The following is a 230,686-nucleotide window of genomic DNA, read 5'->3' on the forward strand; positions in this document are numbered from 1 at the left end:
CTGAATAACATCATTTTTCTTATATTCCAAAACGATATGATTATTACGGCTAACGAAATCGTAGCGGTTACCCATTAATGAACGGAATGTGGTCACTGATCCAGGATCTAAATGTTGTTTCCATGTTTTACCAAATTGGTAATTTAGCTGGAGACCAAAACGGGAATCTTGTTTACTGGCTTTCCCTTGGCGGTGCTCAGCATTAAATGTGACTAATGGAATTGGCGTGTAGTTGAGTCCGGCAGTAATGGAATAAGGGTTTTGTTGTAGATTTTTTGTGCCGAATAGAGCAACGCTATCCCCATAATATTGTTCATAGGTAAGTTTTCCACCAATGTGTGGATAACTTGGTAGCCAGCCTTCAGCACGGACATCCCAACCATTGGAAGGACGAGCAGAATGATCCGCTAAATCTCGAGAACTTCTCCAGCCACTTAGACGATGATAGCTATTGGCAGATAATTTTAAGAAGTCACGACGATATTCGACACCCAGCCCTAAACGGGAATGTTTGCGTGAAATATCATAGTCGAAAAATGTGTTACCACCGATCATTTGGCCATCACCATACCAACGAGCACCGAGACCTAAGTTGGTCTCGATACGGCCTTCTTTTCGGTGCAAACTGGTTTGACTAAAAATCAGATTATCTTCTGTCTCATACCAAGGCATGAGTAAGTCTATCTGCGAGTTTTTTAACGAAAATTTCTTATCAGCCTCAAGGTGGATTTGTGAGCTACCAAAGCGATTAAACCAATCTTGAGCATAGCTGCTAGCGGCAGTGGTCAGCAGTTCACGGGCAAAAGCTTTCGTTTTTTCTTGATCAGGATTGGTGGAGAAAAATTTACCTGCTTGAGAGGCTAATTGAGCGACGCGTATTTCGTTTTCACTTGCTGAAGAAGGCAGAACGATTTCAGGCTTATCATCATCCCATTCCACAATTGGTAGCGGAGCCATTGGGATGTCTAATTCATCGCCAGGCTGTAAATTTTCAAAATTTTGAGAGAAAGTTCGAAATTGGTTTAATTTTCGTAATTGTTGCAGGCTAATATTATATTTGTCTGCGATACTTTGAGCTGTTTCACCCACTTGCAGTGTATAGCGTTGCGTTTCTCTAAATACTGAACGGTTATTTTTAGGTAATAAAAATTCACGTTGCTTATCGTTTTGCTCATTAAAAGCACGAACGGCAACAGGCGTAAAAATAGAGGCTAAAGGAAAAATAATTTGTATAGCAATATTTATCCATGCAATAAATTTTAAACGATGAGGAATGTGGTTCCCTAATCCGCTATTCATTAAATAACTCCGAAACAAAATGGGTAAAATAAATTTTTTAAATGAGTGATTTTTAAATCCATTTTCCGAAGAATATTTAATGATGTTTATTTATCGGTAATACTCAAAATCATCCTTGATATAAACGTGTTGTGATTATATTTATTATTTCTGTTTGTTCTGCGTGAATAATTTGGAATTGTTTTGGAATTTAAATGAATATTCAGATAATCAATGTGATTTACTGGGCTTTCACTGGGATGCTCTATTCAAAAAAATAAATATCTATTAGCAATTAAGCTAATTAAATATTGTCTATTATTTTGTTTTTATCTAACTGAGTTAGATAGCGTTAACTCTTAATGACAGTCTTTCCGAGGAATTCCGAATGACAGGAATGATTTGATTACTCATCATCAATAATTCACCTTGGATCTCAACACGAACACTGAGTCCAAAATAACGATCTTGGCTTAACAGTTCTTCGGGTAAATTAATGGAGAAATTAACGGTTCGGCCTGCTTTGCGAGTAGTAAAACTATAATCATAATGACTTTTTTCTGTGTAATCAGTACCATTTAATGAGGATACCGAAAGAGTAATGAGAGCATCAGCAGGGATATCTATCGATTGGGAGTAGATATCACCTCTGAGATTAAATGTATTTTCTGATTTATTTAATGGAGTATTGCATGCTAATAAAAATAAACTACTCACTAATATAAATATTAAAAATAGACTATTTTTTGAGATATAAAATTTAGGCATGATTATCTTTCTTTTATATGAATAGATTATTGGAATGAACGCTTAAAGACTTTTTGGAAGAAGCATCGTACATAGCTATACATGTTTTTCTTCTCATAATGCCTTGTTAATATTGGCATTTCTGCTTTTTCGCCTGTGTATAATATACCGATTCTTGGCAGTGTCATGATCAGATTTTCATCTAATTCAACCTTTTTAAAGGATTGGCGTAATTGTCTGACAAGCTTATAATAACTGCTCTCAGTCACGATGGTTCCTCGCTTCTCCCAAATTTCATGCATCACTTCTCGCTTACTATTGGTTTTCAATAATAATAACTTTAATAAACAGGATTCATTTTCTGATAAATTAATGGTCTTTTTACCGCGAGAAAGTGTTCTTTTCAGTGGGTCATAGACAACTTGATCACATAAAAGAATCATTGGTTCTACTTGTGTGTATTCCATTTTATTCATAATAATTCCCACAAATATAGTTAAATAGAAAAATAATTATATACATCGTAACCGCCAGTAAAGTGGTGTTCAATATAAAAAAACGATGAGGTATACGATAAATAAAAGATTAAAGCGTTTTTTTAAAAGTGAACAAGGTGTTTTGATGATGTAAATTTAAACTACTACCTGTGGGTGTATATATCAATTTCAAATTTATTTTTTTTATATTTCTAAAATTTGATAGATGAAAAAAATTAGACTATAGAAAATATAGCCTAAGCTTATCAATATTAGCCGGATGAGGGATTAATAGAATTTGGATGAAATGAAATAATCTAATCATGAGATTTATATAAACAAGTCATCCTATTCATCATCAGAGTCATCATTTATATTAATATTCGTCATATTTTTGTTTAATTGGTCAGCAAACGGAGTATTCATTAAGCTGATTGCCATATATCGCTGTAGAGCTTTAGTAAAATCTTTATATAAAGGAGAACCTTCTTCAGATGAAGATTTTAATGTTTTTCCAACTTGCTCAATAAATGACTCTTTTTCACTCCGATTTAGGTTAATCATTGTTTTAAAAACAAAGGCAAATCGAGCTTTTTCATTATCATGATTTTGTAACTCCGTAATGAATTTTGTTACCTTAACGTCTGTTTCCTCAGAGATATGGGGAATGTTTTTAGCGTGATAATTCTGTATATCTTTCATAATATTGCGGCTTGTCCAAAGGTTACTCATTTTTGTGTGTAGATCGTGTGTACTCACCGACTTCACTTCATGAGTACCTGGTGTTGAAAAATTATGTGGCGAAAAAGTACTAATCTTCATTGTGGTTTTCCATTACCTGTAATTGCTTCATTAAATTGTTATAGGCTTGCTTATGTTGTTGGTGTATCTGACAGCGGGTTGAGATGGCAAATATTTGTGGTAATGTTTTTTTAGTCGCAATTTGGGGTGAAAAATAAGTAATTTTATTATCAATTTCAAATGCAACCGTATTATCGGATGCTGGTATTACAGTTAGTCCTACCATGTTATTGGGAATTTTTGCCTGCAATTTAGCCGGAATGTGCAATCTTGCATTGCTTCCATGATGGTATGACTGCGTAAAGTGCTCTGCGACAATCTGTTGTAACCGTTCATCAGAGAACAGTGATGTTAATAAATTCACGAGATGAGTTTCAGTTTGACTAATGGTCTTCTGATACTCTTTTTCGCTGGTTTCAATCGCATCAATAAAATCATGCAATAATTGGGCTAGGCCATCTTGATAGCCTTGCTGATAGGCGATTGCATGAATAGCTTCTTGAGCTAGTTGAGCTTGCTGATGGCAGTCGCTGGCCTTTTGCTGTGCTTGCCTGATCACTGCCTGAGCATATTGATTGGTGCTTAAAGCTTGATGCTTAATCAGCACATTCTCAATCATGGTTTGCTGGATATTAGGTGCTGTTTTTTCTGACATAATGGCAAGTTTCTTCAATAATGTTCCAAGGTAACAACACATTTTCAGAGGTATCAATTAACCGCTGAGTTGAACGACTAAACATATATTTTGCGCGTGCGGAGTAGCTCTCACAAAAAGGAGCTAAACAGGTTAATAGTTGCCAAGCACCCAGTGCGAGTAATGTTTGTGGCGTTGCTACCAACGTATTTTTTACCTGCCATAACGGATGACTCAATTGTGAATGCAGCTCTTGGTATTGAGATAGCTCACCCCACCATGGAAGTGGTTTTGGGGATTGAATCACACCTAAACCCCATGCCACTTTAGGTAATTGCGCCCAGTTCTGAGCAACTGCATCTGGCAACATTTGTGTATTCTCATTAGGCAAACCGAGAGAATACCGCTGTATCAATTTTTGATTCTGCCGGTGTTGTAATGGCACTGGTAACAGATGGTAGTTATCATGGTTAAATTCCGGGTGAAAATAGCATCCGGGCGCTAAAAAATATCCTTTTGATCAATTAGCAGTTTATTCAACTGGGTCATCTTTTGGATTCTCCGTTCCATCTTCATTATTCTGTTTTTTAAATCTCTGCGGGAAATACATGAATAATGCAATTAATGAACCGATAACCGCCGCAATTGTTGCAGTGAGAATGACTGGATTGAATGTACGTTCTGGCCCTTTCTTGGTTTGATAGATTAATGGCTTGCGATTAACGATAACCACGGAAACATTGTCATAGGTAGTTTCCGCAAAGCTATTATTTAAAAATAGTTTTATTTTATTCATCATGACTTTAGGATCTTCATTCCCTGAATAAGTCACGAGGCTAGATACTTTTTGTACTGGTTTAATTGGACCATTACCAGCAACAGGGTAGCTGACGTGAACTCGGGCGTTTATCACATGTGGAATGGTCAATAAAGACTGTTCGAGACGCTGCTCAATTAATGAAAGCACACGAGTTCGCTCCGCCTGGGGTGAAGCAACCAACGAATCACCAGGGAAAGCATGGATGATTTCTACAGGTTCCTTAGACGGCAGATTATATTGACGTAGCAAGTCTACAGAAATCACAAAATCATCCGGTGAAACGCGGATAGAATCCCCATTTTTAGAGTCTTGTTTACGTTGTGCTTCAATACCATGCTCTTGTAAAACAGCAAGAACTTCATTGCTTTGTCGTTGGCTGAGGTCACTCAACAATAATTGGTTATCACAGCCAAGTAATAAGCCAACAAAACCCACTAAGAGAAGCTTTTTCAATATATTCATGATCTACTGTGCTTTTAAAACGGTATCAATTGCCGAGACACTTTTATGAGTCAGTGTGCTGATCATATTCATGGCTAGACTGTAATTACCGACTTGGTTTTGTAATTCCAGAAGTTTTGCTGGATTACTGGGATCGATATTATTAACTTTTTCTATAATATCGGCCTTCTCCTGACCCACTGATGTTGTATATTCAGAGAACAGTTTTTTCACTTTCTCTTCGATTGGCATCGATGGTGCTGTGAGTGCATCAATGTCTACAATATTCGATACTGCGATACTCGAGATAATAGGTAACATAAATTTTTTCCTATAAGGAATAGAGCATCAAAATACGTGATGCTCATAGGGAATCACACGTTACGAATAATTGCTTGTGCGGCATCTTTAATTGATTTCATTACGTTACTTTGTAATTGACGAGCCATATTATAATTACCGCTTAATGCTGTGATTTTTCCGAGTACTAATGGGTTATCAACTTCCAGAGATTTATCATCTAGCATTGATTTTAATTCATCAGCAAGAGTTTTTGTTCTTTCACTAATACCCGCAGAACTACGATACATCATGCCCCATTTGTTATCGGTACCTACAGCTGATGAATTTTCTAATTTAGAGCCATCCCAATTACCAGTAGATCCTGAAATACCTGGTGTGGACATATTGATTACCTCATTGATTAAATTTATTTGCATTAAATAACCAATGGTTTTTACCTAAAAGCGTATAACCATTGGCATGGGTGATAAACGATTTTCCAGCAAATTCATTATTCGCTAGGGAAACAGAAAATTGAATTTGTTTATTTCCCCATTTTTTATTAAATGAATTGGTGAAGTTAATTAAAGAGATCGTCTGTTTATCATTTAAACTATCTCTTATAACAAAGATAACTTTATTACCTTTGGTTATTCTATTCCATTGAACATTGCTTTCTGTTAATCCTAGCTCGGCTTTTTTTAATAAATCATCAAAGTTAAAATATTCAACTTTACTTTTTGTATAACAGCTAAAACGTTTAGATATAATTCGATCAATATCTTCATTGATATTGATATTTTTTTGATTTTTGATAATTCTAACAATAGGGTTGCAAGGATTTTTAATTTCAACTTTCAATAGGCTTGGTACAATATCAATAAGAGTATCTTCAATTTCAGATTCTAGTTTATCGCTATTGATGATTGTGAATTTCTCATTATATTTAGCTTTAATTAAACTTTGCCTACTCCAATCTTCATCACGTTGAGAGTTTACAATGATCAAGGTTTTATTTTTATTGTCTTGTGCGAATAATATTGGATGATGGCTATCATTTAGAATATTCTCTAGTGTTTGATATTTTTTATCATCATTATTTTTCGGACTATTTTGGAATAGTAATGTGATGATTAACAAGGTGACAAATATTAATAAAATGATGATCGTTTTTTCATTAAAAGACGGCTTCTTCTTAGTGGCAGATTCATTGAATGAGTCTGATTGAGTTTCATCGGTATCTACATTTTGTTGGGATGTAAATGATTTATTCCACTTTTTATTCAATGGTTTTATCGCTATAGGGAATGAATCAGCTAATAGAATTTCTTGAAAAGTGACAGGCAATATGTGGCTATGACGACCTTGGCTAAATCGAATAAATAATTTATCTTTCTGAGTCGGATCAGAATCAATTGAAAGCTCACAGCGCTCACCATCACTTGGAATATAATAAGTCGCTAACCCATTTTCATCGATATCAGTATGATAACTAATATTACTATCAATGATAATAAGATTTTTATCTATATTTATCATTAATTCTTGACCGCTCATTGGACCGCTAATAATTTTTATTATGTAATTACGGTTATTTGTTTCTATCATAAAGATAATCTCAACTAATAAATTTAAGTAATTTTATTTAACATCAATGGAAAGTATTAAAGATTAAATTCATTGCTGAGTCAGCTGAATTTATCTTATTCATTCACACTTCGTATTTTCATTTCATATTCCGATTTATTCCGGAGTATTCATTTGTCTTTTATTATCTAATCACCCACTCTACGCTCACTGGAAATCAATGGTTAAGGCCTATTTATAATGTCAGATAAAGAGATTGCTAAATTATTGGAAAGTAGAAATAGTTGCTTTTCTTTACAGGACACATTGGTCTTGTCAATCCCCAAAAGAAATACAGCGACGTTTTTTTATAAATCCGTATATTCTAATTTGAATATTAAAATACAAGAACCCGCTATTTTTATTTGTCAGCTTAAACATTTAAGTGTTGATAATAAATTGTGGGATATATATACGATGAGTGTATCTGAATTGGTTGAAACTCTCGCTATTATAGATACTGCAATGGGTCAATCTTTTCTTGCAAAAAAAGAGCGTAAAGTAAATGAACAAAATATTTTCCCAGAATTTATTAATATTGAAGATGAAATATCATCTCCAATATTAATAAAGAACATTATTATTGACCTAATTATTAAAAATCAAATCCACTTTGAACAATGGTGCGATGTATTAAGACGCTATGAAGCCTATGGCATGATGCGTTTTTTAATTACGTTTGCGCAAAAAGATAAAAATGCCAATATTAACCAATTATGTGTTCGCTATGGAATTTCAGCCTCTTATTTTAGACAGCTATACAGAGAGAATTTTAATAAAACAGCTAAACGAAAAATAATGAGTGTTCGTATGGCACATGCCATTTTGCAATTAATTGAAAGCGAAGATTCAATTCTTGATGTGGGATTAGAGGCAGGATATTGCTCCGCATCTCACTTTACTAATGATATTAAAAAAGAATTGGGCTTAACACCCTCAGAGATAAGGCACCTTGGAGCAATGTTATATGAACAGTAAAAGATACGTAGCGGTTGTTTTATCGCTATTTTTACTGAGTGTAAATATGAATACTGCGCAATCAGAAATGATGGTTGCGGAGCCAGTTACACAGGAAAAAAACTACGATACTTTTGTTGCAAATAATATTGCAGTAGGAAAAGTATTTGATGCGGTAGCAGAACGAATCAATAAACCGATTATTTTAAGTCGGTTAGCTGCACAAAAGAAAGTCACTGGAAATTTTAATCTTGCGAATGCGGATGAGATGTTTAAAGCATTAACCCGCCGGATTGCCTTAGTTTGGTATGACGACGGTGCAGGGATTTATGTTTATGACAACAGTGAAATGCGTAGCTTAATTATCCCAACTCATAAAGTGAGTAGCCAGCAGGTTATTAGCTACATTCAACGTAATGGAATTTATGATTCGCGCTTCCCAGTGCGTTCACAAGGTGGCGATACCATGCTCTTTGTTTCTGGCCCACCATTATATGTGGAACTGATTAAAGGTGCTGCGTTATATCTTAGTGAACAAGTTAAACAAGAAGAAAAAGGCAGCGGCAATGTAGCGGTTATTCCGTTAAAACATGCCTCTGTTACAGATCGTAGTTACTCATTACGCGGTCAAACAGTCACGGTACCCGGTATGTTATCGGTAATGAGTTCACTGTTTAAAAGTGGGGGTAGCACGGTTGAGGAAACATTAGATATTGAACCTGCCAGGTTGAATTCCTCGGACGATGATATTGATGCGCTGATGGATGCCCCAATTGGTGGTAGCACTAACACAAACAATCGACACGTTGTCATCAAACGTGGAGGTGGCGCGAAAAGTACCTTTTCTCTTGTGGCTCATCCAGATAGTAACAGTTTGATTGTAAAAGGGAGCCCAGAGCAAATTCGCTATGTGCGTGAGCTGGTAAAAAACCTAGATAACCGCCGTCGCCAAGTTGAATTGTCCCTGTGGATCATCGATATCACTCGTTCTGAATTAGATAACTTAGGAGTCAATTGGGAAGTCGGTTCTTTTAAAGCGGGTGGCGGGGCTATCTCTTTTAACCGCAGTACATTACCTGATACCAGCAAGTTTCTAGTCCAAATTGATGCACTGAGCAAAAATGGCAATAGCCAAATTGTTTCCCGCCCCGTGCTGTTAACTCAAGAAAACGTCCCTGCATTATTTGATAACAACACCAGTTTCTACGCCAAGTTACAAGGGGAGCGTATTGCCACCTTAGAGCAGGTGACTTACGGAACCATGATCAGCGTGATGCCACGTATATCTGCGGGTCAAAGCGTGGAAATGGAAGTCAATATTGAAGACGGGGCAGAGAATCGCGATAGCAGCGGAAAAACGTCCAATGTTGAAGGTTTGCCTTCAGTTAACCGTACCAGTATTAATACCGTGGCGCGTATCGCTAAAAACAGCAGCTTGTTAATCGGTGGATATACCCGAGAACAATATATTGAAAATGAAAGCAAAATTCCATTATTGGGGGATATTCCATGGGTTGGCCGTTTATTCAGCCATACATCGACCAACCAACAAAAAATGGTTCGTATCTTTTTAATCCAGCCACGTTTATTGGATGAGAACGAAGTGTGGGATGGGCGACAATTTTCAGAAAGTCATCGTATTACTGAAAAAGATAGTCAGCTACATGGCACGGTGCAGTTCTTGCAGCAATACATGAGGGATTCATGGCAATAACACCCCTGAACTACAACAGCCGGATGTTGCTGAACTCGCAAGAAAAAAGCCGTTCAACAACCAAAAACAGTGATGACGCTGGTGAGGTTGCTCGTGGTTTAGGTGTGATAGACAGTGCCAGTGAATATGCCTCGATGTCAATGCTAGCTGCGAGTCATATTCGCCGAGGTAATGCACGAAAGGATAATGAAGAGGAATGGATGCGTTTTGCAGAACGCATTTTGGAAAATAATGCAGATGAAAAAGTATTGCGCATTGAGGGAATATTAAATCGCCAATTAATGACACCTCAGCAATTACGTGCCTTTTTATTGCAGTTTTTTTTGGATCCCAGTGATTTATTGATGGTATTAGCCGCATTAATTAATAGAAAAAAACTCAAGCAAGAACAAATTGATAGCTTACAAGAATTAGAAAGTTTGTTACTGGCTGAAGATACCCAGCGTACTGCTCAAGCCGGGATCAATGTGGCTCTGATTGCCAAAGCGTTTGCGCAAACATTGCGGGAAAGTGCGGGTAATTTACGCGGGTTATATCGCGAATTTATTGGTTATGACGGTCCGGTTGTATATCTGTACGAGCAATGGGCTGAAGAGATGGAAATGGTGAAGCGTGAAAATATGATGCGCTACCTTGCCCGCGCATTGGCGTGTGACCTGCAAGCACTGCCTCTCGGCGACCTGAATATTAGTGAGTTTGGAAGTTTCTTTACGCGCATTGGGCGACTGCGAGAACTGCAATCTTTAGACCGTATTTTTAGTCAGCAATTTATCCAATCGGGTCTGTTTCGCCATCGAGCAGCATTATCGCAGAGCCATTTGGAAAAGGTGTTAAGCCAATTATTCACCAGCGGCATTCGTAGCCAAGACAGTTTTAGTGACAAAGTTATGCATTTTATTCGTGATGAACTTCAGGTCATGACCAGCGATTTACGGGCTCGGTTTTTACAGCTGCTGATTATTGCATTTTCGGTCATACCCGTCGGCGTATTTCATTCGCTAGAAGCGCGGGAAGAATTACTCGACCAGTTAAAAATATACATGGATTCATTACTGGCGCAAGAACAGCGCTTACGTCGTCAGCCATGATTTGATAGGAAATAAATTACCCCATGAACAATTTCACCGGATTTTTATTACAAATCCGTAATCGCCCAGAATTGATGGTTTTAGTCATCATGATCATGGTTATTGCGATGCTAATTATCCCGTTACCTACGGTGCTGGTTGATTTGCTAATTGCACTGAATATTATGATTTCAGTGCTAATTTTTATGAGCTCGTTTTATATAACCCGAGTCCTTAACTTCCAATCATTTCCTTCAATTCTATTAATTAGCACGTTATTTAGATTGGCATTATCCATCAGTACCAGTCGCCTTATTTTATTAGAGGCCGATGCTGGAGACATTATTGATACTTTCGGTAAGTTTGTTATTCAGGATAACTTGGTCGTGGGAATGGTGGTATTTTCCATTGTTACGATTGTGCAATTCATTGTTATTACCAAAGGTTCTGAACGTATTGCCGAGGTAGCCGCACGCTTCTCGTTGGATGCGATGCCCGGTAAACAGATGAGCATCGATGCAGATTTACGTGCTGGCGTCATTGATGAAGCGACGGTCAAAATCAAGCGTGGTGAATTGGAAAAAGAGAGCCAGTTATTTGGTTCATTTGACGGTGCGATGAAGTTTATTAAAGGGGATGCAATCGCGGGTATTGTTATTATTTTTGTTAACTTTATTGGCGGTATTTCGGTGGGAACAGCTCAGCAAGGCATGGATGTTTCCACGGCATTAAACACTTTCACATTATTAACTATCGGTGATGGGTTAGTGGCGCAAATCCCCGCATTATTAATTTCCATTAGTGCTGGTTTTATTGTGACGCGCGTAGGCGGTAATGATAAAAACTTGGGTGAAAATATTGTTTCCGAATTATTTGATAATGATTTCACCATTTTAATTACTGCATTAATTGTATTTTTTATGGGGTTCTTACCGGGATTCCCGACAACAATATTTTTATTCCTGTCTTCATTATTAATGGGATTATTTGCGGCACGTTACATTAAAAAACGTAAAAACCAGCGTAACGAGCAGCTCTCTAATCGAGAAAATGTACAAACAGAGGCGACGGAAGGGGAAACCCAGCGTTCCAATGCCGATTTTGACGATGACTATATTCCAGAAACTCTTCCCGTCATTATCTCAGTAAATCAGCAATATAAGCAGCACCTTGAGGATAACGCTTTTTTATCTCGCATGAAAAAAGATGTCTTTATTCGCTACGGCTATCGCATTCCGGATATTGCAATCAATTACTCGCCCATTGTGCCTGAAAATAAAATTGTGGTGCTGATTAATGAAGTTAAAGCGGGTGAATACGACGTTTATTTCCATGGGCATCGCTTATTAACGGCGAACGACGAATTGGAATATCTCGGCATGGAATTAATTAAATATGCCGATGAATATGGCTCCATAAGTACATGGTTCGGTCATCAATATTTATCGGATATTGAGCAGCTTGGATTAATGGCGCGTGATGATGTGACCGAAATGATCGATTGTGTCAGTACGCTATTACTTCGACATATCAATGAATTCTTCGGCATACAGGAAACTAAAAATTTACTGGATGATCTTGAAAGAAAATACCCCGAATTACTGAAAGAATGTTATCGCCACGCCACGGTTCAAAAAGTGACAGAGGTTTTCCAGCGTTTATTAACGGAAAAAATCTCGGTACGAAATATGAAGTTAATCATTGAAACTTTGGTGCAATGGGTGCCAAAAGAGAAAGATAGCATGATGCTGGTTGAACATATCCGCAGTTCAATGGCGCGCTATATATCATCACGTTTTTCCGTGGATGGACGCTTAAATGTGCTGATGGTCAATGCGGAAATTGAAGACACCATTCGTCAGGGAATTCGTCAATCATCGGGTGGAGTCTATTTACACTTAGAACCTGAAAAAACCAATGAACTGATTCAAGCCGCCGAATTGGCTTTAGAAAATAGTTACTTATCAACACGCGATATTAACGTGTTGGTGCCAGTCGATATTCGTCGATTTGTGAAAAAAATCTTGGAAGGTCGTTTCCCAGAATTAGAGGTGCTGTCATTTAATGAAGTCTCTGAAATGGTGAAAGTGAATGTTATTAAAACAATATAAGGAACTTATCAATGAAGTATCGTTTTGTCGAAAAATTAAATGAATTTTTAAATTCAATGGGTCGTAGTGATTTAATTAATTCACAATTAGATTGCCATTCAAATATTCAGTTGGAGATGAATGATTCTCCGGCAATTAATATTGATTTATCCACGGATGAATTAATTATTTGGTGCAATTTAGCTGAATGTAACTATAGCCGATTGGATTCAGTTAGCGCCTCGCTGTTAAGAAGCTTAATCGAGTATCCACCTCGTAATTTTCAACCGGGGCAGCCAGCATTAAATATCATTGACAATACCTTGGTGTTGTCTGCGGTATTAAAAGAAAAGTCTATGGATAACATGCAGTTATTCGCCGATAGTTTTGAGGAATTTTTCGAGCGAGCTAACGAAATTAGAACACAATTAGTGTAACTCATTATGAAACTATTTGATTCCTGCGCACATCCAGTGCGCATTCATGGATGCCTAATCGAGGCTCCTCTTCATGGCGTGTTTATCGGTGAGATTTGTTTTGTTGAGCAATCTCTCACTCAGCCAGAAGTGATTGCTAAAGCTCAAGTGATTGGCTTTAAAGAGGGTATTACTGTTTTGAGCTTGATTGGTCGAGCTCAGGGATTAACCCGCGAAGTGGTTATCCGGCCTAGCGGATACCCGTTTGTTTTCCAAATGGGGGAGCATCTTGCTGGGCGCATTTTCAATGCGGCAGGTGAACAAGTGGGATCATTAGTTGATGAACATATTGAAATTTCTCAGTTAAAAAATCGTTTACAACGGATTGATAACCCTCCCATTAGTGTTACTAAGCGGCGACCTGTAAGTGAACCTCTGGTCACGGGGATCCGCGCTATTGATGGGCTATTAACGTGTGGATTGGGGCAGCGACTCGGTATTTTCGCGTCGGCAGGAAGCGGTAAAACATCGCTGATGAACATGTTGATCAATCATGCCCATGGGGACATTCATATTGTGGCGTTGATTGGTGAACGTGGTCGAGAGGTTATTGAATTTATTGAAGAGTTAAAAACTTCACCTCATGCAGATAAAACAATTTTAGTGTATGCCACCTCGGATAGCCCGCCAATTGAGCGTTGTAATGCGGCGCTATTAGCCACCGCAATGGCGGAATATTTCCGTGACCTTGGACGTCACGTTTTACTGTATGTGGATTCGATGACCCGTTATGCCCGTGCTTTACGGGATGTGGCGTTATCAACGGGAGAGCTACCGGCACGTCGCGGTTATCCCTCATCTGTTTTTGAACAGCTCCCTTTATTGCTCGAACGCCCTGGGCGAATCAAAGAAGGGGCAATTACCGCCTTTTATACGGTATTGCTAGAAAGTGAAGATGAATCAGACCCCATTGGCGATGAAATTCGCTCGATTCTTGATGGGCATATTTACCTGAGTCATAAGCTAGCGGGGCGCGGGCATTACCCTGCAATTGATATTCTGCACAGTATTAGCCGTGTATTCCAAAAGGTGACTACACCAGAACATCGACAGTGGGCGGTGGATGTACGAAATAACTTAGCACGATTGGAGCAAATTCAGTTGTACCTAGAGTTGGGAGAGTACCAGCGTGGAGAAAGTGCTGAAAACGACCGAGCATTAGATAAGCAACCAGAAATAACCCGCTTTTTACAACAGCCAATGGATGATTTTGTCAGCGCAGAGGAAACCTTGGCTCGATTAGGTGACCTAGCATCATGATGATTTCTAATCTTTTGGCGTTAACTGAAAAACGACTCGAAAGAGTACAGCTTGAACAGAAGAAACTGCGATTGGCGATGATTCATTTACAGCAGGAACAGGTTCATTTACGCCAAAAGATAGACATTTTATTCACTCACGTCACGGTGTATGAAAAATCAGAAGAATTAAATCAAATTGATTTTTGGGAACGTCAACGATTAAAAGCCGTGGTTTTATCAGAAATCGCCCAATTTGAATATCAAATAGAAAATATTGTCAGTGAATTATCTAAGTACCATTTATTGAAGCAGCAAATGTCTGAGCGCGGGTTTATTTTGCGTAATAAGTGCGAGAAATTCCGAAAATATCTCAAGCAACAATGTCGTGCTAGATGGTTAAAATTAGAGCATCAGCAACAGAATGAAACTGAGGAACTGTTAGTCCATGTCGATAATAAAATCTATTCCTAACGAGAGTAAATTTAATTCCATAGCGGAAGGTAAAAATACATCGGTAGGTTTTAACCATCAAAAGTATGGTCAACAACACTCAGCGAAAAAAGTGGCTCAAGCTATTGTGCAAAAAAAGATGGAGCAAGCTAACTGCCATAAAAAAAACAAGAATAATGTTGATGAGGGTGGAGTTCCCATCATGATCGCATTATCAGCCAATGTTCAAAACATTCGTTCAGGGTCAAACATCGCGTTATTCGCTCAAATGACCCCAGTGAATGGTCAGCCGACTGAATTTCTGATGAAAACAGCGGCGCTGGAATCACCACCAATATCGAAGGATGAGGAGGTTATTCCGTTGGTTAATATTATGGTAATCCCATTGACGACAAATCAAATTTTCCCTTTAAAGTTAGGGGCTAATATCCCGAATTATGGACATAAAACAAATTCTACGTCGTTAATTGAACAATCATGGCTGGCAACATCGTTGAATCAGCAAGCAACATTTATGGATTCATCGTCACCAAAATCATTTGAAAACAACAAATCGTCAGCGATAACAGCGCCATATTTAGCGGGGATCGAATCTCTGGTTTCTGCACCGAATAATATTGCTCAAGCCAAAGACGCATTGGTATCTGGCGATAAGCCGCAGCCGAGTGATGCGCCACAAATACAACATTTTCCTGATGCCAAAAGCTTCCAGTTGGAGCAATCAGAAATTATTCAGCCAGATCAAATTGATATTACAAAAAATATTGTAGCTCAGGTGATGGCTGAGTCTTCAGTTCGGGCGCCTGTAGCGACATCAACGCCTTCGACCCACTCATCTGCTGATAAAGCGGTGCAGTTGGCTGAATTAATGGCATCAGGTGTGTCGAATGACAACCATGAAACTGCACCAGCACGAACCCTGAGTTATACATTTAGCCACTGGAGAAATACGCCTTCAGTTTCTTTTACATTAGCGAATCGAGAAGAAATCGTGGCATTCACTTACAGTTATGAAGTTCAACAGGCTTTGCGAGACAGTCAGCATTTATTCCACGGCGAACAAAAAGTGATTATTCGACGCGAAGAGCATGAGGGTCAACAACGTCATCAACAGCAACAACATCAGAACGATGAGGAGTAATCATGCTTAATTTGCGTCGAATCAGTACCCGAAAAAAACAACTTCAAGAATGGCAGCAACGCTTCCAGAACGAAATGACACTGCAAACGCCGAAAGCAGGGGAACGTTATTTTCAACTAACCCTACAGAGTGATACTCAAAAATCGTATGTATTTCTGGCTGCGGAGGATTGGTGCCGCCATCGTTGGCCGAAATTGGCACATTACGCATGGGATATGTTAGACGGCAAGAGTCTGTGTAAGGTTTTTACCTATGAAAATACCGGAAAGACGTTTTTCTCCAATCAATTCCGTTGTAGTTCTGTCGAGATTGTCGATGATGAACGCCTACAGCAGCCTTGGTTATCGGTTAAAGAGAAAACCCTTGGTAACGTGTTGCTATCCGAGCCTCTCGCAGGAATGAGCGAGTCAAAGTACAGCAATGGCTCGCTAGAAAAACTTAAGTTACAGGCAGATTGGATCCTTGGATATAGCCATATCAGCGGAAAAGCGTTGCAGTCTATTGCGCTGCACGACGTGCTTTATATTCAGCAATTACAACTGAATATGTCGATTGACGGACGTTTATTTGCCCAGTTTCAAAAGCAACAAGAAGGTATTTTTATGATTGAACATTTAATGACCCCAGAAGATGAGCCGACGAATACTGAAATGGAAGAAGCATTCGTTGATGAAGCAGCTCGTCCTTTTAATGTGAACGACTTGACCGTAAAACTGACTTTTGTCTTAGGGCATTCAGAGATCAGTCTTGCTGAATTAAATCACATGCAGCCAGGCACAATTTTCTCGATTGGTGAAAATAAAGAACGAGAAGTAAAAGTGTACGCCAATAAACAATTATTTGCCGAAGGCGAATTGACCTACATTGGCGAAAGTGAAGAGTTAGGCTTGGAAATCACTCGGTTGGTGAGCTTAGGCGATAAAAGGTTATAAGTATGCCGACGGTTCCGAATGAAATTCCATTATTAGTCCTCATCGCATTTTCCACATTGCTGCCTTTTATTATTGCAGCGGGGACCTGCTATTTAAAAATTTCAATCGTACTGATTATGGTGCGTAATGCCATGGGAGTGCAGCAAGTCCCCTCCACAATGGCATTAAATGGGATTGCATTGTTACTGTCCATTTTTGTGATGATGCCGATTCTGCAAGATGTGAATAATCATATGCGCAGTGAACGTGTCGACTTTAGCAATGTGGAGTCAATTGATAACTTTGTTGATAACGGCTTAGGGCGTTACAAAGATTACTTAGTGAAATATTCCGACCCGCAGTTAGTCACTTTTTTTGAGTCAGTTCAACAAGGAAAAAGTGAAGCAGAAGTGAGTGAAGAACAAGCCGAGCCAACATTATTCTCATTATTACCGGCTTATGCTCTCAGTGAAATTAAATCTGCGTTTGAGATCGGTTTTTATATCTATCTACCCTTTGTGGTCATCGACTTAGTGATCTCCAGTATTTTGTTGGCACTCGGTATGATGATGATGAGCCCTGTAACTATTTCAGTACCCGTAAAGTTAATCCTGTTTGTGGCGATCGATGGTTGGTCATTAATTTCGAAAGGGTTAGTCATGCAGTACTTCGAACTCGCACAACATTAACTTAGGGGAATGGATGATGGATTCAATCGTTTATGTGAGCAATAAGGCGATGTTGCTGATTGTTATTTTGTCTGCCATTCCCGTGATTGTCGCGACTGTGGTTGGATTGCTGGTGGGTCTTTTGCAGACAGTGACGCAGCTTCAAGAACAGACATTACCTTTTGGTATCAAGTTATTAGCCGTTTTTGGTTGCTTATTTATGATCTCGGGTTGGTTAGCAGATAAAGTCATGAATTATGCCCTTGAAGTTATGACGGCAGCGTTGCCATCCATAGGGCTATTTGGATGAATCAGGAGATGATTTCTCTGGCATCCTCTGTCTATTTTAATTTTCAGCATGGGTTAATGAAAATTGCTTTAGCTTGGCTACGCATTGCCCCTGTCATGTTTTTTCTGCCTTTTTTGAGCAACAAGCTGCTCAACGGGGGGATCATTAAGAACTGCGTGGTAGCGTATTTGGCGCTAGGAATGTGGCCCTATTTATCGGCGAGAGATATTGATTGGGCACAAATGAGTCTTAGTGAAGTATTTTTATATGAAATTTGCATTGGTATCGTGCTGGCGCTGATTTTAGGCTTACCGTTTATGATTGCCAACATTATTGGTGAACTGATTGATACCCAGCGAGGGGAAACCATCAGTAGTATCGTGGATCCGGCAAGCGGTAGCGAAGCTTCTGAGCTCGCGGTTTTTATCAGCTATATCGTGTGTATGGTTTTTTTAGCTCAAGGCGGTATGTACCAGCTCGCTAATGTTTTTGCACAAAGTTACCAATTATTGCCATTTGCTCATGGGTTTACGTCTTTTAACAGCTTACCGTTGGCTGAATGGTTAAACAAAGCCGTGGTGAATGGTGTTATTTTAACGGCACCCATTATTGTGACGTTATTTATTTCGGAAGTCGCGCTCGGGTTATATTCCCGTTTTTGCCCACAATTAAATGCATTTTCATTATCGCTCGCCATTAAATCGATTATTGCATTTATTGTTTTTTTACTTTATTTCCAAAATGAAGTACCGGACATCTTAGTGAATATGATTTCAATGTCGCCATTGAATAGCGTATTTCTTGATCCTTAATGTAAGTAGAGATTGCTATGGCTGAAAAAACAGAAAAGCCTACCGACAAAAAAATAAAAGACTCTGCTAAAAAAGGACAAAGTTTTAAAAGTAAGGATACGGTTGCAGCCATTGTATTAGTTGTCGGTGCATTAGTTATTGATGGCGCCGCTAGCTTATATGAACTTGGCGGGCTAATGAAAAGAATATTATTGCATCCATACGATATTCATATTGATAATTTACTTTGGCAGTTTTCAAAAATATTTTTAAGTTTGGTTTTGCCTATTTTAATTGCCTGCTTTTTATCGGGGACGATTGTTTCTTTATTACAGAGTCGATTTCGATTGGCAACAGAAGCAATCAAAATTGATTTAACTAAGTTAAATCCAATTGCGGGATTTAAGAAAATATTTTCTTTAAACTCACTAAAGGAACTTATTAAAGCTATTTTATATTTATTGGTATTCAGTATTTCAGCCGCAACTTTTTTTGTGGTGTGGCGACAAGAGATTTTTATGCTCTATCGAACAACCATCAACGGCATGATGAGTAGTTGGGTAACACTGTGTATTTTATTTGTTTTTGTGTTTCTGGCGGTGGCAGTTTTCATCGTTGTGATTGATGCTATTGCAGAGTTTTTCTTGTTTATTAAAAACTTAAAAATGGAAAAACAAGAAGTTAAAAAAGAATTTAAAGATAATGAGGGTGACCCGCATATCAAGAGCGCTCGAAAAGGTTTACACCAAGAGATCCTCTCAGAGGAAGTGAAATCAAACGTGCGAAATTCGACATTTATTATGGCGAACCCTACGCATATTGCGATGTTAATTTATTACGATTCAAACATTGCGCCACTACCTTTTTTGATGGCAAAAATGCGTGGAGTACAAGCAAAAGCCATTATTAAATATGCACAGCAGCAAGGTGTTCCCGTTGTAAGAGATATTATATTGGCTCGCCAAATATGGCGAACATATAAAAAAGACAGTTTTATTGATGAGCAAGGATTACAGAGTGTTATGCAAATAATTACCTGGTTAATTCGTGTTGAATTAGAAAAGCTGGGAATAGATGTTGACGAAACATTGGAAAAACTAATTAAAACCGAATCACATTCATAATTTGATAAGGGTGTAAATTAATTATTATTTTGCTAAATCGTTTTTTATAAGAAACAGATTATTTGATTAATTATGATGCAATCATCAGGGTTTGCATCATATGCCACACATTAATAACAAGGTGAGAATATGAATCATACCGCAACCGACGATTTAAAAGACGTTGATATGGAAGCTTTACTCGACAGTATTACCAGCGCCTTAATGGAAGGTGCTACCTATAAAGATATCCACGGTATTCCTCAAAGTACCATGGACGGTATCTATGCTTATGCTTATGAATTTTATCAGCAAGGTAAATTAGATGAAGCGGAAACCTTTTTCCGATTCTTAAGCATCTATGATTTCTACAATACCGATTATGTCATGGGACTTGCCGCGGTTTATCAATTAACGAAACGTTATGAGAAAGCGACGGAGTTATATGCGTTGGCATTTGTATTGACCAAGAATGATTACCGACCACTGTTCCATGCGGGGCAGTGTAATTTGCTGTTGAAAAAAAGTAGCGCAGCCATTCACTGTTTTGAAAGTGTCATTGAGAACAGCACGGATATGGATTTACAGAAAAAATCCGAAGCGTATTTGAGCGCTTTAAAGAAAAACCGGGAAAAAGTCGACGCCGAATCAAAAGATTCGAATACTGCGTAAAGGAAATAATATGAGTCAGGTAACAACGCCAAATACCCTAAATTCAGTGGGTAATGAGCGAATAAATAACATCCGTACATTTTTGCAAGGGAATCACCCATTAGGTTTAGGTGAGGAGAGTGCGAAGGCGCTATTAGCTTTAGAAGAGGCTTGTGGAGAACTCGCCTCTTCAGAGCAAATGAAGCGTCAGCGCGCTGAACATATTCCTCAATTGGTGAGACCAAAAATGTCGGCAATGAAAATGTCACCAGAGGCTCAGCAGGAAAAGGGATTCAATGCCAACGCGGTATTAATCGATACGTTTGCAACGTTACGCCAATTGTTGTTTGCTGGAAACTTAACGGAGTTAAGTAACCGCTTACAATTGCTGAATATTGAATCGGCTGCGTTACGAGAAAAAGGAGCTTTGTTGCTCGACTCATTTGCCGTAGCAACAGATCAACTTAATAGCTCCGCAGCCCAGTTTGACACGCAAAAAAACCAGTTATTTGCCGCAAAAAATGCGTTACATAGCTTAAAGACACAGCAACAGACCTCACAATTATCGATAAAACAGAATCAAGATGAATTGGCGCAGCGACAATCTCAACTCAATGAAAATAAAGCGTCTTTAGCCCAACTCTCTTCATTACCAAACACACCAGAAACCGACAGCGCACAGCTAATGCTACAAGCAAATATCGCAGAGCTGACTCATCAAATCCAACCATTACAGGTTCAGAATCACCAGCTCACGGAGAACCTCCGGACATTAAATAGCCAAGTGACTACATGTCATGATGATATCAACGTGTTACAGAGCAAATTGGAAGTTATCGCAGAAGATGCAGCTAAATTAGCTCAAAATGCAGATATAGAGCGCCAAAAATTAAATCAATTTATTGAAACTGCGCCACGCCCTACAGAGGTCGATGGGGATAAATGGGAAAACACCATTGCTTTACTCACCATGCTCACCGCTACGCTCAAGAAAGCGATGAATGAAGATTCGATTCGCAACCTCAAAGAGCAAGAAGAGGTGATGATGAAAGTTAGTGAAGCGGCGCGTAAAGACTCCGATAAAAAAGCTAAAGAAGCGGCAGAAGCGGAGCGCAAAGCGGCGGATGCCAATAAAGCAGCCTCTTGTGCGAGCAAGATTTTCAGTTACGTAATGCTAGCAATTTCGGTGATTGCGACGGTAGCGACCTTTGGCGCGGCTGCCCCATTAACCTTAGCGGTAGCTGCGATTGGTATCGCATTAGCGGTGACAGATATTGTTTTAGAAGAAACGGGGCAAGGGAGCTTAATGCAGATGCTTGCCGCTGAAATATCCAGTGCCGTCACCGATATGCTAGTGGCGTTTGGGGTTCCTGAAGAGGAAGCCAAACGTATCGGTAGCATTGTCGGTATGGTGCTTGCAGCGATTGCCTTTTTAGCAATTTCATTGCTTTCAATGTCCTCATTTGTGAAGAACATCGCCAATACGGTAACCAACGTGACCAAGATGTTGGCAAAAAATGTGGGAACTATATTAAAAAGCGCCATTAAGTCTATGCCGAAAAGTTTCACTAATGCTCTCGGAAATATGGCAACTAAAGGTGCCAAAGTTGGACAATCAGCCGCTGATAATGCCGATGAAATGGTTAAGCTCACGAAATTAACCAAGCTAGCAGATAAATTTGATGATGCCCAAGAGATTGCTAAGTCTGTCGAGCAAGTGGGTAGCAAAGTCGATGATGTTAAAGACATCGCAAAAACCGTAAAAGATGTGGCTGCAAACAGTAAAACACAGAGTGTAACGATGGCTCGCTTGGAAGTGGGAATGAAAGGAACGGGCGCTGGGTTATCTGTTGCAAATGCGGCAACGACAGGCGGATTACGTTTAAGTGCCGCAGCCCAGCATAGAGATATGAAAGAGATGTTAGCGGGCATGATGTTAAATAGTGAGGTGATACAGGCTCTTGAAGAATTGCTAAATGCATTAATTAAGTCTGTTTCAAAAAACTATGAACAGTTAGACGAAATGTTCACCACCATGATGAATTCTTTGAATCGATCAAACAGTAACAAAGTCGACATGCTAAAAACAGCACGCTTCGCTTAATTTTTTGGAGATAATCTTATGACAACCGTAACTCAATCCCTATTTTCTCCAGTGTTATCCAAGCCAGTTGGGCAGACAAATGCTCAAGCATCTACACCATCTACAGCAGTAGAAAATACACCAAAATCAGTTGCTATCGGTGATATTACAGCGAATCCAGCTGAAACTTCAGGTGAAAGAGTCGCCCTAAAAATCCCAAGTGGCACTGTGAATGCTGAGGCACTCACTAATGCATTAGACCAATTAGATTCTCCAGAAAAAGCGCTGTTATTAAATGATTTACGCACTTTTATCTCTTTGACTCCTGACATGGTTGAAACCACCTTAACTAAGGTGGTCAATGAAAGTACTGAGTTAACAGCAAAAAATATGCTGTTGGATGATGAAGCCGTAATTAAGCAATTTTCACAGGCAATTTATGTGATTTTAGCTGGGTCTTTCTTTAAAGATGTTTTAAATAACCAAGGCGTTACGGGAGTTTCTTCAAAAGAGACTAAATCCGTTCAAGCCGTGAAGAACAGTGAATTTGTTGGGATCATCAGCAGCGACTTGATCGTGGAATTGATGAAAATCATCCGCAAGGTTGTGGCTGAATTAAATATTTCTGATCGTCGTATTAGTGCTGATTTCTTAATGCTAAATGCCAAAATGGTGGAATCCGCTGCGGAATCTACCATTAAAGAAGGTAAAGAGATGTTTGCGGGTGCTTTAACGGGTTTCTTTACCTCATTAGCCATTAGTACCGCAGGCGCTGCATTCCAAGCGCGTTCTCTTCATAAACAAACACAATCGATTAAAAATAATCTAGTCAAAGCGAACCAAAATGGTGCGGCGGCTGATCGCTTAAATGAGTTAAATGCCGGTTCCCTCTCTTCAGCTAATGGACTGAAAGGAAACAATTTATCTTTAAAAACGAAAGATGGCGTAGATGTGGATATGGTGGATAGTGCAACACCAGCACAAAAAGCATTGGCAAACCAACGTGGGGCTGAAGCCGCCCAGCGAACCAATAAATTAGGGTTAGCGGAGCGAGATGAGCATGAGCGCATTATGAATAAAACGCGTGTCCATATGGGGGTTGCAGAACAAGGCTCTCGTTTATCTGACAACGCGGGGCAGATGGCAACCTCCGCTAATCAAGTTAATGTTAAATCGGAAGAAGCCAACAAAATGACTCAACAATCTGTTGCGGATATGGCTCGTTCGGTATCTGCCGATAAAGATAAACAAGTCGACAAAAATAGTGATCTCGTTAAAGAGATGCGTAAAAGCGTCAATGAGATCAAAGAAGAACAGCAAAGAACATTCCAAAGCATTGTTAGGGGATAAAAAAGGTTAATTATGATGATGGATACTTTTTCACTCACTAGCTATGCCCATTCTCCCCTGTTAAAAGGGGGGAAGCCTGTGGAGTCACAAACGCAGGTGAACACGTCAGTATGTGACGCTAGCTTATCTCCTCTGGATGCCCAGGGAGATGCATATCAACAAGCGACTCAGCATTTTCAACAGTTGGGTTATGACGTTGCCCTTGAGCCTTATCAAGAAAGAGCGGTTTCCTCGGATATTGAGCGACTCAATGACCAAATCAAAGATGTAAAACGTCGAAGCAAACGTGCGGTTGACCGTTATAATCAAGCTTCTCGTCATATTGCGGAAGCGGTAGCTGATGGGCGCCCACATGTTCAGGGTATCAGCAACCTAATCGAGAATATCCATTCTGGGTACCAAAAAAAATACGGTGAAGTGGTCAAAGCCTCGACTCAGTATATGCAAGATGTGAATACGGCAGTGGGTAAGATGAGCCAGTATATTACGGCGGGAAGTGATGGAAAAATCCAACTGAAGCCAGAAGCCCTATTACAAGATATGGATAAAATGATCAGTAAATACTCGGGTAAGAGTTACTCAGGTAGTGATCCTGGGGCCTATTTTGGCGGCTGGTCGGCAGATTTCAGTAACGCGACCCCGTTAACTGCCATTAAAGGAACTCAAGAAGAGTTTGAGTTTTGGGATAAAAAGCTTTCTGGGCAAGGGTTTATTGTTGAATACAAGAATAATGAGATCAAAATATATCCTGATATGAAGCCCATTGCAGAAATGTATTATTCGGTTACCCATTCCTCAGCAACTTGGAATGGTAGCGATATTATGTCTCAAGAACTACAGAGCTTACAGACGGCGATTGATGCTCAAAAAAACGCAGTGAATAGTAGCGTTTCAAGACTATTAGAAACGTTCCGTCAGGATAATAGTCACTTTGAAACATTAGTTCAGTTATTAATTCAGTTAATTAAAGATTTAAACCAGAACAACAATAGCCTAATCAATATGTGATTTGGGTAATTAATAAATTTGAAAGTTTAATCATAAGTAATTATGAGGAATATTTATGCCTATTGGAAGCACCGCGCTATCAAATAATCGATTGGTAAACTCACCATCTGATACTCGTAAAATCGCTGATACCAGTGAAATGGCATCACAAATTGCGTCAGTACATACAGCGCAAAATGAGCGTGTTTTTCCAATTAGTGAAGAAATGAATAATATGATTTCTATTGCGGGAGACCGTAATAAATTGCATCAGCATAATCATATTGAGCAATCGCTCAATATTCATAAATTATTAAAGAGTCGCCACCCTGAAATTACACGGAATATGATTCTGTCGGTAATCTGTGCGGGGGCAAGTGGCAATTTGGCACAGCAGGAAATCAATTATCGCCCGGAGAATAACTTAGTTCTTTTAACATTGCTCAAGCCTGAAGAGTTAAGCAGCATAAGCTTATTATTAGATTCAGCGGCTGATTTAATTACAACACTTTATAAAATGGGAGAAAAAAACTCCCATGCAAAACGCGTATTAAGCCATGAAGAAAAAGTATTTGATAAAAAAATCGAATCGGCATTATTGAAATTGGGGCAGGGTAAACTGCAAGTATTAGCTCAACGATATCAGCAGCAATATGTTGATCCCGCTATTAAGCAAGTTTTAGAAACCTACTTTAGCCAAGATGAAATTGCTAGCCACCCTATCGATAGCTTTTTGGTTAGCTCACTGAACTATGGTTGTGAACAGCGAGTCGCTGGCGCAATTCGTGAATATGAGCAGCATAAACGCGAAGCTTTTGTTGATAAAGCCTGCCAAATCCACAATATGTTTTTATCTTTGGAAGAAAAAATAGAAACTATTCGCCCACTCAAAATCAAAATGGATTTAGGGGAGCCAAAAGCACCGTCTTTACCGGTATCAGCTCCAGAGGAGGACACGGTTGATGGCCGACAATGTTTCCCTGCATCTGCCCCTAAAGAGTCATTATTACCAGCCACCACTACACATAATGAAAATATGTATAATACTTATAATACAAGTAATTATTATACGTCGCCGCAAGAAATAACGAGCATCAATAACGTCAAATCGGCAGAAGTCACTAGCGAAAAAACGGTTATCGAAAAAGTCTTAGTTGAAAAAGATTCAATTGAAAAAGCTGGGTTGCCTTCATCATTTCGATCGGTATTGAATGTGGAGCTTTGTGCGCCAGTTGTTAAATCGCCAGCGCGTTTTACAACAACGTTAGACGTGCCAATCATCCGTCATATTCAGGAAGTTGTCACCGAGGCTCCGACAGTGGTGGAAGAAAAGCAACTGGGTGGAAGTTTTGCGAATAAATATGTTCGCGTATCGATGAATGACCCCGCAACAGGAAAAGTTCGACATTCATGGCAGTTATCTGGAAAGGAAACTAAGCCGGTGACATTAAGTGAACGCGGCGCATTAACCCGTGACTCATCGTTACAAGAAGCCTACAGCCAGAATACAGACGTGAAGATTCAAACAAAAAATACGGTATTCGCTAACCGATTTGAAGCGGTGGAAGTGGAAGATGAAGTCACTGGGCAAATCAAAAAAACGTGGCAACTGGCGGAGACCAAAACCAGCAAGCCTGTAACCTTGACGGAAATGGGGGCGCTAACCCGTGACCAAGTCGCCAAAGAGAAGTATGACGACAATGGAAAACACTTCTCATAAGGTAACTTAATGACCACACAACATGCGACTGCGCAGCAATGGCTAGAAAATCATATTCAGCAAATGCGGACTTATTCAGGGATTACGAAACAATATTCAATGGATGCTGAGCTTATCGCGGATGTACACATTGATTCTTTAGAGCTGTTAGAGTTGATTGCCGCGGTTGAAATTTATACGGAGCAGCCATTGCGTGATGAAGTGTGGATGAAATGGCGACGTTTACAAGATATTGTGGATTATCTCGCTAAAACCGTGGTCATTAACTAAAAGATGATAAATGCGTTTCCTACTTATCAACCGTAGGAAACGCGAATCGAATTACCCCTGAACAATATGAGTGCCAGTTTCACCGCGTAATGCATCCGGCAATTTTTCAGGTGTGGTGATAATCACGCGTTTTCCACCCTGTTTAATGAATGACAAACTCGCCTCGATTTTTGGTAGCATACTTCCCGCAGGGAAATGCCCCTCTTCCATATAGCGTTGCATATCACTCACGGACGTTTCCCCAAGGGCTTGTTGTTGCGGTTTCCCGAAGTGAATACACACTTTTTCCACGCCCGTGGTGATCACTAAAATCTCCGCTTTTAATTCCTCAGCCAGTAACGCAGTCGATAAATCTTTATCAATGACCGCATCGATACTTTGATATTGTCCATGACTGTTCTTAATGACTGGAATGCCACCGCCACCAGCGGCAACCACCACATATTGGTTATCGACTAGCGTGCGAATCGCTTTTGATTCAATAACATGTTTAGGTTCTGGTGAAGCAACCACGCGACGATAGCCTCGTCCAGAGTCCTCCACAAAATGCCATTCAGGGTTATTTTGCTTTAACTGGTTAGCTTGGGCTTCAGTAAAAAATGCGCCGATCGGTTTGGTAGGTGCATCAAAATTAGGATCGTGCTGATCAACTTCCACTTGGGTGATCATCGTGACCGCTTGTCGTTGATGGCGTTGCATCAGCGCATTAGTGAGTGCTTGTTGAACTAAATAACCAATCCCACCTTGGGTATCTGCCACACAGTTGGCTAATGGGGTTAATGGCAAGCCTTCTTCCCGATGGGCAATTTCTGCACGGCGTAGATCAAGACCAACTTGAGGTCCGTTGCCATGGGTCAAAACAATGTTGTAATTGCCTTCGAGCATATCGCAAATATGTAGAGCCACTTCTTGCACGGCTTTTTCTTGCGCTTCGATAGACTGGCTGTTGTTATCTTTAATAATACTGTTGCCCCCGATGGCAACAACCACGAGTTCTTTCATTGTGATATATCCTGATACAGAGAATTTAGCGAATACGTCGGTGCGCTAGGCACACCGACGATTAAAGGCTGGTTTGATTACGCTGATTTACTGATTTTTTCAGCATGTTCAGGTTGTTGTTGTTCTACCGATTTGCGGCTATCCAAAAAGTGTTTGAGTACAAACAAAGCGGCCATCATGAGGTAAGCGTAAACAAACATCAAGGCTGGACCGGTTGCAATACCTACCGCAGGTGAATGGATGATACCGAAGAATACCAGTACGGCGCCAACTGCCGCGGCAATTGCACCACGTAATGGCTGATTTAAGATAGCGAAGATCGCAATACAGCCCCACAGCATACTGGCTAACGGTGCACCGTTACCTAAGTGAACAAGACCTTGATAATAAACACCTTTGTGTAACAGTGTCTCAACACCAATGGCACTTGCAGAGGTTCCTGCCGCATTCATCACGCTGTTAACCATGGTCAATGCCCAGTTGGCTATCCATGGGAATAGACAGATAAAGATAACGGGCACTTCAATTTTCGGTGTTTCCCGCACCACTTGGTTGGCGGTGACCACGCCGATAAACACCAGAATTGGCACAATAGCGGTCATTGGGATGATGGCTAACATGAATGCGCCGATCCCGAATAGTGGAACAAGGAACATGGTGATACCGGATGCCAATGTATAACCAACACTGGCGCCCATCGCTTTCCAACCCGCGTGACCCACATACACGGTGACAGGGAATGGGTTACCCATAAAACAGCCAACAGTCGAGGATAAACCGTTAGCGAGCATAACTTTACGAGTGTTGTACTCATCGCCAGCCGCGTGAGCACTTTCGATATTTTCCAAGTCAAAGATATAGTTTGCTAAGCCTAGTGGTACGGCTGAGGCTAAGTAAGGTAATGCATGAGGTAAGCCTTGTAAGAAGCTATCAATATGGATGCCAGGTGGGTTAAAGCCGAATGACACCATGGAATCTTTAATGGCTTCAGTACTTTGTAAACCCGATATCCATGCTAATGCAGTACCCGCAATCAGCAGTAATAAGCCGGTAGGAATACGGGCAAAGATCGGCTTTTTACCAAACCAGTTGATGAAAATTAACAGTAATACGATGAATGAAACGGTTGGCGCTTCAAATGCTTGCAGCATTGGGTTCATCGCCAGTAACAGTAATCCTAGCCCAGAAAGACAGGATAACAGCACGGTACGTGGGATCATCTTACGGATAGTTTCACCTAAGAATGAACCTCCAACGAGGATCATCGCCTCCACGAAACACCAAACGAGCGCGATTTGAATCGCAAATTCCGCATTCTGAGTGGTCTGGTACACCGGCATGATAACCAAGAACGTGACGGTGAAAATAGAGGGAGCACTCGGTCCTGATGGCAATGCGGTGACATCATTACGACCGGTTTGCTTGATCATCTGCTGACCAAAGTAAGCGTAGCTAATACTGGCAAGTAAAACAGCAAAACCAAATGCAGGAGCAATACGGCCGTAAACAATTTCAGAGGGAATTCCAACAACGAAAATTAATAATCCCATCATGGTGAGTAAGTTGGTTAGGTTATTGGTCATCAACCCAAAGTAGGCGGCCAAGTCCCCACGTTTCCACTTAATATTCAATAGATTCATTATATACTCCCCATACCCGTCATTCTTTGAACTGCAGCGTTGTTGGTTGCGTTCATTCGCCCTAGTCACATATTGGTGTGTGCCTTGGATTTCATTGACTTGCTACCTAGCTGCAATTCAAATTATGTTGGGGGTAATTCCATCGATATTTTGAGCTACAGCGCTGTTTTCAATTAAGATTAATTGGGTATATGTCGTTTTATAGTTATTTTTTGCCCGACCGAAATCGGGCGTTATTTGGCTATTGCTGGTGTTTATGCATATTTTTGTGCGTAAGAGAGCATCGCTTTCTCAAAACACTCAAAAGGTGGATGAACAATACCTGCCCCAATCATGCCGATACCGGCATCTTTATGGGCAATGGCGGTATTGATGACAGGTAAAATGCCGCTTGCAGAAACTTTGGTAATATCAATGGCGGTTGGAATTCCCATGAAACCAAGTAGTGGGATCGTAATATTTGGGTTTTCACCAAGGGTAATCTCACGCATTTGACGAGAAAAATCTACAGCTTCGTCAACGGTACCACCGACAAGAGCAACAATTGCCGGTGCTGTTGCCATGGCAAAACCACCAATTCCGTAGGTTTCTGTGATGGCAGAATCCCCAATATCTAAGCCGGAATCTTCAGGTTTATAACCCGCGAACATGGGACCGATAACCTGCTGAGAAGGACCCGTAAACCAATGACCCGGTAACCCGCTAATGCGTAAACCAAATTCATAACCATTACGTGCCATGGTGGTGACGACGGTGCTGTATTCGATACCATGAGCGGCATCCATCGACGCTTTACACATCGCCATCCACGTAGGGCCTGAGAAATAATCGCTGCTGGCAACAAAATCAAACACTTCTTTTTGTTGAGCCACAGAGAAATTAGTCTGAATGATGCCTGTTGTTAGTGCCTGAATGAGTAATGTGGTTCCCGCATTATTACGGTTATGGCACTCATCCCCCATATGTAGGGCTTGTGCGAGCATTAAACGTAAATCAATTTCGCCAATAATGTTCATTGCGTCACGGAGCATTGGACCTAATACATCGCGCATCCAATTTAAACGGTCGATAACGCTTTGGTCGTTAGCGCCCATCCGTAAAATTTTCGCCATCTGCTCACTGAGGTTGGTGAAAGCGCGGTTACCATAGGTTTTATTTTCAACGATGTGCATGAACATGGAGGCGGAAGTCACGCCCGCCATCGAACCGACACAATCATGCTCATGGCAAGGAGAGAAAATAATATCTCCAGATGCAGCAACACGTTCTGCATCGGTTAAATCTTTAGCTAACCCTTCAAAGACTAACGCACCCGTGACAGCGCCTTTCATTGCACCACACATGTTTTCCCAAGCAACCGGAGGACCCGCATGCAGGATGGTATTTTTAGTCATACCCGGAACCACATTAATCGCTTGGTCATAACCGACTAATACAGGTTGGGATTGGATAATTCGCTCAAGAGCTTGCGCATTAGCCGCTTCAATTTTTTCCTGTAATGCCGCGTTATTTTCGATGCTATCCAGAGCGCGGATCACCGCAACGTTACCTTGACCAGGGGGAGTCCAGCTTAAATGGGTCACAGGAACATGTTGTTTTTTCAGGTCATCGCTAAACATTTCGATGCCAATGTTAATTACGTTTAATGGTTGCTTAAATAATGAAGTCATTATGCTTTTTCCCCTTTCCAAACAAATTCACGTCCTAATAAACCGGTATTGGTGCTGCTGCTTGCCCAGATGACATCTGCATCGGTGAGCATTTTGACTTGTGCATCCATTGACGGTGAATCTTGGTCAGTACCGAGAACGTAGCCTAAAATCACCAGTTCACGACCGTCTTTCTTCGCGATATTTTTGGCTTCTTTAATCGCATCAATCATTACGCCAACTGGGTCTTCATGGGAGCCGTAGCCAAGCACAAAGTCCATCATGATGACACCGACTTCAGGATCACGGGCTTCTTGCAGTAAACGCCCGATGCGGTTTGTTGGGTCAATCATTGGGTGCGGTTTACCGTTGGTGAAGTCATCATCGCCAAAATCTAGGAAGGTATGGGCGATACTTTTATTGACATCTTTTAAGCGGAAATCAGGGTTTGGCTGAATATTGCTGTACACATCGTCATATTTTTCGAGTGCTGCGAACATCGCTTCATCACACAATGTGCCGCCACAGAACAGTCCGCGAATATATTTTTGCTCTGGTTTCAGTATGGCTCGGACTTCATCAATCAGCGGTAAATTCAGTGGATGCAGGTCTAGCGTCTCTTTTTTAATACCGGTTAACAGAACCGCTTTCAGTGCCGCTTCTTTGGTACCTTGAGCAAAGGTCAGTCCCGGTTCATCATCCGGTAATGGCTGGCTACCTAAGAAACAGACCACAACGGGCTTATGGCATTTTTTTGCTTGCTCGAGCACTTTTTTGGCGACGGAAGGGGCTGGTGGTTTCGAGATTAAGGCAATAACGTGGGTTTCATCATCGGCATCCAGCATTTTTAAGGCATCAATCATCATGATCCCGCCAATTTTTTCGCTAAGATCACGTCCACCGGTACCGATTAGCTGGGAAACTCCTGCGCCAAATTCGTGAATACGCACGCTGAGTTCTTGGCTTCCCGTTCCTGATGCGCCGATGATCCCAATGTTGCCACGACGAACATCATTACCAAAACATAATGCCGTGCCATTAATGATGGCGGTGCCACAATCGGGTCCCATCATCAGTAAGCCTTTGCGGCTGGCTAATTGCTTAAGCGCTAATTCATCTTCAATGGAGACGTTGTCAGAAAATAGCATCACGTTTAGGTCATTTTCTAACGCAATACGTGCTTCACGAGCCGCAAACTGACCATTCACGGAAATGATGGCAAGATTGCTCTCTGGGATATGTGATTTAGCTGAATTGAGTGTGGCATATTTCGCTTCGTGGGTAGAGCCACCTTGGTTCTTCTTATTGAATAACTCTTCGATGGCGAGTAGTGAGGCTTCATTTGCTTCATCACTAGGGCCCTTAATCACGATCATTAAGTCGCCATTCTTCGCGTTTTCTAATTCTGGGGTCAATAAGCCAACATTGCTTAATACACCTTTATTCATCTCGGTTGCCATCGCGACGAATGCTTGCTCAACATTTTCAAGTTGATTGGCTTTCGTTGAAATTGACATCAGGGATACGGAATCAAAATAGGTATTCTTTTTTATGACAACTTTAGTCGACATCTGTTTCTCCAAAATAATGAGTGAGATACAAGGCATCACGAACGCCAAATAGCATGTCGCAACCTGAACTCGACCCGATATTTAAAATCGCTAAAAAATTCGCCTGCATATCGTCATTATTCCCATCAACAATGGATTGAATAAGCCGATACATATTTTCTCGGTACTCATGGCATAGCGCCTTTTCTAAAGTGACCGCGCTAATCGGCGTGGTTTGTGCTTTTGCCGGTGTAATTCCTTGATAAAATTCGGAATAAATGTCGCTCAAAAAATGGTGCTTTAAGAGCAAAATAGACATTAATCCCACGAGATAATCATCGCCTGTCGGCGTCAATCCAATGCCTAACCCGACAAATTGCGAAATAACAGAAATAACGTCGGAACGTTTTTTTTGTTTTATTAATTCAATTAATTCAACGCGTAATTGAATTAATTTTCTCGCCATTGAAAAATAAAATACATTATCGCCTTGATAATTAAACAAGGTACCTGGATGGTTTTTTAAAATTAAATCTAAATCGTTTATTTGTTTTTTTAAAAATAAAAAGTATTTAATATCCTTTTGGTTATTAGGATTATATTCAATAGGTGGTGGTTGCCATTTTTTACATAATTCAAAACTTAGTGAGTATTTTTCACCTATAGTCATATACTGACTATTGATGGTGATAAGGTCTCCATCATGGATATCAAATAGAGAAAAGTCTTTAATTAATAATCGACAGCTGTTTGGTGCATTATCTAATTGTGAGCAAAGTAACGTGAATAAAGAATTATTAATGGAAAAATTAATCGCTTTATTAAATACCTGCTCAATATGTCCTGTTTCTAACGGCTGATTTAACAGGTGATAAAAATGGGGGTCAGCCGTTAGTCCATATAATATCTGTCGATGGGGCGCGATATTATTCACATGCTTCCTCGATTAGGGATTAAGCACCTGCCGCGACCAGCAATTTTTCAATTTCGTGATAACCTTTTTCACGGGCTAACTCTAATGGTGTTTTACCATATTTATCAGTCATATGTGGATTGGCACCATGTTCTAATAGTAATTTCACGATTTGCTGTTGCTTCTCTTTTCCATCATTTAATACGATGGCTTCTAATAACGGTGTCCAGCCAACAAAGTTAGTGTGATTGACATTGATGTCTGTTTTTTCCAGTAATTCCTGAACAATTTCCACATGGCCTTTTTCACTGGCAGGGGTAATACCCACACCACCGAAACGTGTTAATAAATCAAGATTAGGATTGGCGGGTAATACGAGACGTAATAAAGTTAAATCGTTGGTTAGGCAACTTAACAAAAATGGGTTAAAACAGGTTTGGTCTTGTTTATTGATATCCACACCAATACTGATTAAATAAGTGATGCAATCATAATGCTTATTTAAACTCGCATTCACAATTGCTGTACGACCTTGTCGGTTCGTCGCGTTAATATCCACACCTTTCTCGACACAATTTTTTAATGTCGCTAATTGACCTTGTTCTGCTGCGTTAAGAAATTCTTGAACTAGTGCGTTGGCTGTCATAACGCTCTCCTGTATTAGGGCTTTAATTTTTATTTATCGATTTTAAATCGATGAATATTTGATAAACAGAGCATACCAATAGGGACTAATAAATAGAATCCATTTAAATATCATTCATCAATAGGAGGGCTGATTGTTGAATTGAATTTAATAATGCGTGCTTTTTGTGCGTGAAAGCATCATTTTAATCGTTTAAATGCCGGTTTTTGGGCTTTTTGCAGGCTTTTTTTGGGTAAAAATTGACGTGTTATGGTGAGTCCAAAATGATTTGATCAGTTCTGTGATACACATCAAATTAGAAGTTTAATAAATGTTATCATTGTAATGATTTTGTAGGTAACGACAAAGTTATGCAAAGTGACTTTTATATTTTTAATTCAATAATATTAAGTTGTTATGTTTATTTTTCCGTTTTTTACTGAATGTCATTTTAGCTAAGTCTAAACATTAAAAATTAAACATTCCATCAAAGTAAATATTTCTGTTACTCTATAAAAAATGGTGAATAAATAATCAGTTTTTCAGGCTATTGAATAGTATTCACATAAAATGCATTTTTGAACGTTTTTTATTCAATACAGGAAACGCGATGAACTCAATTTTTATCGAAGAAAACTTGCTGACATTCACCACCGCAGCAAAGTATGGCAGCTTTAGTAAAGCTGCGGAAGAATTGGGGATTACCACCTCGGCCGTGAGCTATACCATCAAGCGCATTGAAACCTATTTGGATGTTGCGCTGTTTATTCGTGATACTCGCAATATTGAGTTAACGGAGGCTGGGTTCTATTTTTACCGCAAAGCCACTGATTTATTAAATGATTTTCATTCGATTAAAAAGAGTATTTACTCCATTGAACAAGGGATTGAAGCGCGCGTCCGAATTTGTATTAATCAGCTTCTCTACACGCCCTATCACACTGCCCACCGTCAAAATATTATCCGGTAAGAACGCCACCACTTTACCATCAACGACAGTATTGGTGATTTCAGGAACACGGGCTTCGTATGCAAAATTATACAGCCCAGTTTTCGTATCTTTGGTTTCAGACTTAGTTTTACGCTTTGTTTGTTCTTGATAAACGCTCACTTCCGTTTGGATGATATCCCAGTCACCTTTGTAGGTTAACGCCATATGGTTACGGTCGTTGTGGATCTCTGATTTGGTATTATCGCGACGTTTACCATTGAACATGGAGTATTCAGCTAAAGATTTGCCGGGTTCTGAGTAACGTTCTTGGGTGGTTCTTCCCGCTTCAAATAAGAAAGTTTGATTTTCCATCGGGGTGAAAGTCAGTTTGGCCGTTAAGCTTTTATTGTCTTTCTTATTGTGTCCATCAGGAATTTTATCTTCCTTACGATAATCACCGCCGCCATACAGTTGCAGGCCTAATTTATCTTGGATTAATGGCCCTGACAGGTAGAAGTTACCATCCATGGAATCGCCGCTTTCGCTGTTTTCTTGGATGATAGCACCAGTTGTGACGCTACCATGCCACTCATTGGTCACTTTTTTCGTGATGATATTGATAACACCGCCCATGGCATCTGAACCATACAGCGATGACATTGGTCCACGGATGACTTCAATACGCTCAATCGCTTCAACGGGCGGCATAAAGCCCGCTTCGAATCCACCGCTACCATTTGGACGGGATTCACGGCTATTTTGGCGACGACCATCCACCAGAATTAGAGTGTATTCGCCAGATAATCCACGAATATTAATATCTTGTTTGTTTGCACTACCAACGACGCTCACACCTTCAACATCTTTAACGGCATCAGCTAAGTCACGTACCGGTTTATTTTGTAATTGTTCTGCGGTGATAACGGTAATACTGGCTGGTGCATCACGTAACTGCTGTGAGTATCCGGATGCGGTGACAATCATTTTGTCGGATTCTTCTTGTGCTGTGGCGCCAAACGAGGCAATAGCTGCGCAAACACCCGCAGCAAGTAGTGAATATTGAGAACGCATTTTCATATTTATCCCTAGTAAATCTAAATGATAATAATAATCATAAGTCTTGCGAATATTACCATCGAAACACATCTGAAATAAATAATTAGCTAGCTATTTTTTAGGCGAAGTTTGATCTCGGTTAACTTTTTTTTGCAGAAAATTATCGGAAAAATAGGGGGATTGTTAGTACCAATAAGAGGCTATCAAGGCATTCTAGATAGAATTCAATATTGGCGAGTAAAATTATTTTGATTATCTTATTTCGATATATTCAAATTTGAGTCAGGCAATAAAATAATTTAATCAACTCATCATTTTTAGAATAAATTAAATGCGGAATTGGATTTCTTATTTGTGAATTATTTCTACTGATGAATATTAATATCCTATTTAGATTGTTTTTTTTCGTGGATATTAGGCTATTTAGTCATTTATTATTTTATATCTAATTGAATAAACTATGATTCTAGTCAATTTTAAAATATAAATTTTAACGCGATAATCAATTGAATTTAAAAATAATTGGCTATTGCATTATTACAGTGAGTTCGTAAATATAGTGGATAGAAATATTACTGAATCTTTTGCCTGAGAATTATTATGGAACAATCAACAAATTCAACTGAAACACCGCAAGAAACGAAAATGAAAAATAAAAGAACGTTATGGATGGTGATTGCCACCATTATTATTGTTCTATTATTTGTCGCTTATGGTGTGTATTGGTTTTTAGTCTTACGTTTCCAAGAATATACCGATGACGCCTATGTCTCTGGTTTGCAAATTCCGATTGTTGCGCAAACAACAGGGAATGTGACTCAGGTTAATTTCGAAAATACAGATTTGGTGAAAGCCGGCGATGTATTGGTCGTGTTGGATCAAACCAATGCCAAGCTTTCCTACGAACAAGCTAAACATGACTTAGCTACCACGGTGCGCAAAACCAAAGAGCTGTACATTAATGGGGATCAGTATCAGGCGCAAATCCAACAAAACCGTGTCTCCCTTGCGCAAGCCCAAAAAGATTACCAGCGGCGTATTGCATTAGGCCGCAGCGGAACAATTTCGAAAGAAGATTTACAGCACTCCCAAGAAGCGGTGCAACTTGCCCAAGCCGCGTTGGATATCTCTATTCAACAATATAATGCGAATCGTGCATTATTGCGCAATACCGCTTTGAAAAATCAGCCAGCGATTCAACAAGCGGCAGATAGCGTGCGCAGCGCCTGGATCAATTTACAGCGCACTGAAATTAAAAGCCCAATGACCGGTTATGTCTCCCGTCGTAACGTTCAAGTGGGTTCGCAAGTGAGTTCACAAAGTTCCCTGATGGCGATTGTCCCTGTACAGCCAGTTTGGGTCGATGCTAACTATAAAGAAACGCAATTAGAGAGCGTGCGTATCGGTCAGCCAGTGACCATTAGCAGTGACTTTTATGGTAGCGATATTGTGTACAAGGGAACAGTCGTTGGATTAGACATGGGAACCGGCAGCGCGTTCTCGTTGCTACCTGCACAAAATGCCACGGGTAACTGGATTAAAGTAGTACAACGTTTACCAGTACGTGTGGAATTAGACCCAGAACAAGTGGCTAAGCACCCGCTACGTATTGGTTTATCGATGAATGTCACCATTGATATTAAAGATCAAAATGGACCCGTGTTATCGGAGGTTCAGCGCACAGTACCTGCCTTTGAGAGTGATGTATTGGTATTGAAGCTGAATGAAGTTGATCAGGTGATCGATACCATCATTAGCAATAACGCGGATTAGCCCCATGGCAGAGATTAAACCGCTCAAAGGGGCTAAATTAGTGTGGGCAACCATCGCGTTGTCCCTCGCCACATTTATGCAGGTACTCGATTCAACGATTGCCAACGTGGCTATCCCGACAATTGCGGGTAACTTAGGTGTTTCGGTATCCCAAGGAACGTGGGTTATCACCTCGTTTGGGGTATCGAATGCCATTTCTATTGCGATTTCGGGCTTTCTTGCGAAACGCTTTGGGGAGATAAGGGTCTTCCTGTGGGCTACTGCGCTATTTACGCTATTTTCATTACTGTGTGGTTTTTCCGACAGCCTCGGCATGCTGATTTTATGTCGCGTGTTGCAAGGTGCGGTTGCAGGTCCAGTTATCCCGCTCTCACAGAGCCTGATCATGCGCTGTTATCCACCTAAAATGCAGAACATGGCGTTGGCATTTTGGTCGATGACCATTATTTTAGCCCCTGTTTTTGGTCCTATTTTCGGCGGTTATATCAGCGATAATTTCCATTGGAGCTGGATCTTCTTTATGAATATCCCTCTGGGGATCTTCGTGATCATTGTGGGCTCGATCATTCTTAAAGGCATGGAGTCGACCGTTGTTAAAGTGCCATTTAACGTGATCGGTTTAGCGCTGTTATCTGTGGGTGTGGGTTGCTTACAAGTATTGCTGGATAAAGGAAAAGAGCTCGGTTGGTTGGCATCTAATGAGATTGTCATCCTTGCGGTGGTCTCTGCGATTGCGCTGGTCTTTATGGTTATTTGGGAACTCACCTCTAAAAATCCGATTGTGGAGCTATCGCTGTTTAAGTCACGGAATTTTACTATCGGAACCATTTCCGTCAGCTTGGCCTATATGGCGTATTTTGGTGCGATAGTTTTGTTGCCTCAGCTATTGCAGGAGGTATATGGCTATACAGCGACATGGGCAGGATTGGCATTAGCGCCAATCGGATTGCTACCCGTGTTGTTCTCGGCACCGGTGGCGAAACTGTCTGACTTCTTAGATATCCGCTGGATAGTCACCTTCAGTTTCGTATTCTATGCCATCTGTTTCTTCTGGCGCGCTTATACCTTCGAACCTTCAATGGGTTTTTCAGCCGTGGTGTGGCCGCAATTGGTGCAGGGGATGGCGGTGGCGTGTTTCTTTATGCCGCTCACAACGCTCACCTTATCGGGGCTCCCTCCCGAAAAACTGGCTTCTGCATCCAGCTTAGCTAACTTTTTCCGGACATTGGCGGGTTCAATTGGTACGTCAATCACCACCACGATGTGGAGCGATCGGGAAGCTGTCCATCATAGTCAGCTCACTGAGTTTATTACTGATTACAATCCTGAATCTCTGGACATGTACCAAGGAATGGCCGCCCACGGGATGACCACGGAACAAACATCCGGCTTTATTGCTCAGCAAATTACCAGCCAAGGGTTGATTATTGCGGCAAACGAAATCTTCTGGTTATGCGGTTGGGTGTTTATTGCGCTGATTGTGACGGTATGGTTTGCGAAACCACCTTTTGGCAGTAAGGCGAATAAGCACTAAGATAAATAGGCGCGTGAGAAGTTAGCACGCGCTTACTTTTTTATGGATTATGAGGGAAATTTATAATCTGGATTTTGGGATCACATCATCGAAGATCAATTTTTTACGATCCGCTTCCTCTTCTGCCAACGGGGTCACTTCTTGAAAACTATTGAGGCAGCGAGTTACCAGTGTTTGGTAGTCTTCAGTTCCTTTACTTTTCCACGCAATTTCTTGTTCCGATAGGCTGCGCAACACTTTGGCAGGTGTGCCGACAATCAAACTGTTATCGGGGAAAATAGCATCGGCTTTCACAAAGGCACAGGCACCAACAATCGAATTTTCGCCAATCACCGCGCCATCCATCACCACGCTATTCATGCCCACTAACGCATTACGCTTAATATGGCAGCCGTGCAAAATCGCGCCATGACCAATATGCCCATTTTCTTCAATCACCGTGTCAAATTGCGGAAAACCATGCATCACACAGTTATCTTGCACATTGGCGCCATCTTTAATAATTAAGCGTCCAAAATCCCCGCGTAGGCTGGCATTAGGACCGATGTAGACATTTTTGCCAATAATGACGTCGCCAATGATAACGGCGGTAGGGTGTACAAAGCTTTCAGGGCTAACAACAGGGGTGATCCCATCAATCTGATAAAACGGCATACAGACTCCTTTAATGCCAACAGGCAAAAATTATGCAGCAGAAAGCTCTTTCAAAACCCCGCCAAAACGTCGGTAATAAGCGCTCGAGGGTTGAGGAAGTTCGCCAAAAGTGGTCTCACATATTTGTGTGACGTACTGCGTAGCACCTTGGTCGATACGTTGATAAATATTGGTACACAGGTGACGAGCGATATGCCCCTCCCATTGGGTGGGTAACAACTCATCCGGCAGTAATGGGTCTTTTAACACGACGCGGCGATAAAAATGGATCAACAATAGACGCAACTGAAAGCACAGCTCTGGCGAAATGACTTGCTCGGAATACTCTTTTAGTAACAAGGCCACGGGACGGAATAAGGTAATAAACTGATGGTAATGCTCGGAAATATCGGGCAGTGACCATGCATCAAAGACGAGGGATTTTAGATTTTTTTCGGAACGGTTAAAGGGATAGTCTGCATGGAAATAGACAACATTTTCTGCGGCATTTAATTCACTCAAAAGCGCAGGAATATCGCTTTGATTACTGTTAGGCGCTGCCATTAATGAGGTATTAAATTGCCCAAATCCCAGCCAACTTAACTCTTTTTTGAGGCGGATTTTTTCGTCTTTATCGGCACTTTCCAATAACAGTAAATCCCATTTTCCATTCCATTCAGATTGCTCGCTTAAATAAATTTTGCTTTCAGCGCGGCGAAAACGGCTCTGTCCTCGTTCAGAAATTCGGTAATAGCTGCGACGCCCAATTTTTTCGACATCTAACCAGCCTTCTTTTTGTAGACGGAAAACGGAGGTGCGCACAAAACGGTCTGAAAAGCCCATTGGCTCAAGTAATTTAGTGAGGCTGCCTAACCAGACTTCTCCGCCACGATGATGCAGGGCATCGCCATATAAGGAGCTAATCAATGAGGTGCCACTGATCGGCTGGCTCTCAATGGCGTGCTGAATAAACTGATTGAGCTTGGTTTCCATTATTCGCTTATCCCTAAAATTAATGTATCAGATGCCCACAAATCTTAGACAAAAATTAGACGATTGTCTTGTACTTGCTAAATAGCGTATGGTGCACTGAGTGGAAACCGGATTTAAGACAGGCTGTTGCCAGCCATATCTTAATCTTTTGATTTAAATTGCAATTCGCGTATCAATTACGCGTTGAGCTTTCCCTTGGGAGCGAGGAATATCACCGCAGTTCACAATACTGACGCGGGTACTGATCCCGACCATGGATTTGATACGGTGTTTGAGGTTATGGCAGATATTGCAGCGTTCATCGAACGTCAATTGTTCCGGATGCTTCAATTCCACACGTACCGACAAGTTATCCATATTCCCTTGGCGACCTATTTCCAGCTGGTAGTGGGGAGATAACTCTTTGAATTGCATGATTTGCTCTTCAATTTGAGAGGGAAATACGTTGACCCCACGGATAATCATCATATCGTCAGAGCGACCGGTGATTTTCCCGATACTGCGCATATGGCGATGATTGCCTAAATTTAGGTGCGTTAAATCGCGAGTTCGGTAGCGAATAACGGGCATAGCCTCCTTTGTAAGGGTAGTGAACACTAACTCACCATGTTCACCATCCTCCAAGGTTTTCAGGCTATTGGGGCAGATAATTTCGGGATAAAAATGGTCTTCCCAGATAGTGGGGCCTGAGCACCCTGAATCCGCACATTCCATGGCAACGCCAGGCCCCATGACCTCCGAAAGCCCATAAATATCCAATGCTTTGATACCTAAGCGAGTTTCAATTTCTGTTCTCAGGGATTCAGTCCAAGGCTCAGCCCCAAATACGCCTAATCTCAGTGAGCACTTACTAGCGTCTCCGCCCATGATTTTCTCGAGCTCATCGATAATTGTTAAACAATATGAGGGGGTGACCATGATGATATCAGGCTTAAAGTCAGCAATCAGTTGCGCTTGTTTTTCGGTTTGCCCACCGGACATGGGGATCACTGCTGCGCCAAGACGCTCCGCACCATAATGGGCGCCAAGTCCGCCCGTAAACAGCCCGTAACCGTAGGCGACATGGATTTTATCTCCTCGAGTTGCCCCCGCTGAACGTAGGCTACGAGCGATTAAATCTGCCCAATTATCAATGTCTTGTTGGGTATAGCCAACAACAGTTGGGCGACCTGTTGTTCCCGATGAGGCATGGATGCGAATAATTTTATCCATCGGCACGGCAAAGGTGTCGAACGGGTAGTTTTCACGCAAATCTTGTTTGGTGGTATAGGGAAATTTTTCAATATCACTCAGTTGCTGAAAATCGTCAGGATGAACCCCTGCATCGTCGAATTTCTTGCGATACATCGGCACATTTTCATAGGCGTGAGTAAGTGTCCACTTCATTCTAGCGAGTTGCAGCGCCTCGATTTCATCGCGAGAAGCAAACTCGATTGCGTCGATATTGTCTTGTTGTGTCATGCTCATAATTGCCAGTCCTCGTTATTATAGTTACCAGCACATTTAGGGAATGAAGCGATTAAATGCGTTGATATTTGCCTGTACAGGTGTCGAGCTATCAGGCTTTTTTTATATTGGTTAAGATGTTCAGACTCGTTCAATAATCATTGCAATGCCTTGACCCACACCGATGCACATGGTGCATAAACCGTAGCGACCTTGTTTGCGGTGTAGCTCATTGACGGCGGAGATCACTAAGCGTGACCCACTCATTCCCAGAGGATGACCCAAGGCGATTGCGCCGCCATTAGGGTTAACCTGTGGTGCGTCATCAGGAAGACCTAACCCACGTAATACCGCGAGTGCTTGAGCGGCAAAGGCTTCATTCAACTCAATCACATCCATTTGTTCGATGGTTAACCCTGCGATTTTTAATACTTTTTGAGTGGCAGGCAGTGGACCAATTCCCATCAAACGTGGCTCGACGCCACAAGTTGCCGTCGCGATGACCCGAGCACGTGGCGTTAGCCCTTGCTGCTTGGCGATGGCTTTTGATGCGATAATTAATGCGGCAGCACCATCATTGACCCCTGAAGCATTGCCGGCAGTCACGGAACCATTATCACGAAAAGGGGTTTTCAGTTTTTGTAGCTGTTCTTGGGTAGTTTCTGGGCGTGGGTGCTCATCTTCACTAATCTGTTGCTCACTTTTGCGCAATTTCACCGTAACGGGAACAATTTCTTCCGCAAAAATCCCTTTTACCCGCGCAGCCTCAGTACGCTGCTGGCTCCGCAATGCAAAAGCATCTTGGTCTTCACGGCTAATATTGTAGGTTTGCGCAACATTTTCCGCCGTTTCCGGCATGGAGTCGGTAGAAAATTGTTTCTTCATTTCGGGATTAATAAACCGCCAGCCAATGGTGGTATCGAAAATTTCTGCCTGACGGGAAAATGCTGAATCTTGTTTTCCCATCACAAACGGCGCGCGGCTCATAGACTCCACGCCTCCCGCCACCATTAACCCAGACTCTCCCGCTTTGATACTTCTGGCAGCAAGTGCAATAGCATCTAAGCCTGAGCCACACAGACGGTTGATGGTGGTACCTGATACAGAGATGGGTAAGCCAGATAGTAGCCCCGCCATGCGTGCCACATTACGGTTATCTTCCCCAGCTTGGTTGGCACAGCCGAGAATAATGTCATCGGTCAGGCTCCAATCCAGTTGTGGGTTTCGTGCCATTAAGGCTTTTAAGGTGATCGCCGATAGGTCATCGGGGCGAAGGGAGGATAATGCACCGCCATAGCGACCAATTGGGGTGCGAATACCATCGCAGATATAAGCGTCATTCATGATTGTTCTCCAACTAAACGGTGACCTAAACGGTGTGAACGCCCTTGAAATAGTGCCAACGGCTTGCCATCTTGATTCACAATTTCCACGGCATATAATCCGTTGCGCTTACCTTGGTGCTGCATTTTTGCCGTCGCGGTGAGGGTATCCCCTTCAAAACCTGGACGCAGAAAATCAATGGAACACATGGAAGCAACCGCCGCATAACCTTGGCTATTACAGGCGTAAGCAAAGGCGGTATCTGCCAAACTAAACAGTTGCCCGCCATGGCAGGTTTTATGACCGTTGAGCATATTGGCCGTCACGGTCATGGTGAGTTGCGCATATCCCTCAGCAACCTCGTCAATGTGCATGCCCATGGCTTTTGCACAGGTATCATCGCGATACATGGCATGTGCCGCTTGTTGGGCGAGGGTAATAGTCGGCAGTGAATTCATGGCAACTCCTTGAATGATAAAGTGGCATAGCCCGCAGCGAGCTTTCGTAATAGCGGATTCGGGCGATAGCGAGCATCCCCATAAAACTCGCTGAGTTGTTGAAGTACCTGCAAAATAGACTCCCAACCCACTTGCGCTCCCCATGCCAAAGGTCCTTTAGGGTAATTCACGCCAAAACGCATGGCATTGTCCGTATCCTCGGCGGTTGCAATGCCTTTATTCACCACGTCCAACGCTTCGTTACACAGCATGGCAACCGTGCGCATGGTCAGTAATGCCGGATAATCTGGCAATACAATCACTTGCTTCCCAATAGATTGGAAAAACGCGATAGCATCTTGGTTCTGTTGGTGGCTATTTTGGGTAGCGCAACTGAGGGTGATAGTCGTTGCTGCAACATAATCCGCCGATAGGTCAAATTGCACGACGGGCTTACCTAAAATTTGCGCATGTTTAGAAGTTAGTTCACCATTTGTTAACATAATAACAACCCCGTTAACAATCAGTGAGGGTGATTGGAACGTATTTTGTTTTGGTTCTTCGAGGGTGATCCCGTTTTGCTGCAAAATGCGTTTAAATTCTGGAAATATTTGCCAATTTCCAGAGGCAATAATATTCAGTGGGTGGGGTAATGTAACGGGTGGCTCAGTATTGGGTTTTGATTGGGATTTATTGTGATCGTAATGATTATCCGGTTGATACCGATAAAATCCACGCCCCGATTTACGCCCTAAATGCCCCGCTTGCACCAATTCTAATTGCACCAATGAGGTTTGAAAGCGTGGGTCATAGCCAAAAGCGTGAAAGACGGATTGGGTTACTGAGTAATTAATGTCATGACCAATTAAATCCGTGAGCTGCAACGGTCCCATGGAAAAGCCCCCCGCATCACGGATGGCACTGTCCAGCGTCGCGGGATTGGCAATTTTTTCTTCTAATGCGCGTAAGGTTTCCGCGTAGAAAGGGCGCGCCACGCGGTTAACAATAAATCCGGGTGTCGAACGGCAAATCACGGGCACCTTGTTAAAAGATAGGGCGAGTGCTTTTAGGGCATCGATAACCATGTCAGCCGTTTCTAAACCACGGATCACCTCCACCAGTTTCATTACCGGAGCCGGATTAAAAAAGTGTAATCCGGCCATTCGCTCTGGATAAATTAATTGGCTAGCAATCGCGGTAATCGATAATGAGGAGGTATTACTAGAAAAAATCGTATTTTCACGACAAATGGCCTCAAGTTCACCGAAAATAGCTTGTTTAATTTCCAGTTTTTCAGCGACCGCTTCGATAACCAAATCAGCGGCTGACAATTCAGATAAGTGATAGGCAACCTGAATGCGGGCAAGGGTCGCTTCTGTGGTATGGGATTCTGCTTTTCCTTGGCTGACGCGTTTGCGTAAACGTGCAGAGAGCGCCGCTAAAGATTGCTGCAACACGTGCGAATTTACATCAAAAATTTGTACTTGCAGACCTGCGCTGGCAGCCACTTGCGCAATGCCTATGCCCATGGTACCTGCGCCAATCACAGCGACATTTTGTATCGATGTGCTGAGTGAAGTTTTCATGGTTATTTTCCTTGAAACTTCGGTTCGCGCTTATTTAAGAAAGCGCCCACACCTTCGCGATAATCGTGACTGCGACCTGCTAAGCGTTGTAAATCTCGCTCAAGATCCAGCTGTTCATCAAGGGTATTGGTGGCAGCGCGATGAATGGCTTTTTTAATCAGACCTAACCCATAAGTTGGTTGAGTGGCAAGGTGTTGAGCGAGGGAGTCCACGGTTTGAGTCAGTTGGTCATTGTCGGTGACTTGCCAAATCATCCCCCACTGTAAAGCTTGCTCAGCGCTAATTTTGTCCCCTAACATGGCCATACCCATCGCTCGGGCTTGCCCGACTAAATGGGGTAAAAACCAGCTGCCACCAGAATCGGGAACCAATCCAAGTCGGCAAAAAGATTGAATAAAACTGGCGTTTTTGGCGGCAATCACAATGTCTCCAGCAAGGGCAATCGCGGCTCCGGCTCCTGCGGCAACACCATTAACGGCACAAATAATCGGCTTGGGTAGCGCGGTTAATCGGCGGATCAATGGGTTATAGTAAGTTTCGACAGAAAAACCGAGATCAGGCGTTGCAGATCCCACGGCAACATTGCGATCGTTAAGATCTTGTCCAGCACAAAATCCGCGACCCGCGCCGGTGATCACGAGGCAGCGAACCGTTTCATCCCGTTCGGCAATTTTGAGGGCATCACTCAGTTGGCAGTGCATTTCATCATTAAAGCTATTGAGCCTATCAGGGCGATTCAACGTGATGGTGAGCACGCCATTTTCCTGTGCAGTAAGGATCATCTCTTCGGTGATCACGGTGTCATTTATCATGATTAGCGTCCTGTAAACTGGGGAGATCGTTTTTCGAAAAAGGCGTTGATCCCCTCTTGGCGATCGTCCGTTCCGGCAAGAGCGACAAAATATTGGCGCTCCAATTTCAAGCCTTCAGTAAGGTGAGTTTCTTGCCCATTGATTAACGCGGCTTTGGCGGCGTTGACTGCCAGTGGAGCGTGACTGGCAATGCGTTTGGCAATAGTTTGCGCACGTTCGAGGACTAACTCGTCCACGCACACTTCACTGACCAGCCCCACGCGTAAGGCTTGCTTGGCATCAATGGGTTCACCTGTCAGCACCATTTGCATAGCTAATGACTTACCGACGGTGCGAATCAGACGCTGAGTACCGCCTGCTCCGGGGATCAAACCCAAGGTAATTTCAGGCAGACCAAAACGCGCGGATTCCCCCGCGATAATCATGTCGCTGGCGAGCAGTAATTCAAACCCAGCACCTAATGCATAGCCGTTGGCTGCACCAATAATCGGCTTAGTAATCTGTGAGAAACGGCGCCAGACTTGCGGGCGTTTATCGGTGATGGCACTGGCGACCGTTTGTTGCTGAAGCTCTTTAAGATCAGCCCCCGCTGCAAAAAAACGTGGGTTACCCGTGATCACAATCGCCCCAATATTTGGGTCTTCTTGGGCGCGTTCTAAATGTTTAACTAGCAGCTCTAAGCACGGGGTGCTCAGGGCGTTGCGTACCTCTGGGCGATTAAGGGTGAGTGTCAGAACGCGGTTTTGTTGTTGGGATAAAATCCAATTATTTTCCATGGTTTCCATCCTTAAACGTCAAAATCCAGCACCACACCATCGCCTTTTGGCCATGCTTGGCAACTGAGAATATAGCCATCGGCTATCTGGTCAGGTTCAAGGCTGTAATTCACCCCCATTTCCACTTCTCCTGAACGCAATTTACATTTACAGGTTGCGCAAACACCGCCTTTGCAGGCATAGGGTAAATCTGCCCCTTGGCGTAAGGCGGCATCAAGAATGCTGTCATCTTGGCTATCCATACTGATGTCCAAAGTACGTCCATCAAGGTGGATACTGACTTGGCGGTTTTCGCTGGTGGCATGAGTCGGTTTGAATTTTGCACCAGAGGTATTGAAGCGCTCGGTATGGACACGCTCTTGGGGCATGCCTTGGTGAATTAACGTCTCTTGAGCTTCATCCATCATGGACTCAGGACCGCAAATAAAAGCGCGATCAAATTGACTAAAATTTAGGAGAGATTCCCCTAACGCATTGAGTTGCTTGGCATCAATGCGTCCACTGAGTAGCTCGCTTTCTTGGGGTTCTTGACTGAATAGATACAGAACTTGGAAACGGGCGGCAAAACGGTTTTTTAAATCCGCAATGGCTTCTTTAAACATCACGGTACGGCTATTGCGGTTTCCATAAATCAACACAAAGCGGCTTTTCGGCTCAATGTGTAGGGTGGCTTTAATGATGGATAGAAGTGGCGTGATCCCCGAGCCTGCCGCAATCCCGAGGTAATGGGCAGCATGGTGGCTATCGGGTTGATAGCCAAATTGCCCTTGGGGGATCATGACCTCCAAATTATCCCCAACATTGAGCTGCTGGTTGATAAAGTTGGAAAAACGCCCCTCATAGATGGCTTTGACCCCAATTTTTAACGTTGCTTCATCGGGAGCGCTACAAATGGAGTAGCAACGGCGTAAATCTTCCCCATTAACTGAAGCTTTTAACGTGAGATGCTGACCTGGGCGGTAACGGTATTGCTCCCGCAAGGTTTCAGGAATATTGAAGGTGACAGCAACCGCATCTGGCGTATCACGTTCGATGGCGGCAATACTTAAACGGTGAAATACAGTCATGAGCGTGCCCTTAAATACATTTAAAATAATCAAAAGGTTCTAAGCATTCAGTGCAGCGATACAGCGCTTTGCAGGCTGTTGAGCCAAATTCACTAATTTTTTCAGTGTGTTGGCTATCGCAACGTGGGCAGCAGATAGCACCCGTATGCTCAGGATGTTCGCAGGCGGTGCCTTGTGGTGGCGCAATGCCAAATTCCCGCAAGCGTCTTTTGGCATCTTGATTCATCCAGTCTGTGGTCCACGCGGGGGTCAGTACCACTTCCACATCCACGTTTTGAAATCCTGCACTATCAAGAACAGTTTTGATTTCATTGATTAAAAACTCGGTGGCGGGGCAGCCGGAATAGGTCGGGGTAAATCCCACCTGCCAGCCTTGCTCCGTCGGCACAACATGGCGAACCATACCCAGATCGGTGATGGAAAGAGCGGGCAACTCCGGATCTGGAATTTGGTGCAGTTGTTGCCAGATTTGGTGAATATCGGGGGCTTGAAGTTGCATTCTCTGTTCCATCGTCATCACCATTGGCTATTAGGGTAAGCGCGCTGCACAAATTGCAGTTGAGTTAAAATCAGACCTAAGTGCTCGGTATGGCTACCTTGTTTGCCACCTAAGCGGTAGGCTGCTTGTTCTGGCAAAGTGAGAGTGGCTTCTTCCAAGGTTTCTGTGACGGTTTGTAGCCAAACATCGCGTAAGGCTCGTGGGTCGACAGCAATTCCCGCTTCGCTCAGATCAATCTCAATCTCGTCCCCATGAAATAATTCCCCAGTGAAGCGCCATAGACGGTGAATAGATTGCTGAATTTTTTGCTGACTTTGTGCCGTACCATCCCCTAAACGAACCATCCAATTACGGCTAAAACGTAGATGATATAGGGCTTCTTTTAAGGATTTTTCGGCGATAGCGGCGAGTTGTGGGTCACGGCTTTGGGTTAATGCGCTATACAGTGGAACGTGGTAGGCATCGATAAAAAACTGACGGACTAACGTATCGTTAAATCCCCCATTGGGTTGTTCTACGAGCAATAAATTACTGAATTCACGCTCATCCCGCAGGTAAGCTAGCTTATCTTCGTTGTAACCAGCGCCTTTGAGTTCGGCGGCATAGCTGAGAAAGTGGCGTGCTTGACCGAGTAAATCTAATCCAATGTTGGAGAGCGCAAGATCAATTTCGATTTCGGGTGCATGACCGCACCATTCACACAAGCGCTGGGCGAGAATTAACGGCGTATCCCCGAGACGTAAAACATAATGTTGGAGCTGCTGTTGCTGATTCATTCCGTGCTCCTTACATGTTTTTGATGCCATCAGGGATGGTGTAAAAAGTGGGATGGCGGTACACCTTGGTATCCGCAGGGTCGAAAAATTGGCTTTTTTCATCGGGTTGGGAGGCCACTAAATGTGCCGCTTTTACCACCCAAATCGAGCAACCTTCACTACGACGGGTATAAGCATCACGGGCATTTTCCAGCGCCATTTGATCATCTGCCGCATGCAGGCTGCCTACGTGGCGATGGGCTAAACCTTGTTTGCTACGCACAAACACTTCATACAATGGCCAGTCTTGATTGCTCATGGTGTCTTCCTTTTTATTCCGTGTGGTTAGGCGGCGGATTTCATCGCTTGTTGTTTATGGCTGTGCGCCATGGCACCTTCGCGAACCCAAGCACCGTCTTCCCAGCCTTTACGTTTGGCCTCTAAGCGTTCTTGGTTACAAATGCCCTGACCTCTAATCACTTGAAAAAGTTCTTCCCAGTCAATCTCACCAAAACGGTAATGCCCGAGTTGCTCATCCCACTGTAAGTCAGGGTCTGGGATAGTCATGCCGAGGGCTTCTACTTGCGGCACGGTGTTATCCACAAATTTCTGACGTAGTTCGTCGTTACTAAAACGTTTGATTTTCCACGCCATGCTTTGGGCGCTATGGGGGGAATCGGAGTCGTTGGGACCGAACATCATCAGTACCGGCCACCAGAAGCGGTTAATGGCATCTTGCAGCATGGCTTTTTGCTCATCAGTGCCTTGTGCAAGCACCATCACGGCTTCATAACCTTGGCGCTGGTGGAAACTTTCTTCTTTACAGATTTTCACCATTGCACGGGCATAGGGGCCATATGAAGCTCGGCACAGGGCGACTTGGTTAACGATGGCGGCACCATCGACGAGCCAGCCAATTACACCAATATCAGCCCAGTTCAGGGTCGGGTAGTTGAAGATGGAGGAGTATTTCATTTTTTCATCCAGCATCTTTTGGTAGAGGTCTTGGCGGGTACAGCCCAAAGTTTCTGCGGCGCTGTACAGATACAAACCATGTCCCGCTTCATCCTGAATTTTAGCGAGCAGTACGGCTTTACGGCGTAAAGTTGGCGCACGAGTGAGCCAGTTGGCCTCCGGTAACATGCCAATCACTTCAGAGTGTGCATGTTGTCCAATCTGGCGGATCAGGTTTTGTCTATAGGCATCGGGCATCCAGTCCTTGGGCTCGATGGAAATATCGGCTTCGATTTTGGCCTCGAAGAGTGCCTGATTTTGCTCGCTCATTGATCTCTTCCATTAAAGTGATTCAAAAAAATATTTTAAATATAAAAACATGAAACACATTTATTTAACATTAATGCTAGGAATAGTTAACAATAAGATCAATGCCATTTGTGTGGTTTTTGCGATTTACATCACAGTGATTTTATTTTAATTGTTAAATATCAATAAATTAAATTATTCATATTTTGTGTGGTTTTGACGGTAATCGTATTTATAACGGCAGAATGTTTTTTATTTGTTAAATTTAGATTGGCATCTATGATTGGATATATGATACATATTTGTTATCAAAATAATTTATTGTCGTTTTTCTGGAGAGGGAAATATGCAACATTTAACGAGTTATATAATGGGGAAGTGGGTCAATGGCGCAGGTGAGGGACGCAAAATCTATCATGCGCTGACCAACGAAGGGTTGTATTCCGTCACAACGGAAGGACTGCCATTAGCCAAGAGCCTGCAATATGGTCGTGAAATCGGTGGGGAAGCATTAGCCAACCAAACGTTCCAGCAACGTGGGGAAATGATTAAGGCATTGGCAAAATATCTCTTAGCCCATAAGGATGAGTTATATGCAATTTCTGCACAAACCGGCGCGACAAAAGCAGATAGTTGGGTCGATATTGAGGGGGGAATTGGGACGTTGTTCGCCTATGCGGGGTTAGCCAGCCGTGAGCTGCCTGATGACACTGTTTGGTCAGAAGATGAAATGATCCCGCTCTCTAAACAAGGGCAATTTATTGCGCGCCATATTTTAACGTCTCGCCGTGGTGTTGCTTTGCATATCAATGCGTTCAACTTTCCCTGTTGGGGAATGTTGGAAAAACTCGCACCAACGTGGTTGGCGGGAATGCCTGCTATCATCAAGCCCGCGACGGCATCCGCTCAAGTCACCCAAGCCATGGTGAAATTGATGGTAGACAGTGGGTTGGTTCCCGAAGGGGCAATCCAATTAATTTGCGGTGGAGTTGGGGATATGTTTGACCACCTCGATTTTGAAGATGTAGTGACCTTTACAGGCTCGGCAGGGACAGGGCAAAAGCTAAAATCCCATCCGCGTATTAATCAAAAATCCGTTCCGTTCACCATGGAAGCCGACTCACTGAATTGTGCGATTTTGGGTAGCGACGTTCTACCTGAAAGCCCGGAGTTTGTTTTATTTATCAAAGAAATTGCCCGTGAAATGACCGCGAAAGCGGGGCAAAAATGTACCGCAATTCGCCGGATTATCGTGCCAAAATCTCAGTTGGAAAATGTGAAACATGCGCTACTGAAACGCTTATCTGGCGTGACCATGGGCGATCCTGCGGTGGATGGCGTGCGTATGGGGGCGCTGATTAATTTAGAACAGCGCCAAGATGTGCAAGAAAAAGTGGATTATTTGCGAGCAAATGGCTGTGAGTTGCTGTGCGGTGGTAGTTTCACCAACTTACAAGTGATGGGGGCAGATAGCCAAAATGGGGCATTTTATCCGCCTACATTACTGTATTGCGCACAACCATTTATCCACCAAGCAGTGCATGAAACGGAGGCGTTTGGTCCGGTTGCCACTTTGATGAGCTATGACTCATTAGAGCAGGCGGTGCAGCTGGCAATTCTCGGTGGAGGTAGTTTGGCTGGAACGTTAGTCACCGCAGATAGCCAAGTGGCACAATCGGTGATCCGCGCTAGCGCTCGCGCGCACGGTCGAATGTTAATTTTGAATGAAGCGGCAGCGGCAGAGTCGACGGGGCATGGCTCTCCATTGCCGATGTTGGTGCATGGTGGACCGGGGCGTGCGGGTGGTGGGGAGGAATTAGGTGGTTTAAGAGCTGTAAAACACTATATGCAGCGCACCGCTATCCAAGGCAGCCCATCCATGTTAACCGCCATCAGCAAACAGTGGATGCGCGGAGCCGATACCGTTGCCGATGTGGTGCATCCGTTCCGCAAATATTTTGAAGATTTGGTGATCGGTGACACGCTGCTCACCGCTAGACGCACCGTGACTGAGGCGGATATTGTGAATTTTGCCTGTCTCAGTGGTGATAATTTCTATGTTCATGTGGATAAACTCGGTGCTGAGCAGTCGATGTTTGGCGAGCGTATTGCCCACGGTTATTTTGTGGTATCCGCGGCCGCTGGGTTATTTGTGGATGCGGGCGTCGGTCCGGTGATCGCTAACTATGGTATGGAAAATCTGCGTTTTATTGAACCCGTAAAAATTGGTGACACTATCCAAGTGCGTTTAACGTGCAAGAAAACCATCAAAAAAGTGCAGAAAAAAGCCGAAGATAAGCCCAATGGGGTTGTGGAATGGGATGTTCAGGTGTTTAACCAGTGCAATGAAGTGGTGGCGTTGTACAGTATTTTAACGCTGGTGGAACGTCGCCACGGGGATTTTTAATGAGGTAAGAGAGGGGGAAATCCCTCTCTATTTCAGTCGGTTATTTCTGGATAAATTGCGCTTGGTTGAGCTGGCTGAGGGCTGTATTCACGCTAAAAATTTGTCCACTTACTTCAGGTACACCAAAGGATTTGAGTCGAGTGCTGTGCATTTCAAGGTAGGCTTGCGCATCCGTTTGGTTTGCAAATAAGTAAATCCCACCGGCACGCTGAGTTTGCTGGTTTTCCGTCCAAATTTTCCAAATAAACCCTGGCTCTTGGTTGATGGACTGCGCCAGTCCATCCATTGCAGCCGTCATCTCGTCACCCCACGGTCCTTGGTATGGGAAATCCACCTGTAAAATTACTTGCATCACTGCCTCCTATGGTTGTTGTTTAACTATCATACCCAGTAAATAGTTTTAAACAGTGATCAATTTGGGGGAATATCATATAAAAATCTGTCCGATAATCCTAATGCAGTTCTTTAATATTTAGGTTATGTTGATTTACATAACCTAAATTATAAGGATGTGATATGAGTCAGGATGAACAAAATGAAAATATCCAACATAGTTTTTGTAAATTTGATGAGAAGAAACAAGTTTCTTGGGAATGTACAAGGCAACATCGATCACAAAATGCTAAAGCTTATCTCCATTTACCTTCAATCAAAGTTGTTCCCGTAATTTTTTTACCTGGGATCATGGGGTCTAACTTACGGAGTAAGAAAGATAAAAAATCAATCTGGCGCATTCGAACGAATAAGCTTGGAATGGCGATGGATGCTTTAGGTTGGCTTTTTACTTCAGGCAATAAACGGAAAAAATTACTCGACCCTGAAGCCACAGAAACAGATTCGACCCAAGATGTCGATAATAACGATAATGAATCGACTTATTTTGCGAATTCTCGGCAAAAACGTGGCTGGGGAAGTGTTTTACAATTTTCGTATGCCGAGCCTCTCGACAAATTACAGAAAGAATTGCTGATATGGGAAGATTATTATAACAAGGCAAAAAGTAATGGAATTGGCTCTGCGGATGAGGCGGCTGAATATTTTGCGGGTAATGGTTCGGACTCTATTTTTCAGCATATTTTAGGCAAAAAATTGTCTCCGGATGATACAAACCCGCTTTCGATTGATGAAGCAGGTAAATATCGCCGCTTGCTACTCCCTCTTCACGCTTTTGGCTATAACTGGCTACAAGACAACGCTCAGTCTGCGCAAGACCTCGCCAAATATATTGATGATGTTTTAAATCTATATCGGACGAAAAAGAATGGGGATATTGGACATGGATTGGCGTTTGAAGAAGGGCATGAAAAGGTCATTCTGGTAACGCATTCTATGGGCGGATTGGTGGCGCGTTATGCCTCCGAATTATTAGATACGCCATACAGAGATAAAATCCTTGGGATAGTTCATGGTGTGATGCCAGATTTAGGTTCTCCAACAGCCTACAAAATGATGAAAATAGGGGAGCATTCTTTTCCTATGGGGCTAGTGCTTGGCATGAGTGCAACACGTTTAATGTCGGTATTGGCTCAGTCACCAGCACCTTTACAACTTTTACCTTCGTCAAAATATAACCATGGTCAGCCGTGGTTACGGATTGAAAAAGGCAGCGCTGATGGCGTGACGGATTTGTTGTTACCGCAGAATGGTGATCCGTTTAACGAAATTTACCTCAAGGAAAAAATATGGTGGCAGATGTATGAACCGGATATTTTAGATAAAAAGCAATTTACTATTGATGATAACTTTAGTGCTTATAAAAATATTATTAGATATATAGTCAAACCATTTATGACAAAAATGGACAGTGCTTATCATGATAACACTTACCAATTTTATGGGGCGTATTTTGATGCGAATGACTCGAAAGATTCTCGCCGTTCAGATGAAACGTTGACATGGAAATTACGGGATAAGACCTCGTGGCTATGGGTGTCTGATGACAGTCGAGCAACGGAGGCGTATGGCGATAAACGGGAGTATACGTTACTTAAATCCAGTTTTAAGTGGAAGAATACTTCATCGAGGGATTATGAGGGGGGGGCCGGTGATGGCACCGTGCCTAAATACGCCATCAATTTACAGGCTAAAGGTCGATTTAAAGAAATTTTAGAAATGAACGTTGACCATCAAAACGCGTATCAATTTCCACCCATGAAAGGGGATGGTAGTTATGGCGATGGAGACTTGTCCCCGGCGATAAAATTTACCTTGCGCTCCTTATGCCGAATCTTGCAAACGGATGAGGTTAAACCATGATAAGAAATAAATTTATTGTTTTTTTAGGTTTAGTTTTATTGAGCGCCTTAGTGGCGTGCTCTGTACCCAATAAAACCTATTCACGCCCGCTTAATGAAAAGGATTCCGCTGTGATTAATTCTCTGTTTGATGATGCCCCAACCTATTGCTTAGGTCGCTATACGTTTAATTATCCGAAAGCGTTAACACAAGAACTTTCATCGGTGATTACCATTGATGATATGACGATTGAAAGTCAGTTTATTTACCCACCTTCGTTTAAACAACGCATTGAATTACGGGAAGAAGAATTAAAAAACAGCGCGTGAGTGAGGAGTCAGATGGGCCCTTTTTGAAAGATATTGTGCGATTAGATAACGGGGTCATTTTTGAAAGAAATGAAAGCTATGCTTATCCTGATGTCCTTCGTTTATTAGAAGCTCATGTCTACATTGATAATGTAGCTTTTATTATTAAATCAAAGACTAAAGATGTTTCTAGCTCTAAATATAAAGATGAACAGTTAGAGTACGATGAAAAAAACAAACCATATACGAATAAACCCCAAAAGCTAGCCGCTATGCGATCGTTGATTTCTCGCTTACACGGTCGCCCAAAAAATGAAATTCCGACCGAAAAAGGAATTTGCATTCCTTATGGCTTTATTCAGGATGATGGAAATCCGCACCAAGAAGAAATCTCGATGGTTTTTGAAAACCCTCAATTTTATTGGGCGGTTGATATGGATAACACGATAGAAAGCGAAAAAGAAAGCATGCTGGATAGAGCTGATGAAATAAAGTCTGTTCTCTCTCAATATGGCGGTAAAACCTTACGGAAAGGAAAAACACAATTCAATAATGTGGCGGGTGAGGAGTGGCTAACGTTAGGTCGAGACCCCCGTTATGATAACCAATCCGATAAATTTTATTATTTTCAATATTATGCGAATGAAAAAAATATTGGCTATCTACATCCTTCCGTTAGCATACTGATGCATTCATCGAGTAAGGTTGTTCATTATAGCGACGAGCAAATGGTTGAAATTTGGGACCGTATATTGCAATCCTTTAAACTTCGCCCGAACGCGTATTAAATAATACTCACTTATATCGTGATCAATTTAAGGGTTGTATAAGAAAAACCGGCCTCGATGGACCGGTTTTTCTGTGAATAAAGTAATTAGCGATTACCAGTGATATGAATAGCTCAAGCCAACATTGGCTGCATCATGCTGGTAGTCAGTTTGTTGCCAACCGACGTTTGCGCGTACTGTTGAGTTTTTGGTGACATTAACATTAATGCCAGCGGACACAAACGGACGGACAGTTCGTTCATCACCCGCGTCATAGGCATAGGCGCCGATATACGGAATATAGCCAACAAACGCATCACGTTCACTGTGCAGTTTCACGTTTGCCCCAATATTTCCGTCCAATTGAATGGTATTATTCAGCTGGTGAACCGCATTGATACCTACTTGCAAGTCTGTACGGGTATTTCCCATTTTCTCATAACTTCCTGCAAATTCGGCATGGCGTGTTTCTGTGTAACCGTCACGGGTTACTTTATGATGCGTCAATGTGACTTCTGGACTGACTAAAGTATTTGGGGTCACATCGAAACCGTATCGCGCACTCAGGTTCGCTTGGTAGCCTTTAACACGAGAGTCACCTTGACCCGCTTCGGTATTGGCCAGCTGGTCACGAGTAATGGTTAAACCTTGCTGTAAAAATGCCCCTGATAACTCTGCATTAAAACCCGTATTATCACGGTTTTGCTGATAACGGATAAACATCCCAACGCCCGGCTGATTGCTGCCGCGGGTGTCGTAGTTATCTATCAGATCAGTGCTTGTCGCAAAGTTCATCGCGCCCCCAACAATCCAGTTTTCAGCTGGCAAGCGTAATGCTCCGAATAAACCCGCCGCAGTGCGGTGATTACTGCTGACAGAATCATACTGAGTAAATATACCGACACAGTAGTCGCTCTCACCTAACTGGCAACGGCTTTGGCTTAAGCTGTTTAAACTACTTTGATACAGGTCTAATACTTTGAATCCACGACGACCAGTATCGCTCATTGCTTTACTTGAATTGGTTGCATCAACAATGGTGACGGATGATGGATCTTTGATTTTCCAAACTGTAGCGTGTTCTCTTCCGCTATCAGTCATGGATGAACCCACTACGACGGTACCGTCTGCGGAGACGCCATGGGCGTAAGATGACCCGCTATTATTACTGGTGAGGGTACCTAACCCTGTCATGGCATTATCTTCTTCACGCCAGATAAAGGCATTATGCTTACCACTATCGGTGCTTGCGCTACCGACAACAACTTTACCATCTGCTGATACCCCTTTGGCGTAAGAGTCACCGCTGTTATTGCTTGCTAGGGTACCTAGTCCGGTCATTCCTTCACCATCACGCCAGATAAACGCATTTTGCTCACCATGGTTTGTGTTGGCTTGGCCGACGATAACTTTACCGTCTGCGGACACAGCATGAGCGGATGAAAACCCTTGGTTATTGTCTTCTAGGGTACCTAATGAGGTCATACCTTTATCTTCGCGCCAAATAAAGGCATTTTGCTTACCGTTGTCAGTATCAGAGACGCCAACTACGACCGTACCGTCTGCGGATACCGCCTTAGCAGATGAATAGCCTTGGTCACCTGTTACCAGTGTACCCAATCCAGTCATACCCGTATTTTCACGCCAGATAAAAGCATTAACTTGGCGATTATCATTGATAGAGGAATTACCAACCACCGTTGTGCCATCGGCTGATACGCCAATGGCTGATGATGTACCGCTGTTGTTCGCCATCAGGGTACCTAATCCGAGCATTCCTTTTCCTTCACGCCAAATAAAAGCTTGCTGGTGACTGAAGTCAGAGGTGGCATGACCAACGACTACTTTACCATCCGCCGATACACTATGGGCAGATGAAAATCCGTCATTATAGGTTGCCAGTGTGCCTAATGAGACCATGCCTTTACCATCACGCCAGATAAAAGCATGCTGATTTCCGTTTTCATTATTAGCTTGCCCAACGATGGTTTTACCATCTGTGGATATTCCATAGGTGATGGATGTATAGATACTACCTGTTTGCAGCCCACCGAGATCCACGATATCTATGATAGGTGCTTGTGTTGCGTTAGCGTAACCACTCAGAGCCAGGCTTAGGGCTAGGGCGATATGGCTTTTTCTTAACGTACTCACTATTTCCTCCAAAATAGAACAACAAAAAAATAGCGTTCCGCTGCGCTTATCATGGTGGCACAACGGGGGAATTGTTTTTGTGTTGAGGAGGATTAGCCACATCTAGTCAGCATTCCCGTTCAGATGGTAGCCGACAGGGATTTAGAATAGCTATCTTGGAATATGGATTATCAACCCCAAAACAACGTAATAAGCGTTTTGATGTCATTTTATAGAGGTTTTTAATAGAAATAAAGATTGTTGCGCTAAGAATGCAATTTATATCACATTGATAATATTAGCATTATTCCTGTAATTATAGTAACGCTGAGTTACTTTTCGGAATGAGCGATATAAACCTTTTGTTGTCAGAAAGGTCTATATCAGTGATGAAATTGGGCGGCGTTATTGACGGCGACTGAAAGAATCCAACAGTCAGTGTTTGGTTGAATTTCAATTAAACTAATATCACTCACCGTATAGTCATACTATTCCGCTTCCCTGCCTCAAACGCTTCCAACGTATTCAGCCGCGCTTGTTTATGGTCGACAATCGGGGTTGGGTAGTTCAGAGTGACCTGATTAGATTCAGCCCATGTGTGGGGTTCGTGAATAAATTGCTCTGGAACATTTCGAAGTTCAGGCAGCCATTTGTGAATAAAGGTGCCTTGTGGGTCGAATTTCTTGCCCTGCGTGGTTGGGTTAAAAATACGAAACCACGGGGAAGCATCGACGCCAGTAGAGGCTGACCACTGCCAACCGCCATTATTGGCCGCCAATGTGCCATCAATTAACTGGCTGATAAAATAGTGCTCCCCTTTACGCCAATCAATCAGTAGGTCTTTCACCAAAAAACTCGCCACAATCATTCGCAGTCGGTTATGCATCCAACCCGTCTGATTAAGTTGGCGCATGGCTGCATCCACAATCGGGTAGCCTGTTTGTCCTGTTTTCCATGCGGTGAATGCGTCTTCATCAGGGTTCCATTGAATATGCTGAGTCCACTCAATAAACGGTTGATGACGACAAAGGCGAGGGAACGCGACCAATAAATGGCTGTAAAACTCACGCCAAACTAGCTCATTTAGCCAACTAAACCCACCACTGTCAGGGGAGTCAAGAAGATGTGGATTTTCAGCGAGTAACCGATTTACACACTGACGAGGTGAAAGAGTGCCAATGGCTAAATAAGGGGATAGCTGGCTGGTACCATCAATGGAAGGAATGTCTCTATCTCGCTGATAGTCTTGTACGCTTTCACGACAAAATAATCTCAATTTTGCCAGTGCGGCCTGTTCTCCAGCAATAAACTGTGGCGCGATTTCTACCGGAGTATGTGGAAACAGTGGCTGAGAACTATCGATGATAATGGGCTCACTTCGTGGCTTGGGAGCGGGAAGTGAGCGGTAATCGGTCATCATTAATTGGCTGAGAAAGGCGCGACGAAATGGCGTATAAACTTGATACATTTCGCCTTTTTGTGTTTGAACTACACCAGGCGAAATTAAGACCGCATCATCATAAGAAAAAACGTTTAGGGATTGGGCATGTTGAGTAACCCATTGGTCACGTTGGCGCTCATTCAATTCATATTGCTGATTGAAAAACAGCGCCTTCACTTGCTGCTGCTTGGCATATTCTAATAGCCATTTCGCGGAATCTGCAAATGTCGAAACCGTGTGGCAAACCAGTGGGATGCCGCGTTCAGCCAGTGCGCGCTGTAGCTCAATAAGGTGTTGGTGCATAAACGTGATTTGCCTTGGCGAGACTCCGTGGCTAGCCCACTGATCGGGTGTTGCAATGAACACGCCGATCACTTGGGCATCAGAGTCCTGACAGGCAGAGGAAAGGGCTTTATTATCGGTGACTCGTAAGTCGCCGCGGAACCAAACAAGGTGACGTGCCGACATACCTTTCCTCTTAGTAATGGTTAATCTAATTTTGGATGCTGATTAATTAGCGATTGACGCTGTTTTTCCAGCTCAGTAATTTGCTGTTCAATATCTTCAACTTTCTGCTCGATATTGTCAAAATGCTCGCTCAAAATTTCTTTCGCTTCAGCTCTATCCGAAGCGGCAGGTGTTGCACCACGTAATGGCTTATTGGCCGTTTCAGGCATACGTAAACCTGTATATAAACCAATGAAAGCAATCACGATCAGGTAGTAGGCTGGCATATAAAGGTCATTAGTTGATTCCACTAACCATGCAGCAACTGTTGGTGTTGCACCTGCGATAAGCACTGAAATATTAAAGGCGATGGCTAATGCACTATAACGAATATGTGTCGGGAAAATCGACGGTAAAATCGACGCCATAACCCCAGTAAAACAGTTGAGTAATACCGCTAAACCTAATAATCCAATGAAGATCAAGCCTACGGATCCGCTATTAATCATCATAAACGCGGGGTAAGCAAATAAAATCAGACCTACGCTACCGATAATCACAAATGGACGACGACCAATTTTATCGCTGGTTAAACCAATCAGTGGTTGAACAAATAGCATACCAATCATGATCGCAATAATAATTAACACACCGTGGTCGGTAGAATAGTTCAGATTATGGGATAAATAGCTCGGCATATACGTCAGTAACATATAGTAAGTCACGTTTGTCGCGATCACTAAGCCGACACAAATCATCAAGCTTTTCCAATATTTAGAGACAACCTCACGAAATGAAACCTTCGGTGGGTTTTGGATATTGGCTTTATCTTGTTGTTCTAAACTTTCAATATGTTGTTGGAATGCAGGTGTTTCTTCTAAAGAGTGACGTAGATAGAGACCGATGATCCCTAATGGCAATGCTAAGAAGAAAGGAATTCTCCAGCCCCAATCGTGGAAGTTCGCTTCACCCACAATACTGGAAATCAGGACAACTACACCCGCACCCATGACGAAACCAGCGATAGAACCAAAGTCTAACCAGCTTCCCATAAAGCCACGTTTACGGTCAGGAGAGTATTCAGCGACAAAGATGGCCGCACCGGAATATTCACCACCGACTGAGAAACCTTGAGCAAGCTTCGCAATCAATAATAAGATTGGTGCCCAAATACCGATAGTTTCGTAAGACGGGATCAAACCGATACAGAAGGTACTGACCGCCATGATAATTATCGTCATGGAAAGGACTTTTTGGCGACCATATTTATCACCGAGAACCCCGAAGACCAGTCCACCAAGGGGTCTGACCAAGAAAGGCACGGAGAATGTCGCTAACGCGGCAATCATCTGAACGCTCGGTGATGCGCCCGGAAAGAAGACTTGACCCAGTACATAGGCTAAAAAGCCGTAGACACCGAAATCAAACCACTCCATCGCATTACCCAGCGAAGCTGCGGTGATTGCTTTTTTCAATTTTCCATCATCAATGATTGTAATATCGTTGATATTTAATGGCTTTTCTTTTTTCTTTCTGATTTTCATGGAACCATCCTCTTATTTGAATTTTTTGCCATATTGTTAGCAATATTTAAGATGTGGGTTTCCCGATCCGACTTGCTCGGACAATCTGCAAATAATGAAAGTTAGTATGGATAATTAAATGCAGTATCTAAACTAATAGAATGGAAATTTATTGCTTAAAAGCTTATTGGATAAGCTATATGAAATTTTTATAGCGAAGCATGTTAATGGGGGAATATTGATTTTTTGTGTTTTTAAAATAGAGCAAAAATATCACCTGTAGATAGTCAAATATGGATCCATTATACGATAATATCGACAAGATGTAAAATTACGGTATTTTGTTTCAGTTTTGTCGGTATTTTAAGTGGGTAAATTTAGACAGTGCTAACTTTATTTATTTTTAGTTAATTTATTATATTTCAGTCTGTTATGTGACCATGCGCTAAATAAAAATTACGCTATAAAATATTTTGTTATTTTTATATATAGATATCGATAGATTGCCGATTTCAGAGCAAAAATATTAATTAAATAGAATGTTCTTTTTTGAAACGCGCATGTCCTTTTACGACCTTGAATTTGTCCTGTTATTTCATTCTTCTTTCGATATTCACGGAGGAATATCTCGTTCTGATTTAGAATGAGTGTCACAAGTAGGAATGGGTAATTGATTTAGTTAGAATCCAAAGCATTCAACTGAATAAATATGAATATCAGCACTGGCTGCTAAATGCATCATTGTTATAGCGAATAAGCTAAATTTAATCTGACTTAAAAAGAGTGCCATTATGAAAAAACAGAGTATTGCATCATATGTTGCGAAAGTACTGGATAATGCCGGCGTTAAGCGTATCTGGGGTGTAACTGGGGACTCATTAAACGGTTTAACTGATAGCTTGCGTAAGCAAGGCGCGATTGAGTGGCTGGGGACTCGCCATGAGGAAGTCGCAGCGTTTGCCGCGGGGGCGGAAGCCCAACTGACTGGTAATCTAGCTGTATGCGCAGGATCTTGTGGACCAGGAAATATGCACCTGATTAACGGGCTATATGATTGCCACCGTAACCGTGTACCTGTATTAGCTATTGCAGCCCATATTCCATCAAGCGAAATTGGCAGTAACTATTTCCAAGAAACTCATCCAACTGAACTGTTCCGCGAATGTAGCCATTATTGTGAAATGGTCACTAACCCTGAGCAAATTCAGCAGGTTTTGGGTATCGCAATGCGCAAAGCTATTTTGAACAAAGGTGTTTCAGTGGTGGTGATTCCGGGGGATATCGCATTAAAAGACGCTCCTGAATCGGCAAAAGAAACATGGTATCAACCACAAGCGCCATTGATCATGCCTCAGCGCTCTGAAATTGAAAAATTAGCTGAGGCCTTGAATCAATCTGAAAATATTACCCTATTTTGTGGTAATGGTTGCGCGGGTGCTCATGATGAAGTGATTAAGCTATCTGAAACCTTAAATGCGCCAGTGGTTCATGCATTACGCGGTAAAGAGCATATTGAGTGGGATAACCCAAATAGCGTGGGAATGACTGGCTTAATTGGTTTCTCATCGGGTTATCATGCAATGATGAATGCGGATACCGTGGTGCTGCTGGGAACGCAATTCCCTTATCGCCCGTTCTATCCAACCGATGCAAAAATCATTCAGATAGATATTAATGCTGGCAGCTTAGGTTCCCATTGTCACCTTGATATGGGGCTGATTGGTGATATTAAAGCTACGCTAACGGCATTACAGCCTCATTTACAAGCTAAACAGAATCGTCAACATCTGGATGGTGCACTGAAGCATTATGCTGAGGCGCGTAAAGGGTTAGATGATTTGGCTAAACCGGGGCATGAAGGTTTAATTCATCCACAGTATTTGGCAACCAAACTCAGTGAGTTGGCAAACGATGATGCTATCTTTACTTGCGACGTGGGAACGCCAACTGTATGGGCTGCTCGTTACCTGAAAATGAACGGTAAACGTCGCCTGATTGGTTCGTTTAACCACGGTTCGATGGCGAATGCGATGCCGCAAGCAATTGGTGCACAAGCCGTAGATAAAAACCGTCAAGTTATCGCGATGTGTGGTGACGGTGGATTCAGCATGCTGATGGGAGACTTTATTTCTCTATCACAAATGAACCTGCCAGTTAAAATTATCATTCATAACAACGGCGTATTAGGTTTTGTTGCCATGGAAATGAAAGTGGCTGGCTTTATGACAGCGGGCACTGACTTACAAAATCCAAACTTTGCAGCAATTGCTAATGCCGCAGGAATTAAAGGCATTCGAGTTGAGAAGAGTGAAGATCTGGATAGCGCGCTGAAGGAAGCTTTTGCCCATGATGGCCCAGTAGTCGTGGATGTACTAACCGCGAAACAAGAGCTTTCTATGCCGCCAGAAATTGAAGCACAAGAAGCGAAAGGCTTTAGCTTATATATGCTGAAAGCGATTATGAGCGGTCGTGGTGATGAAGTGGTGCAGTTAGTGAAAACCAACTGGCTACGTTAATCACGACCATTAGTTGTGAGACATATGCCCCAATTCGGTGCACCGGATTGGGGTTTTTTCATTAATAGCCTGCGGCAGATTGATATCGCCATAAATGGGCAGCAACCAATGCTCGCCATGGCGCGAATTGAACTAACCAGTGTTGGGTCTCTTTGGCGGTAGGCTGCTCGGTGTGGTTTAATAAAGTTTGCAGGTTACGTCGAACTGCTACATCCCCATGTAGAGAACCATCCAGATAGTTAAACCCACGCAGTAGCGCATAACTTATTGTCCAAGGTCCAATGCCTTTGATTGCCAGCAATTGTGCTGTAACGTCTTCGACATTATCGGGTGTAACGGTAAGATCAAGATCGAGTCGCTGGTTTTCGATGGCTTCACAGACACCGCGTAGCGCAATAATTTTTCCCGTCGAAAACCCCGTTTTACGTAAAATATTGTCATCTACTTGGGCAACCTGCTGTACGGTTGGAAAACACCAAATTCCTGAAGAGTGTTGCATTCCTACGGCTTGAATAAAGCGTCTACGAATGGCAATAGCAGCTAATACACTGATTTGCTGACCGATAATCGCCCAGACTAAGGCTTCAAAGGTACTGGCAGACTGATAGACTCGAACGCCCCGCTGGGGAGCGATCAGTTTGCCCAGTATTGGATGGGATAAATAAATATCTTCAAACAGCTCTACGGGTTGGTTGAGCCCTAATAAATGTGTGGCTAAAGTGAGCTTTTCGTGTTGCGTTGCACTGATTTGTAGCGCGTCGATGTCTAATGAAAAAGTGGCGTTATGATTTTCAATCGCCAAGGTAATTTGTGCGGGATATTGTTGCCAGATAATGCCTTTGCGTAAGGTATTTTTTGTCACGATCTCGGCAATATTTTGCGGATCACGTAAGTGAAAGGCAAAAAAATCATCAACTCGGTAGTGAGGGGGCAACAATAATTGGATAGTTTGAGTAGGGGTCATATTCATCATCTTCTTATTTATGACCCTTTTAGGTCAAATTTTGATAAAAATTGCGAGTCGCTACATTTTTAACCGTGGGAGTATGTTAATTTTATCGAATACATAGGGAGTAATTTATCGTGCCCACAGGTATTCATCAACGGGATAGTGGTGAAATAGAAAGAGGAATAATTCCGATGATTTATTGCAAACGGGTGTATGACGCGAGTAGTTCACAGGACGGCTATCGAATTTTAGTCGATAGATTATGGCCACGAGGTATTAAAAAAACCGATTTACAGTGTGACGAATGGCATAAAGAGGTTGCACCCTCAAATGAGTTGCGTAAATGGTTCCATCAACATACCGATCAATTTGATCAGTTTATTGAGAAATATCGTCAAGAATTACAGGCTAATACAGCGTGGCAAGTATTGGTGGAAAAAGCGAGGCATGGCAATCTAACGTTGCTGTATAGCGCTAAAGATACCCAGCATAATCAGGCGCAAGTTTTAAAGGCGTTTATAGAAGAACAATTACAAGAAAAATAAAGGTTATCAGAATGGAAGTAAATTCATCATCAAGTGGAGAACCTTCGCCAGTTTCCTATTCTACACCGAAAAATGAGCTAAAGGTTCAGCCTCGAGGTATTGGTGGTTGGCTGATTTTACCCTTACTGGGCCAGCTGTATATGTTGTGCAATTTAATCTCGATGATGCTACAAGATATTACTTTGGTTAAAGGGGTTTGGTCTCTTGCGACGGATTCAGATTCTGATTTCTATATTGCGGGGTTTGCGCCCACTTTTTATAGTGTTCAGGCGGGGTTGGGCGTGGTGATTGCCTTGATGTTATGGTCTTTTATCGCTGCGTTTAAAGGTAAAAGTAGCACCAAATTATTGTTTATTATTACCATGTTGCTTTATGTATTTATTATCGCGATTGCTCGCATCGCATTTCCACTCGCTTTTGACTTAGAAATCGATTTTAACTATGTGATGAGCTTATTCTATGCCAGCTTGTATTGTTTGATTGGCATTGTTTACTTTTTGGTGTCTGCTCGGGTAAAAAATACGTTTATTCATTAAGTTGCAGGGCTGTAAACGCCAGCCCTGATGCTGTTAATCCGCTAAATCTAAGGTATGCGTGATATTGCACTGTTCCACAAAAGTGTCATCGTGGGAAACGAGCAATAGTGTGCCTTGGTAGTCTTGCAAAAGTTCCTCAAGCAGTTGTTTAGAGTCCAAATCTAAATGGTTATCTGGCTCATCCAGCAATAATACTGCGGGTGGTTTTGGGCTATGGATAAGCGCTAATAATGTCGCTTTGAGTTGTTCTCCACCGCTGAGTTTATTCAAGGATAGCAAGGATTTATCTCCTCGAATCCGCAACATACCGAGTTGAGTTCGCCATTGTTCTAGGGGGATAGTAGGTTGATATTGGTGTAATGCTTCAGCAACAGGTAAAGACTTATTTAATAAATTAAGATGCTGATCCAGATAACAAAACTCCCCACTGATACGATGTTCACCTGAAATTGCAGTAAGCTCTCCCGCTAATACTTTTAAGAGTGTCGATTTTCCGCAACCATTTCTGCCTTTTATATGCCAGTGCTCGCCGCTATACGCAGTGAATGATAAAGGTTGGTTATAGCCGTAAGGCAGCATTATTTGAGAGACAAATACCGTGATTTTTCCGCCTTCACGTTGGTAATTCAATACCATTTTTTGGGGTTTTGTGTGGTTAATTTTATCTTGGTTTTCTTGTAATTGATTATGTAAATTACCCAGAACACGCTGATGGCGTTCAGCAACATTGGATTGTCTTTTCTCTGCGCGGTTTTTTTGCATATCCAGTAATAACAGAGATTGAGAGCCGCTATTACGGATTTGTTCTCCCTGTTTACGTCGTTGAGCCGCTTTTTGTAACGTGGCTTGCTGCTGTTTTTTCTCTTGGCGAATTTGTTTATCTAAATGTTCCCCTTGCGCTTCAATGGCTTTGATTATCAAAGTTTTTTGTTCATCATACAGTGTGTAATTACCGCCATACTCTTGTAGCCCTTTTTCAGTTAATTCAAAGATAGCATCCATTTTATTGAGCAAATTACGGTTGTGGCTGATCACTAGGCTACCCGCTTTGTGCTGACTGAGCTTTTCGCTTAGCCATTGACGCCCAGCTCTATCGAGATGGTTATCCGGTTCATCCAATAATAGGTAGTGTTCAGGATGTAAAAATGCACGGCATAGAGCTAAGCGAGTTCGTTCTCCGCCACTCAGTTGCTCAATCGGGGTTTCCATGGAAATCGGTAACTGTGCAGAATCCAATAGACTTTGCCATGTGGCAGGAAGATGCCATTGGTCTTCAGCTTGCTCAAAATCTGCCAATGTACCGTGGCCTGCTTCAATACGAGCAAATACTTGATAAAGTTCATCGATGCCTAACCCCTGTGCAATGGTGTTGCCGGGTAAGCGGGTGAGCTGATCCACATGGATAAATGGCATGTGCCAATTAACGTTACCGCTGCTGGGAACGAGTTGTTGGGCAAGTAAGCGCATCAATACTGATTTTCCACGACCATTGTGACCAATTAGGGCGGTTTTTTGGCTAAATAGCGAACCCGTTAATGGTGGAAATAGGGGCGATTGATGAAATTCAACGGTGAGTTGTGAAAAGTGGCAAACCATCGTCATAGAAACCTCCAAAGTATAGAGGGCAGACAACGGGATGCTATCCTTCGCAAAAGAAGAGATCAGAACGTTATGTCTGCCAGGAACAGAAAAATGAATACCTTAAAGAAGGCATTGGAAATATTTTCTGGCAGGACTTAGTTCATCGTCAGGAAGACTCTCTTTGAAAAGTGCAAGATTGCGGACGAATTATAGGCAGGGTGCGAAGAAGATGCAAGCCTAGGTTGTATAAAAAGTAAACTTGCAGTAATTGATCTTTAAATCCATAATATTGTGTGTTATCGGCAATATTTTAATTTAAGGCATAATATATTGGATTTAAGACTGAGTAAACCGAGTGAAATTGTCAAAAAACTCTGTGAAAGATTACGTTTAGAGCGACTGACATTAAAAATGACTCAGCTTGATGTTGCTGAACGTGCTGGAGTGAGTGTAAATACAGTTTCAAATCTAGAGGCAGGGAAAAATGTCAGCTTTGAGAATATTATCCGAGTTGCAATGGTGCTTGGACGTAGTAAAGAGCTTGAAGGGCTGTTTTTACCTAACTTAAATAGTGTTGATGATATTATTCGCTATGACGAGAGTAAAAATCGTCAACGGGTGAAAAAGGGTAAGAGAGTGAATGTATTGATAAATTTAAAGGCATCTAATGATTAGTATAGAAAATAAAAGACTAAATATGTAATTCATATTATTTAAAACTGACAATTTTGGAAGAAAAATGAGAATAGAAAATAGACTAAGAAAGTTAGCAATAGGAAATCCCAGTTATGGTCTTTTATTAGCTCAGTGGGAGTTTGATAAAAAGTTACTTACCAGAGCATTAAATACGGTAGGAAGAGATTTTCCTCATTATAGTCTTCATGATGCCTCTCATTCTTCAACAATAATTACTCAAATTGAAAAAATAATTTCAAAAGATATTGAATATCTTTCAGCGACAGATTGCTTTCTAATTCTAGAAAGTTGTTATTGGCATGATTCTGGAATGCTAATTAGCGATAGTGAAAAAATAAATTTATTAAAGTCAGCCGACTTTCAAAATTTTACATTACAAGAAAAAGAGAACTCATCTGAAATTTCTGAATATATAAGGTTGATTAGTAGCACTACAGATACTGAAGACCCTTTAGATTTATATGAAAAATCGAAAGCTCTAACATTTATTCTAGCTGATTATTTTCGCAAGCAGCATGCAGAACGCTCTGGCTCTTATGTTATAGATCCGCAGAGAATACAAATTATGTCACCAAGGACATCTTTGATTCCTTCAAGACTGTTTCACTTTGTCGCTGAAATAGTTTCTTGCCATGGGAGAAATCGAGAGGAAATTCTTAAGATTGCGAAGTGTAATGATGGAATGGATTCAGAGGATTATGCTCATCCAAGATATGTTGCGGCATTATTGAGAATTGGAGACCTTCTTGATATTGATGATGGTCGATTTTGTCAAACAATGCTTGCAAGCATTGGAAAAGTACCATTATCTTCAATCGCACATCAACATAAGCACTCATCGATAAAACATTTATATATAGATAGTAATGTTATAGAAATTAAATCATTATGCCCAGATTATGAAAGTTTCGAACATCAGAGTCAGTGGTTTGATTATTTAAAACACGAAGTTAGATATCAAAGTGAAAACTGGAATGATATATCACCAGATAAAAACTATAGCAGTTTACCAGTTATAAAAGATTTAACTTGTAAAATTGATGGATACATGGATGTTGATGGTAAAGCGCCTCATATAAAATTATATAATAAGCGAGTGTATGAGTATTTATCTGGTAATCTAATTTATTCTGAGAAATTTCCTTTTTTAAGAGAGTCAATACAAAATTCAATTGACTCTATCTATTATAAAGTATGGGGGAATTACTCTAGGATATATAATTGGAATAGTTCTTCATGTGAAAATGCAAGAAATATTTTCAATGAAAAATTAGAGCTGGAATCAATCAATATAAAAATAAGTAGAGTTGAATTGAGTGATAATGAAATTCAATATTTGCTTGAAATTCAAGATGAAGGACTTGGAATTGGTTTTGAAGATATAAAAAAAATACTTAATGTTGGTTCTCCTTTAAGTAAATCTCAGGCTCAACAAAAATCAGGTATGGCCGATTGGGCAAAACCATCAGGTTTCTTTGGCCTGGGAATGCAAAGTATATTTAAAATGTCTAACTATACTACTATATCAACAAGAACAGCAGATGGTGAACAATATGAGTTTTCAACATCTCTATCTAAGGATGGAAGATTAAAAATTAAAATAAAAAAGGCGAGTAATATAAATGTAATTGGAACAAATATAAAAATAAATTTTAGTTATATAAAGGTTCCAAATACAATTAGTTATGCTCAAATTGATTATCTTAATAATTATGATCCAATAAAGGATGAGTTACTTGAGGTTATTCCTTCTATCTTTGAAGAGCTAATTAAAGAGAATTTTTTTTCTTGTCGTATTCCTATATATTTAAATGGTTCATTATTAAATCCAAAGGATGAAAAAAAATTAATAAAATATCACACTAATTTTGAATTGGGAGTAAATTTTAATCTAAAAATTGATTTAGAACAAAGGTATGGAAGGGTATTTTCTTATAAAGGAGTGCCCTTTGAATCAAAGAATATAACTGAAGGCGTTGTTGGTTATTATGATATATTTTCTGATGATGCATCTTATTGGTTAACTATTGATAGGAAAAAACAAAATCCTAAAAGTTTTAATGAGTTATATGAAAAATCACAAGATTTAATTAAAAAGGAATATAAAAAAATAATTGACAATTCTGAATCCAAAGAAGCAGCGGAATTTTATTTTTATTCTTTATATGGAATGCTGGATTGTACATCTTGGGTTGATTTTTTGATAAACAATAAAAAAATAGAGGATTATTTTTATAAAGGATTAGAGTTAATTGTTACAGACTTGAATGATTCATATTTAAGAATTAAAGTTGGAACTGAAGTATATATATATGAACTGAAATCTAGATTAATTGGTTCATTGGTTGTTCGGTTGAATTTGTCTTTTTCCATAAAAATAAAGAAAAAGAAAAAATACAAGCGTAATGAACAAAATATTAAATATACTATATATAGTATTGATTTTGTTCCGGATGGTAAAGGGGACACTTCTATAAGTGTTGATATCATAAATCAATGGGTTACTAAGCGAATTAATAATGGCTGTGCCAGAAGTACAGTTCCTTTATATGATATAAAATATAAAGAAATAAGCATTAAAAATCAAGATTTAGAACCATGGATTTACAGCCGAACTGAGTTTACTGGCTGGTTTTCTAATTTTTTATTACTACCAATTAAAGGGAAATCCCAAGATGTAGATTTAGAAGATATATTTAAATACTATGAGAGAAAAAATAAGAGTAAAATTGAAAAGAGTAGATTTATAGAGCTGTATAAGGAGTTTTGGTCTGAAATCAAAAGTGTATAGTTTTTATTGAAAGCCATCCTAGATGGCTTTCATGATTTATAATTGGCTGTTAATTTAAAATAATAGATGGTGATAATATAGATAACTTGCACAGATAATAGATGATATTAATAATATAGAAAAAGTGATATAGGTTTCATACCACTTAAATACTGATTTGAAACTAATATTTTCTTTTTTATAATCAGATACTCTAATCAATATTTCGATTTCATCCCGTCTACTATCTAGCCATGATAATACTCCACCTAAAAGTATCATCACTAGTATAAAAGAAGAAAGAAATAATAAAATTATTAAAGTATCACAGTAGATTTCTTTTATAGATAAAATTAATTTGCTTTGATAAATATTATAGAATGCCGCGAATGTACCAAATAAAATAATTTGATATAGAGTGATGATTTTAAAAGTATTATTATTAAGCTGGCTTCTATTTAGTAAGATATATTTATATCTTTCTATTAATAGATTGTTAGAAAGATTATCTTTTTCAATGTTCAATGTTCAATGTTCAATGTACTATTTCCTTAGAATTATAGAGTAAATATATTATCTATAAAATTGATAGAATTTTTGAGGGAGTAACATTGATATGATAGCTAAATAAATTATTATTGAAAATGTTATCTTTGTAAGGCTCTAGGTAAAAGGGCCAATCTGTGGGTACGGATTGGCTCTTTTGGTATAACAACGAGTTTTTTACGATTTTATCTCTTTGACGAGATTATGCTGTCACAGCCACTTTAGTGTGCTCTGCTAGCCATTGTGCAATGCGCTGTTTTTCTGAATCATTCAGCCACATGCCCAATTTGGTACGACGCCAAATTGCATCGTCTAATTCTACAACCCACTCATTTTCGACTAAGTAACGCAGCTCTGCTTCATACACATTAGCGCCAAATGCTTCGCCAAGATCAGCAAGAGAATTTGCACCCGCTAAAATGAGCTTACTGTTGCTACCGTAAGTTCTTGCATAACGCAGTGCCAGACCTTCTGGCAGCCATTGGTAATGTTGACGCAGCACGCGAGCATAACCATCACGGTCGCAGCCTTCAATATCACCGCCTGGTAGCTGGCCATTTTTAGTCCATGGACCGCTAGCATGTGGATAGTAAGCCGCTAATTTACCCACAGCTGCTTCCGCTAATTTACGGTAAGTGGTTAATTTTCCACCGAATACTGACAGTAAAGGTGCTTTGCCTTCTTCATCGTGAATGTCTAATGTGTAGTCACGAGTGATAGCTTGTGGGGAGTCAGATTCATCGTCACACAGAGGACGAACTCCGGAGTAATCCCACACAACATCTTGTTTAGTCAGTTGTTTTTTAAAGTGGTCGTTATACACTTTTAATAGATAATTGACTTCGTTTTCGTCAATTTTCACATCTTTTGGATCGCCGTTGTACTCGACATCAGTGGTACCGATGATTGAAAACTCATCCATCCAAGGGATCACGAAGACAATTCGATTATCTTCGTTCTGTAAAATATACGCTTGTGGCTCATTATGAGCGCGTGGAACCACGATGTGGCTACCTTTGATTAGGCGAATGCCATAAGGCGATTTCAGTTTTAAGCCATCATCAAAGAACTCTTTTACCCAAGGACCGGTAGCATTGACCAGACCTTTGGCTTTCCAAGTATGAGTTTCGCCAGTGCGTAAGTCTTGAGCTTCAACAACCCATAAACCGTTTTCACGATAAGCGCGAGTGACTTTAGTACGGGTACGGACTTCACCGTTTTTACGTACCACTTCTTGAGCGTTTAATACCACTAAACGCGCATCATCAACCCAACAATCTGAATATTCGAAACCTTTGGTTAATTCAGGTTTTAACACGGAATTTTGGTTGAATTTTAAGCTCTTACTGCTTGGTAAGCTAACGCGTTTTCCTAAGTGATCATATAAAAATAGACCAATACGGATCATCCACGCTGGGCGCAAGTGTGGTTGATGAGGAAGACGGAATCGCATTGGAAATGCGATATGTGGAGCCAGTCGTAACAGAACTTCACGTTCCGCAAGAGCTTCACTGACCAGTCTGAACTCATAATGTTCAAGGTAACGTAAGCCACCATGAATTAATTTTGAACTTGCGGATGAAGTTGCACTCGCTAAGTCTTGAGCTTCTAGCAGCAGTACAGATAATCCACGCCCCGCGGCGTCTGCCGCAATACCAGCGCCGTTGATTCCGCCGCCAATTACAATCAAGTCTTTAGTTTCCATGCATCCCCCTGAGATGTTCGAACAACTTTCTATAATGTTCGTTTTCGCTCATTTGATTGTAATCAAATTTTGTATGTATGCCAACCTGTAATGCATAAAAATAACAAGCGCGTGATGCTAATAACATTTTGTGTATAAATTTAATCTGTTTAATAAATTGTTAATATTGCAATGAAATGACAAGGGGATGAAAAGAAAGGAAAAAGGTAGAAAAAGATGATGGCAGCTGGGCTACCATCATTGAGAGAGAATTTTTAACTAGCAGAGTTCTAATTGAACGTTATGCTGCTCGATGACTTTTAAAATACTGTCAGGGGGCATTTGATTGGTAAATAGGTAATCAATCAGATTCATATTGCCTAAATTTACCATAGCGTTACGACCAAATTTTGAGTGGTCGGTAACTAACATGACGCAGCGAGAGTTTTCAATAATGGCTCGCTTAGTACGCACTTCGTGGTAATCAAATTCTAATAGGGAGCCATCCATATCGATGCCGCTGATCCCCAGAATCCCATAATCCAATCTAAATTGGGAAATAAAATCGAGGGTCGCTTCACCAACAATCCCTCCATCACGGGAGCGCACTTCTCCACCTGCCAGGATCAAACGAAAATCCTCTTTTGGCATCAGCAGAGTCGCCACATTTAAGTTATTGGTCACGACCCGTAAATTTTTATGGTTCACTAAGGCATGAGCCACGGCTTCAGGGGTCGTTCCGATATCGATAAATAAGGTTGCGCCATCAGGAATTTGGCTAGCAACATGCTGCGCAATACGTGCTTTTTCATCTGACCACATAATTTTACGGTCATTGTAAGCGGTATTGACGGAGCTAGAAGGCAAAGCTGCGCCACCATGGTGCCGTAAGATCTTATTCTGTTCAGCAAGCTCATTGAGGTCTCGACGAATGGTTTGAGGGCTGACCTCAAATTGTTCGACGAGTTCTTCAGTACTGACATATCCCTGAAGACGCACAAGTTCAACAATTGCATCATGTCTCTGGGTTTGTTTCACAGCGTTAGCCTCTAATTATGAAAATGTTTTATTTGGAGCTTTGGTGTTTAAAACTAAGCCTATTATCCCATACTCCCATCAATAAACCGATGATTAACCCCGAAGTATGTGCGGCATTGGCGATATCCATGCCTAAGAGATCGAAATAGCCAAAAAATAGCCAAACAATAGAGAACACCATTAGCCCACGGGGGATGCCGATACCGATTTCCGGACGACGTTCACCTGTGATCCAAACGTAGCTGACCAGAGCATAAACTACTCCAGATAAACCACCAAAATTGTTTTCGCTAAACAGCGATTGTCCCCAGTTACTAAAGAGTGCGGAGACTAAAAAGATCGTCAACAGTTTTCCTGTTCCCATTTTTTTCTCCACCTGACCTGCCAGAAACCACCACAGAGCAAGGTTGAAGCCAATATGAGAAATGGAAAAATGGACGAGGGCAGGGCTAAACCACCGCCATAATTCACTTTGTTGGTCGCCAATTGGCCAGCCTAAATAAGACAGAACCTCTCGAGGGTCTGCCATGGTGACCCAAAGATACACAATAATAGACAGCAGGATAACCGCGATAGTCAATGGGCCGGATTGCTGTTTTAAATAGCTAAAAGTCAGATAATTACGATATTGAAACTGGGCATCAGTGCGACCTGTTTGCCAGCTGGCTTCAAGATAACGTGGGTCATTCGGATTTTGTAAAAAAATTTCTAGTTCTTTGCGAACCAGCTCAACCTGTTGGTCGTCTGCTAACCATACCTCAAATTGTTGTTGTTCGGATGAAGGTTGGATTTGCAGATGGATATGTTGGCTCGCCATATAGTCGACAAACGCTTGTGCCATCCGTGGATTAGCAAACGAAATAATGTGGATCATGGATGCGTTTCTCGTTTAGAGCGCCGTAATGGCTTGTGGATATGTCCGTGACCATGCTTCAAACCCGCCATTAATGCTATATACAGATTCGAAACCAATATTAATCAGATATTGTGCTGCACCTTGGCTACTGTGCCCGTGATAGCACATCACCATAACAGTTTGTTCATAATCAGTTTTGTCTAAAAACTGGCTAAGAGTTTCATTGGTTAAATGATAGGCACCCGTTGCATGACCAGCACGAAAACTTTGGGGATCGCGAACATCGACAAGAATTGCACTACCATCGACTAAATGTTGGTAAGCTTGTTCAGGTGTTAGTGTCTCAAAATGGTCCATAAAATACCGGATAGTTAGGAAAAAACCCGTCAGGGATAATCAATTTGGCATCCATCAATAAATTGCGGATGCCAAAATTAGAGCAGGGAAAATTAGTAGAAAGAGTGCTCGCCACGTTGGTGCTCAGTCAGGTCTTTAACACCTTTCAGTTCACCGTCGAACATCTTCAGTAACTCTTTTTCAATCCCTTCTTTTAGAGTCACGTCAACCATTGAACAACCATTACAGCCGCCGCCAAACTGTAAAATTGCAAAGCCATCTTCAGTGATTTCCATTAAAGAAACTCGACCGCCATGACCTGCTAATTGCGGGTTGATTTGGGATTGTAAAACGTATTCAACACGTTCGATTAATGGCGCGTCATCAGAGACTTTACGCATTTTTGCGTTAGGGGCTTTCAGTGTGAGCTGAGAACCTAATTGGTCAGTGACAAAATCAATTTCCGCATCTTCCAAGAATGGTGCGCTAATTTCATCAACATAAGCAGAGAGTTTTTCAAACTTCAGCTCTTTATCAGTGGCTTCTACAGCACCAGGAGGGCAATAGGAGACACCACATTCGGCGGTTGGTGTGCCTGGGTTAATGACAAATACTCGAATTTGGGTTCCTGGCTCTTGGCCTTCCAATAATTTGGAAAAGTGAGCCTGTGCTGCTTCAGTAATATTAATCATAGTCTCTTGCTCAATATAATAGTTGACTGCTTTAGTTGGTTATAATACGCCCATTTACACCTATCCTACAAGGTGCGACACAGTGACCATGCATCAACAGTATGCGCTCCCGCACAAATCAACAATTGTGCAGCGGCATTCATTGTGGCGCCTGTTGTAATAACATCATCAATAATAGCTATGTGTAGCCCAGAAACAGAAGTTTCAAGGGTAAATGCCTGATTTAGGTTTTTGTGGCGTTGATGACGTGCTAAGGAAACTTGTGCCAGTGTATCACGAGTGCGCAGTAATGAATTTTGCGAATAGCCAATATTTAGCCATCTGGCTAATCTATCGCCAATGAGTTCCATGTGGTCGAAGCCTCGACGCCAACGTCGACGCGGGTGAGCGGGGATCGTCATCAATAAATCGGGTTTATTCCAGCGTTGCTGACGGTAGCCCATCTGCCAAAACAACAGAAAGATTCGAGTCAATGCAGAGGCCAACTGAGGTTGCCGATGAAATTTATAATGGTGGATGAGCTTGCGTAGTGGTGCTTGATAGGGGCTAACAGCAATTAATCGTTGCCAAGCGGGGGGATGTCTTAAGCATCGACCACAAGGAATATGAGGCTGTTCGCTAGGTAAGCCACATTGTAAGCAACAGCGAGGCATCATCGGTAAGCTTTTGAGACAAAAACTACAAATGCCCTGATGGGGTAATTTTAGTGATTGATGGCATAGCCAACAGCCCCCTTCCATTGTTAGCATAGGTTCATCCTCAATTGAGAAATTACAATAAAAGCTATAGCAAGAGAGTGTAATCATGGCGCAGTTATATTGGCAGACGGTAGGTGACGGAAAGCAAGATCTTGTGTTACTGCACGGATGGGGACTGAATGCACAAGTGTGGCAAACACTCATTCCGCGAATCGCCTCACAATTTCGCATTCATCTCGTTGATTTACCGGGATATGGGCGCAGCCAAAATTTTAGCCCCATGAATATTCAGTCAATGGCAGAAACTTTATGGGCGCAGGCACCTAAAAATGCAATTTGGTTAGGGTGGTCGTTGGGGGGACTGGTTGCTAGTCGTATTGCTCTTGACCATTCTAAGGAAGTAAAAGGTCTTATCACGGTGGCATCTTCCCCATGCTTTGGGGCTGAAGATAATTGGGCGGGTATAAAACCTGATGTACTTTTAAATTTTGAAAAGCAACTTTCTGCGGATTTTCAACGTACTGTAGAACGTTTTTTAGCGTTACAAACCCTAGGTACAGAGAGTGCCCGTGATGATGCTCGTACTTTGAAATCCGTCGTATTAGCACAACCCATACCCACGGTTGATGTGCTCAATGCAGGATTGGAGTCTTTGCGTACAGAAGATTTACGTGAAGAGCTGAAAAACCTAGCGATACCGTTCTTGCGTATATATGGCTATTTAGATGGTTTAGTTCCGCGTAAAATTGTTGGGATATTGGATGAAATGTATCCAGATTCCAAATCAGTCATGATACGCCAAAGCGCCCATGCTCCCTTTATTTCCCATCCTGATGAGTTTTCTAAATACTTAATTGAGTTTTCAAATCAATTAGATAAGCCATAAGCTCGCTCATTTAATTGATTTTTAGTTAATGGGGATTGGGTTGGCTATAACGTCAGGTAGGAGCCCACTAAGGTATCTTCGTTGACTTGAGGATGAAATGCTTTCACATAAACCAAACTGCTCGGTAGATTATTTTTATGATTATATTGAGCAATTTTGGTTTCTAGGCTTTGCATAAAACCATCGAAATCATCAAATTGTTGAAGCTCTTTATGGGTATCAAAAATTTTATAACTCATCCCAGACCCTGACGAATTAGGTTGGATGCTAGCGGCTAGTGTGTCGTTGGAAAATAAAAGTTGTAGATATATGGCTGACGAATTTGAGGGTTGCCGATATTGCTGTAAGTCAGAATTAAGCTGTGTCACGGTTTTTTTTCGAGGTAAATAAGAAGCATTTATATCTGATTGGTTGATTAAGCCATGTAACGTCAACAGATGATCAAAATTACCAAACTCCTTGTTGCGCATTTCAGCATGAGCGGCAATGAGAAAACGATTTGCTAATTCGTTAGTGGGGTGCTCCACCAATTCTTTAAGTTTGGAATTGTCAGTAAAATCATTTTCTAGTGCTTTAAACTCTTGGTCATGACGGAATTTATCCCCTTCTTTTGTGTACTTATAAGCACCATCACTAATTCCTTGGTAATAGTTCCGTGCAAGCTCATGCACTTGCTGATTATACGATTGGAAATGGCGAGTTGTATTTAATTGAATAAGCGGGTTACTTGCCTCTTGCTGTTGATGCTCTGTCATTTTTTTGAGTACATTTTTACTGCCTTTTAAGTCGATTTCACGACTCATTTCATAATATTGCTTATAAAATTTCAACGGAATATAAAAATCTTGAAATTGCAGAACTTCAGTTAGGCATTCACGAAAAACTTTCTTACAGAAACTTTTATTATCAACAGGTTCGTGAGTTGTGATCTGAGCATTTATTTGTGGAGTGGCATGGGATTGGATGCGGCTTTTATTCAACAAATTAATAAAACTAATTCCTTTATTATTGACCTCATTGATTAGAAAAGTACTGGTTAGTCCTCTTGATAAAGAAAGTTTCGCGGAATCGATAAGTATTTGGTTGTTGGAATAGTAAGTTTTGATGCATTTTTGACTGTTGGTATCGTTAATTAATGTGTTTTGTTGGAATGGTATTGATGAAATCAACATTATTGGGAAGCTCCTTACGGTTAGCATGAGTGCTATTGCGAGGCAGGTGAGGTGACATTATGATGAACTTTCAAATGAAGTGAGTCTTAAAAAGCATCTTAAGGATAATAAATCAGAGAAACTTCAGATTGCGGAATGCTCAAAAGCGCATAAGCCACCGTATTGGGGGTGACTTATGCAGAAGGTGAAAATTAAGAGTCGAGTAGGCTTATTGGTTCATTTTTTTGACGATATTGCTGGAAAATAACGCGATCCAGCGGTAAGCCATTTTTGAGGTTACTGGCTTTGAGGGTTGTTTCTAATGTTTCAATAAACGTGGTGAAATCTTTAAATTCTGAAACACTATTATCTGCTTTAACGAGCTTGAAGACTTTTTGATTAGTTCCCCGATGAGATTGAATGCTAGCGGCATACGTTTCTTGTCCAACAATAAACTGAAGAAAAATCGCGGGAGCATTATCTGCACTTTGTTGCTTGAGGACTGTTTTTATGTGGTTGAAGGTATCGACTTGCGGCAAATAAACGCCTGCTTGCTGGGTTTCAGTGATCAAACCATGGTGTTGCATAAGCTGTGCAAGGCCGTTATATCCATTATTAATAATGGTTTCATGAGCCGCTTTTAACAGGCGTTGGGTAGTTTTTTTACTGATTTTATGTGTTGACTGTAACTTGCCTGCAAAATCATTCGATAAATTTTGTAATGCTGGGTGTTGATAAATATCTCTGCCTTCAAACGTATTTTTATAATTTACATCACTCAGGTATTTAAAATATTTAATCGCAAGGTCATGAACCTGCTTATTATATTTTTGAAATTGAAGTTCTTTCTTGTCAATAATGCGTTTATTTTTCTCTTCCCCAATCCGGTGTTTATTGATTGACTTTATTGCGTCCTCTTTACCGTGGAAATTAGCCGGTAAACTTATTTTAAACAGATGCTGGTTATGCTTAATTGATAAATAGTGATCTTTAATTGCAGAGATTGTGTGTAAAAAAGCGGGAGATTCATTTTTTAAGGTAGAAAATTGACTGATAGTTTCATCGTATGAAGGTAATAAATTATTTGCTGTATCGTAAGCCGCATAGGGGCGATTGGCTTCGGTATATGTAGGTAAATGGGTTGCTTCACTGTATGTCAGCAGCCCAGGTAATTGATTTGAGCAGGCTTCATCGTACGAAGGTAAACTGGATAAATTCTGATTTTCTCTTAGAAAATCAATAGTATGATTTGATGCATCATTAATTAAAAATACATTTGCTAGGCTACGAGAGAGGCAGTTTGCTTCAATATTTTGCTTAGTATTGGTTTGAGGGATTGAAGGGGTGGCGGGTTGTCTAGATTTAAATGGATTAATAAATGAACGGCTAAATGTGGATAAAGATTGATTTCTCATATACATCCTCTCTATATATATCAAATGGTTAATGCTTAGTAACCTCCATTCTAAATAGCGAAAGTAAAAATACTTTTAAAAAAGGATGAGAATTAATGAGGGTTAGGAATTTTATGAGGAATATTAAAATTAGTCAGGATTCTTTAACTCAATAGGAAATTAAATAAGGCTATTTAATTTTATATACGAAGTGTGAACAATCATTAATTTCCGGACATCCTTTGCAGCTAGTGCCTGTTAAACAGGCACTGATGTCCACTTTTTCTACTTTCCCCATGCTCACTAGCTTTTCTGCCATGGCATTCACCAATGGAGCAGGGGCATTGAGTTGAGTGCTTAATAACGTGATGTCAGCTTGCCCATATAAAGCAATTAAATCTCTGACTTGTAGCAAGCTGACCATCACGTTAATTCCTTAGTGACAACTATTATTGGAGCAACCGGAACATTGTTGCACGGTTTTAGATTTAATATTGAGAGTAACGCGGCTGCGCACACGGCGTAGAACAGCAATCAACACAATATTAAATAGGAGTACGGCACTTATCGCTATCAAGCTACTTTGTGGGTGCTCACTGAACGTTGCTGTTTGGTAGAACAGTGTAGCAAGGCTATAAGCGACGTTGAGTCCCCAAAGAATAGAGAACGTCATCCAGCTTTTATTGGTCTCACGTGCAATTGCTCCCATTACAGATACGCAAGGCACGTACAGAAGAACAAATATCAGGTAGCTATAAGCGCTAATATCAGAACCGAATTTAGCTGCCATGGTGCCCATTGAACCAGATTCCATCTCTGCATCACCCATACTGGCTTCAATAGGGTTAGACAGTGCACTGATTGAGAACGTATCTTTCAGGCTATTCCATGTGTCAGTCACGGCGGATCCAAGCTCATCGAGTAAATCAAACGCTTCAGGATCGAATGGTTCTGCGGTAATTGCTTCTGCGGTGTACAGGGTATTCAAGGTTCCGACGACCACTTCTTTTGCCATGGCTCCGGTAATTAGACCGACAGTTGCTTGCCAGTTATCACTGTGAACCCCGATAGGTTGCAGAACTGGGGTGATGACCTTACTCACGGAGGCTAGTGCGGAGTCATTAATATTATCAACGGGCTTACCGGAAAGAGAAAAGCTATTAAGTGCTCCGATAAAAATACTCGCCACAACAATCACTTTACCTGCACGCAGTACGAAGCCTTTCAAACGTTGCCATGTTTGGATCAGTAATGTTTTCAGGTGAGGAACATGATAAACCGGTAGCTCCATAACGAATGGGGATGCTTCTCCGCGCATCAGGGTATGTTTCAATAACAGCCCCGTTAGGATGGCAACTACAATACCGAGTAAATAGAGGGAAAATACAACGCTTGCACCATTTTTACCAAAGAAGGCAGCGGCAAAGACGGCAAAGATAGCCAAACGAGCACCACAAGACATAAACGGTGCCATCAGTACGGTAATTAGCCTTTCTCTAGGCGCATCAAGCGTTCTTGCGCCCATAATAGACGGTACGTTACAACCGAATCCGACAATTAACGGCACAAATGATTTACCCGGTAAACCAAGAGCTTGCATTAACCTATCCATCACGAAAGCAGCACGAGCCATATAGCCAGAGTCTTCCAAGATGGATAAAAACAGGTACATCATCCCGATTTGTGGCACCAATGGTAGAACGGTATTAATACCGCCCCCAACACCTTGGGCAAGGAATATGGTGAGCCAATCAGGGAAGTTTGATGTTGCTCCAATCCATTGAATTCCATGAATGAAGATAGCTTCAGAGGCGCCTTCAAAGAAGGGCTGTAATGCACCACCGATATTGATCGCTAACACAAACATTAAATACATGACAAACAAGAAAATCGGTACCCCTAACCAACGGTTGAGGATAAATCGGTCAAGGTTTTGAGTGAGGCGGTTGGGTTCGGCGGCACTATTATTGATTGCGGCATTACAGATACTAGCAATGGATTGATAGCGCGCATCAGCAATCAATAATTCAGGTTCTTCTTGTAAGGCATTTCTGAGGTTAGAGCGAGTTTCTGCCAGTAATTGTTCAGAGACATTAGCACGCTGACGGCTGTAAATATCCCCTTCTAAAATTTGCAGAGCTAACCAACGACGTTGTTGTAGGCTAAATTGTTGAGCTGATATTTTTTCAGAAAGCTCATCTACAGTTTTGAGTAGCTCCGCTGGGTATTGCACTAACGCCTGTTGGCTATTTTGTGGATGGCTATCAATCGCTTGCTTGAGTTGATCAAGACCTGTAGCTCGGGTTGATACCATCGGGATCACCGGGCAACCAAGCTGTTTCTCAAGTTGTTTGATATCGATTTCAATACGCTGGCTTTGAGCGATATCTAGCATATTGAGTGCAACGATGCAGGGAACCCCTAACTCAACAAGTTGCAGGGTAAGGTACAGGTTGCGCTCCAAATTGGAGGCATCAACCACGTTGATTAACATGTCTGCTTCACCACTTAAAATAAAGTAGCAAGCAATCTGTTCATCAAGAGATGTTTGCTCAGAAATCGTGGTGAGAGAATAAGTGCCTGGAAGGTCAACCAGTTCAATCTTGTGTTCAGGAGTGTGGAATCGTCCAACTTTACGTTCAACGGTGACCCCTGCCCAGTTACCGACACGCTGACGTGACCCAGTTAACTGGTTAAACAACGTGGTTTTACCTGCGTTCGGGTTACCGATAAGGCCGATAGTTAATGGTTTCATAGTGTATGCCAGTCGTAAAAATAAAAATCTTTATCAGAACAAATCTAATAAATTATTAATTTATTTGCACTTCATCTAAGTTAATGAGCGCTAAATCTTTTTTTCGTAATACTAAGCTCACTCGGTGAGTTTCAATTTGTACGGGATCACCAAATGGGGCGATACGTACCACTTTAAATACCGAACCTGGCAGCAAGCCAAGAGAGAGGAGTTTTTGGCGATAAGCTGGGCTGATCTCTGGTGAAAAGCCAAGTATTTTGTAACTGCATTGGGGAAGTATGGACATAGTACCTTCCAATTACTGTTTATTCCGTTGATTGAAATGAATATTATGATTTTCAATCAATAGATAGTGTTATTAAGAATAATATTGATAATTATTATTATAAAGTGGTTATCTTTAAAAGAAATAGCGTGGGAAATAAAAATAAATCTAATTAACAATGAGAATCATAATCATCTACCATGTTGTATATTTAGCCTCTTTTTTCGCTATCATTAAATGATGTGGATCAAGAATAGATTTGGTTTGCGGAGTTTTTAAGACAATAAAGACAATGTTAATATTGTTAATTAAAGTCATTAAATAAAACAAAAGAATAGATAGCCAATTGAATTAGCTAATTTAATATTAGGAATAATATTAAATACAAAAAATTAATGTCAATGTGATTAATTATTTTCGGGTGAGATTTAATGGATGCCCTTGCAAAGAATCGCAAGGGCATTTTGGTTATTAACGTTTTTTACCCAATGCAGCTGCAAGCGCATCACTCATCGCACTATTACCTGTATTCGAGGTGTTTTGGCGCGTATTGCCTCTTGGTGCTGGTGCCTTACGTGCATTTTTATCCTGTACAGGGGCAGAACTGCGGGGCGCGTTATTACTGTCTCCGGCTTGTTCATCTAAACGCATCGTTAAAGCGATACGTTTACGTGGAATATCCACATCCAATACTTTGACTTTAACAATATCACCCGCCTTGACCACTTTGTGTGGGTCTTCAACGTAGCTATTTGATAAAGAAGAGATATGCACCAGTCCATCTTGGTGAACACCAATATCCACAAATGCACCGAAGTTAGTGACGTTGGTGACCGCTCCTTCTAAGATCATGCCCGGCATTAAGTCGTTCATGGTTTCGACACCATCGGCAAAGGTCGCTGTTTTGAACTCAGGGCGCGGATCTCGTCCTGGTTTTTCTAACTCTTTGATAATGTCAGTGACGGTTGGAACACCAAATTGCTCTGTCGTAAATTCGCGTGGGCTTAAGCCATTTAATACTTGGGAATTCCCCATAATTTCTTTTAGTGGCTGACGTACAGTTTCGAGAATTTTTTCCACAATAGGATAGGCTTCTGGGTGAACTGTCGAGGCATCTAGTGGATTATCACCATTGGAGATACGTAAGAATCCGGCACACTGTTCAAATGCTTTAGGTCCTAAACGAGGCACTTTTAATAGCTGTTTTCGGTTATTAAATTGGCCATTTGCATCACGCCAGTCTACAACGTTTTGGGCAATCATCTTACTGAGCCCTGCAACGCGGGTAAGCAATGGAACAGAAGCAGTATTCAGGTCAACGCCGACGGAGTTTACACAATCTTCAACGACCGCATCGAGCTTACGTGCTAATTGGGTTTGGCTAACGTCGTGTTGATATTGACCTACACCGATAGATTTAGGATCAATTTTTACCAGCTCCGCAAGGGGATCTTGTAAACGACGAGCAATAGAGACTGCGCCACGTAGGGTTACATCTAGGTCTGGGAATTCTTGGGCTGCAAGCTCAGAGGCAGAATATACTGATGCACCGGCCTCGCTCACAATCACTTTTTGGGCAGTGACATCAGGGTACTGTTTCTGTACTTCAGCAAAGAAACGTTCGGTTTCTCGGGAGGCGGTTCCATTACCGATAGCCACTAACTCCACATTATGTTTTTGACATAACGCTGCTACGATAGCGGCGGCTTTTGCTGCCTGCCCAGTATGCGGGTAAATGGTGTCGGTCGCGATCACTTTGCTTGTGGAGTCCACAACCGCAACTTTAACTCCTGTACGTAAGCCAGGATCTAATCCCATTGTGGCTCGCATACCCGCAGGCGCTGCCATGAGCAGGTCGCTTAAGTTACGTGCGAATACATTAATGGCTTCCTCTTCCGCTTTCTCACGTAAGGTGCTCATGATTTCGGTTTCTAGATGCAATAAGACTTTGACGCGCCATGTCCAGCTGATAACGGCTTTGCGCCATTGATCTGCTGGCGCATTATTGAAACGTACATCGAGATGGCGAGTAATAATTTCTTCGCAATAACTCTCTTTTGGCGGTTCTTCAAATTGTGGGTCACAGTTTAGTGACAATTGCAAAATTCCTTCATTGCGTCCACGGAACATGGCTAAAGCACGGTGAGAAGGAACTTGAGAAACAGGTTCATGGTGATCAAAATAGTCGCTAAATTTCACGCCTTCAGTTTGTTTACCATCAGCAACTACCGAGACAATGTGGGCATTTTTCCAAATATAATCGCGAACTTTGGCCAATAAGGCCGCATCTTCGGCAAAACGCTCCATTAAAATATAACGAGCGCCATCTAAAGCAGCTTTCACATCTGCAACGCCCTTATCTGCATCGATATAGCGTTGTGCTAATTCTTCAGGAGATTGGCTCGGGTCGTTCCATAAGGTGTCAGCTAAAGATTCTAATCCGGCTTCAATTGCAATTTGACCGCGGGTACGACGCTTTGGCTTGTAAGGGAGGTAAAGGTCTTCAAGTTCAGTTTTATTTAGTGTGGTATTGATTGCGGAGGTGAGTTCCGGGGTAAGCTTACCTTGTTCTTCAATGGATTTTAGGATGGTTTGCTTACGGTCATTTAACTCTCTCAAATACCCTAAACGGCTCTCTAGCTGTCGAAGCTGAGTATCATCCAACCCTCCAGTGACCTCTTTACGGTAACGGGCAATAAAAGGAACGGTGTTACCTTCATCCAATAATGTGATAGCGGAAAGTACCTGTTGTGGCTGGGTTCGCAGTTCAGCTGCAATAATTTGGCTTAGAGTTTCATTCATGTCGTGTTTAAATACCTACTCAAAGAACGGTGAAAATTTACTGCACAGTTATACTTGGTGGTTGGCATAATTTCCAGACAGAATTTCCGTCTAATGCAAGGAAAGTCGCAGATAAATTTTTATAACATCCTATAATCATTCGTTTTATATACCCTTAATGTTATGAATAAGAGCCTGTTAATTACCCGTGAAGGTTGGGACGCTTTAGATAAAGAACTCAAATATCTTTGGAAAGAAGAGCGCCCAAGAGTGACTCAATCCGTCTCTGAAGCTGCGGCTCAGGGGGATCGGTCAGAAAATGCAGAATATATTTACGGTAAAAAAAGATTGCGGGAAATTGACCGCCGCATCCGTTTTTTATCCAAAAGATTAGATCAATTAAGAATAGTCGAACCCGATCCTCGTCAGGAGGGGCGTGTCTTTTTTGGAGCTTGGGTTAAACTTGAAGACGATAACGGAAATATCCGAATTTTTCGTTTAGTTGGTGCAGATGAATTCGATCCGGCAAAGCAATGGATTTCAATCGATTCTCCGGTAGCCCGCGCGCTGATTGGTAAACGGGTTGATGATGAAGTTGTGGTTAGCACGCCGGGCGGGCAAGTAACCTATTTTGTATTAGAAATTAGCTATAAGCCATTATTCAATTAAAGAGTAAAAAAATTCATTAAAACTAAGGTTAGTGATAAATTAGTGGCATAAATATTATTTTTGTTTATTTTCATGAGCAAAATAATTCGAAGGATCTACACTTTGGGGGCTACAAATGCAGGAAAGTTATAAGATTCTTGTTGTCGATGATGATATGCGTTTACGTGCTCTGCTTGAACGTTACCTTACGGAGCAGGGTTTTCAGGTAAGAAGCGCAGCGAATGCTGAGCAAATGGATAGGATCCTAACGCGGGAATCTATTCATTTAATCGTATTAGATTTAATGCTTCCTGGAGAGGATGGATTATCTATCTGTCGTCGATTACGTAGTCAAAACAACCCAATTCCTATCATTATGGTCACGGCAAAAGGTGAAGAAGTTGACCGTATTGTTGGTTTGGAAATTGGTGCGGATGATTATATTCCTAAGCCATTTAATCCTCGTGAATTATTGGCTCGTATTCGCGCAGTATTACGTCGTCAAGCGAATGAATTGCCGGGGGCACCATCTCAAGACGATGCCGTGATTACTTTCGGTAAATTTAAACTGAACCTCGGTACTCGTGAGATGTTCCAAGGCGAGGAGAATATGCCATTAACCAGCGGTGAGTTCGCTGTATTAAAAGTTTTGGTATCTTATCCGCGTGAGCCTTTATCTCGAGACAAACTGATGAGCTTAGCGAGAGGTCGTGAATACAGTGCGATGGAACGATCAATTGACGTTCAAATTTCACGTTTACGCCGCATGATTGAAGAAGATCCTGCCCATCCTCGTTATATTCAAACGGTCTGGGGTCTGGGGTACGTGTTTGTTCCTGATGGAAGCAAAGCATGAAGCGACTGAGGTTCTCACGACGTAGTACATTTTCTCGTTCGTTATTTTTATTTGTAGCATTACTGTTTGCAAGCCTTGTGACCAGCTATATGGTCGTTTTGAACTTTGTTGTTATGCCTAGCTTACAACAGTTCAATAAAGTGTTGGCGTATGAAGTGCGTACATTGATGACGGAGAAAATGGTTCTACAAGATGGAACCTCTGTGCGGGTATCTCCTGCGCTGCGTAAGAAAATCTACAATGAATTAGGTATTACTTTTTATGCACATTCAGCCGCTATGAATGAAGGGCTGAATTGGGCAAAGGAGTATGATTTTCTTAGTAAAAATATGTCGGAATACTTAGGCGGCAAGGCCAGTGTACATCTTGAACTTGGGCGTGAGTATCCGATATTATGGTTAACTTCCTATCTTGCACCAGATATTTGGGTGCGAGTCCCGCTTACTGAAATTGGTCAGAATCAATTCTCGCAAGTCTTTCGCTATACTCTCACCGTCTTCCTCACTATATTTGCAGGGGTTTGGTTGTATATTCGCTATCAAAATAAACCCTTATTAGAGTTGGAATATCATGCTGGCGAAGTCGGTAAAAGGCATATATTACCGCCAATGCAGGAAAAAGGGGCGACAGAGGTGCGAGCGGCGATCCGCTCGTTTAACCATATGGCTGCTGGTATCAAAACCCTCGAAAATGACCGTACCGTCCTTATGGCGGGGGTGAGTCATGACCTGCGAACACCATTAACACGAATTCGTCTTGCCACTGAAATGATGAGTCCTGAAGATAGCTATCTGGCTGAATCTATCAATAAAGATATTGAAGAATGTGATGCGATTATCGGTCAGTTCATGTCTTACCTAAAAACAGGTCAAGAGATGGATATGGAATTCTGTGATCTCAATACCATCCTCAATGAAGCTGTGGTGGCAGAAGTTAATGTAGTCGGAGAAATTGAAACGAAACTTGTGCCGGGCCCTGTTATTTTCAATGGTAATCCGCTAGCAATTAAACGCGCGATAACCAACATGATCGTCAATGCATACCGCTACGGAAATGGTTGGATTAAAGTCAGTAGTGGTAAGAATGAAGATTATGTTTGGTTCCAAGTGGAAGATGATGGTGCTGGGATCAAAGACGAAGATATTCACCGCCTCTTTCAGCCGTTTGTTCAAGGGGAAAAAGCCCGTAGTAATACCGGGACAGGGCTGGGGCTGGCGATAATTCGTAGAATTATTGATGCTCACGAGGGGAATATTGAGATCCGTAAAAGTGAGCGTGGCGGGTTTGCTATTAGAGCTTTGCTCCCTCTAAAAGAACGCGAAGACTGATATCTCGTCGTATTTCGCGCTGCAGCGTTGTTGGCTGCGCTCGTTAATCCTAGTCACATACTTGTGTATGCTCCTAGGGCTTAACTCGCTTGCCGCCTAGCTGCAACACGAACTACTTAGAGATATGCTGTGTAGAAAAGTATTCTGATAGAAAAACAGGAAAATTTTTTTTGTCATTTATGACAATATGTCATGGTCATTTTTAAAACTGTAATATTCACATGGTCGATTCTAATTGATTGAAAAATAATGTAATAATTATTTTTCTTTCTCGGTTTTCCTTTCTCTTCGTCGATAAAATCCTCAAATGTCATAAAACTGTCATAAATGTGACATGTTGCCGTAACTAAATTGTCCTATTTTCCCTACCGTGACATACACTTTAATTTACTACTTGATTGTTTCTATACATCCCCGGAGGGATTATGAAAATGATGCGTACCACCCTAGCAAGCGTAATGGCAGCAACTATATCTATGACTGCAATGTCTTCTTTTGCTGCCACCAGCCTGACCGGAGCTGGCGCGACATTCCCTGCTCCTGTTTATGCTAAGTGGGCAGATTCTTATCAAAAAGAAACAGGCAACAAAATTAACTATCAGGGGATCGGTTCTTCTGGTGGCGTAAAACAAATTAATGCAAAAACTGTCGACTTCGGTGCATCTGATGCGCCATTAACAGATGAAAAACTGAAAGAAGACGGTTTGTTCCAATTCCCAACGGTAATTGGCGGTGTGGTTTTAGCGGTTAATGTAAAAGGCATTCAATCGAACCAACTGGTGTTAGATGGTGCAACTTTAGGTGATATCTACCTAGGTAAAATCACAAAATGGAATGACCCAGCCATCGTCAAGTTAAACCCGAATGCTAAATTACCTGACCAAAACATCGCGGTTGTTCGTCGTTCAGATGGTTCAGGTACTACGTTCGTATTCACTAGCTACTTAGCGAAAGTCAGCTCAAGCTGGAAATCAGATGTTGGTGCAGGTTCCACAGTTAACTGGCCGAAAAACAGCGTAGGCGGTAAAGGTAATGATGGTGTTGCAGCCTTCGTTCAGCGTCTCCCAGGCTCAATTGGTTACGTAGAATATGCTTACGCAAAACAAAATAATCTTGCGTATACTAAGCTAATCTCTGCGGATGGCCAGCCAGTATCACCGACTGGTGAAAGCTTCAGCGCAGCAGCGAAAAAAGTTGATTGGTCAAAATCCTTTGCACAAGACCTGACTAACCGTGAAGGTGCGAATGCGTGGCCAATTACTTCAACCACTTTCATCTTAGTTCATAAGCAACAAGCGGATGCGGTGAAAGGTAAAGCAGCTCTTGATTTCTTCAACTGGGCTTACGAAAAAGGTGGTAAACAAGCAGAAGCATTAGATTATGCAATTTTACCTCAAGAAGTCGTGACCGCAGTACGCGCAGCATGGAAAACAGAAGTTAAAGATAGCCAAGGTAAATCACTGTTCTAAGTGAGCCTCGGGTTGGAAAATGGTAAGCGGATGTTGAGGAACAGCATCTGCTTATTCACCGTAGTAACGTAACCCTACTGTGAAGTAGGTATGGAATGAGAACAAAGCGCATGGCCGAAAAAATAACGGCATTTAAAGCCCCAAGCAAATCGGGTGACGTGATTTTTAGCGCACTGGTAAAGATTGCCGCGCTAATTACTCTCCTCATGCTCGGCGGTATTATTGTTTCCCTCATTTTTGCATCCTGGCCAAGTATGCAGAAGTTTGGGTTTTCGTTTTTGTGGAACAAAGAGTGGGATGCTCCTGCTGAGCAATTTGGTGCATTAGTACCAATCTACGGCACCATTGTTACCTCATTGATTGCTCTGATCATCGCCGTACCCGTCAGTTTTGGTATCGCGCTGTTTTTAACAGAGTTAGCACCTAACTGGTTAAAACGTCCATTAGGTATTGCGATTGAGCTCCTCGCTGCAATCCCAAGTATTGTTTATGGTATGTGGGGGCTTTTCGTCTTCGCTCCATTATTCGCAGAATATTTCCAAGAACCTGTCGGCAACGTGATGTCGAGTATTCCTATTGTTGGGGAGCTGTTCACTGGTCCGGCATTCGGTATTGGTATTCTTGCGGCAGGTATTATCCTCGCTATCATGATTATTCCTTACATCGCCTCTGTTATGCGTGATGTGTTTGAACAAACTCCTGTGATGATGAAAGAGTCAGCCTACGGTATTGGTTGTACTACATGGGAAGTGATTTGGAATATTGTTTTACCTTATACCCGCAATGGGGTTATCGGGGGGGTGATGTTGGGCTTGGGTCGTGCACTCGGTGAAACCATGGCCGTCACATTCGTCATCGGCAACACTTACCAGCTCGATAGTCCTTCATTGTTTATGCCGGGTAATAGTATTACCTCTGCACTGGCGAATGAGTTCGCAGAAGCGGAAAGTGGTTTACATACCGCTGCGTTAATGGAACTTGGTTTAATTCTATTCGTAATTACCTTCATCGTTCTGGCGATTTCCAAACTGATGGTAATGCGTCTTGCGAAGAATGAGGGCCGCTAGTATGTCAACATATGAACCTATCGCCGTTAACCAGCAAGAACGTGCTCGCCGCCAAGCGTGGCGTCGCCAAATCAATAGAATGGCGCTGGTTATCTCCATGCTCACGATGGCATTTGGCCTGTTCTGGTTAGTTTGGATCTTATACTCAACGGTAACCAAAGGGATTGATGGTATGTCCCTCAATCTGTTTACCGAAATGACTCCGCCTCCCAATACGGAAGGTGGGGGTCTGGCAAACGCCATTATGGGAAGCGGTTTATTAATCCTGTGGGCAACAGTGATTGGTACACCATTAGGTATTTTAGCGGGTATCTATTTAGCGGAATATGGTCGTAAATCATGGCTAGCTTCTGTTACCCGTTTTATTAACGATATTTTATTATCTGCACCATCAATTGTGGTGGGTTTGTTCGTCTACACCATTGTGGTCGCTCAAATGCAGCACTTTTCTGGTTGGGCTGGTGTGATTGCGTTGGCATTACTGCAAATTCCAATTGTTATCCGTACGACAGAAAACATGTTGAAGCTCGTACCGGATAGCCTACGAGAAGCTGCTTATGCTCTGGGCACACCGAAGTGGAAAATGATTTTATCGATTACATTAAAAGCATCTGTATCTGGGATTATCACCGGTATTTTGCTGGCAATCGCGCGTATTGCGGGGGAAACCGCACCGCTGCTGTTTACTTCTCTGTCGAACCAATTCTGGAGCACCGACATGAGCGAGCCAATTGCTAACTTACCCGTGACGATTTTTAAATTTGCGATGAGTCCATTCTCAGAATGGCAAGATCTGGCATGGGCAGGGGTTCTTCTAATCACCTTATGTGTCCTGTTAATCAACATTATTGCGCGTGTAGTGTTTGCACAGAAAAAACACTAATCCCAGACGAATAAAGATTTATAGAGAGAAGTAACCATGATTAATGCAAACGACATTACAAACAGTAAAATTAAAGTTCGTGACCTTAACTTCTTCTATGGCAAGTTTCACGCCCTGAAGAATATCTCTTTGGATATTGAAAAAAACAAAGTCACCGCGTTTATCGGTCCATCAGGTTGCGGAAAATCAACTTTGCTGCGTACTTTCAATAAAATGTACGAATTGTATGGCGAGCAGCGCGCTGAAGGTGAAATTTTACTGGATGGCCAAAACATCCTAACGGACAAGCAAGATATTGCATTGCTACGTGCTAAAGTCGGAATGGTGTTCCAGAAGCCTACGCCATTCCCAATGTCTATTTATGACAATATCGCGTTTGGTGTACGTCTGTTTGAAAAATTATCTCGTGTGGAAATGGACGAACGAGTGCAGTGGGCGCTGACAAAAGCCGCATTATGGAATGAAACCAAAGACAAGCTACACCAAAGCGGTTACAGCCTTTCTGGCGGACAGCAGCAACGTCTGTGCATTGCTCGTGGTATCGCAATTCGTCCAGAAGTTTTATTACTCGATGAGCCATGCTCCGCTTTGGACCCAATTTCAACTGGGCGTATCGAAGAGCTGATCACTGAATTAAAATCAGAGTATACCGTGGTGATTGTGACCCACAACATGCAACAAGCCGCACGTTGCTCTGATTACACGGCATTTATGTACTTGGGTGAGTTGGTTGAGTTTAATAATACCGACAAAATGTTTACCACCCCAGAAATGAAACAAACTGAAGATTATATTACTGGCCGCTACGGTTGATATGGAGCCGACGATGGATACGCTGAATCACAACAAACATATATCAGGGCAGTTCAACGCTGAACTGGAACATATCCATACTGAGTTGATGACTATGGGAGGGCTGGTAGAAGAACAGCTCACCAAGGCGATCACTGCGATGCATAATCAGGATGAGGCCCTAGCGCGAGAAGTGATTGCCAATGACCACAAAGTCAACATGATGGAAGTGGCAATCGATGAAGAATGCGTCAAAATCATTGCAAAACGCCAACCAACGGCAAGTGACTTACGCTTGATTATGGCAATTTCTAAAACCATCGCTGAGTTGGAAAGAATCGGTGACGTGGCCGATAAAATTTGCCAAACCGCACTGGAGAAATTCTCTCATCAGCATCAGCCATTATTAGTTAGCCTAGAATCATTAGGTCGCCATACAGTCCAAATGCTTCACGATGTTTTAGATGCATTTGCGCGTATGGATTTGGAAGAGGCTATCCGAATTTATCGTGAAGATGAAAAGGTGGACCAAGAGTACGAGGGAATTGTTCGTCAGCTAATGACTTATATGATGGAAGACCCGCGCACCATACCTAGCGTATTGACGGCACTATTTTGTGCGCGCTCCATTGAACGCATCGGCGATCGTTGCCAAAACATTTGTGAATTTATTTTTTACTATGTTAAAGGTCAGGATTTCCGCCATGTGGATGGGGATAATTTAGACAAGATGCTTACCAACAAATAAAAAAATTTATTTCATCGAGTAGTGGCTAGGTTGGCGGTATTTGGCTTAGCCACTACTCGTGCTTACCATCTTTCTTCTTGGCTCAATAAGAGTCTTAATCTTGCTTCATTTTAGGGGTCACTCCGATGGATATTTACCCCTTTTTTATGTCTCCATATATTCCAAATTGATATAAATATATTATTTAATATTATTTCAAGTGCTAAGAAATAGTTGATAGCTTGTGATGGTCGATTTACAAAAATTTACCGTTAGGGGTATTCAATGAAAGCTCGTATTCTTACTTCCGCACTTTTAGTTGCAGGTCTGGCGCTGACAGCGAATGTCGCTAGCGCAGACAAATTAGATGATATTAAACAAGCGGGAGTGATCCGCATTTCAGTTTTTGACAGTAATCCCCCATTCGGATTTATTGATCCTAAAACAAAAAAACTAGCCGGTTATGATATCGATATCGCCCAAGCGATCGCCGATGACCTTGGTGTAAAATTAGAACTACGCCCAACCAACCCTGCCAACCGTATTCCACTACTAACCTCCGGTAAAGTTGACCTGATCGGCGCTAACTTCACGATCACCGACGAACGTGCAAAGCAGGTGGATTTCTCCATTCCTGATTTTGCGACAGGACAAAAATTTATTGCCCGTAAAGGTGTACTGAAAACCCCTGAAGATATTGCTCCTCTGCGTATTGGTGCGGATAAAGGTACTGTGCAGGAAGTGACTCTGCGTGAACGTTTCCCAAATACCAAAGTCATTTCATATGATGATACTCCACAGGCCTTTGCTGCACTGCGTAATGGTAATGTCCAAGCGATCACTCAAGATGATGCCAAACTGGTGGGTTTATTAGGTAACTTACCGGAAAAAGTCAAAGCTGATTTTGAAATATCACCTTTTAGCCTGACAAAAGAGTATCAGGCACTGGCAGCAAGCAAAGGGGAAACTCGCTTAGTTGAAAGCGTGAATGAAACATTGCTGAAATTGGAAAAACAGGGCAAAGCGAACGAAATCTATAACCGTTGGTTTGGACCTGAAACTAAAGCCGCTCAACCTCGCGGAGAGTTTAAATTTGCACCACTGAGTCAGCAGCAACCTCAATCTTAATCATTATTGGTTGTTGAGATTTTCCAAACACCCCTGCCAATCACGCAGGGGTTGTTAGTTATGTAGAGGCACAATTATGTTTGAGACATTTTTTAGCGGTGACTTCTGGTCTGCGCATCTCTTAGCACCACAATATTTAGAGTGGTTTGGCTATGGCTTTTTGCTGACAGTCTGGATTTCCGTCTGCACGATTATTGCAGCCACACTATTAGGTTTCATTGTTGCCTCTGCAAGAGATAGCCAAATTGCCCCATTGCGCTGGTTTGTGAGCGCGTATATTTCAATTTTCCGCAACACGCCCTTATTGGTGCAGCTCTTTTTTTGGTATTTCGCCTCAGGAGAAATTTTACCTGCATCGATGATGGAATGGTTGAATACTCCCCATGAAGTCCATTTTTTTGGGGTGGTGCTAAGCTGGCCATCATTTGAATTTTTAGCTGGGTTTGTTGGATTGACACTGTACACCGTGCCATTTATTGCTGAAGAAGTACGTTCTGGTATTCGAGGTGTACGCCAAGGACAAAAACAAGCGGCATTCGCGCTGGGCTTAACCTCATGGCAAGCGATGAAGCTGGTGGTTTTACCGCAAGCGGTCAAAATTGCCCTACCACCATTACTCGGACAGTATATGAATGTGGTAAAAAACTCCTCATTGACGATGGCGATTGGTGTTGCTGAGCTGTCATATGTTTCGCGCCAAGTAGACAGCCAATCCTTACAAACATTTGCCGCCTTTGGTTTGGCTACCGTGTTGTACATCGCAATCATTGCGTTGATGGAAGGTTGGGGACAGTGGCGACAACAACGTAATTTGGCTCAGGGGGTATAAAATGGATTTTTCAGTCATAGAAGATAACTGGCAGTATTTGCTGTTTGGCGCTTATCCTGATGGCCCTCTAGAAGGGGCAGCTTTAACCTTAATCATGAGCTTAGTGGCGGGTGCAGCTTCGGTTGTATTGGGTACATTAGGCGGTATTGCATTAGCCATGTTGCGCGGTTTTTGGGTAAATTTGTTCGCTGCGGTTTTAGGTTTTTTCCGCGCGATCCCCGTTATTATGCTGATTTTTTGGACATATTTTTTATTGCCCGTTGTACTCGGAACGGAGATCCCAGGGATCACGGCGGTAGTCTGTGCATTAGCGTTGATCACGTCTGCCTACTTAGCGCATGCGGTGAAAGCAGGCATTCTTGCTATAGGAAAAGGGCAGTGGCATGCGGGAATGTCTCTCGGTTTTAACCGCTGGCAAGTGCTAGGGTATATCGTCCTGCCTCAAGCGTTAAGAATGATGGTGCCGTCGTTTATTAATCAATGGGTGGCATTAATTAAAGATACGTCCCTTGCTTATATTGTTGGAGTGGCAGAGTTGTCATTCTTAGCTACCCAGGTGAATAACCGCGAAATGGTTTATCCGCTAGAAGTTTTCCTCTTTGTTGCATTTATTTATTTTGTTATGTGCTTATCGGTCGAAATTATAGCGAATCAAATAGCCAAAAAACTCAGTGATAAAAATGCAGTTCATCAGCGGTCAGCCAAACGAGGGCTATTATTTTGGCGACATCAAAAACTGATCGCACTGTCTTAGTGAATTGAAAAATGGCGGTATAATCGCCGCCATTAAATTCAACAATTGAATTTCCAGACAATTCTCTTCATCTCTACAGTATCAGTTAGTTAGGACAAAATTGCCTATTAAAATGACGCAATCGTTTTCTTTTTTGTCATTTAGTTGTACCATTAGCCGAAAAAAACTTTTTTTAAGGCATGTTTAAATGAGTAATCAATCTTCTGGCTCTTCGCAACAACAGGGTCTGTTTCAGCGCGTGTTTAAATTACAAGAACACGGAACTACTGCTAGAACAGAAATCGTTGCAGGGTTTACCACTTTTCTGACGATGGTCTATATCGTCTTTGTTAACCCCCAAATTCTGTCTGTCGCGGGAATGGATATCAAAGCGGTATTCGTTACCACCTGCTTGATTGCGGCAATTGGTAGTATCTTTATGGGTCTGTTGGCAAATTTGCCAATCGCAGTCGCTCCAGCGATGGGGTTGAACGCCTTCTTTGCTTTTGTGGTGGTCGGTGCCATGGGATATTCATGGCAAGTGGCAATGGGAGCAGTGTTCTGGGGAGCGGTCGGTCTCTTTATTTTGACACTATTTCGCATTCGTTACTGGATTATCGCGAATATCCCTCTTAGTTTACGGGTGGGGATCACCAGTGGTATCGGTTTATTCATCGCCATGATGGGATTGAAAAACTCCGGTATTATCGTAGCAAACCCAGATACTTTAGTTTCAATTGGTAATTTGACTCACCATAACGTTTGGCTGGGTGCATTAGGCTTTTTCATCATTGCTATTTTAGCTGCACGTAATATTCATGCCGCAGTGTTAGTGTCTATCGCGGTCACAACATTGATTGGTCTGGCTTTAGGCGATGTAAAATATAGCGGTATATTCTCAATGCCGCCAAGTATTACCAGTGTGGTGGGGCAAGTTGAATTTGTTGCTTCATTTGACCTCGCGTTATCCGGCGTTATTTTTGCATTTATGTTAGTTAACTTGTTTGACTCCTCTGGCACCATGATTGGGGTTACCGATAAGGCGGGTATTACTAACGAGCGCGGTACTTTCCCCCGCATGAAACAAGCTTTATATGTTGATAGCTTAAGTTCTGTGGCAGGTTCTGCGATGGGAACCTCTTCAGTGACGGCGTATATCGAAAGCTCCTCTGGGGTTTCCGTCGGTGGTCGTACGGGTTTAACGGCAATTGTTGTCGGTGTTTTATTCCTACTGACCATGTTTATCTCTCCGCTGGCAGGCATGGTTCCTGCGTATGCAACGGCGGGTGCGTTGATTTATGTTGGGGTGCTGATGACCTCCAGCTTGACGCGGGTAAAATGGGATGATTTAACCGAATCCGTTCCTGCCTTTATCACTGCGGTCATGATGCCATTCAGTTTCTCAATTACTGAAGGTATTGCGCTGGGCTTTATCGCTTATTGTGCGATGAAAATTGGTACTGGGCGCTGGCGTGATCTGAGCTTGTGTGTCGTACTGGTTGCGATTATGTTTTTGTTAAAAATGATTCTTGTCGACGCCTAATATTCGTCATACTTCAAGCTGTGGCGTTGTTGTCTTCTCTCGGCTACTCGGGTCTCATACTTATGTATGCTCCCCGAGATAACCTCATTAGGCGCCTAGCCACAACTCGAATTATTTAGATCATTGGAAAACTTAAGAAACTTAGAATGGTGATCAGGTGATCATTTTCTTTAGGTAAAAGCTATTTAGAAGATTAATACCCCCTCAGCTGGCTCTCCCTTTTTGTTGCTTGCATGCAACTCGAATTATTTAAGGTATAATCATTAAGGTACTGCTGCGAATGCAAAGTGAGAGAAAATTCACCTAAATTGCAAAGTAGTGCTTTCACCGCTTAAGAGATCCTGCTAGATTCCGCAGCAGAAACTGATTTTATCAAGGTAGCAAACCATGAATTCACCAAAAAAACCAACCAGCAATCTGAAGAAAAAATACCGCAAGACAAAAGAAGAGATTAACGCGGAAGGTCGTGAGCGTAAGCGCGAGAAAAAACATCGCGGTCATAAGTCTGGTAGCCGTAACCAAGATGGCACTTCAAATGGTCAAAAAAATGGGCAAAATACTCAGGCCGACCCACGCCTAGGTAGCAAAAAGCCAATTCCATTAATTGTGGAGGGTAACCAGCCAGTTGCACGCCCTGTTGCGAAAGAAAAAGTCGTCGTTAAAGAAAAAATGACGCCAGAAAAAGAGCTGGAAATGCTAGAAAGCGATGATCGCTTAGATGGCTTACTAGCACGCCTCGAAGAGGGTGAAACCATCACAGAGCAAGAGCAAAAATATATCGAAACTTGCTTAGACCGCATTGATGAGTTGATGAAACTCCTCGGTATTGAATATGTGGAAGAAGAAGGTGACGAAGAGGAAGAAGAGAAGTTTGATGACATTATGCGCATCTTAAAAAGTAAATAATCTCTCCACCTCAATTTTCCTCCTGTAAATTACGGGAGGAAAATTATCACTATCTCCGCGAATCTTCTTTTTCTTTGATGTTGCATCAGATCTGTTTTTCCTAACATCGCTATAATCTTTTCGGTATAGACTCTTTACATAAATCGCCAAAAAATAATCTAAAGAGACATAATTAATAGTGATGCTTTCGAGCTTGTGGTCAATTGAGGAATATGAATGTCAGAGCAAAATATCGTTTGGGATCTTGCGTTAATCCAAAAATATAACTATTCGGGTCCACGCTATACCTCTTATCCAACAGCCTTAGAGTTTAATCAAGACTACGATGAGCAGGCCTTTATTGCAGCCACTCAGCGCTATCCTGAGCGCCCGTTATCTCTGTATGTGCATATTCCGTTTTGCCATAAACTTTGTTATTTCTGTGGTTGCAATAAGCTGGTGACTCGCCAAAAACATAAGGCGGATGAGTATTTACAAGTCATTGAAAAAGAAATTATTCAGCGAGCAGCATTACTTAAAAACCGTACCGTGACTCAGATGCACTGGGGCGGTGGTACACCAACTTACCTCGATAAAGCGCAAGTGAGCCACTTAGTTGGTTTACTGAAAAAACATTTCCATTTTGCACCGAATGCGGAGATGTCCATTGAAGTCGATCCCCGTGAAATTGAACTCGATATGATTGACCACCTACGTAGTGAAGGCTTTAATCGTTTGAGTATGGGGGTGCAAGATTTCAATAAAGAAGTGCAGATTCTTGTTAACCGAGAGCAAGACGAAGAATTTATTTTCGCGTTAATCAAACGCGCAAAAGAAACCGGTTTCACCTCTACCAGTATCGATTTGATTTACGGTTTACCAAAACAAACGCCAGAAAGTTTTGCATTTACTCTGAAAAAGGTTGCCGAGCTAGCGCCAGACCGTTTGAGTGTTTTTAACTACGCCCACTTACCTAATTTGTTTGCGGCGCAGCGTAAAATCAAAGATGAAGACCTACCAACCGCAGAGCAAAAGCTGGATATACTGCAAGAAACCATTGCAACACTGACCTCGGATGGCTACCAATTTATTGGTATGGATCACTTTGCTCGTCCTGAAGATGAGCTAGCAGTGGCACAGCGTGAAGGAATTTTACACCGTAATTTCCAAGGTTATACCACCCAAGGGGACTGCGACCTATTAGGACTAGGGGTTTCGGCGATCAGCATGCTGGGGGATAACTATGCCCAAAACCAAAAAGATTTAAAAACCTATTATGCGCAAGTGGAAGAAAAAGGGCATGCTCTCTGGCGTGGGTTGGTATTAACCGATGATGATTGCCTACGTCGAGATGTTATCAAAACCTTGATTTGTAACTTCCAGCTGAACTTTGCACAAATCGAAGCGCTATATCCCATTGATTTTAAATCTTACTTTAAAGAAGATTTAGAGTTACTGAAGCCAATGGCGGATGATGGGCTGGTGGAAATCAGTGAAACGGGTATCACGGTCACGCCACAAGGGCGTTTGCTGATCCGTAATGTGTGTATGTGTTTTGATGTGTACTTACGAAGTCAAATGCGTATTCGTCAATTTTCCCGCGTCATCTGAATACTCTTCATATTTCGTGCTGTAGCGTAATGTTCGTCATATTTCGCACAATAGCTGCGTTGGCTTTATTCGGCTACTCGGGTCACATACTTTTGTATGCTCCCCGAGATATCCGAATTTTGCCGCCTTGCTCTAGCGCGAACTATTTAGAACATTGGATGTTTGTTAGATAGTTATCTAAAACATTCCAGACTCCAGACTCCAGACTCCAGACTCCAGATTCCAGATTCCAGATTCCAGATTCCAGATTCCAGATTCTGCATATTTCACTGGGGCTAGTGCTTCACTTTTTCGATTAACTGATAAGTTGCGTTGATGCGTTCAGGGATTGGATACCATTGGTTGGAGAGCAACACGATGCCAATTTTTTCCTCTGGAATAAATACCGCGTAAGTGGCAAATCCGCTCGTGGAACCCGTTTTGTTATACAGAGCGCGTGATTCTGGTGGCATTGGCGGTTGAATGGCTTCAACTTTTTGAGGCTTCAACGCCATATCATCGCGATTACCTTGTTGTAATTGCGCCAAAGAAACTGGCCACGGATAGCTTTCCCACATCAAATCTTGTACAAACGAATCCGTCATATACACCCCAGTATGGGTATCTTCCACTGCTTCCTGCCAAGGTTTCTTCACATCGACCACTTGCATATTAATATCTAAAAAACGAATTAAATCTTTGGCTGTGGATTTCAAACCATAAGCCTCGTTATCCAGTATTTGTGGCGTCACTCGGACAGGTTGATGCTGCTTATTATAACCTTGTGCATAATTTTGCTGCTGATCTTGCGGAATCTGTAAATAGGTATGTTTCAGTCCTAACGCCGGTAACATCGTATTTTCCATGGCGTCAGGGAATGTGGTATTCAACTGTTTTGCCGTAATAATTCCCAATAATCCCACACCTAAATTGGAGTAAGAGCGATATTGTCCGGTAGGTTTTTCTGGAGACCATTGCTGATAATAGCTGATTAGCTCGGCACTATTGGTCACAGCATCGGGAACAAAAATGGATAAGCCAGAGGTATGTGTGGCTAAATTCATCACTGTCACTTTATCAAACACCGTATTTTTTAATTCTGGCACATAGTGGCTGACCGCTTGAGAAAAATCGAGTTTACCTTGTCCTTGGGCATAGGCCGCTAAGGTTGCTGTAAATGTTTTTGATAACGAGCCAATTTCATACAGCGTATTATCCGTTACAGGGGCTTTTGTCTGTTTGGATTGAATCCCATAGTGATAAATAAAATGTTTTCCATCGACGGAAATAGCCACAGACATACCCGGAATTTGCTGCTGTTTCATCAGGGGCTTAATAATGCTATCCACATCATGTTGAGTGAATGCAGCACTTGAAAATGAAGCAAATGCCAAACTAAGGGCGATAGCTGTCTGCCCATGATGAAAAATATTTTTCATATCGATATCCATTTAAATGCAAGTTTTAGTTATGATTAGAGGGCGATAAAATTTGCGCTATAACCGTAGGAAGTGTGACTCTGATGGTGGAGTATGCGGTTTTAATTCAATAATTAAAAACGAGATAAAATTCGATGAGGCAAAAGAAAATCTTATGGCTGAAAATTCCCGTCACCGATTACCGCTGAATGCATTGAGAGCATTTGAAGCCTCTGCTCGCCATTTGAGTTTTACGCGCGCAGGGATGGAATTGAATGTGACTCAAGCAGCGGTGAGCCAGCAGGTTCGTTTACTGGAAGAGCAGTTAGGTCTGGAATTATTTATTCGCTTACCAAGGGGCTTGGCTCTCACCGATGAGGGTTCGGCTTTATTGCCTGTTTTAAGCCGCTCTTTTGATCAAATCGAAGCGCTATTACAACAGTTTGACGATGGTCATTATCATGAAGTGTTGAATATTTCTGTAGTAGGAACCTTTGCTGTTGGTTGGCTATTACCGCGTTTGTCTCGTTTTTCTGAACTCTATCCGTATATTGATTTACGGATCATGACCCATAATAACGTGGTGAATTTAGCAGGAGAAGGGGCTGATTTTGCTATTCGCTTTGGGGAAGGTCTATGGCCGTTAGTGGACAATACTCCGTTATTTTCTGCACCGCATACGGTGCTGTGTTCAGAAAAAATTGCCAAGCAACTTAATCATCCTACAGATTTGAAAAACTATCCGTTAATGCGCTCTTATCGCAAAGATGAATGGGAAAAGTGGTTTTTGGCAGCAAAAATTGAACCATGGCGAGTTAAAGGGCCGATTTTTGATTCTTCTCGTTTAATGGTTGAAGCCGCTTTATTTTCCGATAGCGTAGCTATTGCCCCAAGCTGCATGTTTGAGCGTGAGTTAAGTGCGGGGGATGTGGTGCAACCGTTTGATATTTCCGTGACCCTCGGCGGTTATTGGCTAAGCCGTTTGAAATCCAAGCCGATGACGCCAGCGATGAATATTTTTCGGAGTTGGTTACTTGAGGAATCTAAACGATAGTCATATCGGTGCCTAAAAAGTTAGACACCGATTAAAGAAGTAAATTTTTACTTGTGATTAGAATACGATTACTTCTGCTGTGTAATAGTTTTTTTGGAGAGCGTTTTCTTCATTATGGTTATTATGTCTATCAAATTCCGAAAAGAAATAGATTGGTTCTACTGAGAATATTTGAGAGAGAAGGTAAATAGTATCTACGTGGATATTGACTTCTCCATTTTCATAGCGTGATTGATGCTGCTGGCTGATACCCATAAGTTCACTGAGTTTCTTTCCACTCATTCCATGGCTTTCTCTTAGTGTTCTTATTTTTAGACCGACGGATTTGGATATTCGTTTTCCCATGTTATTAACTCCAAATAAATATACATGTAAATTTAATTAATAAAATTTAATTTTTATAGCTAATGAATTATTTGGTTGCGATTGATATATAATAGGTCATTGAAATCAACACTAAAATAACTCACGTATTGTGCTAATCTATCTAAACTAATTCTATTAATACCTCTCTCATATCGTGATTGTTGTTGTTCACTGATACCAATCACTATTGAAACATCTAATAATGAAGCTCCTTGTATTTTTCTATAATATAAAATTCTATCACCAACTAATTTTGATATAGGATAGTATTTAGGCATAGATAACCTCATTTATTAAGTGAATTTCTGTTTTATGTACAAAAATGAATGAAAATATTAGCGTATTTTTTAATCAATAATTTTTAGAATGATATGACTTTTATTACTTTATCAGATGAGATTTTAATTAAGAATAGATTTAGATCATTAAAGCATTTTTTATTAAATTAATATGAATTCAATAACAATCTTTTAATGATGGTTTTTATATATTCATAATTATATAAATCTGAAAATATAAAGATTTATTTTTATATTAAATTCTTCTAATTTTTCATTGAACACTTTATCCAACGCTATTCATAAGTAATATTAACGATTGCTGTGCTATTTGCCTTTCCTGGTGTTATTTTATTTGAAATTTTAATATAACGAGCTTTCCAGTTTAATTTATAATCACCAGCAGGTAATTTACTAACTGTGTTATTTTTAGTTTCCAATTTTATTGGAATATTATTACCATTTAGTAACTGTATTGCTATACCCGTAGCTGAATTATTACCCGATAATTTAATTTTTCCTGTCTCTGTATCTACATAGCCTGCACTGCTAGTAATGGTCGTTTTTATATTCGTTCCAGCGGCACAATTTAGGGTGATTGGTATATTAACACTAGCACTTACATCACCAATATTTTTAAACTGTGTATCGTACCAATCACCTAAATTTACCGTGTAATTATTAGATTTTGTACTACATTGTGCGACGTTTACTCGAACTGCATTTAGTGGAATATTTAATGTACTGATGTTCCAATTTATATGATTGGGATTTTCTTGAGTTAATCGAGCAATAGCACCACTTCTAAGTGTGTTTGATTGTGTCACTCTGCCTCTTTTTTTCAAAACAAAAACCCATCTAGGACTATCAATTGTCCATGTTAGACGGTTAGCTATAGGATATTCTCCATAAAAATCTAAAGCTCCTATACCTAATGCTCTAATTTCTACGTTGACACCAGGAATATTTGTAGGTGCAATTTTATTTAAATTAGGCGTCCAGCCATTGATATAGCTTGCATGTATCCTTGCCTGCCCACATAGCCCATTTTTTTCGGAGAAAGTATTTACATAATCATTGGCAAACCTAATGACAAATACACCTAAATCTCGTGAAGAGTTGTCATCATACTGAACTGTATGTGTCTGCGAAGGTACATTAACATGAATATTTTTTAAGTTAGGATTTTGAATACAGGCTGAATATGCGCTTGTAGAATATAATAATGTCGATGTAACTATTATGTTGAAATTAGATTTTTTCATGGCTTTTTCTCTATAACATTAGATAAGTTTTTTAGATGCTCCTTCTCTATTCGATTAAAATCGAAAAATGTAAATATACTAATCTTAAATATATTTGCATATTGATTTAATCTATCTAAGTTAATTCTATTAAGACCTCGTTCATATCTTGATTGTTGCTGTTGACTCACTCCAATCATTTTTGCTAATTGATTTAGAGTTATTCCATTTGATTTTCGATAGTAAGTTATTTTACTACCAATCATTTTAGATACTGGATAATAATTATTCATTATACTTAACTCCTTATAATGAAATTAAAACAATTTTTTAATTATAAGATAAGGTAAATTCAAGATGGCTTTTAAATGAACCCGTAGTCATTCCGCTGCCGTATCCGGCCATTCTCGCTGAAAACGCAATTTCAGCGCTGTGAGTTTGACTATTAATGGGAACAGTTAGTTTTGTACCATTTTTCACAAGCGATTTATTTGTTCCTGTCGTTAAATTTAATGCTACATTTTTCGCTGTACCATTATTTATAAAATGATCTGGATTTATTGGGTCAATTGTACCGGTTAGCGTAATAATAGCTCCTTTAGTATTTATAGGGCAATTTTTTAATTTAATGGAGAAGTTAACCCAGGATGATGTTTGGGTATTTTTAATATTCCATATGTTAACTTTCTTTAAATCTATTTGATAATTTTTATTATCAACCTCACAGGGCATAGCAGTCACTGAACCAAATATATTTATTTTAACAGCTTCACCCATAGTAAATAAAGAGTATGTAAGGAGTGGTAGTGCAAGCGCTAGTCTTTTCATGTTATCCATCCTTATTTATAAATAGGTAATAGTTGCAGTAATATTAGCAGATATAGAGCCAGGAACTACATTTCCGACAGAGCTAAATGCCCGAGTTCGTAAAGGAATATTAATTGTAGTTTGATTATTTAACGGAACTAGTAAAACTTTATTATTACCAAGAGGGGTTGTCCCACTACTATTTTGTAATTGAATGGCGATATTTGTTGCAGTACCTTGGTTCTTATAAAGACTATTGATATCTGCTGCATCAGCAGTACCAGTAAATGTCAATCTCACCTGATTTATGTAGGTTGAACAGTTGTTTAGACTAATGTTGAATGCAGTCCAACTAGAACCTGATTTTGCTGCATTAAATAATCCAGCAGGTAATTTATTTAGGTCAATATTAATATTGCTCCCACCGGAAATATTACAGGTTGCTGCTTTAATATTCCCTGTGAAGTTTAAATTTATCGTGCTAGCTGCAATAGCTTGATAGCTGATAAATAAGCTAATAATAAAAATAAATTTAATCGATTTCATTTTAATTACCTTTATTCATATCGAATATTGACAGTTGCAGTGGCATTTGCTGTTCCAGGGGTGATACTATCAGCTGTTTTTATATATTGAGCTTTCCAATTAAAAATATAGTCACCAGAAGGCACATTATTTTGCAAACTATTTTTAGTATTTAGCTTGATCGGGTTATTATTTTTATCTAATAATTGTATAGCTATACCTGTCGCACTATTTGTTCCTGTTAATCCTAGTTTTCCTGTGGCAGTATCAACATAACTAGTACTTGTTACGGTTGCTTTAATATTTGTTCCCGCTGCACATGTTAAAGTAATTGGGATGTTTACTGGAGTGCTCGTGGAACCAATATTAGGAAATTTAGTATCATACCAATCCTTCATGTTAATATTGTAAATCGACTGATTATTTTTTAATGAACAATTAACTACAGAAATTCTATAATTATTTGCAAAGCTAAGCGTTGCTCCTAAAAAACTGGTGCCTGTTTTAGTATTGTATTGTGTTAAATTTACAATTTGTCCACTTCTTATCGTACCGGAACTAGCAATTGTTCCTGTTTTTAATATCTCAATGTTCCAACCGACAGGACCTGGTAATTTCCAAGATCCTGATGCTGTAATTGATTTTGTAGGGATATAATCAGGTACGCTAGGGTTATTAAATTTAATCCGTACTCCAACCCCAGGAATATTAGTCGGTACAATTTTACTTGAATTAGCCACCCAGTTATTTACATAGAAAAGATTTAAGTATCCGCCACAATCACTTTCATACTCCATTGAAAAATAATAGTCATCAGTAAATGCTTCAATATAATGCCTTGCCAATACATAGTCATTTGCAAGTAAATTATCATATTGTACATAAATAGTTCTGTCTGGTATGTTGTGATGGGCAGTGTAAGTACCTTTAATGCACTCAGCATAGGATGAGTAAGAATAAAAAAACAGGCACAAGAATAATAAAGTTAATTTATATATTATTTTATTCATTATGATATACCTACTATTGACAAGTTGCAGTAGTTTTATATAAACCCAAATAATTTGATGCACCTGCTAAGTTATAATTAACCTGACACTGCTGCTTATCATTATATTGAATAATAAAATGGCCATTTTCAGCTAGGCCGGATAAATATAATTCACCGTCATTGCCAACCATCCCATTAAGCTGATTGTTATCGGCAAATATAGCTTGTGAGCCAAATGGAACGGGTTTACCGTCAGCAAAGCGAATTACCATAATGGTTCGATAGCCCACGTTGGCTGAAAAACTGGCTTTGGCTATGGCGCCACGACTTGGAGAGACGCTTTGGCTAGTGAGTTCCATTTCGGTATTTTCAGGTAATGCTGAAGTATCAATATCAATCGTGTTTTTACGATAGGCACTGAGATAGGGAACTAAGGCATATCCTTGGTTATTGGTGACGACCCCTGCTTGGTTTAGTATAGGGACATCCCCTGCATTAGGAACTTCAATGATTGCCGCAGTTTCACCAAGTTGTTGGCCGAGCACGAGGCCGCCGGAGTGTACAACTAGACTACCAGGGGTTGTGTGCCCATTTCATCGAAAAGTCCAAAGTTTGCTCCTAGCCCTGTAATATCAAGGGCTACAGATAGTGTGTTATACGACAGTATTAACACTTGATACTATTACATTGAAAAATTAAAGGTTCTAATTTCCTCAGTAAGGAATTATCAATAAATAAAGATAGCGTTCGTTTAGATAATTCATAGGCCAATATATATGTTTTGACGAATGTATTTCCTTGGTATATCTTACACACATTAAATATAGGAGAAAGTATGGAACCACTACTGCTGTTTAAAATTTTAGCCGACCAAACCAGACTGGATATCGTGCTACTGCTAAAAGCATCTGGTGAACTGTGTGTTTGCGACATCTATACGGCCTTGAATTTATCGCAACCAAAGACTTCTCGACATCTAGCAATGCTTAGAGAGTCGGGTCTTTTGCTCGATTCAAAACATGGTAAATGGGTTCATTATCGATTATCTCCAGCATTACTACCGTGGGTGAAAAGTATCATTGATGTCACCTATGCCACAGAGAAAAATAGAGTTGCAGATTTACTCAAAAGCTTAGAGACAAAAGAACCTGCGAGTAGCTGTTCTATATAAAAATTTTTAAGTTAACATATTCGAAAAAACATATATAAGGTTGAGATATGAAAAAATTAGAAGTATTTGATCCCGCATTATGCTGTAGCACTGGTGTTTGCGGAACCGAAGTCGATCAAGCATTGGTAGACTTCGCAACAGATGTGGATTGGTTAAAAAAACAAGGGGCAAGTATAAGGCGTTTTAATTTAGCGCAAGAGCCTATGGAGTTCGTTAACAACACAAAAGCAAAAACATTTTTGGAAACCGCAGGCGCCGAGTCACTTCCACTATTGATTCTTGATGGTGAGATTGTGCTGACTGGTCGATACCCAAAACGACATGAGCTAGCAAGATGGTTTGGTATTCGGCCGAATATTGAAAAAGCCGAAATTGTTAAATCGTGTTGTGGTAATGGTAAAACGTGTTGTTAACAGGAGCAATAAAATGAAATTTTTAGATAACACACCTAATTATTTATTTTTTACTGGAAAAGGTGGTGTGGGTAAAACTTCTATTTCTTGTGCGACCGCAATTAAGTTGGCTGAAAAAGGGAAAAAAGTCTTACTGGTGAGCACTGATCCAGCTTCTAACGTTGGGCAAGTATTCTCTCAATCGATAGGCAACAATATTAAGCCAATAACATGGGTTCCAAATTTATTTGCTATTGAAATAGACCCTCAAGCTGCCGCTGAAGAATATCGAAACAAAATTATTAATCCAATCAAAGAAAGTTTACCTGAAGCGGTAATTCAAAGTATTACGGAACAGCTATCAGGTGCCTGTACCACAGAGATTGCAGCTTTCGATGAATTTACTGGGTTGTTAACCAATACCGAAATTACAAAGCAATTTGACTATATCATTTTTGATACCGCACCAACGGGGCATACCATCCGTTTATTACAACTCCCGAGTGCATGGAGTGATTTTATTACTGATAATCCTGATGGTGCGTCATGTTTAGGGCCAATGTCTGGTCTTGATAAACAACGTGAACAGTACAGCATGGCGGTGGAAGCGTTGAGTGATAAATCACTAACAAGGTTAGTATTAGTTGCACGACCTCAATCAGCGGCATTGAGAGAGGTTGCGAGAACCTATAGCGAGTTGTCATCTCTGGGTATCAGAAATCAGCAATTAATTGTCAATGGTGTTTTCCCTGAAACGGCGGTGACTGAAAATGATAAGTTATCCCATGCGCTCTACTCTCGTGAACAAGCGGCATTAGCATCTATGCCTGAAGCACTACGCTCGTTACCTGTCGATATTATTTATTTACAAAATATCAATATGGTGGGTGTCGATGCACTGAAGCAGTTGTTATCTAATGAGATGCCACAAATTCCAACTATTACCCCGACAAAACAACCTATTTCTTTACCCACCTTGTCAGAACTGGTTGGCGAAATATCTCAGCAACAGCATGGGCTGATTATGTTAATGGGCAAAGGTGGTGTAGGGAAAACAACGATTGCGGCATCAATCGCGGTTAAATTGGCAGAAAAAGGGCTTGATGTACATCTGACTACATCCGATCCAGCCGCGCATATTGAATCAACCCTCGATGGTGTTTTACCGAATCTTCAAGTTAGCCGAATTGACCCTATCGCTGAAACTGAACGTTATCGTCATTATGTCTTAGAAACAAAAGGGAAAGATTTAGATGCAGAGGGGCGCGCATTACTTGAGGAAGATTTGCGCTCTCCTTGTACTGAAGAAATTGCGGTATTCCAGGCTTTTTCTCGCATCATTAGAGACGCGGGTAAACGTTTTGTCGTCATGGATACTGCGCCGACTGGGCATACATTATTACTTCTGGATGCAACAGGGGCATACCATAAAGAAATTGCTAAGAATATGGGTGAAAAAGGCCACTATTTAACGCCGATGATGCAATTACAAGATCCTGAACGCACCAAAGTCATTATTACGACACTCGCTGAAACAACGCCTGTGCTTGAGGCGGAAAATTTGCAAAATGATTTAATACGGGCAGACATACATCCGTGGGCGTGGGTAATCAATAACAGTCTATCTATCACGGAAACAACCTCACCATTGTTACTTTCAAGAGCAGAACAGGAAGTCGCTCAGATTGAAAAGGTGACATCAACATTGGCAAAACGTGTTGCTATTGTTCCTTTGCTTGAAACAGAGCCTGTGGGGATATCTGCATTAAGTCAGCTCGCAGAATAAGTTTTATTTTCTAAAAATAAAAGGTGCGGAAAAGCACCTTTTAAATGAGGTTGTTATGTTTATTGCCGCATTCATTTTTATTTTAACGATCACCTTTGTTATTTGGCAGCCCAAAGGACTGGGTATTGGCTGGAGTGCTACAGCAGGGGCTGTATTGGCACTGATCTTTGGTGTGATCAGTTTTCAAGACATCCCGATTGTTTGGAACATTGTTTGGAATGCCACGGCGACATTTGTCGCCGTAATTATCATTAGCCTACTTTTAGATGAAAGTGGTTTCTTTGAATGGGCGGCATTACATGTTGCCAAGTGGGGCGGGGGTAAAGGAAAACTGTTATTCAGTTATATCGTGTTACTTGGTGCAACGGTTGCGGCCTTATTTGCCAATGATGGCGCAGCATTGATATTAACGCCCATTGTGATTGCGATGTTATTGGCACTTGGTTTCAACAAAGGCACGACATTAGCCTTTGTCATGGCTGCCGGGTTTATTGCAGATACGGCGAGCTTGCCGCTGATTGTTTCGAACCTCGTGAATATCGTTTCTGCGGACTTCTTTAATATTGGATTTACTGAATATGCATCGATTATGGTCCCAGTGGATATTGCAGCAATTATTGCAACATTAGCGATGCTGCATTGGTTTTTCCGCAAAGATATTCCTAAACAATATGATGTTACCAAACTGAGTGAACCGACTTTAGCCATTAAGGACATGACAACGTTTAAAGCAGGTTGGCTGGTATTGGTACTGCTACTTATTGGTTTCTTTGTCTTAGAACCATTAGGTCTTCCAGTGAGTGCAATTGCGGCTATTGGCGCCTTAATTCTTTGGGTGATTGCAGCCAGAGGCCATACGATTAATACCCAAAAAGTATTACGTGGCGCACCGTGGCAAATCGTCATTTTCTCTTTAGGTATGTACTTGGTTGTTTATGGTTTAAGAAATGCAGGGTTAACCGATTATCTTTCTGAAACGCTCAATTACCTTGCAGACAAAGGGTTATGGGCAGCAACAATTGGTACGGGATTTATAACTGCATTTTTATCCTCAATAATGAATAATATGCCAACGGTATTAATTGGTGCTTTATCCATTGAAGGGAGTGAAGCGTCAGGGCTAATTCAACAAGCAATGGTTTATGCCAATGTGATTGGTGCCGATTTGGGGCCTAAGATTACACCTATAGGGAGTTTGGCGACGTTGCTGTGGCTGCATGTTTTATCACAAAAGAACATGAGCATTACATGGGGATACTATTTTAAAACAGGGATCATCATGACACTCCCTGTACTTACCGTCACTCTCGTTGCTTTAGTGCTTCGACTTTCACTGTTAAATTAAGGCTAACCGAATGAATGAAATTACCATTTATCACAATCCAAATTGTGGCACTTCACGCAATACGCTTGCTATGATCCGCAATAGCGGCGTTGAGCCAACGATTATTTATTATTTAGAAACACCGCCGACTAAAGATATGTTAGTACAACTTATTGCTGATATGAATATCACGGTAAGGGCGTTACTACGAAAAAATGTTGAACCGTATGAACAATTAGCTTTAGAAAATGATATTTATACCGATGACCAACTGATTGATTTTATGTTGCAGTACCCAATACTGATTAATAGACCCATTGTTGTTACGCCAATAGGAACTAAACTTTGCCGACCTTCAGAAGTCGTATTGGATATATTACCTCATCCGCAACAACGTGAATTTATCAAAGAAGATGGTGAGGTTATTGTTGATAAACAAGGCATTAGAGTAAAGTAAATCACTGACGATATTTATCATGATGAGCGTACCGATGTATGGCATCAGTACGCTCATGTTAATCCGGTACTTGCTTAAGGTCGTTGATATTGGTATTTTAAAAAAATATACTATTCATAGGAACAGCTGATCATATTATGCGCCTTACTCCACCCTGAGATACCCCCTTCCTTTTAGGTTGATACTAAATCAGCCAATTTCCACATCCCTTCTTTGGGATAATTTCGTTTATTTAAAATATACTCTCCCATCTTGGGATTGATAGATTACAAGGTAGTCTAATATGCTTTTGTCCTCCTCTCGTCAGGACTGGCTGGGTAACATCCGTGGGGATGTCCTAGCCGGTATTGTTGTTGCTTTAGCGTTAATTCCTGAAGCCATCGCATTTTCAATTATTGCAGGCGTCGACCCCAAAGTTGGGTTATACGCCGCATTTTCTATTGCGGTAATTATCGCTTTTATCGGGGGGCGCCCCGGCATGATTTCATCGGCAACTGGTGCAATGGCACTTTTAATGGTCGTTCTGGTGAAAGAACATGGCCTTCAGTACCTATTAGCTGCGACGGTATTAACCGGGATATTTCAAGTTATCGCAGGATATTTAAAGCTCGGTAATTTAATGCGATTTGTTTCACGTTCGGTGGTAACGGGATTTGTTAATGCGCTGGCTATCTTGATTTTTTTAGCGCAACTCCCTGAATTAACCAATGTGAGTTGGCATGTTTATGCAATGACCGCGGCAGGCTTAGGGATTATCTATCTGTTTCCATTAGTCAATAAAACCATTCCGTCTCCATTAGTGTGTATTGTTGTATTAACGATAATTTCAATATGGCTTGGTCTTGATATCCGAACGGTTGGTGATATGGGCGTTCTGCCTGACAGTTTGCCTATCTTTCTTTTGCCCGATATTCCCTTGAATATTGAAACGCTACTTATCATATTACCCTACTCATTAGCGCTTGCTGTTGTTGGCTTATTGGAATCAATGATGACTGCAACGATTGTGGATGATTTGACGGATACAACCAGTGATAAAAATCGAGAATGTAAAGGGCAAGGCATTGCCAATATAGCCACTGCATTTATTGGCGGGATGGCAGGATGTGCGATGATCGGTCAATCCATTATCAATATAAAATCGGGTGGCCGAGGTCGATTATCGACACTGGTTGCGGGTGTTGTTTTATTACTAATGGTGGTTTTTCTTAATGATTGGGTATCAAAAATCCCTATGGCGGCGTTAGTTGCTGTGATGATTATGGTGTCAATTGGGACCTTTTCTTGGCAATCCCTTGCCGATATACGAGTCCATCCGCTATCGACCAGCATCGTTATGATAGCCACCGTCATTGTTGTCGTTTGGACCCATAATCTGGCTTACGGGGTACTTGTCGGGGTGCTCATCGCAGCGCTTAATTTTGCCAATAAAGTCGCGAGATACATGACAGTTACATCAAGACTAGACAGAAAGGTACGTCATTATGAAGTTCGGGGACAAATTTTCTTTGCCACATCGGAACGCTTTGTTAATGTCTTTGATTTTAAAGAAGACATTGATAAAGCGATTATTGATGTGAATCATGCTCATTTTTGGGATATCACTTCCGTCAGCGCGTTAGATAAAGTGGTGATTAAGTTTCGACGTGAAGGCATTGATATTGAAATTAAGGGGATGAATGAAGCCACTGCAACGTTGGTTGATAAGTTTGGTATTCATGACGACCCGGAAAAAATTGAAAAATTCATGGGAGGTCATTAATTATGACAGCAGATATCATTCAAAAAACTTGCGTAATTGGGTGTATTGACCGTTCGCCCTCGGCGATTGCCGTTTGTCACGCAAGTACTTGGATAGCTCAAACACTCAAACTTCCGCTGACACTGTTACACATGAATGAAAAAATCTCGACATCAGCACACCATGATTTAAGTGGGGTCATTGGATTTGATACCCGAGAAACTTTATTGAATGAACTCGTGGATATTGAGGAAAAGCGGGCGCGTTTAACCCGTGAGGAAGGCCGACAATTATTGATGAGTGCAAAAGAAATCACTCAAGATTTAGGTCTTCTTGATGTTAATACACTTCAGCGGCAAGGAGCTTTAGCCGAAGTGCTAAATCAAGATGATACGCATATTGTTGTACTCGGTCGTCGAGGCGAGCAATCTGAATTAACGGGGCATATTGGCCGTCAACTCGAAGGCATTATTCGTCTTCAAAAAAACTCAGTGCTTATCTGTAAGCAAAATTTTACCCCACCAAAAAAGATGATGATTGCGTTTGATGGAAGTGAGGAAGGTGAACGCGTCATTCATCGGTTAACACAAGTGAAATTATTAGCCGGTAGTGATTGCTATCTGGTAATGCACGGTAACCAAGACAGTCAACTCAAAAAAGCACAAAACCGACTTCATCAAGCCGACATTAAGGTGAAAGCCAATTTACTTGAGGGTGCCGATAGCATCGTTGATGAATTGTGTAACTTTGCAGTACAACACCATATTGATTTGATCATCATGGGGGCTTTTGGTCATTCGCGAGTGAAGCAATTTTTTACCGGAAGTCATACGACAGAGATGATACATAAAACGCCCGTGTCATTACTCATCATTCGTTAGTTTTTTCGTCTATTGTCATTATTACCAAGAGAGGTGACTCACTTTCGTCACCTCTCTATCATAATAAGTGGCTACGATTTATCCACAATATGAATAAAGTGAATGTGTTTTTCATATTGATCGAGGATATCATGAATAATCTGCGCTTCACTCCATCCCATAATATCGTAGTCCTGCCCACCTTCCTTTAAATAGACTTCAGCGCGGTAATATTTCTGAGGTTCATTATTTTCATCATCATCCATCCCCACTAATGCAAAAGACGGCGTCAGGTAGTCCCGTAATCGTATTTCATAGAGAAAATTGAGACTCTCACCAAATTGCACTTCCAGAGTCACCCTATCGTCCTTATTATGGATAGCGGCCTCTGTGCTCTGCTTTTCCAACTCAGTGATGACAGATTGCATAGCGGGCTCAATCACTTCTGTCATGAAACGTTTAACCTGATTACGTTTAGGGAAGAAGGCTATTTTACGTAATCGACGCTCCCATGATAACCCCCCACGTCCTGTATTCGGTGCTAAAGTGGCAAGCTGTTGACTGTCTTTTTTGTAAACATCAATACGTAAGGCTTTTAGCAATCCGACGATAGCAGTCAATAAAATAATCGCAAAGGGTAGCGCGGTAGCAATTGTCATGGTTTGTAATGCCGTTAATCCTCCGGCCAGTAAAAGTGTGATTGCAACGGCCCCCATCAAAAAGGCCCAAAAAATACGTTGCCATACTGGCGTGTGAATTTCACCACCGGAGGCTAACGTATCGACAACCATCGCACCGGAATCCGCGGATGTCACAAAAAAAACAATGACCATCAGCATCGCGACAAAAGAAAGGGCAGATGAAAACGGAAAGTAATTTAAAAATTCAAATAAAGCGAGAGCAACGTCTTTTTGAACCACTTGCGCCAACATTTCTGCCCCATTATCGCGGATCAGATGGATGGCACTATTGCCAAAAAAAGTCATCCAAAGTAGCGTAAACCCGGCAGGGACAAACAGAACGCCAGTGACAAACTCGCGAATGGTACGCCCTCGAGAAATTCTGGCGATAAACATCCCGACAAAAGGCGACCATGAAAGCCACCATCCCCAATACAATAATGTCCATCCCCCCAACCATTCACTGGATTGCGGTTCATAAGCATAAAGATTGAAGGTTTTATTGATAATATCTGAAAGATAAGCGCCTGTATTTTGGACAAAAGATTTGAGTAACAATACGGTCGGGCCTAAAATCCCAATCAATAGCAGTAACAATCCGGCTAAACTGAGATTGATCTCAGAGAGAATTCGTATCCCTTTATCTAAACCACTGACCACCGATAACGTGGCTAATCCCGTGATCACCACAATCAAAATCACTTGCATCGTTGGACTAACGGGAAAACCAAAGAGGTGTGCTAATCCTGCATTCACTTGCAAAACACCAAAGCCTAATGATGTCGCCACCCCGAAAACGGTGCCGACAACAGCAAAAATATCGACAGCATGACCAATAGGTCCATAAATCCGTTCACCAATGATCGGGTAAAGTGCTGAACGTAAGGTGAGCGGTAAGCCATGTCGATAACTAAAAAAAGCGAGAATTAAGGCGACAATCGCATAAATCGCCCAAGCATGTAGTCCCCAATGGAAAAACGTAATTTCCATCGCTTCTCTTGCAGCTTGAACTGTCTGTGGGTCTCCAATGGGAGGAGCAAGATAATGCATCACGGGTTCTGCGACCCCAAAAAACATAAGCCCAATTCCCATTCCAGCAGAAAACAACATAGCAAACCAGGAAAGATAACTGAATTGGGGCTGGGAATGGTCAGGACCCAATTTAATTTCACCAAATCGAGAGAGGCCTAAATAGGCGACAGTCAATAAAATTAAGGCAACAGCCAGAATATAAAACCAGCTGGCATTCTCAAAAAGTTGTGCCTGTAGAGCTTTGAGCAAAATTTCAGAACGTTGAGGAAAAATAGCGGCTATTGCAACGACACATATAATAATAAAAGCGGAAACAAAGAAAACGGGCGGATTTATCTTCCCCCACGTTTGAGACTTTTGTGGTGATAATGACATTCAATCTCCCTTTTAATGCGTGCTCATGATTGTCATGAAGCTCGGTTTATTGTGATAAATATAAGTTATTTAATTAAAAAGTATCCAATCACTTGTTTATACTTAAATATCTCTCTCATGTCATTCCACGCGGTATGACTCATTGTTGAGTAACATAAACTTGATAAACGAATAGAGGGACATTTATTGCGCTATTTTCATCGATTTTGATACTTTCGAAATAGTATGCCGCGAACAACCTATCAGGTTTTCTATTTGGCTATAGCTTTTTTTCTCCATCAGAAGGCCTTCAATTTTTTGGTGTAATATTTTGTTGATCGGACGGCCTTTATACTTCCCTTCTTGTTTGGCTTTTTGCACTCCTTGCGCTTGACGACGCCGTCTATCTTCGTAATCCTTTCTTGCAACCGCTGCCAGCATGTCTAACATCATACTGTTAAGGGCAGCAAGCATTCGTTCTGTAAATTCATCGGTGCGACTCATAAACTGGTAACTGGTTGGGAGGTCTAAAGAAACGACCTTTAACCCTTTGTGTCCAATGAGATATTTTAATTTTTCCCAGTCATCGGCATTCAAGCGGCTAATTCTATCTACCTGTTCAACTAAAATAATATCACCGGGCATGGCCACATTGAGTAAGCGAAAGAGTTCAGGTCTGTGAAGCTGAGCGCCTGACTCATTTTCTTCAAACCAGCAGGCAATTTGTAGCCCCATTCCTTCAGCAAATTTCAACAGTTCATTTTTTGCTCTTGACGCATCCTGTTCATGCGTAGAAGCACGTAGATATCCATAAATTCGTATATTTGTCTTCATCGGTGCACTATACATTGGTGTTGTTATAGTAGTGCATTATACATCTATTTTTTATACTTATTACACTAGAGTTTACCTAGTGTAGTTAAGGTAGACTTAAATTGCACTTTTATATCGATTACGCGCGCGTCCATTATATGATGTTGTTTATTTTTAGAGGATAGAACATAACCACAATGAAAGAGATTAAATCAGGCCGTATTCAAATTTTGACAGAACAGGAGATTCATGAGCTCTATTCTCGTCCAATATTTAATCAAATTGAGCGTGAAGAATATTTTTCATTAGATCCGAGTATAAAAAAAATCCTCACTAAAATGGGAAAAATTGAAACGAAAATATATTTAATTCTTCTGATTGGTTATTTTCGCGCGAAGCCTGTTGTCGCTCAATTTAAACTACGAGAGGTTAAACAAGATGTCGACTATATTTATGCGACACATTTTCCAAATAGAAAGCCGAAATACCCCTTTATTGCTAAAAGTACTCGAGCAACATTGATCGCTAAAATGCATGAAATACTGGGTTTTTCGCGGTTATTAAGACAAGATAAACAAGCCTTGATAGAGCGTTTGGGTGATGTCGCAACAATCTGTACATACCCCAAATATATTTTTGATGAATGCCTCGCTTTTTTAGGTCAAAACAGAATTGGATTAGTGGGTTATTCCACTTTGCAAAATATGATCACCACGGTTTTAGCTAATGAGAGGCATCGTACCGAGTTGATCCTTTCAAATAGCGTGCCACCAATAATACATAAAAAATTAAAGAAGATACTGCATACAAAAGGGGTTTTAAATAGTCTATCTGGCCAACAAGGCGCAGCTAAAGATTTTACACCGACAGAGCTCGCAAGTGAAATTGAAACGCATAATGCCATAAAAAGTGTTTATCCCGACGTAAAACGTCTTGTTGGTGAATTGGGATTATCATTAGGTAATTTAAGCTATTATGCATCGATTATTCAACATCAATCGATTTATAAAATTCGTCGATTTCCCGAATGGCAAGGCATGTTATATCTGGTTTGTTATCTATTTTTTCGCTACCAAGAAACTAATGATAAATTGGTAACAGCTTTTTTATATGTGACGAGAAAGCAAAGGGAAGCTGCGAGTGCTTTAGCTAAGTTACGCATTGCAGAAGAACTGGAAATTATTCGTGAAAAGTTAATGCATGCGGGTAATATTTTACACCTCTTTGTTGATGAAAACGTCAGTGACAATACGCAATTTGGTGATATTCGCCAAAATGCATTTGCAATGATGTCTAAAGATGAAATTCAGTTAATAAGTCAACATCTTAATAAGAATAGTTTTGATAAAACCCATTATGAGTGGCTATACATTGATACACAATACAGAAAAATTGCGAATACAATGAGGTCACTCTTTCTCGCGATTGATATCGAGTGCGAACCAGGATTACAACTACTATCTTCCCAATTATTAACAGCAAAATCAGAACTTCAAAAAGATAAGCACATTTCTACCGTCGATCAGCGGTTACTGTTAAAAAACGATAAACCTTTTATCCTGATAGATGAACAGGTTAATACTCAACGATTTGAATACTATTTATACCAAAAAGTGGCTCGGATGATTGAGAGTAACAATATTTACATCAATGAAAGCGCCAGCAACAAGCGTTTAGACGATGATCTGATTTCAGCCACCGAGTGGAAAAAAAGCCATGTCATCATTCAAAAAACAGGATTAACTCGGCTCAATACACCGATACAACAAACGCTTTCGGAATTAACGCAAAAACTGAGAGACCAAATGGAGCGAATTGGTCGCAATATCCATGATGGAGCCAATGATTTCGTGACACTTCAACCGCGTTCAAATCAGTTAACATGGAAACTGGCGAATAAACGCTGGAAAGATGACATTGATAATCCCATATATAACCAGCTCCAACATATGGGGATCATTGAAATTATGGACTATGTTCATCAAAAAACGGGTTACTTAGATGCATTTAAAAATATCGCATCAAAAAAGAAAAACACTAAGGCCAAAGAGGGCGATTTACTCGCTTGCATATTTGGAAATGGCTCAAACTATGGTGTTCATCATATGTCATCAATATCAGATAGAGCCATCGGTGTGCTTAGAGCCGTCAATGATGGTTATATTAGGCCTGAAACAACGAGTGAAGCTAATGATATGATAGCTGATGCTTTAGCAAAACTCCCCATTTTCAAATATTATACGATTAACGAAAGTGCCCCATTTGGTAGTATTGATGGCCAAAAACATGGTTGCCGAATCAATACATTTAAAGCCCGTTTTTCTGCTAAATATTTCCGAAAAGGGAAAGGCGTATCAGCACTCACATTAGTTTCAAATCATGTACCAATAAATACGAAAGTGATTTCAGCCAATGAATATGAGGCTCACCACGCATTCGATTTACTCTATAATAATACCAGCCATATTCAGCCCAAAACATTAGCAACAGACACGCATGGCGTTAACAATGTAAACTTTGCTATCCTTGATCTCTTTGGGTATCAGTTTGCCCCGCGATATGCAAAATTTAAACACGTTTTTAATGAATTGTTTGAGATCGAGTATGATGAAATCCTTTCCCTGAAACTTAAAAAATCGCTCAACTTATCACTCATTCAAGAAGAGTGGGAAAATATTCAATGGATAATTTGTTCATTAAGCCGTAAAACGACGACACAAAGCACGGTGATTACTAAGCTTTCTAACAGTAAGAAAAACAATCGCACCTTAGCGGCTCTTCGTGAATATGACCGAATAATTAAGTGTTTATACGTTCTCGATTATGTTGATGACAAAATGCTCAGGCAGTTTGTCCAACAAGCACTTAATCGGGGTGAGGCTTACCATCAATTACGGCGTGCAATTGCGTCAATTAATGGTAATCAATTCAGAGGTGGCGATGATTACCAGATAGAACAATGGAATGATTGTGCTCGTATCATTGCTAACTGCATTATTTATTATAATTCTGCATTATTATCCAGTTTGATTGAAAAATTTGCGCGTGAAAATAATCAAGAAGCGGTGAATATGATAGCTGAGTTATCACCTGTCGCATGGCAGCATATACAGCTGGCCGGTAATTACACCTTTGGCCTTAAAAAAGATAATATTGTACTGGAAAGATTACTGGAGAATTTAGATCCTCTTATTTCAGAAGAGTCGTTAAGCTTAGCGGCATAGTCTATTAATATTATTAAACTATATATCGGCTGTAGTCCTTGATATCAAAGGGCTACAAGCAAACTTTGGACTTTTCGATGAAATGGGCACACAACCCCATCTAAATTCGTTTGTAAATCAAACTCTTCATTTCTCATTGCTCTCAAAGAGCGCTTTAGTAATGGAAGTTGTGCTTTAGGACTTGCTTGCGTGAATGATGCCCATTCTGAACTATTCCAAAACCATGAAGGTACCTGTAATTGGTTTTCACCATCTTCTGCTTCAACCTTAAACACTCTGCCTTTAAATTTTGTAGTTGGCCCCAAAGCACGTGTATACTCGCCATTTGGGTCTAATATAATAAATCTTGCGTTTGGTTTTATTTCTGATTCCATTGCAGCCTCGAGTGACCACTGGATTAACCCTGCAACAGAACAAGACTTACCACTACCCGTATTACCAAGTACTGCTATATGACGACCAAATAATCTGTCGGGATCTACAGCCACATTAGCATTGTTAGCAAGTGGGCTTTGCCCAATAATCACCCGTCTATTATTACCAGACTCGACAATTGATCTAAGCTGTAAATCTGTTGGTAGTAAAATAGCTGAACCAATAGAAGGAAATGATTCAGAACCGCGTTGAAATATAAAATAATCAGTACCATCTTTTGAAAAACGTTTAAGATTCCCTACCGGATTTAAACTTATTTTTTTTCGAGGGAATGGCAGATTTACTAAACCAAAATCTTGGATATCCCTTTGTTTGGGATAAGGCGAATGCTCAACTGCAAGCCACTCTATTTGCCCAACTAAGTAACCATTGTCACATGAGACTAATACATAGCTGTTTACTCTAGGAAAATTTCTAGGTGTTCCTGCATTCAAAGCGACAGAATCAGGCGAGTCGATATCTAATAGTGCCCTAATCTCGTTGGGTGAAACAAAATCGACAGTGCCAACCCTGAGTTGCTCACCTTGTTCAATGGGGAATGAGTTCATTCAGCATCCTCACTATTATTTGGTTTTGTTGCACGATATAAACCTCGTGATTTTAATAGCTCAGCCATACGAATTGATGATCTGTCTATCGCGGCTTTAGGAAGATAAAAATCAATTAATTTTTTTAGATCTCCAAAATGATCTCCCAGCAATAAAGATATTTGAGCTTTTCTTCCACTATCATTTATAAAACGCATAATTCTTCCAAGCGGATCACCGTAAGCAATTATGACTATATGCGTTGAGGGGATTGTCAACATATCAATTATAAGCCGATTTATATGCTCATCTCCAAAACTATAACCATATGTTACCAAGGTGCTATTAGGACGACATGTTGCAGATGCTAAATCCCTAAATAGCTCAACATAAGGATATTCAGATGTTTCACGGTCTTTAACTGAATTTGGATAAATCATTAATTGTTGATAATTTGCAGTTCCGGCTGTTTCCACTTGTAAAAAGGGTTCAACCGAGCTAGCTCCAAATGGCAATCCAAAACGCCTTATAGCCCCTTCAGTAGCATACCAGTCCAATGAACCATGTAATTTAGTAAAGCGCGCCACACCTTCCAAATATCTTGGTTCACCCCGAATACCTGGTGGATTGTAATGATAATCCACTTCTAATCGCGAAGATCTAAAAATCGGCGCTATGGTACCGACAAATCTGTCAATTAAACGAAGACCTGCTATTTCAGCGCCCGTTTCAATTATTCTGTCGTAATTTGTCGTAAAAATATGTAATCGATCCCTAGTTGCTGTTCGACTTGAAAAACTCATCAAAAAACTCACTAAATAATTAAACGTTTCTGTTTTTAAATCATTGCTTGCATCACGAATTAATTTTTCCCCATGACTAACTGGGGACGTCTCAGAAAACGGAAAATAAAGCACGTTAAGCCCATTGCAGACGCTAGATATTGACGAGTACGTCGGGTTTTCTCTTGTTTGAGTTGCCTCTTGTGGTAGGATAGTAATCAATTACTATCCTACCAGGAGTGCTCGTGGACACCCATCCAAAGCATCTGCCGGCCGATGAACGTCGTGCCGTAACTGTCGAGTCCGTCGTGGCGCTTGCCGGTTCACAAAACCCAAGCGAGATAACCACTGCGGCTATCGCTAAACACATGAACTTGACCCAGGGTGCGCTGTTTCGGCACTTCCCGAACAAGGAAGCCATTTGGCAGGCGGTCATGGAGTGGGTAGCAGAGCGCCTATTAGCCAGAATCGATCGATCCGCACAAGGAATCGAGTCGCCCTTGGCAGCCATGGAGGCGATGTTCATGAGTCATATCGAATTCGTAGCTGAGCACCCAGGCGTGCCAAGAATGATGTTTGGTGAGCTTCAGCGTGCCGAATCGACACCGGCCAAGCGCATGGTGCAAACCTTGATTCAGCGCTACGGCGAACGTTTGCATCGTCTCATCGAGAAAGGCAAGGCCAGCGGCGAGTTGTCTCCCTCGCTTGACAACGAGGCGGCGGCAACGCTGTTCATTGGCACGATCCAGGGCTTGGTCATGCAATCGCTGTTGGCGGGTGATGTGGGACGTATGCACCGCGATGCGCCGCGCGTCTTTGCAATTTATCGGCGTGGCATAAGGAGTGCGCAATGAAAAAGTTACCCTTGCAAGGCCGCACCCTGGCGCTGCTTGCCGTCATCATTCCTTTGCTGGTGCTTTTTATTTATGTCGGTCTGCGATCAGGGCCGCTCGCCCCGGTCGCTGTGACGGTGGCAAGCGTGGAATCACGGGCTATCACACCGGCGCTGTTCGGCATCGGCACGGTGGAGGCGCGCTACACCTACAAGATCGGGCCGACGTTTGCCGGGCGCGTCAAACGCCTGGAGGTGCATGTAGGCGACCAGGTCAAGGCCGGACAGGTGCTCGGCGAGATGGAGCCGGTCGACCTCGATGATCGGGTGCGCTCACAGGAGTCGGCATTCAAGCGTGCGGAAGCGGCTTTGCGCGAGGCAGAAGCCCGGCAAGCCTACGCGCAAACCCAGGCGCGCCGCTACGAGCAATTGTTTGCGGTGCGCTCGACCAGCGAGGAAATCGTCACCACCAAGCGGCAGGAACTGCAGATCGCCGATGCCGCCTTATCTGCCGCTCGGGAAGATATTGTCCGGGCACGCTCCGACCGCGAAGGACTCGTCGCGCAGCGGAGCAATCTGCGCCTGATCGCGCCGGTCGACGGTGTAGTCGCCGTGCGCGATGCCGATCCCGGCACGACCATCGTCGCGGGCCAGGCCGTGGTGGAAGTGATCGACCCCAAGAGTTTGTGGATCAATGCGCGCTTCGACCAGATCAGCGCATCGGGGCTGGCTGGGGGGTTGCCGACTCTTATCGTCCTGCGTTCGCGTGGTGGCCAGACCTTGAAAGGTCGCGTGCTGCGGGTGGAACCCAAGGCCGACGCGGTAACCGAGGAAACGCTTGCCAAGGTGACATTCGATAACAAACCAGAACCTTTGCCACCGGTGGGTGAACTGGCCGAAGTCACGGTTGACTTGCCGGCGCTCCCGGCCGCTCCACTGATCCCCAACGCTGCCGTCCAGCGTGAGGGCGACAAAGTTGGTGTCTGGCAAATCGTGGATGGTGATCTGCATTTCTCCCCGGTCAAGCTCGGCACTTCCGACCTCAATGGTTACGTGCAGGTGCGCGAAGGGCTCAAGAATGGGGACCAGGTTGTGACCTATAGCGAAAAGGCACTGACGGCGCGCAGCCGCATCCATGTGGTCGACCATATCCCAGGAGTGTCACGATGATCAGCCTGGCCGGCCGCGACATTCTCCATGCCTGGGGAAAATTCGTCTTCACCGGCATCGGTCTGGGTCTGCTGATCGGCGTCACCCTGGTCATGGCTGGGGTGTACCGAGGCATGGTGGACGACGGCAAGGCGTTGCTCGACAACAGTGGCGCTGACCTTTGGGTGGTGCAAAAGGATACTCTGGGTCCTTATGCGGAGTCGTCCAGCCTCAACGATGACGTGTATCGCGCCATTCTCGCCATGCCGGGAGTCTCACAGGCAGCGAACGTGACCTACCTGACCATGCAGGTACGCAAGGGCGAGAGTGATGTACGCACCATGGTGGTCGGCATCGCGCCCGGTGCGTTGGGGGCTACACCCGGATGGCCTCCTTATCTCGTCGCTGGACGCCAGATCACGCGCGGTCACTACGAGGCGGTGGCCGACATCGCCACCGGCTTCAAACTGGGAGATCGTCTTACCATTCGCCGAAATCATTACACCGTCGTGGGGCTGACACGGCGCATGGTGTCGTCCAGCGGCGACCCGATGGTATTCATTCCGCTCAAGGATGCCCAAGAGGCTCAGTTCCTCAAGGACAACGACGCCATTTGGCAAAGCCGGCGTCGCACCGAAGCCAACCCGGCCTTCAATCGACCCGGTGTTCCTGGTTTGCTGGATGCCGTGATTGCTTCACAGAGCACCAACGCGTTCGTCAATGCAGTGCTGGTCACTCTGAAACCTGGTCATGCGCCGGACGAGGTTGCCGAATCCATCCGACGCTGGAAGCGTTTGACGGTCTACACACGGGCACAGATGGAAGACATCCTCGTCGGCAAGTTGATCGCCACGTCGGCCAAACAGATAGGCATGTTCTTGGTGATTCTGGCCATCGTTAGCGCGGCCATCGTCGCTTTCATCATCTACTCGCTGACGATGGACAAAATCCGCGAGATCGCGGTATTGAAGCTCATCGGCACACGCAACCGAACTATCGCCGCGATGATCATGCAGCAGGCGCTCGCCTTGGGGGTGATTGGCTTCGTGGTCGGCAAGATCACCGCCACTTTCTCAGCCCCCCTGTTCCCCAAATATGTGCTGCTCACGCCAATGGATTCCGTGACCGGTTTTTTTGCCGTGCTCGTGATTTGCGTGCTGGCCAGCATCGTCGCCATTCGCATGGCACTCAAGGTCGATCCGGCCGAAGCGATAGGGTGACCCCATGATTGGAAAAGGAATCGGCATCGAAGGCCTAAGCAAACGCTTTGGCAAAGGTGACACGGCTGTCTACGCGTTGAAGGACGTGAATATGCAGGTTGCACCAGGTGAGGTGGTCGGATTGGTCGGCCCTTCCGGCTCGGGCAAGAGCACGCTGCTTAAATGCCTGGGTGCGGTGATCGATCCGAGCGACGGCCGCATGACGCTGGGTAATGAAGTGATATACGACGGCGGTTGGCAAGTTCGTGATCTGCGCGCCTTGCGGCGCGACAAAATTGGTTTTGTCTTCCAATCGCCGTACCTGATTCCGTTTCTCGATGTCACCGACAACGTGGCCCTGCTGCCGATGCTTGCAGGCGTCGCGAATGCAGAGGCGCGAGCGAAGGCATTGGAATTGCTTACGGCGCTTGATGTGCAACACCGAGTTCACGCCATGCCATCGCAACTCTCCGGTGGCGAGCAGCAACGGGTTGCCATCGCGCGCGGATTGGTTAACCGCCCACCGGTGATCCTGGCGGATGAACCCACCGCACCTCTCGACAGCGTGCGTGCCATGGCGGTGATTCGCATCCTCAACGACATGGCTCGGAAGTTCGAGACCGCCATCATCGTCGTCACCCATGACGAAAAGATCATCCCCACTTTCAAGCGCATCTACCACATCCGCGACGGTGTGACCCATGAGGAAGCTGGCGAAGGGCGGGAGTTCGAATGAGAGAACGATTGAATTACAGGAGAATTTCATGACCCACCGCAAACACAGCCACGCATTTGGAACTATCACCCTGACCGTTACGGCCTGCCTGCTTTTATGGGGTTTTCAGTTGCCAGCTTGGGCTGGTGACGCTACCCAGGTTGAGCCACTGGCGCTACGCAAGATCATGCAGGAACTCGGGCGCAACATGCAGGCTATTACCGGTGCGATTTCGCAGGAGGAATGGGTTCAGGTCGTTCAGCTCGCCCCAAAAGTTGCTGCACACCCCGAGCCACCGCTTACTGAAAAAATGCGCATCCTTGCTTACCTCGGCGCTGATGCGACCAAGTTCAGAAACTTTGACGCGCAGACTCACGAGGCGGCGCTGGCCATGAAGCTGGCTGCTGCGAGCAGCGACGGCAAGGCGGTGATCCAATCATTCGCCCACGTGCAGGAAAGCTGCTTGGGCTGCCACCAAGCTTTCCGTAAACCTTTCGTGGAGCATTTTTATGGAGCACGCTAAAACATGCCAGCGCCCCATCAGCCTCAAAAGACGGCTTGCGGCAACTTACCTGGTAGCTGGTCTGGTCACCGCCGGTCTGGCCGGCTGCGCCGCCGGCCCTGATTTTCAGCGTCCCACCGCACCCGATGTGGCTCGCTACACTGCAACACCGGTGGCTGATAGAACCGCGTCCGCTCCCACGCAGTTCGGCGAAACACAACGTCTAGTCGAAGGGCTTCCGATCGAAACGCAATGGTGGCAAAGCTTGGGTTCATCCGCACTCGACGGACTGATCAACGAAGCTTTCCATGTCAGCCCGACGCTGGCGAGCATCAGCGCCAATTTGCGACAGGCGCAGGAGCTTCTTGCCGCACAGGCGGGCTCGACGCAATATCCACAGGTAGATGTCGCACTGGGATCTCAGCGCCAGCAAATGAGTCCCAGTAGCCAAGGGTTGAGCGGAGACGCACGTCAATTCAGCCTCTACAACGCCAGCGTTGGCGTGCATTACAACCTCGATCTGGCTGGCGGCAACCGGCGCGCACTCGAAGCCTTGGCTGCTCGCGCCGACTACCGTCGCTTCGAACTGAATGCTGCGCGCCTGGCCCTTGCCGGCAACATGGCAACCGCTGCCATTACCCGAGCACGCCTCGCCGCGCAACTAGAAGCCACTACTGCCATTTTGCGCGTGCAGGATGAGCAACTGCGCCTAGCCCATGAACGCGTGCGTATCGGTCAGGCCTCACCTGATGAAGCGTTGAGCCTACAAGCTCAGGCGGAGCAAACGCGGGCAGAACTGCCTGCGCTGCGTAAACAACTGCAACAAACCGAACATCTACTGGCGGTGCTAGCCGGTCGTGCCCCAGGCACGGGTGGCATCCCGGCCTTCACTCTGGCCGATTTCACTCTGCCCGTCGAGATGCCGCTCGTCGTGCCCTCAGAACTGGTGCGCCGCCGACCGGATATCCAGGCGTCAGAGGCGCTGTTGCATGCGGCCAATGCAGACTATGGTGTGGCTGTCGCCAAGCTCTACCCACAGATCAACCTGAGCGCCAACCTTGGCTCTCAAGCGCTGACCACCGGTGCCCTGTTCGGTGGTGGCTCGGCAGTGTGGGGCCTGGTTGCGCAGCTCACCCAGCCTCTTTTTAATCCAGGGCTACCCGCTGAAAAAAGAGCGGCGCTCGCCGCTTTTGATGCCGCCGCAGCCAATTACCAGAGCGTCGTATTGGAGTCTTTGCGTAACGTCGCCGACACCCTGCGCGCGGTGGAAAGCGATGCACAAACTTTGACTGCCCTCGCTGCCGCTGATATGGCTGCACAGGCCTCCTTGCAGTCGGTCGAGCGGCAATACCGGCTGGGCGCGGCCAGCTACCTGCAACTGCTCATCGCGCAGCAACAGGCACAGTCAATCCGGATCAATATGATTGCGGCCCAGGCACAACGCCTAGTCGATAGTGTTGCTTTATATCAGGCCCTGGGAGGTGGTGTCAGTTAAGGCTATGCCCTAACCTGATGTCAGATGTTGAGCACAAACAACGTCAGAGTAGAGTGTGAATTTATATTTATTGACACATTCAGCCAAGGGTAATAGATTTCATCCTGACATTTTTACCTTTGGAGGCATCTTGCAAGGTCAACGTATCGGCTACGTCCGCGTCAGCAGCTTCGACCAGAATCCTGATCGACAACTGGAACAAATAGAAGTCGGCAAGGTATTCACCGATAAGGCTTCAGGCAAGGACACACAACGTCCCGAACTTGAAAGGCTGCTGGCCTTCGTCCGCGAGGGCGACACCGTGGTGGTGCATAGCATGGACAGGTTGGCACGCAACCTTGATGACCTGCGCCGCATCGTCCAAGGGCTGACACAACGGGGCGTGCGCATGGAGTTCGTCAAAGAAGGGCTGACGTTCACCGGCGAGGACTCACCGATGGCCAATCTGATGCTGTCGGTCATGGGAGCCTTTGCTGAGTTCGAGCGCGCCCTGATCCGCGAACGTCAGCGCGAGGGAATCGTGCTGGCCAAGCAGCGCGGTGCCTACCGGGGACGAAAGAAATCGCTGAACAGCGAACAAATTGCCGAGTTGAAACGGCGAGTTGCGGCAGGCGACCAAAAAACCTTGGTGGCCCGTGACTTCGGCATCAGCCGCGAAACCTTGTACCAGTACCTGCGGGAAGACTGACCATGCCACGCCGCTCAATCCTGTCCGCCACCGAGCGCGAAAGTCTGCTGGCACTGCCAGATGTCAAAGACGAACTGATACGGCACTACACGTTCAACGAAACCGACCTGTCGGTGATCCGTCAGCGTCGCGGCGCCGCGAATCGATTGGGCTTCGCCGTGCAGCTTTGCTACTTGCGATTCCCTGGCATCTTCTTGGGCGTCGATGAACCTCCATTTCCGCCCCTGCTGCGCATGGTGGCCGCACAACTCAAGGTGCCGGTGGAAAGCTGGAACGATTACGGCCAGCGCGAGCAGACACGGCGGGAGCACTTGGTCGAGCTGAAAACGGTGTTTGGATTCAAGCCCTTCACCATGAGTCACTACCGGCAAGCCGTGCATACATTGACCGAACTGGCCTTGCAAACAGACAAAGGCATTGTGCTGGCCAGCACCCTTGTTGAAAACCTGCGGCGGCAGAGCATCATCCTACCCGCCATGAATGCCATCGAGCGCGCAAGCGCCGAGGCCATTACCCGTGCCAACCGGAGCATCCATGCGGCATTGGCCGATTCCTTGATACCTGTCCATCGCCACCGCCTGGACGAACTGCTCAAGCGCAAGGATGGTAGCAAAATGACGTGGCTAGCGTGGCTGCGCCAATCGCCCGCCAAGCCGAACTCGCGCCACATGCTTGAACACATCGAACGCCTCAAAGCCTGGCAGGCGCTTGACCTACCTGCTGGCATCGAACGGCAGGTACACCAAAACCGCTTGCTCAAGATCGCCCGCGAGGGCGGCCAGATGACGCCCGCCGACCTAGCCAAGTTCGAGTCGCAGCGGCGTTACGCCACCTTGGTAGCACTGGCCATCGAGGGCATGGCCACCGTCACTGATGAAATCATCGACCTTCACGACCGCATCATCGGCAAGCTGTTCAATGCGGCCAAGAACAAGCATCAACAGCAGTTCCAGGCTTCCGGCAAGGCGATCAACGACAAGGTGCGGATGTATGGGCGCATCGGTCAGGCGCTGATTGAAGCCAAACAAAGCGGCGGCGATCCGTTCGCCGCCATCGAAGCGGTCATGCCGTGGGACACCTTCGCCGCCAGCGTCACCGAGGCGCAAACGCTGGCGCGGCCTGCCGATTTTGATTTCCTGCACCATATCGGCGAGAGTTACGCCACGCTGCGCCGCTATGCGCCGCAGTTCCTGGACGTGCTCAAACTGCGCGCCGCGCCCACCGCCAAGGGTGTGCTCGATGCCATCGACGTGCTGCGCGGCATGAACAGCGACAGCGCGCGCAAGGTGCCCGCCGATGCGCCAACCGCATTCATCAAGCCGCGCTGGGCAAAGCTGGTTCTGACCGACGAGGGTATTGACCGGCGTTACTACGAGTTATGCGCCCTGTCGGAGCTGAAGAACGCACTGCGCTCTGGTGATGTTTGGGTGCAGGGTTCGCGCCAGTTCAAGGACTTCGACGAATACCTGGTGCCGATCGAGAAGTTCGCCACCCTGAAGCTGGCCAGCGAATTGCCACTGGCCGTGGCCACCGACTGCGACCAATATCTGCATGACCGACTGGAATTATTGGAGGCGCAACTCGCCACAGTCAACCGCATGGCGGCGACCAACGACTTACCGGACGCCATCATCACCACTGCATCGGGCCTGAAGATCACGCCGCTGGACGCAGCGGTGCCAGACGCCGCGCAAGCCTTGATTGACCAGTCGGCGATGTTGCTGCCGCACCTCAAGATCACCGAGTTGCTGATGGAGGTCGATGAATGGACGGGCTTCACGCGCCACTTCACACACCTGAAGACCGGCGACACGGCCAAGGACAAAACCTTGCTGATGACGACGATTCTGGCTGATGGTATCAATCTTGGGCTCACCAAGATGGCCGAATCCTGCCCTGGCACCACCTACGCCAAGCTGTCTTGGCTGCAAGCCTGGCACGTTCGCGACGAAACCTATTCGACGGCGCTGGCCGAGCTGGTGAACGCACAGTTTCGACAACCCTTCGCCGGAAACTGGGGCGACGGCACCACGTCATCGTCGGACGGCCAGAACTTCCGAACCGGCAGCAAGGCAGAGAGCACCGGGCATATCAATCCGAAGTATGGAAGTAGCCCTGGGCGGACGTTCTATACCCATATCTCCGACCAATACGCGCCCTTCAGCGCCAAGGTGGTCAACGTCGGCTTGCGCGACTCGACCTATGTGCTCGATGGCCTGCTGTACCACGAGTCTGACTTGCGTATCGAGGAACACTACACCGACACGGCGGGCTTCACCGATCATGTGTTCGGCCTGATGCACTTTCTGGGATTCCGGTTCGCGCCGCGCATCCGCGACCTGGGCGACACCAAGCTGTTCATTCCCAAGGGCGATACTGCCTACGATGCACTCAAGCCGATGATTAGCAGCGACAGGCTGAACATCAAGGCTATTCGCGCTCATTGGGATGAAATCCTACGGCTGGCCACTTCGATCAAGCAGGGCACGGTGACGGCCTCGCTGATGCTGCGCAAGCTCGGCAGCTATCCGCGCCAAAACGGCTTGGCCGTCGCCCTGCGCGAGCTGGGGCGCATCGAGCGCACGCTGTTCATTCTGGATTGGCTGCAAAGCGTGGAGCTGCGCCGCCGCGTCCATGCGGGGCTGAATAAGGGCGAGGCGCGCAACGCGCTGGCCAGGGCGGTCTTCTTCTACCGATTGGGTGAAATCCGCGACCGCAGTTTTGAGCAGCAGCGCTACCGGGCCAGCGGCCTCAATCTGGTGACGGCGGCCATCGTGTTGTGGAACACGGTCTATCTGGAGCGTGCCACCAGTGCTTTGCGTGCCCACGGCAAGGCGCTGGACGACACGTTGCTGCAATATCTGTCACCGCTGGGGTGGGAGCATATCAACCTGACCGGCGATTACCTATGGCGCAGCAGTGCCAAGGTCGGTGCGGGGAAGTTCAGGCCATTGCGACCGCTGCCACCGGCTTAGCGTGCTTTATTTTCCGTTTTCTGAGACGACCCCTTGTTGACCTTCCCGCCAAGTCGGATCAGCATCGGGGTTTTACCTTTTTAGGCCGCCAGTAATTGAAAAGGGCGCGCCTTATCTATTCTGCTGCGGCGATCTTCTGAATGCAGTGCATCCCATAAATCGACTTTCTTCTGCAAATCCAGCCAAAAATCAGGATTGTTACCAAAGACTTTTGCAAGGATGAGCGCGGAATCTATTGTTATGGCCACTTTTCCATGACAGAGCTGATTAACGTGCTTTCTCGTCCATCCGGTATAGGTGGCCAACGCCGTTTGGCTAATTCTGTTCGGTTCTAAGAACTGAGAAAGCAGAACGTCACCCGGCGTTGCCGGTCTTAATACTTGTGTCTGGTTCATGCTTCACCTCGATAATCAAAACGGTACAGATTGAAGTGTAACCTATAAGGTAAACATGTCAAACTGATCTTTATTTTGGATTGCACAATTCAAAAATGAGATAATTTAGCTGAAATGACCTCTATTTAACATAATGGATCTTATCGGCACCACGCCGAGAAGGTTCGCCATAAAAGCGGTACATAAGCCGTGAAAGGTACAGTTTTCTATGCGGAAAAGAGGGGAGTTTATTGTTACTGACTTGTTACTAAATGGAGGTTTTCCATTTGGCCATTGATTTTGGTCGAAAGGTTTATTTTTGGCGTTTTTTACTTCTGTAAAGCTGCAAAACCTCTTCGGCAAAATCATCATCAACAATATAGAAGTAGCACTCTGGTACATCGAGGATGGCAGCAATTGAGCACACCATTTCAAAGGTAGGTCTGTAAGTGCCGGTTTCGTACTGAGATATACGCGATCTGGCCGTGGTTTCGTCTAGGCCCGCAAGAACGCCCAGCTTCTCCTGAGAAAGCTTTGCTTGCGTCCTAATGGGTTTGAGTCGGTAATTTATCATCACATGCGCCACTGATATTAGTTGACGGCATGTTTAGCATTACTTTACAGTGCTTATGTTTAGAAATACTGGACAAACAAACCTTTTTATGCCAACCCAGGGTCACACTACAGGAATGTTTAGACCGTTTTTTGTTACTTTTTATGATATGTATTACGGGGTCAGCTTGGTGAGAACTAAATCATAGAGCCAAGCAAGAGCCGGTAATGACTCCAACTTATTGATAGTGTTTTATGTTCAGATAATGCCCGATGACTTTGTCATGCAGCTCCACCGATTTTGAGAACGACAGCGACTTCCGTCCCAGCCGTGCCAGGTGCTGCCTCAGATTCAGGTTATGCCGCTCAATTCGCTGCGTATATCGCTTGCTGATTACGTGCAGCTTTCCCTTCAGGCGGGATTCATACAGCGGCCAGCCATCCGTCATCCATATCACCACGTCAAAGGGTGACAGCAGGCTCATAAGACGCCCCAGCGTCGCCATAGTGCGTTCACCGAATACGTGCGCAACAACCGTCTTCCGGAGCCTGTCATACGCGTAAAACAGCCAGCGCTGGCGCGATTTAGCCCCGACGTATCCCCACTGTTCGTCCATTTCCGCGCAGACGATGACGTCACTGCCCGGCTGTATGCGCGAGGTTACCGACTGCGGCCTGAGTTTTTTAAATGGCGGAAAATCGTGTTGAGGCCAACGCCCATAATGCGGGCGGTTGCCCGGCATCCAACGCCATTCATGGCCATATCAATGATTTTCTGGTGCGTACCGGGTTGAGAAGCGGTGTAAGTGAACTGCAGTTGCCATGTTTTACGGCAGTGAGAGCAGAGATAGCGCTGATGTCCGGCAGTGCTTTTGCCGTTACGCACCACCCCGTCAGTAGCTGAACGGGAGGGACAGCTGATAGAAACAGAAGCCACTGGAGCACCTCAAAAACACCATCATACACTAAATTATTAGGTTGCCAGCATCACCGAAAAAATGTATATTTGTCGGCGAATAAATAGCATTCTTTGACGCCGATAGCACCAGCGAACTTATATTTTTAGGTTCGTTACCTGACGCCTTAAATATTGCGGCTCCCGGTCAGCCGAAGATTCTATTAGCAGTGGCATAAATCAGCATCGCCTGATGTTTCTGGTTCTATGCGAATTCACAGTGTGCTCATTGATTCGTAATTCACTCTGACAAGGAAATGGCAATGAAAAAGGTTCTTCTCTCTGCAGCAATGGCAACCGCGTTTTTTGGCATGACTGCTGCCCATGCAGCTGATACCACTGTTGGCGGCGGCCAGGTTAATTTCTTCGGTAAAGTTACCGATGTATCCTGTACTGTTTCCGTTAACGGCCAGGGCAGCGATGCGAACGTTTACCTGTCTCCGGTAACCCTGACTGAAGTTAAAGCGGCAGCAGCGGATACTTACCTGAAACCGAAATCTTTCACCATTGACGTCTCTAACTGCCAGGCTGCTGATGGCACTAAACAGGATGACGTAAGCAAACTGGGCGTGAACTGGACCGGCGGTAACCTGCTGGCTGGCGCAACCAGCAAACAACAGGGCTACCTGGCGAACACCGAAGCTTCCGGTGCTCAGAACATCCAGCTGGTGCTGTCTACTGACAACGCTACCGCGCTGACCAACAAAATCATCCCGGGTGACAGCACTCAGCCGAAAGCGAAAGGCGACGCTTCCGCTGTAGCTGATGGCGCGCGTTTCACCTACTACGTAGGCTACGCCACCAGCGCGCCGACCACGGTAACCACCGGTGTGGTTAACAGCTACGCGACTTACGAAATTACTTACCAGTAATTCCGTCAGAAAATAAAACTGCCCCGCGATGGGGCAGTTAATAACAATAATAAAGCGGCAATGTCCGCCGCTTGTATTTTTATTCTGAGGTCAGCATGAAGCGTATTGCCCTTTTTTTCTGTTTCATTTTTAGTTTTGCGGCCCATGCCAACAATATTATTGTTAACGGTACCCGCTTTATTTATCCAGGAAATGAAAAAGAAATAACGGTACAGCTTTCAAATAACGCCGACCGTCCGGCGCTGGCGCAGGCCTGGCTGGATAACGGCGATGCCGATGCCACACCGGATACCATTACCACCCCGTTTATTATCACCCCGCCGATTTCGCGCGTTGACGCCAAGAGCGGCCAGACGCTGCGTATTAAGCTCGGTAGCAGCGCCGGTCTGGCGAAAGATAAAGAGACGCTGTGGTGGCTGAATCTGCTGGAAATTCCGCCGGTGGTGGCCAATCAGAAAAATGAAGGCCAGAACGTGCTGCAGCTGGCGATCCGTTCGCGCTTTAAATTTATTTATCGTCCTGCCGGACTGGGCAACCGCGATGCGGCGGCCGAGAAGCTGACCCTGACCGCCAGCGGCAGTAGTCTCGCCATCAACAACCCGACGCCGTTCTACATTACCGTCAGCCGTATTTCCCGCGACGGCGGTAAAGCCCTGAACAGTAAAACCGTGATGCTGGCGCCGCAGTCCAGCCAGACGGTGGCGCTCTCCTCCGCCGTCAACCGCGGCGAAACCCTGACCGTTAACAACATTAATGACTATGGCGCCGATGTCGCAGTGAAAGTGGCCGTTAAATAAGGGAAAAGCTAATGAAGCAGAGGTCATTCTGCCCGGGAAGATTAAGCACCGCGATCGCCATCGCGCTGTGCTGCTTTCCGCCATTTTCCAGCGGACAGGAAAACCCGGGAACGGTATATCAGTTTAACGACGGCTTTATTGTCGGCAGTCGCGAAAAGGTCGATCTGTCGCGCTTTTCGACCAGCGCGATTACCGAAGGCACTTACTCCCTTGACGTCTACACCAACGACGAGTGGAAAGGGCGCTACGATTTACGCATCGCGCGCGATAAAGATGGTCGGCTGGGCGTCTGCTACACCAAAGCGATGCTGGCCCAATATGGCATCGCGGCGGAAAAGCTCAATCCGCAGCTGAGCGAGCAGGAGGGCTACTGCGGTAGCCTCAAATCCTGGCGCAACGAAGAAAACGTCAAAGACAACCTGGTCCAGTCCTCCCTGCGGTTGAACATTTCGGTACCGCAGATCTATGAAGATCAACGCCTGAAAAACTATGTCAGCCCGGAGTTCTGGGACAAAGGTATTACCGCGCTCAATCTTGGCTGGATGGCGAACGCCTGGAACAGCCATACCTCTTCGGTAGGCGGGTCGGATAACAGCAGCGCCTATCTGGGCGTCAACGCCGGTCTGTCGTGGGACGGCTGGCTGCTGAAGCACATCGGCAACCTGAACTGGCAGCAGCAGCAGGGTAAAGCGCACTGGAACAGCAACCAGACCTATCTCCAGCGCCCTATCCCACAGCTCAACTCCATCGTCAGCGGCGGGCAGATTTTCACCAATGGTGAATTTTTCGACACTATCGGTCTGCGCGGGGTTAATCTTTCCACCGATGACAATATGTTCCCGGACGGCATGCGCTCGTATGCTCCGGAAATTCGCGGCGTGGCGCAGAGCAACGCCCTCGTCACCGTGCGCCAGGGCAGCAATATTATCTATCAGACCACCGTTCCGCCCGGACCGTTTACCCTGCAGGATGTCTATCCTTCCGGCTATGGCAGCGATCTTGAGGTCTCGGTGAAAGAAGCGGATGGCTCGGTAGAAGTGTTTAGCGTGCCTTACGCTTCCGTCGCCCAGCTGCTGCGTCCGGGAATGACCCGCTACGCGCTCTCCGCCGGTAAAGTGGACGACAGCGCGCTGCGCAACAAGCCGATGCTCTATCAGGCGACCTGGCAGCACGGGATCAACAATCTGTTGACCGGCTACACCGGGGTCACCGGTTTTGACGACTATCAGGCCTTCCTGGTGGGGACAGGGATGAACACCGGCATCGGCGCGCTCTCTTTTGACGTCACCCATTCGCGGTTGAAGAGCGATGCCCATGATGACTCGGGTCAGAGCTATCGCGCGACCTTTAACCGCATGTTTACCGATACCCAGACCAGCATCGTGTTGGCGGCGTATCGCTACTCGACGAAAGGTTATTACAACCTCAACGACGCGCTGTACGCCGTCGATCAGGAAAAAAATAGTCGCAGCAACTACACCCTGTGGCGGCAAAAAAACGGCATGACCTTCACGGTGAACCAGAACCTGCCGGACGGCTGGGGCGGGTTTTATCTCAGCGGCCGTATCTCCGATTACTGGAACCGCTCCGGGACCGAGAAGCAGTATCAGGTCAGCTACAACAATTCATTTGGTCGTCTCTCCTGGTCGGCGAGCGCGCAGCGCGTCTATACGCCAGACAGCTCCGGTCATCGTCGCGACGATCGTATTTCACTCAACTTCAGCTACCCGCTGTGGTTTGGCGATAACCGCACCGCCAACCTGACGTCGAACACCTCGTTCAATAACTCGCGCTTTGCCAGCTCGCAGATTGGTATCAACGGTTCGCTGGACAGTGAAAACAACCTTAACTACGGCGTGTCGACCACCACCGCCACCGGCGGTCAGCATGATGTGGCGCTCAACGGCAGCTACCGTACGCCATGGACCACCCTCAACGGCAGCTACAGCCAGGGCGAAGGCTATCGTCAGAGCGGCATTGGCGCCAGCGGGACGATGATCGCCCACAGCGGCGGCGTGGTGCTCTCACCGGAAAGCGGCTCGACGATGGCCCTGATTGAAGCCAAAGACGCGGCCGGGGCGATGCTTCCGGGATCGCCGGGCACCCGTGTGGACAGCAATGGTTACGCCATCCTGCCGTATCTGCGCCCGTACCGGATTAACGCCGTGGAAATCGACCCGAAAGGCAGCCATGACGACGTGGCCTTCGATCGCACCGTGGCGCAGGTTGTGCCGTGGGAAGGCAGCGTGGTTAAGGTCGCGTTCGGCACTAAGGTGCAGAACAACCTCACCCTGCAGGCGCGCCAGGCGAACCACGAGCCGTTGCCGTTTGCGGCAAGTATTTTCTCCCCCGACGGCAAGGAGATCGGCGTTGTCGGCCAGGGCAGCATGATGTTTATCAGCGATGCGAACGCCAAACGCGCGATTGTGAAGTGGAGCGGCGGGCAGTGTTCGGTGGATCTGGGACAGCAAACAACAAAGGATAGCGTATGTCGCTGAGGAAATTACTAACGCTTTTTATCGTCTTAATGGCGCTGGGAACCACCTCGTCCTGGGCCTCCTGTACGCGTCTCTCATCGCCAACGGTGATGCTGGACATGGTGGTGGGCAGGGTGGTGGTGCCCTCGGATCTGCCGGTGGGCTCGGTGATCCTTACCCGCGGCTGGACGATGAGCGCTCCCGGCGGGGCAAGCTATCGCTGTACTTCCGGCACCAACCGCTTTGCGGCGAAGATCGTGTCGCCAGGGGCCACGGACCTTGGAAATAAAATCTACTCCACCAACGTGCCGGGAATCGGCATGCGTTTCAGCCGCGGCGGCGCAACGGTAAATATCGTCTATCCCGACGTCTTTTCGTCCCGGGTATATAACACCACCAACTATTCCCTCGAAGGGTCGCGCTTTACGCTGGAGATTATCAAAACCGCGGCAACCACCGGCAGCGGCACCCTGGCGGCGGGTAAGTACACCTCCTACGACTGGGAGAGCGGCGGTAACCCGATCCTCGAAACCTATCTGAGCGCCAACGCCATCACCGTGGTCTCGCCCTCCTGTTCAGTGCTGAGCGGGAAAAATATGAATGTCGATGTGGGTTCCATCCGGCGCACCGACCTGAAAGGGGTCGGCACCACCGCCGGCGGGAAGGATTTTAATATCGACCTGCAGTGCAGCGGCGGCCTAAGTGAAACGGGATATGCCAACATTAGCACCTCGTTCTCCGGTACCCTGGCCACCAGCACTACCGCTACCATGGGCGCCTTGCTGAATGAAAAAGCCGGCAGCGGGATGGCGAAAGGCATTGGCATCCAGGTGCTGAAGGATGGCTCCCCGCTGCAGTTTAATAAGAAATACACCGTCGGCCGCTTGAATAATCAGGAGACCCGCTACATCACCATACCGCTGCACGCGCGTTTTTATCAGTATGGCCCGACGACCAGCACCGGCGAGGTGGAGTCGCATATGATCTTTAACCTGACGTACGATTAATACGGGAGGGGGAATGAAGGGATTGCCGAAAAACACTATCGCGTGGCTGCTATTTTGCGGCAGCCTCGCCGCCCCCTCGGCGTGGGGTTTTGAGACCAATTACGATCGCGGACGGGTCGATTTTGCCGGGCGGGTGACGGATATTTCCTGTAGCATCGCGCTAAACGGCGGCCAGCATGCCGGCAGCGGTAATGTCTGGCTGGCGCCGGTCAGCCTGGCGGAAGTCCACGATCGCGGTGCCGGGGCGTTTATGAAACCGCAGCCGTTTACCCTGGCACTGTCAAACTGCCAGCTGCGCCATGATGGTGGGGCAGCCTCGCAGGATGAGGTGCGTCGGGTCAGCGTGCGCTGGGTCGATGGTTTTTTACTGACGGCGGTCGGTAACGAAAACGCCGGGTATCTGGCCAATACCTTGCCGGATGGAGCGCAGAATATTTATCTGGCGCTATCGACTAACGATAATAATACGCTGGATAAGAGTAATAAAATTGTCCCGGCGGACCCGCAGCAAAATCAGGTGCGTTTGCAGGAAAGCGCGGTCAGCGGCGGCCTGTTCACCTATTACGTTGGCTATGTTTCGCCAACGCCGAAAAGCGCCACCAGCGGGCCGATTACCAGCTGGGCAACGTGGGAATTAGTTTATAATTAAGTGACGTTAAAAAGCCGGGAATTCCCGGCTTTTTTTACATGGCAATATCATCGGCGACCAGTTGTTCAATACTGACTTCCCGCCAGTAATGTCCCTGGATAGCAAACCGGTGATGCTGCCAACTTACTGATTTAGTGTATGATGGTGTTTTTGAGGTGCTCCAGTGGCTTCTGTTTCTATCAGCTGTCCCTCCCGTTCAGCTACTGACGGGGTGGTGCGTAACGGCAAAAGCACTGCCGGACATCAGCGCTATCTCTGCTCTCACTGCCGTAAAACATGGCAACTGCAGTTCACTTACACCGCTTCTCAACCCGGTACGCACCAGAAAATCATTGATATGGCCATGAATGGCGTTGGATGCCGGGCAACCGCCCGCATTATGGGCGTTGGCCTCAACACGATTTTCCGCCATTTAAAAAACTCAGGCCGCAGTCGGTAACCTCGCGCATACAGCCGGGCAGTGACGTCATCGTCTGCGCGGAAATGGACGAACAGTGGGGATACGTCGGGGCTAAATCGCGCCAGCGCTGGCTGTTTTACGCGTATGACAGGCTCCGGAAGACGGTTGTTGCGCACGTATTCGGTGAACGCACTATGGCGACGCTGGGGCGTCTTATGAGCCTGCTGTCACCCTTTGACGTGGTGATAGGGGTTTGAGGGCCAATGATGTAAAAAACCACGCTAAGGAGGTAATTCATTGTTTAAATTGAGATTTAACGGCCTCAATTCCCCCTTCATAATATCCTCCGGTAGTGTGAACGTATAATGTCCCAGCATGTTGATATGACCATGCATCAGAGGCGAAAGCCGCGCGATATGTTCATCTTCTGGCCCTTCCCCAGTGCTACGCAGGTGCGACAAGGCTTCCTGCATATAAACGGGTCCGCTTGGAAAAAGGAAATTATCCTACGTTAAGCGTTTTAAGCTAACGGGTGATTTCGTTCCATTGAGCGCGAACCCCTGACCGTAAGGGATGTACGAAATGATCCGGCTGTCCGTTAATGGTTTTGCTTACTTTCGGACATGTTGTCTACATGCTGTACGTAATCGTTCGGTTTCGGACGTTTAAGTCACATGCACGTTAACTGTCGGTATTCATCGCCTCACTAGTACTACTCTGCTAGTTCATCATGTTCTTCGAGAGCATATTCAAAATCGGCAACAAGCAAGAAATTTTCTATCCTATAAGCCTGATTTAACTTAATTCGTTGGTATCTTTCGTTCAATAATCGCCATGCTGTTTTCCGTAGTACCATCGGTACGGATTCATCTTTTAAAGTACGCATGAGCACAGAACAGGTTGTCAGAAAAGCAGCGTCCTTACGTTTTCGGTAATACGCATCAGTCGAACAAACCGCAATGATCTCGATTGATTCAGGGTGATGACAGATAGCATTAACCGTAGTTTGTTCATGTATCTGTACCTTGAGTTCAGCCTGAATTTTTGATTGATGATACATAGCCTTGAGATAGCTAAACATGATTTCCCCATCAAACAGTAAGTCGTGTCAATTCCTAGAGTTAACACATTTCTGATCATGACTCACACGTTACGTTCAGTCGGTAGCCATCTGTGCAAAAAATGCGCTTAGCGTAGGATAATTAATGAGATGGTCACTCCCTCCTTCCCGGTACTATGCTGAGGATAGGCTTTCATTCGGAGAACTATCATGGAAAACATTGCGCTCATTGGTATCGATCTGGGTAAAAACTCTTTCCATATTCATTGCCAAGATCGTCGCGGCAAGGCTGTTTACCGTAAAAAATTTACACGGCCAAAGTTAATCGAATTTTTGGCGACATGCCCCGCTACAACCATCGCAATGGAAGCCTGTGGTGGCTCTCACTTTATGGCACGCAAGTTGGAAGAGTTGGGGCATTTTCCTAAGCTGATATCACCACAATTTGTCCGTCCATTCGTTAAAAGTAACAAAAACGACTTTGTCGACGCCGAAGCTATTTGTGAAGCTGCATCGCGTCCGTCTATGCGTTTTGTACAGCCCAGAACTGAATCTCAGCAGGCAATGCGTGCGCTGCATCGTGTCCGTGAATCCTTGGTTCAGGATAAGGTAAAAACAACCAATCAGATGCATGCTTTTCTGCTGGAATTTGGCATCAGCGTTCCACGAGGAGCTGCCGTTATTAGCCGACTGAGTACCCTTCTTGAGGACAATAGTTTGCCTCTATACCTCAGCCAGTTATTGCTGAAATTACAACAGCATTATCACTATCTTGTTGAGCAGATTAAAGATTTGGAATCCCAGTTGAAACGAAAGTTGGACGAAGATGAGATTGGACAGCGCTTGCTGAGCATTCCCTGCGTCGGAACACTGACAGCGAGTACTATTTCAACTGAGATTGGCGACGGGAAGCAGTACGCCAGCAGTCGTGACTTTGCGGCGGCAACAGGGCTAGTGCCTCGACAGTACAGCACGGGAGGTCGGACGACATTGCTGGGAATTAGTAAGCGAGGTAACAAAAAGATCCGAACTTTGTTGGTTCAATGTGCCAGGGTATTCATACAAAAACTGGAACACCAGTCTGGCAAATTGGCCGATTGGGTCAGGGATCTACTGTGTAGGAAAAGCAACTTTGTCGTCACTTGTGCTCTGGCAAACAAGCTGGCCAGAATAGCCTGGGCCCTAACGGCACGACAGCAAACTTATGTAGCATAACGGCAGAAATACACCGGTTTAAAGAATCACTGATCTGGTTTTGCGAATACTGATATTGATGATACTAACGGCCCACCGGCCTGTTGAGGAACCTGTAAAACGGAAAGGCTCATTGAAGCCGTATATTTTCTGGAGGTTCATCAGGCGCGGAACTCATCGAGGCGCGGGAATAAAATCCCATTCAGACGCCGGATAGATTCAAGCAAGCCAATTTATCGTCAAAATCGGTGTTGCAAAAACGGGAGTGACCATAGATTCCTTTTTCCAAGCGGACCCCGTTAAGCCGCTATCGGCACGATGTATGCAATCGCTCTGTTTCGCACACAGAAACGCCGCAGCCCCGCCATTCGGGAGTCAATCAGAAGCGCCTTGGTCAAAAAACAGTTTTAGCGTAGTTTATTCCGTTTTCCAAGCAGAAACCTTTTTAATCTGGATACTGGTCATCTAACTGTTTACTTCGAATATCTGATGATATTTTAGAACAAGCTTTTATTAATTCGTTTAATACTATGGATATTTTTGAAAAATCATAGCTCTCATATGCTTTGCTACCCGTATTTAGCTTCATGAATCTTTTAGTGTAATAGTCTTTATTTTCTAAGGAAGTTGCGATTAAGTGGTCCGCAGCTCCCGATATGACGCCCCAAACCGTCCTTTATCGACGTCCTGTGGCTCAATTTTCCAATTTTCAGCCCAAAATCGTCTCTTCGTGGCTGATTTTGGCCCTGTTTCAGGCCAATTTCCTCATTTCAGGTAGATCTCGCCTGTGCCCGTATCAATTGGTCAACTCGAACCAGGTTCGCCAGGGTGAATAACATCGCCAGTTGACTGTCATTTTTAGCCAGCCCCTTGTACCTGGCTTTGACGAAACCAAACTGACATTTTACTATCCGAAATGGATGCTCAACCTTCGCTCGGATACTCGCTTTCAGGTATTCGTAACGGATGGCCAGCTTGTTCTTGCGCGGGTGTTGCTTCAATGCATTCACTTTGCCGGGACGCTTGGCGATAAGCCAGTCTGCGCTGACATCGCTGAGCTCATCGCGCTTTTCGGCCCCCTGATAACCAGCATCGGCTGAGATAAATTCCTCATCGCCATGCAGTAACTTGCCAACCTGATTGAGGTCGTGCTCGTTAGCCGCCGTGGTCACCAGACTGTGGGTCAGGCCACTTTTGGCGTCCACGCCAATGTGCGCTTTCATGCCGAAGTACCACTGGTTACCTTTCTTGGTCTGGTGCATGTCTTCATCACGGCTGTTGTGTTTGTTTTTGGTAGAGCTGGGGGCTTGAATGATGGTGGCATCCACCAAGGTGCCCTGGGTCATTAGAACGCCACACTCTGCTAGCCAGTGATTAACGGTACTGAAGATTTTGCGGGCCAGTTCATGCTGCTCCAGCAAATGCCGGAAATTCATGATGGTAGTGCGGTCTGGAATGGCTTTATCCAGTGACAGGCGAGCAAATTGGCGCATGGAGGCGATTTCATAGAGGGCATCTTCCATGGCCTCATCGCTCAGGTTGTACCATTGCTGCATGCAGTGAATACGCAGCATGGTTTCCAGCGGATAGGGCCTGCGACCATTACCGGCCTTGGGATACACAGGCTCGATAACGCCAAGTAATTTGTCCCAGGGAAGCAAGTCATCCATTCTGCCAAGGAAAACTTCTTTGCGGGTCTGGCGGCGTTTACTGGAAAACTCACTGTCGGCAAAAGTCAGTTGCTGGCTCATCCGGTTACTCATTCTGGGTTCAGGTTACAACACGATGATCTCACATCTCGGACTTATTCGCACCTTCCTTAATGGTGATCGCATTATTGGGAATGTTGAGCGTAGTTAAATACCAAGTTGAATTCACGGGTTTTGTATTGGTCTGGTATAACTGAGCCGCTCTTCCCGGAGTGAATGTTCCCGGTTGTGTAACTCGGCCTGTTTTTTTAATGATGACATGCCAGCTGGTTTCAGTGATATTCCAGTTTGGTGTACTTCTACCGGGGACATAAGAGTTAAACCAAAGGGTGGAACCCGTTCGAATCGACATGCTGATACCGGGGATATTTGTGGGCGCTATAGAATTTGTATTCGGAACCCAGCCATTAATAAATCGCCCATGTAAATCAGTCACCCCACAATCTCGCCCTCTAGGTGAATTGGTATCCAATGGGCCGGTTCCATACGGAATCACGATAGTTTCTAAATCTCGTGTCGTTATATCATCATAAGGAATGTTATAAACTCGCGGGGGAATATTGAAAATGAGATTCATAAAATTAGGATTTTGAATACAGGCGGCTGCTGTATATTGGGAATACAGAAATATACCACTGGGTAACCATATTTTTTTCAATATCTGTGTGCGGTTCATATTTCTTCCTTTTATTGGCATGTTGCCGCTGTTTTATAAAGCCCGAGATAATCAGATAAACCAGTTAAATCATATTTAACATGACATAAAAATTGATTGTTAAATTGAATATCAAATTCCCCTTGTTCACTGAGTCCAGAGAGATATACCTTTCCTTTATCATCAACAATGCTATCTATCAGATTATTGTCAGCAAAGACTGCTTGCGCTCCAAAAGGAACTGGATGTCCATTTTCCATAGTTAGGGTCATAAAAGCTCGATAGCCTAAATTGGCATTAAAATGAGTTTTTACTAATGCCCCTCGACTTGGGATAACAGTTCGGCTAGTAAGTTCTATTTCTGTATTATCTGGTAGTGCTGAAACATCAATGCTGAGCGTATTTTTATGATAAGGAGAAACATAAGGGACTAAGGCATACCCCTGTTGATTAGTACTGACTCCGGCATTATTTAAAATAGATACATTGGGGGTTTCAGGGATCTCGATTAGAGCGGCTGTTTCCCCCAGTTGCTGTCCAAGAACTAATCCGCCTGAGTGGGCAACCAAGCTACCATTGACACCATAATAGAAGTTGTAATCATCTTTACTGTAGCTACTTCCTCCAGATGCCATTCCCATTTGACCTTTATAGGAGGCGTTAATATTTCCTGTACTTTGATGGTTTTCATTAATCAAGCCCTGCTGCATACTCCAATTTAAACGATTGTTAAGTTGCGATGCTGAAATGCCTATATTGCTGGAGCTAGAGCTGCGATTGTTATTTGTCGTATTAATATTGATATAAGCGGTACTGTCGAAAAAATTAAAAGGAATATTTATGGATAGCGATAATAGATGGTTAATTTTTCCTCTTGTGCCACTGTCCGTTGAGGAAAAATAATCACTATTTTTATTGTAGGTGTAATTCGCACTATAGTTGATGGCATTCCAGCTGTTGTTATAGCTAAAACTGGCTGATTGGGTTTTTCGATGACTATTCCAATAATCCTCATTAATATAGCTTCCTGAAATTGCACCATAAGAGCCGCCAAGATTTTGACTTACAGTCGTTTCAGCTCGATTTCGCTTCCGTTCAATTTCTGGGAAATAGTAGGTATCTCGATAACTATCTAACGTTTCCGATAAGCTATAGTAACCATCTGTTGAGTAGCGGTAGCCAGCTAATGCGATATTGGTACCGATAGCATTCAGATTTTTGTTATACCTGAAGCGGTATGATTGCCCTTGATGGCTTGAATTGTCATTGAGTGAGGCATTTGCGTAAGTGATATCTAAAGATAATGCCCCAAAATCCCCTAGATTTTTGCCAAACCCAAATGATTGAGCATTATAATGATCCGCGTATTGCAAACCACCATAAGCAGTAACGCCATGAGATAGACCATATATCAATGAAATTTGGGTAAAATCTGTTTTATCGACATGGCTATCATAAGAACGGTATTGCCCACGAGTTGCGCTGTAAAATAGGTAGCCTTCCCGTTGTAGAATAGGAAGTGAAGCAAAAGGAACAACTAGATGTTGTTCACCTCCGTCAGTTTCTTTAATTGTGACATACAGGTCACCGCTACTGCCTGTGGGATAGAGATCATTAATCTCAAAAGCACCCGCAGGGACTTCGGTTTGGTAGATAATATAGCCATTTTGACGGATAGTGAGTTGGGCATTACTACGGGCAATCCCCCTGACTGTCGGTGCATAGCCTCGTAAACTTTCTGGATACATATCATCATCAGTCGATAATTGAATCCCACGAAATGGAACTGTATCAAAAACCATTGCAGGAGAAACGCCATCCCCTAGGGTGAGCTGACTTTTGATACTGTTGATATTGCGTGAGGCATAGGTGTAAACCGTATCCCACTGATTCACATTATTATCGCTATGAGTCCATGTAGAATAATTACGTAAACGCCAAGCGCCTAAATTGACTCCGGGGCGTAAATTCGCATAGTTTGCTGTTGCGGTTCCTTGATGTTTACGACTGTAATTTTTTGACCCGCTATAACTGTAGTTGAGAAACGTCGCATTTATGCCATTATCAATGTTGGCTAAATCAATAAAACCTCGAGGTGTTTTTTCTAAGGCTATTTGTGGAATACTTAAGTACAGGCGTTGTGTTTTGAAGTTAAAATCGCTTTTAGCATCTGGAATGGCTGCTAAGTTTATGCAGTGGTTGATCTCCCGCTGTAATGCAGGAAATTGTTTTAGTTTGATGCCAAAACTGCGAAGATCATCCGCAGAAAAGCAAGGGCGTAGTTTATTGTCGCTTTCTTTTTTAAATATTATTTTTTTTGCCGTCATAAAATCATTATTAATATAGATATAAACAAAATAATTACCCTCTAGTTGTTGGTTATTATCAAACTGAGATAGGTCAATATTGTCTTTATTTATCCCTTCTAAAAAATCAGATTCAAAATATGAATCATCCTCATAAGATTGACTTTTATCGTTATTGAAATTATTTTCAGCATATGAAATGGTCATGCTGCATGAATAAAACAGCATTAAAAAATAACATTTCATTAGTAGATTTTTCATTATAAATGTTTATATTTTTCTCTCTGAGGCTTTGGTTGTTGCACCAAAATCATTGATTAATTCCCATTTGACGACGCCATGTTGAGTCAAGTCATTAACACTAAATGTGATTGTTGAAAAAGGTGCAACATAAGAAACATTTTTTAGTTGCTTACCATTGAATGTTATACGCTGAAAATTAATATAATAAGGGGTTGGGTTTTTAGCGATAAGTTTATCGCTGGATTTTGACCATATAAGCTTATTCTGCTCTTGAATAAAATCGACATCTTTTAATGTTTGAGGTCGATAAATGAGTTTCATTTGAGTCCTAAATGCGATTTGTAATGAATTTTCTTTGAATTTTACTGAGGGGATATTTTTAATGTTTAACCAAAAAAGAGACTCTCTATTATTAGGTAATATATCCTCAGTCAAAAATATCCGTAAAGTATTAGTGCTTTCTTTTGGTAGCTTAAATAAAGGTGGAGTTATGGAGAAAATTGATTGAGACTGACCATTTTCATCATCAATCCATGATTGAATTAAATAGGCGATATTATCTGGGTTTTCAATGTCAATACTGGCATCTTTTCTTCCTTCATTATAAATAACCCGTGTTCCGCCAATGATGATTCCTGCATGGCAAGTGGTGATGAATGTAAAAAAAAGTACAAAATAAGTGCAAATATTCTTCATATTATTGCCATCCAAGTTATGTATAACCCTACTAGTTTTAGTTATAGCTAATTAAAAAGGTCGCTGAAGCATTGGCTGATCCTGCGACAACTGGAATAGCTTTAGCAATATAATTGGCTGTAAAATCTAAACTATTTTCAACTGTTGGTAGGAGCGGATACTCATTAGAGGGGGTTAGTAGTGTAATGACGGCACTTTTATTATCTGTTAATTGGACTCCAACTCCACTTGCAGCATTCGGTATTGCTTTCAGCGCGATAACTGAGTTATCCCCGGGAAAAGACGTGGCATCGAATGAAACTGTCGCACTATTTATTGAGACTGGGCAATTAACGAGTGTAATCGTAAATTTTACGGGAATAGATTTACTACCAACATTTGGTAAGTTTGCTTTTGGGATGCGTCCTAATTGGACTTGGATGTTTTTTGATTCAGTTTTTATTTCACAAGCTTGATCAATAATATCGCCAATAAACTCGATGGTTCCATCAGCAGCAAAAGTTAGAGAATTTGGAAGGAATGTTATTCCAGCAATCAATACTGTGAATGTGTATTTTTTCATATTATCGTCTCCTGAAATAATTTATTTAGCTCTTTTGTTGTGAGCTATATTAATTTTAGAAGACTTTTGGTTATTTACTTCGTATTTTTATATTTTTTGTTTTGATATGATTTATTGATATTTTTTAATTATTCGGTGGGATATTCTGTTGCAGTCAAAATGAGTCATTAGTAATGTGCGTAATATATTGTTTGTTCATTTTTTAATTTTCTTAACTTGATTTATATTTAAAAAAATAAATATTATATCCTTTTTGTGTTTATAATGATGGTGTTGGATTTTGTTTTTAATCTGAACTTGATTTGTTTTATTTATATCATTCTATTTTATTTGATTGTTTTGGTGCTTAAAATTAAACGACGATCTATTTATGAAGTTATAATAAAGATAATAATAGCCCAGGAGGGCTATTATTCAATATCGAGTTCTTTTAATTTACGGGTAAGTGTATTTCTTCCCCAGCCTAATAAGCGGGCAGCTTCTTGCTTATGTCCATGCGTATATTTCAGGGCACAGTTCAGCATGGTTTTTTCTAGCAACGGCATTGCCTCATTAAATAAATCTTGCTTACCTTGCTGTAGAGAGGCATCTGTCCATTGTTCGAGCAATTTAAACCAAGGTACATTGAGTTCATCCATGTTCTGGGGGGAGACCTCAGAGGTTTTGGTCGATTTTACTATTTCTTGCTTATTAAATAGATCTGCGGGTAGGTCTTGAGGTAAAACCTCTTGGCTAGCCGCCATAACGGTCAACCAGCGACAGACATTCTCTAATTGGCGAACGTTTCCTGACCAGTGATAACGTTGAAGAATCTTAAGACTGTCGGGATGGAGAATTTTACTTTCAACACCCAGTTCTTTGGCGGTACTTTGTAAAAAGTAGTGAGCAAGGCGTGGAATATCTTCAGTTCGCTCTCTTAATGGCGGTAATTGCACTCGAATAACATTCAGCCGGTGGAATAAATCTTCACGGAACAATCCCTCTTTGACTCGTTTTTCTAGGTCTTGATGGGTTGCGGCGATAATCCGCACATCGACCTTCACAGGGGTATATCCGCCGATTCGATAAAATTGCCCTTCAGCAAGTACGCGTAATAATCGAGTTTGCACATCAAGGGGCATATCACCAATTTCATCAAGAAATAATGAGCCGCGATTAGCTTGCTCAAAGCGGCCTTGGCGAACTTGGGAAGCGCCAGTAAACGCGCCTTTTTCATGACCAAATAGCTCTGATTCAATCAAATCTTTAGGAATAGCAGCCATATTTAGCGCGATAAAAGGCTCTTTTGCTCGAGGACTATGCTGGTGTAGCGCGTGAGCAACCAGCTCTTTTCCCGTGCCAGATTCCCCATTAATCAACACACTAATTGATGAGCGCGAAAGGCGACCAATAATACGGTACACCTCCTGCATTGCTGGGGCTTCTCCAATCATGGTGGAGGATACTATTGTTGCTTGCGGTTTACCGCCAGCTGCGCTGTTTTGTTCTCGGCTATGATTTAGAGCGCGCTCAACAAGAGCAACAGTTTCATCAATATCAAACGGTTTTGGGAGATAATCAAAGGCACCAGATTGGTAAGCATTCACGGCGGCGTCAAGATCGGAATGTGCTGTCATAATAATAATGGGCAGCAGGGGATGGGACTGTTTTAACTGAGAAAGTAAAGCTAATCCATCCATACCTGGCATGCGAATATCAGATAACAATACATCGGGACAGTCATTTTCGAGAGCGGTAAGTACCGCTGTGGTGCTATCAAAGCAGGTACAGGTGAGCTGCGTATTATTTAATGCTCGTTCAAGTACCCAGCGGATAGAACTGTCATCATCAACAACCCAAACTTTTCCCTTCTGCATAGCTATCTCCTATTTTTTGATGGGTAAATAAATAGAAAACTCGGTATGTCCCGGCCAACTGGTAAACTCAATTTTTCCTGAATGTTGGTCCACCAAACTACGGGCAATGGATAGGCCTAGCCCTGTTCCATCTGGGCGCCCACTCACCATGGGATAAAATAGGGTATCTTGGATTGTGAGTGGAATACCGGGACCATTATCTTCAATATCAATCCGTGCGGCTAGGCGATAGCGCTCCCCCTGTAACATAACCTGAAATGCAGTGCGGGTACGAAGGGTAATATTCCCTCCGGATTCTGATAACGCTTGCAGCGCATTACGGGTAATGTTGAGAAGCACTTGTTCTACCTGATCCGGATAATATTCAAGGTCAGGAAGGCTTGGATCATAGTCACGGATTAAGGTGATATTCTCCGGTTTTTCTAAGGAAACTAAGCGCACCACATTTTCGACGCTGTGATGAATACTTTGCTCGGTTTTGGGGCCGGGATATTGTGGTCCAAGTAATCTATCGACAAGGGCGCGTAAGCGATCCGCTTGTTCGATAATCACTTGGGTATATTCATTAAGCTGCGGGTCGGGCAGCGCCTTAGACAAAAGTTGTGCAGCACCACGTAATCCACCAAGGGGATTTTTGATTTCGTGGGCGAGCCCTCGAATCAGCTCTCGGGCGGCGAGTTGTTGGGCATTTTGCGCGAGCTCTTGGCTAAGACGTCGCTGGCTATCCAGTTGAGAAAGCTCTACGAGAATAAATTGGTCGGATAGAGGTTGAGCACTAAGAGACATCATATGAGAATGACTGTTAACTACCAGAGTGACTTCATTTTCGGTAAAACTGTGCCCCTCTTTTAAGCTGTTAAGCATCAGCTCATCATTTAATGAGCAATAATTAAAGAGTAAAGGGAGCGGGGTGCCATACAGTTTGCGTGGGCTTTGGGCTAAAACTTGCAGAGCAGCATGGTTGGCATAATGGATAATCAGGTCATAATCCAGCACTAACACACTGTTGATGAGAGAATCGAGAAGATATTCGGAGGCGGGTAAATGCTCGGTTTTCATGTAATATTGCTCCTGCACTATTTTGGTGCATTATACGTTATTTACGAAGTAACCGATACGTCGACGCCAATATTTGCAGTTTACCACTCAGTTCGTAGAGAAAAGGCCCCATCATTTAGATGGGGCAAGTGCTTCACGGCAACAAAGACTATCAGTGGAACGGCGTGTTACGCACTGTAGTACATTTCAAATTCGAGTGGGTGTGGTGCCATGCGAACGCGTTGGATATCCGCACGCAGTAATTCAATGTAAGCGTCAATAGCGTCGTCAGTAAATACGCCACCACGGGTCAAGAACTCACGATTTTTATCTAATTCTGCCAGCGCTTCATCTAAAGAACCCGCAACCGTTGGGATTTCTTTTGCTTCTTCTGGCGGTAAATCGTACAAGTTTTTATCCATGGCATCGCCTGGGTGGATCTTGTTGATGATGCCATCAAGACCTGCCATCAACTGAGCGGCAAACGCTAAGTATGGGTTTGCTGCTGGGTCAGGGAAGCGCACTTCGATACGGCGTGCTTTGGTGCTAGCTACCACTGGGATACGGATAGACGCAGAACGGTTACGCGCAGAGTAAGCTAGCATCACTGGAGCTTCAAAACCTGGGACTAAACGCTTGTATGAGTTAGTCGTCGGGTTAGTAAATGCGTTCAGAGCACGTGCGTGTTTGATGATACCGCCGATGTAATACAGTGCCATTTCAGATAAACCGCCGTATTTATCACCGGCAAATAGGTTGACGCCATCTTTAGATAACGACATATGGCAGTGCATTCCGGAACCATTATCACCGACTAATGGTTTTGGCATAAAGGTCGCTGTTTTACCAAAAGCGTGCGCAACGTTATGTACAACATACTTATAAATTTGAGTTTCATCCGCTTTTTTCGTCATGGTATTAAAGCGGGTTGCGATTTCGTTTTGACCAGCGGTCGCTACTTCGTGGTGATGAGCTTCAACAACTAAGCCCATATCCTCCATTGTAGTACACATAGCGGAACGCAAATCTTGTGAAGAATCGACGGGTGGTACTGGGAAATAGCCGCCTTTAACTGCAGGACGGTGGCCTTTGTTGCCACCTTCGTATTTGGTTCCAGTATTCCATGCTGCTTCGATATCATCGATATGGTAATAGCTGCTGTGCATGCTGTTACCGAAACGGATGTCATCAAATACAAAGAATTCAGGCTCTGGTCCAAACAGAACGATATCTGCAATACCACTCGAACGCAGGAAGTCTTCCGCACGTTTAGAGATAGAACGTGGGTCGCGATCGTAACCTTGCATAGTGCCAGGTTCTAAAATATCGCAACGAATAATTAAGGTATTATCTGCGTAGAATGGGTCTAATAGCGCCGTTGATGGGTCTGGCATCAGCACCATGTCAGATTCATTGATCCCTTTCCAGCCACCGATTGATGAACCATCAAACATTTGGCCTTCTTCAAAGAAGTCTTCGTCTACTTGATGAGCAGGGATAGTGATATGTTGCTCTTTACCTTTTGTATCAGTAAAACGCAAATCAATAAATCTTACATTGTGCTCTTCGATCAACGATAAAACATGTTCAGCGGACATTCTCGGCTCTCCTGGTCGGGTCTATTCAACAGACGTAGATAATTAAAGTCATACGCAGGTTGGTTTATCTGGCTTTACTGCATTAATGACTCATTCATTAATGACTGAGTAAGCTCTCTATAGGGACTATAAGCGAAAAACGTGCCAACTTTTTAAATCATAGTAAATACTGATTGTTATAAAAGAATAGCAACGATTCGACTAAAAAACAGTCTATCATTGAGCTGGATTGGTGCAAGAGAAAGATTTGTTGCACCAATATGGTGCGTATTATCTATCTGGAGAGGAGAACAAAACAGCTTTGCGCCATTTTCAGACTCAAAGCTGTTTGTATTTATGATTGGATGAGTTAATTCAATGCTCGTGATTATTCATCATCGCTGTCTGTTAATAGCGCATTGACTTCTTCAATCTGTTTTACTGCGTCATTGATGATCGTTGCAATTTGATGAGTTTGTTCTTCACTCAGCTGCTTTAAAACCATTTTATGGCGTAGCAAGGCTTTAAATCGACTTACTGCCACTTCAATATCTTCTGATAAATTACTGCCTTGTTGGAGTTCACGGGCTTTTGCCAACTTACGAGCAATGACAGATTCAATGTCTTTATTCTGTGCTAAATGTTCAGCACCTTCGGCTGTAATGGTGAAGCTTTTGCGATTACGTTCAACAATTTGTGATTCTAAGAAACCTTGTTCTTCCAACAAAGTCAGTGTTGGATAGATAACGCCAGGGCTTGGAACATATAAACCGCTGGAGGCTTCTTGGATATCTTTAATAATTTCGTATCCGTAGCTTGGTTTTTTTGCCACTAAAGAAAGTACCATAATGTGCAAATCGCCGTGATCAAATAAGCGACGTAAACCTTTACCGCGTCCACGACCATGACGACCTTCGCCGTGGCAGCCTTCACCGCGTCCACGACTATGACGACCTTCGCCGTGGCAGCCTTCACCGCGTCCATGACCATGACGACCTTCGCCGTGGCAGCCTTCACCGCGTCCATGACCATGACGACCTTCGCCGTGGCAGCCTTCACCGTGTCCATGACCATGACGACCTTCGCCGTGGCAACCTTCACCGTGTTCATGGTTGTTGCGTTCTTCACCATGGCAGCAACCACCATGGCCTCGCTGATGTTCATCATGGTGAGAAAAATAAACATGACGACAAGTGTGTATTCTCATATTAACCTCTGTTATTATTTCGATATATCTAATTTAGATTCTGAGAATACTCTATTCCGATATATCTAAAGTGTCAAATTAGATATATCGAAATAAAGAAAAAGACATTTAAAAGAGTGACAGGCAAAGAAAGTTTATTTTTTATTCTTTTTTTCGGCTGCTAATATTTGCTTTTTAGCGTATTATTCTGTCACTTTGTGATTTCCTAGTGCTGATACCAACAATTTTTTTAAGTATTTTTGCACTGTGACGCAACTGAATGTTTTTTAGCTAAAAACTTTTTTAATAGTGATGGCTTTCACATTTATTCCACTTGTGTGGAAAAACGTGTAAAATAACAGCAAATTAATGTAGAAAGTATGCTTTGGGCTATATAACGACTCAAAAGCATATTCCTTTCCTGTCAATGAAACGGTAAAAATCCTTGTCAATTCAAAACTTAAGAAACATCGCCATCATCGCTCACGTTGACCATGGCAAGACAACTCTGGTTGGTAAATTATTACAACAGTCGGGCACTTTTGGTGAACGTGAAACTGTTGATGAGCGTGTTATGGACTCCAATGACTTGGAGAAAGAGCGTGGTATTACAATCCTTGCTAAAAATACCGCTATCCAATGGAACGGCTACCACATCAATATCGTAGACACCCCAGGTCACGCCGACTTCGGTGGTGAAGTTGAACGTGTTATGTCTATGGTTGACTGTGTTCTGCTGGTTGTCGATGCGATGGATGGCCCTATGCCACAAACTCGCTTCGTAACACAAAAAGCGTTCGACCATGGTTTAAAACCAATTGTTGTTATCAACAAAGTCGACCGCCCAGGCGCACGTCCTGATTGGGTTGTTGACCAAGTATTCGACTTATTCGTGAACTTAGGTGCAACGGATGAGCAATTAGACTTCCCTATCGTTTATGCGTCTGCATTAATGGGTATCGCAGGTCTTGAACATACAGATATGGCAGAAGACATGACACCGCTTTATCAAGCGATTGTTGATCATGTTGAGCCACCAAAAGTTGATCTGGATGGTCCTTTCCAGATGCAAGTTTCCCAATTAGATTACAACAGCTATTTAGGTGTTATCGGCATCGGTCGTATTAAACGCGGTGTTGTTAAACCAAACCAGCAAGTAACTGTAATTGACAGCGAAGGTAAAACTCGCAACGGTAAAATTGGTAAAGTTCTGACTCACTTAGGTTTAGAGCGTATTGATTCACAACAAGCAGAAGCTGGCGATATCGTTGCTCTGACTGGTTTAGGTGAATTAAACATTTCTGACACTATCTGCCAAGTGGGTAGCGTTGAAGCTCTGCCTGCACTAGCGGTTGATGAACCAACAGTCAGCATGTTCTATTGTGTTAACACCTCTCCATTCTGTGGTAAAGAAGGCAAATATGTGACTTCACGCCAGATTCTGGATCGTTTACACAAAGAGTTAGTTCACAACGTAGCACTGCGTGTTGAAGAAACTCAAGATCCAGATGCATTCCGTGTTTCGGGTCGTGGTGAGCTGCACTTATCTGTTCTGATCGAAAACATGCGTCGTGAAGGCTTCGAATTAGCGGTTTCTCGTCCAAAAGTTATCTTCCGTGAAGTTGATGGTCGTAAACAAGAGCCATTCGAACAAGTGACTTTAGACGTTGAAGAGCAGCACCAAGGTGATGTAATGAAAGCGTTAGGTGAGCGTAAAGGCGACCTACGCGGCATGATGCCAGACGGTAAAGGTCGTGTGCGTCTAGACTACATCATTCCTAGCCGTGGTCTGATTGGTTTCCGTACTGAATTCATGACAATGACTTCAGGTACAGGTTTACTGTACTCTTCATTCAGTCACTATGATGATGTTCGCCCAGGCGAAATCGGTGGTCGTCAAAACGGCGTTCTGATTTCTAACGGTCAAGGTAAAGCAGTTGCATACGCGCTGTACAGCCTGCAAGATCGTGGTAAGTTATTCTTAGGTCACGGTGCTGAAGTGTATGAAGGCCAAATTATCGGTATTCACTCACGTTCTAACGACCTGACTGTTAACTGCTTAACAGGTAAAAAACTGACTAACATGCGTGCGTCAGGTACTGATGAAGCAACCACATTGTCACCACCAATCAAAATGTCTCTGGAACAAGCTCTGGAGTTTATTGATGATGATGAACTGGTTGAAGTTACTCCACAGTCAATTCGTCTGCGTAAGCGTCACTTGACTGAGAACGATCGCCGTCGTGCGGGTCGCTCTAAAGACGATTAATTTCAGTCTTTGATATCGAAAAAAGGTGCCATTTATATGGCACCTTTTTTTATGCGAGCAAATTAGGAAAATTAGAAGAAATATCAACATTGGGTTATAGATACTTCACGGATTCAAGAAACTGTATTTTTTTAGCTATTTCAGCACGTTGATGTGAAGCTCGTGTTCTTAGTGCAATATTCCATTGTTCAATCGTATCTGCATTTTTAACGAGTATACTATTTGGAGATATGCGTTCTGATTTTACCAACCAAGCGGCTACCTCAGCCCAACTCCAGAGTGGGGACTGACCTTTGATGCGTTGGATTGGGTTGGGAAAATCACCTTTACCTCGAGCTCCGTCTTTAAACAAAGCAATAGCTTGTCTGGATAAATTGGCGAGTTCAGCAATATCACTCAATCCAACCAAGCTTGAATCAATAGATTCTACGCGTGCATTAATGGTGCTAGCGGTTTCAATCTGTTGGATTGCGCTAGAAATGGCATTATCAAGGGAGCTTGCTTCTCTATCAAATTCCAAGTAGACAGTTTTTCCGTAAAAACAAATAAGTGCGTCATCGCATCCCGCATTATAGAGCGCGTCTTCTAATCCTTCAGTATCGGTATTGACACCAGATAAAACTAAAGTGAAATTATGAAGCGCCATAGACATCAATTCCTTAATCAAAATTTTGAATTTAATTAAAGGTGAGGTGGAGGAAACCACCTTCATCCTTGATTAGTCGGATGGTCAATACCGCTTTATTGAGGCGAGCATTTATCAACCATTCTTTTTATTTGCTTCGCATGGTTTTCTGGATTGCGGGGTGTAGACCAAATGCTTAGCATATGATCCTGATGCCCTTCAATTCCACAACGAAGCTTAGCATAGCAATGACTAGAATGACTGCCCATCACTATGAACCAGCCTTGTAACTCAGCATATTCAATGGCCTGTTGAATATGCTTATTTTTATGGGCGACGTATTTTTCTCCCTTGCTTGTTTAGAATAAATATACTGTTGACGCTTGTCAACGGTGTGGCGCCAGAAAATAATGATGTTCGTCTCTGGTGGCGACATTCTATCGTTAATGGGACGGGAAGCAGTGGCGTGAAGCTTTTTTAGGAGTATGTTTGGGATTATGTTATATGGGATTGATTTAAAGGCACAGAAAGCAATCAATTGATCTATTTTGCTTAATCGATAAATTGAAAAAATAACCCTAATAATCACTAATTAGGGCTGTTCAGTTGCCTGAATAATGATTAAAGTAAATTTAGTGAATAACAAAGAGGACAATTTATGCTGTATATCTTCGATATGGGTAATGTGATTATTGATATCGACTTTGATCGTGTGTTTGATAAATGGTCAGAACTGAGTGGTACTCCAAGTTCAGAAATCAAATCCCGGTTTACTTTTGGCAATATCTTCCAATTACATGAATGTGGCAAAATTTCAGATATCGAATTTGCGGAGATGCTCTGTGAAGAGATGGGTATTACGCTAAGTTTTGAAGATTTTGCTGAAGGCTGGCATTCAATTTTTATCTCACTAAGACCTGAAGTTATCGATATTATGGAGCGTTTGCGTGAGCAAGGGCACCGAGTTGTTGTGTTATCGAATACTAACCGTCTGCACTTAGATTATTGGCCAGAACACTACCCAGAAATTGCAGCATCCTCTGACTTCCTGTATTTATCTCAAGATTTAGGTATGCGTAAGCCAGATCCAGAAATTTTCAAATACGTTCTGGAATCAGAAGAGTTTGATGCCGCTGACGCTGTCTTCTTCGACGACGTAGAAGAAAACGTAAAAGCAGCACAAGCCCTAGGTATTACCAGCGTACATGTGTTAAATAAAGACACGGTTCCTGAATACTTCCGTACTTACGACTTTAGTGCTGAAGTTGAATAATCCCGTTCCTAACATGGAGCAACAACGTATGTTGCTCCATCTTTTTTATATAGAGTTTCCATGATCGCATTAATCCAAAGAGTTACTCACGCGAGTGTTGTTGTTGATAAAAAAACAGTGGGGCAAATTGGCTCTGGTCTTTTGGTTCTGCTTGGTGTTGAGAAAGATGATGACGAGCAGAAAGCTAAACGATTATGTGAGAAAGTGCTTGGATACCGCATCTTTGGTGACGAGCAAGGGAAAATGAACCTAAATGTAAAACAAGCGGGTGGAAGCTTACTCGTTGTTTCTCAATTTACGTTAGCAGCTGAAACCAATAAAGGAATGAGACCCAGTTTCTCTGGTGGCGCTGAACCAGAAAAAGCTGACCAATTATATCAGTACTTTGTACAGGAAAGCCGCCAACAAGGCACAGTGACTGAAACGGGAATCTTTGCTGCTGATATGCAAGTGAGCCTAACCAATGATGGCCCAGTAACCTTCTGGCTACAGGTATAGAATACTTTTCCAAGGGGGAAACATGTACCATCTACGTACACCGAAAGATGACATTGAATTTGCAGCCTACTACCAGTTTCGCTGGGAAATGCTGAGAAAACCATTTAAACAACCCCTTGGTTCCGAAAAAGATGGCTATGACCTTACAGCCCACCACCAAATGGTGGTAGATGAGAAAAATCGTATCTTGGCGATTGGTCGGTTGTATATCAATGCTGATAATGAAGGTTCAATCCGTTTTCTTGCCGTTAACCCCGTCATGCAAGGTAAAGGCTTAGGGAAACTGATTATCATGGCGCTGGAGTCGAGTGCAAGACAAGAAGGCGTTAAACGTATCGTTTCGAGTGTTAGGGAGGAGGCCGTTCCTTTCTTTGCCAAAATGGGTTTTGAAACTCGAGGAGAAGTGAGCGGGGAATTAAAAGCACCAGTACGCCACTACCTGATGATTAAACCCATCGAAACCTTAGACCAGATTCTTCATCGACCTGACTGGTGCGGTGAGTTGCAACAAGCTTGGCATAAATATATCCCTCTCAGTGAAAAAATGGGTGTACGTATAGAACAGTACACAGGAAAACGTTTTATCACCACGATGCCAGAAGCGGGTAACCAAAATCCACACAACACTATTTTTGCCGGTAGCCAGTTTTCTCTCGCCACACTAACTGGTTGGGGAATGATCTGGTTATTGCTACATGAACATCAGCTTGGTGGGGATATTATTTTAGTAGATGCCAATATTCGCTATGGTAAGCCTGTCAGCGGCCGCCCAATTGCGGTAGCTGATCTATCTCATCTCAGCGGTGACCTTGATCGCTTAGCGAGGGGGAGCAAGGCTAGGGTGAAGTTAGATGTCCACGTCAGTAACGCTGATAGCCAAGTTGGTGCGGTATTCAGCGGAACTTATATGGTTTTACCCGTCGCAGGTGAGACAACAAATAGATAGTGATATAGCGGATAAAAAAGCAGGTTTACTTTTGGGGTAACCTGCTTTTTTATTGTCATTTTACGGATTAATAATGGCGGGAATATGCCCACCCATAGGGTAAGTATTTGGCGAGTCAGGTGCAAGTTGTTGCTCTGATGGTAGCATAGATGTTCCCACTGTGGGAGTCACTTTACCATTAACCACCGTACGATAAATTTCACTGCCTTGAAGTGGTTTAGCCGTTAACTCACCATTTATACTGTATGCAAGCGGATCTGCGAGTAGATCCCCTTGTAATGACGTATCAAAATCTCCCCACATTTGAGGTGAAAATCCTGACCAGCCCCATTGATTTAAGTCTCCTAAATCAATATTGGTACCTGTCGCTCGTAAGTTAAACGGTGCTTTTTGATACTCTTGCTTGACGAGCAATGAGACTCTGGCAATACCGCGGGTGGTACTACCACTGAGGCTAGCCGCAGCACTATTATTGCTACTGGCGATTTCGAGTAAAGGGCGACGGACTATAACTTGATTGATCGTGCTGCTATCAGCGTTGAACGTTGCTTGCCCTTTCCAAATTCCCCACTGTTTCTGTTTGATGAGATCAACATAGCGAATAGTGCCGCTAAGTGCTGTAAATTCAAAAGAGAACTCAGGTTGAATATTCATCAGCAATGACTGCGTCACTGTAAAGTTATCGATGGTGAACGCTGATAACCAAGAGGGTGCTGGCTGGGCAAAGAATGTTAACCAATCTTCAGGTAAAGTATACAGTGCTCCAGCGAGTGTCCCATCAGTAATAGTCAGGGATTTATTGTTACGCTGCCACACGCCACTGAGGCTAAAAATACCTTTATTATAGTAGCCGGATAGCTTATCAAAATTAAGGTTATCGCCATCAATATTTAATTCGCCGATGAGTGTATCTACTTGTTGATCATGAATAACCAATTGGTCGACATTGAAATTGATTTTACTTTTAGGGTTGCTCCAGCTGCCTCTCACGACATTAATTTTATCGATTTCGGTGCTTAGCCCCGATAGTGCCCAATCTTGTCCCTGAATATCCACATCGGTGAGCGTCAAATCTTTAATCTGGAGTGTTCGGTCACTATTGATATCCTCGAAAAGCGCATCGAAAGTGAGATTATTTTGCCATCCCACTTTATTCATCGAGAGACCATCAATATTAATGCTACCGTCAGCAAATACTTTTCCTTTACCGGAAATATAACCATTATTGAGATAGCCGGTGACTTGGCTAAACTCAGTCACTTGTTCCTGTAATTTTCCTGTCATAGCGACATTACGAAAAGGTAGGGAATTGATGGCCAACTCTCCTGTTGTAAAACGAAAGTCACCATAGCCAAAAGGATGGTTGACGGTAGGTTTCCACGGCGTGATACCACCGGTAAACCCAGCAACCAGCAGGGTGTTTTTTCCTTGGGTTAATTGAATTTTGCTACTTTCAAACTGTAAAACTTTAGCAGAGATAGGGAGATTAGTGCTGGTATCTGAAATCTGAGCTGTAAGCTCCCCTTGTGTGATTGTTAATCGTTGGATGGCTTCACCATTGATCATATTAAGCCAATTGATATCCACGACAATTTGATCCGCGTTTAACGCTAACTGCTTGTCGCGAGACTCAATTTTTATATCTTGGAAAATAAATTTACCCGGTTCAGCAAATCGATGCCCCATAATGCCGACATTAATATCGAAATCAGTGAATTTACTTAATAATTGACTCGCATAACCTGCTCCCCAACGAGTTTGCAGTGCAATATAAGTGGCAACAAATAAGATCAACAGAAGCAGAAAAATATAACTAATAAATCGAATTAACCTTCTCACGGTAGTCTGCTCCCTCATAAATCAGATAAAAACATAGATGACTAATCTGTCTAAGATATCGACAATTTGAAGGATAGCATACAGAAGAACCGCCAGAGTATTCAACTCTGGCGGCAATAGGAATGATTATTTTTCGTGAGGGAAAATTAGATTCAGAACGATAGCGGTTAAACCACCAGCCGCGATTCCGGAGGAGAATAATGTTTTCAGCCAATCAGGTGCAAATTGCAGGATCAGCGGTTGTTGAGAAACACCCATTCCAACGGCAAGGGATAGGGCGATAATCATAATTGCGCGGCGGTTTAATGGCTCACGAGAAACGATACGTACACCAGAAGCTGCGATAGTTCCGAACATGACGATGGTTGCACCACCGAGCACAGGCTCAGGAATTTGTTGCACAAAACCTGCCACTGCGGGGAACAGTCCCAGCAATATCAACATTAAGGCGACAATGTAGCCAACATAACGGCTAGCAACACCGGTTAACTGAATGACACCATTATTCTGACCAAAACAGGAGTTAGGGAATGTATTGAATATTGCGGAAACAAGGGAGTTCAAGCCATTTGCTAATACACCTCCCTTAATGCGTTTCATATACAGCGGTCCACGAACCGGTTGCTCTGATACATCTGATGTTGCGGTAATATCACCAATGGTTTCTAAAGAAGTCACCATAAAAATTAAGATCAGGGGAACGAGTAAGTTCCAATCAAATGATAAACCATAATAAAAAGGTTCAGGAACGGTAATCATTGACTGGTTGATATCGCTAGCTTGTGCTGCTGGTAGCATATCCATCCACCAAGCTGCAAGATAGCCTACCGCCATGGCGATAACCAAAGAAGCGACTCGGAGATAGGGGTTTTTCTGGCTGGTTAACAGAATAATCACTGCGAGCACAATGCCCGCAAGCATCAGATTATCAAGGGCGCCAAACGTATTGTTATTCAGGGCACTGTATCCCCCACCTATCGAGGTTAATCCCACTTGAATGAGTGATAAACCGATAATCATTACCACAACACCAGAGACCAAAGGTGTAATCACTCTACGTGCTAAATGTAGGAAACGGGAAAGGATTACTTCGGTTAATGACGCGACCATTAGGGTACCAAATAAAGCAGCCATCATTGTGGGAATATCTGCGCCTCCTTGCTGAAGGGCAACTCCTCCCATAATTAAAGGGGCGACAAAGTTAAAGCTTGTTCCTTGAATGGAAAGTAAGCCAGAGCCAACGGGACCCCATGCTCTAATTTGAATCAGCGAGGCAATTCCGGATGCAAACAATGACATACTGATAATACGCTGAGTATCGTGCGCAGGTAGCCCAAGTGCTTGGCAAATTAACATCCCAGGGGTGATAACGGCGACAAACATGGCTAATAAATGTTGGCAAGCAGCAAAAATGGCTTGGGGTAATGGGGGTCTATCTTCAAGGTGATAGATTAATTCACTTTTAATTTGTGCTTTTTTTTCAACACTTTGTTCTTCAGATGTCGTTGTGTTCATTGCTCTAATTCCACCAGCAAAAAGCGCATTTTAAAGAGATAAATATAAAAAGCAATCGTTTGCGCTAAATTTTTTAATTTACTTTTAAATTGGGAGCATCACATTTTTATATGTTTTAACTTGTATTTATCGCGAATTTTTTTTCTAATCCTACCACCTGCTTTTGGCGTTTTAAGGAAAAAAATAACGTCTAATTAGTTTTAAATAATATTAACAACAGACGAGGTACATAAATGTATCATCTCGATGTCTACGGCACACTGGTCGCAGCCACACTTGTGCTATTGCTCGGACGTAAACTGGTAAAATCGGTTTCATTCCTCGAAAAGTACACCATCCCTGAGCCCGTTGCAGGGGGATTATTAGTTGCTTTTAGCCTCTTGGTCATTAAGCAAGTATTTGACTGGAGCCTCTCTTTCGACTTATCACTGCAAGAACCGATGATGCTCGCGTTCTTTGCAACCATTGGCTTGAACGCAAACCTAGCGAGTTTAAAAGCTGGCGGTAAAGCCTTAATGATCTTCATTTTTGTGGTTGTCGGTCTATTACTGGTTCAAAATACAGTCGGTATCGCACTGGCTACATTCTTAGGTCTCGATCCGCTAATGGGACTATTAGCTGGTTCAATTACCTTATCGGGTGGGCATGGTACTGGCGCTGCATGGGGTAAAATATTTACCGATGAATACGGCTTTAAGAGTGCAACTGAAGTTGCGATGGCTTGTGCAACATTTGGTTTAGTGCTTGGAGGGCTGATAGGTGGTCCTGTTGCACGTTTCTTAATTCGTAATATTCCAACGCCAGGAACGGCGGATGAGGATAAAGATGTCCCTTCCGCATTCGAAAAACCGCAATCAAACCGTATGATTAACTCCATGGTATTGATTGAAACTATTGCATTAATTGCGATCTGTTTACTTGCGGGTAGCTATATTGCAGGCTTATTGGCTGGTACAGCATTCGCACTGCCAAAGTTTGTATGTGTATTGTTCGTTGGTGTGATTTTAAGTAATGGTCTATCCGTACTTGGATTCTATCGCGTATTTGATCGCGCAGTTTCCGTTATGGGTAACGTAAGCTTATCCTTGTTCCTTGCAATGGCTCTCATGAGTTTAAAACTATGGGAATTAGCCTCTTTGGCAATCCCAATGTTAGTAATTCTTGGGGTACAAGCATGTGTCATGGCGGGTTATGCAATCTTCGTGACGTTCCGTGTGATGGGCAAAAACTATGATGCTGCTATTTTAGCCGCAGGACATTGTGGTTTTGGTTTGGGAGCAACACCAACAGCGATTGCAAACATGCAGGCAGTGACAGACAAATTTGGTCCGTCTCATCTTGCATTCTTAGTCGTACCAATGGTGGGGGCATTCTTTATCGATATTGTGAATGCGTTGGTGATTAAGTTTTACTTGTGGTTACCTATATTTCCAACAATTGCTGGGTAACCATCAATAAAAAAACATTATAACTAAATGTATAAATGAAGCAGGTATTGCCGTGGACATGGATGTGTTCACGGCAATTTTCATTTCTAGGGAGAGGTTTTTAAGCGTGGCTATATTGTTCGCGTTCAGGAAGCCAACGTTCAATAATGAGTTGTGCATTCTCTGGGTAATTTTGCTGAATATGACGAGCCAAACGTTGTACTTCTGGCAACATATATTGGTCTCTGAGTAAATCGGCCACTTTGAATTCAGCATTTCCGGTTTGCCGAGTTCCCAATAATTCACCGGGACCACGAATTTCTAAATCTTTTTGTGCAATCACAAAACCATCGTTGCTATCTCGTAATACTTGAAGACGTTGCTTAGCTGTGTGAGTGAGCGGCGTTTTATAGAGTAAAACACAGTGAGAAGCGATAGCGCCACGACCAACACGACCTCTTAATTGATGTAATTGTGCCAATCCTAAACGTTCAGGATTATCAATGATCATTAAGCTAGCATTAGGGACATCGACACCAACTTCAATAACCGTGGTAGCAACGAGTAACTGGATTTCGTTATTCTTAAATGCGGCCATGATGCTTTGTTTTTCAGCGGGTTTCATTCGTCCATGTACTAAACCGACTTTTAGCTCAGGTAGCGCGAGTGCTAATTCTTCACTTGTCACTTGAGCAGCTTGGGCCTCAAGAACTTCCGAATCTTCAATCAAAGTACAGACCCAATAAGCTTGGCGACCTTCATCTAAGCACGCCTGTCGCACTCGCTCAACAATATCATTGCGTCTGGTATCTGGGATTGCAACGGTTGTTACCGGTGTTCGCCCAGGAGGGAGTTCATCAATAATCGATGTATCAAGGTCGGCATAGGCAGTCATCGCCAGAGTCCGTGGAATCGGCGTGGCGGTCATTATTAGTTGATGAGGGTGATTCCCTTGCTGCTCACCTTTCTCACGCAGAGCGAGCCGCTGATGGACACCAAAGCGATGCTGCTCATCGATGATAACTAACCCTAAAGAGTGAAAACTAACTTGTTCTTGGAAAATTGCGTGGGTACCAACGACCATCATTACTTCGCCATCGGCAATGGATTCTTGCTGTTGCTGACGCGCTTTCCCTTTTTGCTTTCCAGCAAGCCAGCCTACTTTAATGCCTAAAGGTTCGAGCCACTGTTTAAAGGTATTGGCATGTTGTTCTGCTAGAATTTCGGTAGGAGCCATCAGGGCAACTTGTTTACCATTTTCAATAGCGCAGATAGCCGCGAGGGCAGCAACAAGGGTTTTCCCTGAGCCAACATCACCTTGGATCAGCCGCATCATCGGTGTGTCTCTATGCAAATCTTTTTCTATTTCTGCCACAACTCGATTCTGAGCATTGGTCGGAGAGAATGGCAAATTATCTAAGAAAGGTGATTTTAATTTTCCGGTTGGAACGAGTGGCTCTGCATATAGTCGTTCATTACCTGCTCTAATCGCGAGCATACTTAAATGGTGAGCGAGTAACTCTTCGAGGACTAAGCGTTTTTGCGCTGGATGGTGACCTTTTTCTAATTCACCTAATTCAACGTCTGGTGGGGGATTATGTAATAAACGGATAGCGTCGGGCAGGCTAATTAAACCACGATTTAGCTCTTCAGGAAGAAGCTCTTGGATATTGCCATTATCGAGCATCGCCAAAGCTTGTTCCATCACTTTTCTCAACGTCGCTTGGCGTACCCCTTCAGTCGTTGGGTAAACAGGCGTTAAATTTTCTTGCAGTGTAATATTGTCAGTATCCTGAGATACTTTGTATTCTGGGTGAATAATTTCAGGCCCCGTATTTCCCCGACGAATCTCGCCGTAAGCAGTGACCTGACGGCCTTCAGCTAAGCTATTTTTCATGGCGGCGGAGAAATTAAAAAAGCGCAGCGTTAAATTTCCTGTTCCATCACTGATTAAACAAGTCATCATTCTTTTGCGCCCAAAGACAACTTTGGTTTGCAGTACCTCACCCGTGATTGTCGCTGTTGTCCCCGGAAGCAGGTCTTTTATCTGGTATAAACGGGTATGATCTTCATAACGAAGAGGAAAATGCAGTAGTAGGTCCTGAACAGTGTTCAAACCGATTTTACTCATTTTTTCTGACTGGCTAGCTCCGATGCCATGTAATGAAGTCAGTGAAATGGTATTAAGTAGACCACGGTTCATCATTGTTCCTTAACTTTGCTGTTTTCTCTTCATTTTTTCAGTTAACTGCATTTGCATCCACCAAGCATCTTCCGCTTCTATTTGACCTTGTTGATTGATAAATGGTCGGGGAAGGTTCTTACGCTTGGAGACTTCAGCTAATACTGGATACCCCCCCTCAAAAAGCCACTCCTGCTGCTCTTGCTCAGATAATAGACTATATTCGCGATTATACATGCCAGCAAGTTGCCTTTGGCGCTGTGCTTCATACATGATTAATGCGGATGCTACAGATACATTCAGTGACTGGACCATGCCTGCCATAGGAATGATAATATGCTGATCTGCAAGCGCTAATGCTTTTTGAGATATGCCTTTTTTCTCTTGTCCCATCATAATACAGGTTGGGCGAGTATAATCAATTTCACGAAAATCAACGGCATGCTCTGATAGGTTGGTCGCAAGAACCTGCATACCTTGTGCTTTGATTTGAGCAATAGCATCTTCAGTCGATGAATGGGAAATCACTTTAACCCAGCTATTGCTCCCTGCGGCGGAAGAAACAGAAAGTTTAACGTGCTGATCCGGCCAAATTGCATGGATTTGATGGATACCAATCGCGTCTGCACTCCGAACAATAGCGGAGACATTGTGAGGTTTATGAATTTCTTCGAGGCAGAGTGTGAGGTCGGGCTGCCGCATCGCCATCATTTGGCAAATGCGGCGATAGCGGCGTTCATTCATAGTTAGAGTTCAGTATCTTTAATAATATCGATTAATTACGGTTACGACTGACGCGTAATACGTCCGGCATAATCCGGATTTTACGCATAACGTTTGCGAGCTGAATACGGTTTTTAATCGACAGACGGATAAATGCGCAATAAACACGACCATCTTTTTCCTCGGTGTTCATGCTTTGAATGCTCGAATTTGCGCCGTTAATTGCCGCAGTCAAGTTAGCTAAAGCACCTTGATGGTTGATCATATCGACTTTGATTTCAGCGATAAAGTCAGTATCCGTGTCTGTATCCCACTCTACAGCCATAAATTTATCGGGTTCTTTTTGATAACCTCGAATATTACGGCAAGATTCATGGTGGATAACTAGCCCTTTACCTGGGCTAATATGCGCAACAATAGGATCTCCCGGAATTGGGCGACAGCATTTTGCAAAAGTGATTAATACGCCATCGGCACCTTTGATAGAGAGTTTATTATGACTTTCTGTGATGATAGGTTCTTCAGGTTCACTTTGCGGATTGCTTTGTAAGTTACGGGCGACAACGACACTCATTGCATTCCCTAAACCAATTTCGGCAAGGAGATCATCGAGAGAATTGAGTTTCATGCGTGCCAATTCGGCGTCGAGATTTGCTTGTGGGATATCCGTAATTTTGTTACCCGCACCAAGTGCGTGGCTAAGTAAGCGGCGACCTAAGTTAATAGAATCTTCGCGTTTTAAATTCTTCAATAATTGGCGGATTTTTGCGCGAGCTTTTGAGCTGACGACAAAGTTTAGCCAAGCTGCATTCGGTCTTGCTCCCGGTGCGGTAATAATTTCTACGGTTTGACCACTGGAGAGCGATTGGGACAGAGGATAAGGTTGGCGATCGACTCGAGCCCCGACGCAGGCATGACCAATATCAGTGTGAACTGCATAAGCGAAGTCTACAGGCGTAGCTCCGGTTGGCAATTCAACGATACGCCCTTCAGGGGTGAAAACGTAAATTTCATCAGGAAATAGGTCTGACTTTACGCTTTCGATAAATTCAAAGGAGCTACCCGCACTTTGCTGAAGTTCAAGCAAACTTTGCATCCAGCGTTGAGCCTTCACTTGTGCAGTGGTTCCCTGTTCACCTTGCTCTTTATATGCCCAATGTGCCGCAACGCCCATTTCTGCCATTTGGTCCATATCTTCTGTACGAATTTGTACCTCAACAGGCACCCCGTGAGGGCCAATTAATGAGGTGTGCAGAGATTGGTATCCGTTAGCTTTTGGAATGGCAATATAGTCTTTAATTCGACCTGGGCGCGGTTTGTATAGGCTATGCATCTGACCTAAAACACGATAGCAAGTATCGACGTCTTCAACGATAACTCTGAAAGCATAAATATCCATGATCGAATGGAATCGCTGCTCTTTGAGATGCATTTTTCGATAAATGGAATACAGGTGTTTTTCGCGACCACTAACGGTACAGGGAACACCGGCTTCAGTTAATCGACCGTCAATTTCAGAAAGGATTTTTTGAATCATTTCTTTACGATTACCGCGGGCGGCTTTAACCACCTCTTTGATAACCCGATAACGGTTTGGGTACAAGGCTTCAAAACCCAACTCTTCTAGCTCGGTTTTGATATGGTGAATACCTAAACGGTGCGCAAGAGGGCTATAGATTTCGAGTGTTTCTCGCGCTATGCGGCGACGCTTATCGGGCCTTAAAGACCCAAGCGTGCGCATATTGTGAGTGCGGTCTGCCAGCTTTATCAAAATGACCCGGATGTCTTTTACCATCGCCATGATCATTTTGCGGAAGTTTTCTGCTTGAGCTTCTTTCTTGTCGCGAAAATTTAGTTTATCGAGTTTGGAGACACCTTCAACCAGACCGGCGACGGTAGTTCCAAACAGTTGCTCGATATCTTGAAATGTCGCTGGAGTATCTTCAATCACATCATGAAGTAGCGCTGCCATCAGTGTTTCGTGGTCCAAACGCATTTCAGCCAAAATACCAGCAACAGCAACTGGGTGAGTAATATAAGGCTCACCACTTGAACGGGTCTGTCCTTCATGGGCATCCCGTGCGACAACATAGGCTTTTTTCAGTAATTCAACCTGCTCTTTAGGGAGGTATTGTTGAATTATGATATTTAGGCTTTCAAACAGATACAAGGCAGACCCACCTTAGTAATTAGCGACGACCTTCAGCGATCGCAGAAACTGCTTGCATTTCAGCAGCATCTTGCTCTTGCTGTTCTTGGCGTTCACGCACATCCAAAATGTGACCGTTAATTAAACCTTCTTCTACTTCACGTAGCGCGATAACCGTATGCTTATCATTTTCTTCTGGAACTAAAGGATCTTTACCACCAGTTTGTAATTGACGAGCTCTACGTGCTGCAACCAGTACGAGGTCAAAGCGGTTACCAATTTTTTCTACTGCGTCTTGAACAGTTACGCGTGCCATAAGTGTGCTACTCCAAAGAAATAAAAAAATGACCTGATATGATACTGAAACTATTCTCAGTCTGCTAGTAATTTGCTGATTAAAGCACCATGCCGCTGAATTTGGCGTTCTAATTTCAGACGCTCAGCTCGCATGATCGATTGTAAATCGCTTAATGCAGTGTTGAAATCATCATTTACAATGACGTAATCGTATTCATTGTAATGTTCAATCTCACCAACAGCTTGTGACATGCGCTTTTCAATGACTTCATCACTATCTTGACCGCGACCACGAAGCCGACGATAGAGTTCGTCTTTTGAGGGTGGAAGTATAAAAATACTACGCGCCTCTGGCATTTTTGCACGAATTTGTTGTGCGCCTTGCCAGTCAATATCGAGAAAAACATCTACGCCGCTTTTTAAAACTTCCTCAATAATAGGTTTTGAGGTGCCATAGTAATTACCAAAGACACAGGCATGTTCTAAAAAATCATTATTCTCAACCATCTGCAAGAATTCTGCTTCGGAAACAAAAAAATAGTGCTCACCATGAACTTCGCCAGGGCGTGCTGCTCTTGTTGTATGAGAAACTGAAACTTGAGTGTCATACAACGGTTGTGTTTTCAACAGAGCTTGGATAAGACTAGATTTACCTGCGCCACTTGGAGCAGAAAGAATATATAACGTGCCTTGTATCATGATGATTTCTTGAAATATTGAGGGTTAGACATAAAAGATAGCGATAAACCCCACATAGTATACACGTACTTAAGGCAACGTGCAGCGATATCAATAAACCATGAATCGTGAATAAAAAAATATTGCTCATGAAAAAATTGTGAACACGTTCCAGAAAATATATTTAACTTAATGAATATCTCATTTTTTTTGCGAAACGTTTTGCAATTAACGACATATCCAACTGACCACCTAATTATTTTGCCTCAGGATGCTTTTTCCACGAACGGAATAATAGCAAGGACGCGTGATGCACTATATTTTAACAAGAGGCTCTTGGATATTCATGTTATTACAAGTGGTGACATCACTTGCATACGGCATGGAATACTATCAAGCAAAAGATAATTGCGATTCACCAAATCAAAATAACCTAATAAATGAGCATCAAAGATTAGGCAATCAGCTCCAAGAGTGGAATAAGAACTATCTAGTAGATGGTTTTAGTCCCATTAATGATGAAGTCTATGATCAGTTATTGTCTAAGTGGCAGCAGCGTCAACGTTGCTTATCACTTTCTGATAGTCTACCGCAGGTACCGCTCCCGATACTAACGCCTTTAGTGAAGCATCCGCTGCCTCATACGGGGCTAAAAAAACAAAATTTAAATGAAATAACGACTTGGATAGCAAAGCGAAAAGAGATTTGGTTACAACCGAAGGTGGATGGTGTCGCGGTTAGCTTGGTATATGACAATGGACAATTAGTTTCATTAATCAGTCGAGGTAATGGGGTTGAAGGGCTAGAGTGGCGCAAAAAAGCGGATTTTATCTTGGACTTGCCGAAGGTAATTCCCATAAAACAGCGCGTAATTTTGCAAGGTGAACTTTTTTGGAAATTGAATAATCACGTGCAGAAGCAGCTAGGTGGCTTGAATGCCCGAAGTAAAGTCGCTGGATGGCTTATGCGTAAGAAATTACCAGAAAAAATAGAAGATAATATTGGTATTTTTATCTGGGCTTGGCCCGATGGCGACCTGCAACAGGAAGTTCAACTTAGTCGACTATCAGAAATTGGGTTTGATTTATCTAAAAGGTACAGTCATCAAGTCACCAGTATTGAGCAAATTATTCAAAGGCAAGAAGATTACTTCTCAACGCCTCTCCCCTTTGCAACCGATGGTATTGTCTTAAAAAGTTTTCCTACGCCACCTTCAGCTGCTTGGCAGAGTAATCAAAATAGCTGGGCGATTGCATGGAAATACCCACTACAAAATATTATTAGTGAAATTACAGGCTTAAAGTTTGGTGTTGGGCGTACTGGTATTGTTAACGTTGTGGCATCAATTAAGCCTGTGACTCTTGATGCTAAACAGGTGAGTCATGTGAATTTGGGTTCTCTAAACTCATGGAAGAAAAAGGATCTTTTAGTTGGTGACCATATTCAGTTAACCCTTGCAGGGCATGGGATTCCGAAGGTTGAACAGGTAATTTGGCGAGTAGCCCATCGGGATTATCCTGAAACTATGTTATTAGAACAATTTAATCGATGGAGTTGTTTCTCTTATTCTATTGAGTGTTTACCCCAGTTTGTGGCCCGTTTAACGTGGTTAGGAAAGCAGTTAGAAATAAAAGGGGTTGGTGAAAAAACATGGCAACAATGGGCTGAAGATTATGGACTGTCCCAGCTATTGGAATGGTTATCACCAAGTTGGCAAGGGCAGCTACCCAAAACTAAAACTAACCTGAAACACCTTGAGCAATTGCAAAAAGTTGCAGACCAACCTTTAGCCGTATGGCTAAAGGGATTAGATATTCCATTGAGTAATACTGATATCAAAAAAATTGATACGATTTCAATGCTCTATGAGCCAACAATTGTCAAGTACTTGAAGCTATCGGATAAGCGTGAACAGCAGTTTAAGCACTGGATTGAAGTAACGGAAATTAAGTTAGCATTACAGATTATACAGGAAATAAAAAAGCCATTAGCTCAGGCTAATGGCTTATCGAGATACTAATGCTGGATATTAGTCGGGGTTTTCGTAATTAAATACAGGTAAACCTAAACGATAACGAATAGCGAGCAAACGTGCGCTGAGGCCTGCAATCAGAGTAATGATCACGACAATATCTTTAGGGAGTGGCGTATGTAGTAAACCGATATATAGCCATGCTGCGGCAAAAGAGACACCAGCATAAACTTCTTTTTGGAACACTAATGGAATGGTATTGCATAACATGTCTCTAAGGACGCCGCCAAATACCCCTGTGACCACCGCAGCAATCGCTGCAATAATTGGGCTATAGTTCATATCAAGGGCGATTTGGGCACCTAAAATAGAGAAAACGATCAAGCCGATAGCATCGAGTATTAAAAATAGGCGACGCAAATGCTTCATCATAGGTGCTATCCACATAGTGACTATGGCTGCACCAGCAACGGTCATAATATATTCGGGGTGAGCGACCCAGCCAAGAGGATAGTGACCGAGTAGAATATCACGCACGGAACCACCGCCAATAGCAGTGGCAGAAGCGATAATGATCACGCCAAAGACATCCATCTTCCGGCGACCCGCAGCTAATGCGCCAGTCATGGCTTCAGCAGTAATACCAATGATGTAGAGAACACTTAATAACATGATGGTTTTATTCAATACTATAGTGATTATTAAAGGGTAATATTACTTGCGTAATTTCTCGACTGAGATTTTTTAGTGCTACAAAAAATAGATTAGTTAAAGTAATCCGATAGCCAGTGGTAAATAATGTCAAAGGATAACAGATTGAATAATAAAATACCTTATAAAGAAATATGTATTACTGATAATGCCCGCAATCATCAGCTTACAAATATTAATGTCTGGACGCCGGATAGCCAGTGGTTAGCGTATGATGTTCGTCCCAGTGGTAGCTCGTTTACGGGATTAACCATAGAAAAAATTCATGTTACTACACGACAAGTGGTCGAAATTTATCGTGGAAAACAAGGAGCTTATGTTGGAGTAGTCACTGTAAGCTCAGAAAATCCACCTCGTTACGCGTTTATTCATGGGCCTGAAAATCCAGATGAGCATTGGCAGTACGATTTTCACCATCGTCGTGGTGTTTATGTTTATGATGATAACCTTGATACAGCCTATCCTATCGATGCAATGTGTATTACTCCTCCTTATATCTTGGGAGCGTTAAGGGGAGGGACACATGTTCATGTGTTTAGCCCTGATGGTAAATGGCTTAGTTTTACCTATAACGACCATGTTATGCATGAGCTAGACATTAAATTAGATCAGCGCAATGTTGCAGTGGCGGTGCCTATGGGGGCTGTGAACGTGGAACCTAAAGGACATCATAGAGAATATAGCGGTGATTTTTTTGTAGTGTAGTGACTCAAACTGTTGCTAGCCCGGCTCCAAATAGTGATGAAATCAGTCGTGCGTATGAAGAGGGTTGGATAGGACTGCATGGTTATTTAAATCGTCAAGGTCAATGGCAGCAAAGAGCCCTAGCTTTTATCGGAGATACGCATAATCAATATGGGGATATTATTCCAGAGGTCTACATTGTAGACCTTCCTGATAACCCTGAAAATTTTAAAGTGCAGGGTGACACACCGTTGCAAGGAACGAAAACTACCCTTCCTGCACCACCTAAAAATGTACAGCAGAGACGGTTAACACATACTCACACTAGAAAATATCCGGGTTTAGCTAAACAGCCAAGGCATTGGCTGCGTTCTTCACCTGACGGGCAATCTATTGCTTGTTTAATGCATGATGACCAAGGTGTTGTGCAACTTTGGTTAGTTGCAACATCGACAGGGGAGTTAACTCAGGTTACTCATGAAATGACTTCAATCCAATCGGCATTTAACTGGAATAAAACTGGGGAATATATCTGCTTTATTCATGATAATAGTGTGGTGAGATGCCATGTGGCCACAGGTAAATTAAAACGGTTGACGGAGCGTACAGAGATTGCTCCTGTTGCGGATGCAGTTGTTTTTTCTCCAAATGATAGATTAATAGCATTTATGCGAGATATTAATGGGTTTAGACAACTCTATATAGTAGAAACCGGATTAAATAATTAATGATTGATAAAATCAATAATCTGAATAAAGAGATTAATAGTAATCTCTTTATTCAATTGATGATTATTTTATGGTTATTTTTTCATACAACATAAGCTATAAGAATAACACTAATTAGTTATTACTAAGCCAATAGTGATTTGGTGAGTAAATATTTTTACTGTAAATAACAGTATGAAATTTAAGATTGACGGCATAAAATGAAATTAAAGCGAATTATATAAAAAACATTAATCATATCTAAAAATCTATTTAGGTCTTTTAAAAATTGGATTGGCCAATTAATAATTCATTATTTATTAATTGATTTTTGTTGTTTATCCAGTTGTTCTACGCGTTTTTTGGGTGAATCACTGGCTTGATTTCCATCTGATTTTATATAGTCCAAAGGAATTAATAATGTATCCATTAAGGCTGTAAAAGGTAGATCAATGACAAGTAATGGTTTAACTACCCAGCCAGTATCTTCATTTTGTAGCATATCAACACTATTTTTAGTCCCTGGATAATAACTGTCTGTAGGACCAGCATGAGTCATAATACTTGAGCAGCCACTTAATGTAACGGTCAGTGATGTGGTAAGAACTAACGACCTAAAAAAAATCAAGCTTGGCATATAATTAGTGACCTACATTAAGATGGGCTATTTCTAACTTTAGATTATGATAACTAAAAACAAAAAATTCACAATCATAGAATTATATTATTATTTAAAAGGTACTTATTAAAAATAGTTCATTTTGTATTACTTTATGTTGAGAATGTTAATAAATAGAAGACAATCTGTTTTTATCGAAACTTTTGAAAATATAGTTTTTAATTGATCTGAACTGTGCTCTACGGCACAACTTATTGATTTCCACTTTGGCATAATCGATTCAGTAACAGGGTTGTTTTGCCCTAGTATGTCGCATGTTTTTGGTAATTGTCATCAAAAGGATAGCGGTCTATGAGTGAATTAGCTCTTACTGTGAGTTTATTAGCATTAGCTGCTGCATTAGGCCTATGGATTGGTAACTGGAAGATCCGCAATGTAGGTTTGGGGATTGGTGGCGTACTGTTTGGTGGCATTATTGTTGGTCATTTTGCTAAAAGCTATGGCTTGCTGCTAAATAACGACATGCTACATTTTATTCAAGAATTTGGCTTGATCCTGTTTGTTTATACCATCGGGATACAAGTCGGCCCCGGCTTTTTCTCTTCTCTGCGTGTCTCAGGCTTAAAACTAAACGGTTTTGCCTTGATGATCGTGATCCTTGGTGCCGTAGTGACGGCGGTGATCTATAAAGTCGCAGATATTCCTTTACCGATTATTTTAGGGATTTTTTCTGGTGCGGTAACCAATACTCCCTCCCTTGGTGCGGGTCAACAGATCCTATCTGACTTAGGCTCTGACCCTAGCTTAGTGGGGCAAATGGGTATGGGCTATGCCATGGCTTATCCTATGGGAATTTGCGGTATTTTACTGGTGATGTGGCTAATACGAGTTATTTTCCGTATTGGTGTAGATAAAGAAGCTGCCGAGTTTAATAGCTCGAATGTTCAATATCGTGATGCGTTGCAAACTATGAATATTGCGGTACGCAATGCCAATCTCGATGGTTTGATGATGCAAGATATTCCTATGTTAGGTAGCGAAGAAATCGTTTGTTCGAGACTAAAACGTGGTGAAATGTTGATGGTGCCTCAACCAAACACTGAAATTCATCTTGGCGATTTACTCCATGTTGTCGGATTAAAAGAAGATTTAAATAAAGTTCGTTTGATATTAGGGGAGGAGGTGGATGCTTCTTTGTCGACATCCAGCTCGGTATTGCATTCAGTTCGTGTGGTAGTTACAAATGATGCTGTGTTGAGTAAAAGGCTGAAAGAACTGAATTTAAAACAGAAATATGATGTAGTAGTCACGCGACTAAATCGTACAGGGATTGATTTGGTTGCAAGTAACAATTCGGTTCTACAGTTTGGGGACATTCTCAATATTGTGGGTCGCCCAGAATCAATTGAAGCGGTGACCGCTTTACTTGGAAACGCTAAACAAAAATTACAGCAAGTTCAGATGCTGCCAGTTTTCATTGGTATTGGTTTAGGTGTTGTTTTAGGTTCTATACCCATTTTTCTTCCTGGTTTTCCAGCTGCTTTAAAGCTGGGTCTAGCCGGTGGACCTTTAGTGGTTGCCTTGATTTTAGGGCGGATAGGCACTATTGGTCGACTCTATTGGTTTATGCCACCGAGTGCAAACTTGGCATTACGTGAGTTAGGAATAGTAATGTTTTTAGCCGTAGTTGGGTTGAATTCGGGAGGGGATTTTATTGAAACTCTCATTCATGGTGATGGTTTAACATGGGTTGGATATGGGTTATTAATCACGTTTATTCCATTATTTGTTACAGGTATCGTGGCGCGGGTTTTTGGTAAAATGAATTACTTGAGCTTGTGTGGGGTGCTTGCGGGTTCAATGACAGATCCTCCGGCATTAGCATTTGCTAATAATATTCACCCAACAAGCGGTGCTCCGGCTCTTTCTTATGCGACGGTCTATCCCTTAGCGATGTTTCTTCGCATAATTTCACCCCAGCTGTTAGCCATTGTATTTTGGGCATTATGATATTTAGATAGAAAAATTATTGGGAATAAAAAGAAAAGTATCCGTCTATATAGGGGAAGAATTGGGCTTTGTTCCAGCCATAAATCGTATCTGAAAAGTGTTTTAATACCCATGAATAGTATTTGTCTTGAACAAATATATTCGATTTAAATTATGGAGTTCTCGCTAATTTTTAGCCCTTTCTTTGATGGAAAGGGCTTTTTTTAACGTCTGCTAATAGGATTAGTGTCCAGATTCTTGAAACGCTTTCTCTAATTCTTGAGCAAGGATTTTGATACCTTGCTCAATTTTTTCTGGTTCTGGTACGTAGTTCATGCGCATACATTCATGGGCATGCTGCCAATTATCTTCGATTCCTGGAAAGAAATAGTGACCCGGTACCATTAAAACACCACGAGCTTTCAAACGGCGATATAATTCTAAACTACTGATAGGTAGGTCTTTAAACCATAACCATAAGAAAATAGCCCCTTCAGGTTTGTGGATCAGGCACTTCTCTTCTGGAATATAGCGTCGAATAATTTTAATGACTTCTTCAACGCGTTTTTTATAGAACGGCCCCACGACATTTTGGGACAGATTAAACAGGTCATCACGCTGGATCATTTCAAGTGCTAATGCCGGTCCAATCCCTCCCGGTGCAAGGCTGATAATGCCATTCATATTGCTCACGGCTTCGATCAGTTCTTCATTACCTATGATGATTCCACAGCGAGTTCCTGGCAAACCGAGTTTAGATAAGCTCATGCACAGAATGACATTTTCATTCCAAAATGGTGTTGCATCACTAAAGATAATTCCAGGAAAAGGAACACCGTAAGCGTTATCAATCAGTAATGGAATATTATGTTGCTTGGCAAGTTGATCGAGGTGCTCAACTTCTTCATCGGTAATAACATTACCTGTTGGGTTTGTCGGTCGAGAAACACAAATAACGCCAATATCTTCCGTGATTTCTAATGTATTAAAATCAACGTGATATTTAAATTGTCCGTCAGGCAAAAATTCAATCTGAGGTTTATTTGCAACAAATAAATCTTCATCTAACCCTGAATCGGCATAACCCACGTATTCAGGAGCAATAGGGAATAGAACTTTACGCTTGATACCATCTTCAAAACGACCAGCTAGCAAGTTAAATAGGTAGAAAAAGGCACTTTGGCTGCCATTAGTAAGTGCAATATTTTTTGCACTGATATTCCAGCCTAGTTTTGCTTTTAGGGTTGCCGCTAGCGCTTTCAACATGGCATCTTTGCCTTGAGGACCATCGTAATTACATAATGTGTCCGTCAATTTTCCATTTTCACACATGTCAGCGAGTAAAGTCTGGAAGTAGGTATCCATTTCAGGGATATGGGCAGGGTTACCACCTCCAAGCATAATTGAGCCCGGAGTCCTTATGCCTTCATTCAGGTCTTTCATTAATTCTGAAATCCCTGAATTTTTAGCAAATTTATTACCAAATTTAGAAAAATTCATCGTATTAATTCACATAGGTTTATTAGATTGTTAATGGAATTTAAAACATACCTTGCTCCCCTCTGGAGTTCAATAGCTTAATTAGAGATTTTTTGGAAATAAAATATCAATTAAACTAATGGTAGTGGTTTTTTGATTTAATATATTAAAAAATATTGGTCTATTTCTCTTATTATAAACGTGGGGGCATCAATAAATACTGATTTATCTATATTGGCAACAATTCACCAAATGGTCATTTACCATGCCAGTTGCCTGCATAAAAGCATAACAAGTGATCGAACCCACAAATTTAAAACCCCGTTTTTTTAGAGTTTTTGACAAGTTTTTAGATAATTCAGTTTCTGCTGGAACTTGGCTTGATTCTGTCCATTTATTCACAATTGGCTGGTGGTTTACTGACTCCCAAATGAATGTTGAAAAATCCTCACCATTTTTTTGCATAGCCAAATAGGCTTTTGCATTTTCAATAATGGCATTGATTTTTAAGCGATTACGAATAATTCGAGGATCTTGCATCAAGCGCTCAATATCAGAGTCATTCATTAATGCCACTTTTTCAGGAACAAATTGATGAAACAATTCTCGGTATCCTTGGCGTTTCTTTAAAATCGTATACCAAGAAAGTCCCGCTTGCTGCCCTTCCAAACAAATCATTTCGAAGAGTTGTAGACTGTCTTTAGTGGGTTTACCCCATTCATTATCATGATAAGCAATATATTCCGGGTCTTGGTTAACCCAGTGGCAGCGAATTAGTGATGTTTCCATTTTTCATCCTTTTTCTAATGAGGTTACGCTTGAGACCAAGAATAACTTCTTTATACTGGATAAATAACCAGTTTTAAAGGGGTGGAATTAATTTTTTTCCTTTTTAGAATGATTACAGATGTATTCATTGCTGTATATCTGACGGTCAACGGGTATACTGGACACTTTCTTAAATTTCACGTATCGCGTGCGGATCTAACATGCAAAAGTTTGATACCAAAACCTTCCAAGGTCTTATCCTGACATTACAGGATTACTGGGCGCGCCAAGGCTGTACCATTGTTCAACCACTGGACATGGAAGTCGGCGCTGGTACTTCACACCCAATGACGTGTTTGCGCGCTTTAGGTCCAGAGCCTATTGCGGCAGCTTATGTGCAGCCATCTCGCCGACCAACTGATGGTCGCTACGGCGAAAACCCAAACCGTTTACAACATTATTACCAGTTTCAGGTAATCATTAAGCCATCACCTGACAACATCCAAGAACTCTACTTAGGCTCATTAAAAGAGCTGGGTGTTGATCCAACGGTTCATGATATCCGCTTTGTTGAGGATAACTGGGAAAACCCAACATTAGGTGCGTGGGGACTGGGCTGGGAAGTTTGGTTAAACGGTATGGAAGTCACTCAATTTACTTACTTCCAGCAAGTGGGTGGGCTTGAGTGTAAACCTGTAACGGGTGAAATCACTTACGGCCTTGAACGTCTTGCCATGTATATTCAAGGCGTTGATAGCGTCTACGATCTTGTTTGGTGCGATGGCCCTCTGGGCAAAACCACTTATGGTGATATTTATCATCAAAACGAGGTTGAGCAATCTACCTATAACTTTGAATATGCAAACGTTGATTTCTTATTCAAATGTTTCGAAGAGTATGAAAAAGAAGCCCAATACTTACTTTCATTAGAGACTCCTCTGCCGCTTCCTGCGTATGAGCGTATTCTCAAGGCTGCTCATACTTTTAACTTACTGGATGCCCGTAAGGCTATTTCAGTAACCGAACGCCAGCGCTATATTTTACGTATTCGTACCCTGACTAAAGGGGTTGCAGAAGCTTATTATGCTTCTCGTGAAGCGCTGGGTTTCCCTATGTGTCATAAGAACTAAGAGGCTGTCATGACTCAACAGACTTTCCTTGTGGAAATCGGCACAGAAGAGTTACCGCCGAAGGCTCTTCGTTCATTAGCCGAATCCTTTGCAGCAAATTTTACTGCTGAATTAGATGGCGCGGATATTTCTCATGGTGCCGTAACTTGGTTTGCAGCGCCTCGTCGTTTGGCTCTAAAAGTGGCAAATCTTGCAGCTGCTCAGCCAGATCGCGAAGTTGAAAAGCGTGGTCCCGCGATTTCTCAAGCATTTGATGCCGAAGGTAAACCGACTAAAGCGGCTGAAGGTTGGGCACGTGGTTGTGGGATCACGGTAGATCAAGCTGAGCGTTTAACGACGGATAAAGGTGAGTGGTTACTGTATCGTGCTCAAATGAAAGGGCAAGCTGTCAGTGAATTACTGATTGATATGGTTAGCCGTTCATTGTCGAAATTACCGATTCCAAAATTAATGCGTTGGGCAGATAAAGAAACCCAGTTTGTACGCCCAGTACATACGGTCACTTTACTTCTTGGCAGCGATGTTGTTGAAGGTGAAATTCTTGGCATCAAGAGCGGTCGTACTATCCGTGGTCACCGTTTTATGGGTGAAGCTGAGTTTACTATCGACAACGCGGACCAATACCCAGAAATTCTTCGTGAACGCGGTAAAGTTATCGCTGACTATGAAACACGAAAAGCGACAATTAAAGCGGACTCAGAAAAAGCTGCTCAGGCGCTGGGTGGTAAAGCTGATTTAACAGAAAGCTTGCTGGAGGAAGTGACTTCTCTGGTTGAGTGGCCTGTAGTATTAACGGCAAAATTTGAAGAGAAGTTCTTAGACGTTCCTTCAGAAGCGCTGGTCTATACCATGAAAGGCGACCAAAAATATTTCCCTGTTTATGATAATGCTGGCAAATTAATGCCAAACTTTATCTTTGTGGCAAATATTGAGTCTTCTGACCCACAACAAATTATCTCTGGTAACGAAAAAGTGGTTCGTCCACGTTTAGCGGATGCGGAGTTTTTCTTTAAAACTGACCGTAAGCAGCGTTTAGAAGATAATTTGCCTCGCTTAGAAACCGTATTGTTCCAGCAGCAATTGGGAACATTACGTGATAAAACCGACCGTTTAGAAGCTTTATCAGGCTGGATCGCGAGTAAAATTGGGGCAGATGTTAACCATGCAACCCGTGCAGGCTTACTGGCAAAATGTGATTTGATGACCAATATGGTCTTTGAATTCACTGATACTCAAGGTGTTATGGGCATGCACTATGCTCGCCACGATGGTGAGTCAGAAGATGTTGCTTTAGCACTAAAAGAACAATATCAGCCACGTTTTGCAGGTGATGAATTACCATCTACCGATGTTTCTGCGGCATTAGCATTAGCAGAAAAAATGGATACCCTTGCTGGTATTTTCGGTATTGGTCAGCATCCTAAAGGGGATAAAGACCCATTTGCTTTACGCCGCGCAGCACTGGGTGTGTTACGTATTATTGTTGAGAAAGGCTACCAGCTTGATCTTGTTGAAATGACACAAGAAGCGGTACGTCTGTATGGCGATAAACTGACAAACAAAAATGTGGTCGATGATGTGGTTGAGTTTATGCTGGGTCGCTTCCGTTCTTGGTACCAAGAATTGGGCTATAGCATAGATGCCATCCAAGCTGTGTTAGCACGTCGTCCAACTCAGCCTGCTGATTTTGATGCACGAGTAAAAGCGGTGACGCATTTCCGCTCTTTAGATGAAGCTCAAGCGTTAGCAGCTGCAAACAAACGTGTTTCTAATATCTTGAGTAAGTCAGATGAAAAACTCGCGGATAGCGTGTTAGCTTCTGTTCTGAAAACACCTGAAGAAGTGAAATTAGCAACGCATCTAGTTGTACTGCAAGATAAATTGGCCCCGATGTTTGCAGAGCGTAATTACCAAGAAGCATTGGTTGAGTTAGCCTCTTTACGTGAAGTGGTTGATGAGTTCTTCGCGAATGTCATGGTTATGGATGAAGATCCCGCTGTACGTAATAACCGCTTAACGTTATTAAGCCAGCTTCGCGAGTTATTCTTAAAAGTTGCAGATATTTCCGTCCTGCAATAGATTGATTTTTAGTCAATTATTTTCTGAGTAAGAAAATAATGCCAAAAAAATGAATTACTCCAGCTAGACATAAATAAGCGCTAAAATATTTTTAGCGCTTATTTTTTGCCCAAAATTGAGGCGAAAACTAAGAAACCATACCATTTTGATGGTTTTATCAGCATACGAACAGTTTTAGCAAAAAATAGGGTTGACGATCCCCATTCTTGGCAGTATTATTCACACCGTTTTCGGCGAGTAGCGCAGCTTGGTAGCGCAACTGGTTTGGGACCAGTGGGTCGGAGGTTCGAATCCTCTCTCGCCGACCAAATTCCAAAACCCACCTCATAGAGGTGGGTTTTTTCGTTTTTACCATTCCCATTTTTATCCTCTATTTCTTTTGATTGTATAAAGAAGTTCAAAATCCTTACTTGGTCTTTCCTCTTATTTTTATTCGTTATCCACCTGTTGGCATTTTAATCGCTATTTCGTTAAAACACCTTGATGATATATAAATCAGTAAATAATTCATTATCGTATAAAAAACAGGCAAAACAATAAATTATCAAATAGTTTTATATAAATTCTATTTGGAATTTTATACCGTCATTTTTTGCATTGAACCCTATTTTCGTTCAGTAATTCAGCACTTAATCACAAATATACAAATATTTAACCTCCCTATAAAAATCTATTCATTATTATTTTTGTGGTTTTAACGGCTACTTATTAAACATTTTGATAACATTTCAAACTGATTTTTTACTAAAACCATTCTTAATATGTTATTTAAGCTAAATGCTAGCAGTGAATGATGCTATTGACGAAATGGTTTCCAGTTGATTAATTGCTCAATGAATAACAAAAATACAGATACGGAATCTGTCTTGTTCAAGAAGATTTCAGTATTCAATAAAACAACATAACACCACACGCCACAGGAGCATTACCAATGACGCTCTCTATGAAGAAGACAGGTTTTTTAACAGTCGGTTTAACATTAGCTGCATTAGCAGTTTCTGCGTCTGTACAAGCTAAGACTTTAGTCTATTGCTCTGAAGGTTCACCTGAAGGGTTTAACCCGCAGCTATTCACTTCTGGAACCACCTACGATGCGAGCTCAATCCCGCTATATAACCGCTTAGTTGAATTTAAGTTGGGTACAACAGAGATTGAACCGGGCTTAGCTGAAAGTTGGGAAGTGAGTGATGATGGGAAGGTCTACACGTTCCATCTTCGTAAAGGGGTGAAATGGCACTCGAACAAAGATTTCAAGCCAAGTCGCGATTTTAATGCGGATGATGTCATCTACACATTCATGCGTCAAAAAGATCCTAATCACCCATATCACAAAGTTTCTGGCGGAAGCTATGAATACTTTATGGGAATGGATATGGATAAGATTATCGACAAAGTGGAAAAAGTTGATGATAACACCGTTCGCGTAACTTTAACTCGCCCAGAGTCTCCATTCCTAGCTGATATGGCGATGGACTTTGCATCAATCTTGTCTGCGGAATATGCAGACCAAATGATGAAAGCCAAAACGCCAGAGAAAGTGGACCTTAACCCAATTGGTACGGGGCCTTTTGAACTACAACAGTATCAAAAAGACTCCCGTATTCTGTATAAAGCGAATAAAAACTATTGGGGTAATGTACCGAAAATTGATCGTTTAGTTTTCTCTATCACGCCTGATGCTTCTGTTCGTTATGCAAAATTGCAAAAAAATGAGTGCCAAGTCATGCCATATCCAAATCCGGCTGATTTGGAACGCATGAGAAATGATAAAGAAATTACATTGATGGAACAGCCGGGTTTGAACGTGGGTTATCTCTCGTATAACGTTGAGAAAAAGCCACTGGATAACCAAAAAGTCCGTCAGGCACTATCTATGGCAGTGGACAAAGATGCCATTATCCAAGCGGTATATCAGGGTGCAGGCCAAAAAGCGAAAAACTTAATTCCACCGACTATGTGGGGTTATAACGACGGCATCAAAGATACTGAGTACAACCCTGAAAAAGCAAAAAAACTACTGGCTGAAGCTGGCTTCCCTGAAGGTTTTGAAATCGATCTATGGGCGATGCCAGTACAACGTCCATATAACCCAAATGCGCGCCGAATGGCTGAAATGATCCAAGCGGACTGGGCAAAGATTGGCGTTAAATCAAAAGTCGTTAGCTATGAGTGGGGTGAATACCTCAAGCGTGCGAAGAGCGGCGAGCCTCAAACTGTAATGATGGGTTGGACTGGCGACAACGGGGATCCGGATAACTTCTTTGCTACGTTATTTAGCTGCGCAGCGAAAAAACAAGGTTCTAACTACTCCAAATGGTGTAACCAGAGCTTTGAAGATGTGATTCAGCCGGCTCGCATGACCTCTGACCATAACAAGCGCGTTGAGCTATATAAGCAAGCTCAAGTTGTCATGAACGAGCAAGCGCCAGCGCTGATCATCGCTCACTCAACTGTGTTTGAGCCAGTGCGCAAAGAAGTCAAAGGCTACGTGGTTGATCCATTAGGTAAGCACCACTTTGAAAATGTAGATATTGATAAGTAATTGTTTTTAATCTGCAAATGCCCTTCGTTGCCTTTGCGTAACGGAGGGCGTTTTCTCCTCTGATGTCCAGAAGAAACAGATAGATTTGGTTATTTGTGAGCAGATGGAAACATTGTTTTTTCTGACTAGCCAAACGGACTAAGAGCCGTCAACGGCATTATTAAAGAGACTCAGGATATGCTGCAATTTATCCTCCGACGACTGGGGCTTGTGATCCCCACATTTATCGGTATCACGCTACTGACGTTTGCCTTTGTTCATATGATCCCGGGCGATCCGGTTACCATTATGGCGGGTGAACGTGGTTTATCACCTGAACGACATGCGTATCTCATGGCTGAATTAGGGCTCGACCAGCCACTTTGGAAGCAATATCTTCACTACCTGAACGGCATTATGCACGGTGATTTAGGGATTTCCTTAAAAAGCCGCATTGGTGTTTGGGAAGAATTCGTCCCACGCTTTTTTGCAACAGTGGAACTTGCCACATGTGCAATGATTTTCGCTATCTCGGTGGGAATTCCTGTAGGCGTTCTCGCCGCAGTAAAACGAGGCTCTATCTTTGATCATACGGCGATCGGGCTTTCTTTAACAGGTTACTCAATGCCGATCTTCTGGTGGGGGATCATGTTGATCATGCTGGTCTCCGTACAATGGGATCTAACTCCGGTTGCTGGGCGGGTGAGTGATACCGTATTTATTGACGATTCAAATCCGCTAACAGGTTTTATGCTGATTGATACCCTAATTTGGGGTGAGGACGGGGACTTTAAAGACGCGGTTGCACATTTGATTTTACCATCAATTGTATTGGGTACTATCCCTCTTGCAGTCATTGTCCGGATGACACGTTCGGCGATGCTGGAAGTGCTTGGGGAAGATTATATCCGTACTGCAAGAGCAAAAGGTGTAAGCCGTGCTCGCGTAATTTTAATCCACGCTTTACGTAATGCATTATTACCTGTGGTGACGGTGATTGGTTTACAGGTTGGCGTCATGTTGGCAGGGGCGATTTTAACAGAAACTATTTTCTCATGGCCGGGACTCGGTCGTTGGTTAATTGAGGGGCTACAACGCCGAGATTATCCAGTGGTGCAAGGTGGGGTTTTATTGATTGCAGTCTTGATCATTCTTGTGAACCTCTTAGTAGATGTGTTGTACGGCATCGTTAACCCTCGTATTCGTCATAAGAAATAAGGAGCGCGAAAATGTCTCAAACGACTGAATCTAAAGTTGTCAGCGCCCCTAAGCCGATGACGCCATTGCAAGAATTTTGGCACTATTTTAAACGTAACAAAGGTGCCGTTGTCGGGATGTTCTATATCATCCTGATGGTATTGATTGCGATTTTCGCAGGTGTGCTGGCTCCCCATGCGCCAGATGAGCAGTTCCGCGATTATTTACTCACCCCACCAGTGTGGATGGAAGGGGGAAGTTGGCAATTCATTTTAGGAACGGATGATGTTGGACGCGATTTACTCTCTCGCCTAATGTATGGCGCAAGGTTATCACTGTTAGTTGGCTGCCTCGTTGTTGTGTTATCCCTGATAATGGGGGTCACTATCGGCGTGATTGCGGGTTATTTTGGTGGTGTGATCGATGCTCTCATTATGCGCGCCGTGGACATTATGTTGGCATTACCTAGCTTATTATTGGCTCTGGTACTGGTGGCGATTTTCGGTCCTTCCATTGTTAATGCCTCAATCGCATTAACCTTTGTCGCTCTACCTCACTATATTCGACTCACCCGAGCTTCGGTATTGGTGGAGGTGAACCGTGATTATGTCACTGCCTCTCGTGTTGCGGGGGCTGGGGCGCTGCGTCAAATGTTCGTTAATATTTTACCTAACTGTCTTGCCCCCTTAATTGTTCAGGCATCGTTAGGGTTTTCAAATGCCATTCTTGATATGGCTGCCTTGGGTTTTCTGGGAATGGGAGCACAGCCTCCAACACCAGAATGGGGAACCATGTTGTCTGATGTATTGCAATTTGCACAGAGCGCTTGGTGGGTTGTGACGTTCCCTGGATTAGCAATTTTATTAACTGTATTAGCGTTTAACCTGATGGGTGATGGTTTACGCGATGCATTTGATCCAAAACTCAAGCAGTGATGAGGTAAATCTAATGGCATTGTTAAATGTAGAACAACTTTCGGTTCACTTTGGTGACGAAGGAACCCCGTTTCGCGCCGTTGACCGCATCAGCTATAGTGTTGAAAAAGGACAGGTTGTTGGGATTGTCGGTGAGTCAGGTTCAGGGAAATCAGTGAGCTCTCTGGCTATTATGGGATTAATCGATTATCCCGGAAAAGTCATGGCACAATCCTTACTGTTCGATGGCCGTGACCTGCTATCTATTCCTGAAAAAGAGCGCCGACAAATTGTCGGTGCTGATGTGGCGATGATTTTCCAAGACCCAATGACCAGTCTGAATCCTTGCTTCACGGTGGGATACCAGATTATGGAAGCACTGAAGGTTCACCAAGGGGGAAATAAAAGTACCCGTAAACAGCGTGCAATCGACCTACTCAATATGGTGGGAATTCCAGATCCACAATCACGTCTCGATGTTTATCCCCATCAATTATCCGGTGGAATGAGCCAACGAGTGATGATTGCGATGGCGATTGCCTGCCGCCCAAAATTACTGATTGCGGATGAACCCACCACGGCGCTCGATGTGACTATTCAGGCACAAATCATCGAACTATTGCTGGAATTACAGCAGCAAGAAAACATGGCATTAGTGCTGATTACCCATGACTTAGCCTTAGTTTCTGAAGCGGCTCACCATATTATTGTGATGTATGCGGGACAAGTGGTGGAATCAGCCAAAGCGAAGGATATTTTTAAGCATCCGAGACACCCTTATACCCAAGCGTTATTACGCGCCTTGCCGGAGTTTGCCAGCAATAAATCGCGTTTGGCATCGTTACCGGGGGTTGTTCCAGGGAAATATGACCGACCACAAGGTTGCTTACTCAATCCCCGTTGTCCCTATGCGACAGATCGCTGTCGAGAAGAAGAGCCAGAATTACAAACGATAGGGGATCGTCAAGTGAAATGCCATATGCCGCTGGATGATATGGGGAGACCAACATTATGAGTGAGCAACGTACAAATGGAACTCCGTTACTTAAAGCGGTGGATTTGAAAAAATATTATTCCATCAAAGGAGGGCTCTTTTCAAAAGAGAAAACCCTAAAAGCGTTGGATGGTGTTTCTTTCGAATTAGAAAAAGGCAAAACCCTCGCGGTTGTTGGTGAATCGGGCTGTGGTAAATCTACTTTGGGTCGCTTGTTAACCATGATAGAGCAGCCTTCTGAAGGGGAGCTATATTATCAAGATCAAAACTTATTAGTCGAAGATAAAGCGGCAGAAAAATTGCGTCGCCAAAAAATTCAGATTGTGTTTCAAAATCCTTATGGCTCCTTAAACCCACGTAAAAAAGTAGGGCAGATTCTTGAAGAACCACTGATCATCAACACATCGCTGACGAAAGAGCAGCGTAAAGAAAAAGTGTTGTCGATGATGGCAAAAGTTGGTCTGAAAACAGAGCACTATAGCCGCTATCCACACATGTTTTCTGGTGGTCAGCGTCAGCGTATTGCTATCGCACGCGGATTGATGCTTGATCCTGATATCGTCGTGGCGGATGAACCTGTATCTGCACTCGATGTTTCTGTACGTGCGCAAGTTTTGAACCTGATGATGGATTTGCAGCAGGAAATGGGGCTTTCGTATGTGTTTATTTCCCATGACTTATCGGTGGTTGAACATATTGCGGATGAGGTGATGGTGATGTATTTAGGGCGTTGTGTGGAAAAAGGGACTAAAGAGCAAATTTTTAATAACCCTCTACATCCTTATACGCAGGCGTTACTTTCAGCAACACCTCGCTTAAATCCAGATATGCGACGTGACCGTATCAAGCTAACTGGCGAGCTGCCTAGCCCATTAAATCCACCACCGGGATGCGCATTTGCGGCTCGCTGCCGACGCGCATTTGGTATTTGTACTCAATCGCAGCCTGCGCTGAAAAATTATCATGAGCAGTTAGTTGCCTGTTTTGCCGTTGAAGAAGATGAAAAACAGGGTATTGCAGTAAATTAATCACCTAAAACGGCAGAAAGTAAAATTCTGCCGTTTATTTATACGGCTCTCATTCCCCATAGCGGTTAATTTGGAGATTATCCCAAATACGCAATCTTTCTTTTCTAAAGATGCTCTTTTACGTCTAAAATCAAGTATACTATTCCTCCTATTTTTTTCTTTGAAAAAACAGTTTGCATCAGGAAGGTTGTGGGAATGAACATCCGAGTCCAGCGCTCACTAACGTTTAAGAGTATGATCGTATTCTTTGTGATTACGTTACTTTTTCTCGCCCTTTTTTTAACTATTCAATTCACCTATCTTTTGGATCAGCGCAAGCAAGATTATCTAAATCAGCTGAGTAATGCGGTGGTTCAAATTCAAAAGCCATTAACAGATTCACTATTGAGCTCAGATTTAAATGAAGCGAAAAGGTTGTTAGTGAGCTTGAAGACTTCCGGGATTATGGGTAATGCGATTGTGACCGTTGATAATGTCACCGTCATGAATTTAAGTTTTTCGACGCCGAAACCGATCCCAGAATGGTCATTACCGATGATTGGTATTCCCGTCGAAGTCACGGTGCCCTTGTATGCGTATGGTACGATGGCTCCATTAGCTAAACCTCAAGGGTATTTGACGCTTCGGGTTGATTCGAATCGTGTATACCGTTTCGCACTGAATACCTTTGCGTTACTCACCACCACTTACTTGCTATTGGCATTGATTATTGCCATCGCGATGACTTGGTGTGTCAGCCGGATGATCGTGAGACCACTGCGTAAAATGGCCAGTGAATTACAGTCTTCTCAAGCGGTCAATCATCTGGAAACACCTGAATATCATCAAGATGATGAACTGGGACTATTGGCCAAAGGTTATAATCGTCAAATAAAACGACAAAATTCAGATTAAGCCATGAACATGTTCTGAGGTTTGTGGTCTAATATCATTACATATACCTATCAGATTGTTAGTGCTGAAGTTCGGGTGATTAATATGTTGATTAACAATGATAATGCTTCAGGTTGCTGAGGCGTGCCCAATACTCGCAATAACATGCAACGATGGTTTCTCGGGTATAGTGATAAATAGAAATTTGATAAAACCAAATTATGTCGCTTAACCTGATAAATTAGCGCTTTTCGTTAATTCATTTGTTGCAATTTACGGTTAAATACAAGGATATAAAAAACATAGGGGTCTACATGCAGGGCTTGAAAGTTCGGTATATTATCGGTGTTGTTCTCTTGTCAGTGACTGGTTTCTCCAGTGCTGAAGCATTACAACCTGATCCAGCATGGCAGCAAGGAAAGCTAGAGAATGGCTTTAATTGGCAGTTATTACAAACACCACAACGCCCAAATGATCGCATTCAACTTCGGTTAGCTATTAAAACGGGTTCATTGTCAGAAAAGGCCAGTGAAAAGGGTTACAGCTATCTGCTTCCTAGAATGGCGTTGTACCATCAAACTGAAGCGTTCCCAGCTAGCGTATTACAAGATTTTTGGCGTCAGGCTAGTGATCCTGACATGCCATTGCCTCCAGCGGTTGTCTCTTACGACTACACAATTTATAGCTTAAGCTTACCGAATAACCGTCCTGATTTAGTTAAACAGGCGTTGAATTGGTTAGCAACTTCGGTAGCTGGCGCAAAATATACAGAAACCTCGCTACATAACGGACTTACCGTTAAAAATCTTCCTGTTGCAACCTTACCTGTCAATGCCAATGATCCTGTTTGGCGTGCGCGTTTAAATGGGTCTGCGATGTTAGGTTATGACCCTGGTCAGAAACCAAACGGCAATGTGGATTTGGCGAGTGTGAATTCGTTTTACCAAAAATGGTATACCCCTGATGTGATGACATTATATGTCGCGGGTCATGTCGACGCTCGCATGTTATCAGACAGCATTACTCAAGCCTTCTCCCCTTTAGAAGGTAAGCGTTCTGAGCCTGTTGCGGTTGCAGTATTATCGGCAGTGAAGCCACAAGCCATCGATATTCTTCAAGAAAACCAATCAAAGGATACGTTATCGTTGATTTGGGATATTGATTGGTTGCCGATTAAAGATTCCAATGTTCTTCTACGTTACTGGGGTAGTGATTTAGCCCGTGAAGCGATTTATCGTTCATTACAGAGAACGTTTAACCAGAAGTTTCCTGGGGATGAAGTGACTTCTGGATTAGATTGCCGCGTACAATACCAAAAAGCGAGTTGTACACTGGCAGTGACTGCGTCACCAGAAAAAATGGCGGCAGTATCGGATGTGATGCTGAGTGAGCTAGCGACGATTAATCAGAATGGTATTGATCCCGAACTGTTTAATGCCATGATGAAAGAGAAACAACTGCAATTATCTCAGCTGTTTGCTGCGTACGCGCGTACCAGTACAGATGTATTAATCAGCCAGCGTTTGATTTCTCAGCAAAATGGTGTGGTGGATATCGCCCCAGAACAGTATCAATTGCTAAGACAGACATTCTTAGGCTCTCAGAATATTGATCAAGTGAATATGGAAGCGCGTCGTTTACTTTCTCAAGAGGCTGCAATTGTATTAGCTCAGCCAAAAGAAAAACAGACGATGGATGCCGAGCAAATTCGCCAAAAATTCACTCAAACTTTGTGGCCAACACTGCCTGTTCCTGTTGTTGATGCATCGCCAGAAGCGTCAAAAGTAGTTGAACAGCAAGAGAATGAGCCAGCACCAGCGTTGCCAATTCCCAAGCCGCTGACGCGTTGATTATTGTTTGTATGGCATAGATAAAAAATAGCCCTCTTGGGCTATTTTTTATTGAGCAGTCAGCAGCGATTCCACGGCATTAATCAACATACTTCGTTCATCACGATTATCCACAAAACCAGCAATGCAGGTTTGAGTTTCAGGTTCGTAGTACGCCACTGATCCCCAAAAACCTAAGTGAAAGTAAAGTGTTATACCATTGACCTTTTTAGCCATTATACCAAGGCGATAATGTTCAGCTCCCTCATGAGTTCCCATTCTCAACATGGTATTCAAGGTTTCAGGGCTAGTAAAAATCTTGCCAGTAAACAGTGCCTCAAAAAATAGTGCCATTTGTTTCGATGACATTACCAGACCGCCGCCGCCATACGTATCCATTGACGGGTGTACATCCGTACAATCCAGTTTGCCCAAATATTGTCTGGCTCTAGGCTCTGTTGTCGTTGGTGCTTCCAAATATTCCCAATAGGCTGTTTTCAGCCCAATCTCATCAAATCTGAGTAGCTCCCTAACGGCCTTGCCAAGAGGAAGTCGGGTTGCACGTTCAATAATGTCCCCTAACAGAATGTATCCAGTATCGGAGTAAATAAACGCTTCTGAAGGGCCAAACAGCGGAAAATCTTGTTGAAAATAGCGTTCTATTTGCTCTAAGCGGCTCCATTGATAATCCGGTTGCTTCAGGACATCTTTAAGGTAATTCGCATCTGCGTGATCCAGTAATCCGCTACTATGGCTCAGTAAATGGGCGATGGTTATTGCATCAATATCATATTTTTGAGCCAGTAATTGGCTAAATTTAGGGGAAATATAATGGGAAATACTGTCTTCAATGAATAATGCACCCATCTCTGCAAGACGCAGAATTGCTGCCGCTGTAAACGGTTTGGTATTACTAGCGATGCGTAGAGGGGTATCTATTGTTAAGGAATTTCCGACAAGGTCATGACCTCTAGCACAGAATGAGCCAACACTGTTTTGACGTTGATTATGGTAGTAAAGCACGACACCGCAAGGTAAATCTGTTAACTGAGAAATTGACATGTCAGGCATCCTTTGGGATTAGATTCCAATATCTTAGCGAGTTTATTCGAGGAAAATGCATTCATTAAATGCGGTGAAGCGTTGAAGTGGATGATTACCACAATAAATGAGGTCAGCATCACATTCAAAGCGAAGAATTTTGCCTAGTGCTAATGGTCATTGATTTTATTCAGTGCTCAGGTATTTTTGTTCTTTCTATAAGAATAATAAGTACTCACCAACATTACATTGAAAGAAAGGTAAGGAAGCAGCATGAGTAATTCCGATAGATTTATGCGTCGCCTAGGTTTACGTTACCCGATTATCCAAGCGCCAATGGCGGGAGTTTCAACTCCCTCGTTAGCCGCCGCAGTAAGTGAAGCAGGTGGACTTGGCTCTTTAGGATTGGGGGCTAGCACTGTTGAACAGGCAAGAACGATGATGACAGCCACTAAAGCACTGACTGACCAACCATTTAATGTGAATGTATTTTGCCATCGTCCTCCTCAGCGTAATGACCAAAATGAACATGCTTGGATCGAGTGTTTAACTCCCTTATTTCAACAATTTAATGCCGCCCCTCCAGAGCAATTAAATGAGATTTATCTCTCATTTTTAGATAACCCAGAAATGTTGCAACTCTTTTTAGACATGAAACCTGCGGTTGTCAGCTTCCATTTCAATATTCCGTCCCCCGAGATAGTGAAAGCTTTGCAGGGGCGTGGGATTTATACCATGGCGACGGCGACAAATTTGCATGAAGCTCGGCAGATTGAGCTGGCTGGTATTGATGCGATTGTTGCTCAGGGAATTGAAGCTGGCGGTCATCGAGGAATGTTTGATGTACAAGCAATAGATCAAGAATTAACAACAAATCAGCTGGTTATACAGCTGGTCAAACAGACACAATTACCGATTATCGCTGCTGGTGGCGTGATGAATGGCGAAGATATTAATGATGCGCTGGCAAACGGTGCGGCGGCTGCACAGCTAGGAACTGCATTTTTGTTGTGTCCTGAATCGGCAGCAACAGAAGGATATCGCCGCAAATTAAAAAGCCAGACATCAGATAATACGGTGTTAACTACCGCTATTTCAGGGCGTCCTGCTCGGGGGCTTCTCAACCCATTGATTCAACTGGCAGAGCAATATGGTACCGACAAATTACCTGATTATCCCGTTGCCTACGATGTTGCTAAACAACTTCATGGGGCGGCTCTAAAGTGTGGAAATGATGGTTTTGCGGCTTATTGGGCTGGGCAGAAAGTGGCGAGATCTCGGGAAATGCGTGCAAAAACATTAATGGAAACATTGATTAAAGAGATGAGCTAAATAGCGGGGAAATGGGATTTCTCGATTCCCCAACTAAGTTAAGGTGCAATAACCTCTTCTTGGCTGCCTTTAGGTTCATCAGTGGCAATCCATGCCGCACAGAATAGTGTCAATCGCGCAAAGAAATAGAAAAACGCCATCAAGCCAAGTACCGAACCAAATGCGGCACCAGAAGGTGAGGATGCGAGGCTCGGTAAAATCCACGTCATCACCGATTTAATAATTTCAAAGCCGATAGCCGCCAATAATGTTCCTTTTAGGAGTGAACGGCGGCGGTGTTGCATACGCGGCAGTATCCAAAAAATCCATAAAAATAATAAGAAATTAGCGGCGATAGAAATGGTTAAACCAATCAGTGTCCATACGGGACGTAGCCATTCGATACTGTCTAAACCGAGTGTGCTGACAATCGTTGCCTGTGCCGATCCTGCTACTGAGGTAAGCGTAATGGTCACGATCAAGGCAATCAGTAGGCCAATCAAGGCAAAAAAATCACGTACGTAGCGGAAAATAATATTTTCTTGTTCTGCTTGGTTGTGTTCCCAAACGGGACGTGATTGCGCCAAAATGGCTAAGCGTAAGTTATTTACCCAGTTAACCCCAGAGTAGACCGCTAATGCTAAACCCGTTAACCCAACTGTGGTACGTTGGCGAATTGCGGTATCAATGGTTTGCTCCAGAGTATTTGCCAGAGTTGGGTCTGTAATATTGGCAGAGATTCCACGGACTAATTTCTCAAGCAATTCAGGGTTGCTAGCTAATACAAAACCCGCTGCTGCAAAGCTAAACATCAGTACGGGGATTAATGATAAAAAGGAAAAATAGGTAATCGCAGCGCCAAACTGATTTCCCATGCGGTCAGTAAAGCGTTGGGCAGTACGAATTAAGTGAGCGATAAAAGGAATATCACAAACAAAATCGACTACGCGCATGGAAAATGAAAGTGCTTTTTTACTTCCATCCAAGCTTTTATTGAGCGTGGATTTGAGTTTACTTTCGTCTTTTGGTTGTTCATTTTGCATGTTTGACATGCGTTCCCCTTTTTTCACTACTTATCAAAATATGCTTATAATTCACGGCGCTAGATTATTTTATACTATAGCTTAAGTTTGCCGATAATTTCACACTAATGCCGTTATTGATCCAAAATTCGGCATTAGGTGAAAGAAAAGTCAGAAAATAATGATTTGATTAAGTGGTGATTTTTTAATTACAGAGCATCTTTAAAGGTTTTTAATTCTGCTTCAGCTTCTTGAAGTTCGGTTTTGGCTTCAGCTAATTTACGTTCACGTTTGGCGACTTTATCGGTATCCCCTTTCTGAATACTTTCTTGCAATTCAGCTTCACGTTCTTTTACTTCTTGCAGTTTTTCTGCCACATCTTTTTGGCTATCTTTATACAGTGATTCTGGAGTGCAATAGCGATTAACGTTGTCTAGTGCTCGCTGTAAACCGTCAAGGCGATGGTTATTACCATTAGCTTTGGCGTATTCAATTTGCTTTTCAATATTCTGTTTTTTGATTTCACAGCCATTAGGTGACTTAGCGGCTAATGCATGAGTATTTAATGAAAAAATAGCAAGAATCGATGCTGCAACAAATACTGTTTTCATTTGTTTTCCTTATAGAGTTTCTAATTTAATTTAGGGTAACTTTTTATATAAAAAAGGTCATGCAATATTTGTTGTGTTTTGAAGCTATGACAATTACCTCTAATTTTAGCTATAATGGCGCGAAAGAATTTATTCGGTCTATTTTTTATTCAACAGACCCTCTTTACAGACTCTAACTAATAGCCGAAAAAGTGGCTGTTAAAAAATCCCTCAGGAAATAAACGCGACATGTTAAGTTATCGTCACAGCTTTCACGCAGGCAACCACGCAGATGTTCTTAAGCATACTGTTCAGAGCCTGATCATTGAATCTCTTAAAGAAAAAGAGAAGCCCTTTCTGTATCTGGATACTCACTCCGGCGCGGGTCGTTATCAATTAACGAGTGAGCATTCAGAAAAAACGGGTGAATATCTCGAAGGGATTGCGCGTATTTGGGATCAACCAGATTTACCAGAAGAACTGCAACCCTATATGAGTATCGTGCGTCGTTTAAATGAAAATGGTCGTTTACGTTATTATCCGGGGTCCCCATTATTGGCTAAACATTTGCTGCGTGAGGACGATAAACTGATTTTAACGGAATTACATTCAAGTGATTATCCGTTATTGCGTGCTGAATTTTTAAAAGATCACCGTGCGCAAGTCTCCCGTGAAGATGGTTATCAACAATTAAAATCAAAACTACCACCACAAAGCCGTCGAGGCTTTATGTTGATGGACCCGTCTTATGAGATGAAATCTGATTATGAAACGGTCGTGAAAGGGGTTGTTGAAGGTTATAAACGCTTTGCTACTGGTACATACGCCATCTGGTATCCTGTTGTTTTACGTCAACAAATTAAGCGTATGGTGAACCAGTTAGAAGCGACTGGTATCCGCAGAATTCTTCAAATTGAATTGGCAGTACGCCCAGATAGTGACCAACGCGGTATGACGGCTTCCGGCATGATCGTGATTAATCCGCCTTGGAAACTTGAACAGCAAATGAAAAATGTATTGCCATGGTTGCATAAAACGCTGGTGCCAGAAGGCACTGGGCATACATTAGTTGAGTGGATTGTACCAGAGTAACAATAGACTCTAGCTATTGCAGTAACAGGCAATAGCTATCTTAAATGTTTATGTTTACATAGCATAATAAGAGAATATTAACGTATTCGTAATTCAACAAATGGGAATCACCAAGTTATGAGCAAACATTACGACTATATTGCAATTGGCGGCGGTAGCGGCGGTATTGCGTCAATGAACCGTGCGGCGATGTACGGACAAAAGTGTGCCCTGATTGAAGGTAAAGAGTTAGGTGGCACTTGTGTTAACGTCGGTTGTGTACCGAAAAAAGTGATGTGGCATGCAGCGCAAATTTCTGAAGCAATTCGCGCCTATGGTCCAGACTATGGTTTCGATACCACTATCAATGATTTCAACTGGAAGAAATTAATTGAGAGCCGTACTGCTTATATCAACCGTATCCACCAATCTTACGATCGCGTACTTGGCAATAACAAAGTCGATGTGATCAGAGGTTTTGCTCGTTTTGTTGATGCCCATACTGTTGAAGTTAATGGCGAAATTTATACGGCAGATCATATTCTGATTGCAACGGGCGGTCGTCCGGTGATCCCAACCATTCCTGGTGCAGAATACGGGATGACTTCCGATGGTTTCTTTGAACTAGAAGCCTTGCCAAAACGTGTTGCGGTAGTCGGTGCGGGTTATATTGCAGTTGAATTAGCGGGTGTATTAAATGGCTTAGGTAGCGAAGCCCATTTATTCGTGCGTAAACATGCGCCACTGCGTGCTTTTGATCCGTTAATTGTTGAAACCTTAGTTGAAGTGATGAATACCGAAGGTCCAACACTGCATACCGAGTCTATTCCAAAAGAAGTCGTGAAGAATGCCGATGGCTCCCTGACCTTGAAACTTGAAAATGGTCATGAGCAAACTGTCGATGCGCTGATTTGGGCGATTGGTCGTGAGCCAATGACTGATAATCTGAATCTTGAAGCGACCGGTGTAGAGCTAAATGAAAAAGGCTACATTAAAGTCGACAAATATCAGAATACGAATGTTGCTGGTGTTTATGCTGTGGGTGATAACACGGGTGCAGTTGAGCTGACGCCAGTTGCGGTTGCTGCAGGTCGTCGTCTGTCTGAACGCCTGTTTAACAATAAGCCTGATGAACATTTAGACTACAGTAATATCCCAACCGTGGTATTTAGCCATCCGCCAATTGGTACTGTAGGTCTGACTGAGCCTGAAGCTATCGAGAAATACGGTGCAGACGCGGTGAAATGCTACAAATCTTCATTTACTGCAATGTATACGGCAGTCACTTCCCATCGCCAACCATGTCGCATGAAACTGGTGTGTGTCGGTGAAGAAGAGAAGATTGTAGGTATCCACGGTATTGGATTTGGTATGGATGAAATCCTGCAAGGCTTTGCGGTCGCACTGAAAATGGGCGCGACTAAGAAAGATTTCGATAACACCGTCGCTATTCACCCAACTGGTGCAGAAGAGTTTGTGACAATGCGTTAAGTTTCATTTAACTCTCTTTAGCTATAGCAAAAGGCGCAGCGTCAATCTGCGCCTTTTGGCATTTCATGGGGATGATAATACGTATTACACCGCCATCAGCGCCGCAATTTCTGGATGGGTTGATAAGTTATCCATATACGTTTGCATAGCTGGAGTGGCGGCGTAGTTGCAGTATTTAATTAAAAACATCACAAAGCAGCCTACATAGACATCAACAGCGGTAATTTTTGCTCCGCAAATATAGGGTTTAGCACTTGCTAAGCCTATCTCTAGCGTGGATAAAGTACGTTCAACGGAACCGAAACCGAATGATTTTTGCTGTTCTTCATTTAATTCAACGCCTAAATCTCGAACGGTAAATGCAGATTCAATTGGACCCGCTGTAAATAAAAACCAACGATAGTAAGCGCCTCTTTCAGGGCTATTCAATGCAGGTGCAAACCCCTTTTCGATAAATTTATCAGCAAGATAAAGACAAATAGCGGCACATTCCGTGACCACCACATCACCATCAACTAATGCCGGGACTTTTGCCATCGGATTAATGGCAAGGTATTCCGCGGTATGCATCTCTGCGCTATAAGCTAATTCAATTCGCTTATAGGGAACGCCCATCATTTTTAACAGTAAATCGACGGTATTACCGCGGGACATGGCATTGGTAAACAGAACTAGCTCGCTCATCTTGGTTTTCCTTAAATGAAGTAGAAAACCTACTATAAGGGAGAGCTGTGTCAGAAATTGTCAGGAGTGTCACAGAGAATTTCTTGTTTCCAACGGGCGAGTAAATAGCTTTTTGGGTACGGCAGGGTATCACTTAAAACTGTATAAGATTGAATTCTATCGAGGCGAAAATGACGATAACTTTGACGTAATTCACACCATGCCGCCAGCACTTGGGTCTCTTTCATATAGCCGATGGCAATAGGCCAAATGACCCGTGAACTGGCTTTTCCTTTGATATCTGAATAATCCATTTTTGCCTTGCGTTCTTCTCGCAGGCTAAAGCGTAAATCTTTGGCTATCTCATTGTTAATACTTTCAAAATGTGTAGTTGGGGCAAACAGCGTATTGCTGTTGAGGATCGCTTGAGATTCTTTAGCCACCACTGAGTTAATTTTATTAATAGCGCGTATTGCGGAGTTTTTCAGTTCCTCATCTGCATTACTTTGTACCCAGCGTAAGCCCAAAATTAGTGCTTCCAACTCATTTTCATCGAACATTAGTGGAGGCAGTAATAATCCACTTTTTAATTGATAGCCAATGCCAGCTTCCCCAGTAATCTCTGCACCTTGATCCCGTAATGACTCGATATCGCGATAAATAGAGCGAACGCTAACACTTAATTGGGTGGCGAGAGAATCAGCCGTCACCGGATAGCGTTTTTCTTTTAAGATTTGTAATAGTGTCAATAAACGCTGGGTACGGGTCATGAAATTCTCAGTTAGGACGTTATGCAGTGAATAGCTCACCATACTAAAGAAACCCGCTTTTTAATGCCAATCTTCTTATATGCACTCCACGAAATCTTCACCGTACATTCATCTTACTGTCATCTTTCAGCCGTAGCCTGCCATAGCAATTTGAACGCGCGTGCAAAAAATATCATCCAACAAAAGCTCGTATAACAAGATAGAAAAACACTAGGAGAAGCAAATGGTTAAGCGCACATTATTGGCATCGGCTCTTATCGCATCCACCTTTGGAGCCAGTGCCGCCGAGTTAGTGATTGCAGGACGAGATAGTGGCTACGGTGATGCCATGCAGTTTGTGGTGGACGAATATAAAAAAATTAATCCAAAGACGGAAATCACGTTAGTGAAACGCCCAAGTAAAGGGCTGTATGAAAGCATTGTGCTCTCTATACGAGAGAAAACAGGTAATTATGATGTGGTTTTAATGGATGATACTTGGGCGCCTGAGTTTCTCGCTAATAAGTGGTTATCTCCATTGCCTAACTCGTTAGAAGATAAGGATTTTATTCAATCTACTCTAGATATTGGGCGTAACCCTGATGGTAGCGGAGCGACTTATGCGTTACCCATGGTGGGAAATGTTGCGATGTTTGCGTGGAACAAAGATTTGTTTGACCAATACCAATTAAAACAGCCACAAACATGGACGGAAGTTTTGAGCTCGGCAAAAACCATTAGTCAGGATGGCAAGGTCAATGGAGTGGTTTATCGTGGTGTTAAAGGCAACCCAATCGTGACGGGATTTTTGCCAATTTTGTGGGGATATGGTGGCGATGTTGTCGATAGTAATGGCAAACCAACCTTAAATACGCCGCAAGCTAAACAGGCTTTAGAGACTTTCTTAGCAATGAAGCAATATGCGCCGAAAGGCGTGGATGTGTATAACGCTGATGAAGTGCGCGATGCATTACAAAAAGGCACTGCGGCGATGGCCATTGAAGTGTGGCCTGCGTGGGTTCCCGATCTCGATAATGCCAAGGTGTCTAATGTGGTCGGTAAAATGGAAATGATGGCGCCACCAGCACAAACAGGGCAACCGTCGCCAATGCTCGGAATTTGGCAACTGGCTATCCCTGCTGACGCAAAAAATAAAGCGGAAGCCGAACAATTTTTAGCTTTTGCAAGCAGTGCCGCAATGCAAAAAGCGTTAGCGCTGAATTTTGGGACACCACCGACTCGCCAAAGTGTTTACGCTGATCCGCAAGTGGTAAGCAAATATCGTTGGTATCCACAGCAAGCTGCCGCATTACAAGCAGGCAAAGCACGCCCGCGTATCCAAAACTGGGCAGAAGTCGAAAGTATCTTAGGGGATTTTCTTCAAATGGCAATGATGGGGCAAATGACTTCAGAGCAAGCTTTGCAACAAGCCCAGAAACGTATTGAGCGCACCACCAAAAAATAAAATTGCTTCAATGGCGCTAGCTTTTAGCGCCTTTATGGATGCTGAGTATGTTATTTGAAAACCGTAAGCAGTTATTTTGGCTACTGTTACCCGCGCTGATTATGTTGGGGCTGTTGACCCTGTATCCCATTGTATCCGTGCTGTATAACGCCTTTGGACAAATGGACTATATCGATGATAGTTACCATTTTATTGGCTGGGCGAATTTTTCTGAATTATTCGATGATTTCTTCTTTTTAGCCGCAATAAAAAATACCTTTATTTTTACGTTGGTCGCGTCCATCGCCCAAGTTTTACTTGGATTGTGGCTCGCATTGCTGTTTAACCGCCAGTTTTATGGGCGCAAATTTGCATTACCCATCATTATCTATCCGATGATGCTTTCTACGCTGGTGTGCTCTTCAATTTGGCGCTCTTGGTATAACTACGATTTTGGTTTCTTAAATAGCGTATTGGTCAGCATGGGGTTACCTCCTCAAGAGTGGTTGTTTAATCCAGATTTAGCGCTGTATGCCATCGCATTGGTGGATACCTGGCAATGGACGCCAATGGCATTTCTGATCATTTTGGCCGGGTTGCAGTCGATTCCTAAAGATATTGGTGAAGCTGCCATGGTGGATGGTGCGAGAGGCTGGAAATCCTTTATTTACATCACATTGCCACTGATTAAAAAACAACTGATGCTGGCATTTTTATTACGCTCAATCGACACATTCAAGCTTTTCGACAAAGTGTATGTGATGACGGGGGGTGGGCCGGGCAACTCCACTGAAACCTTATCCATGTTTGTGTATAAATACGGCTTCCGTTTCTTTGATTTAGGTATGGCAAGTGCAGCTGCATTAGTGATGCTAGCTATTTCATTACTAATGACGTTGATTTATGCCCGCAACGTGATGAAAGGGAGCTGACCATGAAAGCAAGATTACACACTGTTGTTGTTTGGTTGGCGGTATTGATGATGGCGCTACCCATTATCTGGATGTTTGGCACGGCCTTTAAATCGCCTGGAGATATTTTGCAGTCCGGAGCTAATTTATTGCCTAGGGAACTGAGTTTATCTGCATTTGAAAAACTTTTTGAAGGCGATTTACTGCGTTTAGTCGGTAATACCGTGCTCATTTCTACCGGTGCTACTGCGGTCTCTATCCTATTGGCGTTCTTTTGCGCCTACGCGCTTGTTCGATATCGCTTTCCCGCCAGACTGGATAACGTATTTTTACTCGGGGTGCTGATTATCAAAATGATGCCGCCGATTGTCATTGCTATCCCTCTGTATTCGTTGATGAACCAAGTTGGGCTACTGAATACTCGCATCGGACTTATTTTGTCTTATCAGGTGTATACCTTGCCATTTTGTATTTGGATGCTGCTGGGTTTTATTCGTGATATTCCCCTCGAGATTGAGGAAGCGGGAGCGATGGACGGGGCAAATCTATTGCGTCGATTAGGCTATATCGTATTTCCACTGTGCGCCCCGGGTTTAGTGGCAACTGCCATTTTTTCCATGATCCTCGGCTGGAATGAATTTTTATTCTCGCTGCTATTTATCCACACACCGGACAAATTCACTATTCCATTATTTATCTCCAACTTTATGACCGAAGACGGCACTGCATGGGGAGAAATGATGGCAATTGGTATTGTTTCGTCATTACCCATGTTGGCGTTGGCGGGTTACATGCAGCGCTATTTATTACGTGGCTTTTCGATGGGATTGAAATAATAGGCATTTATCATGAAAAAACTCGAATTGATTAAGTTAGGTAAAAGCTACACAGGACAGCGGGTGATCCCTCAGGTTGATTTATCCATTGAGGCGGGGGAGTTTGTGGTATTTGTGGGACCTTCGGGCTGTGGGAAATCCACATTATTACGGATGATTGCTGGGTTAGAATCAATTACCGACGGTGAGTTACGACTTAATGGCCAGCGTTTAAATGATGTTCATCCTTCTTTGAGAAAAGTGGCGATGGTATTCCAATCCTATGCGCTATATCCCCATATGAGTGTGGAAAAAAATATGGGGTTCCCACTTAAAATGGCGGGGATCGGTAAAGAGGATATCACTAAAAAAGTACGAGCGACCGCTGAACACTTACAGTTAACGCATTTACTTAACCGCTTACCTTCTGAACTTTCAGGGGGACAACGTCAGCGTGTGGCGATTGGTCGTGCCATTGTACGTGATCCAGAGTTATTTTTGTTTGATGAACCGCTGTCTAACCTCGATGCTAAGCTAAGAGGCGAAATGCGTATCTACTTGAAAAAACTACATCAGGCCTTGAAAGCGACCATGATTTACGTCACCCATGACCAAGTAGAAGCCATGACGCTGGCAGACCGTATTGTGGTTCTGAACCAAGGTCGTATTGAACAAATTGGCACCCCTGAAACGTTGTACAACCAGCCTGCTAATAAATTTGTGGCGTCATTTATTGGCTCTCCGGTGATGAATTTTATCGATCCACAAACCTTACGCGAATTAAAAATCACCAAGATCTTTTCAGAAGAAACTGCGGTTATCGGTGTGCGTCCAAATCAAGTCGTTGTGGATAGCGAATGTCCCGATGTATTAATGCCAATTTCGGTGGTGGAACCTTTAGGGCATTCTCGCCTGTACTATGGTTCATTTCCGGGCGGCTCGCCTTTTTTAGTGGAAAGCAACCAAATTTATGATGTTGGTGATGCTTTACCCATCAGCTTGTCGCGCTCAATTTTGCATTTATTTGATCAGCAAGAACAACGGATTGAACTGACTAATACAAGGAATGCAGATGCTGCCTAATTTTCAGGTAACCGTGGTAGGAACTGGCGATGCGTATGATTACGAACGAACTAACGCCAGCATTTTAGTGGAAGAGTCTGGTTTTAAATTGTTGGTGGATTGTGGTCCAACAGTACCCCAGAAAATTTTCAAACTGCATCAAGCGGATGAGTTGGATGCGATTTATATTACGCATTGCCATCCTGACCACTGCCTTGGCTTGACCTCATTATTAAATTGGATGGATAGTTATCGGCGTAAACGCCCACTGACTATCATCGCTCAACAGGCTCAATGGGAAATCTTGGCGCCGTTATTGTATTTTGCTCACTGGCCAAAACCTCAATTAGGGTTTGAGATTATTAGGCAATATAGTGAAGAGATTCAATCGATTGGCTCTTGGAAAGTCACCACGTCGCCAACGCAACATTCAGTCAGCAATTTAAGTTTGCATCTCACTAGCGGCTCAGGATGTCGATTATTTTATTCTGGTGATGGTGAAATATCCCTACAGGGTGAACAGCTTGCATTGCAAAGTGATTGGGTATTTTTGGAATGTGAAACCTTAAATTCTCACCCTAGCCATGGCTCGTGGCACTCCATACAACAGCGGTTTCAGTGCCAGACACCAAAACCTAATAGCCAATGGCGGCTGTATCATATTGAGCCGCGTTATCGTGAAAAATTGAGCCAGCATATTGTGCCTTATGATTTTATTCAATTGGCTGAGCAGGGAGAAATACTCCATGATGCCCAGTAAAAAAGTAACCGCTGAGGATGTTGCCGAAGCTGCGGGTGTCTCTCGTTCCTCGGTATCTCGCGCCTTCACGGATGGGGCGAGTATCCATCCTCAGAAGCAGAAAAAAATCCTCGAGGCAGCCAAGCAACTCGGTTATCAACCCAATTTTTTTGCTCGAACATTGAGTATGCCTACTCAAAAAAAACGCTCCAATATTGTGGCGATCTTAGTGAGTGATTTATCGAACCCGTATGAATCCTATCTGTTTGAGGTTTTATCGCGAACGTTACAGAGCCATGGAAAACAGCCGATGCTGCTGAATGTAAAGCTGGAGGATGACCTCGATGAGGCAATCTTACGGCTATCGGGGTATCAAATTGATGGTGTCGTTGCAGTTGTTGGTTCTCTGCCCGCTGACCATTTTCACCAATGTTTGAAATTGTCTTTACCGCTCATCACGTTAGGCCGCTCAGACACCACAGGAATTATTCCCTCAGTACAAACGGATAATGTGTTAGTGGGAGAAATGGCGGCGGAGCATTTGCTGAGCTTAGGATTGAGAAAGTTTGGGTTTCTTGCAGGAAGGCAGGATGGACAAGCATCCAACGAGCGTTATCAAGGATTTAAACGGTGTTTGATGGCGGCTGGCGTGACGGAATCAATTTACCTACAGGCGGGTAGTTATAGTTATCAAGCCGGATTTGACGCGGCTTGGCAGCAAAGAGAACAGTTAATGCTGTTAGACGGCATATTTTGTGCTTCAGATTCACTTGCCATGGGGCTAATGGATTGTTGTCGTCAAAAACTAAATTTATCTATTCCCCAACAATTGAATGTGGTGGGGTGTGATGATATCCCGATGGCGGCATGGCAAGGTTATCAACTAACCACATTAGCACAGCCAGTGAACGGTATTGCTCAGCACGTATTAGCCTTGCTTGAAGGGATTTGGATGAAGTCAGAGGATAGCCCCAATATGGTGAGGTTGGCTCCGGAATTAAAAGTGCGTGAAAGCACTAAAATGAGAGGATAGATAAAAACGCCTAGGGTTAGGCGTTTTTATGAGTTGCGGATGCGTTATTGGCTTTTTTGCCACCAAGAAACGATATAGTCGGCAATTTGCTCTGGGTTATTTATATCAAGTTGTGGCACGTTAGTATCGATAATTTCATTACTGGCCACTGCGACCACAAATTCATCAATTAAACCATTAAGCGGTTTACCTACTTCCGATCTAAACAGGGCGATTTTGTCGATCGGTTCGCTTTTAAATCCTTCTACCAAGATCAGATCCAATGATGTTGGATCGAACCGGCTGGCAAGGTAATTGAGATCCATTTCATCGCATTCAGGGGTTTCAGTCATGAGCGCCCAACGCTGATTACTGGCAACTAAGGTTTGGTCGGCACCAGCTTTACGCAGTTCGAAGCTGTCTTTACCCGGCTTATCCACTTCCATGTCGTGGTGGGTATGTTTAATCAAACCTACACGTACATTGCGCTGTCTCAGTAACGGAATCACTTTTTTTAATAAGGTGGTTTTTCCCGTTCCGCTATAGGCGGTGATCCCGAGGAGAGGTAAGGTATTCTGGTTCATAGTTATTTTTGTTGCAGCTCCCAGTTTCGGCTATCTTCCGGTGTATTTAAATTGGCAAATGTTTCGGTTTCAGAGGTAAACATAATGCTCTTTGCATGCACTTCTCGCATAAATAGCATTAATTTGCGATCCCCGCGAGCGAGGTAATTATCCAACGGTTTTTGTAGTGAGCGATGGATTAGGGCAAAGGTTGGGTGCTCCCGTTCACTATCGCAGGCATAGCAAGCAAGATGCTCCCCTTTTTCGTGAAACATTTTTTCCGCTAAATTACGGGGAAACTCGGGGACGTCACACGGTACAAATAGCAGCCACTCAGTTTTTGCCTGATGTAATGCGGCTTGCATTCCCGCTAATGGACCCGAAAAATCTTCAGTAAGATCGCTAAAAACCGGTAATTGGCTTTGGCGATAACGTGCTTGGTTGCGATTGGCATTAATCATTAATTGCCCAACTTGAGGTTGCAGTCGTTCGGCAATATATTGATATAGCGGCTTACCCAGTAAAGGAACCAGCCCTTTATCCTGCCCGCCCATTCGCGTACCTTTGCCTCCTGCGAGGATCACACCTGTGATTAACTGACGAAATGGCATGTTCAATATCTCTGAAAATCTTAGCGAAAATGTTTCAACGAACTTAAAAAATTTATTAAGTATAGTAATTGCTAAAATTTATTCTATTTTCCTATAAAATCAATGAATATTAATACAAGAGATAGTTAAACTTTACTTAGATTGACAACAGTTCTCTTTTTCTCTTGTATGATTATTGGTAACTTGTATCGAATATTCGTGATAAGGAATAAACATGAAATGCCATCGCTTAAATGAAGTTATTGAGCTTCTGCATCCAGTATGGAAGGACAACTCAGATTTAAATTTAGTGCAATTATTGCAGAAACTGGCTGATGAGGCGGGTTTTACCGGCAGTTTATCTGAACTGACTGATGACGTATTAATTTATCATCTGAAAATGCGTGACGCCGATAGTAATGCGGTGATCCCGGGAATTCAAAAAGATTATGAAGATGATTTTAAAACCGCACTTTTACGCGCGCGTGGCATTATAAAAGACTAAATAAACATGGATGCAATTGAACAATCGAGTTTCCATTTTGGTGGGATCTCTCCTGATATGATCCTCGATGCCCTGATGGAAGCGGGGATCTATCCAGAGTCAGGCTTAACAGAGTTAAATAGTTACGAAAATCGGGTTTATCAGTTTCAGGATGAAAATCGCCAACGCTATGTGGTGAAGTTTTATCGTCCTGAACGTTGGAACCGTTCCCAAATCCAAGAAGAACATGACTTTACTCTTGAATTGAAAGAGGAAGGTTTAACCGTTGCTGCGCCATTAGAGTTTGCTGGGCAAACGGTACTTGAGTTTGGTGGATTTATGTTTGCAGTCTTTCCTAGCATTGGTGGGCGCCAATATGAAACAGACAACCTATTTCAGCTTGAAGGTGTCGGTCATCTATTGGGTCGAGTACACCAAATAGGTAAGCAGAGAAACTTTGCATTCCGTCCGACTATCAGCGTTGATGAGTATCTCGACCAGCCGAGAAAGATTCTGGCGGCAAGCCCATTAATCAAAGAGCGCGATAAAGAAAAATTTTTGAGCTCATTAGATGGTTTGATTACACAGGTTAAATCCCATTGGCCAGCAGAGCAGTCATTCATTCGCCTACAGGGGGATTGCCATCCCGGTAATATTTTGTGGCGTGATGAAGCGTGGTTGGTCGATTTTGATGATGCACGCAATGGTCCTGCAATACAGGATTTATGGATGTTACTGAATGGCCCTCGCCAAGAGCAAATTATCCAGCTCGATACTTTATTAGAATCGTATAACGAATTTTGTGATTTTGATGTACGTGAGTTGAAGCTGATTGAACCGCTACGAGCAATGCGAATGGTGCATTATTTGGGATGGATTACCCGCCGCTGGCAAGATCCTGCTTTTCCTAAAGCATTTCCGTGGCTACAAACAGCCGATTTTTGGCAACAGCAACACATTGAGTTTGCTGAGCAAACCAAACGGTTGCAGGATGCCCCTTTGCAGTTGAACCCGCAATATTAATGTTTAAGACTTTGTTTTTGGAGAAAGTTGTCTATGAAAAGAATCATGTTGGCTTTAATGGGTATCGCCATGTCTTTTGGTGCAGCAGCAGCAAATTACACGGAAGGTAAAGAGTACACAGATGTAAAACCACCGGTGCAAAATTTGCCACAGGTTGTGGAGTTTTTCTCTTTCTACTGCCCACACTGCTATCAGTTTGAAAGTGTGTATAAAGTGCCACAGACGGTAGAGAAAAACTTACCTGAAGGTGTAACGCAAGCACGTTATCACGTTGATTTTTTAGGACCTTTAGGTGCTGATCTGACCCAAGCGTGGGCGGTGGCAATGGTGCTAAAAATTGAAGATAAAGTGACGCCAATCTTGTTTGAAGGTATCCAAAAAAACCAATCAATCAATAGTGCTGCGGATATCCGCAATGCCTTTATTAAAGCCGGTGTTTCTGGTGAAGAATATGATGCAGCACTGAATAGCTTCGTCGTAAAATCGCTGGTAGCGAAACAACAAAATGCAGCACAAGACTTAAAACTGCGTGGAGTTCCAGCTCTGTTTGTTGATGGAAAATACCAAATTCGTAACAACGGTATTTCAGTCGATAATCCAGAAGATTATGCTAAAGAATACTCAAAAGTTGTGAACTTTTTAGTCAATAAAAAGTAATGACCTAAGATAGCGGCACCTTGCCGCTATCTTTTTATTTACTGACTGTCCGTTATCAATATCCACAATTTGACCAGATCCCATTCTTTGCGATAAATCAATATCATATTCGCTAACTTATTGATTTTATTTTCTAGTTTTTTTATTGCAATTTTATTACTTGTTGAATCTGTTAGACAACCTAAAATTACCCACAAAGTTATCCACAGGATGTTCAGGTGGATAAAAGGTGGCAGATGAGTAGGAAATTGAATCTCAAGGTGTATCTAAAGCCACATTGTGGCATCCTATCTCCCATTCATTCCCGATAAACAAGATGATGACAGACTATGGCTCAAATTGCTGAAAATCCCCTTATTTTGGTAGATGGTTCTTCTTACCTTTACCGCGCTTATCATGCATTTCCTCCATTAACTAACAGTGCTGGCGAACCAACCGGTGCAATGTATGGTGTGCTTAATATGCTGCGTAGTTTAATCATGCAATATAGCCCAAGCCATGTCGCTGTTGTCTTTGATGCTAAAGGGAAAACATTCCGCGACGAGCTATTTGAAAGTTATAAGTCACACCGTCCGCCAATGCCTGACGACCTACGTGCACAAATTGCACCGTTACATGAAATGGTTGAAGCGATGGGATTACCCCTGCTGGTGGTACCTGGGGTTGAAGCTGATGATGTGATTGGAACGCTGGCACGCGAAGCGAGCAGTAAAGGGATGCCTGTGCTGATCAGTACAGGGGATAAGGATATGGCACAGCTCGTTGAGCCAAATATCACCCTGATCAACACCATGACCAATACCATTTTAGGTCCTGAAGAAGTTGAAGCAAAATACGGGGTTCCACCTAGCTTGATTATCGATTTCTTGGCGCTTATGGGGGATTCTTCAGACAACATTCCCGGTGTACCCGGTGTTGGTGAAAAGACTGCATTAGCGTTATTACAAGGGATTGGTAGCTTAGAAGCTATTTATAATGATTTAGAAGCGATCGCCCCATTAGGCTTTAGAGGCTCAAAAACCCTTGCACCAAAAATGGCTGAAAACCGCGAATTAGCGTTCTTATCGTACCAATTGGCGACAATTAAAACGGATGTTGAGTTAGAAAAGCCGTGTGAAGAATTAAAAGTGGCTGAACTTGATGCAGATAAACTCCATCAGCTTTTTAGTCGCTATGAATTTAAACGCTGGTTAGTCGATGTTGAAAATGGCAGCTGGATGGATGCTAAAGGCGTAAAACCGAGCAAAGCAGCTGAAAGTTATCGCGCTCCAGAAAATAAGCCCGCCGCAAAATCTAAACCGGCTGCACCGACTTTAAGTGCCGAAAACTATCAAACTATTTTAGATAAAGCGGAGTTAGCACTGTGGGTGAAAAAGCTCAGTGAAGCTTCTCTGTTTGCGTTTGATACAGAAACCGATAGTTTAGATACCCAAGAAGCTCGCTTGGTGGGGATGTCATTCGCGATTGAAGCGGGGCATGCCGCTTATTTACCTATCGGTCATGATTATCTGGATGCGCCTGTTCAACTATCACTTGATGATGTTATCGCTGTGATGAAGCCAATTCTTGAGAACGAAAAGATTGGCAAAATTGGACAAAATCTTAAATACGATGCAGAAGTACTGGAAAATTACGGTATTGAACTGAAAGGCATTGCATTCGATACCATGCTGGAATCCTATGTGTTGAATAGTGTGGCAGGCATGGGACGTCATGATATGGATAGCCTAGCGGATCGTCATCTCAACCATAAAACAGTGAGTTTTGAGGAAATCGCAGGCAAAGGTAAAAAACAGCTGACATTCAACCAAATTCCATTAGAGCAAGCGGCTAATTACGCAGCTGAAGACGCAGATGTCACTTTATTACTGCACCAAGCGCTATTCCCTCAGCTTGAAGAAGAACCGAAATTAGCCCACGTATTCAAAAATATAGAAATGCCATTAGTGCCAGTATTGGTGCGGATGGAACGTAAAGGCGTCTTGATTGATGCACCAACGTTGGCGGCACAATCTAAGATCATTACGGCTCGTCTGGCTGAGCTGGAAAAACAGGCGTTTGAACTAGCGGGTGAAGAGTTTAATCTGGCATCCCCAAAACAGCTGCAAACTATTTTGTTTGAAAAGCTTCAATTGCCTGTTATCAAGAAAACACCAAGTGGTGCAGCTTCAACGAATGAAGAAGTGCTTGAAGAGCTGGCTCTCAATCATGAATTACCAAAGTTGCTGTTGGAACATCGTAGTTTAGCTAAACTGAAATCTACTTATACTGATAAATTACCGTTGATGATCAACCCAAAAACGGGGCGTGTGCATACTTCGTATCACCAAGCGGTCACTGCAACAGGTCGTTTATCTTCTCGTGATCCTAATCTGCAAAATATTCCAGTGCGTACGGAAGAAGGTCGCCGTATTCGCCAAGCCTTTATTGCTCGCAAGGGCTACAAAGTGATGGCAGCGGACTATTCGCAGATTGAACTGCGTATTATGGCGCATCTTTCCCAAGATAAAGGCTTATTAACCGCCTTTGCAGAAGGGAAAGATATCCACAAAGCGACAGCGGCAGAAGTGTTTGGCGTACCGTTAGACCAAGTGACCAGCGACCAACGTCGTAGTGCAAAAGCGATTAACTTTGGTTTGATCTACGGAATGAGCGCATTTGGTTTAGCGCGTCAATTGGGGATCCCGCGTGGAGAAGCCCAGCGCTATATGGATCTCTATTTTGAACGCTACCCGGGTGTTCTGCGTTATATGGAAAATACCCGTTTGCAGGCATCAGAACAGGGGTATGTTGAGACCTTAGAAGGTCGACGACTCTATCTGGCAGATATCAAATCAAGTAACGGTATGCGTCGTAAAGCGGCTGAACGCGAAGCCATCAACGCACCAATGCAAGGGACAGCGGCAGATATCATCAAAAAAGCGATGATTGCGGTGGATCACTGGCTACAAACAGAAAAACCAGAAGCAGACATGCTAATGCAAGTGCACGATGAATTGGTGTTTGAAGTGAAAGAATCCGAGCTAGAGAAGGTGCAGGCGAAAGTGCAAGAGTTGATGGAGCAGAGCATGAAGTTGGATGTTCCTCTAAAGGTGGAAGTTGGTGTTGGCATGAACTGGGATGAAGCCCATTAATCCGCAATACTCGTCATATTTCACGCTGTGGCTGTGTTGGTTTCACATAGCCACTTGGGTCACATACTTGTGTATGCTCCCCAAGCTGTCTTTGTTCACGGCCTTGCCACACATGAACTATTTAGAATATTGATTAGGTAAACAGCTTTAGAAGCAAAAACGAAAAGTTAAGAGCTAAGCGAAGCAGAAAGATAATGTTAAGGCACCTCAAAGGTTGGCGACAATTTTTGGGGTGTTTTTTTATGTTTGGCGTATTTTTTTAGTGGTATTTACGCAAAATTTGGCGGCGTTTTGTTCCCTTTAAATTGCAGATAATTCATGGTTAATACACTGAATTTTAAAAATATCGGCTAGATTTTTGGGGGGTATGTTTATGCGATGCAGATCTCATAAATATGTAGTAAAAGTACATTTTTATGATTTTAACGGACGATTATGCGAGCTGAATCGTAGTAAGCTTTGAAAAAAAACTACAAAAAGTCTTTTTTTCGAGCGAAAAATAAAGTACATTATCAGGCGTAGGGTACAGAGGTAAGATGTTCTATCTTTCAGACCTTTTACTTCACGTAATCGGATTTAGCTGAATATTAGCTGCTCCAGTCAAGGTTTTTGACTGGAGCATTTTTTTGCCTAAATTTTAGTGAATTTATTACAATGAGCCGTTGTACGCCAACATCGACGTACAAGATATAGGTAGGTTATTCCGCGGCAGTGCTGTACCAATTGTCTAATTTGATACGTAGCTTATCGATACCAATCTTTTTCGGCGCAGAGAAATATTCAACTTCAATATCACCGTTTAGCGGAGCCAATGCTTGGCGAACGTCCATCAACTGTTTCTTTCTGGCACCGGAAGCGAGCTTATCAGCCTTAGTGAGCAGCACGAGGACTGGAATGCTCATTGCAACAGACCATTCGACCATTTGCATATCAAGATCTTTCAGTGGATGACGAATATCCATCAATACCACTAATCCTTTGATACATTCTCTTTTTTGCAGATATTCACCGAGAGCTAGCTGCCATTTGCGCTTCATCTCTTCGGGAACTTCGGCATAACCGTAGCCTGGAAGGTCAACTAGGCGGATGCCTTCTTCAACTTCAAATAAGTTGATGAGCTGGGTTCTTCCTGGTGTTTTACTTGTACGCGCTAAGCTCTTTTGCTGCGTTAGTGCATTTAGTGCGCTTGATTTGCCGGCATTTGAACGGCCAGCAAAAGCAACCTCAATTCCAGTATCTTTCGGTAGATGACGGATATCGGGTGCACTGATGACAAATTTTGTCATGTGGTAGTTATGGTTTTTAATTGCCATTGGTGGTTCTCCCTGAGTAGCCTCAAAAGGCTGGGGGGATTATAGCGATTGAATAGCGGACAAACAACAAACTACGTCTATTTGAGGTGATATCTATTTTAGAACAACATTATTGGAGCTATTTTTTAGCAAAATGACACTATAATTAGGTATCTCTAGCGAAATGAAATGATTTGGCGTAAATAAAGGTAAATCTTTAGCAATCCACTGCGCTTCGCTCTAGAATTGGAACATTAATATGTTATTTGGTATTAACAAAAGGGACCTTGAATGTTGAAACGAATTTTTGTGCCATTATTGGCTATCTGTGCAATGAGCACAACCTCCCTCGCATTAGCGGCTGGTGAAACTTACGTTAAATTAGTGACTTCGGCGGGTGATATTGAATTAGAGCTAAATAGTAAAAAAGCACCCGTTAGTACCGAAAACTTTGTTCAATATGTTAATGAAGGTTATTACAATGGCACGACATTTCATCGTGTTATTCCGGGCTTTATGATCCAAGGCGGCGGTTTTAATAAAGAACTACAGCAAAAACAAACGCGCGCACCAATTAAAAATGAAGCTGATAATGGATTACGTAATTTACGTGGAACCATTTCAATGGCTCGCAGCGCAAATAAAGATAGCGCAACCAGTCAATTTTTTATTAACGTCGCAGATAATGCATTCTTAGACCATGGCCAACGTGACTTTGGATATGCCGTATTTGGTAAAGTGGTAAAAGGAATGGATGTTGCAGATAAGATCTCGAAGGTGAAAACGGAGAACGTAGGCCCTTATCAAAATGTGCCTGTAGAACCTATTACAATTATTTCTGCGGAAGTGATTAAAAAACCTTAATTTTCTTTAGTTGGTGGGTAATTCCTTCAATATTGCCCACCTTATGTTTAATTTCTCTCCTCTGTATTTTCTTCAGTATTTATTCTCAATTAGCCATATAACTTACTAATATTCTTATTTTATTGTATTTAAAACAATTTTTTATACGCATTAATGTTGTTATGAGAATGTGAATATAATCCCATGATTTTTATATGGAATTTTCTAAATGAAAAGGGATTACTTGATTTAAATAGGCTATTTTCCTGACTAGGCTGTGCTATGATAACCGCCCCTCATAAAAATGTATGGTTTTTGGGTGGTGTTCTGATTGCCAACCTCCATAAATTATGTATGAGAAATAATTTATAATGATAAAAATCAGTCGGATAGGCTACTATGCTTTTACTTATTGATAATTACGATTCATTTACTTACAACCTCTACCAATACTTTTGTGAACTCGGTGCGGAAGTGGTTGTGAAACGAAATGACGAAATTACCCTCGAAGAGATTGAACAACTGGCTCCTACACACTTGGTGATCTCACCAGGTCCTTGCACACCAGATGAAGCCGGAATTTCTCTTGAAGCGATAAAATATTTTGCTGGGAAGTTACCTATTCTAGGTATTTGCTTGGGGCATCAAGCGATTGGACAAGCTTTTGGTGCGTCAGTGGTGAAAGCCCGTGAAGTGATGCACGGCAAAACGTCTTCAATTCACCATAATCACCAAGGGGTATTTAAGGGGCTTAATCGGCCACTGACGGTCACCCGCTATCATTCGTTAGTGATTGCTGCGGAAACTCTCCCTGCTTCCTTTGATGTCTCTGCATGGTCACTAAATAATGGTGATATTGACGAGATTATGGGAATTCGCCATAAAACCCTGCCTATTGAAGGTGTTCAATTCCATCCAGAAAGTATTTTGAGCGAGCAGGGGCATGAGCTACTGAATAATTTTCTCAAGTATTAATCTCTGGATTTAGCACTCTTTCAATTTAATTATGCATATTTGCCCCTTTGCTATTGCTCTTTTTTGATTTTTTATTCATATTTGATGCTTATATTTTCACTTAGGCATTAAGTAAAGAGCAGGTGAGGGGTATGACACAACATCAAGCGGTAAATCGGCAGACATTTGACCAAGTCATGTTGCCTATTTATTCTCCAGCAGAGTTTATTCCAGTTAAAGGTCAAGGTAGCCGTGTTTGGGATCAACAGGGCAAAGAATACATTGATTTTGCTGGTGGTATTGCCGTATTAGCATTGGGTCATTGTCACCCAAGTCTTGTTGCAGCGGTGCGTAAGCAAAGTGAAAAACTTTGGCATGTGAGCAATATTTTTACCAATGAAGAAGCACTCACACTGGCACAGAAGCTGATTAATGCAACGTTTGCCGAGCGTGTTTTCTTTGTTAACTCAGGCGCGGAAGCGAACGAAGCGGCTTTTAAACTTGCTCGTCATTACGCCATTACCAAACATAGCCCGTATAAAACCAAAATTATTGCATTTAAGCAGGCTTTTCACGGACGTACATTTTTTACTGTCTCTGTGGGTGGTCAAGCAAAATATGCTGATGGTTTTGGTCCAAAACCTGCCGATATTATCCATGTTCCTTTTAATGATCTTGATGCGGTCAAAGCTGTCATTGATGAAAATACTTGCGCTGTGGTATTAGAACCTGTGCAAGGTGAAGGCGGTGTGACGGCTGCAACACCAGAATTTATGCAAGGTTTACGTCAACTGTGCGATGAAAATAAAGCATTGCTAGTATTTGACGAGGTCCAAAGTGGTATGGGACGTACTGGCAAGCTATTCTCCTATATGCATTATGGTATTGCGCCGGATGTATTAACGACGGCAAAAGCACTCGGTGGTGGCTTCCCTATCAGTGCCATGATAACGACCAATGAGATTGCTCAAGCGATGGAAGTTGGGTCTCATGGTACGACGTATGGTGGTAATCCATTAGCGTGTGCGGTAGGAAATGCTGCATTTGATATCATCAATACCGATGAAGTGTTAAATGGCGTTGCAAAACGTCGCGAATTATTTGTTTCACATTTGAATACACTCAATGATAAATATGGAATTTTTGCTGAAATTAGAGGCATGGGTCTATTAATTGGTGCGGAATTAGATGGGAAATTACTCAACCGTGCGAAAGATATTTTGCAAGCTAGTGCGGATGAAGGCTTGATGATGTTAAGTGCTGGTTCCAACGTATTGCGTTTTACGCCATCACTGATTATCTCTGAAGAAGAGATTAACAGTGGGATGGAGAAGCTTACGGCAGCAATAGAAAAGCTATTAGTACAATAAATTTATTAATACTCAAAGAGGTTTAACCTCTTTGAGTTACTTCATCATTTATTTGCGGTTACGTGCCGAAATTCGTTTTTGGATAGTCCCGGCTTCCTGTTGCTTTTCCTCGATGTCTGCTTTTAATATTTTTATTTTTTGTTCATTATTTTTCATTTCTATTTGAATATCTCTTAAGAATTTGTCTTGAGTAAATGATGTTATTGATAGTTTAGCTCGGTGGCTTTGTAATCGATTATTAGAGCTATTTTGTTCTTCAACACGGTAAGTGTCAAGGTAGTTGTCACCCTTTGTTAATTTAGGCAGCCTGTTTTTCCCGCTCAGGATTCAGGGTGACGGTCTCTTTTCTTTGCCAGTTCCGGGTATCTCCGGACCACCGTTCGGGATGGGTAGCTTTTGCTGTTTTGTACACTGCATCACGTTGTTTCAGCAGGGTAATATCCTCACCGGTATGCCGCTGCGACGGCGTGACATAGCCGATGCCGCTGTGCAGATGCCTGTCGTTGTACCACCGGGTAATTTTTCCCACCCATTTCCTTGCTTCCGTCAGGGTTTTAAAGCCCTGTGATGGCCACTGCGGCACGTATTTCAGGGTCCGGAACACGGATTCCGCATAGGCATTGTCATTGCTCACACGCGGTCTGCTGTGGGATGGCGTGATGTTCAGCTCATGCAGTTTCATCTGTAAGGTCTGTGATTTCATCGCCGCCCCGTTATCCGCGTGCAGTACCAATGGCTGACGCCAGCACCCCTCACGCAGGACTGTGCGCTGCATCAGCGCCGCCGCCTGTTCGCCGCTTTCGGTCTCATACACTTCGTAGCCGGTGATTTTCCGGCTGTAGATATCGAGTATCATGTAGAGATAAAACCAGCGTCCGCGCACCACCGACGGCAGCCAGGTGATATCCCATACCCAGACCTGACATGGCCCGGATGCGGTAAAGGTGGTCGGTACCGGTACTTTTTTCGGGCGCTGCTGACGCCCCCGGTGATGAAGTTCTCCGTGGCGGCGCAACACCCGGTAAAAGGTGGATTCACCCGCCAGATATATCCCTTTATCCGCCAGTTTCGGGACAATTTGGGACGGCGGCAGACTCGCGTATTCAGGTTGATGGCAGACAGTCAGTATCTGTTTTTCTTCTTCCGGACTCAGCTTGTTCACCGGCACCGGACGCACTGCGCCCGGTCTGCCGTCCGACGGGGATATCTGCCAGCGCCGCCAGGTCCGCAGACTCAGCTGAACTTCCCGGCAGGCAACAGCCAGCCGTGCGCCGGAGCTCACCGCCTCATTAATCCACCGGATAAACAGGGTGCGTTCGGATGCCGGAGTCAGTCGTCCCCGCCGGTTTCCCCGTAATAATCGCTGAGCTTTTTTCGCAGCACCAGGATTGCCGCCGCCTCCGCCAGGGCTTTTTCCTTGCGGACCAGCTCACGCTTTAACTGTTTGTTTTCCTTCTGGCTTTGCTTCAGTGCGGCTTTATCTCCGGGAGAGGATACCTGAAGAAAACCCTGTTTCCACTGCACCAGCTGCTCCGGATAGAGTCCTTTTTTGCGGCAGTATTCCGCCACTTCCGCTTCGCTGAGTGTGGCGGTTTCCACGATGGCGGCAAAGCGGGCTTCCGCCGGCCACTGTTCACTGTTTTTGTCTGCACCGGGCACGGGTTTTCCTTCTGATTTAGCCTGATTACGCCAGTTATACAGCGTAGCTTCGGATATTCCTTCCGTTTGTGCAACTGCGGAAACGGTCATGTTGTACGGCGGTAATAATTTAGCCAGTATGGCGGCTTTTCGTTCAGGTGAAATACGTTTCATGTGTCACTCCGCGCCCTCAGGTTTATTTTTCAGAGGGGGTGACAACTATCCTGACACTGAGGGAACAGATTTAAATGTATTTTTGGTTTTGGTATTTTTTAATGCCGGTTTTTCAACGCCAGTGTTCAGATTATCTCTAGGGTGATTTTTTGATTTGACGGCTCCCTCAGCAGTATAAAGCTCAATATTGCGACCATTAATTTTTTTTGTTTTTATTATATGAGTATCTGGTTTTGAATTTTTTAATGCTAGGTTCTTATTTTGAGGCTCTATCATTAAACTTGTATTACTTGCTTTGTGGATACTGGTTACGCGTAGTGGAATTTTACTTCCTTTAATTCTTTTGATTTCTTTAGCTAATTGAAAATTAATTATAATATTGTGTTTTTCAGAGTCACTAAGTTCAGGCTTTGTATAAAATACGGTAGGAGGAAACTCTGTGTTTTTAAGATTGATCAGTGTGTGGTTAAGATCTGCTTTATCTAATGTCACTCTCACTCGCTCATCTAACGTAGTGATGTATTGTGAATTCTGAGTCATTTTTCCCAGTAAATTTTTACATCTATCAATGAGTGTAGTAATTTTTTGAGGCGTATTATCTTTAGCGGTTTTTTTTACGTTTTTTTCATTCTTAACATAGGTATTTTCGAAGCAATGATCACTCTTTCCAAGCAACCGCTGTAAAGCCTCAATTTTTATATTGGTCTCTCTAATTACCGGATGTAAGTTTTGATAGGTGTTTTCTTTATTACAATCCCTCAGTTTTAGCTTGGTTGTTTTAATGGCTTCATCCCACATATTTTGGAATTTTTTATTTTCATTTAATGACTTCGTTCTATTATGAAAATCGATAACAGGAAATATTTTTGGAGATGAATTTGTTTCAATGACCTTATTCAGAAATAGATACTTTTTTTCAGATTGTAGAAATGTAGATGAGGTGCTATTTCTAACATTCGGTGAATTTATGATTGTGTCTATCATGATTGCTTCTCCTAATTATTTATCTATTTCAATGCTATAGGATTTTTAGATAGAATTGATATAAAAAACCGATTCCATTAAATAATTAGCTAATTGATAAAAAAAAACCTAACAAATACGCGTTAGGCTAAAGGGGTGGCATATCGATTGTAGGATTGAAACGTAGCGAATAAATAAAATTAATTAGATAAATTCTTAAAAAATGAAAAACTCTTATTAAAATTAATAAAATGCGTATCAATGTTTTTGTTAAACTGAGTACCAAAAATAACTTTTGCTTTAGGTGTAAATGAGTGTTGTGTGGGTTGATTACTAGGAACTAAGCTTCCAATTTTGAGTGAAGATATAAAATGAGGTACACGAGTTTCTTTAGCTTGAGTCGTTGATTCTTTTACTAAAATTGGAAATTTTTTTGAGGTCGAATTCGCTGATTGTAAGCGTTCAAAGAATGCCTGACGCTGTAAAAAAGTTTGGTTATTACCGCTCTTAGTTGTACCGGCATGGTAGATGTAGTTTGATGGTGTTAAATTATTAATCTGTTTCATAAATAAAATCCTAAATGATTGCTGGCTAATTATTTAGTATTTTATATATAAGGATTGTTAGACTAATATCAAAAAGCGCTGCTATTTTGAACAGAAAGTATATGATGGGCAATATTAGGAATGAAAAACAGCCATATATGAGATATATACAGCTGTTTATATAAAGCCCAGTAAATATTACTGGACCAAAATAAAAGTTATCGAGTACCGTAAACGACGATCGTTTTACCATGTGCAGAGATCAAATTTTGATCTTCTAACATTTTTAAAATACGACCTACAGTTTCGCGTGAACACCCAACAATTTGACCAATTTCTTGACGAGTAATTTTGATCTGCATACCGTCTGGGTGAGTCATTGCATCAGGTTGTTTTGCTAAATTTAATAAGGTTTGAGCGATACGACCAGTCACATCAAGGAATGCCAAGTTACCGACTTTTTCTGATGTAGTTTGTAAGCGGCTTGCCATCTGCGCAGAAAGGCGCATCAGAATATCTGGATTAACCTGAATTAGCTGACGGAATTTCTTATAAGAAATTTCAGCGACTTCACAAGCAACTTTAGCTCGAACCCACGCAGTACGTTCTTGCCCTTCTTCAAATAACCCAAGTTCACCAATGAAGTCTCCCTGATTCAAGTAAGAGAGAATCATTTCTTTGCCTTCTTCATCTTTGATTAAAACAGCCACTGAACCTTTAACGATATAGTAAAGGGTTTCTGCTTTTTCACCCTGATGGATTAGAGTGCTCTTGGATGGATACTTATGAATATGGCAGTGTGACAAAAACCATTCAAGAGTAGGGTCTGTTTGTGGCTTGCCGAGAACCATTAGCGTTATCCTCTGTATGTTATTGCAACCCTTCAGAAAATTAAGGTGAAAGGCTGACTTTAAAATTTCTAGCTTGGCATACTAAGTTGCGTTAGTTACCCATAATTAATGCTCGTTATAGGTCAAAAGCAAGTTAATATCAATTGTATAATATAATCAATTGAATCGTTGAGTTTTGATCTTAATCCTATCAACTAAGCATTGTTTGTATCATATCCAATACAGAAAGTCTTCCCTGTATCGCTTCAGCTTAATAATGCTGATATAACATTATTCAGATATATGGAACAATGTAGCCTTTAATAACGACATTTTTCAAGGGGAACAAAAATGGAAGCACGAGTAAAGTGGGTTGAAGGGCTCTCTTTCTTAGGTGAATCAGCATCTGGGCATCAAATCATGATGGATGGTAATGCTGGAGATAAAGCACCTAGCCCAATGGAAATGGTCTTGATGGCAGCAGGTGGATGTAGCGCGATAGACGTGGTGTCTATTTTACAAAAAGGTCGCTACGATATTACCGACTGTGAAGTTAAACTCACATCCCAACGCCGTGATGAAGCCCCTCGTTATTTCACGCATATCAATTTGCACTTTATTGTCGTCGGTCGTGAATTAACAGATAAAGTGGTTGAGCGAGCCGTACAACTTTCGGCTGAAAAATATTGCTCAGTCGCGATTATGCTAGAAAAAACAGTAAAAGTGACTCATAGTTTCGAAATTAAAAATATCTAATTACTTTTATATTATTAGATACTTATCTTCAAAGAAGATAAGTATCTATGTAAGTATTCATTTAATTTAATATAGACTTATTCACTTCGCTGCTTAATTAACTTTTCAACTAATGGCATCATAATGAGCTCCATTGCGAGTCCTAATTTTCCTCCAGGTACCACAATGGTATTCATTGCCGAGATAAATGAGCCGTTAACCATCGAAAGCAAATAAGGAAAATCAATCTGTTCTAACCCTCTAAAGCGGATCACAATGAAACTTTCATCCTGTGATGGGATAGCTTTAGCGGAGAATGGGTTCGACGTATCGACGGTTGGAACGCGTTGGAAATTAATATGTGTACGGGAAAATTGCGGAGTAATATAGTTAATATAATCACCCATAGAACGCACTACGGAATCCATCACCGCTTCTCGGGAATGTCCTCTTTCCGTCGTATCGCGGATCATTTTTTGAATCCACTCTAAATTGACAATCGGGACAACACCGACCAGTAAATCTACATGTTTGGCAACATCATGCTCAGGTGTCACGACACCGCCATGTAAACCCTCATAAAATAATACATCGGATTTTTCTGGCAGAGACTCCCAAGGCGTAAAGGTTCCCGGTTGGAGACCATAAGGTACGGCTTCATCATAGGTATGCAGATATTTTCGAGATTGCCCCTGACCTGTTTTAGCGTAATCAATCAACGTTTGTTCTAGCAGAGCAAAATCATTCGCTTCGGAACCAAAATAACTAATATGGCGACCTTGTTCACGGGCTTTACGGATTGCCATATCCATTTCTGGGCGGGTATAACGATGAAAACTATCCCCTTCAAGGGTTGCAGGGCGAATATTTAGCTGGTGGAATATTTTACGAAAAGCTTGGCTAGTAGAGGTCGTTCCTGCGCCACTCGATCCGGTGACGGCAATGATAGGGTGTTTCTTCGACATAGTGGACTCCCTGTTTTACGCTCATGACCACTATTTCAATAAACAGCGAATGAAGCGGGATTACGGGCGAAACTGGTTATTAGGCATAAAATTTACGGATTCATGTAGCTCAGACCAGACTAGCACAATTTCCCCAGAAACTAACTGCCGTTTCACATCATTCACTTTGTCTTGTAAGCTTTTTTCATGAGTACCATAGTCGGTGCCTTCACGTAATACATAGCTTTCAATCAGATTTTCGAGGGTTTCAGGTGCTAAGTCTTTCCACGGAATAATCATGATTTGTTCTCATTTAAATAAGCCGTTAGCCATAATGGGATACGCGTTTCTAACCACATTTGAGGTTTACGGAAACTGCCCCCCACAAAACCAACGTGACCTCCATGTTCAGTCATTTGGTACTCAATATTGTGAGGCAATTGGCTGAGGTCAGGAACGACTTCAGGGGCCATAAAAGGGTCATCTTTGGCATGAATAATCAGCGTAGGCTTGGTGATATGTGACAGTTTTGGTAATGCACTGCATTTTTGATAATAGTCTGCCGCATCGTCAAACCCATGAATACGAGCCGTAATGACATCATCAAATTCTCGAATTCGTTTCAGTTGCTTTAGTTGCAAGAGATTCAGAGGAAGTGATCCCGGATAGCGAACCAATTTACGGCTTGCATTACGTTTTAAGCCATTAAGGAGATAGCGTTGGTACAACTGGGAAACCCCAGTTTCCATTTTCAGGGAGCAGGCTTCTAGCATTAAAGGTGCAGAGACAACGACACCTGCGTCCAAATCTGCGTTTTCACCTTGTTCTGCCAGATAGCATGCCAGCATATTACCACCAAGAGAATAGCCTACTGCGGCGGTTGGTACATCTCCCCATGTCTGCTTCAGCCAATGTAAAAAATAGCCTGCATCACTGGTTTCACCAGAGTGATATATTCGTTTTTGGCGATTAGGCTCACCGCTGCAACCTCTAAAATGCATGATCACGCCGAGCCAACCCTGTTTTTGGGCACTCTCTAGCATCCCGTGAGCGTAGGGGCTTTTAAAATTTCCTTCCAATCCATGAAAAATGACTAAACGCGGCTTGGTGCTCGCGTGTTCAGGTTTTTCACTCCAAGCAAGATCAATAAAATCACCGTCGGGTAATTCTAATCTTTGCCATGTCGGGATTATTCTTGGGGTACGCCTAAATATCCTTGGCAGTAAGGTTTGGAGATGTGGGTTTTTAGCCCAGCTCATTGGACGGAAATTATCTGACATAGCCTTATATTTTATTTATTGGGGACTCTTGTGAGTCACATAACATACTGTTATTTTTTTGTGATGCAAGTAAACATATTTAGGTTGAGGTTTAAATTATAAATGACTCTGGGGCTAATTTTTTCACTATTTACGTTTTTATTCATTGCCGCCGTCACTCCAGGGCCTAACAATATGTTATTGACCTCATGTGCAGCTAACTATGGATTTCGTCGTAGCATAGGATTATTACTAGGAATAATGCTTGGTATGCAGTCTATTCTTTATCTGTCTGCATTCGGCATTGCGGCATTACTATTATTGTATCCAGCAATTCATATTGTACTGAAAGCTATCGGTAGCCTCTATTTATTATGGTTGGCATGGAAAACTACCATGGCAAATTATGAACCTTTAAAAACAGATAGCAAAGCACCAAAGAGTATCAATTGGTTTCAGGGGGGGTTATTACAGTTCTTGAATCCAAAAGCTTGGATGATGGGATTAGGGGCTGTAGGGAGCTTTAGCTTACCGGGAGAGCTATTTTCACAATCGATTATTGTGATGAGCATTGCTTTTGTGATTGTGAATTTTACAGCAGGTTTAATTTGGATGGGATTCGGCTCTTTGATCGGTTCATTCTTACGTAGCCGCCGTGCATGGTTTATTTTTAATCTCGTAATGGGCTTACTGACAGCCGCTTGTGTCCCCCTAATTTGGTTGGAATAAGCATTCAACGAATAAAAAAGAAAAAGGCACTGATAAAGTGCCTTTTTACTCAAAAATTAAATCTATTAATCCAAATCTACATTTTTACTACCAAACAGGTATGTAAAGATAAATCCGCAAAGATAAGCGACCAAGACTCCGCCTACATATACCGCCATTGCGGGTAATACGCCTTGGGCTGATGTCATTAATGGAATAGCAATTAATCCGGAAGGACCGAAAACGGTGTTCAAACCAACGGGTAATCCCATCCAAGCTACGGTACCGACAAAGAACCCACCGGCTGCACCACCGAGACATGCGGTTACAAATGGTTTTACTCTAGGTAATGTAACACCATAAATCAGTGGCTCACCGATACCTAAGAAGCCCGGGAACAATGCTCCGCCAATCTGACTACGAGTCACAGAGCCTTTTTTCGCTTTTACATACAGAGCCAATGCCGCACCAACTTGGCCTGCTCCCGCCATGGCAAGAATTGGGAACAATGAGTTAAAGCCTTGGGCTTCAACCAATGCCACATACACTGGAATAAATCCTTGGTGTACCCCAAACATCACTGCGATTAAGAAGAGACCGGCTAATATAGCTGTACCAATAGGATTTCCATTTAAATGCATGAATAGCCATGACATCCCATCAAATAACCAGACACCTATTGGCATGATGAAGATAAAGGTTGCGGCGCCCACGATAAGCAGTGTGATAGTTGAGGTTAAAATAATATCTAGGCTAGCCGGGATGACTTTACGTACTTGCTTTTCAACCCACGCCCCAAAGATACAGGCGATTAATATGCCGATAATATTTCCACGTGGATCAATGTACCAGCCAAAGAAATCCGTCATTCCGGAATAAAAGCCTTTGGTTGCAGCAGGATCGTAACCCAAAATAAATAGTGCAGCGATAATCGCTCCGTTAACGCCACTTCCTCCAAATGCTTTTTGGGCGTTATAGCCGATTAATAATCCCATAAAGGTAAATAACCCTTTACCAAACACGCTCATATAAGCAATTAAACTTTTCAGTGAGTCAAGCTGGCTGGAATCTGCGGGGAATAAGTTTTGGTTAGCGGATAATAGTGCCAGCAGTGATGCAAGCCCCATCAGTAAACCTGCGCCAATAAAACCCGGGATTAGTGGCGTAAAGATGGTCGCGAATTTTGATAAAAAACGGTGAATGCTACTGGTTTGTTTCTTTTTCAACTGTTGTTTATTAGCGGAAGCGATATCCTTCAGATCCTGTGGTGCATTAGGTTGAATTTCATCTGCTTCGTCATTTTCTAGCATTTGTTTCATTAAATCAGCGGCAGCTTGCGCTTTCCCCGGTCCGAGAACAATTTGCAGTTGGTCATCACTTTCGAGGACGCCCAGCACACCGGCAATTTTTTTAATCGCCGCTTTATCTACATGTTGAACATCATTTAATGTAAGTCGTAAACGAGTCATACAGTTACCGCACTGTTTGATGTTACGACCGCCACCCACCAGTTGCAGGATCTGCTGGATCATTTCATTATTTATTTTAGACATACTGTTTTTCTCATAAGTGTCCGTTGATTAGACGGACTTTGCGATGTTGAGGGCAGTGCGAATAAAGCCGTTATTGTTAGCGAGTAGTTGACGGGCTTCATCAGCATTTAAGCCTGATAAAATCATCAAAATTGCGGTCTTACAGTGTCTATCACATTGTTGCAATGCCAATTCTGCGGTGTTGCGATCACACTCAGTCGCTTCCATCACGATGCGAGTTTGGCGCTCAATTAATTTGGCGTTAGTCGCTTCAACATCGACCATTAAATTGCCAAAAACTTTACCGATACGGATCATGGCGCCCGTTGTAATCATATTGAGGATCAGTTTTTGGGCAGTACCCGCTTTCATTCGAGAGGAACCTGTAACAACTTCAGGACCAACTACTGGCGTGATGGCGATATCAGCGGATTGAGATACAGGGCTGTCAGGATTACAGCTAATGGATGCCGTGGTTGCACCGACAGAATGTGCATACTTCAGTGCGCCAAGTACGTAAGGCGTTCGCCCACTTGCCGCTATACCAACGAGAATATCTTTTGAATTAAAATGAATATCTTTTAAATCTTGCTCGCCAAGATCTGGCTTGTCTTCGGCATTTTCTACCGCCCGAAAAATGGCTTGATGGCCACCCGCAATTAAGCCAATCACTTGTTCATGCGGCGTTCCGTAAGTCGGTGGGCATTCACTGGCATCCAGGATCCCTAAACGACCAGATGTTCCGGCACCAGAATAAATTAAGCGACCACCATTAAGGAAAGCTTCGGCAACTTTATCAACCAATTGAGCTATTTGTGGTAAGGTTTTTTCCACCGCTACAGGCACTTTTTTATCTTCATCATTGATGACTTTCAGCATCTCAATAGTGGACAGTTGGTCAATATCCATGCTCGCAGTATTACGGCTTTCCGTTACCATCTTGCTTAAATCAATTGTCATAAAAATTGCTCCGAAATTTTATCATGACAGTATGCTATGGAATTTTTTATTCCTACGATGTGATGAATGTCACGGCGTTATCTATTCTAGCTTGCCAATATATAGGAATAATTTTGTTAATTGTCCCTTTAATAATTCAATTTATTATTGAATTTAAAGGAATAATCTCTAGGCATGATATTTCTATTGTAGGAATAATTTATTTGTAAATGGTCAATAATTTACGGATATCTCTTTTCTGAGGGCGCTATGAATTTACTCGATACGATGACCTGTTTATTACCTCGGCTTGCTGAGAATCAACAGAAAATTGCACAATTTATCTTAGAGAATCCACAAAAAGTACTGAAATTGTCTTCTCAGCAGTTAGCGGAACAGCTTGGTATCAGTCAATCTGCCATTGTGAAATTTAGCCAAAAATTGGGTGTAAAGGGGTATCCTGCGCTGAAATTGGCATTGAGTGAAATCATTGGACGTCAACAGCAGGAGCATGTTAGCCCACATATGGCGTTACATAATCGGATTGCTCAAACCGATAGCTTGATGGTGGTGGCGCAAAAATTAGCATTGGAAAAAAATAACTCAATTACAGAAACGACAAAACGTATTGATTTTAATCAGTTTGAAAAAATTGTTGAGATCCTTGATAGCGCCCAGCGTGTACAGATTGTTGGTATCGGCGGTTCAGGCTTAACGGCAAAAGATCTTAGCTATAAATTGCAAAAAATAGGCATTACGACGCTGGTGGAACCTGATCATCATGTGCAAATTGCGGCTGCACTTACGCTTACCCCCAAAGATGTTCAAATTGTAATTTCCTTTTCAGGGAAGCGAAAAGATATGCTAACGGCGGCTAACATTGGTCATAATAATGGTGCTTGCGTGATTGCGATTACGCGCTCTAAAGATTCCCCTTTGGCACAGTTATCTGATTACGTACTAGAAAGTATGGCGGAAGAGAATGAATGGCGCAGTTCTTCCATCTCTTCAAGAACGGCGCAAAATACCCTAACCGATTTATTGTTTATGGCGTTACTACAAAAACGTGAAGACAAAGCCAAGGCTCTGGTGATGAATGCAAAGGTCATGATCAATCAATTGGATGAGTAAGATTTTAATATAAATAATGATATGTTTAATTAAAAAATGCGGGTATTCATAATTTAAATAACGATATTAGAATACATTTTTATTTTTTTAATTTGGTATTTTTGCTTTAATAAATGAAGTTAAATAATATTCAATTTAATTAAATTGATATTATTTGTTAATCCTTAAATTACAATTGATGTTGTGTGGTTATATTTTTCCGGTAAATATATTCTTCTCAAATGTTATCTTAATATCCATTGTGAGGAATATCATGAACGCGACGATAAAATGGCAACCAATGATGTCAACGGGATTTGGTGCGAAGATGTCAGCCAATGATTTTATGCAAGCAGATACAAATAACATTAAAAAATTATTAATGCGACAAGGTTTCTTAGTTATCAATAAACTAAAATTTGATGTGGTTGCGTTTCGGGATATGTATACCCAGTTTGGTTCAATCGTTGAGAGAGTTGAACAACATACAGAAGCGGAGCCTGAATGCCGGGATGTGATGCAACTGGATGGTAAAAAAGACCGATTATTAACTGGTCGTAATCAGCTTCCTTTTCATGCGGATGGTGGCGTATTGTTATCACCAGTCGATCAGATATTTTTGTATGCTAACGAAATTAAAAATATGAAATTTCATGGTGCAACAATCATTTGTGATCAAGTTTTAGCATTAAAAGAAGCCCCTCCTCATTTAATTAAAATACTCAAACATGAAACGTTCCAAGTTCGAGCGTTGGATCGTGGTTGTAATATTGATATTTCAGTGGATGGGTGGTTCGATATGGAACAGGAAGGATGGTGCAATTATCCTGTTTTTACCGAT

General features: G+C 42.8%; 206 protein-coding genes, 1 tRNA gene and 8 pseudogenes (2 of these 215 cut by a window edge). 109 read left to right on the forward strand and 106 right to left on the reverse strand.

The window, feature by feature from the left end; translation table 11 throughout:
• The 10 genes from EL244_RS00775 to EL244_RS00820 all read right to left on the reverse strand — a co-directional run.
• Positions 1-1,299 carry the 5' portion of an Ig-like domain-containing protein gene (locus EL244_RS00775; protein WP_126458055.1) on the reverse strand. Its footprint begins 5,823 nt before the window's first position, so 1,299 of the gene's 7,122 nt are visible here — the first part of the coding sequence; its start codon is at positions 1,297-1,299; the stop codon falls past the left edge of the window.
• A 321-nt stretch (positions 1,300-1,620) separates the two neighbouring features.
• Positions 1,621-2,046, reverse strand: a complete 426-nt coding sequence (locus EL244_RS00780; protein WP_126458058.1) for a YbaY family lipoprotein — start codon at positions 2,044-2,046, stop codon at positions 1,621-1,623.
• 26 nt (positions 2,047-2,072) lie between these two features.
• Complete coding sequence (locus tag EL244_RS00785) at positions 2,073-2,501, reverse strand: winged helix-turn-helix domain-containing protein (RefSeq protein WP_126458061.1); 429 nt, start codon at positions 2,499-2,501, stop codon at positions 2,073-2,075.
• 348 nt (positions 2,502-2,849) lie between these two features.
• A complete protein-coding gene (locus EL244_RS00790) occupies positions 2,850-3,323 on the reverse strand; it encodes a hypothetical protein (protein WP_126458063.1) in 474 nt (157 codons plus the stop codon).
• The gene (locus tag EL244_RS00795) at positions 3,313-3,957 is read right to left on the reverse strand and encodes a hypothetical protein (protein WP_126458067.1); all 645 of its coding nucleotides are present in this window, start codon (positions 3,955-3,957) and stop codon (positions 3,313-3,315) included. Before EL244_RS00795 ends, EL244_RS00790 begins: the two co-directional genes overlap by 11 nt.
• Positions 3,935-4,381 (reverse strand): hypothetical protein, encoded by a 447-nt coding sequence (locus EL244_RS00800; RefSeq protein ID WP_336426537.1) that lies wholly within the window; start codon positions 4,379-4,381, stop codon positions 3,935-3,937. Before EL244_RS00800 ends, EL244_RS00795 begins: the two co-directional genes overlap by 23 nt.
• A gap of 87 nt (positions 4,382-4,468) precedes the next feature.
• Positions 4,469-5,218, reverse strand: a complete 750-nt coding sequence (gene sctJ, locus EL244_RS00805) for a type III secretion system inner membrane ring lipoprotein SctJ (RefSeq protein WP_126458070.1) — start codon at positions 5,216-5,218, stop codon at positions 4,469-4,471.
• 3 nt (positions 5,219-5,221) lie between these two features.
• On the reverse strand, positions 5,222-5,518 hold the full coding sequence (gene sctI, locus EL244_RS00810; RefSeq protein WP_006813908.1) for a type III secretion system inner rod subunit SctI: 297 nt from the start codon (positions 5,516-5,518) through the stop codon (positions 5,222-5,224).
• A 53-nt stretch (positions 5,519-5,571) separates the two neighbouring features.
• Positions 5,572-5,883, reverse strand: coding sequence for an EscF/YscF/HrpA family type III secretion system needle major subunit (locus EL244_RS18245; RefSeq protein ID WP_126458073.1), 312 nt, complete (start codon positions 5,881-5,883; stop codon positions 5,572-5,574).
• A 10-nt stretch (positions 5,884-5,893) separates the two neighbouring features.
• Positions 5,894-7,087: a PrgH/EprH family type III secretion apparatus protein gene (locus tag EL244_RS00820; RefSeq protein ID WP_126458076.1), complete on the reverse strand. Its 1,194-nt coding sequence runs from the start codon at positions 7,085-7,087 to the stop codon at positions 5,894-5,896.
• A 219-nt stretch (positions 7,088-7,306) separates the two neighbouring features.
• Here EL244_RS00820 and EL244_RS00825 point away from each other — a divergent pair, with 219 nt between their 5' ends.
• The 19 genes from EL244_RS00825 (at position 7,307) to EL244_RS00920 (ending at position 27,064) form a co-directional block, all read left to right on the forward strand.
• On the forward strand, positions 7,307-8,083 hold the full coding sequence (locus tag EL244_RS00825) for a helix-turn-helix domain-containing protein (RefSeq protein ID WP_126458079.1): 777 nt from the start codon (positions 7,307-7,309) through the stop codon (positions 8,081-8,083).
• Entirely contained in the window at positions 8,073-9,776 is a 1,704-nt protein-coding gene (gene sctC / locus EL244_RS00830) for a type III secretion system outer membrane ring subunit SctC (RefSeq protein ID WP_126458082.1), read from the forward strand. The genes EL244_RS00825 and sctC overlap by 11 nt, the downstream gene beginning before the upstream one ends.
• A complete protein-coding gene (sctW, locus tag EL244_RS00835; RefSeq protein WP_006813903.1) occupies positions 9,767-10,864 on the forward strand; it encodes a type III secretion system gatekeeper subunit SctW in 1,098 nt (365 codons plus the stop codon). The genes sctC and sctW overlap by 10 nt, the downstream gene beginning before the upstream one ends.
• 23 nt (positions 10,865-10,887) lie before the next feature.
• Complete coding sequence (locus EL244_RS00840) at positions 10,888-12,954, forward strand: EscV/YscV/HrcV family type III secretion system export apparatus protein (RefSeq protein ID WP_126458085.1); 2,067 nt, start codon at positions 10,888-10,890, stop codon at positions 12,952-12,954.
• A gap of 11 nt (positions 12,955-12,965) precedes the next feature.
• A complete protein-coding gene (locus EL244_RS00845; protein WP_006813901.1) occupies positions 12,966-13,370 on the forward strand; it encodes an InvB/SpaK family type III secretion system chaperone in 405 nt (134 codons plus the stop codon).
• A 6-nt stretch (positions 13,371-13,376) separates the two neighbouring features.
• Entirely contained in the window at positions 13,377-14,669 is a 1,293-nt protein-coding gene (sctN, locus tag EL244_RS00850; protein WP_126458088.1) for a type III secretion system ATPase SctN, read from the forward strand.
• A complete protein-coding gene (locus EL244_RS00855) occupies positions 14,666-15,121 on the forward strand; it encodes a hypothetical protein (RefSeq protein ID WP_006813899.1) in 456 nt (151 codons plus the stop codon). The genes sctN and EL244_RS00855 overlap by 4 nt, the downstream gene beginning before the upstream one ends.
• A complete protein-coding gene (locus EL244_RS00860; RefSeq protein ID WP_126458091.1) occupies positions 15,096-16,241 on the forward strand; it encodes a SpaN/EivJ family type III secretion system needle length determinant in 1,146 nt (381 codons plus the stop codon). Before EL244_RS00855 ends, EL244_RS00860 begins: the two co-directional genes overlap by 26 nt.
• Positions 16,242-16,243: 2 nt before the next feature.
• Positions 16,244-17,173 carry a FliM/FliN family flagellar motor switch protein gene (locus tag EL244_RS00865; protein WP_126458094.1) on the forward strand — a complete coding sequence of 310 codons (930 nt, stop codon included), beginning with the start codon at positions 16,244-16,246 and terminating at the stop codon, positions 17,171-17,173.
• Between the two features lie 2 nt (positions 17,174-17,175).
• A complete protein-coding gene (locus tag EL244_RS00870; protein WP_006813896.1) occupies positions 17,176-17,841 on the forward strand; it encodes an EscR/YscR/HrcR family type III secretion system export apparatus protein in 666 nt (221 codons plus the stop codon).
• A gap of 16 nt (positions 17,842-17,857) precedes the next feature.
• Positions 17,858-18,130, forward strand: coding sequence for an EscS/YscS/HrcS family type III secretion system export apparatus protein (locus tag EL244_RS00875; RefSeq protein ID WP_039854915.1), 273 nt, complete (start codon positions 17,858-17,860; stop codon positions 18,128-18,130).
• Positions 18,127-18,921: a type III secretion system export apparatus subunit SctT gene (gene sctT / locus EL244_RS00880; protein ID WP_006813894.1), complete on the forward strand. Its 795-nt coding sequence runs from the start codon at positions 18,127-18,129 to the stop codon at positions 18,919-18,921. The genes EL244_RS00875 and sctT overlap by 4 nt, the downstream gene beginning before the upstream one ends.
• 17 nt (positions 18,922-18,938) lie before the next feature.
• Positions 18,939-20,024: an EscU/YscU/HrcU family type III secretion system export apparatus switch protein gene (locus EL244_RS00885; protein ID WP_126458097.1), complete on the forward strand. Its 1,086-nt coding sequence runs from the start codon at positions 18,939-18,941 to the stop codon at positions 20,022-20,024.
• 129 nt (positions 20,025-20,153) lie between these two features.
• The gene (gene sicA, locus EL244_RS00890) at positions 20,154-20,675 is read left to right on the forward strand and encodes a type III secretion system translocator chaperone SicA (protein ID WP_126458100.1); all 522 of its coding nucleotides are present in this window, start codon (positions 20,154-20,156) and stop codon (positions 20,673-20,675) included.
• A 10-nt stretch (positions 20,676-20,685) separates the two neighbouring features.
• The gene (gene sctE / locus EL244_RS00900; RefSeq protein WP_230084829.1) at positions 20,686-22,758 is read left to right on the forward strand and encodes a type III secretion system translocon subunit SseC family protein; all 2,073 of its coding nucleotides are present in this window, start codon (positions 20,686-20,688) and stop codon (positions 22,756-22,758) included.
• An 18-nt stretch (positions 22,759-22,776) separates the two neighbouring features.
• Entirely contained in the window at positions 22,777-24,087 is a 1,311-nt protein-coding gene (locus EL244_RS00905; protein ID WP_126458103.1) for an IpaC/SipC family type III secretion system effector, read from the forward strand.
• Positions 24,088-24,165: 78 nt separating this feature from the next.
• A complete protein-coding gene (locus EL244_RS00910; RefSeq protein ID WP_172597489.1) occupies positions 24,166-25,095 on the forward strand; it encodes an IpaD/SipD/SspD family type III secretion system needle tip protein in 930 nt (309 codons plus the stop codon).
• 55 nt (positions 25,096-25,150) lie between these two features.
• A complete protein-coding gene (locus EL244_RS00915; protein WP_126458108.1) occupies positions 25,151-26,794 on the forward strand; it encodes a hypothetical protein in 1,644 nt (547 codons plus the stop codon).
• A gap of 9 nt (positions 26,795-26,803) precedes the next feature.
• Complete coding sequence (locus EL244_RS00920) at positions 26,804-27,064, forward strand: acyl carrier protein (RefSeq protein WP_006813887.1); 261 nt, start codon at positions 26,804-26,806, stop codon at positions 27,062-27,064.
• 51 nt (positions 27,065-27,115) lie between these two features.
• Here the strand turns inward: EL244_RS00920 and EL244_RS00925 are convergent, their stop codons facing one another.
• From EL244_RS00925 to EL244_RS00950, 6 genes are all read right to left on the reverse strand, one after another.
• Positions 27,116-28,066: a carbamate kinase family protein gene (locus EL244_RS00925; protein ID WP_126458111.1), complete on the reverse strand. Its 951-nt coding sequence runs from the start codon at positions 28,064-28,066 to the stop codon at positions 27,116-27,118.
• Positions 28,067-28,143: 77 nt separating this feature from the next.
• A complete protein-coding gene (locus EL244_RS00930; RefSeq protein WP_006813885.1) occupies positions 28,144-29,706 on the reverse strand; it encodes a permease family protein in 1,563 nt (520 codons plus the stop codon).
• 254 nt (positions 29,707-29,960) lie between these two features.
• Entirely contained in the window at positions 29,961-31,376 is a 1,416-nt protein-coding gene (locus tag EL244_RS00935; RefSeq protein ID WP_126458114.1) for a YlbE family protein, read from the reverse strand.
• On the reverse strand, positions 31,376-32,926 hold the full coding sequence (fdrA, locus tag EL244_RS00940) for an acyl-CoA synthetase FdrA (RefSeq protein WP_006813883.1): 1,551 nt from the start codon (positions 32,924-32,926) through the stop codon (positions 31,376-31,378). Before fdrA ends, EL244_RS00935 begins: the two co-directional genes overlap by 1 nt.
• Positions 32,916-33,839 (reverse strand): oxamate carbamoyltransferase subunit AllH family protein, encoded by a 924-nt coding sequence (locus tag EL244_RS00945; protein WP_126458117.1) that lies wholly within the window; start codon positions 33,837-33,839, stop codon positions 32,916-32,918. Before EL244_RS00945 ends, fdrA begins: the two co-directional genes overlap by 11 nt.
• A 19-nt stretch (positions 33,840-33,858) precedes the next feature.
• Positions 33,859-34,464: an ankyrin repeat domain-containing protein gene (locus tag EL244_RS00950; RefSeq protein ID WP_006813881.1), complete on the reverse strand. Its 606-nt coding sequence runs from the start codon at positions 34,462-34,464 to the stop codon at positions 33,859-33,861.
• Positions 34,465-35,053: 589 nt separating this feature from the next.
• On the opposite strand from EL244_RS00950, the pseudogene EL244_RS00955 reads away from it, so the two are divergent.
• A pseudogene (locus tag EL244_RS00955) lies at positions 35,054-35,410 on the forward strand (LysR family transcriptional regulator); the annotation flags it as partial.
• Here EL244_RS00955 and EL244_RS00960 read toward each other — a convergent pair.
• Positions 35,387-36,451, reverse strand: a pseudogene (locus EL244_RS00960) (TonB-dependent receptor plug domain-containing protein); the annotation flags it as partial. The pseudogenes EL244_RS00955 and EL244_RS00960 sit on opposite strands and share 24 nt — an antisense overlap.
• Positions 36,452-37,030: 579 nt before the next feature.
• On the opposite strand from EL244_RS00960, the gene emrA reads away from it, so the two are divergent.
• On the forward strand, positions 37,031-38,203 hold the full coding sequence (gene emrA / locus EL244_RS00965) for a multidrug efflux MFS transporter periplasmic adaptor subunit EmrA (RefSeq protein WP_006813876.1): 1,173 nt from the start codon (positions 37,031-37,033) through the stop codon (positions 38,201-38,203).
• 4 nt (positions 38,204-38,207) lie between these two features.
• Positions 38,208-39,737, forward strand: coding sequence for a DHA2 family efflux MFS transporter permease subunit (locus EL244_RS00970; RefSeq protein ID WP_006813875.1), 1,530 nt, complete (start codon positions 38,208-38,210; stop codon positions 39,735-39,737).
• A 60-nt stretch (positions 39,738-39,797) separates the two neighbouring features.
• On the opposite strand, the gene paaY is transcribed toward EL244_RS00970, so the two are convergent.
• The 13 genes from paaY to paaA form a co-directional block, all read right to left on the reverse strand.
• Positions 39,798-40,391 (reverse strand): phenylacetic acid degradation protein PaaY, encoded by a 594-nt coding sequence (gene paaY / locus EL244_RS00975; protein WP_126436218.1) that lies wholly within the window; start codon positions 40,389-40,391, stop codon positions 39,798-39,800.
• A 30-nt stretch (positions 40,392-40,421) separates the two neighbouring features.
• Entirely contained in the window at positions 40,422-41,363 is a 942-nt protein-coding gene (gene paaX, locus EL244_RS00980) for a phenylacetic acid degradation operon negative regulatory protein PaaX (protein ID WP_006813873.1), read from the reverse strand.
• Between the two features lie 153 nt (positions 41,364-41,516).
• Positions 41,517-42,830 (reverse strand): phenylacetate--CoA ligase PaaK, encoded by a 1,314-nt coding sequence (gene paaK / locus EL244_RS00985; protein ID WP_126458120.1) that lies wholly within the window; start codon positions 42,828-42,830, stop codon positions 41,517-41,519.
• Positions 42,831-42,950: 120 nt separating this feature from the next.
• The gene (gene pcaF / locus EL244_RS00990) at positions 42,951-44,153 is read right to left on the reverse strand and encodes a 3-oxoadipyl-CoA thiolase (protein WP_006813871.1); all 1,203 of its coding nucleotides are present in this window, start codon (positions 44,151-44,153) and stop codon (positions 42,951-42,953) included.
• Positions 44,150-44,590 carry a hydroxyphenylacetyl-CoA thioesterase PaaI gene (paaI, locus tag EL244_RS00995; protein ID WP_112835902.1) on the reverse strand — a complete coding sequence of 147 codons (441 nt, stop codon included), beginning with the start codon at positions 44,588-44,590 and terminating at the stop codon, positions 44,150-44,152. Before paaI ends, pcaF begins: the two co-directional genes overlap by 4 nt.
• Entirely contained in the window at positions 44,587-46,155 is a 1,569-nt protein-coding gene (locus tag EL244_RS01000) for a 3-hydroxyacyl-CoA dehydrogenase (protein WP_126458123.1), read from the reverse strand. Before EL244_RS01000 ends, paaI begins: the two co-directional genes overlap by 4 nt.
• Before the next feature lie 2 nt (positions 46,156-46,157).
• On the reverse strand, positions 46,158-46,967 hold the full coding sequence (gene paaG, locus EL244_RS01005) for a 2-(1,2-epoxy-1,2-dihydrophenyl)acetyl-CoA isomerase PaaG (RefSeq protein WP_126458126.1): 810 nt from the start codon (positions 46,965-46,967) through the stop codon (positions 46,158-46,160).
• Positions 46,968-46,969: 2 nt separating this feature from the next.
• The gene (gene paaF, locus EL244_RS01010; protein ID WP_126458129.1) at positions 46,970-47,743 is read right to left on the reverse strand and encodes a 2,3-dehydroadipyl-CoA hydratase PaaF; all 774 of its coding nucleotides are present in this window, start codon (positions 47,741-47,743) and stop codon (positions 46,970-46,972) included.
• Between the two features lie 11 nt (positions 47,744-47,754).
• Entirely contained in the window at positions 47,755-48,810 is a 1,056-nt protein-coding gene (paaE, locus tag EL244_RS01015) for a 1,2-phenylacetyl-CoA epoxidase subunit PaaE (protein WP_115163849.1), read from the reverse strand.
• A gap of 10 nt (positions 48,811-48,820) precedes the next feature.
• Positions 48,821-49,321 carry a 1,2-phenylacetyl-CoA epoxidase subunit PaaD gene (gene paaD, locus EL244_RS01020; RefSeq protein ID WP_112835907.1) on the reverse strand — a complete coding sequence of 167 codons (501 nt, stop codon included), beginning with the start codon at positions 49,319-49,321 and terminating at the stop codon, positions 48,821-48,823.
• A 5-nt stretch (positions 49,322-49,326) separates the two neighbouring features.
• A complete protein-coding gene (gene paaC, locus EL244_RS01025) occupies positions 49,327-50,085 on the reverse strand; it encodes a 1,2-phenylacetyl-CoA epoxidase subunit PaaC (RefSeq protein ID WP_126458132.1) in 759 nt (252 codons plus the stop codon).
• A 10-nt stretch (positions 50,086-50,095) separates the two neighbouring features.
• Positions 50,096-50,383: a 1,2-phenylacetyl-CoA epoxidase subunit PaaB gene (paaB, locus tag EL244_RS01030; RefSeq protein ID WP_006813863.1), complete on the reverse strand. Its 288-nt coding sequence runs from the start codon at positions 50,381-50,383 to the stop codon at positions 50,096-50,098.
• Positions 50,384-50,409: 26 nt separating this feature from the next.
• Entirely contained in the window at positions 50,410-51,348 is a 939-nt protein-coding gene (paaA, locus tag EL244_RS01035; RefSeq protein WP_006813862.1) for a 1,2-phenylacetyl-CoA epoxidase subunit PaaA, read from the reverse strand.
• Positions 51,349-51,673: 325 nt separating this feature from the next.
• Between paaA and paaZ the strand changes: the two genes are divergently transcribed.
• Positions 51,674-53,734 carry a phenylacetic acid degradation bifunctional protein PaaZ gene (paaZ, locus tag EL244_RS01040; RefSeq protein WP_126458135.1) on the forward strand — a complete coding sequence of 687 codons (2,061 nt, stop codon included), beginning with the start codon at positions 51,674-51,676 and terminating at the stop codon, positions 53,732-53,734.
• A gap of 40 nt (positions 53,735-53,774) precedes the next feature.
• Here paaZ and EL244_RS01045 read toward each other — a convergent pair whose 3' ends face one another.
• Positions 53,775-54,086, reverse strand: coding sequence for a monooxygenase (locus EL244_RS01045; RefSeq protein WP_126458138.1), 312 nt, complete (start codon positions 54,084-54,086; stop codon positions 53,775-53,777).
• Between the two features lie 164 nt (positions 54,087-54,250).
• On the opposite strand from EL244_RS01045, the gene EL244_RS18250 reads away from it, so the two are divergent.
• From EL244_RS18250 to EL244_RS17950, 3 genes and pseudogenes are all read left to right on the forward strand, one after another.
• Positions 54,251-55,990 carry a lipase family alpha/beta hydrolase gene (locus tag EL244_RS18250; RefSeq protein ID WP_126458141.1) on the forward strand — a complete coding sequence of 580 codons (1,740 nt, stop codon included), beginning with the start codon at positions 54,251-54,253 and terminating at the stop codon, positions 55,988-55,990.
• Positions 55,987-56,522, forward strand: a pseudogene (locus tag EL244_RS17945) (T6SS immunity protein Tli4 family protein); the annotation flags it as partial. The gene EL244_RS18250 and the pseudogene EL244_RS17945, both read left to right, overlap by 4 nt.
• A 27-nt stretch (positions 56,523-56,549) precedes the next feature.
• Entirely contained in the window at positions 56,550-57,065 is a 516-nt protein-coding gene (locus EL244_RS17950; protein ID WP_232004573.1) for a T6SS immunity protein Tli4 family protein, read from the forward strand.
• A gap of 93 nt (positions 57,066-57,158) precedes the next feature.
• On the opposite strand, the gene EL244_RS01060 is transcribed toward EL244_RS17950, so the two are convergent.
• The 3 genes from EL244_RS01060 to proP all read right to left on the reverse strand — a co-directional run bounded on the left by EL244_RS01060 (position 57,159) and on the right by proP (position 62,609).
• On the reverse strand, positions 57,159-59,198 hold the full coding sequence (locus EL244_RS01060) for an autotransporter domain-containing protein (RefSeq protein ID WP_172597490.1): 2,040 nt from the start codon (positions 59,196-59,198) through the stop codon (positions 57,159-57,161).
• 451 nt (positions 59,199-59,649) lie between these two features.
• Positions 59,650-61,086 (reverse strand): deoxyribodipyrimidine photo-lyase, encoded by a 1,437-nt coding sequence (phrB, locus tag EL244_RS01065; protein WP_126458147.1) that lies wholly within the window; start codon positions 61,084-61,086, stop codon positions 59,650-59,652.
• A 20-nt stretch (positions 61,087-61,106) separates the two neighbouring features.
• Positions 61,107-62,609 carry a glycine betaine/L-proline transporter ProP gene (proP, locus tag EL244_RS01070; protein WP_126458150.1) on the reverse strand — a complete coding sequence of 501 codons (1,503 nt, stop codon included), beginning with the start codon at positions 62,607-62,609 and terminating at the stop codon, positions 61,107-61,109.
• A 770-nt stretch (positions 62,610-63,379) separates the two neighbouring features.
• On the opposite strand from proP, the gene poxB reads away from it, so the two are divergent.
• Positions 63,380-65,104 carry a ubiquinone-dependent pyruvate dehydrogenase gene (gene poxB / locus EL244_RS01075; RefSeq protein ID WP_126458153.1) on the forward strand — a complete coding sequence of 575 codons (1,725 nt, stop codon included), beginning with the start codon at positions 63,380-63,382 and terminating at the stop codon, positions 65,102-65,104.
• A gap of 61 nt (positions 65,105-65,165) precedes the next feature.
• Here poxB and EL244_RS01080 read toward each other — a convergent pair whose 3' ends face one another.
• Positions 65,166-66,077, reverse strand: a complete 912-nt coding sequence (locus EL244_RS01080) for a DNA-3-methyladenine glycosylase family protein (protein WP_197721684.1) — start codon at positions 66,075-66,077, stop codon at positions 65,166-65,168.
• Positions 66,078-66,244: 167 nt separating this feature from the next.
• Between EL244_RS01080 and EL244_RS01085 the strand changes: the two genes are divergently transcribed.
• Both EL244_RS01085 and EL244_RS01090 read left to right on the forward strand, forming a co-directional pair.
• On the forward strand, positions 66,245-66,598 hold the full coding sequence (locus EL244_RS01085; RefSeq protein WP_039854614.1) for a DUF488 domain-containing protein: 354 nt from the start codon (positions 66,245-66,247) through the stop codon (positions 66,596-66,598).
• 11 nt (positions 66,599-66,609) lie between these two features.
• The gene (locus EL244_RS01090) at positions 66,610-67,134 is read left to right on the forward strand and encodes a DUF2569 family protein (RefSeq protein WP_126458159.1); all 525 of its coding nucleotides are present in this window, start codon (positions 66,610-66,612) and stop codon (positions 67,132-67,134) included.
• Positions 67,135-67,167: 33 nt separating this feature from the next.
• Here EL244_RS01090 and EL244_RS01095 read toward each other — a convergent pair whose 3' ends face one another.
• Positions 67,168-68,736 carry an ATP-binding cassette domain-containing protein gene (locus EL244_RS01095; RefSeq protein ID WP_126458162.1) on the reverse strand — a complete coding sequence of 523 codons (1,569 nt, stop codon included), beginning with the start codon at positions 68,734-68,736 and terminating at the stop codon, positions 67,168-67,170.
• 309 nt (positions 68,737-69,045) lie between these two features.
• On the opposite strand from EL244_RS01095, the gene EL244_RS01100 reads away from it, so the two are divergent.
• Both EL244_RS01100 and EL244_RS01105 read left to right on the forward strand, forming a co-directional pair.
• Positions 69,046-69,390 carry a helix-turn-helix transcriptional regulator gene (locus EL244_RS01100; RefSeq protein ID WP_197721685.1) on the forward strand — a complete coding sequence of 115 codons (345 nt, stop codon included), beginning with the start codon at positions 69,046-69,048 and terminating at the stop codon, positions 69,388-69,390.
• 64 nt (positions 69,391-69,454) lie between these two features.
• Positions 69,455-72,202, forward strand: a complete 2,748-nt coding sequence (locus EL244_RS01105; RefSeq protein ID WP_126458165.1) for an HD domain-containing protein — start codon at positions 69,455-69,457, stop codon at positions 72,200-72,202.
• 727 nt (positions 72,203-72,929) lie between these two features.
• On the opposite strand, the gene glpD is transcribed toward EL244_RS01105, so the two are convergent.
• From glpD to EL244_RS01135, 6 genes are all read right to left on the reverse strand, one after another.
• A complete protein-coding gene (gene glpD / locus EL244_RS01110) occupies positions 72,930-74,432 on the reverse strand; it encodes a glycerol-3-phosphate dehydrogenase (RefSeq protein WP_126458168.1) in 1,503 nt (500 codons plus the stop codon).
• 258 nt (positions 74,433-74,690) lie between these two features.
• The gene (locus EL244_RS01115) at positions 74,691-75,449 is read right to left on the reverse strand and encodes a DeoR/GlpR family transcriptional regulator (RefSeq protein WP_006813843.1); all 759 of its coding nucleotides are present in this window, start codon (positions 75,447-75,449) and stop codon (positions 74,691-74,693) included.
• 28 nt (positions 75,450-75,477) lie between these two features.
• Positions 75,478-76,323, reverse strand: a complete 846-nt coding sequence (gene glpG / locus EL244_RS01120; protein WP_006813842.1) for a rhomboid family intramembrane serine protease GlpG — start codon at positions 76,321-76,323, stop codon at positions 75,478-75,480.
• A gap of 15 nt (positions 76,324-76,338) precedes the next feature.
• Positions 76,339-76,662 (reverse strand): thiosulfate sulfurtransferase GlpE, encoded by a 324-nt coding sequence (glpE, locus tag EL244_RS01125; protein WP_126458171.1) that lies wholly within the window; start codon positions 76,660-76,662, stop codon positions 76,339-76,341.
• Between the two features lie 92 nt (positions 76,663-76,754).
• Positions 76,755-77,333: a Fe-S biogenesis protein NfuA gene (nfuA, locus tag EL244_RS01130; RefSeq protein ID WP_006813840.1), complete on the reverse strand. Its 579-nt coding sequence runs from the start codon at positions 77,331-77,333 to the stop codon at positions 76,755-76,757.
• A gap of 65 nt (positions 77,334-77,398) precedes the next feature.
• Positions 77,399-78,082, reverse strand: coding sequence for a phosphoribosyltransferase family protein (locus tag EL244_RS01135; RefSeq protein ID WP_126458174.1), 684 nt, complete (start codon positions 78,080-78,082; stop codon positions 77,399-77,401).
• A gap of 55 nt (positions 78,083-78,137) precedes the next feature.
• On the opposite strand from EL244_RS01135, the gene bioH reads away from it, so the two are divergent.
• Positions 78,138-78,917, forward strand: coding sequence for a pimeloyl-ACP methyl ester esterase BioH (bioH, locus tag EL244_RS01140; protein WP_126458177.1), 780 nt, complete (start codon positions 78,138-78,140; stop codon positions 78,915-78,917).
• Between the two features lie 44 nt (positions 78,918-78,961).
• Here the strand turns inward: bioH and EL244_RS01145 are convergent, their stop codons facing one another.
• The 6 genes from EL244_RS01145 to EL244_RS01170 all read right to left on the reverse strand — a co-directional run bounded on the left by EL244_RS01145 (position 78,962) and on the right by EL244_RS01170 (position 87,284).
• A complete protein-coding gene (locus EL244_RS01145) occupies positions 78,962-80,089 on the reverse strand; it encodes a hypothetical protein (RefSeq protein WP_126458180.1) in 1,128 nt (375 codons plus the stop codon).
• Positions 80,090-80,280: 191 nt separating this feature from the next.
• The gene (locus tag EL244_RS01150; protein WP_126458183.1) at positions 80,281-81,483 is read right to left on the reverse strand and encodes a hypothetical protein; all 1,203 of its coding nucleotides are present in this window, start codon (positions 81,481-81,483) and stop codon (positions 80,281-80,283) included.
• A gap of 169 nt (positions 81,484-81,652) precedes the next feature.
• Positions 81,653-81,886 carry a FeoC-like transcriptional regulator gene (locus EL244_RS01155; RefSeq protein ID WP_006813835.1) on the reverse strand — a complete coding sequence of 78 codons (234 nt, stop codon included), beginning with the start codon at positions 81,884-81,886 and terminating at the stop codon, positions 81,653-81,655.
• Between the two features lie 12 nt (positions 81,887-81,898).
• Positions 81,899-84,217, reverse strand: a complete 2,319-nt coding sequence (gene feoB, locus EL244_RS01160; protein WP_126458185.1) for a Fe(2+) transporter permease subunit FeoB — start codon at positions 84,215-84,217, stop codon at positions 81,899-81,901.
• A 55-nt stretch (positions 84,218-84,272) separates the two neighbouring features.
• The gene (gene feoA / locus EL244_RS01165) at positions 84,273-84,503 is read right to left on the reverse strand and encodes a ferrous iron transporter A (RefSeq protein WP_006813833.1); all 231 of its coding nucleotides are present in this window, start codon (positions 84,501-84,503) and stop codon (positions 84,273-84,275) included.
• A gap of 450 nt (positions 84,504-84,953) precedes the next feature.
• Positions 84,954-87,284 (reverse strand): Tex family protein, encoded by a 2,331-nt coding sequence (locus tag EL244_RS01170; protein ID WP_126458188.1) that lies wholly within the window; start codon positions 87,282-87,284, stop codon positions 84,954-84,956.
• 162 nt (positions 87,285-87,446) lie between these two features.
• Here EL244_RS01170 and greB point away from each other — a divergent pair, with 162 nt between their 5' ends.
• From greB to hemN, 14 genes are all read left to right on the forward strand, one after another.
• The gene (greB, locus tag EL244_RS01175; protein WP_006813830.1) at positions 87,447-87,932 is read left to right on the forward strand and encodes a transcription elongation factor GreB; all 486 of its coding nucleotides are present in this window, start codon (positions 87,447-87,449) and stop codon (positions 87,930-87,932) included.
• Positions 87,933-88,047: 115 nt separating this feature from the next.
• Complete coding sequence (gene ompR / locus EL244_RS01180; RefSeq protein WP_006813829.1) at positions 88,048-88,767, forward strand: osmolarity response regulator transcription factor OmpR; 720 nt, start codon at positions 88,048-88,050, stop codon at positions 88,765-88,767.
• A complete protein-coding gene (gene envZ / locus EL244_RS01185; RefSeq protein WP_126458191.1) occupies positions 88,764-90,095 on the forward strand; it encodes a two-component system sensor histidine kinase EnvZ in 1,332 nt (443 codons plus the stop codon). The genes ompR and envZ overlap by 4 nt, the downstream gene beginning before the upstream one ends.
• Before the next feature lie 425 nt (positions 90,096-90,520).
• Positions 90,521-91,564 carry a phosphate ABC transporter substrate-binding protein PstS gene (pstS, locus tag EL244_RS01190; protein ID WP_126458194.1) on the forward strand — a complete coding sequence of 348 codons (1,044 nt, stop codon included), beginning with the start codon at positions 90,521-90,523 and terminating at the stop codon, positions 91,562-91,564.
• 110 nt (positions 91,565-91,674) lie between these two features.
• Positions 91,675-92,631, forward strand: a complete 957-nt coding sequence (gene pstC, locus EL244_RS01195) for a phosphate ABC transporter permease PstC (protein WP_006813825.1) — start codon at positions 91,675-91,677, stop codon at positions 92,629-92,631.
• Between the two features lies 1 nt (position 92,632).
• Positions 92,633-93,514, forward strand: a complete 882-nt coding sequence (gene pstA / locus EL244_RS01200) for a phosphate ABC transporter permease PstA (RefSeq protein WP_039854598.1) — start codon at positions 92,633-92,635, stop codon at positions 93,512-93,514.
• 36 nt (positions 93,515-93,550) lie between these two features.
• Positions 93,551-94,327: a phosphate ABC transporter ATP-binding protein PstB gene (gene pstB, locus EL244_RS01205; RefSeq protein WP_006813823.1), complete on the forward strand. Its 777-nt coding sequence runs from the start codon at positions 93,551-93,553 to the stop codon at positions 94,325-94,327.
• A 13-nt stretch (positions 94,328-94,340) separates the two neighbouring features.
• Complete coding sequence (gene phoU / locus EL244_RS01210) at positions 94,341-95,054, forward strand: phosphate signaling complex protein PhoU (RefSeq protein ID WP_039854596.1); 714 nt, start codon at positions 94,341-94,343, stop codon at positions 95,052-95,054.
• Positions 95,055-95,318: 264 nt separating this feature from the next.
• A complete protein-coding gene (locus EL244_RS01215; RefSeq protein ID WP_006813821.1) occupies positions 95,319-96,161 on the forward strand; it encodes an ABC transporter substrate-binding protein in 843 nt (280 codons plus the stop codon).
• A 76-nt stretch (positions 96,162-96,237) separates the two neighbouring features.
• On the forward strand, positions 96,238-96,990 hold the full coding sequence (locus EL244_RS01220) for an amino acid ABC transporter permease (protein ID WP_126458197.1): 753 nt from the start codon (positions 96,238-96,240) through the stop codon (positions 96,988-96,990).
• Position 96,991: 1 nt separating this feature from the next.
• On the forward strand, positions 96,992-97,744 hold the full coding sequence (locus EL244_RS01225) for an amino acid ABC transporter permease (RefSeq protein ID WP_112835924.1): 753 nt from the start codon (positions 96,992-96,994) through the stop codon (positions 97,742-97,744).
• A gap of 187 nt (positions 97,745-97,931) precedes the next feature.
• Entirely contained in the window at positions 97,932-99,266 is a 1,335-nt protein-coding gene (locus EL244_RS01230) for an NCS2 family permease (RefSeq protein WP_126458200.1), read from the forward strand.
• Positions 99,267-99,653: 387 nt separating this feature from the next.
• Positions 99,654-100,172 (forward strand): Der GTPase-activating protein YihI, encoded by a 519-nt coding sequence (gene yihI, locus EL244_RS01235; RefSeq protein ID WP_126458203.1) that lies wholly within the window; start codon positions 99,654-99,656, stop codon positions 100,170-100,172.
• 216 nt (positions 100,173-100,388) lie between these two features.
• Positions 100,389-101,762 carry an oxygen-independent coproporphyrinogen III oxidase gene (gene hemN, locus EL244_RS01240; RefSeq protein ID WP_126458205.1) on the forward strand — a complete coding sequence of 458 codons (1,374 nt, stop codon included), beginning with the start codon at positions 100,389-100,391 and terminating at the stop codon, positions 101,760-101,762.
• 275 nt (positions 101,763-102,037) lie between these two features.
• Here hemN and ampC read toward each other — a convergent pair whose 3' ends face one another.
• Positions 102,038-103,180 (reverse strand): class C beta-lactamase, encoded by a 1,143-nt coding sequence (gene ampC, locus EL244_RS01250; protein WP_126458208.1) that lies wholly within the window; start codon positions 103,178-103,180, stop codon positions 102,038-102,040.
• 154 nt (positions 103,181-103,334) lie between these two features.
• On the opposite strand from ampC, the gene EL244_RS01255 reads away from it, so the two are divergent.
• On the forward strand, positions 103,335-104,213 hold the full coding sequence (locus tag EL244_RS01255) for a LysR substrate-binding domain-containing protein (RefSeq protein WP_126458210.1): 879 nt from the start codon (positions 103,335-103,337) through the stop codon (positions 104,211-104,213).
• Between the two features lie 57 nt (positions 104,214-104,270).
• Here EL244_RS01255 and EL244_RS01260 read toward each other — a convergent pair whose 3' ends face one another.
• From EL244_RS01260 to EL244_RS01295, 8 genes and pseudogenes are all read right to left on the reverse strand, one after another.
• The gene (locus EL244_RS01260) at positions 104,271-104,558 is read right to left on the reverse strand and encodes a helix-turn-helix domain-containing protein (RefSeq protein WP_126458213.1); all 288 of its coding nucleotides are present in this window, start codon (positions 104,556-104,558) and stop codon (positions 104,271-104,273) included.
• 59 nt (positions 104,559-104,617) lie between these two features.
• Positions 104,618-104,869 (reverse strand): helix-turn-helix domain-containing protein, encoded by a 252-nt coding sequence (locus EL244_RS18170; RefSeq protein ID WP_336426540.1) that lies wholly within the window; start codon positions 104,867-104,869, stop codon positions 104,618-104,620.
• A gap of 284 nt (positions 104,870-105,153) precedes the next feature.
• Positions 105,154-106,122: a fimbrial protein gene (locus tag EL244_RS01270; protein WP_126458216.1), complete on the reverse strand. Its 969-nt coding sequence runs from the start codon at positions 106,120-106,122 to the stop codon at positions 105,154-105,156.
• Positions 106,119-106,394, reverse strand: coding sequence for a helix-turn-helix domain-containing protein (locus EL244_RS01275; protein WP_126436254.1), 276 nt, complete (start codon positions 106,392-106,394; stop codon positions 106,119-106,121). The genes EL244_RS01270 and EL244_RS01275 overlap by 4 nt, the downstream gene beginning before the upstream one ends.
• Before the next feature lie 37 nt (positions 106,395-106,431).
• Positions 106,432-106,938: a fimbrial protein gene (locus EL244_RS01280; RefSeq protein ID WP_006813808.1), complete on the reverse strand. Its 507-nt coding sequence runs from the start codon at positions 106,936-106,938 to the stop codon at positions 106,432-106,434.
• A 6-nt stretch (positions 106,939-106,944) separates the two neighbouring features.
• Positions 106,945-107,454: a fimbrial protein gene (locus EL244_RS01285; protein ID WP_006813807.1), complete on the reverse strand. Its 510-nt coding sequence runs from the start codon at positions 107,452-107,454 to the stop codon at positions 106,945-106,947.
• 11 nt (positions 107,455-107,465) lie between these two features.
• The gene (locus EL244_RS01290; RefSeq protein ID WP_172597535.1) at positions 107,466-108,446 is read right to left on the reverse strand and encodes a fimbrial protein; all 981 of its coding nucleotides are present in this window, start codon (positions 108,444-108,446) and stop codon (positions 107,466-107,468) included.
• Positions 108,447-108,456: 10 nt separating this feature from the next.
• A pseudogene (locus EL244_RS01295) lies at positions 108,457-108,999 on the reverse strand (fimbria/pilus outer membrane usher protein); the annotation flags it as partial.
• 260 nt (positions 109,000-109,259) lie between these two features.
• Between EL244_RS01295 and EL244_RS01300 the strand changes: the two are divergent.
• The 7 genes from EL244_RS01300 to EL244_RS01330 all read left to right on the forward strand — a co-directional run bounded on the left by EL244_RS01300 (position 109,260) and on the right by EL244_RS01330 (position 116,176).
• Positions 109,260-109,595 (forward strand): metalloregulator ArsR/SmtB family transcription factor, encoded by a 336-nt coding sequence (locus tag EL244_RS01300; protein WP_042847035.1) that lies wholly within the window; start codon positions 109,260-109,262, stop codon positions 109,593-109,595.
• A 47-nt stretch (positions 109,596-109,642) separates the two neighbouring features.
• Positions 109,643-110,008 carry an arsenite efflux transporter metallochaperone ArsD gene (arsD, locus tag EL244_RS01305; RefSeq protein ID WP_042847034.1) on the forward strand — a complete coding sequence of 122 codons (366 nt, stop codon included), beginning with the start codon at positions 109,643-109,645 and terminating at the stop codon, positions 110,006-110,008.
• A 13-nt stretch (positions 110,009-110,021) separates the two neighbouring features.
• Positions 110,022-111,773: an arsenical pump-driving ATPase gene (arsA, locus tag EL244_RS01310; RefSeq protein WP_102140129.1), complete on the forward strand. Its 1,752-nt coding sequence runs from the start codon at positions 110,022-110,024 to the stop codon at positions 111,771-111,773.
• Positions 111,774-111,828: 55 nt separating this feature from the next.
• On the forward strand, positions 111,829-113,118 hold the full coding sequence (locus tag EL244_RS01315; protein WP_042849114.1) for an arsenic transporter: 1,290 nt from the start codon (positions 111,829-111,831) through the stop codon (positions 113,116-113,118).
• A 10-nt stretch (positions 113,119-113,128) separates the two neighbouring features.
• Positions 113,129-113,554, forward strand: a complete 426-nt coding sequence (arsC, locus tag EL244_RS01320) for a glutaredoxin-dependent arsenate reductase (protein WP_042849113.1) — start codon at positions 113,129-113,131, stop codon at positions 113,552-113,554.
• 283 nt (positions 113,555-113,837) lie between these two features.
• Positions 113,838-115,316, forward strand: coding sequence for a SulP family inorganic anion transporter (locus tag EL244_RS01325; RefSeq protein ID WP_042849112.1), 1,479 nt, complete (start codon positions 113,838-113,840; stop codon positions 115,314-115,316).
• 2 nt (positions 115,317-115,318) lie between these two features.
• The gene (locus tag EL244_RS01330) at positions 115,319-116,176 is read left to right on the forward strand and encodes a universal stress protein (RefSeq protein WP_052219461.1); all 858 of its coding nucleotides are present in this window, start codon (positions 115,319-115,321) and stop codon (positions 116,174-116,176) included.
• 71 nt (positions 116,177-116,247) lie between these two features.
• Here the strand turns inward: EL244_RS01330 and EL244_RS01335 are convergent, their stop codons facing one another.
• Both EL244_RS01335 and EL244_RS01340 read right to left on the reverse strand, forming a co-directional pair.
• Positions 116,248-118,242 carry a BCCT family transporter gene (locus EL244_RS01335; RefSeq protein WP_042849111.1) on the reverse strand — a complete coding sequence of 665 codons (1,995 nt, stop codon included), beginning with the start codon at positions 118,240-118,242 and terminating at the stop codon, positions 116,248-116,250.
• Between the two features lie 183 nt (positions 118,243-118,425).
• Complete coding sequence (locus tag EL244_RS01340; protein ID WP_172412315.1) at positions 118,426-119,055, reverse strand: recombinase family protein; 630 nt, start codon at positions 119,053-119,055, stop codon at positions 118,426-118,428.
• 176 nt (positions 119,056-119,231) lie between these two features.
• Here EL244_RS01340 and EL244_RS01345 point away from each other — a divergent pair, with 176 nt between their 5' ends.
• Positions 119,232-122,258, forward strand: a complete 3,027-nt coding sequence (locus EL244_RS01345; protein WP_042849110.1) for a Tn3 family transposase — start codon at positions 119,232-119,234, stop codon at positions 122,256-122,258.
• A 44-nt stretch (positions 122,259-122,302) separates the two neighbouring features.
• On the opposite strand, the gene EL244_RS01350 is transcribed toward EL244_RS01345, so the two are convergent.
• Together EL244_RS01350 and EL244_RS01355 are read right to left on the reverse strand one after the other, a co-directional pair.
• Complete coding sequence (locus tag EL244_RS01350; protein ID WP_230084827.1) at positions 122,303-123,241, reverse strand: helicase HerA domain-containing protein; 939 nt, start codon at positions 123,239-123,241, stop codon at positions 122,303-122,305.
• Positions 123,238-124,137, reverse strand: a complete 900-nt coding sequence (locus EL244_RS01355; protein ID WP_232004559.1) for an SIR2 family protein — start codon at positions 124,135-124,137, stop codon at positions 123,238-123,240. Before EL244_RS01355 ends, EL244_RS01350 begins: the two co-directional genes overlap by 4 nt.
• A gap of 110 nt (positions 124,138-124,247) precedes the next feature.
• Between EL244_RS01355 and EL244_RS01360 the strand changes: the two genes are divergently transcribed.
• From EL244_RS01360 to EL244_RS01395, 8 genes are all read left to right on the forward strand, one after another.
• Positions 124,248-124,856 carry a TetR/AcrR family transcriptional regulator gene (locus tag EL244_RS01360; RefSeq protein WP_004393990.1) on the forward strand — a complete coding sequence of 203 codons (609 nt, stop codon included), beginning with the start codon at positions 124,248-124,250 and terminating at the stop codon, positions 124,854-124,856.
• Complete coding sequence (locus EL244_RS01365) at positions 124,853-126,004, forward strand: efflux RND transporter periplasmic adaptor subunit (RefSeq protein WP_003056109.1); 1,152 nt, start codon at positions 124,853-124,855, stop codon at positions 126,002-126,004. Before EL244_RS01360 ends, EL244_RS01365 begins: the two co-directional genes overlap by 4 nt.
• Entirely contained in the window at positions 126,001-127,203 is a 1,203-nt protein-coding gene (locus EL244_RS01370) for an ABC transporter permease (RefSeq protein ID WP_126436212.1), read from the forward strand. Before EL244_RS01365 ends, EL244_RS01370 begins: the two co-directional genes overlap by 4 nt.
• Before the next feature lie 4 nt (positions 127,204-127,207).
• On the forward strand, positions 127,208-127,918 hold the full coding sequence (locus tag EL244_RS01375; RefSeq protein WP_126436210.1) for an ABC transporter ATP-binding protein: 711 nt from the start codon (positions 127,208-127,210) through the stop codon (positions 127,916-127,918).
• A 28-nt stretch (positions 127,919-127,946) separates the two neighbouring features.
• Entirely contained in the window at positions 127,947-128,420 is a 474-nt protein-coding gene (locus EL244_RS18255) for a cytochrome c (protein ID WP_003056106.1), read from the forward strand.
• The gene (locus EL244_RS01385) at positions 128,407-129,894 is read left to right on the forward strand and encodes an efflux transporter outer membrane subunit (RefSeq protein WP_048607676.1); all 1,488 of its coding nucleotides are present in this window, start codon (positions 128,407-128,409) and stop codon (positions 129,892-129,894) included. The genes EL244_RS18255 and EL244_RS01385 overlap by 14 nt, the downstream gene beginning before the upstream one ends.
• Positions 129,895-130,024: 130 nt before the next feature.
• Positions 130,025-130,582, forward strand: coding sequence for a recombinase family protein (locus tag EL244_RS01390; RefSeq protein WP_001162010.1), 558 nt, complete (start codon positions 130,025-130,027; stop codon positions 130,580-130,582).
• A gap of 2 nt (positions 130,583-130,584) precedes the next feature.
• Complete coding sequence (locus tag EL244_RS01395; RefSeq protein WP_126436207.1) at positions 130,585-133,557, forward strand: Tn3 family transposase; 2,973 nt, start codon at positions 130,585-130,587, stop codon at positions 133,555-133,557.
• 80 nt (positions 133,558-133,637) lie between these two features.
• Here the strand turns inward: EL244_RS01395 and EL244_RS01400 are convergent, their stop codons facing one another.
• From EL244_RS01400 to EL244_RS01410, 3 genes are all read right to left on the reverse strand, one after another.
• Positions 133,638-133,952: a HigA family addiction module antitoxin gene (locus tag EL244_RS01400; RefSeq protein ID WP_015505594.1), complete on the reverse strand. Its 315-nt coding sequence runs from the start codon at positions 133,950-133,952 to the stop codon at positions 133,638-133,640.
• A gap of 292 nt (positions 133,953-134,244) precedes the next feature.
• A complete protein-coding gene (locus EL244_RS01405) occupies positions 134,245-134,505 on the reverse strand; it encodes a helix-turn-helix domain-containing protein (RefSeq protein WP_058661448.1) in 261 nt (86 codons plus the stop codon).
• Positions 134,506-134,722: 217 nt separating this feature from the next.
• A protein-coding gene (locus tag EL244_RS01410) for an IS1-like element IS1B family transposase (protein WP_223844742.1) occupies positions 134,723-135,420 on the reverse strand; the annotation gives its coding sequence in 2 pieces (ribosomal slippage) (positions 134,723-135,171 and positions 135,171-135,420; 699 coding nt in all).
• Positions 135,421-135,701: 281 nt separating this feature from the next.
• Here EL244_RS01410 and mrkA point away from each other — a divergent pair.
• The 5 genes from mrkA to mrkF all read left to right on the forward strand — a co-directional run bounded on the left by mrkA (position 135,702) and on the right by mrkF (position 141,240).
• Positions 135,702-136,310, forward strand: a complete 609-nt coding sequence (gene mrkA, locus EL244_RS01415; protein ID WP_002916128.1) for a type 3 fimbria major subunit MrkA — start codon at positions 135,702-135,704, stop codon at positions 136,308-136,310.
• Positions 136,311-136,405: 95 nt separating this feature from the next.
• Complete coding sequence (gene mrkB, locus EL244_RS01420) at positions 136,406-137,107, forward strand: type 3 fimbria chaperone MrkB (protein ID WP_000820818.1); 702 nt, start codon at positions 136,406-136,408, stop codon at positions 137,105-137,107.
• Between the two features lie 11 nt (positions 137,108-137,118).
• Entirely contained in the window at positions 137,119-139,605 is a 2,487-nt protein-coding gene (gene mrkC, locus EL244_RS01425) for a type 3 fimbria usher protein MrkC (protein ID WP_000813718.1), read from the forward strand.
• Positions 139,596-140,591: a type 3 fimbria adhesin subunit MrkD gene (mrkD, locus tag EL244_RS01430; RefSeq protein WP_126436205.1), complete on the forward strand. Its 996-nt coding sequence runs from the start codon at positions 139,596-139,598 to the stop codon at positions 140,589-140,591. Before mrkC ends, mrkD begins: the two co-directional genes overlap by 10 nt.
• A 13-nt stretch (positions 140,592-140,604) precedes the next feature.
• A complete protein-coding gene (mrkF, locus tag EL244_RS01435) occupies positions 140,605-141,240 on the forward strand; it encodes a type 3 fimbria minor subunit MrkF (RefSeq protein ID WP_000677445.1) in 636 nt (211 codons plus the stop codon).
• 34 nt (positions 141,241-141,274) lie between these two features.
• Here mrkF and EL244_RS17955 read toward each other — a convergent pair.
• Positions 141,275-141,346 (reverse strand): annotated as a pseudogene (locus EL244_RS17955) (hypothetical protein); the annotation flags it as partial.
• Between the two features lie 57 nt (positions 141,347-141,403).
• On the opposite strand from EL244_RS17955, the pseudogene EL244_RS01445 reads away from it, so the two are divergent.
• A pseudogene (locus EL244_RS01445) lies at positions 141,404-141,888 on the forward strand (IS1-like element IS1B family transposase); the annotation flags it as partial.
• A gap of 33 nt (positions 141,889-141,921) precedes the next feature.
• Here the strand turns inward: EL244_RS01445 and EL244_RS01450 are convergent.
• Both EL244_RS01450 and EL244_RS01455 read right to left on the reverse strand, forming a co-directional pair.
• Positions 141,922-142,119, reverse strand: a pseudogene (locus EL244_RS01450) (Tn3 family transposase); the annotation flags it as partial.
• A gap of 233 nt (positions 142,120-142,352) precedes the next feature.
• Positions 142,353-142,721 carry a hypothetical protein gene (locus EL244_RS01455; RefSeq protein ID WP_032677090.1) on the reverse strand — a complete coding sequence of 123 codons (369 nt, stop codon included), beginning with the start codon at positions 142,719-142,721 and terminating at the stop codon, positions 142,353-142,355.
• 189 nt (positions 142,722-142,910) lie between these two features.
• Between EL244_RS01455 and EL244_RS01460 the strand changes: the two genes are divergently transcribed.
• Entirely contained in the window at positions 142,911-143,915 is a 1,005-nt protein-coding gene (locus EL244_RS01460) for an IS110-like element IS4321 family transposase (RefSeq protein WP_000427620.1), read from the forward strand.
• 749 nt (positions 143,916-144,664) lie between these two features.
• Here EL244_RS01460 and EL244_RS01465 read toward each other — a convergent pair.
• From EL244_RS01465 to EL244_RS17960, 9 genes are all read right to left on the reverse strand, one after another.
• Positions 144,665-145,645: an IS5-like element ISEc68 family transposase gene (locus EL244_RS01465; RefSeq protein ID WP_000082736.1), complete on the reverse strand. Its 981-nt coding sequence runs from the start codon at positions 145,643-145,645 to the stop codon at positions 144,665-144,667.
• A gap of 40 nt (positions 145,646-145,685) precedes the next feature.
• The gene (locus EL244_RS01470; RefSeq protein WP_195848897.1) at positions 145,686-146,279 is read right to left on the reverse strand and encodes a hypothetical protein; all 594 of its coding nucleotides are present in this window, start codon (positions 146,277-146,279) and stop codon (positions 145,686-145,688) included.
• A gap of 11 nt (positions 146,280-146,290) precedes the next feature.
• Positions 146,291-148,810 (reverse strand): fimbria/pilus outer membrane usher protein, encoded by a 2,520-nt coding sequence (locus EL244_RS01475; protein WP_412033779.1) that lies wholly within the window; start codon positions 148,808-148,810, stop codon positions 146,291-146,293.
• Positions 148,811-148,834: 24 nt separating this feature from the next.
• Positions 148,835-149,503, reverse strand: a complete 669-nt coding sequence (locus tag EL244_RS01480; protein WP_126458225.1) for a fimbrial biogenesis chaperone — start codon at positions 149,501-149,503, stop codon at positions 148,835-148,837.
• A gap of 37 nt (positions 149,504-149,540) precedes the next feature.
• Positions 149,541-150,065, reverse strand: coding sequence for a fimbrial protein (locus EL244_RS01485; RefSeq protein WP_126458228.1), 525 nt, complete (start codon positions 150,063-150,065; stop codon positions 149,541-149,543).
• A 410-nt stretch (positions 150,066-150,475) separates the two neighbouring features.
• Entirely contained in the window at positions 150,476-151,921 is a 1,446-nt protein-coding gene (gene glnG, locus EL244_RS01490) for a nitrogen regulation protein NR(I) (RefSeq protein ID WP_126458231.1), read from the reverse strand.
• A gap of 9 nt (positions 151,922-151,930) precedes the next feature.
• Positions 151,931-152,980 (reverse strand): nitrogen regulation protein NR(II), encoded by a 1,050-nt coding sequence (glnL, locus tag EL244_RS01495; RefSeq protein WP_006813784.1) that lies wholly within the window; start codon positions 152,978-152,980, stop codon positions 151,931-151,933.
• A gap of 167 nt (positions 152,981-153,147) precedes the next feature.
• Complete coding sequence (glnA, locus tag EL244_RS01500) at positions 153,148-154,557, reverse strand: glutamate--ammonia ligase (RefSeq protein ID WP_006813783.1); 1,410 nt, start codon at positions 154,555-154,557, stop codon at positions 153,148-153,150.
• Positions 154,558-154,924: 367 nt separating this feature from the next.
• The gene (locus EL244_RS17960; RefSeq protein WP_230084824.1) at positions 154,925-155,743 is read right to left on the reverse strand and encodes a PadR family transcriptional regulator; all 819 of its coding nucleotides are present in this window, start codon (positions 155,741-155,743) and stop codon (positions 154,925-154,927) included.
• 424 nt (positions 155,744-156,167) lie between these two features.
• On the opposite strand from EL244_RS17960, the gene typA reads away from it, so the two are divergent.
• Complete coding sequence (typA, locus tag EL244_RS01515) at positions 156,168-157,991, forward strand: ribosome-dependent GTPase TypA (RefSeq protein ID WP_126458237.1); 1,824 nt, start codon at positions 156,168-156,170, stop codon at positions 157,989-157,991.
• Positions 157,992-158,085: 94 nt separating this feature from the next.
• On the opposite strand, the gene EL244_RS01520 is transcribed toward typA, so the two are convergent.
• A complete protein-coding gene (locus tag EL244_RS01520) occupies positions 158,086-158,637 on the reverse strand; it encodes a helix-turn-helix transcriptional regulator (RefSeq protein ID WP_126458240.1) in 552 nt (183 codons plus the stop codon).
• A gap of 95 nt (positions 158,638-158,732) precedes the next feature.
• Positions 158,733-158,933 (reverse strand): hypothetical protein, encoded by a 201-nt coding sequence (locus tag EL244_RS18360; RefSeq protein WP_126462697.1) that lies wholly within the window; start codon positions 158,931-158,933, stop codon positions 158,733-158,735.
• Positions 158,934-159,274: 341 nt separating this feature from the next.
• Here EL244_RS18360 and yihX point away from each other — a divergent pair, with 341 nt between their 5' ends.
• Genes yihX through fabY form a run of 3 tightly spaced genes read left to right on the forward strand, consistent with a single transcriptional unit; the run spans position 159,275 to position 161,333 of the window.
• Positions 159,275-159,889, forward strand: coding sequence for a glucose-1-phosphatase (gene yihX, locus EL244_RS01530; RefSeq protein WP_006813778.1), 615 nt, complete (start codon positions 159,275-159,277; stop codon positions 159,887-159,889).
• Positions 159,890-159,949: 60 nt separating this feature from the next.
• Entirely contained in the window at positions 159,950-160,387 is a 438-nt protein-coding gene (gene dtd, locus EL244_RS01535) for a D-aminoacyl-tRNA deacylase (RefSeq protein ID WP_112835965.1), read from the forward strand.
• 22 nt (positions 160,388-160,409) lie between these two features.
• On the forward strand, positions 160,410-161,333 hold the full coding sequence (gene fabY, locus EL244_RS01540) for a fatty acid biosynthesis protein FabY (RefSeq protein ID WP_126458243.1): 924 nt from the start codon (positions 160,410-160,412) through the stop codon (positions 161,331-161,333).
• 60 nt (positions 161,334-161,393) lie between these two features.
• Here fabY and EL244_RS01545 read toward each other — a convergent pair whose 3' ends face one another.
• Complete coding sequence (locus tag EL244_RS01545) at positions 161,394-163,172, reverse strand: AsmA family protein (protein ID WP_126458246.1); 1,779 nt, start codon at positions 163,170-163,172, stop codon at positions 161,394-161,396.
• 126 nt (positions 163,173-163,298) lie between these two features.
• Positions 163,299-164,687, reverse strand: coding sequence for a uracil-xanthine permease family protein (locus EL244_RS01550; RefSeq protein WP_126458249.1), 1,389 nt, complete (start codon positions 164,685-164,687; stop codon positions 163,299-163,301).
• Positions 164,688-164,920: 233 nt separating this feature from the next.
• On the opposite strand from EL244_RS01550, the gene gltS reads away from it, so the two are divergent.
• Positions 164,921-166,135 carry a sodium/glutamate symporter gene (gltS, locus tag EL244_RS01555; protein ID WP_006813773.1) on the forward strand — a complete coding sequence of 405 codons (1,215 nt, stop codon included), beginning with the start codon at positions 164,921-164,923 and terminating at the stop codon, positions 166,133-166,135.
• A gap of 100 nt (positions 166,136-166,235) precedes the next feature.
• On the opposite strand, the gene recG is transcribed toward gltS, so the two are convergent.
• From recG to gmk, 5 genes are read right to left on the reverse strand one after another with little or no spacing between them, the layout of a single operon-like run.
• On the reverse strand, positions 166,236-168,317 hold the full coding sequence (gene recG / locus EL244_RS01560) for an ATP-dependent DNA helicase RecG (RefSeq protein WP_126458252.1): 2,082 nt from the start codon (positions 168,315-168,317) through the stop codon (positions 166,236-166,238).
• Between the two features lie 9 nt (positions 168,318-168,326).
• Positions 168,327-169,040: a tRNA (guanosine(18)-2'-O)-methyltransferase TrmH gene (gene trmH / locus EL244_RS01565; protein ID WP_039854565.1), complete on the reverse strand. Its 714-nt coding sequence runs from the start codon at positions 169,038-169,040 to the stop codon at positions 168,327-168,329.
• A 31-nt stretch (positions 169,041-169,071) separates the two neighbouring features.
• Entirely contained in the window at positions 169,072-171,189 is a 2,118-nt protein-coding gene (gene spoT, locus EL244_RS01570) for a bifunctional GTP diphosphokinase/guanosine-3',5'-bis pyrophosphate 3'-pyrophosphohydrolase (protein ID WP_006813770.1), read from the reverse strand.
• 19 nt (positions 171,190-171,208) lie between these two features.
• Positions 171,209-171,484 carry a DNA-directed RNA polymerase subunit omega gene (rpoZ, locus tag EL244_RS01575; protein WP_006813769.1) on the reverse strand — a complete coding sequence of 92 codons (276 nt, stop codon included), beginning with the start codon at positions 171,482-171,484 and terminating at the stop codon, positions 171,209-171,211.
• Positions 171,485-171,540: 56 nt separating this feature from the next.
• The gene (gene gmk, locus EL244_RS01580) at positions 171,541-172,164 is read right to left on the reverse strand and encodes a guanylate kinase (protein ID WP_006813768.1); all 624 of its coding nucleotides are present in this window, start codon (positions 172,162-172,164) and stop codon (positions 171,541-171,543) included.
• Between the two features lie 289 nt (positions 172,165-172,453).
• Between gmk and ligB the strand changes: the two genes are divergently transcribed.
• Entirely contained in the window at positions 172,454-174,163 is a 1,710-nt protein-coding gene (ligB, locus tag EL244_RS01585) for an NAD-dependent DNA ligase LigB (protein ID WP_230084825.1), read from the forward strand.
• Positions 174,164-174,172: 9 nt separating this feature from the next.
• On the opposite strand, the gene EL244_RS01590 is transcribed toward ligB, so the two are convergent.
• Positions 174,173-174,787: a trimeric intracellular cation channel family protein gene (locus EL244_RS01590; protein WP_006813766.1), complete on the reverse strand. Its 615-nt coding sequence runs from the start codon at positions 174,785-174,787 to the stop codon at positions 174,173-174,175.
• Between the two features lie 126 nt (positions 174,788-174,913).
• On the opposite strand from EL244_RS01590, the pseudogene EL244_RS01595 reads away from it, so the two are divergent.
• Positions 174,914-176,238, forward strand: a pseudogene (locus EL244_RS01595) (DUF3748 domain-containing protein).
• A 292-nt stretch (positions 176,239-176,530) separates the two neighbouring features.
• Here the strand turns inward: EL244_RS01595 and EL244_RS01600 are convergent.
• Positions 176,531-176,854 carry a YceK/YidQ family lipoprotein gene (locus tag EL244_RS01600; RefSeq protein ID WP_039854562.1) on the reverse strand — a complete coding sequence of 108 codons (324 nt, stop codon included), beginning with the start codon at positions 176,852-176,854 and terminating at the stop codon, positions 176,531-176,533.
• Between the two features lie 333 nt (positions 176,855-177,187).
• Between EL244_RS01600 and EL244_RS01605 the strand changes: the two genes are divergently transcribed.
• A complete protein-coding gene (locus tag EL244_RS01605) occupies positions 177,188-178,846 on the forward strand; it encodes a putative transporter (protein WP_126458255.1) in 1,659 nt (552 codons plus the stop codon).
• 222 nt (positions 178,847-179,068) lie between these two features.
• Here the strand turns inward: EL244_RS01605 and EL244_RS01610 are convergent, their stop codons facing one another.
• Positions 179,069-180,325 carry a valine--pyruvate transaminase gene (locus tag EL244_RS01610; protein WP_126458258.1) on the reverse strand — a complete coding sequence of 419 codons (1,257 nt, stop codon included), beginning with the start codon at positions 180,323-180,325 and terminating at the stop codon, positions 179,069-179,071.
• A gap of 204 nt (positions 180,326-180,529) precedes the next feature.
• The gene (locus EL244_RS01615) at positions 180,530-181,093 is read right to left on the reverse strand and encodes a DNA-3-methyladenine glycosylase I (RefSeq protein ID WP_126458261.1); all 564 of its coding nucleotides are present in this window, start codon (positions 181,091-181,093) and stop codon (positions 180,530-180,532) included.
• Positions 181,094-181,293: 200 nt separating this feature from the next.
• Between EL244_RS01615 and glyQ the strand changes: the two genes are divergently transcribed.
• The 10 genes from glyQ to EL244_RS01665 all read left to right on the forward strand — a co-directional run bounded on the left by glyQ (position 181,294) and on the right by EL244_RS01665 (position 193,658).
• On the forward strand, positions 181,294-182,202 hold the full coding sequence (gene glyQ, locus EL244_RS01620) for a glycine--tRNA ligase subunit alpha (protein ID WP_006813760.1): 909 nt from the start codon (positions 181,294-181,296) through the stop codon (positions 182,200-182,202).
• Positions 182,203-182,211: 9 nt separating this feature from the next.
• Positions 182,212-184,281 carry a glycine--tRNA ligase subunit beta gene (gene glyS / locus EL244_RS01625; RefSeq protein ID WP_006813759.1) on the forward strand — a complete coding sequence of 690 codons (2,070 nt, stop codon included), beginning with the start codon at positions 182,212-182,214 and terminating at the stop codon, positions 184,279-184,281.
• Positions 184,282-184,512: 231 nt separating this feature from the next.
• Positions 184,513-184,589, forward strand: a tRNA-Pro gene (locus tag EL244_RS01630).
• Between the two features lie 623 nt (positions 184,590-185,212).
• The gene (gene dppA / locus EL244_RS01635; RefSeq protein WP_039854558.1) at positions 185,213-186,823 is read left to right on the forward strand and encodes a dipeptide ABC transporter periplasmic-binding protein DppA; all 1,611 of its coding nucleotides are present in this window, start codon (positions 185,213-185,215) and stop codon (positions 186,821-186,823) included.
• Between the two features lie 177 nt (positions 186,824-187,000).
• Positions 187,001-188,020: a dipeptide ABC transporter permease DppB gene (gene dppB, locus EL244_RS01640; protein WP_006813757.1), complete on the forward strand. Its 1,020-nt coding sequence runs from the start codon at positions 187,001-187,003 to the stop codon at positions 188,018-188,020.
• A gap of 11 nt (positions 188,021-188,031) precedes the next feature.
• Positions 188,032-188,934 carry a dipeptide ABC transporter permease DppC gene (gene dppC / locus EL244_RS01645; RefSeq protein ID WP_126458264.1) on the forward strand — a complete coding sequence of 301 codons (903 nt, stop codon included), beginning with the start codon at positions 188,032-188,034 and terminating at the stop codon, positions 188,932-188,934.
• A gap of 13 nt (positions 188,935-188,947) precedes the next feature.
• Complete coding sequence (gene dppD, locus EL244_RS01650; RefSeq protein WP_039854553.1) at positions 188,948-189,928, forward strand: dipeptide ABC transporter ATP-binding protein; 981 nt, start codon at positions 188,948-188,950, stop codon at positions 189,926-189,928.
• The gene (gene dppF, locus EL244_RS01655; RefSeq protein WP_154600502.1) at positions 189,925-190,935 is read left to right on the forward strand and encodes a dipeptide ABC transporter ATP-binding subunit DppF; all 1,011 of its coding nucleotides are present in this window, start codon (positions 189,925-189,927) and stop codon (positions 190,933-190,935) included. The genes dppD and dppF overlap by 4 nt, the downstream gene beginning before the upstream one ends.
• A 195-nt stretch (positions 190,936-191,130) precedes the next feature.
• A complete protein-coding gene (locus EL244_RS01660; protein ID WP_039854550.1) occupies positions 191,131-191,829 on the forward strand; it encodes a HAMP domain-containing protein in 699 nt (232 codons plus the stop codon).
• A 293-nt stretch (positions 191,830-192,122) separates the two neighbouring features.
• On the forward strand, positions 192,123-193,658 hold the full coding sequence (locus tag EL244_RS01665) for an insulinase family protein (protein ID WP_039854547.1): 1,536 nt from the start codon (positions 192,123-192,125) through the stop codon (positions 193,656-193,658).
• A gap of 48 nt (positions 193,659-193,706) precedes the next feature.
• Here the strand turns inward: EL244_RS01665 and EL244_RS01670 are convergent, their stop codons facing one another.
• The gene (locus EL244_RS01670) at positions 193,707-194,699 is read right to left on the reverse strand and encodes a serine hydrolase domain-containing protein (RefSeq protein WP_126458270.1); all 993 of its coding nucleotides are present in this window, start codon (positions 194,697-194,699) and stop codon (positions 193,707-193,709) included.
• Positions 194,700-194,951: 252 nt separating this feature from the next.
• On the opposite strand from EL244_RS01670, the gene EL244_RS01675 reads away from it, so the two are divergent.
• Entirely contained in the window at positions 194,952-196,010 is a 1,059-nt protein-coding gene (locus EL244_RS01675) for an NAD(P)H-dependent flavin oxidoreductase (RefSeq protein WP_126458273.1), read from the forward strand.
• Between the two features lie 38 nt (positions 196,011-196,048).
• Here the strand turns inward: EL244_RS01675 and yhjD are convergent, their stop codons facing one another.
• Positions 196,049-197,041: an inner membrane protein YhjD gene (gene yhjD, locus EL244_RS01680; RefSeq protein ID WP_050767610.1), complete on the reverse strand. Its 993-nt coding sequence runs from the start codon at positions 197,039-197,041 to the stop codon at positions 196,049-196,051.
• 179 nt (positions 197,042-197,220) lie between these two features.
• Positions 197,221-197,622 (reverse strand): DUF1090 domain-containing protein, encoded by a 402-nt coding sequence (locus tag EL244_RS01685; protein WP_006813745.1) that lies wholly within the window; start codon positions 197,620-197,622, stop codon positions 197,221-197,223.
• Between the two features lie 228 nt (positions 197,623-197,850).
• On the opposite strand from EL244_RS01685, the gene EL244_RS01690 reads away from it, so the two are divergent.
• Positions 197,851-198,693 carry a 23S rRNA (adenine(2030)-N(6))-methyltransferase RlmJ gene (locus EL244_RS01690; RefSeq protein ID WP_126458276.1) on the forward strand — a complete coding sequence of 281 codons (843 nt, stop codon included), beginning with the start codon at positions 197,851-197,853 and terminating at the stop codon, positions 198,691-198,693.
• A 117-nt stretch (positions 198,694-198,810) separates the two neighbouring features.
• Positions 198,811-200,163 (forward strand): glutathione-disulfide reductase, encoded by a 1,353-nt coding sequence (gene gorA / locus EL244_RS01695; protein ID WP_126458279.1) that lies wholly within the window; start codon positions 198,811-198,813, stop codon positions 200,161-200,163.
• 84 nt (positions 200,164-200,247) lie between these two features.
• On the opposite strand, the gene EL244_RS01700 is transcribed toward gorA, so the two are convergent.
• Both EL244_RS01700 and EL244_RS01705 read right to left on the reverse strand, forming a co-directional pair.
• Complete coding sequence (locus EL244_RS01700; protein ID WP_126458282.1) at positions 200,248-200,847, reverse strand: glutathione S-transferase family protein; 600 nt, start codon at positions 200,845-200,847, stop codon at positions 200,248-200,250.
• Between the two features lie 50 nt (positions 200,848-200,897).
• Complete coding sequence (locus tag EL244_RS01705) at positions 200,898-201,596, reverse strand: helix-turn-helix transcriptional regulator (RefSeq protein ID WP_126458285.1); 699 nt, start codon at positions 201,594-201,596, stop codon at positions 200,898-200,900.
• Positions 201,597-201,819: 223 nt separating this feature from the next.
• Between EL244_RS01705 and EL244_RS01710 the strand changes: the two genes are divergently transcribed.
• The 6 genes from EL244_RS01710 to EL244_RS01735 are packed head-to-tail and all read left to right on the forward strand — an operon-like array spanning position 201,820 to position 207,579.
• A complete protein-coding gene (locus EL244_RS01710) occupies positions 201,820-203,040 on the forward strand; it encodes an ABC transporter substrate-binding protein (RefSeq protein WP_126458288.1) in 1,221 nt (406 codons plus the stop codon).
• A gap of 47 nt (positions 203,041-203,087) precedes the next feature.
• The gene (locus EL244_RS01715; protein ID WP_115163885.1) at positions 203,088-203,951 is read left to right on the forward strand and encodes a carbohydrate ABC transporter permease; all 864 of its coding nucleotides are present in this window, start codon (positions 203,088-203,090) and stop codon (positions 203,949-203,951) included.
• 2 nt (positions 203,952-203,953) lie between these two features.
• Positions 203,954-204,766, forward strand: coding sequence for a carbohydrate ABC transporter permease (locus EL244_RS01720; RefSeq protein ID WP_126458291.1), 813 nt, complete (start codon positions 203,954-203,956; stop codon positions 204,764-204,766).
• 12 nt (positions 204,767-204,778) lie between these two features.
• A complete protein-coding gene (locus tag EL244_RS01725; protein ID WP_126458294.1) occupies positions 204,779-205,828 on the forward strand; it encodes an ABC transporter ATP-binding protein in 1,050 nt (349 codons plus the stop codon).
• Positions 205,818-206,567, forward strand: a complete 750-nt coding sequence (locus EL244_RS01730; RefSeq protein ID WP_126458297.1) for a ribonuclease Z — start codon at positions 205,818-205,820, stop codon at positions 206,565-206,567. Before EL244_RS01725 ends, EL244_RS01730 begins: the two co-directional genes overlap by 11 nt.
• Positions 206,554-207,579: a LacI family DNA-binding transcriptional regulator gene (locus EL244_RS01735; RefSeq protein ID WP_126458300.1), complete on the forward strand. Its 1,026-nt coding sequence runs from the start codon at positions 206,554-206,556 to the stop codon at positions 207,577-207,579. The genes EL244_RS01730 and EL244_RS01735 overlap by 14 nt, the downstream gene beginning before the upstream one ends.
• Positions 207,580-207,623: 44 nt before the next feature.
• Here the strand turns inward: EL244_RS01735 and mobB are convergent, their stop codons facing one another.
• Both mobB and mobA read right to left on the reverse strand, forming a co-directional pair.
• Positions 207,624-208,142, reverse strand: a complete 519-nt coding sequence (mobB, locus tag EL244_RS01740; protein ID WP_006813732.1) for a molybdopterin-guanine dinucleotide biosynthesis protein MobB — start codon at positions 208,140-208,142, stop codon at positions 207,624-207,626.
• A gap of 2 nt (positions 208,143-208,144) precedes the next feature.
• On the reverse strand, positions 208,145-208,732 hold the full coding sequence (mobA, locus tag EL244_RS01745; RefSeq protein ID WP_006813731.1) for a molybdenum cofactor guanylyltransferase MobA: 588 nt from the start codon (positions 208,730-208,732) through the stop codon (positions 208,145-208,147).
• 214 nt (positions 208,733-208,946) lie between these two features.
• Between mobA and EL244_RS01750 the strand changes: the two genes are divergently transcribed.
• The 5 genes from EL244_RS01750 (at position 208,947) to spfP (ending at position 214,593) form a co-directional block, all read left to right on the forward strand.
• On the forward strand, positions 208,947-209,216 hold the full coding sequence (locus EL244_RS01750) for a YihD family protein (protein ID WP_006813730.1): 270 nt from the start codon (positions 208,947-208,949) through the stop codon (positions 209,214-209,216).
• Between the two features lie 6 nt (positions 209,217-209,222).
• Positions 209,223-210,218 (forward strand): serine/threonine protein kinase, encoded by a 996-nt coding sequence (locus tag EL244_RS01755; RefSeq protein ID WP_126458303.1) that lies wholly within the window; start codon positions 209,223-209,225, stop codon positions 210,216-210,218.
• A 33-nt stretch (positions 210,219-210,251) separates the two neighbouring features.
• Positions 210,252-210,875, forward strand: coding sequence for a thiol:disulfide interchange protein DsbA (gene dsbA / locus EL244_RS01760; RefSeq protein WP_006813728.1), 624 nt, complete (start codon positions 210,252-210,254; stop codon positions 210,873-210,875).
• A 329-nt stretch (positions 210,876-211,204) separates the two neighbouring features.
• On the forward strand, positions 211,205-214,009 hold the full coding sequence (polA, locus tag EL244_RS01765) for a DNA polymerase I (RefSeq protein WP_126458306.1): 2,805 nt from the start codon (positions 211,205-211,207) through the stop codon (positions 214,007-214,009).
• A gap of 536 nt (positions 214,010-214,545) precedes the next feature.
• Positions 214,546-214,593 carry a small protein SpfP gene (gene spfP, locus EL244_RS18410; RefSeq protein ID WP_438361642.1) on the forward strand — a complete coding sequence of 16 codons (48 nt, stop codon included), beginning with the start codon at positions 214,546-214,548 and terminating at the stop codon, positions 214,591-214,593.
• Positions 214,594-214,707: 114 nt separating this feature from the next.
• Here spfP and yihA read toward each other — a convergent pair whose 3' ends face one another.
• On the reverse strand, positions 214,708-215,322 hold the full coding sequence (gene yihA, locus EL244_RS01770; RefSeq protein ID WP_126458309.1) for a ribosome biogenesis GTP-binding protein YihA/YsxC: 615 nt from the start codon (positions 215,320-215,322) through the stop codon (positions 214,708-214,710).
• Between the two features lie 270 nt (positions 215,323-215,592).
• On the opposite strand from yihA, the gene ppiA reads away from it, so the two are divergent.
• The 3 genes from ppiA to EL244_RS01785 all read left to right on the forward strand — a co-directional run bounded on the left by ppiA (position 215,593) and on the right by EL244_RS01785 (position 218,468).
• Positions 215,593-216,165 carry a peptidylprolyl isomerase A gene (gene ppiA, locus EL244_RS01775; RefSeq protein WP_006813723.1) on the forward strand — a complete coding sequence of 191 codons (573 nt, stop codon included), beginning with the start codon at positions 215,593-215,595 and terminating at the stop codon, positions 216,163-216,165.
• A gap of 378 nt (positions 216,166-216,543) precedes the next feature.
• Positions 216,544-217,119 carry an aminodeoxychorismate synthase component II gene (locus EL244_RS01780; protein WP_006813722.1) on the forward strand — a complete coding sequence of 192 codons (576 nt, stop codon included), beginning with the start codon at positions 216,544-216,546 and terminating at the stop codon, positions 217,117-217,119.
• A 131-nt stretch (positions 217,120-217,250) separates the two neighbouring features.
• The gene (locus tag EL244_RS01785; RefSeq protein ID WP_126458312.1) at positions 217,251-218,468 is read left to right on the forward strand and encodes an aspartate aminotransferase family protein; all 1,218 of its coding nucleotides are present in this window, start codon (positions 217,251-217,253) and stop codon (positions 218,466-218,468) included.
• A gap of 298 nt (positions 218,469-218,766) precedes the next feature.
• On the opposite strand, the gene EL244_RS01790 is transcribed toward EL244_RS01785, so the two are convergent.
• The 4 genes from EL244_RS01790 to crp all read right to left on the reverse strand — a co-directional run bounded on the left by EL244_RS01790 (position 218,767) and on the right by crp (position 222,639).
• A protein-coding gene (locus EL244_RS01790; RefSeq protein WP_457810181.1) for an IS3 family transposase occupies positions 218,767-220,280 on the reverse strand; the annotation gives its coding sequence in 2 pieces (ribosomal slippage) (positions 218,767-219,845 and positions 219,845-220,280; 1,515 coding nt in all).
• 45 nt (positions 220,281-220,325) lie between these two features.
• Positions 220,326-221,264 carry a hypothetical protein gene (locus tag EL244_RS01795; protein WP_126458318.1) on the reverse strand — a complete coding sequence of 313 codons (939 nt, stop codon included), beginning with the start codon at positions 221,262-221,264 and terminating at the stop codon, positions 220,326-220,328.
• A 179-nt stretch (positions 221,265-221,443) separates the two neighbouring features.
• A complete protein-coding gene (locus tag EL244_RS01800; protein ID WP_126458321.1) occupies positions 221,444-221,809 on the reverse strand; it encodes a hypothetical protein in 366 nt (121 codons plus the stop codon).
• A gap of 197 nt (positions 221,810-222,006) precedes the next feature.
• The gene (gene crp / locus EL244_RS01805; RefSeq protein WP_006813718.1) at positions 222,007-222,639 is read right to left on the reverse strand and encodes a cAMP-activated global transcriptional regulator CRP; all 633 of its coding nucleotides are present in this window, start codon (positions 222,637-222,639) and stop codon (positions 222,007-222,009) included.
• 330 nt (positions 222,640-222,969) lie between these two features.
• Here crp and EL244_RS01810 point away from each other — a divergent pair, with 330 nt between their 5' ends.
• Complete coding sequence (locus tag EL244_RS01810) at positions 222,970-223,374, forward strand: OsmC family protein (protein ID WP_115163892.1); 405 nt, start codon at positions 222,970-222,972, stop codon at positions 223,372-223,374.
• A gap of 77 nt (positions 223,375-223,451) precedes the next feature.
• On the opposite strand, the gene EL244_RS01815 is transcribed toward EL244_RS01810, so the two are convergent.
• The 3 genes from EL244_RS01815 to EL244_RS01825 are packed head-to-tail and all read right to left on the reverse strand — an operon-like array spanning position 223,452 to position 225,577.
• Positions 223,452-224,318 carry a phosphoribulokinase gene (locus tag EL244_RS01815; protein WP_006813716.1) on the reverse strand — a complete coding sequence of 289 codons (867 nt, stop codon included), beginning with the start codon at positions 224,316-224,318 and terminating at the stop codon, positions 223,452-223,454.
• 60 nt (positions 224,319-224,378) lie between these two features.
• A complete protein-coding gene (locus EL244_RS01820; RefSeq protein ID WP_006659547.1) occupies positions 224,379-224,597 on the reverse strand; it encodes a YheU family protein in 219 nt (72 codons plus the stop codon).
• Positions 224,594-225,577 carry a hydrolase gene (locus EL244_RS01825; RefSeq protein WP_039854527.1) on the reverse strand — a complete coding sequence of 328 codons (984 nt, stop codon included), beginning with the start codon at positions 225,575-225,577 and terminating at the stop codon, positions 224,594-224,596. Before EL244_RS01825 ends, EL244_RS01820 begins: the two co-directional genes overlap by 4 nt.
• A gap of 102 nt (positions 225,578-225,679) precedes the next feature.
• On the opposite strand from EL244_RS01825, the gene EL244_RS01830 reads away from it, so the two are divergent.
• The gene (locus EL244_RS01830) at positions 225,680-226,285 is read left to right on the forward strand and encodes a LysE family translocator (protein WP_006813714.1); all 606 of its coding nucleotides are present in this window, start codon (positions 225,680-225,682) and stop codon (positions 226,283-226,285) included.
• A 65-nt stretch (positions 226,286-226,350) separates the two neighbouring features.
• Here the strand turns inward: EL244_RS01830 and murP are convergent, their stop codons facing one another.
• Both murP and murQ read right to left on the reverse strand, forming a co-directional pair.
• Positions 226,351-227,817 carry a PTS N-acetylmuramic acid transporter subunit IIBC gene (murP, locus tag EL244_RS01835; protein WP_126458324.1) on the reverse strand — a complete coding sequence of 489 codons (1,467 nt, stop codon included), beginning with the start codon at positions 227,815-227,817 and terminating at the stop codon, positions 226,351-226,353.
• 27 nt (positions 227,818-227,844) lie between these two features.
• Positions 227,845-228,756 (reverse strand): N-acetylmuramic acid 6-phosphate etherase, encoded by a 912-nt coding sequence (gene murQ, locus EL244_RS01840; RefSeq protein ID WP_126458327.1) that lies wholly within the window; start codon positions 228,754-228,756, stop codon positions 227,845-227,847.
• A gap of 249 nt (positions 228,757-229,005) precedes the next feature.
• Here murQ and EL244_RS01845 point away from each other — a divergent pair, with 249 nt between their 5' ends.
• Entirely contained in the window at positions 229,006-229,866 is an 861-nt protein-coding gene (locus tag EL244_RS01845) for a MurR/RpiR family transcriptional regulator (protein ID WP_006813711.1), read from the forward strand.
• A 307-nt stretch (positions 229,867-230,173) separates the two neighbouring features.
• Positions 230,174-230,686 carry the 5' portion of a TauD/TfdA family dioxygenase gene (locus tag EL244_RS01850; protein ID WP_230084813.1) on the forward strand. 291 nt of this gene lie beyond the right edge of the window, so only the first 513 of its 804 coding nucleotides appear in the window; its start codon is at positions 230,174-230,176; the stop codon falls past the right edge of the window.

The sequence above is a fragment of the Providencia rustigianii genome (genome assembly GCF_900637755.1).
Classification (GTDB): Bacteria; Pseudomonadota; Gammaproteobacteria; order Enterobacterales; family Enterobacteriaceae; genus Providencia; species Providencia rustigianii.

Bases quoted from the DNA above. Each gene is read 5' to 3' on its own strand.
- EL244_RS01825 (WP_039854527.1), bottom strand. From the start codon at position 225,577: ATGTCAGATAATTTCCGTCCAATGAGCTGGGCTAAAAACCCACATCTC.
- EL244_RS01705 (WP_126458285.1), bottom strand. From the start codon at position 201,596: ATGACCCGTACCCAGCGTTTATTGACACTATTACAAATCTTAAAAGAA.
- EL244_RS01685 (WP_006813745.1), bottom strand. From the start codon at position 197,622: ATGAAAACAGTATTTGTTGCAGCATCGATTCTTGCTATTTTTTCATTA.
- EL244_RS01090 (WP_126458159.1), top strand. From the start codon at position 66,610: ATGGAAGTAAATTCATCATCAAGTGGAGAACCTTCGCCAGTTTCCTAT.
- yhjD (WP_050767610.1), bottom strand. From the start codon at position 197,041: ATGTCAAACATGCAAAATGAACAACCAAAAGACGAAAGTAAACTCAAA.
- paaG (WP_126458126.1), bottom strand. From the start codon at position 46,967: ATGATAAATGACACCGTGATCACCGAAGAGATGATCCTTACTGCACAG.
- EL244_RS00920 (WP_006813887.1), top strand. From the start codon at position 26,804: ATGACCACACAACATGCGACTGCGCAGCAATGGCTAGAAAATCATATT.
- EL244_RS01470 (WP_195848897.1), bottom strand. From the start codon at position 146,279: ATGAACCGCACACAGATATTGAAAAAAATATGGTTACCCAGTGGTATA.
- glpD (WP_126458168.1), bottom strand. From the start codon at position 74,432: ATGGAAACTAAAGACTTGATTGTAATTGGCGGCGGAATCAACGGCGCT.
- glpG (WP_006813842.1), bottom strand. From the start codon at position 76,323: ATGATCCACATTATTTCGTTTGCTAATCCACGGATGGCACAAGCGTTT.
- EL244_RS17960 (WP_230084824.1), bottom strand. From the start codon at position 155,743: ATGAGAATACACACTTGTCGTCATGTTTATTTTTCTCACCATGATGAA.
- EL244_RS01820 (WP_006659547.1), bottom strand. From the start codon at position 224,597: ATGATTATTCCGTGGAAAGACTTAGCACCTGAAACCCTCGAAAATCTG.
- EL244_RS01660 (WP_039854550.1), top strand. From the start codon at position 191,131: ATGAACATCCGAGTCCAGCGCTCACTAACGTTTAAGAGTATGATCGTA.
- EL244_RS01795 (WP_126458318.1), bottom strand. From the start codon at position 221,264: ATGATAGACACAATCATAAATTCACCGAATGTTAGAAATAGCACCTCA.
- EL244_RS00930 (WP_006813885.1), bottom strand. From the start codon at position 29,706: ATGAATCTATTGAATATTAAGTGGAAACGTGGGGACTTGGCCGCCTAC.
- arsD (WP_042847034.1), top strand. From the start codon at position 109,643: ATGAAAAAATTAGAAGTATTTGATCCCGCATTATGCTGTAGCACTGGT.
- EL244_RS01080 (WP_197721684.1), bottom strand. From the start codon at position 66,077: ATGATGAATATGACCCCTACTCAAACTATCCAATTATTGTTGCCCCCT.
- EL244_RS01785 (WP_126458312.1), top strand. From the start codon at position 217,251: ATGACACAACATCAAGCGGTAAATCGGCAGACATTTGACCAAGTCATG.
- paaI (WP_112835902.1), bottom strand. From the start codon at position 44,590: ATGAATTCACTGCCGACTATTACCCTCGCCCAACAAGCGGCACATGCC.
- sctC (WP_126458082.1), top strand. From the start codon at position 8,073: ATGAACAGTAAAAGATACGTAGCGGTTGTTTTATCGCTATTTTTACTG.
- pstA (WP_039854598.1), top strand. From the start codon at position 92,633: ATGTCAACATATGAACCTATCGCCGTTAACCAGCAAGAACGTGCTCGC.
- EL244_RS01350 (WP_230084827.1), bottom strand. From the start codon at position 123,241: ATGAACTCATTCCCCATTGAACAAGGTGAGCAACTCAGGGTTGGCACT.
- EL244_RS01370 (WP_126436212.1), top strand. From the start codon at position 126,001: ATGATCAGCCTGGCCGGCCGCGACATTCTCCATGCCTGGGGAAAATTC.
- yihA (WP_126458309.1), bottom strand. From the start codon at position 215,322: ATGGCAATTAAAAACCATAACTACCACATGACAAAATTTGTCATCAGT.
- mobA (WP_006813731.1), bottom strand. From the start codon at position 208,732: ATGCCATTTCGTCAGTTAATCACAGGTGTGATCCTCGCAGGAGGCAAA.
- paaX (WP_006813873.1), bottom strand. From the start codon at position 41,363: ATGGAAACCAAGCTCAATCAGTTTATTCAGCACGCCATTGAGAGCCAG.
- EL244_RS01220 (WP_126458197.1), top strand. From the start codon at position 96,238: ATGTTTGAGACATTTTTTAGCGGTGACTTCTGGTCTGCGCATCTCTTA.
- EL244_RS01135 (WP_126458174.1), bottom strand. From the start codon at position 78,082: ATGCTAACAATGGAAGGGGGCTGTTGGCTATGCCATCAATCACTAAAA.
- paaF (WP_126458129.1), bottom strand. From the start codon at position 47,743: ATGGAAAATAATTGGATTTTATCCCAACAACAAAACCGCGTTCTGACA.
- EL244_RS01095 (WP_126458162.1), bottom strand. From the start codon at position 68,736: ATGACGATGGTTTGCCACTTTTCACAACTCACCGTTGAATTTCATCAA.
- EL244_RS01730 (WP_126458297.1), top strand. From the start codon at position 205,818: ATGCTGCCTAATTTTCAGGTAACCGTGGTAGGAACTGGCGATGCGTAT.
- EL244_RS00925 (WP_126458111.1), bottom strand. From the start codon at position 28,066: ATGAAAGAACTCGTGGTTGTTGCCATCGGGGGCAACAGTATTATTAAA.
- paaD (WP_112835907.1), bottom strand. From the start codon at position 49,321: ATGGAACAGAGAATGCAACTTCAAGCCCCCGATATTCACCAAATCTGG.
- sctJ (WP_126458070.1), bottom strand. From the start codon at position 5,218: ATGAATATATTGAAAAAGCTTCTCTTAGTGGGTTTTGTTGGCTTATTA.
- yihI (WP_126458203.1), top strand. From the start codon at position 99,654: ATGAATTCACCAAAAAAACCAACCAGCAATCTGAAGAAAAAATACCGC.
- EL244_RS01465 (WP_000082736.1), bottom strand. From the start codon at position 145,645: ATGAGCCAGCAACTGACTTTTGCCGACAGTGAGTTTTCCAGTAAACGC.
- glyS (WP_006813759.1), top strand. From the start codon at position 182,212: ATGACTCAACAGACTTTCCTTGTGGAAATCGGCACAGAAGAGTTACCG.
- EL244_RS00935 (WP_126458114.1), bottom strand. From the start codon at position 31,376: ATGACTTCATTATTTAAGCAACCATTAAACGTAATTAACATTGGCATC.
- emrA (WP_006813876.1), top strand. From the start codon at position 37,031: ATGGAACAATCAACAAATTCAACTGAAACACCGCAAGAAACGAAAATG.
- EL244_RS01475 (WP_412033779.1), bottom strand. From the start codon at position 148,810: ATGAAATGTTATTTTTTAATGCTGTTTTATTCATGCAGCATGACCATT.
- EL244_RS01395 (WP_126436207.1), top strand. From the start codon at position 130,585: ATGCCACGCCGCTCAATCCTGTCCGCCACCGAGCGCGAAAGTCTGCTG.
- sctT (WP_006813894.1), top strand. From the start codon at position 18,127: ATGAATCAGGAGATGATTTCTCTGGCATCCTCTGTCTATTTTAATTTT.
- envZ (WP_126458191.1), top strand. From the start codon at position 88,764: ATGAAGCGACTGAGGTTCTCACGACGTAGTACATTTTCTCGTTCGTTA.
- arsA (WP_102140129.1), top strand. From the start codon at position 110,022: ATGAAATTTTTAGATAACACACCTAATTATTTATTTTTTACTGGAAAA.
- EL244_RS01340 (WP_172412315.1), bottom strand. From the start codon at position 119,055: ATGAAGACAAATATACGAATTTATGGATATCTACGTGCTTCTACGCAT.
- proP (WP_126458150.1), bottom strand. From the start codon at position 62,609: ATGAAAATCAGAAAGAAAAAAGAAAAGCCATTAAATATCAACGATATT.
- EL244_RS01725 (WP_126458294.1), top strand. From the start codon at position 204,779: ATGAAAAAACTCGAATTGATTAAGTTAGGTAAAAGCTACACAGGACAG.
- EL244_RS01170 (WP_126458188.1), bottom strand. From the start codon at position 87,284: ATGAATGAAACTCTAAGCCAAATTATTGCAGCTGAACTGCGAACCCAG.
- yihX (WP_006813778.1), top strand. From the start codon at position 159,275: ATGCTGTATATCTTCGATATGGGTAATGTGATTATTGATATCGACTTT.
- nfuA (WP_006813840.1), bottom strand. From the start codon at position 77,333: ATGATTAATATTACTGAAGCAGCACAGGCTCACTTTTCCAAATTATTG.
- EL244_RS01720 (WP_126458291.1), top strand. From the start codon at position 203,954: ATGAAAGCAAGATTACACACTGTTGTTGTTTGGTTGGCGGTATTGATG.
- EL244_RS00790 (WP_126458063.1), bottom strand. From the start codon at position 3,323: ATGAAGATTAGTACTTTTTCGCCACATAATTTTTCAACACCAGGTACT.
- EL244_RS00970 (WP_006813875.1), top strand. From the start codon at position 38,208: ATGGCAGAGATTAAACCGCTCAAAGGGGCTAAATTAGTGTGGGCAACC.
- mobB (WP_006813732.1), bottom strand. From the start codon at position 208,142: ATGAACCAGAATACCTTACCTCTCCTCGGGATCACCGCCTATAGCGGA.
- EL244_RS00875 (WP_039854915.1), top strand. From the start codon at position 17,858: ATGGATTCAATCGTTTATGTGAGCAATAAGGCGATGTTGCTGATTGTT.
- EL244_RS01845 (WP_006813711.1), top strand. From the start codon at position 229,006: ATGAATTTACTCGATACGATGACCTGTTTATTACCTCGGCTTGCTGAG.
- gmk (WP_006813768.1), bottom strand. From the start codon at position 172,164: ATGATACAAGGCACGTTATATATTCTTTCTGCTCCAAGTGGCGCAGGT.
- EL244_RS01710 (WP_126458288.1), top strand. From the start codon at position 201,820: ATGGTTAAGCGCACATTATTGGCATCGGCTCTTATCGCATCCACCTTT.
- fabY (WP_126458243.1), top strand. From the start codon at position 160,410: ATGTACCATCTACGTACACCGAAAGATGACATTGAATTTGCAGCCTAC.
- EL244_RS01750 (WP_006813730.1), top strand. From the start codon at position 208,947: ATGAAATGCCATCGCTTAAATGAAGTTATTGAGCTTCTGCATCCAGTA.
- EL244_RS01365 (WP_003056109.1), top strand. From the start codon at position 124,853: ATGAAAAAGTTACCCTTGCAAGGCCGCACCCTGGCGCTGCTTGCCGTC.
- sctN (WP_126458088.1), top strand. From the start codon at position 13,377: ATGAAACTATTTGATTCCTGCGCACATCCAGTGCGCATTCATGGATGC.
- pstC (WP_006813825.1), top strand. From the start codon at position 91,675: ATGGCCGAAAAAATAACGGCATTTAAAGCCCCAAGCAAATCGGGTGAC.
- EL244_RS01275 (WP_126436254.1), bottom strand. From the start codon at position 106,394: ATGAATAATTATTATCCAGTATCTAAAATGATTGGTAGTAAAATAACT.
- pstS (WP_126458194.1), top strand. From the start codon at position 90,521: ATGAAAATGATGCGTACCACCCTAGCAAGCGTAATGGCAGCAACTATA.
- mrkA (WP_002916128.1), top strand. From the start codon at position 135,702: ATGAAAAAGGTTCTTCTCTCTGCAGCAATGGCAACCGCGTTTTTTGGC.
- EL244_RS01105 (WP_126458165.1), top strand. From the start codon at position 69,455: ATGAGAATAGAAAATAGACTAAGAAAGTTAGCAATAGGAAATCCCAGT.
- dppF (WP_154600502.1), top strand. From the start codon at position 189,925: ATGAGTGAGCAACGTACAAATGGAACTCCGTTACTTAAAGCGGTGGAT.
- EL244_RS01485 (WP_126458228.1), bottom strand. From the start codon at position 150,065: ATGAAAAAATACACATTCACAGTATTGATTGCTGGAATAACATTCCTT.
- EL244_RS00855 (WP_006813899.1), top strand. From the start codon at position 14,666: ATGATGATTTCTAATCTTTTGGCGTTAACTGAAAAACGACTCGAAAGA.
- feoB (WP_126458185.1), bottom strand. From the start codon at position 84,217: ATGAAACCATTAACTATCGGCCTTATCGGTAACCCGAACGCAGGTAAA.
- dsbA (WP_006813728.1), top strand. From the start codon at position 210,252: ATGAAAAGAATCATGTTGGCTTTAATGGGTATCGCCATGTCTTTTGGT.
- crp (WP_006813718.1), bottom strand. From the start codon at position 222,639: ATGGTTCTCGGCAAGCCACAAACAGACCCTACTCTTGAATGGTTTTTG.
- EL244_RS01255 (WP_126458210.1), top strand. From the start codon at position 103,335: ATGGCTGAAAATTCCCGTCACCGATTACCGCTGAATGCATTGAGAGCA.
- EL244_RS01615 (WP_126458261.1), bottom strand. From the start codon at position 181,093: ATGGAAACATCACTAATTCGCTGCCACTGGGTTAACCAAGACCCGGAA.
- rpoZ (WP_006813769.1), bottom strand. From the start codon at position 171,484: ATGGCACGCGTAACTGTTCAAGACGCAGTAGAAAAAATTGGTAACCGC.
- glyQ (WP_006813760.1), top strand. From the start codon at position 181,294: ATGCAAAAGTTTGATACCAAAACCTTCCAAGGTCTTATCCTGACATTA.
- EL244_RS01230 (WP_126458200.1), top strand. From the start codon at position 97,932: ATGAGTAATCAATCTTCTGGCTCTTCGCAACAACAGGGTCTGTTTCAG.
- EL244_RS01755 (WP_126458303.1), top strand. From the start codon at position 209,223: ATGGATGCAATTGAACAATCGAGTTTCCATTTTGGTGGGATCTCTCCT.
- EL244_RS01700 (WP_126458282.1), bottom strand. From the start codon at position 200,847: ATGAGCGAGCTAGTTCTGTTTACCAATGCCATGTCCCGCGGTAATACC.
- ompR (WP_006813829.1), top strand. From the start codon at position 88,048: ATGCAGGAAAGTTATAAGATTCTTGTTGTCGATGATGATATGCGTTTA.
- EL244_RS01460 (WP_000427620.1), top strand. From the start codon at position 142,911: ATGGAAAACATTGCGCTCATTGGTATCGATCTGGGTAAAAACTCTTTC.
- EL244_RS01085 (WP_039854614.1), top strand. From the start codon at position 66,245: ATGATTTATTGCAAACGGGTGTATGACGCGAGTAGTTCACAGGACGGC.
- EL244_RS01815 (WP_006813716.1), bottom strand. From the start codon at position 224,318: ATGTCGAAGAAACACCCTATCATTGCCGTCACCGGATCGAGTGGCGCA.
- EL244_RS00785 (WP_126458061.1), bottom strand. From the start codon at position 2,501: ATGAATAAAATGGAATACACACAAGTAGAACCAATGATTCTTTTATGT.
- EL244_RS01155 (WP_006813835.1), bottom strand. From the start codon at position 81,886: ATGGTCAGCTTGCTACAAGTCAGAGATTTAATTGCTTTATATGGGCAA.
- EL244_RS01605 (WP_126458255.1), top strand. From the start codon at position 177,188: ATGAGTGAATTAGCTCTTACTGTGAGTTTATTAGCATTAGCTGCTGCA.
- sctI (WP_006813908.1), bottom strand. From the start codon at position 5,518: ATGTTACCTATTATCTCGAGTATCGCAGTATCGAATATTGTAGACATT.
- ampC (WP_126458208.1), bottom strand. From the start codon at position 103,180: ATGAAAAATATTTTTCATCATGGGCAGACAGCTATCGCCCTTAGTTTG.
- sicA (WP_126458100.1), top strand. From the start codon at position 20,154: ATGAATCATACCGCAACCGACGATTTAAAAGACGTTGATATGGAAGCT.
- EL244_RS01610 (WP_126458258.1), bottom strand. From the start codon at position 180,325: ATGAATTTTTCTAAATTTGGTAATAAATTTGCTAAAAATTCAGGGATT.
- EL244_RS01260 (WP_126458213.1), bottom strand. From the start codon at position 104,558: ATGGGAAAACGAATATCCAAATCCGTCGGTCTAAAAATAAGAACACTA.
- glnL (WP_006813784.1), bottom strand. From the start codon at position 152,980: ATGAAAACCGAGCATTTACCCGCCTCCGAATATCTTCTCGATTCTCTC.
- trmH (WP_039854565.1), bottom strand. From the start codon at position 169,040: ATGAATGAACGCCGCTATCGCCGCATTTGCCAAATGATGGCGATGCGG.
- ligB (WP_230084825.1), top strand. From the start codon at position 172,454: ATGCACTATATTTTAACAAGAGGCTCTTGGATATTCATGTTATTACAA.
- paaE (WP_115163849.1), bottom strand. From the start codon at position 48,810: ATGACTGTATTTCACCGTTTAAGTATTGCCGCCATCGAACGTGATACG.
- gltS (WP_006813773.1), top strand. From the start codon at position 164,921: ATGTATCATCTCGATGTCTACGGCACACTGGTCGCAGCCACACTTGTG.
- paaB (WP_006813863.1), bottom strand. From the start codon at position 50,383: ATGAGCAATCAAGACTGGCCATTGTATGAAGTGTTTGTGCGTAGCAAA.
- EL244_RS01520 (WP_126458240.1), bottom strand. From the start codon at position 158,637: ATGGCGCTTCATAATTTCACTTTAGTTTTATCTGGTGTCAATACCGAT.
- EL244_RS00840 (WP_126458085.1), top strand. From the start codon at position 10,888: ATGAACAATTTCACCGGATTTTTATTACAAATCCGTAATCGCCCAGAA.
- arsC (WP_042849113.1), top strand. From the start codon at position 113,129: ATGAATGAAATTACCATTTATCACAATCCAAATTGTGGCACTTCACGC.
- EL244_RS01665 (WP_039854547.1), top strand. From the start codon at position 192,123: ATGCAGGGCTTGAAAGTTCGGTATATTATCGGTGTTGTTCTCTTGTCA.
- EL244_RS01330 (WP_052219461.1), top strand. From the start codon at position 115,319: ATGACAGCAGATATCATTCAAAAAACTTGCGTAATTGGGTGTATTGAC.
- dtd (WP_112835965.1), top strand. From the start codon at position 159,950: ATGATCGCATTAATCCAAAGAGTTACTCACGCGAGTGTTGTTGTTGAT.
- polA (WP_126458306.1), top strand. From the start codon at position 211,205: ATGGCTCAAATTGCTGAAAATCCCCTTATTTTGGTAGATGGTTCTTCT.
- EL244_RS00915 (WP_126458108.1), top strand. From the start codon at position 25,151: ATGCCTATTGGAAGCACCGCGCTATCAAATAATCGATTGGTAAACTCA.
- mrkC (WP_000813718.1), top strand. From the start codon at position 137,119: ATGAAGCAGAGGTCATTCTGCCCGGGAAGATTAAGCACCGCGATCGCC.
- EL244_RS01690 (WP_126458276.1), top strand. From the start codon at position 197,851: ATGTTAAGTTATCGTCACAGCTTTCACGCAGGCAACCACGCAGATGTT.
- EL244_RS01215 (WP_006813821.1), top strand. From the start codon at position 95,319: ATGAAAGCTCGTATTCTTACTTCCGCACTTTTAGTTGCAGGTCTGGCG.
- EL244_RS00780 (WP_126458058.1), bottom strand. From the start codon at position 2,046: ATGCCTAAATTTTATATCTCAAAAAATAGTCTATTTTTAATATTTATA.
- poxB (WP_126458153.1), top strand. From the start codon at position 63,380: ATGAAAAAACAGAGTATTGCATCATATGTTGCGAAAGTACTGGATAAT.
- mrkB (WP_000820818.1), top strand. From the start codon at position 136,406: ATGAAGCGTATTGCCCTTTTTTTCTGTTTCATTTTTAGTTTTGCGGCC.
- EL244_RS18245 (WP_126458073.1), bottom strand. From the start codon at position 5,883: ATGTCCACACCAGGTATTTCAGGATCTACTGGTAATTGGGATGGCTCT.
- paaC (WP_126458132.1), bottom strand. From the start codon at position 50,085: ATGAATCAGCAACAGCAGCTCCAACATTATGTTTTACGTCTCGGGGAT.
- EL244_RS00950 (WP_006813881.1), bottom strand. From the start codon at position 34,464: ATGACAGCCAACGCACTAGTTCAAGAATTTCTTAACGCAGCAGAACAA.
- hemN (WP_126458205.1), top strand. From the start codon at position 100,389: ATGTCAGAGCAAAATATCGTTTGGGATCTTGCGTTAATCCAAAAATAT.
- dppB (WP_006813757.1), top strand. From the start codon at position 187,001: ATGCTGCAATTTATCCTCCGACGACTGGGGCTTGTGATCCCCACATTT.
- dppC (WP_126458264.1), top strand. From the start codon at position 188,032: ATGTCTCAAACGACTGAATCTAAAGTTGTCAGCGCCCCTAAGCCGATG.
- EL244_RS00865 (WP_126458094.1), top strand. From the start codon at position 16,244: ATGCTTAATTTGCGTCGAATCAGTACCCGAAAAAAACAACTTCAAGAA.
- EL244_RS18250 (WP_126458141.1), top strand. From the start codon at position 54,251: ATGAGTCAGGATGAACAAAATGAAAATATCCAACATAGTTTTTGTAAA.
- phoU (WP_039854596.1), top strand. From the start codon at position 94,341: ATGGATACGCTGAATCACAACAAACATATATCAGGGCAGTTCAACGCT.
- EL244_RS00870 (WP_006813896.1), top strand. From the start codon at position 17,176: ATGCCGACGGTTCCGAATGAAATTCCATTATTAGTCCTCATCGCATTT.
- paaA (WP_006813862.1), bottom strand. From the start codon at position 51,348: ATGAGCGAGCAAAATCAGGCACTCTTCGAGGCCAAAATCGAAGCCGAT.
- mrkF (WP_000677445.1), top strand. From the start codon at position 140,605: ATGAAGGGATTGCCGAAAAACACTATCGCGTGGCTGCTATTTTGCGGC.
- paaY (WP_126436218.1), bottom strand. From the start codon at position 40,391: ATGCCGTTTTATCAGATTGATGGGATCACCCCTGTTGTTAGCCCTGAA.
- EL244_RS01000 (WP_126458123.1), bottom strand. From the start codon at position 46,155: ATGAAAACTTCACTCAGCACATCGATACAAAATGTCGCTGTGATTGGC.
- EL244_RS01670 (WP_126458270.1), bottom strand. From the start codon at position 194,699: ATGTCAATTTCTCAGTTAACAGATTTACCTTGCGGTGTCGTGCTTTAC.
- EL244_RS00845 (WP_006813901.1), top strand. From the start codon at position 12,966: ATGAAGTATCGTTTTGTCGAAAAATTAAATGAATTTTTAAATTCAATG.
- EL244_RS01600 (WP_039854562.1), bottom strand. From the start codon at position 176,854: ATGCCAAGCTTGATTTTTTTTAGGTCGTTAGTTCTTACCACATCACTG.
- greB (WP_006813830.1), top strand. From the start codon at position 87,447: ATGAATAAGAGCCTGTTAATTACCCGTGAAGGTTGGGACGCTTTAGAT.
- mrkD (WP_126436205.1), top strand. From the start codon at position 139,596: ATGTCGCTGAGGAAATTACTAACGCTTTTTATCGTCTTAATGGCGCTG.
- EL244_RS01325 (WP_042849112.1), top strand. From the start codon at position 113,838: ATGCTTTTGTCCTCCTCTCGTCAGGACTGGCTGGGTAACATCCGTGGG.
- EL244_RS01315 (WP_042849114.1), top strand. From the start codon at position 111,829: ATGTTTATTGCCGCATTCATTTTTATTTTAACGATCACCTTTGTTATT.
- dppD (WP_039854553.1), top strand. From the start codon at position 188,948: ATGGCATTGTTAAATGTAGAACAACTTTCGGTTCACTTTGGTGACGAA.
- EL244_RS01715 (WP_115163885.1), top strand. From the start codon at position 203,088: ATGTTATTTGAAAACCGTAAGCAGTTATTTTGGCTACTGTTACCCGCG.
- EL244_RS01300 (WP_042847035.1), top strand. From the start codon at position 109,260: ATGGAACCACTACTGCTGTTTAAAATTTTAGCCGACCAAACCAGACTG.
- EL244_RS00825 (WP_126458079.1), top strand. From the start codon at position 7,307: ATGTCAGATAAAGAGATTGCTAAATTATTGGAAAGTAGAAATAGTTGC.
- EL244_RS01480 (WP_126458225.1), bottom strand. From the start codon at position 149,503: ATGAAGAATATTTGCACTTATTTTGTACTTTTTTTTACATTCATCACC.
- EL244_RS01405 (WP_058661448.1), bottom strand. From the start codon at position 134,505: ATGATAAATTACCGACTCAAACCCATTAGGACGCAAGCAAAGCTTTCT.
- sctW (WP_006813903.1), top strand. From the start codon at position 9,767: ATGGCAATAACACCCCTGAACTACAACAGCCGGATGTTGCTGAACTCG.
- glnA (WP_006813783.1), bottom strand. From the start codon at position 154,557: ATGTCCGCTGAACATGTTTTATCGTTGATCGAAGAGCACAATGTAAGA.
- EL244_RS01455 (WP_032677090.1), bottom strand. From the start codon at position 142,721: ATGTTTAGCTATCTCAAGGCTATGTATCATCAATCAAAAATTCAGGCT.
- EL244_RS01830 (WP_006813714.1), top strand. From the start codon at position 225,680: ATGACTCTGGGGCTAATTTTTTCACTATTTACGTTTTTATTCATTGCC.
- EL244_RS01590 (WP_006813766.1), bottom strand. From the start codon at position 174,787: ATGTTATTAAGTGTTCTCTACATCATTGGTATTACTGCTGAAGCCATG.
- EL244_RS01335 (WP_042849111.1), bottom strand. From the start codon at position 118,242: ATGTCATTATCACCACAAAAGTCTCAAACGTGGGGGAAGATAAATCCG.
- EL244_RS01375 (WP_126436210.1), top strand. From the start codon at position 127,208: ATGATTGGAAAAGGAATCGGCATCGAAGGCCTAAGCAAACGCTTTGGC.
- EL244_RS01225 (WP_112835924.1), top strand. From the start codon at position 96,992: ATGGATTTTTCAGTCATAGAAGATAACTGGCAGTATTTGCTGTTTGGC.
- EL244_RS01675 (WP_126458273.1), top strand. From the start codon at position 194,952: ATGAGTAATTCCGATAGATTTATGCGTCGCCTAGGTTTACGTTACCCG.
- EL244_RS18255 (WP_003056106.1), top strand. From the start codon at position 127,947: ATGACCCACCGCAAACACAGCCACGCATTTGGAACTATCACCCTGACC.
- EL244_RS01400 (WP_015505594.1), bottom strand. From the start codon at position 133,952: ATGAACCAGACACAAGTATTAAGACCGGCAACGCCGGGTGACGTTCTG.
- EL244_RS01800 (WP_126458321.1), bottom strand. From the start codon at position 221,809: ATGAAACAGATTAATAATTTAACACCATCAAACTACATCTACCATGCC.
- fdrA (WP_006813883.1), bottom strand. From the start codon at position 32,926: ATGTCGACTAAAGTTGTCATAAAAAAGAATACCTATTTTGATTCCGTA.
- paaZ (WP_126458135.1), top strand. From the start codon at position 51,674: ATGCAACATTTAACGAGTTATATAATGGGGAAGTGGGTCAATGGCGCA.
- paaK (WP_126458120.1), bottom strand. From the start codon at position 42,830: ATGAGCATGACACAACAAGACAATATCGACGCAATCGAGTTTGCTTCT.
- EL244_RS18170 (WP_336426540.1), bottom strand. From the start codon at position 104,869: ATGAGGTTATCTATGCCTAAATACTATCCTATATCAAAATTAGTTGGT.
- murP (WP_126458324.1), bottom strand. From the start codon at position 227,817: ATGTCTAAAATAAATAATGAAATGATCCAGCAGATCCTGCAACTGGTG.
- ppiA (WP_006813723.1), top strand. From the start codon at position 215,593: ATGTTGAAACGAATTTTTGTGCCATTATTGGCTATCTGTGCAATGAGC.
- EL244_RS17950 (WP_232004573.1), top strand. From the start codon at position 56,550: ATGCGATCGTTGATTTCTCGCTTACACGGTCGCCCAAAAAATGAAATT.
- pstB (WP_006813823.1), top strand. From the start codon at position 93,551: ATGATTAATGCAAACGACATTACAAACAGTAAAATTAAAGTTCGTGAC.
- EL244_RS01550 (WP_126458249.1), bottom strand. From the start codon at position 164,687: ATGAACACAACGACATCTGAAGAACAAAGTGTTGAAAAAAAAGCACAA.
- glpE (WP_126458171.1), bottom strand. From the start codon at position 76,662: ATGGACCATTTTGAGACACTAACACCTGAACAAGCTTACCAACATTTA.
- EL244_RS00820 (WP_126458076.1), bottom strand. From the start codon at position 7,087: ATGATAGAAACAAATAACCGTAATTACATAATAAAAATTATTAGCGGT.
- phrB (WP_126458147.1), bottom strand. From the start codon at position 61,086: ATGTCGGCACGTCACCTTGTTTGGTTCCGCGGCGACTTACGAGTCACC.
- EL244_RS00860 (WP_126458091.1), top strand. From the start codon at position 15,096: ATGTCGATAATAAAATCTATTCCTAACGAGAGTAAATTTAATTCCATA.
- EL244_RS00885 (WP_126458097.1), top strand. From the start codon at position 18,939: ATGGCTGAAAAAACAGAAAAGCCTACCGACAAAAAAATAAAAGACTCT.
- feoA (WP_006813833.1), bottom strand. From the start codon at position 84,503: ATGTCCATACTTCCCCAATGCAGTTACAAAATACTTGGCTTTTCACCA.
- bioH (WP_126458177.1), top strand. From the start codon at position 78,138: ATGGCGCAGTTATATTGGCAGACGGTAGGTGACGGAAAGCAAGATCTT.
- EL244_RS01385 (WP_048607676.1), top strand. From the start codon at position 128,407: ATGGAGCACGCTAAAACATGCCAGCGCCCCATCAGCCTCAAAAGACGG.
- EL244_RS01780 (WP_006813722.1), top strand. From the start codon at position 216,544: ATGCTTTTACTTATTGATAATTACGATTCATTTACTTACAACCTCTAC.
- glnG (WP_126458231.1), bottom strand. From the start codon at position 151,921: ATGCAGAAGGGAAAAGTTTGGGTTGTTGATGATGACAGTTCTATCCGC.
- EL244_RS01735 (WP_126458300.1), top strand. From the start codon at position 206,554: ATGATGCCCAGTAAAAAAGTAACCGCTGAGGATGTTGCCGAAGCTGCG.
- sctE (WP_230084829.1), top strand. From the start codon at position 20,686: ATGAGTCAGGTAACAACGCCAAATACCCTAAATTCAGTGGGTAATGAG.
- EL244_RS00795 (WP_126458067.1), bottom strand. From the start codon at position 3,957: ATGTCAGAAAAAACAGCACCTAATATCCAGCAAACCATGATTGAGAAT.
- EL244_RS01145 (WP_126458180.1), bottom strand. From the start codon at position 80,089: ATGTTGATTTCATCAATACCATTCCAACAAAACACATTAATTAACGAT.
- EL244_RS01045 (WP_126458138.1), bottom strand. From the start codon at position 54,086: ATGCAAGTAATTTTACAGGTGGATTTCCCATACCAAGGACCGTGGGGT.
- EL244_RS01810 (WP_115163892.1), top strand. From the start codon at position 222,970: ATGGAAGCACGAGTAAAGTGGGTTGAAGGGCTCTCTTTCTTAGGTGAA.
- EL244_RS01150 (WP_126458183.1), bottom strand. From the start codon at position 81,483: ATGAGAAATCAATCTTTATCCACATTTAGCCGTTCATTTATTAATCCA.
- EL244_RS01280 (WP_006813808.1), bottom strand. From the start codon at position 106,938: ATGGATAACATGAAAAGACTAGCGCTTGCACTACCACTCCTTACATAC.
- EL244_RS00905 (WP_126458103.1), top strand. From the start codon at position 22,777: ATGACAACCGTAACTCAATCCCTATTTTCTCCAGTGTTATCCAAGCCA.
- dppA (WP_039854558.1), top strand. From the start codon at position 185,213: ATGACGCTCTCTATGAAGAAGACAGGTTTTTTAACAGTCGGTTTAACA.
- pcaF (WP_006813871.1), bottom strand. From the start codon at position 44,153: ATGAATGACGCTTATATCTGCGATGGTATTCGCACCCCAATTGGTCGC.
- EL244_RS01285 (WP_006813807.1), bottom strand. From the start codon at position 107,454: ATGAAATCGATTAAATTTATTTTTATTATTAGCTTATTTATCAGCTAT.
- gorA (WP_126458279.1), top strand. From the start codon at position 198,811: ATGAGCAAACATTACGACTATATTGCAATTGGCGGCGGTAGCGGCGGT.
- murQ (WP_126458327.1), bottom strand. From the start codon at position 228,756: ATGACAATTGATTTAAGCAAGATGGTAACGGAAAGCCGTAATACTGCG.
- EL244_RS01270 (WP_126458216.1), bottom strand. From the start codon at position 106,122: ATGAAAAAATCTAATTTCAACATAATAGTTACATCGACATTATTATAT.
- EL244_RS01345 (WP_042849110.1), top strand. From the start codon at position 119,232: ATGAAAGAGATTAAATCAGGCCGTATTCAAATTTTGACAGAACAGGAG.
- recG (WP_126458252.1), bottom strand. From the start codon at position 168,317: ATGAACCGTGGTCTACTTAATACCATTTCACTGACTTCATTACATGGC.